This window comes from Halomonas qinghailakensis, assembly GCF_025820815.1.
In the GTDB taxonomy this organism is placed as follows: Bacteria; Pseudomonadota; Gammaproteobacteria; order Pseudomonadales; family Halomonadaceae; genus Vreelandella; species Vreelandella qaidamensis.
This window is the reverse complement of the sequence record NZ_CP096973.1, coordinates 2,011,345-2,242,030: the sequence shown is the minus strand read 5'-3', so window position 1 is coordinate 2,242,030 and position 230,686 is coordinate 2,011,345. Positions and strand designations below refer to the sequence as shown.

Here is a 230,686-nt window from a genome sequence, read left to right as displayed (position 1 = left end):
CCGCCAGTGGCTTGCCCTGCTCTAGGGTCATCAAGCGAGCTAAGTCGTCGGCGTGCTCATTGATCAGCTCAAACCAGCGGCGCAGCAATGCCGAGCGCTGCTTCACTGGCGTTGCGCGCCAGGCTGGCCCAGCGGCATACGCTGCAGCCACTGCGTCGCGGGCGTCATCGGCGCCTAAGTCGGCAACGCGGGCAATCGTCTCGCCGGTAGCGGGGTTATCAACGGCAAAGGTTTGTTGGCCCTTGCGCCACTCGCCACCCACCAGGGTGGGCACTGCATCGTGTAACCACTGTTCGATAAAGCTCATCATCTTCTCCTGGTCTGCAACATGATAGGCACGCTAGCAGCAATGTGTTGGTAGGCGAATGCACCACTTTTGCGTTCAACCAGACCACTTTTCTGTTTTACTAGTTAAACGAGGAGCATCATGACAATAAGAGGATGTGAATGGATCGCCAGGACGTGTTACAGCAACTTGTAAAACGCTATGCCCAGCAGCCTGAGCGTTTGAGTAAACAAGTGCGCCTAGAGCAAGCCCTGAGACAGGCGGTCTCCCAAGCGTGGCCGCACCAAACTCGCCTGCCGTCACACCGGCAGTTGGCAGTAACGTTGGGGGTTGCTCGACACACGCTGTCTCGTGCCATTGCGTCGCTTATTGAAGAAGGCCTACTGACGACGTTTCATGGCAAAGGCACCTGGAGTTGTAAGAAAGAAGTGTCTGCCGCGCCAACACCGCCAAGTGTTAAGCTTTCGAAACGCGCTCAACAAGTGTTGCGCTGGCCAGGGGCGAGCACGGTGCAAAGCGGTGCCTTTGTGCCTGGCATACCGGACATCGCGCAGTTTCCAATGCGCAAGTGGCGTCAGCTTTATGCCAGCGTCACCGTGCCACAAAATGCTTTACTGCTCTCTTACTCTACCGGCGGATATGGCCCGCTTAAGCGCGCAATCCGAGAGTTTCTGGCACGCTGGCGCAATATTCATTGTGATATTGAGCAAATCATTATCACCGACGGTACCCATAACGGCATTGAGCTATGCGCCATGGCATTAGCCGATGTAGGCGATACCGTAGCAATAGAGTCACCCTGCTACTGGGGGGCGCGCAACATATTCACTGCGGCCGGTCTTTCGATTGAGATGCTGCCTTGGTTTCCCGATAGCGGGCACGCTTTACCGCAGACAACCGATAATATTGCGCTTGCCTATTTGACCGGCTCACATCACTACCCGCTTAGCGTGCCTACAAACGCTACGCATAAGCAGCAGTTGTGTACTGCGCTATCGCCTACTTATGTGGTTGAAGATGACTACGAATTCACCCGAGACGATCACACTAACCTGCTGTTTGATCCAAACTCGGAACGCCATTTACTAGTAGGTTCATTCTCTAAGATGATGTTTCCCGGCCTGCGGCTTGGCTATTTGGTAGTGCCACACCATTTGGCAGGCCCGATGAACCGCTTGCGCAGCGAGTTATTTCGCGAAGGCCGTATGCTTGAACAAGCGGTATTGGCACAGTTTATGTTTGATGGTGATTTAGATGCCTGGTGCCGCCGTATTCAGCGCGACTATTTAGGCCGCCAGCAGGTGCTTCATGACAAACTCAGCTCACTGCCCAAGGTAAGCAATGTGTCTCCCCCGACTAGCGCAATTAGCTTGTGCGTTGAGTTTGCACCAGGGGTTAATGATGTGGCACTTGCCCAAGCACTGCTCAAAGAACACTTCATTGTTCGTCCGCTAAGCACGGTATGCACTAAGACAGATCCACGCGTTGGCTTGGTAATGGGCGTGGGCATGCTATCAGGGGTAACATTAGTGCGTGAAGCACAGCGGCTGCGCCGCTGTTTAGAGTTACTGCTGCGTTAAGCGCAAGGTTTAGAAAGTATTAGTGGCACGCTTTAGGTCTATTGATAAAAGCGCAGCCGCAAAAATGTCTTCACTAGAACTCATTTATAAGAGCTTATTTATAAAAACTTATTCACAAGGATTTTGTCATGCGTCGCCCTGTTGATAATTCTATCGATAAGCGTTTTAGGGTCAGGTTCTCGTTACCCTTCACGGCACTCCGCCTATTGATAGCGCTGAGCGCCATACTCGTTGTTTCAGGCTGCGCAACCTTTGCTCCTAGCCCGCCTGAAGATCAGAGCAATATTTGTGAAATCTTTCGTGAGCAGCCGAGCTGGTATGACTATGCTCGGGAATCAGAAGAGAAATGGGGCACGCCTATTGCCACGCAGATGGCGTTTATTCAGCAGGAATCTTCATTTCGCAGCCATGTGCGCCCAGACCGCAAATATTACCTGGGCTTTATTCCCGGCCCCCGTCCTTCTTCAGCTAAAGGTTATGCCCAGGCCCAAGACCCAGTATGGGGAGAGTACCGTGACCAAGCAGGCAGTTTGATGGCACGGCGTACGCATATGAAGCACGCCACTGATTTTATTGGTTGGTATAATCGCCGTTCTCAGCAACAGGCGGGCATTTCGCTAAGTAATCCTGAACACCTTTATTACGCTTACCATGAAGGCGCAGGGGGTTATCAGCGAGGCTCCTACCGCAGTAAACCCCACGTACTGCGTGCAGGCAGCCAAGTGGCAGCCCGCGCTAACCGTTATCAAGCGCAGCTCAACGCTTGCGAAGCAGAGTTTCAGTGCCGCAAGTTTTATCAAGTCTGGCCGTTTTGTCGTAGTTAAGAGGCTCACTCATAGCACTACTAAGTGGCGTGTAAGTGACATGGCTAATAAGTGGCACGGCATTAGTAAGCGTTGTGTTTTTGACAACACTACTTTCTGGCGTGGTAATAGTTGGCATGGTGAAACAATAACGGTAGCCATGCCAATGATGTCAGAACGCCTTACCGGGCGTAGCGCAGCTAATTATCTTACAGGGGGCATCCCCAATGTTTCGGAAACGATGCGGAACGCTTGTCTTGAAATAATAAGACTCCCCCGGCCCTAAACGTCTAGCAGTGCTCCCAACAATAACTTCGATCTCGCCTTCTACTACAAAGCCAGCCTCTTCACCATAGTGAGTAATCATAGCCTGGCCAGTGTCAGCGCCCGGCAAATATTGTTCGACCATAAACGCCAGTGCACGGTTGGGCCGATTTGCTCCGACCAGCTTGAAGGAAATATCACCGGATGCGATATCAACCAAGTCATCCGCCGAATAGAAAATCTGCTCCTGGCTATCAAGATCCATCGTAAAGAAATCACCAACGCTCATAGAGAAAGCGTTTAGGATTTTCTTCAGAGAACTGACTGATGGGCTAACTTTTCCTTGCTCTATAAGCGAAAGGCTTGAGTGAGTGACCCCACACAGCTTTGCCAGTTCACGCTGCGAAATTCCTCGCTGTTTGCGCAAGGAGCGCAAGCTCGCACCCACGTCATCCGACATGCCTTTTTCACTCCCTATTAATAAGTGAATTAATTTAAATCAGTGAATTACGTTGACGGTTTATTGACGGGCACATAATAGCGCAAAAAAAACCCCACGGCTGTGGGGCAATCTCTCAATTAACGTGGTGTTTTGAAAAATAGGTATCTTAATCAGCCTCAGCCATCATGCTCCGCTCAGGCGCTACGGGCACCGGCCAACCCTTCGTCGTTACCCACCGTTTGAGGGTCGTCTTCATAGGCGATACGGAAGCCGGTAAAACCATAAAGAAGAGCAAACATCGGACTCAGCAACGCCAGAAAGGCGTAGGGCGCATAGCTAAAGGCACTGACCCCAAGCGTGGCAAACATAAAGGCACCGCAGGTATTCCAGGGCACCAATGGTGATGTCATGGTGCCTGCATCTTCTACCGTGCGAGACAGGTTTTTCAGCTTGAGCGAACGGCGCCTGTACTCGTTGGCATACATACGGGCAGGCAGAATAATACTCAGATACTGATCGCAACCCACGACGTTAGCGGCCATTGATGTTGCTACCGTTGTAGCAATCAGGCTGCCAGTAGTCTTAGCCAGTTTAAGCAGACTCTCAACAATCGTGCGAAAGAACCCTGCCGACTCAAGAATTCCGCCAAAGCTCATCGCGATAATGATTAGCGAAACCGTCCACATCATGGCGCTGACACCGCCGTTGGTCAGCAGCTCGTCTACCGTCACGTTTCCAGTATCGACCGCGTAGCCTTCCACAAAAATAGTGAAGCTATCGCCTAAAGGCACGTCCTGAACCACAATCGCGCAGACAATCCCCATCAATGAGCCTACAGAAAGCGCAGGAATGGCGGGTACTTTCTTAATCATCATCACGATAACCGCCGCTGGTACCAGCAGCAGCCAGGGGCTGATGATAAACAACTCATTGAGACTCTGCTGCAACTCGGCTACTTGTGTTGCGCCATCACCAGAAGGCGTCATGTTCAAGCCGATGATAGTATAAAGCACCAAAGCAACTGCTAGCGCAGGGACCGTGGTGTAAAGCATATAGCGAATGTGTTCAAACAGATCAACGCCAACCACACCTGGCGCCATATTGGTGGTTTCAGAAAGCGGAGAAATTTTGTCGCCAAAATAAACGCCTGAGATCACGGCTCCCGCGACCATTGCGGGATTAAGGCCTAGCCCTTCACCAACGCCCATTAAGGCGATACCAATAGTCCCGGCCGCCGTCCAGGCATTTCCCCCAGCCAACGATACTAAACAGCAGATTAAGCACGCCGCGACCAAGAAGTAATCTGGCGCCAGAATGCTCAGGCCGTAATAGATCATCGTGGGCACAATCCCACCAGCAATCCAGTAGCCAATAATCGTGCCGATAATAATCAGAATGACAATTGCCTGAGTCGTCAGGCCAATAGAGCGCATGATACCCGCTTCAAGTTGTTTCCAGCGGCTACCCGTCGCAATAGCCACCACCGTCGCCACAATCGCACTTAAAAACAGTGGCAGGTGCGGATCTGTCTCGAAGTAGCCAATAAATACGCCCAATGATGCCGCCATAAACACAATCGGTATCATGGTCGCTTTTAAACTTGGCCGCGGTGTTTCCTGATCGTCCTTAGCAGTAGTGTCGGTCGACATAATGTCCTCACTCAGCATTTGCTTGTTGTTGGTGTTGGTAGCGATATAGCCGCGTAAAAAACCGTTTTGCAGGTCCGCTAGGACCATCGCAAAGCGTGTTATTACATGTTTGATAAGGTGTTTAGGCACAGGGGAGCCGTTACCAGGTGCCACCGCTTGAACGGCAGCGCCTGGCGCTGTAGGTAACTCAACGTAATGTCTTCAATGGCGGTTCGCTCGTCACGAACCGCAATGTTTAGGGGCTAAGCGACATCCACACTGTTTTCACTTCACAGTATTTCTCTTGCGCGTGAAGCGATTTATCGCGCCCATTGCCGGACTGCTTAACGCCACCGAAGGGAACAGTCTGATCGATACCAGCCCAGTTATTCACATATACCTGGCCAGATTGCAGACGCCGAGAGACCCGCATGATGCGGTCAATATCTTGGCTCCAAACTCCAGCAGCAAGGCCGTAGTCGCTGTCATTAGCCAGCGCAATCGCTTGCTCTTCGCTGTCGAAACCAAACACACTCAGCACAGGGCCAAATATTTCTTCGCGGCCAATGCGCATCTCGGGAGTTACATCATCGAAGACTGTAGGCGGCAGGAAATACCCATTGGAACCGCTAGGTTCGCCGCCTAGCTTCAGGGTAGCGCCTTCATTTTCACCTTGGCGGATATACTCCAGTACGCGTTGGTACTGCGCTTCATCCACCATGGCGCCCATGAAGCTAGCTGGATCGAGCGGGTCTCCAGGTTGCATATGCTCAGCAGCTTTCACCACGCGGGCCACAAAGTCTTTGCGAATACTGTTTTCCACCAACAGGCGTGAACCAGCAATACAGACTTCGCCTTGGTTGTGGAAAATAGCTTCCGCAGCGCTTTTAGCGACGGCATCAAGGTGTTGGCAGTCGGCGAAAACGATGTTGGGGCTTTTGCCGCCACACTCCAGAAACACGCGTTTCAGGTTGGATTGTCCCGCGTACTGCATCAGCTGTTTGCCCACGCCGGTGGAGCCTGTAAATGCCAGACCATCGACCTGCATGGAAAGCGCCAAAGCCTTGCCCACCGTATGGCCGTAACCTGGCAGCACCTGAAAGACGCCATCGGGAATACCCGCTTCCTTGGCAAGATGTGCCAAGCGCAGCGCTGACAAAGGAGATTTTTCCGACGGTTTGAGAATGACGCTGTTGCCCGCCGCCAGAGCCGGTGCAATCTTCCACGACGTCATCATTAGTGGGAAATTCCACGGCACAATGGCAGCGATAACGCCCATTGGCTCGCGCAGTACCAACCCTAGCGCGCGATCTCCAGTAGGTGCCACTTCACCGTAAAGCTTGTCGATACATTCCGCCTGATAGCGCAGGCAGGCAACAGTGCCTGCCAAATCCCCTAGCGAGCTGGAAATCGGCTTGCCCATATCCAACGTATCTAACAGCGCTAATTCATCGCGGTGGGCCTCTACCAGCTCGGCTAGACGCAGTAGCACCCGCTTGCGCTTACTTGGGTGGCAACGTGACCAGACACCACTTTCAAAGGTTGCACGGGCTGCTTGCGTCGCAAGCTCAGCATCTTGAGCATCGCAGCTGGCCACCTCTGCAAGAACATGCCCGGTGGCAGGGTTAATGCTGGTCAGCGTGCTGCCATCGACGGCAGCGACAAACTCACCATTAATGAAGGCGCGCGTTTCAAAGCTCAACGATGAAGCTTTTGATTGCCAGTCGGCGAGGGTTTTCGGTGTATCTGCCGCCATTATGCACTCTCCATAGGGTGTGTTATCGCCAGCTTTTCAGCGATTTTATCCAACGCCAAACGCGCCTTGCTGACTAATTCATCGATTTCATCGCAGGTAATAGTGAGCGGCGGAGAGATCACCATCGTATCGCCCACTGAACGCATCACCAGGCCACTTTCAAAGCACAAATCACGACACAGATTGCCCGCAGAAAGAGACTTATCGAAGCGTTCGCCGGTACTCTTGTCGGCGACTATTTCTAGTGCACCAATCAAGCCTAACGAACGGGCTTCACCCACCAACGGATGCTCAGCCAGTTCCTGCCAACGCTTAGCCAGATAGGGTCCCAATTCATCGCGGACTTTCTCGACTACCCGTTCACTTTCCAGCAATTCGAGGTTTTTAAGCGCAACAGCCGCACACACAGGGTGGCCGGAATAAGTAAAGCCGTGGAAGAACTCACCGCCGTCTTCAATCAGCGTATCGGCTACGCGATCTCCCACCAGCACCGCGCCAATGGGCAGATAGCCCGACGACAACCCTTTGGCAATCGGCATCAGGTCAGGTTTTAACCCATAGTGAGTACTGCCAAACCACTCGCCTAAACGTCCGAAGCCGCAAATGACTTCATCGGCAATCAACAGAATGTCGTACTTGGCCAACACCTCTTTCACCGCAGGCCAATAGCTGTCCGGCGGAATGATCGCACCGCCTGCGCCCTGCACCGGCTCAGCAATAAAAGCCGCCACTTTGTCTTCACCTAACGCCAGAATTTGCTCTTCCAACGCTTGGGCACACTGCTTGCCAAAGGATTCCTGGCTCATGTCGCGCCCTTCACCAAACCAGTAAGGCTGGCAAATATGGGTAATCCCCGGCACACATGGACCGCCTTGATCATGCATCGGCGCCATCCCGCCAAGGCTCATGCCTGCGACAGTAGAGCCGTGATAACCATTTTCACGCGAGATAACCCATTGCTTTTCCGGCTTGCCCTTAATCGCCCAATAGCGTCGTATCATGCGCAGCACGGTATCGTTGGCTTCAGACCCGGACCCCGTGAAGAACACATGATTGATATGCTCGGGTGCCAGCTCACTCAGCTTTGCGGCCAGCTTCACTGCCGGTGGGTGGGTGGTTTTAAAGAAGTTGTTGTAATACGGCAGCTGCTGCATCTGCTCGGTGGCGGCGTCAACCAACTCCTGACGCCCGTAACCGAGATTGACGCACCAAAGACCCGCCATACCATCAAGAATACGACTGCCCTGGCTGTCGTAAATGTATACCCCATCGGCATGGGTGATAATTCGGCTACCCTCTTCGCCAAGTGATTTAAAATCAGTGAATGGATGAAGGTGATGTTGGCGATCCAGCGTCTGATAGTCCTGGGTCTGCATAGGTCAGTTCCTGTTCAAGTCGTTGCAACAAGCGTTCAGCTAGCAGCAAGCTGGGCGGCGCGTTGGGTACGATGCTGACGGCAGGCCGCCGCAAACCCCTGAAACAGTGCGTCATAGAAAGGATGTTCTTTAGGACGCCACTCCGGATGCCACTGAACAGCCAGGGCGAACGCAGCAGCGTCGCGTACGGAAATCGCTTCAACTAACCCATCAGGCGCCCAGGCTTCTGCCTCAAGGCCCGTTGCAAGCTGATCAATCCCCTGCTGATGAAGTGAGTTCACCTCAGCCTGCTCGCTGCTATAGAGCGCTGCCAAGGCACCACCCGGGCGGATGCTTACCGTATGAGAGGGAGCATAGTGGCCCGCCACATCGTCAGCGGGCGGCTCACGATGATCGAGCATGCCTGGTAGCGTTTGAACTGCCTGATGAAGCGTGCCCCCAAAGGCGACATTCATTTCCTGAAAGCCGCGACAAATGCCAAACAGAGGCAACGCCTGACGTAGCGCCTCATGCACCCAGCAAAGCGCCGCTTCATCGCGCCGAGCATCAGCGCGGGTATTCTCTTGGGCGCGTTCAGCACCATAGCGGTCAGGAGCAACGTTGGTATAACTACCGGTTAGCATCAAGCCATCCAGACTACTCAACAGAGCGACGGCCTGCTCAGTACGCTGCTCGGGCGTCAACATATCAGCGGCTAACACAGGAAGAATCACCGGCGTGATGTCGTACTGGTAGAGTGCCTCCAGATATTTATCGGTCACTATCTGCGCAGGATGGCCTTCCACTTCTCGGCAGCAGGCGATAACACCCACCAGTGGGCGTCGGAAATGCGTTGCTTGCATAGTCAAACCACTTTGTCAGTTGTTATGTTTTATTCAACAGTCACTTCAACATAGCGTGGCTTGTTTTATTTTCCAATAGCAAAATAGAATTTTTATGAAAAAACACCACAATTATCTGATAAACAAGCAATTAAAAAATAAAATTAACAATTCCTAAATTAAAACCACTATTTTTTGTTATTAAATAATTGACACGGACGACTGTCGACGCAAGGATACTGTTAGCAGAAACACAACTAAAACGGCATAAAAATAAGGTACAACGTATGTCCTCTGCCAATAATTCAGACGTTCAAAACGTAGCCTCGGACTTTCTTGACAGTCACCCAGACATCACCAGCATTGACCTGTTAATCAGTGATCTTAACGGCGTTATTCGTGGTAAACGCATTCCTAGCGACAACCTTGGCAAAGTGTTTGAAAAAGGCATTTATTTGCCTGCTTCGGTATTTGCGTTGGACATCAATGGCAACACCGTGGAAGAGACAGGCCTGGGGCTTTCCAGCGGCGACGGCGACCGCGTATGTCGCGCCATTCCCGGCACGCTCAACCCGGTCACCTGGATGAATAACAACCAGTATGGCCAGCTATTAATGACCATGGAGGAGATGGATGGCTCGCCGTTTTTTGCTGATCCACGCCAGATTCTCCGGCGCATTCTTGAGCAATTCTCCGACCGCGGATTGACCCCCGTTGTTGCTCTCGAGCTAGAGTTTTATCTGGTTGATCGTTTACGCGACGAAGAAAACTTGATTCAGCCACCGCAGTCTCCTTGCAGCGGCGAGCGCGCCACTCAAAGCCAGCTTTATTCGGTGTTGGAGTTAGACGAGTATGCTGAATTTATCAATGACTTGCAGAGTGCCGCCCAGGCGCAAGGCTTGCCGCTGGATACTGTATTAAAAGAGTGTGCACCCGGCCAGTTTGAAGCCAACCTGATTCACACAGATGATGCGTTAAGCGCCTGCGACCACTCGGTACTACTCAAACGACTGATCAAAGGCGTTGCATTAAAGCACGGCTTTGAAGCTACTTTTATGGCCAAGCCTTACGGCTTAGAAGCGGGTAGCGGCACCCATGTTCACGTCAGCCTGGTAGATAGCAACGGACATAATATCTTTGCCGAAAACGGCGACGAACCGCTGGAGAGCTCCGCACTGCAACACGCGGTAGGAGGGCTGCTGGAACTGATGCCAGACTCCATGGCACTGCTGGCCCCCAACCTCAATTCGTTCCGCCGTTTTCAGGAAGGACTCTATGTGCCCATGGCACCTACCTGGGGGTACGACAACCGCTCTGTGGCAATACGCGTCCCCGCAGGCCCTAAAGAAGCGCGTCGCATAGAACACCGCGTGGCGGGTGCCGATGTTAATCCCTATCTGTTACTGGCCACCGTGCTAGCCTCTATTCACCATGGCCTAACTCAACAGATTGCACCTGCGGAGCCAATCATCGGCAACGCCTATGACCAAGTCGCGCCTCAGCTGACTAACAGCTGGACACAAGCACTACACCTGTTGAATAACAACCGCGTACTTGGCGAACAGCTTGGCGAAGACTTTATTGAAGTGTTCATTGCCAACCGCCAAGCAGAGCGCGCCGAAACCATGCGCGAAGTTAGCGCCATGGAGTATGACTGGTACTTACGACACGTATGATTTGGTAGGCAACTAATAAATAGCTAATAGAAAAGAGAGAGGTCCTCGCCTCTCTCTATGTGCTTTTTATAGGTGCTTTTTTTAATAAGCACGCTTTTAAACCCTCCCCCTCTACGCCTTTTCACCTGCTTTACCGTGCTATCTCATTTAATCTAAAAACGGGCTGACGAATATCTCCGTCAACCCGTTGCCAAGAAAGTGGTTCGCTCTAGAGCGCTAAACTGCCAGCCGGTCACGCATGGCGTAGAACCACGCCCCCATCGCGGAAAGCGGGACACGTAACAACCGCCCACCAGGCATTGGTAAGTGGGAAATTTGTGCAAAAGCTTCAAAGCGCGTCTCTTCACCGCTGATCGTTTCTGCCACTAACTTGCCAGCCAGATGAGAGCACGTTACCCCGTGACCAGAGTACCCCTGGGCGTAGTAAACGTTGCTATTAATGCGGCCGAACTGCGGCAGGCGATTAAGTGTCAGCAAAAAGTTACCACTCCAGGCGTAATCGACGCGGACATCGCCAAGTTCTGGGAAGGTAGACAGCATTTTCGGCCGAATAGCGGCCTCAATACTAGCGGACGCCTGCCCGCCATAGTTCACCCCGCCGCCATACAGCAAGCGGTTATCGGCGGTCAGGCGATAGTAATCCAAGAGGTAATTGCAATCCTCTACCGCTTTATCGTTAGGCAGTAACCGTGCAGCTAGCGCTTCAGACAGCGGCTCAGTGGTAATGATCTGGGTGCCACACGGCATCGCTTTGCTTTCCAGCTTGGGTAGCAACCCTTGCAAATAAGCATTGCCAGCCATGACAACTCGTTGAGCGGTCACGCGGCCTTTGGGCGTATGCAGCGTTACCGGCTCACCGTGCTCCACGCGCGTCACGGGGGAGTGCTCAAAAACCTTGCCACCCAACGACTCCAACGCTGCTGCCTGCCCCAGCACTAAGTTGAGCGGATGCAGGTGTCCACCAGAATGATCCACCAACGCTCCCACATAACGGTCGCTGCCTATTTCTCGTTTGACCTCTTCACCTTCCAACAGCTCCAGTTGCTGATGGCCGTAACGCTCCCACAAGGCTTTTTGCTCTTTCAGGCCTTCCCACTGTTTCTTGTTACAGGCGGCAAACAAATTGCCGTCTTTTAGGTCGCAGTTGATCTGATACTTTTCAATGCGCTGACGGATAATCTGGTTACCCTCAAAGGCCATCGCACCCAGCGCTCTGGCAGTTTCAGCGCCGTTTTGTTTCTCGATAACATCCATATCACGGCTATAGCTGTTAACGATCTGGCCACCGTTGCGCCCAGACGCCCCAAAGCCAATCGCCACGCTTTCCAGCACCACTACACGGTGGCCGCGCTCTGCCAAATGTAGAGCTGCAGAAACACCCGTAAACCCAGCCCCGACGACGCAGACATCACACTCAATGTCCCCTTTCAGCATAGGCCTTTGAGAAGTGGAGTTTGACGATGCCGCGTAGTAAGACGCTACATGACCAGAAGACGCTTGAGGTTGCATTTGCCACCTTCCTTTTGTTGATTATTTTAACCAATCTGATCATATAGACCGGCGTACTAATGCGCAAGCAACAGCATAAAATGGGGATATAGAAGGTAACCGCACCTTTTACCACAAAATAAATGTTATTAAAAAAGCAACATCTGGGTATAAAACACACGACCATTACACTGCAAATAGGCACCACCTGTTTTATGCATCGCCTCATTGAGAGCGAGATGTCGTGCTATCTGTTGGTATCTTATTAAAGGGCATGATTGAGTCGCGGCTCGCCGTTATCGCTAGCGTTGATAACCTCAGCGGCGTAACGCTAGCGCATCTGCTTATACTCACCATAGCCGCCACCGGAGACCGCTATGGATTATCAACACTACCGCACCGCCCTTGCCGAGACGCTCGCCCAAAGTGAGTTGCCCTTTGCGCCTTCCGAATACCAAACGCGCCTAGACAAGGTGCGCTATGCCATGGCCCAGCGCGGGCTGGATGCACTGCTGCTCACCGACCCTGCCGACATTAACTACTTAACCGGCTATCACACTTTTGAGGTATCAGTACACGCCTGCTTAGTGTGCACACCTACACAGCTGGTGTTGCAGGTGGCCTCTATCGAAACAGGGGCGGCCGTGGTCACGGCGCGTGTTGATGAAATCATTGGTTACCGATGGGAAAGCCTGGATGAGATCATCACGCCGCTTGCGGACTTACTCACACCTTGCGAGCAAATTGGCATCGACGGCTGGAGCAGCGGTTTACGTGTAGGCGTGATGGACGCGCTGGCCCGCTCGGTGAGTAAAGAGCGCTTCTGCGAAGCAGGTGATCTGCTCGATACGATTCGCATTGTTAAAAGTAGCGCCGAGCTTGAAATGCTCAGCGAGAGTGCGCGCATTACCGCCGCGGGCTTAGAGGCAGCGATGGCCGCTATTCGCCCAGGCATGACCGATAACGATATTGCGGCCATCGGTGCTAAAGCACTGCTAGAAAACGGTAGCGAGTTCATGAGTTTGCAGCCTATCGTGACCAGCGGGCACCGCATCGGCGTGATTCACGTTAACCATAAGCGTCGCGTAATCCAGCCCAATGAACCGATATTTTTAGAATTTGGTGCCGCTTACCAGCGCTATACCGCCCCAATGATGCGCACGGCGGTGACAGGTAAGCCTAACGCTGAATTAACCGCCACCCGCGACTTGTGCCGCTCGCTGTTCGAGACGCTGTGCAGCCACATGAAACCAGGCAACACCTTTGATAATGCCGCGAGGGCAGCGGATGCCCTGCTGGCACCCACCCGTGACCAGCTGTTTTTCTCGGGGGTATTTGGCTACGCCGTAGGCGCACAATTCCCCCCTAGCTGGGTGGAAGGCACCGGCTATATCGCGCAAGGCCTACATCGTCCCTTCGAAGAAAACATGGTCTTCCACTTACCGCTTTGCCTACGCGTTCCGGGCCAGTGGGGAGTAGGGTTAAGCGATACCGTGGTGGTTACCCAACACGGCGCTGAGCCACTGACCAACAACGATTGGCAGCTCTATCAGGCAACCGATCAATAACGAATAGATCATCGCGCTAATAACCTAAGATTGACAGTATGATTAACCAGCGTTATTGTCACCAAAGATGCAAATGAGAACTACTATCTTTTCATAGATGCTTTCATCTGAGGTGACAATCAGTGGAGGTAACGACAAGCTCTGTTAGTAAGCCCTGATAGCAAGTTCGATCAGTCAGTACTAAAAGTAAGCTCTATGGATAAGTGCCATGACTAGTGAGCAACGCCAGCTTCGCCAAACGTTGATTTTTTTACGCACCTCTTTTGAAGCAGTGCAGCACTCGATTGCCGGCCGGTTAGACGACCCCCTGCCCTGCTGGCTAGACACCAGCATGCTCACCCTGATGTCGCGGGAATTAGCCCGCTGCAGCCAGCAAGCCAAACCGCTCTTCCCGCCACTTGTCACCGAGCACGTGTTTATCGCCTCTCAGCAGTGCGACTTGCTCCTCAAGCAGTGCCCTGGCGTACTAAGCAGCGCTGTTTGTTACCGTCAGCTAAGTGCGATTATGCTGGCGCTAACCAACGCGATTGAACAAATCGACACGCCAGCCAAGCGCCGCTGGCCTTGGCAGCGACGCTTTTAAATGGTTGGCTCGTTAGAATGTTTCCCACTCGTCAGCAACTAGCTCAGCTTTTTGAGTAGGTGCTTGATAGCTAGAAACAGGTTGCTTACTCACGCCTGCTGATTTTTGTGGCATCGGTAGCTGATAGCCCTCCGCCACTTTAAAATAGGCAACTGCGTTCGCAAGGTCTTGCGCCTGCTCTCCCAACGAGGCCGATGCAGTGGCCGTTTGCTCAACCAGTGAGGCGTTTTGCTGAGTGACATCATCCATCTGGTTAATCGCAATGCTCATTTGATCAATGGCTGAGGTCTGCTCATCAGATGCTCGGCTTACGTCCTCCATAAGGTCCGACACTTTACCGATATTTACCACTATCTGTGCCATTGACTCCCCAACGGCTTTCACCAGATTGCTTCCCTGCTCAACCACGCTGTTATTGTCGGTAATCAAGTCTTGAATTTGTTTGGCTGCGTCCGCGCTGCGCTGCGCCAGGCTTCTCACTTCTTGAGCAACCACCGCAAAGCCCCGCCCCTGCTCTCCAGCACGGGCTGCTTCTACCGAGGCATTCAACGCCAAAATATTGGTCTGAAAGGCAATACCGTCGATTAAAGCCACAATACCGCTAATTTTTTCTGAACTGTGATTGAGTTCATCCATTTTATTGACGGCTTCTTTGACTTTTTCGCCACCATAGCTCGCTGAGCGGCTAGCGGTGTGTGCAAGCGCGTTCGCTTCGCCAGTGTGCTGGGTATTATTTTTTACCGTCGCAGCCACCTGTTCCATACTTGCGGCAGTCTCTTGAAGGCTAGATGCCTGCTCTTCAGTACGCTGTGACAGGTCAATATTGCCCGACGAAATTTGACTTGAAGCGCTCGAGATGGCGCCCGCTGAGGCCTGAATACTACCGATAAGTCCTTGCAGTTTGCCTTGCATATCGCCTAGTTCATCAAGCATATCGCCGATTTCATCGCGGTGGGCATGGTGAATTTTTTGCGTTAGGTCGCCTTCTGCCATCGCATGAAAATGACGACGCGCTTGTACCAGCGGCTGCAAGATACGTTGAATTAGCAGCCAGCTAAGAATACCCGCCAGGATAACAGCGACCAGTAGGGCACCGATCATTAAGTTCCCCATCGTTGCCGCGCGTGATACTGCATTTTCATAGCCCGCCTGAGCCTCGCGCTCTTCCTGTGCAATGAGTTCATTTAACGTGGCGTGCATTTGACGATAGGCAGGTAACGCTTGGGTGAAGGCCATCTCATTGGCCTCTTCGTAGTTACCGACTGAGTAAAGAGGCATCGTGGGAGCTACCGTCACTAAAAGCTGCTGATAACTCTCGCGGAAACGCGCCGCGAGCGCTTCTGTTTCAGCAGACATTTCATTAGACGAGTACGCATGCCATATAGCATCGATCTGCGAGATATTTTGAATAATATTATCCATATGCATCTGCACAGAGTGATCGTGAAGCGTACTAACTGACAGCACCGGGTCATGCTGCCCCGAAAGTGACAACTCCATAATCATATCTTTAGAGTGGTCATTAAGCTGAGCAATGCGTTGGGTATCACGTAAATTTTCTTGATAAATCGTATCCACAGCGCGATTAGAGGAAGCCATTCCGCTAAAGCCCATTGCGCTAATACCTAACATGAGTATTAGCATTACGATAACCATCAAGATCAGGCGTTTTTTAATTGTCATTCGCAACATAATAGCTCTCGGCGCATTAGCGCATGGCGGTTTGGTTTAACAGTTCAACAACACACTCATTTTACTCTTTAACTTTTTTTAACAAAATTCACGTAATTGACACGCATCAAGCAAATGGCGCTTTTATCTACAAATGTTGCAGCTCTGTGATGTAACGAATGCCCCTGGCGGCCTAACGGCATCTATATCACTGCTTAGCAGTTTATAGTAAACTGGTCTATTCTATTCATCTCGATCTAATTGACCGTTTCCAAAAGGAGTTTGCCCATGGCGTATGAAACGCTCTTCACCCCTATTCAGTTAGGCAGTTTATCGATTCCGAACCGCGTGATCATGGCGCCCCTAACACGCTCACGCACCCCAGACAGCGTTCCAGGCAAGATGCAGGAAGCCTATTACGGCCAACGAGCAGGGGCTGGGCTGATTATTAGTGAAGCCACCAATATTTCCCCTACTGCCAAGGGTTATGTGTATACACCAGGCATCTGGACAGATGAGCAAGAAGCTGGCTGGAAGGGTGTGGTGAATGCAGTACATGCCAAAGGCGGCCGTATCGCGCTGCAGCTGTGGCACGTTGGGCGCGTGTCCCATGAAATGGTGCAACCGAATGGCCAACAGCCTGTTGCCCCTAGTGCATTAAAAGGGGAAGGCGCTCAGTGCTTTGTTGAGTTTGAAGACGGCACTGCTGGCCAGCACCCTACCAGTACGCCCCGTGCACTGGAAACCGATGAGATCCCAGGCATTGTCGATGACTACCGCCAAGCGGCCGTTCGCGCCAAACGCGCAGGCTTCGATATGGTTGAAGTGCATGCAGCCAATGCTTACTTGCTTAACCAGTTTTTGGCCACCGGCACCAATCAGCGTACCGACCAATATGGCGGCTCGTTGGAGAATCGCGCACGCTTTCCATTGGAAGTCGTCGATGCGGTGATTGAGGTATTTGGCGCAGCACGTGTTGGCATTCGCCTGACGCCGTTTATCGAACTGTTCGGCCTGACCGATGATGAGCCTGAAGCCATGGCTTTCTATCTTGCGGAGCAACTGTCCAAACGCGGCTTAGCCTATCTGCACTTAAATGAGCCTAACTGGATTGGTGGCGACATCACCTTCCCTGACGGCTTTCGGGAACAAATGCGCGAACGCTTTAACGGCTGCCTGATCTACTGCGGCAACTACGACACTGCTCACGCAGAAGCTCGCATTAGCGAAAAAACTGCTGATGCGGTGGCCTTTGGCCGTCCTTATATCGCCAACCCAGACTTGCCAGAACGCTTCCGAGTGAACGCGCCACTTACCGAACCGAACCCCGAAACGTTCTACGGTGGTGACGAAAAAGGCTATACCGATTATCCATTTATGGATAACGGCTACGATCGTATTGACTAAAGAGCTTGCCCAACAACATGCCATAAGAATGAAAAGCACCACTTAAGTGGTGCTTTTTTTTTGTCTGCGCCTGCCCAAACGCTGCTAGGCTATTGATTCTGGCATTTTAACCTACAGGTGAGTCATGCTCGGTTCGCTGTTCGCTCTGCTCGTGTCGCTCCTGCTTGTTGGCCTTACTGCCACCACGGGGGCGCGTTTTCGTCCTGATGACTGGTACCGCGAACTGCGCAAACCCAGCTGGACGCCACCTGACATCGCCTTCCCTATCGCCTGGGGCATTCTTTATCTATTGATGGCCATTGCGGCATGGCGCATTTATATGGCCGATGACTCACCCTTACGTACGGCAGGCTTGATAGTTTATGGCCTTCAACTGTTGGTTAATGCGGCGTGGTCATGGTTGTTCTTTGGCCGAAAGCAGATCACCACAGCGCTGGCAGATATCGTGCTCCTGTTGGGATTAATTACACTAGCCATTGTGCTATTTGCTAATGTGAGCCTGTTGGCAGCTTGGTTAATGGTGCCTTACTGGCTTTGGGTGGCGCTTGCGTTGACGCTTAATACGTCTATTCTACGGTTAAATCACAGGGCCTAAACGCCCATCGACAGGGTTTATCACATGGATGTCACTTCGCTTCCTTTTCTACTCGCTGTTGCCTCATTAGTCTTAGGCTTGTTGGCAGCTGCCATTTTTGTGTATGTGGTGGTACCTAGAAGACGCCGCGCTAAAGCAAAGGCCGCCACGCCGCCGACAACGCCCAAAGCCGAACCACAATCTCCCCCGCCTGAACCAGAGGCCCCAGCTCCTGCTGCGCGTAAAGAGAAAGTAAAACAACACTCCCTTTTTGTGATTTTTGCCCACCCCGATGCCACCACAGACGAACGTTTGGCCGAGTGGTTGCGGGGAAAAGAAGCCACCTATGACCCAGTTAAGAAAATTTATCTTATCAGCGGCAAGCAGCCTTCCAACCCAGTCACTATCGCTAACGCCTTTCCGCCTGGTGAGATGCCCGACCTACTGCGCGGGGAAACCCACGAACCCATTCGTGGGGTTAGCCTGCTAGTAAAACCGCCGCTGCATAAACGCCGTAATCAGCAAATGTACGTTTATGTCGAACTCGCCAAAGAACTACACGAGACCTTTAGCGGCGATTTACTGGATGTCGACCGGGAACCTGCCACGGAAACGACCTACACACAGATTATTGGCTAACCTGTTTAGCGATTAAACCACGCCTTGGCTACGCAGGTAGTCATCATAGCTACCGCTAAAGTCGACAAGTCCCTCGGGCTGCATATCGATAATGCGCGTGGCCAATGACGAAACAAACTCGCGGTCGTGGCTTACAAATATCAGCGTACCTGGATAGTTCTCCAGCGCTAAGTTCAGCGCCTCAATCGATTCCATATCCAGGTGGTTGGTCGGCTCGTCCATCAACAAAACGTTGGGGTTAGTGAGCGTTAACTTGCCAAACAGCATGCGCCCTTGCTCACCACCTGAAATCACTCTGACAGATTTATTAATGTCGTCGCTGGAAAACAGCATCCGCCCCAACGCACCGCGCACCACCTGCTCGCCGCCTTTGGTCCATTGACTCATCCACTCGAAGAGCGTGGCATCGACAGGAAAGTCATCGGTGTGATCTTGAGCAAACATGCCAACTTCCGCGGCATCGGTCCACTTCACTTCACCGGCATCGGGATGCAAGTCACCCGCCAGGGTTTTCAGCAGGGTGGTTTTACCTATGCCGTTGGGGCCGATAATGGCTATCCGCTCACCCGCTTCGACGGTCATCGAGAAACGCTCAAAGAGCGGCTTCTCATCATCGTAGCCTTTAGTGATCGCATCAACGTTCACCGCATTGCGGTGGATCTTTTTATTCTGATCGAAGCGGATAAACGGGCTAACCCGGCTGGATGGCTTGATATCTTCCAGCTTGATTTTGTCGATCTGGCGCGCCCGTGAAGTGGCTTGTTTGGCTTTAGAGGCGTTGGCCGAAAAGCGGCTAACAAACTGCTGAAGCTCGGCAATTTGGGCTTTTTTCTTGGCATTATCCGAATGCTGGCGCTCGCGGGCAGCGGTGGCAGCGGTCATGTAGTCGTCGTAGTTGCCAGGGAACAAGGTAATCTCCCCGTAATCCAGGTCCGCCATGTGCGTGCACACACTATTCAGGAAGTGACGGTCGTGAGAAATAATCACCATGGTACTGCTGCGCGCTTTAAGGATATCTTCCAGCCAGCGGATCGTATTGATATCCAGGTGGTTAGTCGGTTCGTCGAGCAGCAGTACATCCGGGTCGGAAAACAGCGCCTGGGCGAGCAGCACGCGCAGCTTCCAGCCGGGAGCAACTTCGCTCATCGGGCCGGTATGCTGTTCAATGGGAATACCTAGCCCTAGCAGTAGCTCTCCGGCGCGAGACTCAGCGGTATAGCCGTCAAGCTCGGCAAAGCGCACTTCAAGATCAGCCACCGCCATGCCATCTGCTTCACTCATTTCTGCCAACGAATAGATCCGCTCGCGCTCGGCGGCTACTTTCCAGAGTTCAACGTTACCCATGATAACGGTGTCGATGACCCGTTCGTTCTCATAGGCAAACTGATCCTGACGCAGTTTACCCAGCCGCGTGCTGCTATCAAGCATGACCTGACCGGACGAAGGCTCAAGCTCGCCACCCAAAATTTTCATAAAGGTGGATTTACCGCAACCATTGGCGCCAATCAAACCGTAGCGATTGCCGTTATTAAATTTGACGGAAACATTTTCAAACAGGGGCTTGGCCCCAAACTGCATGGTGATATTGGCGGTTGCGATCAAGATGTGAGCCCTGGTTAACAGTGTAATTGCGCGTTCAAAGGCCCGCGATTCTACGCGCCTTTGAGCAGCGTTACACCTCCCCTCTAGCGGGCATTCCCTAACTTAGCCGGCAGCTCAAGTAGAAAGCGTTCACCATCAAGCGCTTGGCGCAGTCGCGTGCTGAGTATATCGACAATGCCAGCGTGTTCGCCCACCAGCGCTGTGGTTGTCACGCTCAACCCAGGGTGGCGCTGTGCAGCGGCGGCGCAAATCTCAGCGATATCGCCACCTTCACCCGCATGACGCCCAGGCGAGAGAAACAGCATCGCTAAAATCACCGAGCCTGTTTGAAACTCCGGCGTATCCAGCAAATGTTCCAACAACGGCTCGTTAAAGCGATATTCGTCACCATCACGGCGCTCCATGGAAGCCGCTGCTACGCAGCTAACGTCATCTCCCAGTAGCACGCTTAACTGCCCAGCTAAGCGATTGCGCACGGCTGTCACGTCAGGAATCGGGCTACCGTGATCCACCAGGGCTACGTGTGGCGTCGTTCCCGCCTGGCGCTTGTCGCGCACGTTGTCAGCCAGCAGCTTGGCTAAACGCAGGTCGTTATTGCCCCATTCATCTACCAACGGCTGGGCCACACGAACGCTCACTTGAGGAAACCGCGCCTGCAGTGCTGCCATGCGCTCTGGCAGGTAGCCCGTCAGAGCCTTGCTTGGCCCAAAGAAGAATGGCAGCACAATGATCTCTGTCGCCCCCTGCTCGGCGCTTCGCTCAGCCGCTGGGCCTAGGGTAATCGCGGGGATACCGTCGACCTCTTCAGGAGGAATTTTATTGGAGTGCAGCAAAGAAGCCGCCTGCACGGTTTCTCCTAGCTGTTGGCTGAGCGCAAACGCTACACGGCGCAAGCTATGGGTTGCCTGGGGCCGTAATGAGCCGTTATCGACGAGAAAAATCGCGCGCATGTCGGTATACCTATCGGTGTTAGTTGTTGGTTTTTAAACTTACAAGCTACGAAGTAAGCCGCTAAGAAGTAAGCACATCCGCTGCTGCGCGATGCAGCTGGGCGTGACGTTGTGCCAGTGCGATGATATTGCGGTCATAACCGCCGCCAATCACTGCCGCCACGGGAATATCTGCATCACGACAGCAGCGAAGCACATAATGGTCGCGGGCATACAGGCCGTCGCTGCTAAGCGCTAAATAGCCCAGCCGATCCTCTTGGTGGACATCAACGCCCGCGTCATACAGCACTACATCTGGCTGATAAGCTGCCAGAATCCCTGGCAACCGGGACGCAAGCTCGGCCAAATAAGCGTCATCACTCATACCATCAGGCAGCGCAATATCTAGGTCGCTTGAGGCCTTGCGCGCTGGAAAATTACCCGCGGCGTGCATGGAAAACGTAAATACCCCAGGCACCCCGGTAAACAATCGGGCAGTACCATCGCCTTGATGAACATCGCAATCAACGATCAGTACCCGCTCAGCCCAACCACGGGCCAACGCCTGGGCCGCCGCCACCGCCAGGTCATTAATTAGGCAGTAACCGCTGGCAGCATCGGCATGGGCATGGTGAGTGCCGCCTGCCGAATTACAGGCAACGCCATTGGTCAGCGCCGCTTCAAGCGTGAGCAGCGTGCCGCCGGTTTCTAGCCTCACTCTCTCGACTAATTCAGGTGACCACGTAAAGCCGCTACGCCGTTGAGCAGCACGATCTAAAGTGCCCTGTATTAGCGCGTTTAGGTAATCGTGGGTATGCACCCGGGCAAGGGTGCTGATAGGCGCTGGTTCAGGCATTAGCCACTCAACGGGGCAAGCCAACGGCTGTTCGCCAAGCAGTTGCCTGAGCACCCGAAATTTTTCCATCGGAAAGGGGTGGTTGACTGGTAAATTAATCGTATAACCCGGATGATGCACGATCGTTAACGCCATATGTGCGTTGCCACTTTGTTAATTAATATTGATTTGGCATAGATGCCTTATGTTGCTTGATACCACCGCCCTAAACCAGCAAAGAAACTTCTTCAATGGCCATGCCGATATCTGGCTTTTTGGTTACGGCTCGCTGATCTGGAAGGCCGACTTTGCTTACCTAGAACGTCAGCCTGCCTATATTACTGGCTGGGCACGACGCTTTTGGCAAGGCTCCCACGACCACCGTGGCACGCCTGATTCGCCGGGTCGCGTTGCGACGCTAATTCGTGCCCAAGGGGCTGTCTGCCATGGCATGGCGTATCGCATTACTCCTGATGTGTTGGCACCGCTGGATGTACGTGAAAAGAACGGCTACCTGCGTGAAAAAGTGCCGCTGACTTTTCTAGGGCAACCAGATAAGGCACCACCGCCCCAAGCAACGGCTGAAGGGCTAATCTACTTAGCTACCGACGACAATCCCGCTTTTTTAGGCGATGCACCACTAACCGACATCGCCCAACAGATCGCCCAGGCCCATGGACCAAGTGGTTCTAATAAAGCTTACTTGTTAAACCTGGCCCAAGCGCTGCGCGAATTGGGTATCGATGATGCCCATGTTTACTCATTGGAAGAGCAGGTGCGCCGTTTATGAACCACCCATCAACACCCTCTTTAACACTCTCTTCAGCACACCCCACCACCTCGGCAATCGCCCCTTCTAGCCTGATATTGGCAGTGGTAGCGGCCGTTGGGATGGCCACGATTGGCGTTATTTCTCGGATTACCGAGCTAAATGCCGAAAGTATTACTTTTTATCGGCTGAGCTTGGGGGCAGCATTTTTGCTGATCTATCTGGTGCTGACAAAACGCCACGTTATGCTGAAAACGCTGCCGGGGCGGCACGTGGTGATCAGTGGTGTATTACTAGCGGCGTTTATACTGTTTTACGTTCAAGCCATGAACTATACCCAAATGGCCAACGCTATTTTGATGGTGTATCTTGCGCCGATTTTTGCCGCCATTGTGGCTCATCTGCTGTTCTCTGAGCGCCTAACACTCACGCAGGTGGGACTTATTGGGTTAGCCCTATTTGGGTTTGCCATGATGCAGGAGTTTCGCCTTAATCTAGACAACCGCCAAGACGTGATCGGTATGGGCTTTGGCTTAGCCGCTATGTTTGCCTACAGCGGCTTTATTCTGATGAACCGTCGTTTACCAAGCCGTCTGGATGACCGCGCCTGCGCATTTTGGCAGTTGCTGGTCGGTGCGCTGATTATCCTGCCGTTTGCTTTGTGGCAGCCTGAGGGGCTCACTGCCGCAGCATGGCAGTGGCCTTGGCTCTTAGTGGCTGGCTTCGTGCCTGGGTTCTTGGCGCTGCTGTGTGCCGTCATGGCGATAAGCCGCTTACCCACCGCGCTATACGGCACACTGGCCTACTGCGAGCCGGTAGCGGTAGTGATTTTCGGTTGGAGCCTATTTGGGGAGGCGCTATCGCCGCTGCAGCTAAGCGGCTGCGCGCTGATTATTGCCTGCGGCATAGCGCAAGCCTGGATGGGTGGGCGGCGGCCTAGACCATTAGCCACGACAGGATAAACACCGCTAGCACAATGCGCACGATGGCTCCCAACAGGGAGCCCCGTAGTAATGCTCGGATACCTCGCCACAACAACCACAAGCCAATTACCAATACCAATAGACTGAAGAACGACGCATTGATACCCAAAGAGCGAGTAAGACCGTCGATAAAGTCGTCAAACGCGCCAAAAAAATTGGTGAAAAAGCCCAGTAAAAATTCCACCATCACGCGAATAGCGTCGCCAATGGCTTCGCCTGTACCGTCAAAAAATCCGTTTGCCTGCATGGGTCTCGTCCATCGCTAAAAAAGTTGTCGGTATTGTCAGTGAAAACATAGCCTTTGCAAAGCATACCGACAAAGCAGCCTGTTCCTCCCTTTCGCGTCTCATCCTTTCACGCCCTATCCTTTTAAACCCTATGCTTATTACGTCCACCCTTAAGACGTTTACCCTATTTCACTTTCACGGCAAACACGTTAAAACGTCAACAATGCAGTAGCGGGAGAGACTGGTGCCTGCCACCAGCGCCGAAGGAGCAACGACCCCGGAAACTCTCAGGCCAACGGACCGCTACTGCCTATTTAAAAATACGTTCCGAAGAGCGGTTGATGACTGCGTCACTCAGCCCACCGAAGGAGCAAGCGCCTCAATTGATGCGTGAATCTCTCAGGTTCCATGACGGAAGGGGTACGCCTAGCCATTTGTGTGCTGGGGGTATCGCCCGACGCTCATACAATCTGGAGAGTATCATGCAACGCATTGCTGTTATTGGCGGTGGAATCACCGGTATTACAAGCGCTTATGCCCTAGCAAAGCGTGGTTTTGACGTCACTGTTTTTGAAAAACACCGCTATGCGGCAATGGAAACCTCATTTGCCAACGGCGGGCAGCTCTCAGCGTCGAATGCAGAAGTGTGGAACCACTGGCCGACAGTCATTAAAGGCCTGCGCTGGATGCTGAAAAACGACGCACCGCTGCTAGTTAACCCCCGCCCTAGCTGGCATAAACTCAGCTGGTTCGCCGAATTTATCGCCGCTATCCCCCGTTATGCTGACAACACCACAGAAACCACTCAGTTAGCCATTGCTGCCCGAGAACATCTCTTTCAGTGGGCGAAAGACGAGCAGATTGAGTTCGATCTTAAGCAACAGGGCATTTTGCACATCTACCGTGACAAAGCCGGTTTTGATCACGCAGCGCGGGTATCCAAGCTGCTAGCGAAAGGTGGCCTTGAGCGACGTGCAGTGACCCCAGACGAAATGCGCGCCATCGAGCCTACACTTGCGGGCAGCTACCATGGCGGTTTCTATACCGAAAGCGACGCCACTGGCGATATCCACAAGTACACCAATGGCTTGGCACGCGCTGCAGCCAAGCGCGGCGTACAGCTGAATTACGGCCACCATATTAATGATATCGGCGCAGACGAGAACGGGGCATGGGTGAGTGCTACGGTCGACAATGAAACAACACGCCAGAGCTTCGATAGCGTGGTGGTTTGCGCAGGTACTGGCAGCCGCGCCATTGCCGCTAAACTTGGCGACAGGGTCAATATCTATCCAGTAAAGGGCTATTCTATTACCGTGCAGCTAGATGACGAAGCTTCTCAGCAAGCTGCGCCAACGGTCAGCCTGCTAGATGATGAAACCAAGTTGGTGACTAGCCGACTAGGAAATGACCGCTTCCGCGTGGCGGGTACCGCAGAGTTTAACGGCGCGAATCGCGATATACGCAATGACCGTATTCAGCCGCTGGTTCGCTGGGTAGAAGAGTGCTTCCCAGGTGTGAGCACCCAGCGTGTCGTGCCCTGGGCAGGCCTACGCCCGATGCTACCTAATATGCTACCCAAGGTTGGGCCTGGCCGCTTACCCACGGTGTTCTATAACACCGGACACGGCCATTTAGGCTGGACACTTTCTGCGATTACCGCCGAAATGCTGGCAGATGCAGTGGATACTTCTCAAGCAGCTTCACTCGCCGCTACGCGTTAACGGTATTTATTAGCTGGCACTGTCTAAACAAAAGCTAAAAGCATTATCAGGGATGGTTATTAAAAACAGCCCCTGGAAGCAGCCCCTGAAAAACGATTCTTAGCAACCGCTACGAACAACTCCCGTTAAAAAAAGGGGCCACAAGCCCCTTACTTGCCAGAGGTTAGTCTTGCCAGAGGGTTAATAGACTACCGCATCTCGCCCTTTTTCTTTCGCTTGATAAAGGGCGTTATCCGCCCGTTTCATCACGCTCTGCTGGGATTCATCAGGCGTTACTTCAACTACACCTAAGCTAACTGTCACACTACCGATCGAGGGAAATTGCGCTTTTCGTATGCAGCAGCGTATTTTATCGGCCAACTTTACCGCCTGTTTTAGCGATGTTTCAGGGGCTAAAATCATAAACTCTTCACCACCCCAACGTGCGCAGTAATCGGCAGCGCGTAAGTTATCTTCTAACAGTTTGGCAAGCGCAGCCAAGACTTGATCACCAACGTCATGGCCCTGGTTATCATTAATTAACTTGAAATGGTCGATATCAAGCATGATTAGCGAAAAAGGGCGCACATAACGATTAAAACGCCCTATTTCATGCTTTAGCAAATAGTCAAAACGTGACCGATTAATTAGTCCGGTTAACATATCCGTCGTTGCTAAGCGTTTTAGCTCGGCTTCTTTCTCAACACGCTTAGAAATATCACGCTGAACAAGTATTAAGACATTACCAGTATAGCCAGGCACATTCATGGCGGTGATGCGCCATTCAATAACACTGCCCCCCGCCACATTGGGCGTGCGTTTGCCATCGTCAAGACCTGATATCGAACAGCCTACGCTTAATTCGCCACTATCTAATGCATTATGCAGTCGGCTAAGAAGCCGCTGATTTTTGGCTTCGTGATGAACAATTTTTGGAGCTGAGCCAAGCCATTGGTGACGACTTCCTCCCCAAAACTGAGCGTACTCGTCACTCACATCCAAAATGCGGATACCGTCGCCATTGGGTTGTCGGCTTAACACGGCAGTCGCTTGGCTACTTGGTTCGCTAATTGCAAGCAGCACGTTCTTCCCTGTTTCCAACATAATCGTTTCTTCCAATGAATGTTAGCGTGGGGCTGTCTCATCCCAGAAACGAGCCGTTTACCCACAGCCACAGCCAAAAAAGCACTGAGATAAATAAAAAACGACACCAGCGTCGCTAAGCGTAGCTCATACCCAGCGGTTTGCGCGAAAGTCGCTCGTTTAGCCATCTTTCGTCACTCATTGTAATAGTGGCGTTTTACTTCACTTCGTTACTCGATGGCTTTCGACATGCCTCAAAGCAACAGCCTCAACATACCAACTGCACGATGCTTGTGAGAGGTGGTTGTGAGAGACGGTTGTGAGAGACGGTTGTGAGCGATAGCCAAACCTGATAAATTAACGCTAATAGTTATCATTAACACAGGACATAGCCTCTCATGCAGCCTAGGAAAAAAGATGTTCCGCTAGAAGGCTCGCCTAGCGCATCTCGCGAGGTGACAAGTCAGGCGCTGCTTGATCAAGACGGTCAGTTGGTTATTCACCATGAACAGCGACGCTATGTGCTGCGCCGCACGAAAAGCGGCAAGCTGATCCTAACAGCGTAAACCTTTTAAAAATAACCGCTTACCTACTACTACCGCTTTTAGCCAGCCAGGTAGCCCATCGCACCCAGCCAGCAACATTATCCATCACTTTCTGTTGGAACTGTCTGGCCCATGAAACCAATTCATACGATAGGCCTTTGCCTTACCTTACTTCCTCTTCTGCCCGCCTACGCCAATGACACGTACTTAGATCCCGTCACGGTAACAGGCACCCGAGCACCGACGGATCTTTCCCGCGCACCGCTGATTATCGACATCATCGACCGCCAAGATGCAACGCTTGCCACCGCAAGTCGCGTTGAAGACGTGCTGAGTCGCCAACCTGGCCTGCATGTTGCTGGCCAAGGACGCCGGAATGGCCAAACGCTGAGCATGCGTGGCTTCGGGAAAAATGGTGTCCTGGTTCGCTTAGATGGCATTCGCCAAGATATTACCACCGGTCATGTAGGCAACTTTTTTCTAGACCCAGCGCTGATTCAAGAGGTGCAGATTGCCCGTGGCTCGCTTTCCAGCCTATACGGTAGCAACGCCATGGGCGGTGTTGTTAGCTTTACCAGTGTAGAGGCCAGCGACCTATTAGCCCCAGATGAAGATAGCGGTGCACGTCTTTCCCTAGGCGGGTCGACGGCTAACGACGAGCTACGCGGTAGCCTAACGGCATTTGGCCGCCGTGAAACGGCTAATGGGCAAGTGGATGGGCTATTTTCTGTCGGCCATAGCGAGTCCGGCGATATTCGTCGCGCGGGCGGTGATGAAGCAGTAGAAGATGCCAGCCTCAATAGCCTGCTGCTCAAAGGCGGCTGGACGCCCAATGAAGAACAGCGGGTGTTTATTAGCTGGCAGCACTATGACGAGCGCGCCACCCAACCCGCTAATCCGCAGCAGCTATCAACCAGCGCTAGCAACCCATTACGCGATCGTGACGTTGAGAGCAATAACGTACAACTTGGCCACCGCTGGCAGCCGAGTGGTGCCACCGAAATCACCTCTCAGCTTACCTTTAGCCAACAGGATATCGACGAGCCACAGGCTAGCCGTACCCTTGAGCGGGTCGGCCTGCAGAGCGACGGCTATCACAGCATCGACCATGGCTGGCTTTCACAAACGCTGGTGTTTGGTGCAGAGCTGGAGCAGACCCGCCAGCGGCCTGACGGTGAAGCGAATGGTTTCCCTCACGCTGATATCGATACCCAATCAGCCTATCTTGACACCACCCTCACGGCAGGTAGCTACTTGACTGAGGGCGGCGCGGGGCAGTTTGACGTCGGCATTGGCGCTCGCTACGACCGCTATGACGCCAGCGGTCAAAACAATGCCGACAGCGTGCACGACCAAGTGTCGCCACGCTTTCGTCTTGCCTGGCGACCCGACGACTCCTTGATGCTGTTCTCCGGCTACGCCGAAGCCTTCCGCGCGCCCAGCCTTTCCGAGCTTTACGCTAACGAGCGCCACTTTGCTGGGTTCTGTGCAGGACCGTTTTTCTGTACGCCCGACAACTACTGGATTCCCAACCCCAACCTATCGCCTGAAACCAGCCGTACCTGGGAAAGCGGCGTGGTATGGCACCAAGGTGACTGGCAGGTGCGTGCCAGCTACTTCGACACCCGTGCAGATGACTTCATCGACACTCAGGTCGATATCATGGCGGGCACTACCCAAGCCGTAAACGTGCAGCGTGCCCAGCTATGGGGCTATGACGCACGTCTTACTTGGCAACCTAGCGAGTTCCCGATGCTGACCAGCTTTGTAGGCCTGTCAGAGGTATCTGGCAAAGACCGCGACAGCGGTGAGGCTCTGGGTAGCCAAACACCCCTGGAAATGACGCTGGGCAGTGATGTCGCGCTTTATAACAGCGCTATACGGGTCGGTTGGCAAGGCCGCTTTGCTCAAGCTTTCGACAAGCAAGGCGACGACGAACGCCTCCCAGGCTATGGGCTGCACGATATACACCTTGCCTGGCAAATCACCCCTGCTATTGATACCGCGCTGCGCCTCGCCAACCTTGGCGACAAAGTATGGTATCGGCCTGATGGCAGCCTGGGCGACGGACGCAGCCTGTTCGCCACTCTCAATTGGCAGTGGTAACCCGCTGCCCTGTTAAGTCTAGAGGTGACGTATGATTGAGTCTCAGCAGATCGCAATTCTAGAAGCCTTTGACGCAGCACGAGCAGCACAGCCTCGCCTGCCCGCAATTGAAATTGCCGAACGCTTATCGATCAGCGAAGGTGAACTTCAAGCCGCGCGCTTAGGCCGTGACGTATGGACGCTGCCACTCGCTCCAAAAGATGTTGCAGCTCGCTTCCCTCTGTTAGGCCGAGTCAAAGCACTCACTCGTTCTCGTTTAGCCGTGCTTGAACAAACCGGCGATTACCCTGACCTCAACGGCGGACCGCAAACCGGCTTGCTGCTTGACCCAGGTGGCTTAGATTTACGGCTGCTGTTTTCCCATTGGCACTGGGCCTGCCTGATCCGTGACCCGGTGCCCATGGGTAACGAAACAGCCCAGTGGCGCTGGAGCCTACAAGTTTTCAACCAACATGGTTGCGCCATTCATAAGAGCTTTGCGCTGGAAAATCCGCTACCTCGCCACTGGGGAGCGCTAGCCGCACTGGGCACCATGGATACTCCCGCGTTTACCCAGTGCGTTCCTCGCTTAAAGCGCGCCCTCCCGGAAGCGCCAACGCTAGCCAGCGAATGGGCGGCGATGTGCGATGTGCATCAATTCTTCGCCCTCCTTCAGCGCCACCACCTTGAGCGTCTCGAAGCCAACCAACTAATGGAAGGCCGCTATACGCACGCACTTCCCGTCGATGCCCTGGAAAATTTGTTAACTAACGCAAGTCAGCGCGCACTGCCACTGATGTTGTTTGTGGCAAGCCCCGGTTGCGTGCAGATTCGCACTGGAATAGTGCCCGTGCCCCAGCGCGCCCGCGGCTGGCTAAACCTATTTGGCGAGCAGTTCACCCTGCATCTTAATGACACCGCCATTGAGCAAGTGTGGCAGGTCAGCAAGCCTAACCGCGACGGTGGCGTTACCAGCGTAGAAGCCTTTGATGCCGAGGGCTCTTTAGTGCTGCAAATTTACGCAGAGCGCCAGGAAGGTCGCGTGGAGCGGCCCGAGTGGCGACAGTTGCTAACTGAACTCGGCAGCCAAGAGGCCGTGGCATGAGCACCACACGCGTCGCACGCCAGTCACTTGCCGCGCTATTGGTTGGCTGGTTAACCATTGGCGGGGCGCTAGCTAATGAACGCTGGGTCATTTTGGGCGGCGATATCGCTGAAACTATCGCCGCGCTTGGTGCGGATATCGAGGTCGTTGCCCGCGACGATACGGTGCTCCACCCGCCAGAAATGGCCGCACTGCCTTCGGTAGGCTACCTGCGCCAGTTGTCGGCAGAAAGCGTACTTTCAGTGGTGCCGGATCGTGTATTGGCAGCGGGACATTCCGGCCCGAAAGAAGTGCTGGAACAACTAGAGGCTGTGGGTGTAACGGTTGATGTTATTGAGGCATCTGCTGACCTCTCCTCAATTGTCGAGAAAGTCCGCACGGTGGCTCAGCACACCCAGCGCCAGCAAGAGGGCGACGCCCTGGCCGCCTCACTCTCCGCCACCCTTGAGCGATTGGCAGCCCTTCCCCCGCTGCCTGGCACGCGAGCGATGTTTATTCTTCACCATAGCGGCCTAACACCGCGAGTCGCTGGCAACGACACCGCCGCCCATACCGCCTTGGAGGCCGTTGGAATCGACAATGCTTTTGGCAATATGGCGGGGTATCAAAGCGTTGCGGCAGAGGCCCTGGCCAAAGAAGCACCCACGCTGGTAATTATGTCCCAGCGGGGGTTAGACGCGCTGGGTGGTGAAAACGCGTTATGGCAGCTACCGGGTATGCGCTTAACACCCGCAGGACGCGAACAGCGGCTTATTGTGATTGATGATCAGGCGCTGCTTGGTTTTGGCCCTCGCACGCCTGACCAACTATTTACCCTGCGCCAGGACATTGAAGCACTGCTTGGCACAGAGCAGGTCAGCCGATGATCACCAGTGCTTCCCATGATCGTTATCGCCCCTTATTACCGCTTAGTCGAACAGCACGCGTGTTAAGTGGTCTTACCCTGGCGTTATTGATCGCCATTGGCTGGGGTTCTGCTTCAGGCGCGTTAGGCGTGTCACCCTGGGCACTCATCAATGGCAGCGCAGATGAGCTCAGTGTTCAAGTGTGGTGGCAGCTACGCCTACCGCGCCTGCTCTTGGGGGTTGCCGTGGGAGCAATGCTGGCAGGCAGTGGTGCCGCCATGCAGGGGCTATTTAGAAACCCATTGGCCGACCCTACTCTGCTTGGGCTCGCCAGCGGCGCGGGGCTATTTGTAGCGCTTTGGATTGTACTATTTCAGGGCAGCGCTGCTGGTAGCCTTTACGGCCAGTTTGCAGCGGGCTTTCTCGGTGCGCTTAGCGTTTGCTTAGTGGTGTTTGGCATTGCCAAGCGCCAAGGGGGTGGCAGTGCCGCCGTTATGTCACTGCTACTAGCAGGCTTGGCAATCAACACCTTAGCAGGCGCTGGGGGCGGCGTACTGGCGTTTATTGCCAGCGATGAACAGCTCCGTCAGCTCAGTTTATGGGGAATGGGCACGCTTACCAACGCTCTGTGGCGCACCACCGCCATAGCCCTTGTCCTTATTGCTGTTGCCCTATGGCTGTTAATACGCAGCGCTCGTGAGCTTGACCTACTTCAGCTAGGCGAATCTACCGCCCATGCGGCAGGCTTGGATGCCACCCGGCTCAAACGCCGCGTGATCGTTGCTACCTCGCTGGGCGTAGGGCTGTGCGTCGCGCTGACCGGCGTGATTGGCTTTCTTGGTTTGCTCGTCCCCCACTGCCTGCGACTTTGGCTCGGGCCTGGTCATCGCCTGCTGCTACCCGCCTCTATGTTAGGCGGTGCACTACTGCTAGTGGTCGCCGACACCCTGGCACGCACCCTCGGCGCCCCGGCCGAAATTCCCGTCGGGCTGTTAACTAGCCTACTGGGCGGCCCCTATTTCCTTTACCTTCTAATGCGTCGGAATCGGGCATGCTAACCCTACATCAAGCGGGCTTCACCACCACGCCCTCTATCGCACCGCTGGACGGAACCCTTCGCCCTGGCGAGCTACTCGCTATTGTCGGCCCCAATGGCGCGGGCAAAAGCACACTACTTAGCATGCTGTCAGGGTTTCGCCCCTGTGAACAAGGCGAGCTACACCTGGATGGCAAACGTCTAAGTGATTGGCCAATCAGCGAGCTTGCCAATCGCCGGGCGCTGGTCGCCCAGCAAGAGTTGCCCGGCTTTGATTGGCAAACCTTTGAGCTGGTGAGCTTAGGCAGCAACCCTAGTAACGCACTGATTGCGGAACTGCTGCATGACTTAGACCTGATACATTTAGCCAAACGCAGCGTGCTCTCACTTTCAGGCGGCGAACGCCAGCGGGTAATGATTGCGCGAGGTGCCTGCCAGCTACTCTCACGACGCTCACCTACCGCCAAAGATGGTGGTCTTTTACTGCTGGATGAGCCCACTAGTGCACTCGACATCGGCCAGCAGCAGCGCTTAATGCGCCAGCTGCGCACTTGGGCAGAACGGCACCATATGGCCATTGTCTGCGTGCTTCACGACCTCAATCTCGCAGGCACTTATGCCGACCGGGTATGGCTGTTGCACCAAGGTCAACGCATTGCCCACGGCACGCCAGCCGAGGTGCTTGATCCTCAACGCATAGCGGCTATCTATCATGCCGATATTACTGCATTGAGCCACCCAGCATCACATCGATCAGGTATTGCCACTTGGCTCGCGCTAGCGCGTTAGCCATACCTGATCCAATGTCATAATAGGAACAAGCGATCACTACAAAAAAATGACTCAAAAAACGATACAAAAAGCTGTACAAAAACATCACAAAATTTAGACTTGAGGATAGGAGATTATCAGCCAATGAGGTGATGCTATGTCGTCAACGCTTCCCCCGCGCCTTACACTTGAAGAACTCTCACAACGCACAAATACCTCCTTTCCACTTCCAGAGGTAGAGTTACTGGGGCTCGATATGGGCTGGTATATCGTGCGGTTGCATCACCATGATTCAGTTAGTTTGCTGGTCGATGCTCAGGGTGAAACCAAGCGTTTTAGCGGCACGCAGTGGGTCAGCCGTGCACTTGCACCGCTTGGCTTTACTCACGGTGTACTCACCTGGGCAGACGCCGTCGATGAAATGATCGGCAACGACACCCCGCCAGTTTCTGCACAACAGCGCATGGCTTATGGCGTTCGCGTCGCGTTCGAAACGCGACACTAATTAAGCCACCAACTATTTAGCTTACCGACTGTTTACATCATCAACTGTTTACACCATCAATTATTTACATCATCAACTATCGCGTCACTTTTCCATGATGGTCATGCTGGCTTTACACACCATCATGGCTTTTAACTACGCCTGTCGATAAGATTCATAGTGAGCCATCAAGTGCTTTCAAGTGGTTGTGTTAAAAATTAATTCTCGAAAGGATGGACTCTATGCGCGATGAGGAAAAATACACAAATCTTGAAGAGCAGCTACTTTATCTTCAAAAGCTATTAGATGAAGAAGATACTGCCGCCCTGAGTGAGCTGTTTACTGAGCTTGATATCTTAGCGACTGCGCGCACGCTTGAGTCTTTCCCAACCAAAACTCGCGACCGATTGTGGGAGTTCATTCCTGAAACACTGCTCGGGGAAGTGCTCGCCGAAGTCGATGAAGATATTCGTGCCGACTATATTGAAGATCTTTCTGCCAGCGATGTAGAACAAATCGTTAAAGGCCTAGATGCCCAGGAAGTGGCTGAAGTTCTCGACGTCGCCGATGAAGAGATCAAAACGACTGTCTATGCCAGCTTAGATCAGGAGATCCGCGCTCAGGTTGAGAACCTGCATTCTTATGAAGATGACGTGGTCGGTCGTTACATGGACCCAGAGACGGTCAATGTAAAACAGGGCGTATCACTGGAGGCAGTACAGCGCTATATCCGCATTCATCACCTACTGGATGATGAGTCACAACAGATCATGATTACCGATAAGGATAAGCGGCTGCTGGGAACGCTGACGCTCATTGATCTCATCAAACAACCTCAGGAGAGCGTCGTTGATGAGTATATGGATGTTCCCTTCACGCTAAATGACCAGATGAAGGTGAGCGAGGCTGCCGCTCTACTCCGCTCTAAAGAGCTGCCTTTTGTTCCAGTTTGCGATAGTGACGGTTTGTTAGTGGGCCAGTTGAACGCCGCTGATGTATTAGAAATCACCCAAGATGATGCTGATATGACGTTAAAGCACATGTCGGGCGTCAGCGATGAAGAAGAAGTCTTCACTCCGATACTCCGCAGCGCAAAGAGTCGCGGTATTTGGCTGGGCATTAACTTGCTCACTGCCTTTTTAGCGGCCTTTGTAATTGGACAGTTTGAAGAGGTGCTGGATCAAATTGTAGCGCTGGCCATCCTGATGCCGGTAGTCGCGAGTATGGGCGGGATTGCAGGCAGCCAAACCCTCACTGTGGTGATACGCGGCTTAGCGCTCGGCCAACTGGCCGGTAACAACAAACAGTGGCTCTATAACAAAGAGCTGTGGGTGGGGATGAGCAACGGCTTGGTGTGGGCGCTAGTCGTCGGTGGTATTTCTTATCTGTGGTTCAACGACCCGCTGATTACGCTGGTGATTACGTTGGCCATCTTTGTGAATATGAGTCTGGCTAACTTATCGGGCGTGCTGATTCCCTTAGTGTTAAAAAGATTTCAGATAGATCCCGCATTATCAGGTGCCGTCATTTTAACCACGGTTACTGATGTGGTCGGTTTTCTATCGTTCTTAGGGCTCGCGACAGTAATTATTTTGTGAGCAACACTACTCATCACTTAAGCAGGTGGGACATCGTTCTATTTGCCTGCTAACATTTATCTCGCCCTGCTTACCTGTGCAAAACTCTGCAGCCCCGCGAATGCGGGGTTTTTCACGTTAGGCTATTTTAACGACTGTTTGCCAAGGATTTTCCATGCTCCCCGATTACTCTGTCATCGCGTGGGTGTTGATCGTATTTTCTGTTTACCTGACCGGCGTTTCAAAAGGCGGCTTTGCAGGTGGTTTTGGTACGCTTTCGGTACCGTTGATGGCGCTGGCGATTAGCCCTACCCAAGCAGCAGGCTTGTTACTGCCACTATTGCTCGTCATGGATGCGTTTGCGTTAAAAGCATGGTGGGGAAAGCAGGCAAACGCCGAGGTGTGGCGGTTTGTGCCGGGGCTATTTATTGGTGTCACGGTAGGCACGCTGCTATTTGGTAGCCTCAGCGAAGAGGGCGTACGTTTAGTACTCGGTATTATTTCCGTCTCGTTTGCAGCTTATATGTTGCTGAAGCCAGTCGCGAAGAAGCCGATTTCAACCCGCTGGGCGCTGCCTGCCGCCAGCGTTTGTGGGTTTACCAGCTTTATTGCCCATGCAGGCGCACCACCGCTAAACATTTACTTGATGCCACGCAAACTCTCTAAAGAGACCTTTATTGCCACCTGCACGGTTATTTACGCGGTAGTGAATGTCATTAAGTTAGGCCCGTATATGTGGCTTGGCGAAGTCAATGTAACCAGCGCCTGGGCGTCGCTGCTGTTAGTGCCGGTAGCATGGATCGGCGTGCGCAATGGGCTGTGGCTGCAAAGCCGCGTCAACGAAGCGCTATTTTATCGCCTGGTAATCCTGGCCATGTTCGTGGTGGGAATTAACTTGGTTTGGCAAGCAGTAGGCTAGTGCATGCTTAAAGTGCCACCAGTAAAAGTCCGCTCAGCATGATCAGCGTGCCCAGGGCTTTTGCCCTAGAAGCGGGTTCTTTTAGCCACAACACGCCCATTAATACACCGACTGGAATAGATAGCTGGCGTAACGCCACGACATAACTCACTTCGTCGGTCAGCGCCATTGCCATGAGTACCAAACCATAAGTGCAGGTCATCATCAGCCCTGTGACCACCAGCATCACTAGCCCCTGCTGGCGGAGTAAGGGCAGCCGGCGACGCTCTGCGGGTAGCAGCGCCAGCAGCGGAATCGCCCAGGTCAACGTCATCACTGCTTGTAGCACCATAAACACCGCGCCTGCGGTTAAACTGCTATGGCCTGCTATCTGCATCAACGCCAGCGCCTGTTTATCTACCAGCGAATAGCCCACCGTGCCTGCAGCTGCCAACAGTGCAAACCCCATGGCCGGTGTTAAATAGGTCGATAGCCTGCGCGCCTCTGAGTGGCTTAGTGGCAGGCAGAGTGCGCCTACCACCACCAAGGCCATACCAATGCCATCCCGCACATCCAACGCGCGATTGCCGAGCAGCGCAATAGACACTAGCGGCACAAGCACCACCGGTAGCGCCCGTGCGATGGGATACAGAACGCTGACTTCCCCACGCGCATAAGCCCAGGCTAAGCCGCCCATATAGAGCATTTGGCACAACCCGGAAAGCACCAACCATCCCCAAAATGTGTTGGGTAGCGCCGCTAATGATGGCCCAAGCCACACCAGCGGCAGCAGCAACGCACCGCCTGACCCGTAAGCCAAGGCAAAAAATGCCAGTGACGGTGCATGACGCTTACCCAATACATTCCATCCAGCATGCATACATACCGAAAACAGCACTAACGCTAGTGCGGCTGGACTCAAGGCCGCTCCCCCCGCTGTAAACGAGCATTAATGGCATCCACAACGCTTGGCAGCTCGGCGATGGTGGCAATGCTGTAGTGCGGTTTTGAGGGGGCAAATTGAGCGGCCACTCGCTCATGGGCTGCACGGCGTTCGCTATCGCTCAGCGCTTGATACTGGTCATAATGAAGCCCCAAAGCATTACCCGAACAGGTGAGCGCGACCGTCCACATTCCAGCACTGCGCCCTTCTAGAATGCCGGGTGTGGTGTCATCTACTTTAATGCAGGCAGCGACATCGCTGATGCCTAAGGCAATCACATTGGCCAGCGCCTGGGCAGGGTGCGGTCGGCCATTGGGCACCTCATCAGTGGCCACCACATGATCTACCTGCAGGCCGTTATCAACGGCTAACGCCACTACCTTTTCCATCACCACGGCTGGATAGCCGGAGCAGGAACCTATTTTCAGTCCCTGCCCTCGTAACCAGGTGAGCGTATCAAGTGCGCCAGGAATCACCGCCGAGTGGTCGGCAATTTTGGCAATCTGCAGCGGCATAAACCGTTCATAAAGCGCCGTTACATCGGCATCAGTCGGCAGGTGGCCCACCGCCTTGAGAAATCGCTCGGCTATCTCAGGCTGATTGCACAGCGTGCGGATATGATCCCATTTGCCCATGCCCATCGGGCCGCGTGCTTCTTCTAGGCTGATCGCCACACCCATTTCGGCAAAAGCTTCAACAAATATCTGGGTCGGTGCAAAGGAGCCAAAATCGACCAGCGTGCCCGCCCAGTCACAAATCACCGCCTGCAGGCATTGGGGAGATTGATAATGCATCAGGCACTCCTTGATTCAGAAAAGAGAGAAACACCCATCTTCGTCAGGGTGTCTTGAATAACGCTGAGTAACTGTTCAATCACCGCCGCATCCAATTGGCCAATGCAACCGATGCGAAAACTTTCGACGTCAGTTAACTTGCCCGGGTAGATCAAAAAGCCACGCGACTTCAGCGCTGCGTAGAAGGTCTTAAATTCAAACGCAGGGTCGGTAGGACTCAAAAAAGTGGTGATAATCGGCGATAGCCATTGATCTTCTAAAAGTGTGCTGAAGCCTAACGCCCGCATGCCTTTTACCAGTACATCACGATTGTGGGTATAACGTGCGCAGCGCCCCGGCACACCACCCTCTTCCCGGTGCTGGTCAAGCGCCGCTTGGAAGGCCACCACCGTATGAGTGGGTGGGGTAAAGCGCCACTGGCCAGTGCGCTCCATGTAGTCCCACTGAGCGTATAAATCCAGGCTCAGCGAGTGGGCGCGTCCCTTACCAGCAGCAAGTAGCGTCTGGCGAATGATCACAAACCCAAAGCCCGGTACGCCTTCGATGCACTTATTGGCAGAAGATATCAGCACATCAATAGGCGTTTTTGTCAGACTGATCGGTATGCCCCCAAACGAACTCATGGCGTCTACAATCAGCGTTTTTCCGTGAGCGCGCACCACCTCAGCGATGGCGTCGAGCGGGTTCAAAATCCCTGAGCTGGTTTCGCAATGAACTAGAAACACTGCGGTAATGTCAGCATCTTGCTGTAGCAGTGTCGCCACTTCGTCGGGTTGCGGCGGTAAGTAGTCACCTTTGTCCAACGTCACATAACGGCGGCCCATCATAGCGAGCAGTTGAGCAGCCCGTTTGCCGTAAGCACCGTTCATTAACACCAACACTTTGCCACTAGGGTCAGTTGCGCAGGCCAGTGCACTTTCAACGGCGAAAGTGCCGCTGCCCTGCATCGGCACGCAGGCATACGTGTCACTTGCCGCCTCGGCCATGGTAAGCAGTTGCGCACGCACGTCTGCAGTCACACGGTTAAAATCATCATCCCAGGAGCCCCAGTCGCGCAACATGGCTGCTTTGGTCGCGTGGGAGGTGGTTAGTGGTCCTGGGGTTAAAAGGTAAGGCACTTTTAGATTACTCATCATTTTGGTCTATACCAGATTATAAGCACACATTAGCGGCTGGCATAGCGGGCTTTTTAGCCCGCCTGACGCCAACGCTGAGCGTTGGTTAAGAGAACGTGGGTAAGCGCAGCGTGAAGCAGTTTAACCACCAGCGAGGTCAGGAAAATCAGCACAGCCATGGCCGCGGCGCTAGCAAAATAGCCCGCCTCATCCAAATGCAGTACCGCTACCGAAGCAAGCCGCGTATCGCTGTTATAGAGGAACACTACCGCAGACACTGTCGTCATCGCATTGACGAATAGGTAGACAGAAATATCCAGCACGGCAGGCAGCGATACCGGCAACGTCACGCGGCTAAACGTGGTCCAGAACGGTACTTTTAACGAAGCCCCCACGGCCTCAAACTCTGGATCTAGCTGTTTCAGCGCGGTGACAGAGGTGAGGTGACACACCGTATAGAAGTGCACTAGCGTGTTGAGCACCAGGATCGCCATGGTCCCGTACAGCCAATTAAAGGGGTTTCCTGCCTGGTTGAAAAAGAAGATATAAGCCAGGCCCAGCACCATGCCCGGCACCGCCATGGGTAGCATGGCCATAAAATGCAAACCTTGGCGCAATGGGCGATAGCCTTCACTCTTTTCTATCAGCCATGCATTAAAGAAAATAACCAGTGTACCCACTAACGCGACGCTAAATGCCAGCTTGAGGGAGTTGAACCACGCCCCCCAGCCACCGCCCGCTAAACCTTGAAAGGTGTAATGCTGCAGCGTGAACGACAGGTTATAGGGCCAAAATTGTATGAGCGACGCATACACTGCGGTACCAATAACCAGCAGAATAACGCCCGCAACCGAATAACACAGCAGCGCAAACGTCCAGTCTCGCAACGGGTTAGGCGTTGGTTGCCATGGCACTGCCCGAGCCGAAAGCTGAGCCACTTGGCGTTTTTGTATCCAGCGGTCAACGATGAACGATAGCACCGCAGGCATTAGCAAAATAACGCTAACCACCGCGCCCATTTGGAAGTTCTGCTGCCCCACCACTTGGCGATACACATCGGTGGCAAGCACGCTAAATTGGCCGCCAATAATTTTCGGCACACCAAAGTCGGTAATGGCTAGCGTAAAGACAACGAACAGGCATGAAATTAGCCCGTAACGCACGCCTGGCAGGGTAATCGTCAAAAACGTACGCCACTTCGGCGTGCCCAGTGCTTCTGCTGCTTCATAGAGGCGTGCATCGCTATTAGTCAGTGCAGTGGTAAGCAGCATTAGCGCATGGGGAAAAATCCAAAAACTCATGCCCATTACAATGCCAATCGGTCCATAAATCGAATGACCAGCCAGTACGTCGCTCAAAAAACCCTGGTTACCAAACAGGTACACCAAGCTAATGGCGGGTAGCAACGAAGGTGCCAAAATGGGCAAAATCGCCAACATTCGAAAGAGCCGTTTGCCTGGCATACAGGTACGGGTAATGCCGTAGGCGCATAAAAAGGCGAGCCCAGCGACGACCACCGTCGTGGTGAACGCAACGCGCAATGAATTGGCAATCGAATTGACCAATGCTGGCGTTTGAAAATACTGTACGAAGTTAGCTAGCCCAATAAAGTCGCCGCTGCGGTCTTGCAGGCTTTTCACCAACATCGCAAATAGCGGAAACAGCAGGCCGAACACTAACAGCGCCACGCCCGCTAGCAGCACAATCAGGCGTATTAATGCTTCCAGCGAAGGCGTTGATGCAGGCGCTGAAAATGTCTTCGCCCTCATGACTGGTTGCTCCCTGCCGGGTATAGACGGGCAGCATCGGCAGGCAAGTGAATCCCCAGGGTTTGCCCTAGTCGCAACCCTAGTGTGGCGCTATCGCGGCTGGGAACATCAGCCAGCAACCGTTGCTCGGTACCGTTAAGTCGCAGCGATACCCGCTGAAATGCACCTAAAAATTCAATGCCCATGACATCACCGCTCAGCTCAGAGATGCTGACACTAAGCGCGACTGCTTCGGGGCGAATGGCCAATTGAGCTGCTTGGTCTTTCGCGTAGGCATGCGGCAAGCAAGGGCATGAAATAGTGCCTAGCAACGCGTGGTTATTCGCCTGTGCGGTCACCTCTAGAAAGTTCATCGTGCCGATAAATGACGCCACAAAAGCGCTAGCAGGCTGGTGGTAGATCTCGGCAGGTGTGCCCACTTGTTCGATCACTCCGTGGTTCATCACCACGATACGATCAGCCATGGTGAGCGCCTCTTCTTGATCGTGGGTCACCATAATGGTGGTCACGCCAAGACGCGCCTGTAGGGCTTTGATCTGATGTCGCAAATGGCCGCGTACTCTCGCATCCAGCGCTGAGAGCGGTTCATCCAGCAGTAACAGGCCAGGCTCAGTCGCCAGCGCTCGTGCCAACGCAACCCGCTGCTGCTGCCCGCCAGAAAGCGCGGCAGGATATTTATGTTCGCTACCGCTAAGATCAACGAGTGCCAGTAACTCCGCCACGCGGGCATGAATAGTCGCCCGATCACTGCGACGGTTGCGCAACCCGTAGGCAACGTTATCGAACACCGTCAGATTGGGAAACAGCGCATAAGATTGGAACACAATGCCAAAATCCCGCGCCTGCGGGGGCAGCGTGGAAATATTCTTGCCACGCTGAATTAGGCTACCTGATGTTTGCTGAGTTAAGCCTGCAATGGTGCGCAATAGCGTTGTTTTGCCACAGCCAGAAGGCCCTAAAAAGCAGACAAACTCGCCTTCCTGAATCTGTAACGCAATGCTGTCCAGCGCGGTAAAGCTACCGAAGCGCTTAGTGACGCCATCTATGCTTAGGTGCGCAGAGGGTAAGTGGGGTTTCGCCGCCGAGTGAGCCGTCAGCGGCGATGTCAGTGTGGTCTGCATAACATCTCCAAGCCCCGGCCTTGGCCGGGGCAACTGATTCGTGCTTACTGTTCGGTTTTACCGTCGTAGCGGCGCTGCCACTCTGCCAGCACGCGCTCACGGTTAACCGCGGCCCACTGGAAATCGGCATCAATCATGCGATCCGCAATGTCAGCGGGGTAGTTTTCAATCGGCTGCGCCACACCTGGGTAGGCCACTACGGCGTAGCCTTCGTTATAGAGTTCGTTAGCCTCACGGGAAACGGCCCAATCCATCAGCGTTTGTGCAGCTTCCTGTTTGGCGGTACCCGCAACGATAGCGGCAGCCTCCATATCCCAGCCAAGACCCTCTTCAGGGAAGACCACTTCAATCGGTGCACCTTGGGATTTCAAACGTGCCCCGCGGAAGGCAAATGACACGCCAACCACTGCTTCCCCGGTGGCCGCCAGGCTGCAAGGAGCAGAGCCAGAGTGGGTGTAACGGGAAATGTTGTTATGCAGACGGTCCATGTAGTCCCAACCTTGCTCTTCACCCCACAGCTGCATCCAGCTGACCACGTCCAGATAGCCGGTGCCGGAGGAGTTGGGGTTAGGCATGATCACATGCCCTTCAAACTCAGGCTGGGTCAGGTCTTCCCAGGAGGTCGGCATGGGCACACCCTGTCGCTCGCCTTCAATGGTGTTGTAGCAAATGGCTGCTACCCAGGCGTCCATGCCTACCCACGCGGGGTCTTCACCGTTACGGTATGCCGCATCAATAAATTTGGGATCGAGATTTTCAACGCCAGCGGGGGCGTAGCGTTCAAGCATGCCCTCTTCTTCAAGCACCAGCAGACTGGTAGCGGCTAAGCCCCAGATAACGTCTGCCTGGGGATTATCTTTTTCTGCCAGCAGACGCGCAGTAATCACGCCCGTAGAGTCTCGCACCCAGTTAATAGTGATATCGGGGTGGGCGGCATTGAAGCGTTCGGCGTATTTTTGCAGGTCATCTGACTCAACGGCGGTGTACACCGTTAACTCAGTGGCGCTGGCCATAGAAGAGAAGGCAACAGCAGCTGTCGCAAGCAAAGCAGTTGCCATCTGATTAGGTTGGAAAAAGCGGTGAAGTGTCGACATGGTAGGCTCCCAGCGTGTTGGTATAGACCAGGAGTTTGCCGACATTAAATGACAGTGCGATGACGCTTGTTTGACCGATTTTTGAAGTTGTATTGTGACCCTTTACGGGCGTTATCACATAGCCGCCATCATCGCCGCGCGCTATTGCTGACCAGAAAGGTCAACGCTGATACACAGAGAGTCATGCAGCCAGTGCTCCTCATCAAACTCAATGGGGCGCTGTTGATCGTCAAAAATAGCGCGACAAATGTTCAGCCCTGCAGTGCCTGGGGCAACAAGTAACTCTTCAGCATCTAAGGGCGACAACGCTTCAGACACCATGCGTATTGAGCGATTGGCCAAGTGATGCCCCCAACGCTCTCTTAACAGCCCCCATAGCGACTGTCCGCTGTAGATATCTAATAGCTCGGGCGCACACTCTGGCACTACCCAAAGCGACTCCACCAGTACAGCGCGATCATCCACGTAACGGCGACGGCGAATATGGTGGAACGGCTGGTCATCAGCCAGTTCCAGGGCACGGGCAGCCGCCAGGTGTGGGCGGGTTTCAAGCATCAGAACCGCTGTACGTGGTTGCCGCCCCTGAGCGCGCACATAGTCGTTAAAACCTGCATCCCGGGTGGGGTCATACACCAGCCTAGCCGGTGAAATAAACCAGCCGCGCCGGTTGCTGCGGTGAATAAGCCCTTCTCCCTCCAGTTGTGCCAACGCTTGGCGCAACGTAACGCGGGTCGTAGAGAAGCGCTCTGCCAACGCTCGTTCTGCGGGTAACTTACCTTCCCACTGCGTGGCATGCTGAGTGATTAAATAACGAAGTTGCTCTGTTAACTGTAAATAGTAAGCATCAGGCATGCGCCGATTTTCCTGATAGATCGTTGGCCGATGAAGCGCCTGACGACGCTGCCATTCGCCAGTCTAAACGCCGCCACCCTTCCACACTAGCGACCTCCGCCAGCACGGGGTCAGGGTTAACCGCCACTGGGCAGTCGACATACTGCAGTAGCGGGATATCATTGCGAGAATCTGAGTAGAACATGGTATGACTGGGGGTAATGTTTTGCTCGGTTAACCACTGTTGAAAACGCAGCACCTTTCCCCCGCGGTAAGAGAGCACGCCTTTGCTATGGCCGGTGTAGTTCGCCCCACTTGCCGCATGTTCAACACTCAGCTCTACCGCCAACACATGTTCAATCCCTAACATCGTCGCAATCGGTGCGACCAAGTGATGCGATGACGCAGAAATGAGCACCAGGGTGTCGCCTGACTGACGGTGTGCTTCCAAGCAGCGCCACGCTTGATCAAAAATACGTGGTTGCAAATGAGTAGCGACAAAGCGCTCAACTTCTTTTTGCACATCCACCACCCGGCGCCCCCGCAGCGGTGCCAAGGTCATTGCTAAGTACTCCTCTAACTTTAACTTACCGGCGTGATAAGCCTGCTGCATCTGCTCGGCACGGGCTATAAAGGTTTCGGCGTCGCTGATCCAGCCCTGCTCGATCATCCATAAATTCCAGCGGTCACTGCAGTCTCCATCCAGGAGGGTGTCGTCAAGGTCAAACAGGGCAAGGCGCATGAGGCACTCCTTTTTTCACGAGTTCGTTTTTTCACGAGTTCGGCGGCGCGTAGCGTATGCCAACGACGATGACAAGACGATGACGCCCTGACTGAAAATCGGAGTTGCCGATAAAAACTGCTGATCATGGTGCCTGACAGTGAAAATTATGGCATTAACCACGTTGCCGCAAATTCATCGGCAGGTAGGGGATGTCCAAACCAATAGCCCTGTGCTTCGCTGCAGCCCATTTTTGCTAGCAAATCGGCTTGAGCCGGGCTTTCAACACCTTCTGCGAGGGTTTTCATATCTAGCGTGTCGGCCATGGCGATAATTGTTTGCACGATCGCACGATCATGATGGTTATCCAGCATGTCACGCACAAACGAAATATCTATCTTTAACGCATCTGCAGCGAAACGACGTAAATAAGAGAGTGATGAGTAGCCCGTGCCAAAGTCATCAATAAACAGCGCGTAGCCTGCCCGCCGCATCGAATGAGTAATCGTGACCGCTTGATCGGGATCGCGCATAAAATCGCTTTCGGTTAGCTCTAATGCAATCGCACCAGGCGGTACACCGGTGGTCAACTTAGCCACATGCGCGGTTAATTGAGGATCGGCAAACTGTTGGGCAGAAATATTGATGGATAATTTACCCGGCAATGGCGTGTGTTTGGCTTGCCAAACGCCTAGCTGGCTTGCCGCTTCCTCCAACACCCAATCGCCCAGCATTCGGATTAGGCCACGCTCTTCTGCCAAAGGGATAAATTCGCCAGGGCTTACCCATCCCCACTCAGGGTCATACCAGCGACAAAGCGCTTCAGCCCCGGTTAGGGTTTTGTCTGCCAGACTAAACTGGGGTTGGAAGTAGAGCTCCAAACGATGCCCAAGAATAGCTTGATGCAATCGCTCGGTCATCCATTGTCGACGCTCTAAGGCATGCCGCATCGTCTGTGTATAGGGGCAAACGCTATTGTCACGTCGTTTTGCATGATGCAGGGCAATGCTGGCTGCGTTAAACAGCTCACCAGCGTCCGATACATCGTTAGGATAACTGGCAACACCAACACTGACATCAAGGTTAAAAACGCGATGCTCAAGCTGAATGGGACGTTTAATAATCTCACATAGCTGCAGCATTATTTCTTGGAGATGAACATCCTCTACACTGGGCAAGAGTATCGTAAACTCATCACCAGACAGTCGCGCAACAGCACACTTGGGAAAATTGGCTTGCTGCAACCGCTTGGCTACGGTCGCCAATAACTGGTCGCCTACTTGATGACCATGTAAATCGTTTACTTCTTTAAAGCGCCGAATATCTATTAGCAGTAACGAGAGAGAGTGATTTTGCCGGGTAGCTTCTTTTCCCATACTAGCCAATAGCTCAATGAAGCGCGCGCGGTTGGGTAAACCGGTGGTGCCATCGGTATAAGCGAGGCGGTGCATATGCCGATGGTCGCGGCGACGCTCTAATTCAGCAGCAGCACCTGTTGAAAGAATTTGTAGCACAGACGTTGCAAAGGCGTTGGTGGTGAGTGGTGATTGATAAAACACCATCATCACGCCAATAGCATCCCCCTTGGCATTATCTAAACGTCTGCCGATCCAGGCTTGGGTACCCAGCGAAGTTCCTGGCAACATAAAAGACTGGCCGCTTTGTGCAACACTTTCCCCTTCAAAAACAACCTTCTCAGCCGGCGTCCCACACAACATAAATGTTTGATTATCAACTAATTTACCACTTGCCACTAAGCTCACTGTGTGAGTTGTCATCGCTGGCAGCAGCGTGCTTTTACGGGCGGCTGTTGAGCCCGTGTACTGGGGTACAGGTTGATCTAGCAAGGCGATAAACCCAGCATCAGCTTCTAATAAAGTGACCAACGTTGTAATCAATTGATGAAAGTAATCATCCCCCACTCGTGACGTTACAGTGGAGGCGACTTGCACAACCGCCTCTTGCACGCGCTGTGATTCTTGTTGATCGGTTACATCAGAGATAAAACCTTCAAGATAGGCAACCTGTCCTGCATTCCCCATGACAGCCTGCCCTTGCTCCCACATCCAGCGATGACTGCCATCCCGATGGCGCAGTCTGTAGACAACGCGATAAGGCTGACGCTGCTGAATTGCCTGCTGTACGGCTAGATATAGACGATTTTGATCAGCCTCGTGTATCAGGGAGGCAAAACTTAAGAGCCTATTATCTTGTAAATCATCCGGGTGATAGCCCGTCAGCGCCTCGGCTCCTTGACTCACCAACTGCATCGTCCAATGACGATCATTGAGGCACCGATAGGCCATCCCCGGAAGATGGTTAAGCAGCGTATTTAAACGCCTTTCACTTTCGCGAGCGACACCTTCGCTGTGGCGAAGTGCTTCTTCGGCTTGGCAACGGCTCAGCTCTGCGCCTGCTTGAGCAGCCACAATGCGTAAGATTTCATTTTCAAGGCCATCCGGCTGCATCGGTTGATTACTTAATACCGCTAAAATACCAATGACCGGGCCATCTGCAGAAAACAGAGGCAACCCCATATAACTTTCAGCACTAAGCTGCCCAAGCAACATATCATTAGGAAAATGCGCTTGGACATTACAGGCATAAAAACAGGGCTCACGTCCTAAAACGTTTTCACACGGCGTTCCAGCAAGTGGATAAGAAAAATTGTCCTGATAACAGCCATTTGACCAAACGGCCAACGTTGTGGCCCTATGAGGCGTATCGACAACAGCGATTAAAGCATGATCAACACCAAGCAAACCGGCAAGTTGCTCGACAAGCGTTGCGTAAAAATCAGGCGTACCGCTTCGTCCCAGCCCTTCTGCCAACTGGCGAAAGATCTCTGCCGCTTCGTTCCTGGTGTGCATTGGCGCACTCACTTTTGTCATTCTAGAAACAGCTGTCCGCAAAGCGCTGTTTTAATAAATTACAGCGAACTACAGCATAAACAGCTATTTTACTGATTTACAATGCCTACATATGGCAATACCAGCGCATGCTGATTCCATGCTTGTACTCATAGAATATGCCCTTGTGGCTGATCGCTGTGTTGGACAGCACGTTTGGAGATAACATGACGGGCCCTTCAGCCGAAGATGAAACGCTTTATGCTTCGCTCACCAATGAGCTTCCTGCCTTTCTTACGGAAGCACTGCTGCAAACGGCGAGTTTACCTTCGTTACCTGCCGTTGCGTTGCAGGTACTCGAAGTCGCTCGCTCTCCCCACGCCCCTCTGGGCGAGTATGTGCGTGTCATTGAACGTGATCCTGGGTTAACAGCACGTCTAATCGCGGTCGCTAATAGTGTCTATTACCTACGCTCGGCTCCCCCAGCACAAACCAGTTTAGAAGCGACGCAACGCCTGGGCCTGGATGCCACACTTGCTACCGTACTGAGCTTCACACTACTGCCCTGGCCGCCGACAGAAACAGTGGTTATTCGAACATGGCGGCGTGCCATTGTTGCAGCGGTAGTGGCAGGTAAACTGGCTAACCAACTCTGCCCTACGAAAGTAGGCAGCGCGTTCACACTCGCCCTACTACAAGACATCGGCATATTGGCAATCATTACCACCTATCCTGACGAAGCAGATACACTATACGCTGATTACCAAGCGTCCCATGCACAGTTAATCAACGCAGAGCGCCACTGCTTTGGCAGTGATCATACGCGAATTGGCGCCTGGTTAGCCGCGAAGTGGGGCCTACCTTCTCCCATCGTGCGGGCTATTTACCAAAGCCATGATGGCTTTGTAACCGATGACATGGAGACTCTTTGCTTACGTTTATCAGGCGCTATCGCTGATGCTTGGCTTAGCCCTGAACCAAGTGTGTCGTTAGCGCTATTACTAAAACAGATAGCCATCGCGGAGACAGTGCCAACACATGCAATTGAAGCACTCTTGCACCGACTACCCGAAGAGATAGACCTATTAACGGACATTCTTAACCTTACGGCACCGTCGTCTATCGACAGCCATGCACTGCTAGCAGAAGCCAAACAATTGCTTTATCAACACTCACTAGCACTTACCGCACGGTTAGATGATCAACAGCAGCAGTTGAATACATTACAGTTGCACAACGCTGCATTAGAAAAACGCAGCCGTATTGACTCACTTACCCAGCTTGCTAACCGTGCTTGGTTAGAAAAACAGCTCGAAGAGCGCTTTGCTCTTTGTAACGAGCAACGCCGCACTATGTCGGTCATATTCATTGATTTAGACCATTTTAAAGTGCTGAACGACCGCTATGGTCATCAGGCCGGTGACTTGATTTTAGAGCGGTTTGGTAAAACGCTGGCGTCGTTAATTCGAAAAGGTGATTTAGCTGGACGCTACGGCGGCGAAGAATTTTTAATTATATTGCCTGATGAAACATCTCAAACCGCTAAACAGTTAGCTGAACGGATTGAACTGCATTTAAAAGAGCAACCTATGCTAACCGTAGATCAGGAAGCGCTATATATAACAGCTTCCATGGGCATTGCGTGTTTAAGTGATGGCAATTTCCGCAATGAACGCGATCTAATAGATGCCGCCGACCAAAGCATGTACTTCATCAAACGCTCTGGCCGTCGGGGCATCTCTGTTTATGGTCAAGATTAGCCATGCCAATAGTAACCGTTATTCTTTTATTATCTGTTCATTGCCTCTGGTAGATATAACGCAATCTCTGGAAAGAGGTGCATAAAGGCAATTGCTAGCAGCATCAGTAAAAAGAACGGCAACGTAGCTTTCGTGATAGTGACAATATCTTTTCCTGTAAGCCCCTGAATTACAAATAGATTAAATCCAACAGGCGGGGTGATTTGCGACATTTCCACCACAATCACAAGATAGATACCGAACCAAATCAAATCGAAACCAGCAGCGCTAATGACCGGCATGATAATCGCAGTCACTAATAAAATCAGCGAAATACCATCCAGAAAACAGCCCATAATCAGTAGCAATAGCGTTAAAGCTACTAACAGCATTGTAGGCGATAACCCCATCTCACCAATCGCCCGTGCCAATTGCATCGGTACCTGAGTAAAACCCATTGCTGAGGTGAGAAACGACGCACCGGCAATAATAAAGGCGATCATGCATGCAGTACGCACGGCGGCAAATAACGAGCTGGTAAAGATGTCGCGATTAAAGTGGCCATTAAAATGCGCAATAACCATCGACAGCACAACGCCCACCGCTGCAGCTTCTGTTGGTGATGCAAGGCCTCCATAAATCGATACGATAATACCGCCAATAAGCAGCAGAATTGGCACCAGCGACCAGGTATTGCGCAGCTTCTCAACGAAGCTCATACCCGACTCATCAGCACCGGTTAACCCGTTTCGATTACCTTTCAACAGAGCCCACAACACGAGATAGGTCATGAACATGGCTAAGATCATCAGCCCTGGTCCAATACCTGCCATAAATAACCGAGTAATGGACTGCTCAGTCACTACACCATATACAATCAACACAATGGAAGGCGGAATGAGTAGTCCCAGCGTCGATGCGCTAGCCAAAGTGCCAATGGCCATATTGCTGTCATAGCCGCGCCGCTCGAGTTCCGGCAGGGTCATTTTCCCCACCGTGGCACAGGTCGCTGCCGAAGAGCCACAAACAGCGGCAAACATGCCACTACCAATGATATTAGTATGCAGCAAACGTCCCGGCAGGCGATTTAGCCAGGGCGACAAGCCACGAAACATGTTGTCAGCCAGGCCTGAGCGAAACAGAATCTCACCCATCCAGATAAACATCGGCAACGCCGTTAAATCCCAGCCATAGCTCGCTCCCCAAAAATCCGAGGCAAGAATAGGGCCGGGGTCAAAAGGACTAAAAAACTGAAGGGCAACCCAGGCAGTGCCAATTAGAGCAAAGGCAATCCAGACGCCACTGCCTAACAGCACCACGAGGGTAAAAATAGTAACCAAACTGAGTAATAGCACGAGGGTATCTCCCGAGTAGCGTCTTAATGCGCTTCGTTGTCGTCGATGGCGGTCACTTCACGGAAGCTCGCAGGGTCGCGAATGGCAATGCGCAGCGCTATCCACAGTGCCTCCATCAGCGCCAATGCCAACAGCCCTACCCCAACAATCAATACTGATTGAGGTATCCACAAGGGAATAGATAAAAAGCCTGACGACACGTCGTTGTATTGAAGGCTTTCCCTGGCTAATCCAATTAAGCCGTAGGCCAGCAAAAGGCTGATCACTACCGCAACAAGCAATCCAAACACCTCAAACCAGACGCGGATTGCAGCAGGTAGACGCGAGATAAGTAGCGTCACCCTAATATGGGCATGATGAACAAAGGTGTAGGCCAGACCAAGAAATGTGGCGCCTACTAACAGATATGAAGCCATCTCAGATACGCCGGTGATGCTCACGCCAAGTCGGCTAAGGCCAACCAAAACCAGCAGCGCATCTACTAAGCGAAACGTGACCTGCAGTGCGATAAGTGCACAAATAGCCACCATACACGCGGCTGCACCCCAGGCACCGAGGCGGTAGAGTTTGTCGAATTTAAACATCATGTTCGCAGTCTCATTGAGCGCGTGGGTGGAAAGGGCGACACAATTAGCCGCCCTTAAAGCCAGCATTAGTTATTAAAACCAGTCATTAAGACCAGATACTAAGACCAGATATTAAGGCTCAGTTATCGCGCTGTTCGCGATAGCTCTCTAAGGCTTGCTTTGCATCGTCGTCAGCACGAGATTCCCAGTCGGCAAATAGCTCATCACCAGCCGCTTGCAGTGCAGCAGAAACCGCTTCATTAGGCTCAGAAACCGAAATACCATTTTCTTTCAGTGTTTCTAGGCTAGCCTCATTATTCTCGCGGCTCATTTGCCAGCCACGCTCTTCAGCACGCGCTGCGGCTTCCATTAGGGCATCTTGAGTAGCTTCATCTAAACGGTCAAAGCTGCGCTGGCTCATAAACACAATGTTCTTAGGCAGCCACAAGTTAGCATCGGTGTAGTCGGTCACGTAGTCCCAGGCAGCCATTGAGTTGCCGGTAGAACTGGACGTAATCATGGCATCCACACGACCGGTGCTAAATGCAGTAGGAATATCAGACTCCTCAGTTTCCGTCGGGCTGCCACCTAAATTATCAACGAAACGCTGAGTATTAATATTCGGCGCACGCACCCGCAAGCCATCAAACTGATCAGGGTCCGTTAACGGCTCAGAAGTGTAAATTCCCTGGGCGGGCCAAGCGACAGCATAGAGAGGAACCATTCCTTCATAGGCAAATAGCTCAGTAATCATCGGCTTAGTGGCTTCCCACAAGGCATAGGCATCTTCATAGCTACCGGCTACCCCCGGCAACGTATCGACTTCGAAAATAGGATCATCGTTTGAAAGAATGGAGAGGAAAACTTCGCCAGCATCAATCGTGCCGCGGCGCACCGACGGTTTAATTTCACCATGAGAAACCAGAGAACCACCGCTATGCACCGTAATGGTTAAATCACCATTAGTGGCTTCGGCCACATCCTCTGCAAACTGTTTGTTGTTTTGGGTATGGAAACTTGCATCACCATAAGGCGTTGCCATGGTCCACTCAGCCGCCTGAACGGTCGCCGCAGCAGCAAGGCTGCAAGCGGTCACTAGCAGTAATGGCGTTGTTATATGTTTATGCATGGGGACGTCCTCTTATTCATATTAATGGGAGTTCAGGTTAATCGAGGTGTTACTTCGGGGGTGGCAAGGGTCGCGCCAGGTTGAACCCAACGCCCGGTAAAACATGTATTTGCCATGTCAGCGCGCCGTTCTCTAGCATAGTTAGCGGCACACTCTTGGGCGATCCGGCCCACGCTGCGACAAAAGCGCGGGTGGTTTGCACTGCGCCAGATCACATCATAGTTCATCGGCGGCAAAGGGGCGGGGAGCGCTAAACGGTATAGATCACCTCGGCGCCACTCATCCAGCACGGTGGCAACAGGTAACGCGCCAATCCCCAGCCCTTCCATAGTCATCCGCGCAATAGTCATTAGCGTGCTGACACTGTGGATGCGCGGCTGCTGGACGCCCATATCAGCAAGATAACGTACCAATTCTTCATAAGGGCGGGCCTGCCGACCAAAGGAGATAAACGGCAACGCGTGACACCAAGCGTCTGGGCGTTCGCTTAGCAACGCGGCATGGCGAGGTGAGACAAACATGCCCATTTCATAAGGGCTTAACCTATCGCACTCAATTTGCTCTGGGGCTAGGTAGCCATTCATGGCCAGTAAAATATCGAGTTCATTACCTATCAACCGATTATTGAGGGCCGGCGAATAGTCGACAGTGAGCTCAATAATTAGCTTGGGATAACGCTCGGTAAGGCGCTGAATAAAATCAGGAAACCAACTATGGGCAATGGTTTCGATAGTGCCAAGCCGCAAGGGAGCGGAAAACGTTTCAGCGTTATCAAACAGCTTTAGCGCCTCGTCACGCTGATGCAGTATGCGCTCAGCATGCAGAAAGAATTCACGGCCACGCATAGTCGGCTGAATTGGACGCGCAGAGCGCTCAAGCAACAGCTCCCCAACGGTGCTCTCTAAACGTGAGATACGCTCAGAAATAGAGGGCTGGGTAATATGCAGGCGTACGGCAGCCTTGCGAAAAGAGCCCAGTTTTACCGCCCATACAAAAGCGTCTAGCTCTTTGAAATCAAGCATACATTTGCCTAACCAACGGTTGCAGTAATATCGGCAGAGGTTGCCACACAACGCAGGTAGCGTCGCGCGCTATGGCGCTCTCTAGCGCAATGTATCACTGAGTGAAACGAGCGCATTACTTTGTGATGCAATCTTAAGGCCAGCATGGTGGTGTTACCTATGGCGGCACACTGAACGCTAACAAACTGTTCCGTGGTCGGCATTTGCATGTTTCACTCCTTCAAACGTCTCACTAACCGCCGATTATTATTTCTGCTGCAGATATTTTCTAAAGCTGGCGTGAGCGCTTTTTTATAATCTTTTATCAAGTCGCTTTATTTATTTGATAATCGTAACCAAGCTCAGGGTCAACTATTTTTCCAATAAATAACAGCATGATAGGAAGCTCCGATACTCAGTATCAGTAAAAACGATTGGAACTTAACAAGATAGGTTCATATATTGGTTTTAAGCAACCATGCTGCTAACCAAGCTAATTAGTTACAACTGATGGTGTCGGCCGACATTTATAATCGGTACTTTACAACGGCTTATTTAATATTAGCGCTCTATTATTAAAAACAGAATTTTGTTACTGCTGCTATGAATAATAGGCAGCTAACCACTACGTTAAGCTAATAAATTCAAAAAAAACGGCTAGGAGACATTATGGCAATCCCACTGTTGAACTGCGACATGGGCGAAAGCTTTGGTAATTGGTCAATTGGCTTAGATGCTGAAGTAATGCCTCACGTTGACTGTGCCAACATTGCCTGTGGCTATCACGCCTCGGACCCCCATGTCATGCGTCGCACCGTAGCCCTAGCTCACCAGCATGGTGTTCGTATTGGGGCCCACCCAGGCTACCCGGATTTAATGGGGTTTGGTCGTCGTTCCATAGCTTGCTCGCCTGCCGAAGTGGAAGATATGGTGCTCTATCAAGTGGGTGCGCTAGCCGCTATTTGCCAAGCAGAAGGCACAGCACTTAGCTACATTAAACCCCATGGGGCAATGTATAACGATATGGCGGCCAACCTTGAACTACTGGAAGGCGTTATGCGTGCAGTTCGTGCTTATGATGCCAGCCTCCCGCTGATGGTAATGGCTACCGCCGACCCCGAGCCTCATCGTCAGTTAGCAAAAAAAATGGGCATTACCCTGTGGTTTGAAACCTTTGCTGACCGCGCTTATGAAGCAACCGGCCATCTCGCCTCTCGTCGCCTGGAAGGTGCGGTTCATCACGATCAAGCCACTATCGTTGCGCAGGCCGTAGCACTTGCCAAAGGCGAGGCGCTGACTGCCCGCGATGGCAGCACACTGCAGCTGCCCTGCGACACTTTGTGCGTGCATGGCGACAACCCGGAATCAGTCGCTGCCGTGCGGGCTATTCGCGATGCCTTTACAGCGCTGGAGTCGGCGTGAAACTGCGTTTAGAAACGGCGGCGATGGACGCCATAACGGTACGCTTGTTTGATACTATCGATGAATCCAATATGGCGTGGATCATCGCTGCCGATCAAACCCTACGCAATGCGCTGGGTGGGGCACTCATTGACCTAATTCCCTCTTACACCACGCTGCTGGTGCACTATGACAGCCAGCAACTCACATTTGCCCACGTCACGACGCTAATTCGCAATGCCCTACGCGACTTAACGCCCGCTGAGTCGCAGAACGGCCAACTGCATGAGATCCCCGTGTGGTACGACGAAAGCGTTGGCCCTGAGCTGCCGCTGGTGGCAAAACGCGCTGGCATCAGCATTGAGGCTTTGATTGAACGTCACTGCGACCATGATTACTGCGTATTCGCGCTGGGCTTCGCCCCCGGCTACGGTTTTATGGGCTTGGTAGACGAAGGCATCGCTACACCACGCTTGAAAACACCGCGACGCAAAGTCGCGGCAGGCAGTGTGGGCATTGCCGATCGACAAACCGCTATCTACCCACTCCTTTCTCCAGGGGGGTGGAATATTTTAGGCCGCACCGCCGTACCGCTGTTTGAATACGCTAAGCGGGGCGAGCCTCTACTACGCCCTGGCGACAAAGTGCGTTTCAAAGCAATCAGTAAACAAGAATTCGCAACAGCAGGAGGCGATACAACGCCGATGGAGGAGCGGTCATGAGCCAAGCAATGCTGACCGTTAAGCAAGCCGGGCCGTTAGCGCTCATTCAAGATACCGGACGATTCGGCGTGGGCCATTTGGGTGTCACCCAGGGCGGTGCCGCCGACTGGATATCGTTTCGCTGGGCAAACTGGCTACTCGGTAACGCGCCAGACTGCGCGGCGCTGGAAATTGTGATGGGTGGTAATCTCAGCTTGGTTGCTAATGCAGAGGTGCGCCTAGCACTGTCTGGAGCCGACCTTGGCGCTACCGTCGATGGCCAGCCACTTGCCACCAATACAAGCTTTCTGCTGCGCTCTGGACAAACGCTCATTTTCCGCCAGCCCCGCCGTGGTCTGCGAGCCTACCTCGCGTTTCCGGGGGGGTTAGACGTGCCAGAAGTACTGGGCAGCCGCGCTTGCACTGCCCGCGAGCAAATTGGCGGGCTCAGAGATGATGGCAAACCGCTGCAAACCGGTGACCAGCTCATCTGGCACGGCGGCGTTACCGCCAAGCGTGAGATGCCTGAAGGAACAAAACCCGCCATGCCGGAAAAAAACTGCCAACTCAGCATGGTGCTTGGCTCGCAGGCTTCATATTTCGCCGGACGTAGTCTGTACAACGCGTTTAACCAGCCTTGGACGGTAGATAACCGCGCTGATCGAATGGGTATTCGTCTCACTGGAGTACCGCTGCGCAGCTCACTGAGCGGCATTATTTCCGAAGGCATTCCACTTGGCGCCGTGCAAATCCCACCCGACGGCCAGCCGATTATTTTGATGAATGATCGCCAAACCATCGGCGGCTACCCACGCTTAGGTGCACTTACACCCATGGCCTGTGCCCTGCTTGCTCAATGCTTACCAGGAACAGAGGTGCGTTTGCGCCCGATCAGTGCCAGCCAAGCGCAAGTCGCATATCGGAATCAGATGTGTGTATGGCAATAAAACAGGCTGCCTAAAATAGAAAAGGCATCCAACGGGATGCCTTTATTAACAGTGGCGTTACTCACTCTTAAGCGCCAACAATACCGCCATCTTCACGGGTAATCACCAGCGTTGCAGAGCGTGGAATAGCGCTCCCCCCCTCAGGCCAGTGACTAATAAAGTTGCCAGCGGCAAAGTCATCCGCAGGGGTCGTGGCTCCTGGATGCTGGACGTTAACAAACATGGTGCGCTGGTCAGGTGTTGTCACTACGCCGGTGATCTCCTGGCCTATTGGCCCAGTCAAAAAGCGTTTTATTTCGCCTGTTTCTGGGTTGGCGACCAACATCTGGTTATTGCCAAAGGCTTCAAAGATACCGGTATTCATTACCGACTCGCTGACGTCCGTTTGTATCCATACCCGGCGGTCAGGGTCGATCCATAAACCGTCAGGGCAGCAGAACATATTGTCGTCATTTAAGGTGTTACCTGCGAGATCACGACTGCTTTCTTGGTCTCCCCCAAGTACAAACAGATCCCACTGGAAGCGTTCACCAGCATGGCTGCCCTCTTCTTGCCAGCGAATAATATGCCCGAAGTTATTGTTGGCGCGCGGGTTGGCAGCGTCTTCATCGCCCTCTTCACGGCGGGTGTTGTTGGTCAGGGTAAAATATACCTGCCCAGTGACAGGGTCGACTGCTCCCCATTCAGGGCGGTCCATTTTTGTGGCACCGACAACATCCGCAGCGCTGCGCGTATTGACTAAGATATCCGCCAGATCTGCAAAACCATTGTCGGGCGTCAAACCGTTCTGACCAGGCGCAAGCGCTAGCCACTCACCGCTGCCATCTTCATTAAATTTGGCAACGTATAAGGTACCTTCATCCAACAGTGAGCCATCCGCGGTTGCAGCTTGGTACGGCTGACGAGAAACAAATTTATAGATGTACTCAAAGCGAGCGTCATCCCCTGAGTAAGCAACCACTGGCTGCCCTTCCACCGCAGGCGCAAAAATAACGCCTTCGTGGGCAAAGCGCCCAAGGTGGGTGCGCTTGACAGGAGCAGCGTCCGGCGACATAGGGTCAATTTCGACCATCCAGCCAAAAGTATGCGGCTCGTTGCGGTAATCGTCAGTTGCACTTGCCCCTTTGCTGCTCGCATCAAAACGGGCAAACATATCATCTTCGCGATCAGCACGATGCCATTGGTAGCGCCCTGTCTCACGCGTTTCTATCCCATAACGGGTTTGCCTGCGGTCAATATCAGCATCGTTATTGGCGAAGTAGCCCGCCCAATTCTCTTCCGCAGCCAAATAGGTGTTCCACGGGGTAACACCATGAGCACAGTTATTAATCGTGCCACGCGTCATGGTACCGTCAGGGCTGTAGTGTGTTTTTACGTGGTCAGTCTCAGCTACTGGCCCTGAAAGACGCATCGGCGTTTGTGCAGTCACACGGCGGTTTAGCGCATCCTGCACAACGCCCCACTCACCGCTCTCAGCCTGGCGAACACGTACCAGCGTGATGCCATGGGCATTCATTTCCTTGATGACTTGGTCAGCATCGCGGCTGCCATCCGCATGCTGAGGGAAACCATTACGATCTAATGACAACCCAGCAGCCGCGGCATGTAAAAAGCGCGGTTCAACGTACTCATGGTTAAGCACCAACAGGCCATCGGTGGAACTGCCGTTTAGTGGGAAGAAGTGCATGCCATCGTGATGGCTTCCTACCTGCTGGGCTTGATCGTCGCCGCTGCCATTGTGAGTAAAAGCAGGCATATCGCCACTAATCGGCGTTCCCCACGGAATAAAGCTCTGTACACGATAACCGTCAGGCACTACCACTTTATCTGCCGCGCTGACCGGTACTGGCTTAAACCCAAGGCTAGGCGATGAAACACCATCCTGTGCTGCAAAGGCATTATTAAAGGGCAGTTTGGTTGCCATCAACCCGGCAATCACCGTAGCCAGGCCACCCTTCAGCACGCCCCGCCGAGTTAACCGCTTTTCGAGCACATCGCCAAAATAAGCATTGTTAGAGACGTTGCTAAGGGGTTCGTCACCTTCTGCGAGAACTACTGAAACCTTACCTGGAACAAAACGCTGCTGCGCCATAAGAACTCTCCCTTTAAAAAAACCACTGTGGCTTAACGCCGACAAATCCAGGAGATAAGAATCAGCAATGTTTATGAACGGTAAGTGACACTGCAGTTAAACTTACGTGTTATATCGAACCAAAAAAACCCGCATCTTTTCGATGCGGGTTAGAACAAGCAAGGCGTTGCTTAGAGTAATGGTTACTTCAACATTTATGCCACGTCGAAGCGGTCTGCGTTCATCACTTTTGTCCAGGCAGCGACGAAGTCTTTAACAAACTTCTCGCCATTATCGTCCTGAGCATACACTTCTGCGTAAGAGCGCAGCAGTGAGTTAGAGCCAAACACTAGGTCAACACGCGAAGCGGTCCACTTCACGGCACCCGTGGCACGGTCGCAGATTTCGTAGGCGTTGTTACTCACCGGCTTCCAGCTATTGCCCATATCGGTCAGGTTAACGAAGAAATCGTTGGTCAACTGGCCTTCACGGTTGGTAAACACGCCGTGCTTGGTGCCGCCATAGTTGGTGCCCAGCACCCGCATGCCACCCAGCAGCACGGTCATTTCCGGTGCAGTCAGGCCCATCAGCTGGGCGCGATCCAGCAACATCTCTTCAGGTTTGACGATGTAGTCTTTCTTCTGCCAGTTACGGAAACCGTCGGCAAGCGGCTCCAAGGGTTCAAAAGAATCTACATCGGTCATTTCGTCAGTGGCATCACCTCGGCCTTTGAGGAACGGTACGTGTACCTCATAGCCCGCGGCTTTAGCCGCTTTTTCGATAGCCACGCTGCCTGCCAACACAATCACATCGGCAATGCTGGCACCGGTATCAGCAGATATCTGCTCATACACCTTAAGCACATCAGCAAGACGTTCAGGCTCGTTGCCCTGCCACTCTTTCTGTGGTGCTAGGCGAATGCGGGCACCGTTGGCGCCACCGCGCATATCAGAACCACGGTAAGTGCGCGCGCTATCCCACGCGGTGCTGACCATGTCGCTGATGCTTAGGCCACTCTCAGCGATTTTCTGTTTAACCACTTCTTCACAGTAATCGGTGCTGCCAGCAGGCACCGGGTCTTGCCAAATCAGATCTTCCGCCGGTGCTTCCGGGCCGATATAGCGCGCTTTCGGTCCCATATCACGGTGAGTCAGCTTGAACCACGCTTTCGCGAAGGTCTGCTTAAAGTACTCAGGATCGGCCATGAACTTTTCGCAAATGGCACGGTACGACGGGTCCATCTTCATCGCCATATCCGCATCGGTCATGATGGGGTTGTGACGAATAGAGGGGTCGGTTGCATCAACCGGCTTATCTTCTTCTTTAATATCGATAGGCTCCCACTGATGGGCACCGGCAGGACTTTTCTTCAACTCCCACTCGTAGCCGAACAGCAGGTCAAAGTAACCCATATCGAACTTGGTTGGGTTGGTGGTCCAAGCGCCTTCAATACCGGAAGTCACGGCATTGCTCGCTTTACCGTCCATGTGCGGGTTGTTCCAGCCAAAACCCTGATTTTCGACATCAGAGGCTTCCGGCTCGACACTTAGCGCACCGGCATCACCATTACCATGGCATTTACCCACGGTGTGGCCGCCCGCAGTTAGCGCGGCAGTTTCTTCGTCGTTCATCGCCATACGGGCGAAAGTAAGACGCACATGCTCTGCCGTCATAAGCGGATCAGGCTGACCGTTCACCCCTTCTGGGTTAACGTAAATAAGCCCCATTTGAACCGCTGCAAGCGGGTTTTCCATGGTGTCCGGCTTGGTAACGTCACCATAGCGCTCGTCAGAAGGCGCCAACCACTCTTTTTCAGCGCCCCAATAAATGTCTTTCTCTGGGTGCCAAATATCTTCACGGCCAAACGAGAAACCGTAGGCAGGCAGCCCCATGGACTCGTAAGCCACGGTGCCTGCCAAGATCATCAAGTCTGCCCAACTAATTTTATTACCGTACTTTTTCTTGATTGGCCACAGCAAACGGCGCGCTTTATCAAGGCTGACGTTATCCGGCCAGGAGTTCAGTGGCGCAAAACGCTGGCTACCGGTACCACCGCCACCACGGCCATCAGCAATGCGGTAGGTGCCCGCAGAGTGCCATGCCATGCGAATCATTAAGCCACCGTAATGGCCCCAGTCGGCTGGCCACCAGGCTTGGCTGTCGGTCATCAAGGCATGAACATCTTGCTTTAGGGCGTCAAAATCGAGTTTCTTGACCTCTTCCCGATAGTCAAAATCTGGGTCCATCGGGTTAGTTTTGCGATCATGCTGATGCAGGATGTCTAGATTAAGCGCCTCTGGCCACCAATCTTTGTTGGAGGTGCCAGTAGAGGTGTTTCCACCATGCATTACAGGACATTTGCCACTCATATTTCTCTCCCCTTCTTGCTCTTGCCTTGGACCAGCCAAGGAAATAGACGGTTGGCACTCTTCTTAGTATTACTGCACTGCAAATTATTACACTTCGTACAGTCAAGAATGCGTCATCAACGTAATACTGTTTTAAAGCACATTGACGATAGCTACAATTTGCATTTTACGACCAACCTTATAGCTTTTAGCTATTTGTTTTAAGGTAACTACTTAAGAGCATAGCCATACGTATTTATCAGTACCAGTTAATGACCTCTTTCGTACATACCGGCTGACTAAATAGCGCTCTTTTATGACGATTATTTTTTAATTGGCGATGAATTGAATTGTGATATTTTGTTAAATACACAGGATCTACTCAGGCGTTAAAGCAACAGATATCAACCGAGAAGCACTTCATGGTGACGGCAAAACACTCCGGCCGCGGCTTTACGCTATTAGAGCTGCTCATTGCACTGGCACTGTTTGCCACACTAGCCACCATCGCCATCCCTAATTTCGCACGTATCATTCAGGAAAATCGTGTCATAACAACGGCCAACGACTACAAAATTGCTTTAAGTTACGCGCGCAGTGAAGCCGTCAGACGCAATCAATCTATTCGCTTACAGCCAGTAGCCGACGGCTGGAGTGCGGGCTGGGAGGTGACTGATGATACAACCCAACTGCGCACATGGTCACAGACCCAGCCCGATATATCAGTTAACGGTGCACCTGAATCGTTCACCTTCAACAGCCAAGGTCGTCTTGCTACAGCAGACTTTGTTTCACAGGACATATCAATAGCACTAGAGGAACTAGGCCGCTGTATTCGGGTAGAGCCAAGCGGTATCTCTCGCGTGTTATCGCGTCGTCAAGCTTGTGATTGACCTAACATCGAGCCCTGCTTATGCCTAAACCACAATGCGGTGTTTCTCTGCTGGAGTCACTAATCGCGCTACTCGTACTGTCCATCGGGTTATTAGGGGTAGTGGGATTACAAACACAGTCGCTGATGCACAACCGTGCCGCTTACTTTGAAACCCAGGCAACCAATATGGCCCAAGACATGCTCGACCGCATACGCGCCAATCCTGATCAGACCGCTGCTTATGCACTAAGTGTCGGCAGTACGGTACTTGGCAACGGACTAGCCGCCAACGACCAATCCGAGTGGGTCGAGGATCTTGCTAGCGCGCTGCCTGACGGTGAAGGAGGGGTTGCCATCAACAATCGTCGTGTCAATGTCACCGTACGCTGGACAGACGCCTCTGCCCCTGGCAATACGCGTCAAATTCAGCTTGTATCGGAGCTGTAAGATGGACGAAACGCCTAAGGTTCATCACGCTTCTGCACTTCAATCGGGGTTTACCTTAGTAGAACTGCTCGTTGCGATGGTGATTGGCTTACTCGTCATGGCCGGGGCCACCCAGCTTTTTATCTCGTCTCAGCAAAGCTACCGGTTTCAAACCGCACTGGCGAATATGCAGGATGCTGGCCGATTCGCACTAGATACGGTAGCTCAAGAACTGCGCCAAGCAGACTTCAGCGGCGGCTGTGCACCTTCACAGATGACCAATCATCTACGCAATATTGACGATACTGGAAATGCCCATAACGCGATTCAGGCATGGAGTGACACAAGCACCAGCAACTTTGCATCGCAACTTCTCAACCCTATTGAAAGCCAGCACAGCATCGTGTTTCGTGGTGGGCTTATCACTCGCACTGGCTTTGCTGACAACTCGCTAACCGTAAGTAGTAACTCCCCTTTTACTCTTAACCGAAACGTAGACAGCCTGTACCGCAATCAGCTGGTCCTTCTCCAAGGTTTACAAACTTGTGATGTGTTTTATAACGCCTCAAACAGCGACAGCGTGCTTCAAAAAGCGACGGGGGCAGGATGGCTAGGCAATAACGACGCTGACAGTATTTTCTACAGCGTGGGTCAAAACGTTTCGCTGAGCGCCCTTAACAGCGCGCTTTACTATATCGGCCAAGACCCAGATAACGATGTTCCCCCTTCGTTAATGCGTTTAAACCTGAGCCAGAGGACACCACGCAACGAAATAGTTGCCAGCAACGTTGTTGCCATGCGCACCGCTTTCTTAATGGATGACGAATACCTTCCTCCCGAACAGCTCAGTGACGCTCAATGGGAAGATGTACGCGCGCTGCGCATCAGTTTAATTATACAGAGCGATCAAGCTAACCTGCGACGCACGCCGACATCCATTGCCACGGGGAATTTTCGCGACGATAACGCCTTCACCGCCGATGACGGTCGGCTTTATCAAGCCTTCACCACCACCATTTCGTTGAGGAACCGCTAATATGCAACGTTCAGGCGTTTCCCAGCAGCGTGGTATGGCGCTTGTGCTAAGCCTTATCTTTCTTGTCATCATCACGGTTCTCAGTCTTTCTTCTATGCAAGGGGCCATTACCCAAGACCGCATGGCAGCTAACCAACGAGATTACACGGTTGCCTTCCAAGCGGCAGAAGCCGCCCTGGGTAGCGCAGAGAGTCAGCTTCAAAACGGCATTGCACTCACTAATGGCTGGCGCACTCATCAACTGGGTATAGACGAACTGTCGCGCAATCCACGCTATCGCGTGCAACTAATGACGCCACTAGGCTCACACACCAACAATGCAGGCGTGGAACTGGTTGAAGTGCTCTACCGTATTGAAGCGCAAGGATTTGGTATTGGAGCAGACACTAATGTTGCCTTAGAGGCACTTTACGTTCGCCAGCAGCAAGTGGAAGCGCCATGAAAACAAGCCCCATAACAGTTAGCTCCATAACAGCTCGGCCTATCAAAATTGCGCTCTACCGCTTGTCGACCGCTGCGTTGGCGCTCGTGTTAACGCTTGGCTATACCACACCAGCTTCATTAGGTGCTGGCATTTTTCCACCTGAACCGCCGCCTGAAGAACCACCTCCAACCCCTGGAGAGCCTGACCCAGACCCAGATCCAGATCCAGAGCCACCTACGGAACCAGAGCCTGAACCTCCCATTGGCGGAGGCGATGACGGCCCCATTGATGAAGACTATGAAATCCCCGAAGAGCAAACAGGGATCTCACCAGCGCCGTTAAACGTGGTTAGCCGTGTGCCACCTAACGTACTGCTGATCTTGGATAACTCAGAAAGCGGCCAGGAAGGCTTAGATGGCCGGGTGGCAATTGGCACAAACGCTGGCGATCGAGCAAACCTTGCAGCATGCCAGACCAATACATTCAATGCGGTTCTTTGCCCTGCGGGAGCTCGCTCGCCACTTAGCAAATCCAGCATTATGAAGCGCGTAGGTCGCGACTTAGTCGAGCGCTACCGGAACGATATTAACCTCGGTCTAATGGCATATCAGCAAAACTCAGCCTCTCGCAATCGCAATGACGCTTTTAACAATCGCTCAGTAGTATGGCGTCTCACAGAGCGTGCCCTGGATGTTCGCTACTCTACAAACGCCACGCCAAACTGGTACGACCCTAGCTTCGACGGAGAGTGGGATGCATCAACCAAACGCTATCGAACTCGCCTACCGAATTCCGACATCTATGCATTTTTTAATGTAGGTATTCCCGGTTATTACATTATCAACCGCTCCAGCCTCCAGCTTCCAGACAGCTCCGATGACCGCACCGAGTATTGGCGAAACTCAGGCACCAACTCTGCAGGCGAGCAGTTCGTAGACCGCTATTTACGTATTATTTCAAGATCTGGTGGTCTGCAATACGCTGATTACGACGGCAATGCCAGAATCCCCTTGGTTGATAGTTTGCGCCAACGCGGCATTCCCAATTGGGGACAAAATATTCTTTCTCTGCAGCTGAACCAGCTTGAGTGGCGAACCACTTCTTCACCAGGCTTAGGCTATTTACACGTACCGATTGGTGGTTTAAATGAGGATGGCACCATCAATACAGATCATTGGAATGCGATCACAACTAAACTTACACCACAAAGGCACGATTGGATTGGCAACAGCGATAATCCGATGACTGATCCCAGCTGGCCACTACTCGCGACAGGCCTAACGCCTATTGAAGGCACCATGTATACCGTGCGGGATTACTTTTTGAACAACGCTAGCTGGGGCGGCGATTTTAAGAATAACCAAGGCTACCAAGCCGGCATTACCATTCCCAATATCAATAACCCCGATGCCCAACAGTGCTTGGTTAACGCTAATATTTGGCTGACCGACGGTTTACCTTCAGTAGACCGCTTTGGCAACTCGCTGGGCAACAACGTTAGCAGGGCACTCAGCAGCGCCGAGGCCGCCATTAAGCGCCTTTACGATGATACTAATAGAGAGCTCTCCAGCCCCGTTAAAACCTACGTGGTTGGCTTTAACCTACCGCCCGATATTGCCAATCTGCCCAACGTTTCTGACGACCCGCTTGGCGATTTAGCCCGCGCAGGCGGCACCGAACGCGCCTATTTTGCTAACGACGAAGCGTCGCTTAACCAAGTAATGCAGCAGGTACTAGGTAATATTATTGCCGCTTCTCAGTCCAACACCTCTGCGGCGGTTAACAGCGATGAGTTTGGGCTTGAAGGCGGTAATTTACTGTTTACCGCTGGGTTTCGAAGCGACGACTGGTCTGGCCGCCTAGCGGCATCAGTGATTCAGCCAGACGGTAGCCGTAGCGAACGCTGGAATGCACAAACCACACTTGCTCAGCAGGTAGGTAACCGTCGCCTATTAACGTCTAAACGCTTAGACGAAGGAGAGCGCATTGGCGCTCTGTTAATTCCTGAAAATAGTGGTCTCACCAGTGCCGAAATCAGCTGGTTACAGGGGCTGAATGTTCAGGGCCTTCGTCCTCGTGCTAATTCACTCTTGGGCGATGTTATCAACGCCAATCCAGTCGTGTTGCAGGGTAATGAAACACGCCCGTCGCTACTGCTAGTGGCTGCCAACGACGGTATGTTGCATGGTTTTAACGCCTCTAACGGCAGTGAGCTGTTTGCTTACCTACCCGCTGAACTTACCCAGGGCGATTCGCCCGTTCTGCGCGCGCTAACCCGTGAAGACTATAACCACCGTTACTTTATGGATGGCACGCCTGCAGTACGAGAGGTGAATATTCAGAGCGGCCCTGAGGCCGTCGCCGTAGGTACTATGGGGGCAGGCGGCCGCACAGTGTTTGCACTGGATGTTAGCGACCCCGGCAATATGGGCGCATCCGACGTGCTGTGGGAATTTCGCCACCCAGAACTAGGCACCGGGGTTAGCGAACCCACTATTACGCAGCTTACTGATGGCACCTGGGTCGCCATTTTTGGTAATGGCTACAACAGTACCGGTTATCAGGCGTCGCTATTTGTAGTGCGCCTTACTGACGGTAAGCTTATCGCTCATTTAAAAACAAATTCGGGCACTCAACAGGCACCGAATGGCTTAGCAACCCCAACGGTCACCGCCTGGCCACGCTTTTCAGGTGCACAGTTCGCTTACGCGGGTGATTTAGCAGGTAATATGTGGCGCTTTCCGCTCACCAACACGGGCAGCGTCAACCGGCTATATGCTGGCCAAGCCGACCAGCCAATTACCTCAGCGCCTGCCGTGACGCTAAGCAGCGACTCGCCGGATACGCTGATGGTGCTATTCGGCACCGGCAGCTACTTCCGCAGTAGCGATATTGGCGACAGTTCAAAGCAGCAGCTCATTGGTTTAGAGGACCGCGTTGACCGTAGCCTTCCCTTTACGTCGTCCAACTTAGCCTTACAGCGCATTACCGGAAACGCTACACGGGATGGTTTTAACTTACGCGCCAGTTCTAACGAGGCCCCCACCAGTAGCCAGCGTGGCTGGCGTTTGGAACTTCCTCCCGGCGAACGTGTTATTGCTAGGCCTTCTATTTCAAGCAGTTTGCCCCGGCGGGTGCGATTTTCGACGCTACTGCCCGACGAGTCTGACCCTTGTGGCGGCGGGCGCAGTGGTTTCTTTATGTCGCTTCTAGCGGACACAGGAGGTAGCGGTGGCACAACTACCTTTGATTTCAACGGGGATGGCAAAGAAGACAGCGATGCCAATATTAACGGCGAGGCTATTACCGGTTTACAAGCAGGGACTGGCGAGCGCTTAGTTAGCGTGAACGACGGCAATATCGAGCGGCTATTTGTGGGCAATCCCGATGATCCAGACGCCTCGCCCAACGGCGATGGTTCCATCGCCATTGGCTTTAGCAATGATCATCTAGGCCGCCGCTCTTGGCGGCAACTGAGTGGCGAAGAAAACATCAATTAAGCTAGTTAATAAAAAGGGGCAGAGCGCTTTGCGCTCTGCCCCTTATGACAACAAGACTATCGCTGTCTAAAGTTAATCGATTAACGGCAGCAACGTGTTCAAGCTATCTCTTGCATCGCCGTAGAACATACGCGTGTTCTCTTTGAAGAACAGCGGGTTCTCAATGCCAGAATAGCCCGTGCCCTGGCCGCGTTTGCTAACAAACACCTGCTTGGCTTCCCACACCTTCAACACCGGCATACCGGCGATAGGGCTATTGGGGTCTTCCTCGGCCGCTGGGTTGACGATGTCGTTGGAGCCGATCACGATCACCACATCAGTGCTTGGGAAGTCGTCGTTGATCTCATCCATTTCCAGCACGATATCGTAGGGCACTTTAGCTTCAGCAAGCAGCACGTTCATGTGCCCAGGCAGACGCCCTGCTACCGGGTGAATACCAAAGCGTACGGTTTTACCGGCTGCGCGCAGCTTACGCACTAAGTCACTGACGGCACTCTGTGCTTGCGCTACCGCCATGCCGTAACCCGGCACGATAATCACGCTATCCGCATCGTTTAAGGCGCTCGCGACACCGCCTGCATCAATCGCGACCTGTTCGCCTTCAATTTCAGCGGCTGGCCCTTGAGCACCACCAAAACCACCCAGGATGACATTGATAAAGTTGCGGTTCATCGCCTTACACATAATGTAAGACAGGATCGCCCCTGAAGACCCCACCAGGGCGCCGGTGACAATCAACAAGTCGTTGGAAAGCGTGAAACCAATCGCCGCTGCGGCCCATCCGGAATAGCTGTTCAGCATCGACACCACCACCGGCATATCGGCACCGCCAATGCCCATAATCAGGTGATAGCCAATAAAGAACGACAACGCGGCCAACACGATCAGTGTCCAGAAACCTGCGCCGTTGAGGTAAAGAATCGCGAGTAGCAATGAAAGCGCCGCCGCACCGGCGTTGAGCATATGCCCACCCGGCAGTTGGCGTGGTTTGCCATCGACTTTACCTGCCAGCTTACCAAACGCAATTACCGAGCCGGTAAAGGTCACCGCACCGATGAAAATCGCAAACACCACCTCAATTTGCAAAAAGGTCAGCTCGTCAGGGGCTTTTGTAGCCACCAAGGCAGCAAACGCAGAAAACTCTTGCATCACGCCATCGGCTGCTTGTGCTGCCAGCACTCGGCGACGCTCTAAGTCTGCACTCCAGGCAACAAAAACCGCGGCCAAGCCCACAAAGCTATGTAGTGCCGCTACCAACTGAGGCATTTCGGTCATTTCGACCTTGCCTGCCACATAGACACCAATCCCAGCCCCGATCAGCATGGCCGGAATCAGCCACCAGTAGCCACCAATACCAGGCCCGAAGGAGGTAAAGAACACGGCTACGGCCATGCCCACGATGCCGTACCATACGGCGCGCTTGGCTTTTTCCTGATTGCTCAGGCCACCTAGCGATAAAATAAATAGCACACTTGCCGCAATTGCCGCGGCAGATACGAACCCTTGTCCTAACATATCGTTTCTCCGCCGCTTAGGATTTTTGGAACATGGCAAGCATCCGGCGTGTCACCAGGAAGCCACCCACGATATTAATCGATGCAATCAGTACCGAAATGGCCGCCAGCACGATAACGACGCCACTGCCTGAGCCGATTTGCAAAATTGCCCCTAAGATAATGATGCCTGAGATGGCATTGGTCACCGCCATGAGCGGCGTATGCAGCGAGTGACTGACCTTCCAAATTACCTGGAAGCCAATAAAGCACGCCAATACAAACACAATGAAGTGCTGCATAAAGGAGGCGGGGGCTATTTGTCCCAACAGCAGCATGAGCGCTCCCCCCACGGCAAGCAAACCAACTTGACGCTTGGTTTGTGCTTTAAAGGCCAGCTCAGCGGCTTTCTTCTCTTCAGGCGTTGGTTCTTTCTCTTTTTTCTTCGGCTTCGCCGCAGCAATCGCTTTTACTTTAGGCGGCGGTGGCGGGAAGGTGATGTCGCCCTGGTGGGTGACCGTCGCGCCGCGAATGACATCGTCTTCCATGTTGTGATGGATGACGCCGTCTTTCTCCGGCGTAAGGTCGGTCAGCATATGGCGGATGTTGGTGGCGTAAAGTAGCGACGCCTGGGTAGCCATGCGTGAGGGGAAGTCGGTGTAGCCCACTACCACAACGCCGTTATCAGAGACTACACGCTCGTCTGGCTTAGTTAAGTCGCAGTTACCGCCTTTTTCAGCGGCTAGATCAATGATCACTGAGCCAGGCTTCATGGCGGCGACCATATCTTCCAGCCACAGCTTTGGCGCGGGTCGACCAGGAATCAGCGCGGTGGTGATCACAATGTCGACGTCCGGCGCTTGTTCGCGGAAACATTCGAGCTGCTTTTCACGAAACTCGGGGCTTGAAGGCGAGGCATAGCCACCGCTTTCCGAGCCGTCCTGGCTGTCCTCAAAATCGAGGAATAGGAATTCAGCGCCCATGGATTCAATCTGCTCGGAGACTTCCGGGCGCACATCAAACGCACGCACCACGGCACCCAAACTAGTGGCGGTACCAATCGCCGCCAAGCCCGCGACACCTGCGCCGATCACCAGCACTTTAGCTGGCGGCACTTTACCGGCAGCGGTGACCTGACCCGTAAAGAAGCGACCAAAGTTGTTACCCGCCTCAATGACCGCCCGGTAGCCCGCGATATTGGCCATGGAGGAGAGCGCGTCCATCTTCTGCGCCCGTGAAATACGCGGCACCATGTCCATCGCGATGACCGTTGCGCCCTGCGCTTTACAGGTTTCCAGCAGCGCTTCGTTCTGTGCTGGCCAGAAAAACGCAATCAGCGTTTGGCCTTCGCGTAAGTAGTGAGCCTCTTTTTCCGAAGGTTCACGGACTTTAATCACCACGTCCGCATCACGCCACAGTGCTTCCGCACTTTCCACAACGCTGACGCCTGCGTCGCGATACGTGTCGTCATTAAAGCCCGCAGCAGCCCCCGCGCCGGCTTCTACTAGGCACTCATGGCCTAGCTTTTGAAGCTGTTTTGCGCTCTCAGGAGTCAACGCTACACGCGCTTCTCCCTGAGCTGTCTCTTTCGGTGCGCCTATTTTCACACGCTTTCTCCCTTAATTAGCCCATTTCCAGCGCCAGTACCAAAACGCTTATGTTTTCACCCCTGGCCATTGAGCGCTGAACCTTACTGCTAGCGCAAGTGATTACGCCAGATAGCAGTCTAGGATCTAACGCAGCGACCGCCAGTTACTATTCAACCTTGGATTCAACTGCGTTGTTTAACTACAACATGCACTTGAATTAGCAGCAATCCCCACCAAAAGGGCGAGAAAACTACTCCCAAAGTACCGCAGGCAGTTTGCCCTACCAGTGATTAACTGAAGAAGTGGGTAGGGCAAACACGATGAACTGCCACCAACTCCCATATCAACACTCACAACAACATGCTTAACAACGCAGGAGAGTCTCTTATGTGGACCAAACCGACCTATCAAGATATGCGCCTTGGCTTTGAAGTAACGCTGTATATCTCTACCCGCTAATCTCTAGCGACTGAGCCGCGGCCCCTGTCTTCATCATGTTTTCACTAGGCAGGGGCTTTCACCGCAGCACCAACGTAGGAGGCCAGCCTATGCAGGTTTTAGTTCTTGGGGCTGCCGCAGGCGGCGGCTTTCCCCAGTGGAATTGCAACTGCCCCAACTGTTATCACGTACGCCAGGGTAGTACTGACCATCAACCGCGCACCCAATCATCGATTGCGTTAAGCGTGGATGGCAAGCAGTGGTTGCTGTGCAATGCGTCCCCTGACATTCGTGCCCAGCTCAATGCCAACCCAGAACTATGGCCAAGCGAGCTGCGTGGCAGCGGTGTTCGCGGCGTGCTGCTGGTGGATGCCCAGATCGACCACGTCACCGGGCTACTTTCCCTAAGAGAGGGCTGCCCTCTGGAGGTATGGTGCACGCCCAATGTGCATCGCGATTTATCTACCGGCTTTCCGCTCTTCCCGATGCTGGAGCACTGGGGCGGACTTCATTGGCAGCCGATTGGTTTGGAAAATCAGCAGGAAGTTACCGAATTTTCGATTCCCTTTCTGCCCGATATCGCACTCACCGCCTTTGCACTACACAGCAATGCCCCGCCCTACTCACCACGGCGCGGCGCACCCTCCTGTGGCGATAATTTAGGGCTGTATATAGTCGACCGCCGCAGCGGCAAGTCGCTTTGCTATGCCCCTGGGCTTGGCAACCCAACACCGCTGGCGATGCGCTTCTTAAACGCCGCTGATGTGGTGATGGTCGATGGCACCCTGTGGGAAGACAATGAAATGCAGACACTCGGCGTTGGCACCTCTACAGGCCAACAAATGGGTCATCTCGCGCTCAATGGCAACGGCGGCATGTGTGAACTGTTGAGCGAACTACCCAGCAGCACGCGGCGCATTTTGATTCATATCAACAACACTAATCCGATATTGGACAGCGCAAGCGATGCAGCGAAAACGGTGCAGGCCGCAGGCATCGAAACCGCTTACGACGGTATGAAACTTACCCTGTAGCCGACCTTTTTCTTTATAGAGCACTGACATCTGTAGCACTAACAATAACAATCAGGAGATCAATCATGGCGCTGACAGCGATAACGCCCTGCGCTTCTACCACCCCGCTCAGCCGGGAGGCGTTCCGTGAAGCGCTAATGAGTAAAGGGCAGTACTACCACCTTAACCACCCCTTTCAGCAGGCGATGGCCAATGGCGAACTTACCCGAGAGCAGCTGCAGGGCTGGGTGGCTAACCGCTTTTACTACCAGCTGATGATTCCCCAAAAAGATGCCGCGCTGCTGGCCAACTGCCCCGATGCCGCTACCCGCAGGCGATGGGTACAACGCCTGCTTGACCACGACGGCCACGCTGAAGATGAAGGCGGAATTGAAGCCTGGTTGGCGCTCGGTGAAGCCGTAGGGTTACCGCGTCATACGCTGCTTTCCCAGGAGCGTGTGTTACCCGGCGTGCGCTTTGCAGTTGATGCCTACCGCCACTTTGTCGCCCGCGCGCCCTGGCAGGAGGCAGCGATCTCATCGCTGACTGAACTGTTTGCGCCACTTGCCCACCAAAACCGCTTGGATACCTGGCCCCAGCACTACCCATGGATAAACGAGCAGGGCTATCGCTATTTCCGCAAGCGGCTCAGCGAGGCCCGCCGAGACGTTGAGCATGGCCTGGAAATCGCCTTAGGCGTATGTACGACCGTGGCGCTGCAGCAGCGCGCGCTGGACATTCTGCAATTTAAGCTCGATGTACTGTGGAGCATGCTGGATGCCATGACTATGGCCTATCAGTTAGACCGCCCGCCTTATCACACCGTCACCCGCGAAGCGGTATATCACCGTGGGCTTGAGCACTCACATTACTAGGCCATGATCGACCAGCGTTGGGGAATTCACCATGTCACAACAACTCGCCATGTCACATCACGATATTTACCAGCTGCGACGCGGCTGGCGCTTACAGTGGGAAGCCATTCAGGGCTGCCACGTTATTCTCTACCCCGAGGGCATGGTCAAGCTCAGCGCGACTGCCGGCGCGATTCTTGAACAGGTCGACGGCCAGCAAACTATCGGCGACATTATCGCCACCCTACAGCAACGCTACCCAGGCGCAGAGACCTTAGCAGACGACGTCGTGCAGTTTATCGATGAAGCCCGCAGCAACGGCTGGCTAGCCATGAAGGAGGTGCATTGTGGCTAATAAAAACTTGCTCAATCAACATTCAGCCAACCCGGCCGCTGAAGCGACCTCACCGCCTTTATGGCTGCTGGCGGAACTCACCTACCGCTGCCCGCTGCAGTGCGCTTACTGCTCTAACCCGCTGGCCTTTACCCGCTACCAAAACGAGTTGGATACCGACGCGTGGTTTAGCGTACTGCGCCAAGCCAGGGCCATGGGCGCGGCTCAGCTGGGGTTTTCCGGCGGCGAGCCGCTGATTCGCCAAGACCTGGAAGCGCTAGTAAGCGAAGCACGCACGCTTGGCTTTTATACCAACCTGCTGACCTCCGGCGTGGGGCTGACTGCCCAGCGGGTAGACGCCCTGGCAGAAGCAGGTCTGGATCATATCCAGATTAGCCTGCAAGCCGCCGACCCCGAACTGGCCCAGGCACTGGCAGGCTCTGCCAAGGCTCACGCCAACAAGCTGGCGATGGCCAAAGCCGTCAAATCGGCAGGCTACCCCATGGTGTTGAACGTGGTGCTGCATCGGCACAATATCGATCAAATTGGCGACCTGATTGCGCTTTGCGATGAGCTAGGCGCAGATGCGGTTGAACTGGCCAACTGCCAATATTACGGCTGGGCGTTTTTGAACCGCCAAGCGCTGATGCCCACCCGTGAACAGCTGATACGTGCCGAAGCGGAAACCAACCGCTGGCGTGAAACACTCGCGGCACGTGGCCGCGATATGTCATTGCTGTTTGTGGTGCCGGACTACTTTGAGCAAGCGCCTAAAGCGTGCATGGGTGGTTGGGGCAGTATTTTTATGACCGTTGCTCCAGATGGCGCCGTATTGCCCTGCCATAGCGCCAGGGAGCTGCCGATGGCGTTTCCCAACGTCAAAGAGACATCACTGCAGGACATTTGGTACCAAAGCGATGCCTTCAACCGTTTTCGCGGCACCCAGTGGATGCCGACGCTTTGCCAACAGTGCGACGATCGCGACAAAGACCATGGCGGCTGCCGCTGCCAAGCTTATTTGTTAACCGGCGATATGAACGCCACTGACCCCGTGTGCCAACACTCTCCTCAGCATGGGTTGTTAGAGAGCCTGATCACAGAAAATGCCACAATCACTTCTGATCAGGCGACCCTGATTCCCCGCAATGCTCGCCAGTCAAAGCAGTTGCAAACAAAGCAGTTGCAAACAAAGCAGTTGCAGGGTCAGGCTGAAAGTCAGAGTGGCTTGGCAGCGCCTTCGCCCCGCCAACCACTCGAGCTGATTTATCGGCAGTAAATCTATTTATCCGTAACTATCCGTAACAAACCTGGTTAATAGTTACAAACCTATTAAGGCTCGCAGGTGGCTCGCTCAGCATGAGCGGGCAGCTGCGGGCAAACGGCTGCTAACGAATGTCCGCTCGCTTGCCAGCCATCCACCCCCTTTGGGTACCAATAGAGCTCTTCATAGCCCATTGCCTCGGCGCGCCGTGCAGCGTTCCAGGAAAGCCAGCAGTCAGCACGGCAGAAAAACACCAGCGGCGCGGCTTCAGCGCGCTCACGCTGTGCATCTAGCGTTGTCTTAAAATAATCATGCCACTCCTCTTCCAAACTAGCCGCGCCCACATTAGGCAGCCAAATACTCCCTGGGATCGTTAAATGCGCACTATCCTGCAGAAAAAGGCCGTTATGCCAAGGCAGCGCATAGACATCCACCAGAATCACTGGCGGCGATTCCAGCAGCGCTTGAAAAGCATGGTCATCTAACGTGGTCACCCCTGGAAGCGGTGCGGTTACGGGCGCTTTGAAAGGCGGCAAGCGGTAGCCTTCTTGGTTAAATGCCGCTGAGGGCGCTTCAGCGTGTGCCGCTCCACTGAATACACCCGCTGCCCACGCCACACAGAGCATATAGCGGCGCACAGAGTGCGCCGGAGATTGCGTCAACATGGTGACCTTACTCCCAATCAAACGGGCAGGCGGTACAGCCCTCCATTTGGGCCATTTGGAAGTTTCCGTAGTGGATGCGTGCACCGGTCATATCCGCATCATTGAGGCGCGCGATGTTCATTTTGGCTTCTTGCAGATTAGCATCCCGCAAATCCGCTCCGATCAGGTTGACCTTATTCATCCAGGCCATTTCCAGGTTGCTGCCCATCAGCGTCGCTCCCTGCATGCTAGCTCCAGAAAGCCGGGCAAACTCCAGGTTAGCGCCAGTCAAATCAGCATGGTCAAACGTTGCGCCCTGGGCATAGATACTCCAGCTATCCAACCCGACCAAACTGGCATGGGAAAGATCAGCACCGCGTAAATGAGTGCTAGGCATACGCGCGCGATTGAGGTTGGCATAGCGCAACGATGCGCCTTCAAAATCAACGCTGCGTAGGTTGCTGTGGCGGAAATCAGCGCCTTCTAGGTTACTGCCCGCAAAGTTAGCGCCCTGTAGGTCAAGGTTAGAAAAGTCGCCGCCCGATAAATCCATATTGGCGCACTGAGCACCTGGGACCAGCTCACAGCCGTTATGTACTGGCGGTTGATACTCTTCAACATAATCGTCGGCAACAACACTGCCTATCGCGCTCAGACAGAGAAAAATCGCCGTTGCTTGACGGCTTAATATAGGTAGAGCATTACGCGTTATCATTATTGTTCTCTCCATTACCGTTAATGTTATTCAAAAAAGGGCGGCAAAGGCCGCCCAAGAGGTGTCAATAACTTAACGATTAGCCAGATCTTGAACGAAAGATGGCAGCTTGAAGACCCAGAACGAACCACCCTGAGCAATCGGCCGCGTCAGTTCAGCCATATCACCGCCCCAGAGAGGAACCGCGCCGCCATAACCGGCGGTAACACCAATGTACTGTTCACCATCCATTTCCCAAGTTACCGGTGGTGAAATGATGCCGGTGCCTACCTGGAACTTCCAAAGCTCTTCACCGGTTTCAGCGTGGAAGGCTTTGAAGTAGCCATCACCTGTGCCGGTAAACACCAAATCACCGTGGGTCGCTAGCACGCCTGCCCATAGCGGCATGGGTTCTTTATGCTCCCAAGCGTACTCGCCAGTCACCGGATCAACAGCGCGCAGAATACCGACGTGGTCGTCGTACATACGCTTAATGCGGAAGCCCATACCTAAGTAGGCCGCACCTTCCACGTACTCAACTTCCTCAGTCCAGTAATCTTCTTTCCAGTGGTTACCCGGCACATAGAACAGCCCTGTATCTTCGCTATAAGCCATCGGGTTCCAGTTTTTACCACCCAAGAATGGCGGTGAAACTTCGACTGGTTCGGAGCGTGTTTGTCCCTCTTCCAAACGCGGTGGTCGCTGGCCTTCAGCCTCAACGGGACGGCCGGTTTCCAGGTCAATGTGGGTGGCCCAGGTAATGTTATCGACAAACGGGAAGGCGTTGATAAGCTCGCCGTTGGTCCGATCAGTGACATAGAAGAAGCCATTACGGTCAGCGTGAGCACCTGCATTCACCGTTTGGCCATTCTCATCTTCGTACTCGAACAAGACGATTTCGTTATTACCCGAGAAGTCCCAGGTGTCGTTGGGCGTGTGCTGATAGAACCACTTCACTTCGCCGGTCGAAGGGTCAATACCCAGCTGACCCGAAGTATAGAGGCTGTCGTAGTCAGACGGGTCACCATCTTCTGAAGTACGTGCCCAACCGTTCCAGGGAGCGGGATTACCGGCGCCAATGATGATGGTATTAGTGTCAGGGTCGAAGCTGGCGCTCTGCCATGGTGCGCCACCACCTTGGCTCCAGGCTTGTACTTTGCCGGTTTCGCTATCGGGGTCATCGGGCCAGGAAGGCGCGTTGGCATCACCTGTCGGAGTGCTCTCTTCACCGTTCAAACGTCCCATGTGGCCTTCAACAAAGGGCCGCATCCAAATCTCTTCGCCGGTTTCCGGATCGCGGGCATACAGCTTACCCACAATGCCGAACTCATCACCCGAAGAGCCATGAATCAGCAACACGCGACCTGTTTCGCTATCTTCTACAATCGTTGGCGCACCGGTCATGGTGTAGCCCGCACGGTGGTCACCAAAGCGTTCGCGCCACACCACGTCACCGGTATCTTTATTCAGCGCCACGATGCCAGCATCCAACGTACCGAAGAATACTTTATCACCATAGATGGCCGCACCGCGGTTCACCACGTCACAGCAGGGGCGGATATCGCTGGGCAGGCGATGATTGTAAGACCACAGCCGCTGGCCGGTACGCGCATCTATGGCAAAAATACGTGAGTAGGAGCCGGTGACATAAATAACGCCTTCATGGATCAGGGCCTGAGACTCTTGGCCACGCTGCATTTCATCGCCAAACGAGTGGGACCACGCAGGGGTCAGCATCTCGACGTTATCTGCGTTAATTTGATTAAGCGGGCTATAGCGCTGTGCTTTCACGCCCATGCCATACATCAACACCGTTTCAGTGTTGTTATGGTCGTTGAGAATATCGTCCCAGGTCACCTCACTGGCGTGGGCTGTCATCGCAACACCCCCAACGCCTAAGGCAGAGGCGTAAGCAACGGCGGCGGTGAGTGTACGCAGGCGAAAGGGCCACGAAATTTTGCGGACTGACGTGTTGTTATTGATAGCGTATGTCATGGGTTTTCCATCCGAGTAATGATCACAATGCAATGGCTGCAAAGCGGCCAAGCTGCTGCTTGCGTGGTGCCAGCAAGACTAAGCTCAGCTTAGAAGCTCGGATAACAAACCAACCTACCCCTCCAGTCGCGTTCTCATCCTGATTTAGCACTACTTCCAAAGGAGGAGCCCAGCGATGCCTAAGGTGCTATAGGTTCGGAAAGCCTGCCTGCCTATGCTCACTCCAGTGACGATAATTTGATCCCCTGAGGAGCATTTCCCATGACCATTACAAAAACCATTACAAAAACCGCCCTTAAAAAAACCGTCTTAGCAAAAACGCACTTACGCCTCAGCAGTCAAGTGGGCGCTATCGCCCTTGCGGCGCTACTGGCGTCACCACTGGCTTGGTCTCACGGCAGCGTGACTCCTCAAGCCGTTGACATTAAAGACCTCGAACGCTTGGGCGACGATTGGCGGGAAGAGAACCCCTACCGTGACCACCCCCAGCAAGAGCTAGCCATCGATATTGGTGCCCGCGCTTACAACAGCAACTGCGCCGCTTGCCATGGGCTAGAGGCAAAATCCGGCGGCATCGCCCCGGACCTGCGCGAGTTGGAGAACGGCGCATGGGGCGATGAGTGGTTCAAAGAGCTGGTCACCAATGGTGCCGAGCGCAACGGCCGTGTGCTAATGCCGCGTATGTCTGACTACGTTAGCCAAGAAGGATTGTGGGCCATTCGTACGTGGCTGGAGACGGTCAGTATGGAAACTACCGGACAATAACCCTCACGCTGGGAGGCACCATGGCAACCCTATCCCCCCTAATCACGTTACAACGGTTTGCCGCGTTTCTTGCTGCGCTTAGTTGGTTAGTCGTTATGTTGCCGCCCAGCGCGCTGGCTACCGAGAATACGGCTGAAAAGGACCCGCTGAACTCCTTTATGTGGCCTGTCTACCGCGAGCGCTTTCTAGGCGACGCCCCCGTGGTGTTTGACGAGCGAGTCATCGTGAACGCACCAGGGTTCGCTGAAGACTCAGGACAAGTGCCCATTGAGCTAGACGCCAGCGCCTTAGAAGCCAGCGGCGAGCCAATCACTGACATTATTGCCTGGGTGGATCTCAACCCGATTCCCCGCCTGTTCCGCTACTCCCCGATGAGCCACGGCTTAGCCAAGCTATCGTTAAATATCCGCTTGGAACAAGCCTCCGCGGTGCGCGTCGCGGTGAAGCAGGGAGACACTTGGCATGTGGGCGGCACCTATATTGAAGCGGAAGGCGGCGGCTGCACCACCCCCGGCATTGCCAGCGCAGACACCGACTGGGAAAACACCTTCGGCGAGCTGCAGGGGCGGTTGTTTGCTAATGAGGGAGAACAGCGACTGCGGGTGCGTCTTTCCCATCCTATGGACAGCGGCTTGATTCCCAGCCAACCGGCCTTTTATGTGCAGTCGTTTGAACTGTTGGATCAGCAGGGCGAGCAAGTGGCCGCCCTGGATATCGACGCCTCGGTAAGCGCTAACCCCACCTTAGGGCTGCATATGCGCCCCTCGCCGGGCGGCTATGTGATTGGTGCGCGGGATAACAACGGCAATCGTTTTTCCATTGGCCTGCAGCCATGAAAGCGCCCTTCTTAATTAGCCTAGCGGCACTGCTAGCCCCACCGCTGTTGGCTAGCGAACCGGTAATGTTCTGCGAACGTCCGCTAGTGGCGCAGCTGGTCGCGGAAAACACCTGGATAGTGGAAGGCGTAAAAGAAGAGCTCTCTACCAGCAACTGTGGCCATATTGGCAACCAGGCATTTATTGCCACGTCCAACGGCGTCATCCTTATCGACAGCGGCAGTAGCCCACACTTTGGCGAGGCGCTAAAAACGCTGATTGCTCAGCACACCTCCCACCCCGTCCGCTGGGTGTTGAATACCCACCACCACCCCGACCACTTTTTTGGCAATACCGCCTTTGACAAGGCGCAGCACCTCACTCTGGCCACGACCCGCGACCTGATGACTCGCGACACAGACGCGCTGATCGACAACGTCGAGCGGCTGACCGGGCGCAGCTTGGAACGCTCGTCTGTTGCCCTACCCGAGGTGATTGAGGCCGGTGACATAACGCTGGGCAGCTATCCACTCACCCTATATGCCATGAGCGGCCATAGCGGTGGAGACTTGGTGATTATGGATCACACCACCGGCGTGCTGTTTATGGGCGACATGGGCTTCTACCAACGCGCTGCCGCTACCGCTCACACCCCAGGCCTTCAACAGTGGCAAGAAGAACTACACGACCTGCGCGCGCTCAACGCCACCATTGCCGTGCCCGGCCATGGCCCCAGCGCACCGTCCGCAACGATCATTGACCAAACCATTGATTACCTTGAATGGCTAGACCAGCGCCTCAGTGACGTGGCTAGCGAAGGGTTGGGTGCCAATCACGCCTTGGCTGTTGAACTACCTGACACGTTTAGCACCATCGCACTCGCCGAATACGAGTTTACCCGCAGCGTGATGCAACTTTACCCACGCTATGAAGCACGATTGCTGTGGGGCGCCCCACAATAAGGAGCATGCCTATGCTGCTTACCCTGGCAGATGCTGCCGAGCCCTGCGATACCCTGAGCGAACTGCACAGCGACGCCCAGACGGTTTACTGGCTGTCTCGCTGCCCGCAAACGGGCGACATGCAGCTTTGGCAGTGGCGAGCTAACAGCAATAAGCCGCCGCACTGTGTAATAGAAGAAGCGGTGGGTAGCCGCGTGAACCAGTACGGCGGTGGCAGCTACACGCCACTGCTAGGGGGCGTCGTATGGGTGCGCCAGCACGACCAAGCCATCATGCAGCTCGGCTGCCACGGTACAAGCTACTGCTGGCAACAGCGCCCGCAAACCGCCTACGGTGGGCTGTGCGCCGACCCTAAGCGCCAGCGTGTATTAGCGGTTGAGGAAGATGTCCACGGTCAGCGGCTGGTCGCCGTCACTGATAGCGATCGGCAGGTATTGGCAAAAGGTGCCGACTTCTACGGCGCGCCGATAATAAGCGACGATGGTAACTATCTAGCGTGGGTGAGCTGGTCACTGCCTTATATGCCGTGGCAGCGTAGTCAGTTGCACTTCGCAAACATCGCAGCCGACGGTACGCTTCAAGCCTTTGAAAGCTGGGACTTCGGCGCAGCGATTAGTCAGCCACAGTTTGGCCCACATAACGCGTTGATCTGCATCAGCGATCACACTGGCTGGTGGCAACCCTGGCAGGTTAATCTGGCCTCCCCCATCTGCCTGAGCAGCGCCCCTGTTGATCACGTCACCACGCCATGGCAGCTCGGTGAGCGCCAGCACGCTTGGCGAGACAATCGGCAGGTTTACTGCCAACTACACCAGGGTGCAGCGCAGCTATACCGCCGTACCGGCGAGCAGGTGGAAGCACTGCTATCCGACCCCGGCCGCGTGGCAAGCATCACGCTGGCACAACACGGCGATTACGCCATAGTGCAAAGCGCCACCAGCGGCGCCCAGCTTATACGGTTCAACGAAAATGGCTCACGCAGATACTTAGTGGGTAACATCGTGGGTAACGCAAACTCAGTGGGTAACGCACACTCAGTGGATAGCGCAAACTCAACGGGTAGCGTAATCGCAAAAGCACCTGCCACCGCCCAGTGGGTTGAAGCGCCGGTTGGTAATGAAGGCGAAACGGTTCACGGCTTTTTCTACTCAGCCTCAGCTAGCCCCGCTGCACCGCTGATTGTGCGCGTTCACGGCGGACCAACCGCCGCCACCTACCCCATCTACGATCCGCTGGTGGCCTATTGGCAGCAGCAGGGCTTTCACGTTTTAGATATCAACCCCCGTGGCAGCGGCAACTTTGGTCGCCGCTACCGTGAATGTTTAGCCGGCCAGTGGGGCGTCAGCGATACCGAGGATGTGATTGCACTGGTAAACGCCGTTTGCGCACGCTTTGCGATTGACACAGCGCGCTGCTTTATTCGCGGCCAAAGCGCGGGCGGCTTTACTGCCCTCAATGCCCTAGCGGCCACACCGCTATTTGCTGCGGCCACCAGCCTGTACGGGGTCACCAATGCGCTCACCCTAGCGGCACAAACCCACCGCTTTGAGTCCGGCTATCTGGGCTGGCTAATCGGCGATGACGCCCTGCTAGCTCAGCGCAGCCCTGCCTATAAGATTAGCCTGTGCACAAGACCTATTCAGGCGCTGTTTATTCAGGGTGGTCAAGACGCGGTGGTGGTACCGGAGCAGACACACGCCATGGCGCGACATATTGAGCAGCATGGTGGCGAAGCACAAACACTGCTGTTTGATAACGAACGCCACGGCATTCGCCATCCTAGCGCTCGCCAAACCATGCTGGCCCGCGAGCTGGCCTTTTATCAGCATTTTTAATTACGTTTTCAACAACATTTCTAATCGCACGTACATCAACAGCGTGCCTTATACCCCGCGACAGCACCAAGGTCGTAGCGCAACAACCCCCTAAGGTGCTTAAGATAATGGTTAATAACTATAAACGAGACCGCCCCATGACCTCACCGCTCACGCAACTACGTAAGTTTGTCGCTCCTGAAATTATTTTTGGCGACGGGGCGCGCCACGCTGCAGGCAACTATGTCACCACCTTCGGCGCAGAAAAGGTGCTACTGGTCTCCGACCCCGGCGTGCTGCTGGCGGGTTGGGTCGCCGATATTGAAGCCAAGTTGCTGGAAGCCAACATTGCCGTTGAGCGCTTTACCGCCGTATCGCCCAATCCACGGGTCGATGAGATTATGGCCGGTGCCGAGATTTACCGTGAAACCGGCTGCAAAGCGATTGTGGCGGTAGGCGGCGGCAGCCCCATGGACTGCGCCAAAGGCATTGGCATTGTCACCGCCCACGGCGGCCACATTCTTGATTTTGAGGGAGTTGATACGATTCGCGTGCCCATTCCGCCGCTGATCTTTATTCCCTCAACGGCGGGCACCTCGGCGGATATTTCCCAGTTTGCGATTATTTCCGACCAGCAGCGACGCATGAAATTCTCAATCATCAGCAAGGCCGTGGTGCCGGATGTATCGCTGATCGATCCTGAGGTCACCATGACCATGTCGCCCTATCTCACCGCGTGTACTGGGATCGACGCGCTGGTGCATGCTATCGAAGCGTTTGTTTCAACCGGGAGTGGGCCGCTAACCGATGCCCACGCCTTAGAGGCCATGCGCTTAATTAGCAGCCATCTTGAAGCACTAGTGGCTAACCCAACCGATGGCGAGCTGCGTGCCCAAGTAATGCTGGGCAGCATGCAAGCAGGACTGGCGTTTTCTAATGCGATTTTAGGCGCAGTACACGCGATGTCCCATAGCTTGGGGGGCTTCTTAGATTTACCCCACGGCCTGTGTAACGCCATGCTGTTAGAGCATGTGGTGGCTTATAACTACGAAGCCGCTCCGGATCGTTTTAAACGAGTTGCCGACGCCGTTGGCATCGACTGCCGAGGGCTAACACAGCAACAGGTTAAACAGGCGCTATTTACGTACTTAGTCGATTTAAAGCATGCGGTTGGACTGGGCGGGACCCTTGGCGTAATGGGCGTCTCACGCAGCGATGTGCCATTTCTCACCAACCATGCGCTGGGCGATCCCTGCATTCTGACTAACCCTCGTCGCTCCAACTCACGTGACGTGGCAGTGGTCTACGAAGAGGCACTATGAAAAAAGCCAGCGACCCTTCGGGCTTTTCGGTCAGCGACCTGCTCGGGCTAGGCCAGCAGTCGGCGCGTAAAAGCTACTACCGCGAGCTTTCCGTGCGTTTAGAAGAGCTGGAGGTTGAGCGCAACCGCTACAAGTGGCTGTTCGAAAACGCGCTACACGGAATTTTCCAGGCGTCGCTTTCCGGCAAGCTGCGCGCCGCCAACCCAGCGCTTGCCGCTATGCTCGATGATAGTAGTGTGGCGCATACGCTCGAACGCTGCGCGCGCTTTGATGCGCTATTTGTTAACACGTCTACAGGGCAACAGCTGCGCGACCTGCTACTCACGCAAGGACACGTAACGGGTCAAACCACCTGGCTGCAAGGTGCCTCCGGTCATCAGGTGCCCGTAGCAATTACACTAATACGTAAGCCCGCCGAGCTTGTCGGGGACGAAGACCTGATCGAAGGGTTTGTAGCGGATATTACCGAGCGCGAGCGAGCGCGACAGCATTTAGAAACCCTCAACGCCCATCTAGAGGCACGCGTCGTTGAACGCACTCAAGCGCTTGAGCGGCTCAACGAGGAGCTTAGAAGCGCCCGTGATGCGGCAGAGTTTGCTAATCAAAGTAAAGACCGCTATCTAGCCGCCGCTAGCCATGACCTGCTGCAACCCATGAATGCTGCGCGCTTACTGGTGGCCTCGCTACAGGAGCGGCTGACCGATAGCGAGAATCTGGCTTTGGTTGAGAGTGTGCAAAACTCACTGGAAGGTGCCGAAGCGATACTTTCCGATCTGCTTGATATCTCCCGCCTGGACCACGGTCAGGTGCAACCTCAGCTACGCCACTTTAAGCTCGACGATATCCTCAGCAACTTGGCTGATGAATTTACCCCGGTGGCGCAACGTAAAGGGCTAACGTTGCGCTATGTGCCTTCTCATCAAGCGGTGACCAGCGACCCTTATCTACTCAGCCGCATTGTGCGCAACTTTCTGGCTAACGCCTGCCGCTATACCCAGCGTGGCGGGATCTGCCTGGGTGTCCGCCGCCATAGTGACGATAGCCTGGCCGTGCAGGTGGTTGATAGCGGTATTGGTATTCCCGAAAGTGACTACCAGCTTATTTTTCGCGAGTTTCATCAACTCAATGCCACCCGCGCCCGTGATCGCCAGGGTGTGGGCTTAGGGCTTGCCATTGTGGAGCGAATTAGCCAACGCCTTGAGCACCCCCTCTCGGTGCGCTCTGCACCCGGCCAAGGCTCCTGCTTTGCTATTACGGTGCCCCGTGCCAATGGCATTTCCTTTAGCCAAGCCCCAGCCCCCAGCGCGCCGCTCTCCGCTGACGATGAATTTGAAGGGCTGCGCGTGCTGATCCTGGATAACGAGCCAACAATTTTGCAAGGCATGGCGCTGCTGTTAAGTGAATGGAAAATCAGTTGCGATACTGCCCTGGATGTCGATACCGCTAAAGCCTGCCAGGAGGCACCGGATATGCTGTTAGTTGACCTGCATCTAGATGATAACGTCACTGGCCTAGAGGCTATTCGCCAACTTCGTCAGCACTGGCACGACCCGCACTTGCCAGCGGCTATTCTCAGTGCCGACCGCTCTGACCACTGGCAGAGGCGGCTGCGTCATGCAGGCGTTCCGCAGTTAAACAAGCCGGTACGCCCCGGCAAACTGCGCGCGCTGCTGCGTAGCCTGCTCAATGGCTAAGCTCAGTTTCCAACAAGCCTGTATCTCCCTGCCTAATGGGGTGCAGGGAGTGCTAGCCTACGCGCCCCAGTTAACCCGCGCTCATGTCAGCATCGCCATTGCGGCAGGCTATTTGGATGAGCCACCCGCTCTGCCTGGGCTGGCCCACCTGTTAGAGCACGTGCTGACCACAGCGCCGCTGGAAACCTCTTCTAACACCAGCCTACTCACCTGGTTTGCCCAGCACCAGGGCAGCCTGAATGCCCATACTGATGACTACATCACTGATGTGCACTTCTCGATACCAGCAAACAAACTAGAAGCAGCGGCGCTCACCGTTGCCCGTCAGCTCGCTAGGCCACCGCTGCCCTTATCGACTATTCGCGCTGAAGTGGCGGCGATCGATGCCGAGTGGAACGCCCGTCAGAACAGCGCCCAAATGCAACGTCTGGATGCCCTCGCGGCACTTGCTGACCCACAGCATGTTGGTGCAGGCTGCCGCCATGGCAACGCGCAAACCCTAGGCAGTGACACGGCGCTGCTACTTGAAGCGCTCACCACGCTTCATCGCGCCTATTACCATGGCGGCCGCGTTAGCATCGCCATTATCAGCCCCTGGGAGATGGTAGACATGACGCGCCTTGCCCAACACATGGCCGCGCGGTTTAGTCCATCACCACCCAACGCTCCTTCGCTTGCCATTGCGCCCCGTTGGAGCCGCCAGCTCAGCGCGAAGGTAGCCAGTACGGGCAATACCGTTGAGCTACTGTGGCCGTTGCCATCGGCCATTGCACGTCATCAGCTTATCGCCCTTAGCGGCTTAGCTGATTCGGTACAGCAAGGCTATTTTGTAGAACAATTTCCTGATTCGATTACCGACTACCGCGCAACTCTGGCCCCTAGCGGGGCGACAGACGCCTTTAGCTTACTGTTAAGTGGCACTGCGAAACAGGAGCAGGTGAAAGCCCTTGCGGCTGCTCTAAGTGAGCGCTTAGCAACCTTCTTCACAACCCTGCCCGGGACAACACCTAACGATCACGACACTATTTGGCAGCCACCCGCTGATACGGTGCAGTTAGCCCCTGCTTGGTTTACCCACGCCCGCCGCCAAGCGCTTGCTCGTCGTTTCGCTACGCCGCCCTCTGAACATCAAGCTGCCCCAAGCCCATTCGCCGCTGGCAACGCCCGTTGGCTAATCGGTAACGCGCCTACACCGGCTTCACCGGCTTCACCTCGCGCTGTTGATGCTTCCCCAACGCCTTTACCCACCGTGCAGTGTTGGTGCGGTCAGTACGCTGTTGATGAGGATTTCGGTGCACTTGCCGATAACGCCTGGGCGGCCTGCTTTGTGCCGGGGGCAATGATTGTACCCAGCCCGCTCACCGCTCAGGGTCTGGCGCTTCAGGGCATTGTCTTCAAGCAAGAGAGCTCGCCCCATGGTAGTTGGGTAATAGTGATGGGTAGTCAAGCCAATCACGCTATGGTGGCGCTATTAGAAAAAGCCACATTAGCCGCCCCCAACGCTCATGAAGGGCTGCTGGCCCAGCAATTGGTTCAGCGCTTAGCGCCGCTGCCAGCCACGCCTGCGCTATGGGTTTCCCATGGCACAGAGGTCGCTGTCGTTTGCAACGCACTAGCGAATTTGGCGAGCCGCATTGAAAAACACACGGTGCAGGCTTCTCTCGCCGACTTACCATCCAGCACCGCCATCATGCGGACACTGAGCCTACCGGGCACTTCCAGCCAGCGATTGCTATTGGCACTTGCAGAGCAGCATCACAGCGCGGCTTTTTTTCAGCAGGCACGCTACGACCATCACTTGGGCTATGTGGCGGCAGTTCGCAGGGGCGACGGCGCGCCTTGCTCACTTGGCTATGTCGTACAAACCAGCAAAGATGCTGGCTCGGCAGGGATGAAACAGATAGAGGAAAGACTAATAGCCATCACCGATGCCCTCTGGAAAACGTCGAATGGCGTTCTGCAGACGTACCTGCCAACGCTAACACCGCCTGAAACGCCACTGGCTGCGCTGATTCTCCAGTGGCAAAGCCTCTTGGCAGGTACTAATCAGCCACTGCATCGGCTTGGGCAGCAAAGCCTCCATTCACAGGCGCTTGGCGACTTAACCCAGATAAACAGCGTTGGCCGCTGGCAAACCCACTGGCTGGATAGCGCTGGTCACTATCAATTTAACGAGTCAGCGATTGAGGAACTGGGAAAAATCGATATCGTTGGCGGATAAAATCGCTTGTACACGACTGGTTACCCCCAGCTTGCGTAAAATCGCCGACACGTGGGCTTTCACCGTGGTTTCCGCAATATTGAGATGATAAGCAATCATCTTGTTAGATTCACCGCGGGTCATGTGCTCTAACACTTGTAGCTGCTTGCGGGTCAACAGGCGCAGTTGTTCTGCGGTAAAGCCTTGATCCTGATGGCGACGTTTACGAATACTGTCCGGCGCGCGCATGGCATCAGCAGGTAGAAAGATATTGCCTTCCAGCACCTGGGCAATGGCGTGACGCATCTGGTCACGGGGCAATGATTTGGTAATAAACCCCGCCGCACCGCAGGAAACCGCCTGCAGAATAATCTGCTTATCCTCTTCCGCAGAGACAATCACTACCGGAATCGTCGGTTGCTCATTACGCAGCTGCAAAAGCCCCGTTAACCCATTCATGCCAGGCATATTTAAATCTAGCAGTATTAAATCAATATCCGCATCTTGCTGAGCATGTGCGAGGGCCGTATCAAAGTCTTCTACCTCGATAACCTCAGCATCTGGGTAAGCTTCGCGGATCACCCGTGCTATCGCATCGCGTACCAGGGGATGATCGTCGGCAATCAAAAATTTATACGTCGCTGTCATTATTATGGTTGCCTATGGTTTAGCTAAATCCCGCTTACTATGTCCTTTATGACACTCTACTAAGTCATCCCTGCTAAGTCATCACTACCAAGTCATCACTACCGAGTCATCACTACCGAGTCATCTCTACTGGGTCATCCACCTTGCTTGAAGCAACTTCCCACCACCAAGCGGAGTTAGGCTATTATTCGACGCCTTTCTGCTTAAAGGTGCTAGCGAATTCGATCAGCGATTGAGTCAACCAAACGAGGGCGGGGTCGTTGGCATACAGCCCGTGTTGAATCAGCGTCATATTAAGTGCAGGTAACTCTTTAGGTGGCACGACAATACGCACTGGCAGCATCGTGACAAATCGCTTAGCCATTTGGCGTGGCAGCGTCATGATCGCATTAGTGAGCGCAACGACCCGCGCTGCCGCAATATAATTTAAGTTCTTTGAAATCACCCGCCGTGTTAAGCCGTGCTGCACTAAGCAACTATCGATATTACTTGGCCTTAAACCGGTGATATCCGTCAGTGCTACATGCGGTTCACGGGCAAACTGGTGAAGCTCCAGTGCATCGCCTACCTGGTTATTATCCGTTGCCGCTAAACAAACCAATGCCTCATCCATCCAAGCATGCTGGATGACCCCACTGGGCAGCGCGCTTTGGCTATCCAGCCCGACCACCATATCCACTTGTCGCTGCTCCAGGCCCTCACTCAGTACGTTAGGAGTAATCAGCTCAATGGAAAAGCTGATATCCGGCGCGTAAGTCAGCAATTGGCTAAGAAAAGTCGGGTACATGACCTCTTCAAAATAATCCGTGGTAGCCAGGGTAAAATGCCGCGCACTGGTGGCTGGTAAAAAGTTGGTCGGCGGGGCGAGTCCTTCTTGCAACATGGCCAGCGCCTGCTGCACCACGGGCAATAGCGCCAGCGCACGAGGCGTTGGCTGCAGCCCCGTGTTTGTCCGTATTAATAATGGATCTTCCAGCGCATCCCGCAACCTTTTTAACGCATGGCTAAGCGCTGGCTGGCTTAAATGCAGTTTTTCCGCCGCCCGAGTGACATGGCGTTCACGCATTAGCGCTTCAAATACCAACAGAAGATTTAAATCAAAATGACGAAGCGAACGCATAGCGCCTCACTATTTATTTAACGAATAGTTTCATTCTAAACATTCATTTCATTCATCGCTAAAAATTCCTTATCGTCGCGCTTCTTCTCGCCTAATCCCCCCGATTTATTGTTACTGCACACCATAGGAGTAAACGCTAGGTGACCCCATCTCAGATCATGCCAAGCCTGTTTGGTGATGTTATTTCTACCTTTATGGGCGTGCCGAAGGCCACCGATCCTAAAACGACCGATGCTGAGGTAGTGGTTAGCGGCGTGCCCTTTGATCTGGCGTGCTCTGGACGATCAGGCACCCGCATGGGGCCAAACGCCATTCGTCAAAGCACTGCTAACCTGATCTGGGAGGGCAAACGCTGGCCCTGGGACTTCGCCTTGGAAGATCGGCTAGGGGTATGCGACGCGGGCAACCTGGACTACGCCTACGGCGAGCCGGAAAGCCTAGTCGACAACCTTGAAACCCACGCTTTGCGTTGGCTTAAAGCGGGTAAAAAAATGCTCACTTTGGGCGGCGATCACTATATCAGTCTGCCTCTGCTGCGCGCTCATGCCCGTGAGCATGGCCCGCTGGCACTGATTCATTTTGATGCTCACACCGACACCTATGAGCAAGGCACGCGTTTTGACCATGGCACTATTTTCCACCATGCCTTAAAAGAGGGGTTGGTAGTGCCGGAGCACTCGCTACAAATTGGTATTCGCACCAGCTACGACCGCCATAACCACCCTTATGAAGTGCTAGATGCCGACTGGGTAAATGAACACGGCCCTGCCGCTGTCATGGAACGCATCCGTGCCCGTGTTGGCTATCATCCGGCTTATATCAGCCTGGACATTGATGGCTTAGACCCTGCCTACGCGCCAGGAACCGGGACACCGGTATGTGGCGGCATGTCTACCGACCTAATGCTAAAAGTGATCCGCGGCATGGTCGGCATGGAGTTAATTGGCATGGATGTGGTTGAAGTAAACCCCGCTTACGACCATGGCGATATCACGTCACTCGCTGCAGCCACCCTGGGGCTAGAGTTTTTATATACGCTGGCCGCGTCTAAATAGCCTTTTAGCCCCTGCAAGTACCCGCCCACTACTGAGCAAAACGTAACTACCCCAGCAAGGCGTAACATTTTGGTTACGCCTTGCGACGAAGTGTTAATGACCAAAGTGATAATGGCGATTTTCTGCGCAGTGCATAATATATAGAATAACAATATAACTAAAAAATATATATTAGACTTCTCTTCAGGAGTTAACCATGCATAAGCCACTATTGCTGAACCGTCGAGAGCTACTGAAAGTAGGCACTGGACTAGGGATCAGCAGCCTTCTTCCTTTTAGCGCAGTCTCTGCTAATACCCTACAAACCCAGGCTCACATCGTCATTCTTGGCGGCGGCGCGGCGGGCATGGCAATGGCTAATCGACTAGCCACACGGCTCGAAGGAGGAACCATTACACTGGTTGAGCCGCGCAGCACACACCATTATCAACCAGGCTGGACACTGGTTGCCTCGGGCGTTTGGCAGCCTGATAAAACCATGCGCCCTAATGCTCAGTTTGTGCCGCGAGGAGTGAAGTGGGTGCGCGAATACGCAGCCAGCATTGATGCCGATAATAAACGAGTCGGCCTTGCCAATGGTGCAACACTAGACTACGACTACCTAGTGGTGGCTACGGGCATTCAACTTAACTATCACCTGATCGAAGGCATGTCGCCGTCGTTAGTAGGTCAACATGGAATTGGCAGTGTCTACGCCAGCATTGAGGGTGCTACGCGCACCAATCAGGCTATTCAGACATGGTTAGATAGCGGCCAAGGCAAAGGCATTTTTACCGCGGCCCCCACGCCGGTTAAGTGTGCTGGCGCACCGCTTAAAATGACCTTTACGACATTAAGTCGCTTGGAAGCTTCGGGGCGGCGCGATGCCTTTGAGGTAGACTTTATGGCACCTGGCGACGCCCTGTTTTCTCAGCCTTGGGTTAATGAATTCGTTAAACAGCGCTTTGACGAGCAAGGTGTCAATAGGCGGCATCACTATCGCCTTTCCGCCATTGATCCTCAGGCCAAGCAGGCTGAGTTCACCTTTGTTGGCCCTGACAGCGAATTCACCTCGCATCACCAGCTTCGCGAAGCTGAGTTCAGACGCGATAACCAACCCACGGTGATTGCGGACTATGATTTTATTCACGTAGTGCCGCCGATGAGTGCTCACGACTTCGTCAAGCAGAGTGCGCTTATCGCTCAAGACGGCCCATTCAGAGGCGAATGGTTAGATGTCGACATCTACACCATGCAGCACAACCGCTACCCCGAAGTGTTCGGTATTGGCGATGTCATCGGCGCACCGATTAATAAAACGGCTGCTAGCGTTAAGGCCCAAGCGCCTGTAGTAGAAGCCAACCTGATTGCTGTCATGCAAGGAAACCCGCCACCCGCCCGTCATACCGGCTACACCTCATGCCCCATGATTACCGGCATTGGCAAGGCTATGCTGGTGGAGTTTGGTTATGAAGACAACTTCGCCTTTATGCCGTCTTTCCCGTTTATTGATCCTACTGACGAGTCTTGGGTTACCTGGGTAATGAAAGATCGCATGCTTCAACCCGCTTATTACGCCGTTCTTGAAGGCCAAGCTTAAGGAGCACCATTATGACCCTTACCGGCATCATTACGATTTTAATGTACGCGCTCGCCCCCTTCATTTGGCTAATGTTAGCAGCCGCTGTGATTATCGTTGGCCTACACCTTTTCGCTTATCTGCGTGGCTACCAAATCACCCATCACCGTAGCGTGCTTGCTCTACTATTGGCCGGACTGGTCGGGCTAACAGCCTTTGTTTGGGTGCCCTGGTTTACTCACTCTACGCTGGATTACGTCGCGACAGTGGTTGACTGGGTGGCGTTGACAGGCGCCGCAATCGCAACCTTTATTGTTGCCTTGATAGTCTTACACCCTTTGAGCTATTTAATCAGTGATCGGCGTACCGATTGAGCATTCCAATGTGACTCAGCCAACGCGTACGTGGGCTGAGTCAAAACCGCCGGTGACACCATTTATAATGTGAGTGAAGGCTAATACTCTTCACGCACCAGCGTCGCATCAAAAGACACATCAATATCCATGGTATTGCTGTGATCATGCTCTTCTGTCATCGACGCCACATAGGCAAGCGACGTTGCAACACGCCCTTTAACCCGACCGGTGTCACCATCGATTTCCAGCAGCGCTATCTCAATGGGCACGTCTTGTTCAGTGCCATAGTGGGGCAACATTCCGCTTTCTGGAAAGTAGCTCACTGAGGCATCACCCGTGTCACCATTCATCACTATAAAGCTAATGCTCAGCGTGCCTTGGGTTTCAAATCGCGGTTCTCTATGCCCTTGGACAGTGACATTCACCATGCCCGGCATCAGCTCAGAAAAATTAGCTGTTGAGCCTTCTGAGTGAGTAACAATGTGCCACTCTTTAGGCTCGCCATCCAACGTACCGCTGATCTCGTCCGCAACGACGTGTCCGGCCCCCCACATAAGCCCACCCAGGAGTAGTGAGCTCATTCCCAAGCGTTGTTGTTTTGTCATTTTAGCTCCCCCATACGTTTCGCTCGCTAACCGTAGAGGTGCTTCCCTGCACCTCTATTAGCTTAGCCCTGAGAAATTAGCTTAGCCCTGAGAAGCCGCTAGCGCTTGGTCAATGTCTGCCAGCAAATCATCGATATGCTCAATGCCAATCGACAAGCGCACCATATCCGGCGTGACACCAGCAGCCTTTAACTCCTGCTCGTTTAATTGGCGGTGGGTAGTAGATGCTGGAATCGAAGAGCAGCTCTTGGCGTCGCCGATATTAACCAAACGCAGAATCAGCGCCAGAGCATCGTAGAAGCGCTCACCTGCGGCCTGGCCGCCTTCAATGCCAAAGCTAAGAATCCCCGAGGCATGGCCGTTCATATAGCGCTTAGCTAATGCATGGTCAGGGTGGTTTTCCAAACCTGCGTAGTGCACCCAGGTGACTAACGGATGGCTTTCCAAATGCTTGGCAACGGCTAACGCATTGGCACAAATGCGTTCAATCCGCAGCGACAGCGTTTCCAGCCCCTGCAGCAGGTTCCAGGCCGCTTGAGCCGAAAGCGCCGCGCCCATGTTGCGTAGCGGTACCACGCGAGCACGGGCAATAAAGGCGGCGTCGCCCACATCGCGAGTATAGCTAACGCCGTGATAGGAGATATCCGGCTCGTTTAGTAGCGGGAAACGGCTGGCATTTTCCGCCCAAGGGAACTTACCTGAGTCGACAATCACACCACCGACAGTAGTGCCGTGGCCACCAATATATTTGGTGGCCGAGTGAACGACAATATCTGCTCCGTGTTCGATGGGGCGACATAGAAACGGCGTTGCGGTGGTGTTATCCACAATCACCGGCACCCCATGACGGTGGGCTGTGTCAGCCAACTTTTGCAGGTCTACCACGCCACCAGATGGGTTACCGATACTCTCGCAAAACACTGCTTTGGTACGCTCGTCAATCAGCGCTTCAAGGCCGTCGATATCATCTTTATCGGCAAACCTGACTTGAATGCCTTGGCGTGGCAAGGTGTGGGCAAACAAGTTGTACGTGCCGCCATACAGCTCACTAATCGAGACAATATTATCGCCCGCTTCAGCAATGGTTTGGATCGCATAGGTAATCGCAGCCATCCCAGAGGCCACTGCCAACCCCGCAATGCCGCCTTCCAATGCGGCCACCCGCTGCTCCAGTACGGCGCAGGTTGGGTTCATAATGCGCGAGTAAATATTCCCTTCCACTTTTAGATCAAACAGATCCGCTGCGTGCTGGGCGTTATCAAATGAGAATGACGTGGTCTGGTGGATCGGCACGGCAACAGCGTTTTGTGAATCAGGTGCATAACCATGATGAAGGGCAATCGTTTCAGGCTTCATAAGAACAGCTCGCTAGTTGATGAAGGATCATCCTTGATCCTAAACAAGCGACACCCCGAAGGCCAATGTCGTTTAGTCTGGGGGTCGCCAGAGCCGTTCTTATTAATGCGTGGCGCTTAGGCGCCAAGCAAACGGTTAATTTCTCACGGTAATCACTGAGCACTTGGCGGCATGGCTAACTTTGTGTGAAACACTGCCGATCATGACACTCCCTAGGTCACTAAGCCCTCGACTGCCCATCACGATCGCATCAACGCTATTGGCCTTGGCTACGTCTAAAATTACTCTGGCGGGATCACCGCTAACCAATAGCCGTTCAACCTGGGGCGCACCTGCTTGAGTGGCAAAGACAGAGGCTTTTTCTAACAGTGTTTCACCTGCTTGTTCGCGCTCTGCTAAGGTCGACTCAGGATTTACCACGCCTAATCCCCAGACCATCGTAGTTTTGTAGCCGAGCACTTCAGGCACATGCAGCAAATATACTTTTGACAACCCTTCTTTTTTCAGCAAATGACAAGCAACGTCAACCGCTTGCTTGGCATGTTCAGAGCCATCGACCGGCACTAGAATTGAATCAAACATGACCTCACACTCCTTTATTTTTTATAAATAGATACAGGTTTTAAAACAGCAGCGGTCAGCCAATGCCTGTCGGGAAGCCACGCATCATGTGGTAGTATATTTGGCTAATAGACCGCATTAACGCCCCCTGCTTTCAGCGTGCCGATATCGCTCAACTAGAGATAGCAACACCCCATTTTGCCCACCACTGTTTCGGTACTAAGGCTCATTCTGGTCGTCAAACCACAACAAAACGACTATTGATTAAGTTATTGCCCATACCCAGGAGGTATCATGGAACTGCGCCACTTACGCTACTTTTGCGTCGTTGCTGAAGAGCTGAACCTCACCTGTGCCGCTGAACGCCTGCATATGTCGCAACCTCCTTTATCTCGCCAAATTAAACAGTTGGAACAGGAAGTTGGCACTGTGCTGTTTGAACGCAGCTCTCGGGGCTTACGCCTAACGCCCGCCGGTACTTTTTTCCAGCAACATGCACTGCAAATATTAGAAAAAGTTGAAGTTACTATAGACGCCACCCGGCGTATGGCGCGCAGCCAAAGAACACTCTTCGGTGTGGGCTTTGTTCCTTCTGTCTTTTATGGCCAACTGCCGATGCTAGTCCGTGACCTAAGAAAACGGGAAAATATCGAGCTATCGCTGGCAGAGATGACAACGGTCCAGCAAATCCAAGCACTTAAAGCAGGACGCATTGATATTGGCTTTGGAAGGCTACGCATTGATGATCCTGATGTTGAGCAAGAGATCCTGTTTAACGAGCCTTTAATAGCAGCACTCCCAACAGGCCACCCGTTAGAGGGCACGTCACCTACTTGTGAAGAGCTCGCCAGCAACCCACTGATTATTTTTCCTGCTAAACCACGCCCTAGCATGGCAGACGTGGTGCTGGGTATCTTTCGTCGTCAGCGGTTAAAAATCGATGTCGTGCAAGAAGCCAATGAGCTGCAAACGGCGTTGAGCCTTGTGGCTTCGGGGATTGGTATTACCCTGGTGCCTGAACAAGTTAAACGGGTTCAACGTGAAGGTGTTTCCTACGTAACGCTTGCCGATAAGAGCATCACGACGCCTGTGGTATGTAGCCGTCGACGGGGCGACAAACCATCACCCATCATGGAAGAGGCAAACGCAATTCTAAAGGTGCTTGTGGACAATCGTCGCTCAGGGCGTTACCCCTAACGGACTAAACCTCATTAAACAAACCTCATTAAATAAAGCGGTAGATTGAATCTTTCCCTGCAAACCCCAGGTGTAAAAAAATCCCGCTTTGCGAAAGCAATAACGGGACAAGGAGAATATTGAGTAAAAGGGCTAAAAAAGAATAACAAATAAGAAGTGACCGAGTTTTAGCCTGTCTTTTCCAACACGTTGCGAGCGAAGATAAATTCAAAGTCTTTTGTTTCAAAAATCGCTGAAACAATGACACCTAACACCAGCGCCCAGAACGTGGCACCAATGCCCAGAATTTGCAGGCCAGAAGCCGCAATCAGAAAGGCGAACAGCGCGCCTATTTCATGCTTTTTACCAGCAAAGGCAATCGACATTGAGGAGGTAATGACGCGCATCAGCGCAAGCCCAGCAATAATCGCGATAAAATAGCGCGGTGTCGCTTCCAGCAGGCTGACGACATAGCCGTAAAAGGGCGCTGCCACCACAAAGATAGCCGCCGCCACCACTGCCGCGACCCAGCGCTTATCATGGGTACCTGCCTCGGGGGACGAGCAGATTCCAGTCATTGGTGCGGCAATGCAGGTACTGTGCAGGTTAAAAAACGCCGATACCATGGTGCCAAAGCCACCCACGGCAGTAATGCCGTTGGCAGGCACCTCTTTGTAGCCCATTCCTTTCACCAAGCCCACGCCCGCAGGGGTTTCCATACCGACTAGAATAATCGCCAACGGCAGGCCATAAGTGAGAAAAGCACTTAGGGTGAAGTGGGGAACAATAAACTCCGGAAAACGGATCGTCGCTTCGATACCTGATAGGTCAACGCCTGTCGCTATCAGGTAAAGAATACCTGCGAGCATGGCCACGATCAGAGGGGGAATTTTACGAAATAGCCGTGCGGAAATGAAAAATGCCAGAATCATAATCGAGGCTGGCACTATCGCGTTCTCCAGCGGGCGTACCATATTGAGTCCAAAGCTCAGTAGCATACCTGCCACCATACCCATCACGATTGGCATGGGGATTAAGCGCATCACAATCCCCATCACCCCCGTTAGGCCCGCCACCAGCGCAATCGCCCCCGCAATTAGGCTGGCTCCTAACGCCGCTTCTAACCCCACCACGGGAATAACGGCGGCGAACATTAGCGCCCCTGGAATTGAGTTAGCCATTGGAATGGGCAGCCGATAATAAGCGGGCATCACCAAACCAAATAGCCCGTTGATCATCAGGTAACTGATCACCCAGATCATAATAAACGAAGAGTCTAGTCCAGCAGCAGTGCCCGCACTGATATGAACGACGCCAACGCTAAGGCCTAAAATACCGGCGACCAAACCGGTACTGGCATTATCAACATTCAGGTCGCGCAGGAAATCACGGGGCGCGTGCCTGAGGCTAACGCCTTTCTCTATATGTTTCACGGTGTACTCCAGGGTATTGTTATGATTAGCGTTGAAGTGACTATAGCGATAGATGGGTTATCCGAGATCACCACCTGCAACGGGTAATACGCTGCCGGTGATGTAGCTGGCGTCGTCAGACGCAAGGAACAAAATGGGGGCGACCATTTCATCCAACGTGCCATAACGACCCATTAGGCAACTCTGCTTGGTTTGATCAATGTGCGCTTGAAACCAAGCTTTTTCTGTCTCGCTGGTCGGCTCTGGTGTGCCCCGTGAAATACGCCGTGGTGGCGCTTCAGTGCCGCCAGGGGCTGTCGCAACGACGCGAATGCCATGCTCGGCGTACTCAAATGCCAGCGAAGCGGTCATTGCGTTAACCCCACCTTTCGCCGCCGAATAAGGAATGCGGTGAATACCACGGGTGGCAGCGGAGGAGACGTTAACAATCACGCCGCTACCCTGTGCCACCATCACAGGAAGCGCCGCCCGACAGCACCATAGCGTAGGCATTAAAGAGCGATTGATCTCGGCGGCTATTTGCTCGTCCGTAAATTCAGTGAACGGTTTAAAATTAATCGCACCGCCCACGTTATTGATTAAAATATCGATACGCCCAAACTGCTTATATGCCACCTGCATTGTTTGCTCAGCACCAGCCCATGTCTCTAGGTCCGTTTGCACACCAACGACCTGACGCCCCTGCCCGCTTAGCTGGTCGACAACTTCGTGAATGAGGTCAGCGCGGTCTACCAGAACCAAACGCGCGCCTTCCGCCGCAGCGCGCTCAGCAAGACGCCGCCCGATCCCTTGGGCTGCGCCAGTGATCACCATGACGCGATCTTGAAAGCGTAAACGGTTAAGACACTGGCTACTCATGCGCGCTCTCCCACTTGATTCGGAGTGAACTTCTCGTAGTGGAAGCTCTGCGGCGTAATACCTTCGGTATCAAAATGGTTAAGTACCGCATCCACCATGGGGGGCGGGCCGCAAAGGTAGACATCAATATCACCATCGTGCAGAACGCCCGCATCCATGTGGTGGGTGACATATCCCTTCCGCGGATGCTCGCTGGCGTCGTCAACCACGACCGTTGAGTAGCTAAAATTCGGCAACGCTTCCTTAAAGGCATCTAACGCATCGGTTTTCACTAGGTGATCATCTTTATTGACGCCGTAGACCATATGGATCGGTGCGTCGCACTCTTTTTGTACCAACTGCGCCAGCATCGATAAGAACGGTGCTAACCCAGTACCGCCTGCCAACATCAGCACCGGCCGGGTCACCTCGCGCAGGTAGAAACTACCCAGCGGGCCAGTCAGCTTAAGCCGATCACCCCCCTTTGCCCGTTCGGTTAAGTAACCGCTCATCACCCCGTTAGGGATATTACGGATAAGGAAAGTGGCTCGTTTATCGCCAGGCAGTGAGCTAAATGAGTAAGAGCGATGCACCTCAGTGCCTGGCACATCAATATGGATATATTGTCCGGGTAGGAAGGTCAGACCGTCGGCGTTTTCCAGATCAACGACAAGCTCAATGCTATCTTCAGAGAGCGACTCGACTGCTGCGACCGTGCCCTCAACGCTGCCTACCTGGGTTTTACACAGTGTCGAGGCCACCGGCACTTGGATAACGCAGTCTGATGAGGGCACCATTTGGCATGTTAGCACCTGTCCTTCAGCCACCTCCTCGTCCGAAAGTGCCTCTTCTAGGTACTCGTCACCCATGTCAAATTGGCCCTGTTCGCAATATCCCTTGCAGGTGCCACATACCCCGTCAGAGCAGTCCATCGGCAGGTTAACTTTTTGCCGATACGCAGCATCAAGAACGGTTTCCCCTTCTTTACAACCGATAAAACGGGTCACGCCGTCTTCAAAGTTGAGGGCAATGGTATAGCTCATGGTTGAATCTCCTCCCACATCAGGTCAAATGTGGTAAACGTCGATGACCTGCTGGATATAGTCGTTGTTCAGCTGTACGACTTTTCTTGTGATGAGCGGTGTTTCACCCGACACATCCAGGGTGTAAAACGCTGCCCCGAAAAAGCTGTCGGTGACTTTGTAGCGGTGGCTAAGCGTGTGCCAGTTAAAGCGCAGCTCCACCTTATCGCCCTCTTGGGAAAGTATTTCGAGGTTGCTAATTTGGTGGGTGGTGCGTGGCTCAGGTGTGCTTGCACCGCTACGCTCGGTCTTAATCCGATAAACCCGGTCTTCCAGCCCTTCACGATTGGCGTAGTAGATCAGTGAAATTTCACTGTGTGGGTCACGGGTCAACTGGTCGTCGTCATCCCAAGCGGGCATCCAAAACTCAGCGTCTTTGTGGTAGCAGGCCAACCATTCGTCCCACTCGCGGTCGTCCAGTAAACGGGCTTCGCGGTACAGGAAGGCTTGAAGGTCGTGATAGGTAATGCTCATAGTGGTTTCTCCCCTGGTCACTCGGCGCCTAGGTGTCTAAACACTTAGGCGGATGCGGTGGCAATGAACTGACTGCGCTCTTTATCAATTGCGCGCAACATTTCGTCGACCCAGTGTTTGTGGTGCAACACGTAGAGGCCTTCATCTTCGGGGGAAGCGCCACTCAGCAGTGGTTTCATATCGATTGCCTGGGCATTTTCGTCAGCCCCTTCAACCCACTGTTTCGCGCCGCGAGAGAGGTCATTCCATTCCGCTAACGCACCGTTGTAGCCTTCTTGGCAAGCGCGGAACTCTTCAAGATCATCTGGGGTGCCCATACCAGAGACGTTAAAGAAGTCTTCATACTGGCGGATACGCACAGCGCGGTTTTCAGCCGACTCGCCTTTAGGAGCGAAGCAGTAGATGGTGACTTCGGTTTTGTTAACGTCGATGGGGCGCAACACGCGAATTTGCGTGGAGAACTGATCCATCAGGTAGACGTTAGGGTAGAGACACAGGTTACGCGTTTGGTTAACGATGGAATCTGCACGGGCGTCGCCCAGCTGCTCCTGAATCCACTCTTTTTGCTGATAGACCGGGCGCACTTCAGGATTAAGCAGACGTGTCCACAGCATCATGTGGCCATTTTCGTAAGAGTAGAAACCGCCTTTACTCTTCGACCAGCCATCAGCGTCCACCGCTTTGGTGCCGCCTGCATCGTAGTTACGACGCTCCATGGTGGAGGCATAGTTCCAGTGCACTGAGCTTACGTGGTAGCCATCGGCACCGTTTTCAGCCTGGAGTTTCCAGTTTCCTGAATAGGTGTAAGAGGATGTGCCACGCAGAATTTCCAAGCCTTCCGGTGCTTGATCAACGATGTTATCGATAATCTTGGTGGTTTCGCCCAGATGTTGCTCAAGAGGTTGAACATCCGCACTCAAACTGCCGAACAGGAAGCCTTTGTAGTTTTCAAAGCGAGGCAGGCGTTTCAGGTCATGGGAGCCATCTTCTTTAAAAGCGTCGGGGTAGGCACCGACCTTCTCGTTTTTGGCTTTCAGTAACTTGCCGTCGTTCTTAAACGTCCAGCCGTGGAACGGGCAGGTAAAGGTGCCTTTGTTGCCGCGCTTGCGGCGACACAGCGTCGCGCCACGGTGAGCACAGGCATTAATCAGTCCATGTAGCTCGCCCTGTTTGTCACGGGTGATAATCACCGGCTGGCGGCCCATAGTGACGGTCATGTAGTCGCCCGGCTCAGCGATTTGGCTTTCGTGGGCCAAAAATAGCCAGTTGCCTTCAAAGATATGCTTTAGCTCGAGTTCAAAGAACTCAGGGTCAGTAAACATACTGCGATGGCAGCGAAAAACACCGTTCTCTGGTTCGTCTTGTACGGCACCGCGCACGCGGGCTTCGAGCTGATCAAGCTTCGTGGTCATGATCTCTCTCCTGGTAGTTATCGGTCTTATCGCAGCGGGCCTAGGGGCTGGCCCGCGTTCATCAGGATGGGGTGGTTATACCTTGGCAGTACCGGCCAACTGGCTGGCTTGATCAGCCTCGTTTTCTTTAGCGCGTGGGCGGGCGTGGCGTGTTTGCAGCTCAGCGGCCTCCGTTTTATTAAGCTCAATATCGAACACAACTTCTGAGAACGGGCCGTCTAGCTCGCGCTGGGCGATGGTGTTTTTATCGTCGATCTTGTTCGCTGGAACGACTAGCTCTTCACGCGTGGCAAAAGCGAAATCATCAAAGGTGTAGGGGTCACCAGCGAGATTAATCTGGGTAGTCAGGTGCTGATGGCCCGGTGCAGAGACAAAGTAATGGATATGGGCAGGGCGCTCGCCATGACGACCGAGTGACTTCAACACGACATCCGTTGGGGCACCTTCAGGAACGCCATAACCAGAAGGGATAATGCTGCGCGCAGTGTAGCGGCCTTGCGCATCGGTATAGATGGTACGGCGCAGGTTGTACTCGCTCTGCGTCTCATCAAAGAAGGAGTAGCCGCCTTTGGAATTGGCGTGCCAGATTTCGACCTTAGCCCCCTTGACTGGCTGCCCGTCCACATCACGTACCTGGCCGGTTAACCACATGGTCTCGCCGTCGTTATCCTGGCCGTCGTCCATGCGCGCAAAGCCTTCTTCTTCTGGGGCGCCAGCCACGTAAAGCGGCCCTTCGATAGTGCGCGGTGTACCTCCAGTACGCTTGGCTTCAGCGTCGATGGCGTCTTGGCGCATATCAAGGAAGTGGTCAAATCCTAACCCAGGCGATAGCAAACCGAACTGTGTTTGGTTGCCCAAAGCGTTAAGCAGATTAACAGCAGCCCAGTACTCTTCTTCAGTGACGTTAAAATCGTCAATCAGCTTGAACAGATCGGACACCAAGCGATGAACAATCTGTTTGGCGCGATCATTGCCACCCGTTTGGTCGAAACCAGCAATGGTCTTTAAAAAGTTCTGTACGTCTGGTGTGTCAAAAATTTTCACGGTCATGGTGACATCCTCAGTTTGTTATAGGCTATTGTTTTATTAATAAGAACTGGCGTATTACTTGGGTAATCAGCGGTCGTCTTCACGTACTGAAGAGGGGTGACGACACAGCGGCTTGACGCTAATTTCCATATAAGGAAACAGCGGCAAATTGCTGATCAGTTCTTGCAGCTCGGCGTTGTCTTCAACATCAAAAATACTGATATTTGAGTAGCTACCCGCTACCCGCCACAGGTGGCGCCATTTGCCTTGGCGCTGTAGGTTTTGGGCATACGCCTTTTCAGTGGCCTTAATATCCGCTGCCTGCTCTGCTGGCATATCGGTCGGCAGCTTGACTGTCATCTCTACCTGAAACAGCATAAATTTCTCCTCTTCAGCCGCGCGCAGATGCCAACATCGACTGGCAAATTTTTACTTATGCGGCGTGTAGTTGCGACGGATAGTTGCGTGGCTTTAATCGGGTTACTGACGTGAGTAGTAAGCCAATTTCTCTTCATCCAAGGTGATGCCCAACCCTGGCCCTTGGGGCAACGTCACCCCAAACTCGGTGTAGTTAAGTGACTTAATGACAATGTCGTCTTTCAGCAGCAGCGGTCCGAACATTTCAGTGCCCCAGGTCATTTCTGGTAGCGTTGCCCAGGCATGTAGTGAAGCGGCCGTTCCAATGGTGCCCTCCAGCAAGGTGCCGCCGTATAAGCCAACGCCCGCGGCTTGCGCCACATGCGCCAGTTCCAACACACCATGGATTCCACCAGACTTGGCAATTTTTAACGCGAAGGCACCGCTGAACCCGCCGCTCACAAGATCGAGGCCGTCGCGGGCATCCTGCACGGCTTCATCTGCCAGCATCGGCACGTTAAAACGGTTCGCTAGGCGAATAAGCCCTGCATGTTCACGGGCAGGTATGGGCTGCTCAATTAACTCGATACCGGCATCCTGTAGCGCTTGAATGCCACGCACTGCGGTGGATTCGTCCCACGCTTGGTTTACGTCAACGCGTACACTGGCGCGATCACCTAATGCTTGTTTAATAGCTGCGACGTGACCTACGTCTTGGTCAAGTGAATTAGCACCAATTTTTAATTTAAAATCGCAGTGACGTCGCTGCTCTAAACGCAGCTGCGCTTCATCGATATCCTTGGCGGTATCGCCGCTGGCTAATGTCCACAGTACAGGCAAATGTTCCTGCCGAGCGCCGCCAAGCAATTCAGCAACGCTTAAGCCCAAACGTTTGCCTTGTGCATCCAGCAGCGCGGTTTCCAACGCTGACTTAGCAATCATGTTGCCGCGGGCATGTCGGTTCAGGCGGGAGCGCAGCTGGTGGATATTGCTAGATGACTGGCCGACAAGAAGCGGCGCCAAATAGATATCGATATTGCGCTTAATGCTTTCAGGGCTTTCCGGGCCGTAGGCCAGGCCACCAATGGTGGTGCCTTCACCAATTCCTTCGATACCATCGGAGTGGCGCATGCGCACAATCACCATGGTTTGGCAGGCCATAGTGGTCATTGAGAGCTTATGCGGACGAATCGTCGGCAAATCGACTAGCAGCGTCTCAATATGTTCGATGACAGTTGACATGGCAGCTCCAGCGTCTGGCGTTGTTTAACTAGGGGCAGTTTGGTGGCCGCCAGTTGTTAAAACCAATATTGTTTGAGTGCCTTGCCATACCGAGAAGGTATTGCTACCAGACGGCTAAATGCGCCTTTTTGTGCTGCTCAACGCTGTCTGTCTCGCCCTATGCGTGTGATAAAGCGCCACAGAGATAGACGTTTTTCAATGAGTTATCACCGTGCCGCCGAGCTAACCCTACCAAAATAAAAAACGGCGCAGCGTTGCACTGCACCGTTGTCGGTGTTTGGCCTTTGACAATCCTATTACTAACGCCAGTCACGCCGGCTGCTGTCATCAGTACGCTGGAACCTGTCTCTTCTGTTGTCTGCTGTCAGCCGGTTGTTTTGCGACAAAAGCATAATGGTAGGCAGTCTTCGAGAACGTTGGGAGTTACCCATTTTCTACTTCTCCGCTTCTCCATTTCTCTAGTTCACCTTCTTTCCCTTGCTACTCTCTCCTCTCAAATCGTTCTAAATAATAGAACGGTCTATGTACTTTTAATCAATTTTATTATTATGTTAGCCTGCTTACAATCCCTCTCGTCGTCCAACAGCGATGAATAGTCATCGCAAATTTAGAGACTTTTTTATTTAACGTGAGGTTAAAAGTTATGAAGTTAATCAATACAGTAGCAGCCGCCGCCCTAATTCTATTCTCTGGTGCAGCACTTGCCGAACGCGGCTCTGGTGAAGACAATCAAATCGCTTACCCTGACTCGTCAGCACAGCATCAAACAGATGCCACGACGTTCACTGCCTCTGAATTACCGATTAGGAATTCGAAGTAAGTGGAGGGGTTCATTATTCACTGAACGTAAACAGTTGGCGGGCCAAAAGGCCCGCCAACTGTTTATATAGGCAACGTTTATATAGGCAATTTTTATATAAGAAATGTTTATATAAACAGCGTTGTTGCTAAATCGATAAAATTCTTGAGTACGGGAGGCTCTTCCCCCGAACGCCATGCAAGCCATAGCGGCATGTCACAGGATGATAGTTCCTCTAACTCAATAAAAACGATACCCGACATCGGGTGGCAACGACTGGCAGCGGGCACAATCGCTAACCCTAGCCCAGCGGCTACCATACTAAGAATAGTCAGGTTATCAGCCCCATACTGCACTACGAGAGGCTCAAAGTTTAAGCGTGCAAAGTGTGCGACCACCCGGTCGAAATAAACCGGTGAAATGCTGCGGTATCCCCATACAAACTCAGCGTCACAAAGCGCGGCTAAGCTTGCAGGCGGCGACTCTGCCCATGATGATGAGGCGGGCACCGCCAGAACCAAATGATCGTGCTGCAACAGCTGCGCATCAATACCCGACGGCATGTCATCATCAAGATAGAGAATACCGACGTCGAGGCTGCCCTGCTGCAGCCTATCTAGCTGCGGCCCAGAAAGCAGCGGAAAGACATCTAGCGCTACCTTTGGGTAACGTTCCCGATAGCCGCCCATTAACTTGGCAACTTCCGGCAGCCATAGGTGCGTAACGGTCACCCCAAGACTCAGCTTGCCGGTTTGCCCACTCCCCAGGGCCAAGAGCCGCGCTTTAATATCTGAGCGCTCATCAAGTAACCGCGTGGCTTCGCTATACAGCGCCTTCCCCGCTACGGTTAAGTGAATACCACGGGCATGGCGATCTAACAGTTGTGTGCCAACACTCTCTTCTAGCAGGCGCATCTGCCGAGTTAACGCCGGTTGGGCGATATGCACACGTCGACTAGCCGCCGATATCGAACCCGTTTCTACTACCGCGATAAAGTACTCCAGCTGACGAAACTCCATCGGCGCACTAAGACCTCAGTTAACCCTTTGAATAATTAGGCAAGACCCGCGTGTCTTAACCTTTTCCCAATAGCTTCTTAAAAGCCATATCAATATGATATAGCCAGTATCTAAAATCTATATTTCTGGTATTGGTATTCTTATTTCATAGTGAACGGACAATCCATAACAAGACTCGTATGACGAGCAGGATATCCCATGAACAAAACCTACCACCTTCTTATTGGACTGCACTTTACTCTGTGCACCCTAGCAATGATTTGGCCTGGCGCATTAATCGCCAACCGTATCGAACCTACCGTGCTCGGCCTGCCCTTTCTGTTCTTCTGGTACATTTTATGGATGCTGGTGCTGTTTATCGGCATGTGGATTGCCTTCGTGATTCGCCACGGAGGTAGCCGCCATGAATGATTCACTAATTGTGGTTGGCATTACACTCACCTATCTTGCCCTGGTACTTTGGGTTGGGCTACGTGCCCGAGGCCAACAAAACTCTAGTTTGGAAGGTTATGTGGCCGGTGGCCGTCATGTAGGCGTGGTCATACTGTTCTTTATTTTGGGAGCGGAAATTTTTTCTGCCTTTGCGTTTCTTGGCGCACCGGGCTGGGCTTACAAGCATGGTGCTCCCGGGTTCTATATTCTTGCCTACCTGTCGCTAGTGCCAATCACCATTTGGGCCATGGGGCCACGTGTGGCCAAACTAGGCCGCGAACGCGGCTATCTCACCCAGGGCGATATGATTGCCGATCACTACCAAAGCAAATCGCTTGGCTTGCTGGCCGGGGTGATTGGTGTATTGGCCTTGGTGCCCTACCTGACGATTCAGATTGCCGGTGCCGGACTGCTGTTTCAGGCAGCAACCGACGGGCTGATCCCATTCTGGCTAGGCGCACTCCTCGCCTTTGTGGTCGTCGCTACCTATGTTTTTTGCAGCGGGCTAAACGGTATTGGTTGGACCAACCTGATCCAGGGCATCATGATGATCGCGATTGCCTGGTTCTTGGGGCTTAGCATCTCTGAACGCATTTACGGCGGCGTAGGCGAAATGTTCAGCCAAATCCAGCTGACCATGCCTGAATATCTGACGATGCCAGGCGCTACCGGCATGAACTGGGGCTACTTCAGCACCGCTGTATTGGTCAGCGCGTTTGGCGGTGCCATGTGGCCACACCTGTTTATGAAGTTCTACTCTGCTGATAGTGGCAGAACGCTGCGCAAGGTCAGCGTTTTCTACCCGCTTTACGCCTATCTGCTGGTACCTCTGCTATTTATCGGCTTTGCAGGCATTCTGGCCTTCGCCGACTCACCTTTAGAGCGTTCCGATACGGTACTGCTGCGTATGGTGATGGATGTAGCCAACTTCTCACCTTGGGTGATCGGCCTAATGCTTTCTGGCGCGCTGGCTGCAGCCATGTCCACCGGTTCCAACTTAGCGCATACCGCCGCAGTCGTGTTAGTGCGTGATGTAGTCGGCCCGACCGTCATGAAAGGGGCTAGCGAAAAAGCGATGGTCAGCGCTACTCGTTGGAGCGTTCTTGGTCTATCGCTCATTGCTTACCTATGCGCACTTGCCAACCCTTCATCGTTAGTACTGCTCTTGTTGGGTGCCTATGGCCTTATCGTGCAGCTTTTCCCTATGGTGCTTGGCGCGCTGTTTTTACCACAGCTACGTCGCAACAGTGTCATGGCAGGCGCGCTAGTGGGCAGTATTGCTTACCTGCTGATGGATTTTGTTTGGAGCTCCCCCCTCAATTGGCACGCGGGCGTTTGGGCAATGTTGCTTAATATCGCCGTCGTTGGGGTATGCCAGTGGCTCATTAAACCAGCCGTACCACCGGTAATTGCCGCCCAGCCTAGTGCTTCAACAACCTCTACCAATGCCCATTAAGTGCCTGGAGAACAGCATGACCATTCAGCTTGACTGTTTTACGTTCAAAAGCGCTATCCATACCCAGCTAGCAGCAACCATAGAGGATGTTAAAGCGCTTTATCGACAGCTGCACCAACACCCAGAACTGCCTTTCCAGGAGCACAACACCAGTGCGCAACTTGCGCAATCTCTGGAAAGCCTTGGCTATCACGTGACTCGTAACGTGGGCGGTACTGGCGTGGTGGCACTGCTAAAGAATGGCGAAGGCCCAACGGTCATGCTGCGCGGTGATATGGACGCGCTTCCAATCAAAGAAGAAACCGGGCTGGCGTTTGCCAGCCAGGTCACCGCCGTTACGGAAAATGGCGCAGAAGTGCCGCTAATGCATGCCTGCGGACACGATCTACACAGCAGCTGCATTGTCGGCACAGCCGCTGTAATGGCAGGTCTGAAGGAGCACTGGTCAGGTACGTTGATGCTGATTTGCCAGCCCGCCGAGGAAATTTTTGGCGGCGCTAAAGCGATGCTTGAAGATGGGCTTTATACGCGCTTCCCCCGGCCAGATATCATTCTAGGCCAGCACAATATGCCCGCCCTTGCGGGCACCGTTGGCCATATCTCTGGTAGCGCCATGGCGGCGTGTACTAACTTAGCGGTTACTATTCACGGCGCAGGCGGACATGGTTCCATGCCCGCCCAAACGGTAGACCCTGTGGTGATTGCAGCCCATGTCGTTACTCGCCTACAGAGTATTGTCTCCCGAGAAGTGCCACCGGAAGAAACCGTGGTGGTCACCGTGGGTAAGCTCCATGCAGGCACTCAGGCCAATATCATCCCGCACATTGCTGAGCTTGAGATCAATATTAGAAGCTTTGATAACGCACTGCACCGTCAGGTAGTGGCGTCTATTGAGCGTATTATCCGCGCTGAGTGTGAGGCAGGCCGCACGCCTAAACCGCCAACCTTCCAAGTGCTCAACGAGACCATCGCTCTGCACAACGACCCGATGGCCGTTGAGCATGTGCGCCACGCCCACGCTGAGCATTTTGGTGTTGCTAATCTTTACGCTATGCCACGCCTTAATGGCAGTGAAGATTTCCCGCTGTTCGGCAACGCACAAGCAGGCGGCTTTAGCGGCGATGACATTCCCTATGTGTATTGGTTTATCGGTGCCACGCCTGCGGAGCGCTGGGCCAACACGCCAGGCGAAAATGTCTCACAGAAAATGCGCCATCTTGAGATGCCACACTCCCCCTACTACTTTCCTGGCAATGACGTAACGCTACGCACCGGCATTGAAGCGATGACAACCGGCGCGCTGGCTTATTTGTCCTAGAGCTAGTTGTCCTAGAGCTAGTTGTCCTAGAGCTATTTTCCTAAACGTCGTCGCGGTAGTGGCAATGCCACTACCGCGATGGACGCTTGAGACAAGCAGCTAAGACGATTTTTTAATACGATTGTTTCAATCCAAGAATATCGCGCGCCTGCTGCCAAGTGGCCACTGGGCGCTGATACTTTTCACACAACGCGACAGTCCGTTCGACCAACGCTGCATTAGAGGGGGCTAGCGTATCGCGATCAAGACGCACATTGTCTTCAAGGCCTGTGCGAGTGTGCCCACCGGCAGCAATCGCCCACTCATTAACGACGTATTGATTAGCGCCGATACCTGCCCCACACCACTGGGCATCCGGTGCTAAGCGTTTGAGCGTTTCAATATAAAAATCAAACGTAGGCTTGTCCGCTGGCATGGAGTTTTTAACCCCCATTACAAACTGAACATAGAGCGGAGACGTAATGCTGCCTTGCTCTGCAAGTGCCACCGCCTGATGAATATGGGATAAATCGAACGCCTCGATTTCCGGCTTAACTGCGTAGGTGCGCATCTCGTCAGCGAGCCACTGCACCAGCTGTGGTGGGTTTTCATAGACACGTGTAGGGAAGTTATTCGACCCCACTGATAGACTGGCCATATCCGGTGCCAATGGCAGCATGCCACCACGGGCTTCTCCTGCGCCAGAGCGCCCACCAGTGGAAAGCTGAATAATCATGCCAGGGCAATGCTGTTTAAGCCCTTCCATCAGGCGGCCAAATTTCTCAGGGTCTGAGGAGGGTGTTTGATCATCGTTACGCACATGGCAGTGGGCAATGCTTGCGCCAGCCTCGAAGGCTGCCTGAGTGCTTTCAATCTGCTCTGCAACGGTGATCGGCACTGCCGGGTTATCCTCTTTACGAGGTAAGCTGCCGGTGATGGCGACGCAGATAATACAGGGGTTAGACATGTGCCCCTCCTTGCTGAATCGGTAGCTGAGCGCTGACGCCGCTCGTTAACCGGAAAGGTTAGTGAGAAACAGCGTGAGCGTGCGCCGTAAGCAGTGCCAGCAGCTTTTCCGCCAGCAGCGCCGGTGCCTCGACTGAGGGCACGTGACCGACGCCCTCAAGAATGGTTAGCGCTGCACCATCGAGTTCGGCCGATAGTGCTTCCAGCGTTGATGGCGGCGTGGCCATATCTTCGCTGCCGCCAAGTAACTGCACCTTCACGCTCTTGCCGGTTTTTTTGCCGTTCAGCTTTCCGCAAAATGTATCGCGGCCCAGCATTTCACACAGCTGTGCGTAGGACTCATCGTCGCCACGGCCCATTTGTACGCACCATCCTGCTTTCAGCGCCGGGCTTGCCTCAAACGCCGCGGGGGCAAACCAACGCGGCACAATTTCTTGAGCCATCGCCGCCAGGCCCTCATGACGAACCCTATCCGCGCGGGTGTTCCACAAATCTGTGTTGCCAATCACTGCGCCAGTATTGGTCAGCGTGATGGTCAACAAACGATCGCTGTGTTCAGCGATTAGCTGTTGACCCACCACGCCACCAATGGACGTACCAACAAAGTGGAACTGCTCAGCGCCTGCCAATGCCACCAACGCCAGCGCCTCAGCGGCGAGATCAGCGGGCGAAAGTTGCTTACCGCTGACCGCCTGGCTGGCCCCATGGCCGGGTAAATCCCAGGTTAAAACACGGTAGCGCGGCAGCAGTGCGGGGATAATGTCGTCCCACACGGCTTGGCTCATGCCTAACGGATGTGCCAATACCACCAGTGGCTTCATTTCATCGCCAAGCAGCCGATAGGCGACGCTGCGATCATTCATCATTTGAAATGCCATACGGCCTCCGTTAAACGCGCTCAATCAACGTGGCAATACCTTGCCCAACACCCACACACATGGTGCACAGCGCATAGCGTTTACCTGTGTTTTGAAGCTCGTGGGCGGCGGTCATTAGTAGCCGAGCGCCCGACATTCCCAAAGGGTGGCCCAATGCAATGGCACCGCCGTTTGGATTCACCCGCGGGTCATCGTCGTTAAGCCCAAGATCGCGCATGCAAGCAAGTGCCTGAGCGGCAAACGCCTCGTTAAACTCGAACACATCGATCTCGTCTATCGTGATTCCCGTACGCTTGAGCAACTTCTGTACGGCGGGCACTGGGCCGTAACCCATAATCCGCGGTTCAACCCCTGCCGTGGCCATACCGATAATTTTGGCCATCGGCGTCAGGCCGTGCTGTTTTACTGCCGCTTGGCTTGCCACCAGCATCGCCGCTGCGCCGTCGTTAACGCCGGAGGCATTGCCTGCGGTCACGCTGCCGCCATCACGAAAGGGTGTCGGTAAAGCCGCCAATTTTGCCAAGGTAGTTTCGCGCAGGTGCTCATCCTGATCGAAGATCAGCGGTGCCTGCTTGCGGCGGGGAATGTCAATGGCGGTGATCTCTTCGGCGAAACGGCCCGCTTGCTGGGCACTCGCCGCTTTCTGCTGGGAACGCAGTGCGAAAATATCCTGGTCTTTCCGCGAGATACTGAATTGCTCGGCGACGTTTTCCGCCGTTTCTGGCATTGAATCAACGCCGTAAGCTTTTTTCATTAGCGGGTTTATAAAGCGCCAGCCAATGGTGGTGTCTTCAATTTTTTGGCCGCGCGCGAAAGCGCTGTCGGCCTTGCCCATCACGTAAGGAGCCCGAGACATAGACTCGACGCCACCGGCCAAGGCCAGCGCCATTTCGCCCGCTTTAATGGCGCGAAACGCCGTACCAACGGCATCCATGCCTGAGCCACACAGGCGGTTTATGGTCGTGCCAGGTACGGAGGTCGGGATGCCCGCCAGCAGCGACGACATGCGTGCCACGTTGCGATTATCCTCCCCCGCCTGATTGGCACAGCCCATAAATACTTCATCAATGGCAGCAGGATCGAGATCCGGCGCTTGTGCCAACACCGCTTTAAAGATCGTCGCGGCCACATCATCGGGCCGCATGCTGGCCAAGGTGCCACCGAAGCGGCCAATGGCGGTGCGGCGCGGGTGGCATAAATAGACATCACTCATACAAAGCTCCTTATTCGCCCGCGTGGGCCCGCTCGGTGCGTGCTTTCAGTTCGCGCAATATGTCAAGCTCGTTGGCGTTCGGTTCCGGCGTGCTTTCCAGCTGTTCAGCAAAGCGAATATCCCAGCCGGTCGCATCGATCACTTGTTCACGAGTGACGCCAGGATGCAGCGACACCACCACCAGCTCTTTGGTATCTGGGTCGGGCTTCATCACGCACAGGTCGGTAATGACCCGTGTGGGGCCTTTACCAATATTAGGAACGTTGTCGCGCCCCTTGCCGTCACGGCCAAACCCGAGTGTGGTGACGAAGTCGACATCTTTCACAAAAGCACGCTTGGAGTGCTTGAGAGTAATAAAGACTTCACCGGCATTAGTGGCAATTTCAGGCGCACCGCCGCCGCCTGGCAGGCGAACCTTGGGCGCTTTGTAATCGCCAATCAGCGTAGTGTTGAGGTTGGCAAAGCGATCAATTTGCGCGGTGCCTAAAAAGCCCACATTGACTTTCCCACCCTGCAGCCAATAGCGGAACATTTCCGGTACGGCCACCGTGGTTAGCGCTGATTCGCACAGCTCGCCGTCACCAATCGAGAGCGGCAGAATGTCAGGCTTGGTTTGCAGGGTGCCAGACTCATAAATCAACACTACCTCAGGCGCATGCGTTAAGCGCGCCAGGTTAGCGGCTTCAGAAGGAAGACCAATACCCACAAAGCAGGTCATGCCATTTTCCAACGCACGGGCTGCCGTCACGGTCATCATTTCAGAAGAGGTGTAACTCATCAGGCTTGGCCTCCCGCAGGGTTGTTGTCAGCGCGGTATACGTTGTCGTCGAGCCACTGGGTGAACGTATCGCGGTCACGCGCAATGGCATCCCACTCTTTATAGAAGCGGTTACTGCGACCGTAGTAGCCATGGGTATACGAAGGCAGCGCGCCCTTTTCTGCCACGGCAACGGCACTAATCGCCCAGCCAGGAATCACGCAGGCATTGGGGTGGGCGTTCAGGTCATCGACAATTTCTTCCACGGTGACAATGCTGTGCTTAGCAGCCAGCACCGCCTCTTTCTGTACGCCCACAATACCTTCCACCAGCACATTACCCTGACGATCTGCCCGCTGGGCGTGAATGATCGACACATCTGGCCGCACCGAGGGCACTGCCGCTAGGCGTTCGCCGGTAAACGGGCACTCAATAAATTTGATTTGATCATTCACGCTCGGCAGCTCGCTACCCACATAGCCACGCAGCACAGCCAGGGTCAGGCCAGCGGCCCCGGCTTCAAACGCGCAGGCCATCGCCGCATGGCTGTGCTCTAAAATTTCAATTTTTTGCGGCCAGCCTTTCTCAACCGCATCACGCAGGCGGTGAAGTGAGCCAACCCCTGGGTTACCACCCCAGGAAAAAATCACTTTCTTAGCGCAGCCCGCGCCGATCAACTGGTCATAAATGATATCGGGGGTCATACGGATCAGCGTTAGGTCGCGCTTTTTCTGGCGAATAACTTCGTGACCCGCGGCAAACGGAATCAGGTGGGTAAAGCCTTCCATGGCAACGGTAGCGCCGTCGTCGACGTAGCGTGCTACCGCGTCATGCAAGCTGAGAAACTCGGCCATGATAGGTGCCTCTTCGTTGATAATTGCCTTTTTGAAGGCTTTTATTCGCATAACGAACATATATTCTCTTTGCGAACAAATTAATCCTCAAGCGCCCACAAGTCAACTCCGATTTGTCGCTGGGTTTTATTAACGAGCGTTGTCACTTATTGTTCGCCATTCGAACAAAGTGTTATTTTCACGCCTCGTTTCCCCATCGACGCAGCAGAGACCCCGATGAGCAATGCCTTACCAGAAGATGTTTTAAAACCAACGGATCGTGATTTTGTTGCGGCGCTGGCCAGCGGGCTGGAGGTCGTGATGGCGTTTGATGAGACGCACACGCGAATGACGCTCAGCGAAGTCGCCGAGCGCACAGGGATGAATCGAGCGAAAGCTCGGCGGTTTTTACTGACGCTCCACGCCCTTGGCTATGTGCGTAAGCAGCAGCGCTACTTCGAGCTAACCCCTAAGGTGCTGCAGCTGGGGTACTCGTATTTAGCGTCTAATAATTACCGGGGGGTCATACAGCAGTATCTGGAGGAGATTACCCGCCAGTGCGGCGAATCCTCATCGCTGGGGGTACTCGACGGTGACGACGTTATCTACTTGGCCCGCTCAGCCGCCCCACACCGTTTAATGGCAATCACCCTTTCAGTAGGCACTCGCCTACCGGCGGCTTATACCTCCATGGGCAGAGTGCTACTTGCCCAGTTGCCGGATAGCGAGTTGGATAACTACCTGAGCCAGCTCACCTTAACGCGCCATACCGACAAAACCATTACCGATCCCGCAGCACTGAAAGCAGCGATACAACAAGCACGAGAACAGGGCTACGCGATCACCGATCAGGAACTGGATTCCGGCCTGCGCTCAATAGCAGTACCGGTATTTGATACCCACGAAAAGCTGATTGGCGCGATTAACATCAGTACCAATGCAGCCCGTGTGGAGTTGTCGACACTGCTGGAAACGTATCGACCGCTATTGATGGAAAAAGCACAGCTCATCCGCCAGTCGGTGAGTGTGTGAGCTCCATTCCAGAGGCCTTCGCCTGTGCAATCTGCTGCTGTACCAGATCCCGCTCACGCTCCAGTTCACGGCGCAGTTCTTCTTCCGTCGGTAGATAAGGATGGTATTTAGCGGCAAACATCTGTGCGCTGTCGGTTAGTACCGAGTATTTCACCACCGCTTCGCTTTTCTGGCTGCACAAGATAAGACCAATGGTGGGATTGTCGTCTTGCTCTTTGTAATGCTGATCGTAGATGCGGATATAGCTATCCATCTGCCCCACATCCTGATGGGTAAGCTTGCCTAGCTTGAGATCCACCAGAAGAAAGCATTTGAGTTTGAAGTTATAGAACACCAGGTCGATATAAAAGTCCTGGTCTTCAGTGGTGAGGCGCTGCTGGCGGGCGACAAAGGCAAAGCCTTTGCCTAGTTCGAGCAAAAAAGCTTGCAGGTTATCAATCAGACCGCGTTCAAGATCCGCTTCCAGATAGCGCTCGGCAGGCAGGTCGAGAAAGTCCAGAATATAAGGATCACGCAGGTAGTGTCGGGCGTCCTGTTGGGCTAACGGGCGCGTACGAGCTTCGGCCTCCTGCTCTACCGCTGTACGGTCCTGACTGCTCAGCAGCCGCTCGTAATACAGCGTACTGATCTGGCGCTCCAATGCTCGACTGCTCCAATGCTGGCTTGCCGCTTCTGCCATGTACCACTCTCTGGCCTGAAGGTTATCAATCCGCAGCAGAATACGATAATGCGTCCAGCTCAAATCGGTACGCAGTGCGTTCCGATTTGGAAACGCCAGATAAAACGCACGCATATTGCGCAGGTTTCGAACATCAAAGCCCTTGCCAAACTCACGGGTCAGTTCGCCGGAGAGTCGCTGAAGCTGCTGTTTGCCATAGGCAGCGCGGGAGTCGCCTTGCTGCTCGTCTTCCACAATCAGGCGGCCTATCTGCCAGTAGGTCTGCACCATGGTGCTGTTGACCGCCTGCACCACCTGCTGGCGGGCAGTGGCAACCAGCTCGCGGATCTCAGACACCAGCCGGGGGCTGAGATCCGCCTGCGATTCCTTGTCTTTTTCAGGCACCATAACCAAGCTCCTTTATGTAGCCACCCACCTGCTCATTCAGTTTTGCAATCTCGCTTTCAATCTCCTTCTGCAACGTAAGCCTAACCGAGCCCTGGCTTAGTGGGTAGTTCTTACCTATCACCCAGTGGTTGCCTGTCCAAGCCAGCAATGAAAAAAATCCAATCTGGTCATATTAGCGCTGGGGCAACCTGTCATTGCCCATGAGACCTGCCGAGAATATGCCCACACAAGGAAACAAAATCTGTCATTTGCACTGCCGAGTAAACGACGGGTGCCCTTGTTAACGCAGACTCACTACGCCCAACAAACACCGACTATTTAGCGTGGTGGCGTGGAGATACCCACAACACAATAAGATTTCTAAGGTGACCTCATGGACAACACTCGACTCAAAGGTAAACACTGCCTGATTACTGGCGCAGCTCGCGGCATGGGCGCTGCCGTTGCCGAACACTATGCTGCCCAAGGTGCAAAGGTATGTGTGGCGGATATCAATCTTGAAGGGTGCGAGGAAGTGGCTGCACGTATCAAGGCTAACGGCGGTGAAGCCATTGCAGTCAAACTTAACGTTACTGATCGGGCCGATGTTCAAGCCGCAGTTAAAGCAACCGTTGACGCCTTTGGTAGCCTGAACGTGATGGTCAATAATGCGGGTATCAACAAGCCATTAATGTTCCTGGATATTACGGAAGAAAACTGGCACCAGATCATGGATGTCAATGCGCTGGGATGCCTGCTCGGCATGCAGGAAGCGGCCAAGCAGATGATTGATCAGGGTAAGGAAAACGGCCCTTATAAAATCATTAACGTAGGCTCGATTCTATCTCGTCAGGCCTTTGACGACGTGGTGCCCTACTCCTGCAGCAAACATGCGGTACTGGCCATGATCAACGGCGGCGCCAAGGCGCTGGTCGACCACAATATTACCGTTAACGGCTATGGCCCTGGTGTGGTGCGCACCGAACTGTGGGAACAGCTTGATAAAGACTTGGTCAGCATCGGTAAGTTTGAAAAGCAGGGTCAGTCGATGGACGAGCTTGCTGAGAAAATGATTCTAATGAAGCGCTACTCCTACCCGGAAGATGTGGTCGGCACCGCCTCCTTCCTGGCCAGCGCCGAATCTGATTACATGACCGGCCAGCTACTGATGATTGATGGCGGCATGATCATGCAGTAACTATCATTCGGGAATGACGGGGATGGCTCCGCAGAACCGTCATTCCCGCATGCCCTTAGCGGGAATCCATGTTGACCTAGTACTCAGACTTCAGCGGAAAAGGTCAAGGTGGATTCCCGATAACCACGCTCGGGAATGACGAGGAGTGGTTGATTCGGGAATGGTCCGCCAAACCGTCATTCCCGCATGCTTTTAGCGGGAATCCATGTTGACCTAGTACTGAGACTTCAGCGGGAAAGATCAAGGTGGATTCCCGATAACCCCACTCGGGAATGACGAGGAGTGGTTCATTCGGGAATGACGAGGGATGGTGGTTGATTCGGGAATGACGCAGTGGTGGCTCACTCGGGAATGACGGGGCGGCCCCGCCAAACCGTCATTCCCGCATGCCCTTAGCGGGAATCCATGTTGGTTTTTGTCCGTGTCATCCGTGAGTGTCCGTGGCCGGCCTTAGTAATGCCCCTTTTCGCGCATCACCTTATCGGCGCGTTCCTGAGCAATGGAAAGCGCCTTCTTGATTGAGCGGCGGCCATCCAGCACCTCGAAGATCTCATTACCCGCAATGCTGATCAGCTCGGTAATACCCGGCACGGGTGGGCGCGGCCAGGCCTGTAAAATATCCTTCTTTGCCATGTCATCGACAATCTCAATCAGCGGTGAGAGTGCCGAGACTTCCGGGTCCTGGCTGACGCTGAAACGCGGTGTCACCAGGCTACCGTTCATGATGTAAAGCTTGGACATATTAGGCGATGTCAGATGCTTTAGCGCCGTCCAGACCGCTTCAACACGCTCCGGCGCCAGGTTGGCAGGAATCGCCAGCGCATAGCCGCCAATTGGCGTGATGGCACGCCCATGATTGCCCACCGGATGCGACAGATAGCCGGTATTACCATGAGCCGGTGACGTTTTATCAAACTCGATCAGCGGTGCCAGTAAGGTGTAACAGTAGGCCATGCTGGCTCCCCCCGAGGCGTAGGACTGCGCACGCTCATACCAGGACATAGTCAGGATATTCGGTGGGGAGTATTTCAACAGATCCAGCATGTATTCACAGGCGCGGTAAGCAGCATCCGACTGAAACATGGGCCGCAGCTGCTGACCTTTGGCGTGCTGAAAATCATAGCCATCCAGGCATCTCGGCAGATCAATAATCGGCTGGCCGAACTTGGCCATCAGAAAGCTGAAGGTATGCCCCAGCGGTGTACCTCTGGCCGCATTCCAGGCAATGCCATAGCGCCCCTTGGCAGGGTCGTGCAGTTGCCTGGCCACCTTGACCAGCGCTTCCGTGGTGGTGGGTGGCGCTAACTGGGCGGCAGCGAAAATATCCTGGCGGTAGCAGAGCAGTTCAGGCGTAGTCTGCACCGGTATCCCATACTGGCTGCCCGCATAGCCTGAGCTCTGGATCGCCATAGGGTGGAAGTCAGACAAGTCATGGCCATCGCGCTGAATCAAGGAATCCAGTGGCATCAGGATACCGCTGGCCGCCAGATCACCAAACCAAGGTAAATCGCAGGCGACAATGTCATAGCGTGATTTTGTCAGGCGCGCATTATCGTGGATATCTTCCAGCAGGTTATCGATCGAACGCGCCTTGTTGCGAATTTCTAGGCCAAAGATCGATTCCAGCTGGCGCTTCAGGTTGTGCATCGCCATGAAGGTGGGGTCGGCATGGGCTAGCACCCGCAGACCGCCCTTCAATTCAAGTCGCGCAGAAAGTACCGCTGGCGTTGATATCACCGGCTGCGACGCTGACGCCCCTAAAAATATCTTGCTGGCTGACTCAGAGGCAGGGTCTATCCCGAACAGCGGCCCGAGGATTCCCTTGATACGCTCGGCATAGCGCTCCCACTCTTCAATCATTTCAGGCGATGGGTGCAGAGAAACGGTTTTGCCGGTTTTGGTTCTGGGCCGTGAGATAATCAGCCCACGCTGACGAATACTTTCGATGCCTCGTTTGGCCGTTCCATACGAAAGCCCAGAAGCATCCGCCAGCGAGGTGGGCGTCGTCAGCCTGCCTGCCAGGTGATTACGCATCAGATGTAGCAGCATGCGCATTTCGCGATAGCCCGGCGACATGGTCAAGGTGCTTTCGGTTTCATCTTCCAGCTTTTCAATAAAATCAATAAAGCGGGCCAGCTCAGTATTGGATATTTTCGATACCGGCATTTGCGATAGTTTGTCGTAAGGCCCTTCAGGATTGACGTCATCTAACCCGGCTTGACCAGCCATCGGCGTATTTCTCATCACGGCCTCACTTAATTATTGTGCCGACAAAGGCCTGTTTTGCATTATTTAATGTATGCCATCCATGATAAGTCGAATCCCTAACAGAATCAGCAGGCAAAGAATGACCCGGAAAAACAGCTCGCCATCAATGCGCTTCTGAATCACCAGCCCCAACCGCACGCCTAACCACGCCACCGGCATCAACAACAAAGCGATGGTCAGATTATCAATATTCACTAGGCCCAGCAGTGTGTAAGGCACCAGCTTGACCAGGTTGGTAATCGCTAGAAACACCACGGCAGTGCCCAGAAACTGCTGCTTAGTCAGCTGGCACTGCAACAGGTAAAAATTCAGCGGCGGGCCGCCCGCATGGGCAATAAAGCTGGTAAAGCCTGCTATCCCGCCGCACAGCCGCCCCACCCAGCGAGGCATCAACTTGCCACGTAACGGTTTAAACAGCCCCCACAAGCCAAACAGTACCGAGAAAATACCCAACAGTAGTTTCAGCAGTGCTTCATCAAACCAGCCATAGGTGAAATAACCTACTCCAACACCTAATATCGCAGGTGGAAACATCAGCCACAATAAACGATCAACCCGCTGCCGCCACCACGCTTTTAGGCTAAAGATATCCATCACAATTAGCAGCGGCAGCATCACCGCCACGGCAAATGTTGGGCTTGCCTTGAGCGAGATCAACGGCACGGCCACAACGCCCACGCCACCGGCAAAACCTGATTTGGAAATACCGGTCAGCAGCACAGCGACGACCATCAGCAGAACAAATAACCAATCAATTGTCATGACACGCCTCTTTTATGCGCCGCAGTCTGTAGAAAAAAGCCTGTAGATAAAAAGTCTGCGGATAAAAAAAGAGGCCATGATCGTCACGGCCCCTTTTCGGATACTTGATTCTGTCACACGTTAATCGGAATGAATCCCGATAGGCTCACAGAATCTGGCAAACTTCCTCAAAGGCGAAGCGGTCGCCACGCGGGAACAGCGCTTCTGGATCGCCATAGCCCAGGTTGCACAGGAAGTTGCTTTTCACCTTGCCATCAGGGAAGAACTCTTCATCGACGGCAGCGTTGTTGAAACCGGACATCGGGCCAGCATCCAGACCGAGTGCGCGAGCAGCCATGATCAGATAGCCACCCTGAATCGAGCTGTTGCGGAAGGCGGTGGAGTGAATGAAGTCCGGTTTGCCTTCGAACAGTGATTTAGCATCTTTGTTGTGGGCAAACATGCGCGGCAAATGCTCATAAAACTCGGTATCAAAACCAATCACAGCCACCACTGGGGCTTTCATGGTCTTCTCCTGGTTACCTGGCAGCAGCGCTGGCTTCAAGCGTTCTTTAGCTTCGTCAGTAGTCAGGAAAATAATCCGCGATGGCTGACAGTTCATCGACGTAGGGCCAAAGTGCATCAAGTTATACAGTTCGCGCAGGGTGTCTTCACTTACCTCACGGTCCTGCCAAACGTTATGGGTACGTGCTTCAGTAAATAGCGTGGCGATAGCTTTTTGATCAATCGTTGTCATGTCATTTCCTCTTTCGGTTTAACCAGCTCAGTACGAGCCGGGCGTTCAGGGTGAGACGCTCAGGCCGTCTTTAAGCCGAAGTCGTAATGGAAGTAGCGGTAAGGGGTTTCCATCTGCCGGCCATCGGGTGCCTGTCCCGCTGGCTGCTGCGCAAACTCTTTGACCAGTGAATCTTTCACACCAAAGACCGCATCCGAATCGAGATAAGGATCGTCTTCAGCAAAAATCTGAGTCACCAGAGTTTCGTACCCTGGCGCCATCAGCATGAAATGCACGTGGGCAGGGCGATACGGATGGCGTCCGGTGATTTCGAGCATCTTGCCTACCGGCCCATCGGTCGGAATCGGGTAAGGCGATGGCGTCACCGTCCAGAAGGCATAACGCCCCTGGTCGTCGGTGTGAAAGCGCGCGCGTAACGAGGCGCTTTCAAGCTCAGGCTTCTGGACGTCATAAAAGCCTTCACTGTCCGACTGCCAGACATCAATGGTGACATTCGCCAATGGCTTGCCCTGATCATCGTGGACATGGCCCTCAACAAATAACGGCTCACCTTCAACGCCCCAGTTGATGGCGTCGCCCTGGTTCGCTTGGGGAGGGTCAGCGACGTAAAAAGGCCCTAGCACAGTGCTTTCGGTGATCTTGGGGTCACTGCTTGGGTGGTTGATGGCATCCACCAGCATGGTCACGCCCAGGGTGTCGGACAGCAAGATGAACTCCTGGCGCTCGTCATCGCATATCTGCCCGGTACGGGTGAGAAACTCAATCGCCTGGGTCCACTCTTGTTCAGTGGGCTGCACCTCGCGCAAATACGCATGCAGATGTTTTACCAAGCCATTGAGCAAGGTTTTAAGCCGTTCGTCCTCACAGCTTGAAAATTCATCAATCACTGCCTGGGTAATATTGTCGGTGGTCAGGTTACGCATCTTATTGCCCTCCCTGCTGTGCAGGCGTTGGCTCACCCAGCCCGGAAAGGCGTTCGGTGTGATGTACGGTAGCGATATAGTCATCATCGCCATGTCCGGTGGCGATCAGCGCGGTATAGGCTTCACGCATTTGCGCTGCCAGCGGCGTCGACACCCCTGAGCCATGGGCACAGTTCAGGATCAGGTCAAGATCCTTGGCCATCTGGGCGGCGGAAAACGTCGAGGTGAAATCGCGCTGTGAAAGCGGCGGCACCTTGTACTTCACCATGGGTGAGCCCACCGCGCTGTCAGAAATCAGCTCCAACATGGCGTCCCATTCAATGTTGCCTTTACGCGCCAGGGTCAGGGCTTCGCTCAGCATGCCGGCACTCACCGCAATCATCAGGTTGATGGCCAGCTTGGCGACCCGAGCCTGCTCTTCATCGCCTAGCCAATACTGCGCCTTGGTAAAGGCGTCAAACACGGGTTTCGCCGCTTCCAATGCATCGCGTGGGCCAGACACCATCGCCGACAGCGTGCCAGCCTCTGCTGCCACCGGGTTGCCTGACACCGGGCTGCGCAGATAGGCAATGCCTTGGGCTTTGGCTGCTTCAGCTACCCGTGCTGAGGCTTCCACACTCACCGTGCTGGTTTCGATCAGGATGCTGCCAGGCGTCATGTGACGAATAAGCTCACCCGGTTCAAGACACAGGCTGAGCAGTGCCCGGTCATCGGGAATCGAGACAAATACCAGGCCACACTCCGCCACGGCGCTGGCAAGCGACTGATGCGGGGTAATGCCTATGTCTTCGGCGAGCGCCAGACGCTGTGCTGAAAGATCAAAGCCTTGAACGGCAGTCCCGGCCTGAATAATCCGGTTGGCCATCGGCAAGCCCAACTTGCCCAGGCCAACCCAGGCGACCTTGGAGGATGAATGGGACATTAGTGTGCCTCCTGTGTGGATTGCGCTTCACGCGCCAGCAGTTCGGCGTGAATGCGATGGCCTGACGCGGCAAGCTCGGCAATGCCCTGTTGAGTGTTCATCAACAGGCGACCGCCACGTTTCTTGAACTGCCCGGCCACCATGACGCTGTCGACGTTGGCTAAGCTTGTCTGCATGACAACGCTGGAAATCGGCTCGTTGACCGGCTGCATATTGAGTTGATTGCTGTCCAGCAGTACCAGATCCGCCTGCTTGCCTGGGGTCAGGCTGCCAATGCGGTCATCAAGCCCCAGGGCTTTCGCGCCATCCAGCGTGATCCAGCCCAGCGCTTCCCGGGTGGTAATGGTCGAGGTATCGGGGATCTTGCCCTGCTCCCGGCGAGAGGCATCGTTATCCAGGGAACGCTGCATGCCCAGGGCCGCACGGGCCACGCTGAACATATCGCCAGAAAGCACCGATTCAAGATCCACTCCCAGTGAAACTACGCCGCCGTGCTGGCGTACCAGGCCAGTGACCGGAAAGCCGTGGCCCTGGGTCATCTCGTTTTCCGGGGCCACTGAAAAGGTCACGCCGCTGGCACAGAACCGGGACATCTGACCATCATCCAGGCTCTGGCCATGGACAATATTGATATCCGGGCCTAGCAGGCCACGGGCTTCTACTTCGTCCCAGGCGCCGGGGGCCACGGCTTCGCCACCGCCCTGGTGCATGGACGCGACCAGACCGAATTCTTTGGCCAGGGCAAAGTCCTGCAGGGTGACCTCCAGGGTGGAGTAATGCGGCCCCAGAATCGCCATCCCTAGAGTGACCAGGCCAGCAGGGTCAGACAGCTCCCCTGCCAGCAAGCGCTCAATTTCATGGCGCGGATGGGGAATTTCACTAAAGTGCGGCTGACCGGGCTTGGGGTCAGGCTTGGGCGAGCCGTGCATAAACAGGGCGCGAATCCCCGACTCCTTCAACCCGCGTACAGCGGCATCGGTGTGTTCTGGCGTCGGGTTATTGTGGCACCAGTCACCCAGTGTGGTCGTGCCACAGTTCAGCTGATTGATCGCGCCCATGCGGGTGGCAATATAAATATCATCCGGCGTGAACAGCGCTGCTAGGCCACGGTGTACATGGCGGAAATACTCCAGCAGCGTCCAGTTGGCAGCCACGCCGCGCAGGCCGGTCTGCCAGGTATGCATATGCGCATTCACCAGGCCAGGAATCAGGATACCGCCGCCACAGTCAATCACCTCGGCATCCGCACCTGCCACCAGGTCATGGCCCACGGCCACAATCCGCTCATCCTCAACCAGCACCTGGCCGTTGCTTAACTCACCCAGCGCTGGGTCCATGGTGATCACGGTAGCGTTAATAAACAGAGTTTTCATAGCGCCTCCCCGCGTTCAGACTGTGGCCGCAAGCCTGCCTGGGCATTGCTCAGCAGGCGCGCAATCCCGTCAACGGTGATGTCTCTCGGGTTCCAGTAAGGGTTGCGGGTGGCCATCGCCGTGGCTTTGTCCACATCATTGATGCCGAAGCCTAGTTCCGATAGTGCGCTGGGAGCGCCAACCGCACGCCCCAGGTCATACAGACCAGTGGCCGCATCGTCGCACCCCAAGGCGCGTTGGATACGCATCATCGCCTGCGGCGCGGCCGGGGCATTGTAGGCCACCGCATACGGCAACACGATGGTGTGCGTTTCTGCATGGGGAAGATTGAAAGAGCCGCCCAGGGTATGGCACAGCTTGTGGTGCAGCGACATGCCCACCGAGCCCAGGCAAGCGCCACACAGCCAAGCGCCGTAAAGTGCATCGGCACGTGCGTCGACGTTGGACAGATCATTGGCGATAACCGGCAGGCTTCGCGCCAGAGCAGCAATGCCTTCTTCGGCCATCAGTGCAATCACTGGGTTGCCATCGCGGGCATAAAGCGCTTCCACCGCATGGGCGATGGCGTTAATACCACTGGTGCCCGACATGCCAGCTGGCAGCGTCAGGGTCAGGTCAACGTCGTAAATCACCGTTTCCGGCAGCACGTCCAGAGTGCGCTGGGTAGTTTTCTCACCGTCACGGGTTTCACCCAGGATCGGCGTCATTTCCGACCCGGCATAGGTGGTAGGAATAGCGATCTGGGCTAACCCCGTGCGCAGCGCAATCGCCTTGCCCAGGCCAATGGTAGAGCCACCGCCAATGGCGATGGTGCAATCCACGTCCAGTTCCTTGACGACCTGCATAGCATCATCCGTGATCTCCACAGGTGTGTGCATGGCGGCGTTGGCATAGACACCGACGCCTTTATCACCCAACTGCTGCAAGACATCCTGGGCCTGTTGCTGCTGCTGGGGCGTGGCCAGTACCAAGGCACGTGAACAGCCGAGATGAGCAAGCTCTTCACTTAGACGTGACAGGGTTCCTCGGCCAAACACCACGCGGGATGGTAAGCCATTATAAACAAAGGGTTGCATGGAACATTCCTTATACGTTTGAAGTGGTCTGTATGTGCTCTTTGCAGTGCACATCAGTCGCAACACAGCGAGCTAGCTCGCCTGTGCCTGCTTGCCCATGCCGGTAATCGCCTGAACCAGTTCGTCCTCACTGACGTTATCGCCATCAAATTCAGCGGTCACACGGCCGTCGTACATAGCGATAATGCGGTTACTCAACCCCAGCACTTCCGGCATCTCGGAAGAGATCACCAGCACCGCATAGCCGGACTTGGCCAAGTCTTTCACCAGGGTGTGAATTTCCGACTTGGAACCTACATCAATGCCTCGGGTGGGCTCATCAAGAATCAATAGCTTCGGATGGGTATGCAGCCATTTGCCGATAACAATCTTCTGCTGGTTACCACCGCTGAGGTTGCCCACCTTCTGTCGCCAGCTAGGCGTCTTGATCTTCATTGCCTGATGATATTTGTCATAGACTTCACGCTCTTTCGAACTCGTCATAAAGCCCAGTGACGACACGCTAGAAAGACTTGCCAGGGTCATGTTGTCTCGGCAGTTCATGCCCAGAATCAGCCCTTGGTCTTTGCGGTCTTCAGGGACTAACGCAACGCCACTGGCAACCGCATCGTGGGCGCTGCGAAAGTTGACAACGTCACCATCCAATACCACTTCCCCAGCGGAAGGCGTGCGCAATCCAAAGATGGTTTCTGCTACTTCAGAGCGCCCTGCCCCTACTAGGCCATACATGCCAACAATCTCGCCCTTGCGCACGTTAAAGCTGACGTTCTCGAACACCCGCTTCACCGAGAGGTTGCGCACTTCCAGCAGGTTGTCGCCGAACTCCGTTGGCTTGCTGGCATGATCAAGCTCCAGACTGCGGCCGATCATCATCCGGGTGATCTCGTCTTCGTTGGTATCTACGGTATTGACGGTGCCGGTGTATTCGCCGTCTCGCAGCACCGAAATGCGGTGAGAAAGGTGAAAGATCTCGTCCATACGGTGGGAGATATACACAATCCCCACGCCCTGCTCACACAGCGAATTGATCACATCGTAAAGCACCGGCTTTTCGTGGTCGGTGAGCGACGCTGTCGGTTCATCAAACACCACGACTCGGGGGGTGAAGGCCAGTGCCCGACCAATTTCCACCATCTGTTTCTTGGCAATCGACAGCGAACCCACCAGATCATCGTGCTGAAAACCGCACTTGAGCGTCTCAAGAATCTTATTGGTATCCTCGCGCAGCTTGCGCCAGTCAACGCGGTTGAACGGTTTTCTTGGCAAGCTACCCAGAAAAATGTTTTCGGCGACCGTCATCTCCGGTACTAGCGACTGCTCCTGGTGGATCAGCACTACGCCTGCACGCTTGGCATGTTTGGGGTTTTCAAAGGCCATCTCTTGGCCGCCCAGAATAATCTTGCCCTCATTGGCTTGATGCTTACCGGCCAGCACCTTCATCAGGGTTGATTTACCCGCGCCATTCTCCCCAAGCAAGGCGTGTACCTCGCCGGGACGGACATCGAAATCGACATTGTTGAGTGCCACAACACCAGGGAATCGCTTGGTAATACCTTTGAGTTCAAGTATCGGCGCGGCGTCAACCGGCTGGCGTGATTGGGTTGGGGAGGGATTCATATCCGCACCTCCTTGGTCGAGGGCGCATTGAGTTTCTTATCAATAATAAGTACTGAAATGAGGATCGCACCGAGGATCACCAGCACGTAGAAGGCTGGCACCTGCATCAGGTTCATGCCATTACGCAGAATGCCGATTGCCAACACGCCGCCCAGGGTGCCTACAATGCTGCCGTAGCCACCGGTCAGTTTGGTGCCACCCAGCACAACCGCGGTAATCACCCAAAGCTCATAGTCACGCCCCAAATTCGGCGTCGCCGCTCCCATCTGACTGGCTAGCAATACACCTGCCAGGGCAGCAAAGAAGCCCACAATAATAAAGTTGATCATCATATGGCGGCCCAGGCGGATGCCCGCATCGATGGAGGCTTCAGGGTTGCCGCCAACGGCAAAGGTATTACGGCCATGGCCGGTACGGGTTAGCACCAGATGCATGATCAATGCGCAAACCAGAAAGATGATGGCCAACACCGGTACCGACCCAATCGTGCTGGTTCCAAAGTCTGCAAACGCAAAGTTCATAGCAAAGAAGGACTGCTCACCGGTGTACAGGAAAATCAGACCGCGTACGCCTAGCATGGCGCCGAGCGTAACGATGAAAGCGTTAACACCGGTTTTCCACACCACAAACCCATTCAGGGCACCCAGCAAGATTCCTGAACCCAAGGCCGCTAGAATTGCCAGCGTCATGCTAACTTCCTGCAAACCCACCGCTAGGGAAGCGGCTAGCCCTAGTATCGCTCCCACTGACAAATCGATGTTGCCGTTGATCATCACGAAGGTCATGCCTAGGGCGATCAGGCCAATCGTTGAGGTCTGCACCAGAATATTGGTGATGTTGCCAAACGATAGGAAGTACTCCGACATGAAGCTGAAGAAAATAAAGAGCGCGATAACAAACACCCAGATAGGCTGGATACTCGTCCTGCCACGGAAGAATCCTTTAATTGATGTCATGTTGCATTCCTCCGCGTTATGAGTGGGTCGTGAACAAGCTCTTACGCTTGTTAGCGAGATCCAGCCATACGGCCAGAATGATAATGACCCAGGTCACAATCCACTGGATGTAATAGGGGTAGCCCATCAACAGCAGGCCATTCTGGATAAAGCCCAGGATCAACACGCCAATCACGGTTTTCCAAATACTGCCCGCACCGCCCAATAAGCTAGTACCACCAAGGATGATGCCGGCCAGCACCAGCAGCTCGTAGCCCTGGCCTACGTTGTTTTGCGAACCCATTACCCGTGAGCCAAGTACTAGAGCGGCACAGGCCACACAGAAAGCTGAAATCAGATAGGTGCTAAACACGCACCAGTTCTTGCGAATACCAGAGTAAACGGCGGCCATCGGGTTACCGCCCACCGCAAAAATGCGTCGGCCGTATCCGGTATAGGACATCACCACCTGCATCACGATAGCCAGCAGGCCAAACATAAGAATAGGGACCGCAATACCACCGACATAGCCACGTCCAAAGAAGGCAAACCAGGTGCCTTCCTGATCGGCGATATCGACGTTTTGACCGCCGCTGTAGATCAGCACAAAGCCTTGAATGGCCGATAGCATCGCCAAGGTCACAATCAGTGAATTGAGACGCAGAAAGCCAATCAAAAACCCGTTCACAGCACCAATCATCAGGGTCAGCGCGAACATCAACAAAATGGCATTAGTGGGGCCTATTTTGTCGTGTAAATCGACTACTAGAACGGTAGAAAACGACAGCATCGAGCCTACGGAAAGATCCAGGTTGCCACCGATAATCACCACGCTGACACCGACTGCGATGATGCCAATGATGGATGCCTGACGCACCACGGTCATGATGTTGGACTGGGAGAGAAACTGCTCAGAGAAGAACGAAAAAACGAACATACTGAGCAGGAAAAAAATAAGTATTCCCTGAGCCGATAGAAAACTCAGCACACCAGCCTTGCTAAGTTTTCCCGGCAGCAGCCTAGGTTTTGATTGCTCTGCGGAAGCCATGCTATTCACCTGTATAAAATCACCTCGGAAAGCACCGGTTAGCACGGGGGCTATCCCGCCACGCTAACCGTACCCCCCGACGCAGGAAACCTGCCTTTAGGGTCACGCCGTGCCGGTGTTAGTAGGCGATACACACCTATAACACCAGGCAGCAGTACGCTCTGCCTTTAGAAAACCGGACGGTCAAACGCTTCGAGGTTTTCAGCGGTGATTTTTGGTGTTTCGAAGAAGTTCATTTTCGGCACTTCTTCTCCAGCCAGTACATCTAGGGCTGTTTGCAAAGCTGCTTCCGCATCATCAACAGGAGACTGATAAATAGAACCGTAATACTCGCCACGCTCAATAGCGTCGTAGCCAACCGCAAAGTTGGTGGCGCCAATGAAGATAATGTCATCTGCACGATCGGCGCCTTTAGCAGCATTTAAAGCGCCAACGCCCATATTGTCATCGCCGGAATAAACACCATCAATACGATCATACTTGGTCAAGAAATCTTCCATCACCCGCTGGGCGCGCTCGCGGTTCCAGTTGCCTGGCTGGGTCTCCATTAACTCAACACCTGGACACGCTTCAGCGAGGCGCTCTTCAAAACCGGCCGCACGCTCCATGGCCGTGGTATAACCGGGTTGGCCGGCAATCTGTACGATTTGTCCTTCTCCACCCAAGGCATCACACATCATCTCAGCAGAGGAAATACCTTGCTGGACATTGTCTGGGCCAGAGAAGGCAGCGATGAACTCAAGTCCCGCTTCAGCAATTTTAGAGTTGGTGACGACCACCGGAATACCTGCGTTATGCGCTTGGCGAATGGCAGGGATAACAGCCTGCCCATTGGTTGGCCAAATAATAATGGCGTCGACACGCTGCTGAATAAGATCCTGCATCTGGCCAATCTGACGCGCGACATCGCCGCCAGCATCCAGCACAACAATATCTACATTGCCAACGCTCTCTGCAGCAGCTTCAAAGGCACTCTCATAGGTAGTTTGGTAACTATCAACACCGACGTTGTTTTGGGTAATACCAATGCGATAGGTGCTTTCAGCTTGCGCCGTCGTGATCGACATCATAATGACAGATGCGGCAATAGCGGTTTTCTTGAACATTGCGTTTCTCCTGACGTTTTTTTAGTAATTGTTTTTAGCCTGCAGGCCATACAAGCCTGGGTTTGGAGCTTACTGCCGGGCTTTGTTTCGGCACAACGCGACCGCCATATAGAAATGGCCAAAATGGTTATTTTTTGTTGCTTACACGCAAAGAGAGAAACATAAACTAAAAAACAAAGCCGCGCAGAAAGACAAAAAAACCGAGAATAGCGAGGGATGAGGGACGAGGAGAGCAAGGAATGAGGAGACAGCTAAAGAAAAGGCGGTGACTGAATGGCCGCATAGCGGCCACTATAAAAGAGGCCGCTATGCTAATGAACTAACACAGACAGTTATTCAAGCTACGCTAACGCTTAACGATTTCTGGCTGACAGATCAACAAATGCGTTATGCCCATCAGCACCGCTTTGCTGTTGAGACGTCGATTCAGGATAGGCGATCTGATTATCTTCACCAGAACCCCGCTCTGCTAACGCAACACCAGAGACCAGTGCAAGAGCGATGGCAGCGACGATGTTAAGTACTTTCATGATTCATTCTCTCTCGTTTTACTTAAGCAACAAATAAATGGAACATCTAAAAAGATGTGCTCACGAATAAACCAGGGGGTTCATCGATGCTTAATTAGTTACCGCGGTACGTTGAGTAGCCGTAAGGGCTAAGCAGCAGTGGAATGTGGTAATGCTGGTCAGCATCTTCTACTTCGAAAGGCACTGGTACATTGGGGAAGAACGTAGCGGTGTCGTGTGCTTCAAACCATTCACCGGTTTCAAACGTCACACGGTAAGTACCTGGCAAGAATGCCTCATCAGTGGGATAAAGGGCTGACACACGACCTGCATCGTCGGTAGTTGCTGTTGCCAGTGACTCCCAGCCCCCATCGGTATGTCGTTCAAGTTCAACATCAACGCCGGGGGATGGCTGGCCGTTCTGGATATTGAGGACATGAACGCTTAGCGGGTTATCAGCCGCCAGTGCAGTGGCAGCAACGCTGCTAAAAACCATACCGGCAAACAGGGCAGACAATAGTTTCATAAAAAAACATCCTTTTAGGGTGATAGGTAAAGAGCGATCTTTATGGGATTTACTGGGGTATTACGCTGTCGATAGCCGTCAGGGCACAGCCTTCGTCAATGGCAGAACCACCTGCTCCGGCAACGCCAAGGGCACCAATCAGCTCACCCTCGACTCTGAGCGGCACACCGCCACCCAATAGCAGCAATTCATCCAACGTGTTTAGGTTGGCCGACTCAGGGTCTTGGCGAGCATGCTCAGATAACGCGCGGCTGGTACTGCCGGTCGACAAAGACGTAAATGCTTTGCGTTGGGCGGCCACCGTGTTGTGGGGGCCGATGTTGTCATCGCGTTGCAAAGCCACCAGGTTGCCACCACGGTCTACCGCAGCGACCACGGCTGTACGGCCATCGGCATGGCACGCTTCCAAGGTGGCATTCACTAAGCGATTAGCCAGATCTAGCGACAGCGTCTGCTGCTGTAGCGGCCCGGTATCGGCAAGCACGCTACCGGCCAACAAGACAGCACCAAGCAGGGGCAGGCGAGCACGTCGTGATGTCATGAAAGTCTCCTTATCAAGTGATGGCATCATCCTGACAGCTCGACCTCGTCAAACACCTGACGGCAGCATTACAGATTTGTAATGTGAAAAAGCGTCCGATCCGGCTACTCTGTGTCGATTTCGCGGGGACACGGCATGCGTATCCTGGTAGTAGAAGACGAACAAAAAACCGCTGATTACCTGAGCAGAGGGCTAGGTGAATCAGGTTATGCCGTTGAGATAGCACGCGATGGATACGATGCGCAGCATTACATTGAAGAGGACGAATTCGACCTGATCATTCTTGATGTCATGCTGCCCGGCCTTGATGGCTGGCAGTTGCTACCACTGATCCGCCGCCGCAGCCAAGTACCAGTGCTATTTTTGACCGCCCGCGATGCCGTGGAGTATCGCGTTAAAGGGCTGGAATTAGGTGCAGACGACTACTTGGTCAAGCCCTTCTCATTTGTCGAACTGCTAGCCCGCGTGCGCACACTGTTACGCCGCAGCCCACCTCGCGAAAGAGAGCACTTTCGCGTCGCCGATTTAGAGATGGATGTTTTGCGCCGCCGCGTTACCCGTCAAGGCGAACGACTTGCACTCACCAACAAAGAATTTGCGCTTTTAGAGCTGTTTCTCGACCGAGAAGGTGAAGTGCTATCACGCACCTATATTGCTTCTCGGGTGTGGCAAATGAATTTTGACAGCGATACCAACGTCGTCGAAGTGGCTATCCGGCGACTTCGCGCTAAACTCGATGACCCCTTTCCCACTAAACTCATCCACACCGAGCGCGGCATGGGTTATGTGCTTGAGGAGCGTTCTTAATGCCAACGCTGAACTCGTTAGCAACGCGCTTATCGCTACTTTTTGCCCTGGTCAGCGTGCTACTGCTGGGCAGTATCGGCACTTATCTCTACCATTCGCTGACTCGTGAGATTGCCTGGCGTGATGACCAAATGCTGCATGGCCGCCTAGAGCGCATGGAAGCGCTGCTCTACGATGGTGAAAGTATTGCGATGCTTCACCAACGCCCTCGACTCTATGCCAACATGCTGGGCAATCACGACAGCTTACTGTGGGTAATTGATAACCAGGGACAGGTATTGATTGAGGTTAACCCAAGCAATCTGCCTGTGCCGGATCTACCGATGACGACGACCGTCCGCTTTAATGATACGTCCGGGTTAATACCAGCAAGACTGGCATGGCACACCCTTGAACAAAATGGCCAGCCATTAACACTGGTCGCAGGTAAGTTACTTAATGAGCGTAATCAGATGCTCGCTGCCTACCAGTTCAAGCTATGGATTGCATTAATCGTCGGCGCCTTACTGGCATTTTTACTTGGCTGGGGCGTCAGCCGACAGGGGCTTCAACCGCTGCGACGCTTAGCTGAACAGGCGGCACGCATTGACATTCGCCAACTGAATCATCGCCTAAGTGTGGCTGGCGAAACCGAGGAAATCAGCCGTCTCAGCCAAGGCCTGAATCGAATGCTCGATCGATTAGAAGAAGGGTTTTCGCAGCTCTCACGCCACTCTGCAGATATGGCACACGAACTGCGAACCCCCTTAACCAACTTGCTAGGACAGACACAACATACCCTGCGCCGGGACAGAAGTGATGCGGAGTATCGTCAGGTGCTGGAATCGAATATCGAAGAGTATGAGCGCTTATCAAGAATGATCGATAGCCTGCTGTTCCTAGCACGTACCGAAAGCCCTTCACATACCCTACCCTGTGAGCAAGTCGACCTCGGTGAGTTAGTCACTCAGCTATGTGATTACTTCGAGGGCATGGCAGAGGATGATGATCGCTCGCTAGTGAACCACAGCCACGGTAGCGTGGTTGCCAACCGTGACCTACTGCGCACAGCCTTAGCCAATCTAATCGCTAATGCCCTGCGCTATGGGCGCTCAGGAACCCCTATCAGCATCTCTACCACCAGCGTTGAAGGCCAAATCGAGTTACGCATTCATAATCATGGCCCCGCGATACCACCAGAAGACTTGCCAAGAGTGTTTGAGCGGTTCTATCGCTGCGACCCAGCGCGAAGCGGCGTGGCAGGTTCAGGCGGCTTAGGGCTAGCCATTGTTCGCTCTATTGCACAGTGGCATCAAGGCGACGTCCAGGTTGAAAGTAATAACCAAGAAGGCACTACCTTTACGTTAACGCTCAAGAGTAACGACGAAGCATAAGAGTAACGACGATTAAGTAACATCATCCACCTAGCCAAGCGTTAATTTCTCGAACGACGCGGTCTGGATGGGTCATGTGAATGCAATGCCCTTCGCTTGCCATTATCCGCAGCGTGCTATCAGGTAAATGGGCATGTAGGTAATGACCAACCTCTGGATTTGCCAAGGAGTCTATCTCACTTTGCAGCACTAAAGAGGGATGTGCCGTTTGAGACAGTAAATGGCGATAGTCTGAGAAAAAAGTGGCGCGCGCAAACGATTTAGCCACCACCGGGTCGGTAGAGCAGAAACTACTAGAAAGCTCTCCAATTAATTGCTGAGAGCTCTCGGCCCCCATAATGAGAGGCGCCAGATAATTGGCCCAGCCCATATAATTTCGATCCATCAGTTCAATAAGCTCTTCAAGATCTGCTCGCTCAAAGCCGCCATAGTAATCTGGCGGCATATTTAGAAAACACGGTGAAGGGCAGATCATAATCTGACTGGAGAATCGTTCTGGCTGAGCAATGGTCGCTAATAGGCCAATGTTGCAACTAACTGAATGACCAACAAAATGCACCTCAGTCAGATCTAACGCTTCACAGATGTCGGTCACATCCTGTGCATAGCCTTCCAGGGCACAGTAGCGCGATTCGCTGAAGGCCGAAATTTGCGATTGGCCTGATCCCACATAATCAAAAAGCACCAGCGTATAGTGCTCTTGTAATTGTGGAATGAGGTGCTGCCACACATTTTGATCACAGCCAAAACCATGGGCTAACATTAGTGTTTTACTGCCAGACCCAATAATTTTTACATTATTTCTTTCAATGACTCTTTCTTTCGTCAACACGTAAATGCCTCTACTTTCTTCTAACAAATCTACTGTTTTTTAAAAACCTTCCAAAAATCTTCAAAAAACCTTCCAAGAACCTTTAACATCTTTTAGCAACATCGCTTAATAAAATTATCGCTAATTTTAGATTAAAATACTTCACTAAACTATCTCAAAAAATTAATCTCATGCTATCGAACTCAAACACCTGAATGTTTAAACTTTCGTTGAAACCCCCCATTCTCCCACTCTTCGATCCATTTTTTAAAAGCGGTCGCTGTCATCGGGCGGGCAATAAAATATCCTTGTCCACATTCACAGCCTAGTTCAATAAGCTGCTGACTATGTTGAAGAGTTTCAACACCTTCTGCGACCAAGTCACATTCGAACGCGCCTGCAAAACCAATAACGCCCTTTAGAATGGCAAGGTCGCCAACGCTAGTTAGCATGTTTTGTACAAAACTACGGTCGATTTTAAGTGTATCGACCGATAGGTCTCTTAGGTGGCTTAATGAGGAGTAACCGGTCCCAAAGTCATCTAATGAGATACGAATTCCCATCATACGACAGGCAGTTAACACCGAGTAAACATGACTGACGTCCTCGATAGTGCTTGTTTCCAGCACTTCAAGCTCAAGTCGCTGTTTAGGTAAGTTGGGGAAGCCTGCTAGTAGGCTGCTTAAATCGTGAAGAAACTGGGAATGCTGTAAGTGATACCCATCAATATTAACACTCACATGGAAATTCAAACCCTGCTGAAGCCATTCCTGAAGCTGACAAAGCGCGCTATTAATAACCCACCGCCCCAATTGTATACCCGTAGAGGTATTAGTGAGCACAGGCAAAAAGCTAGCGGGTGCTCTTAGTCCCTGACTAGGATGATTCCAACGAATAAGCGCTTCGGCTCCCAACACTTTACCTGTCAGCATGTTAATTTTAGGCTGATAGTAAAGCTCAAACTGATCAGCCTCCATTGCTGCCCTAATGGCACATAACTCTGATTGCTTACCTTTTTGAACTTGCTCATTATCGACATTGAATAGACATATCTGATTCTTACCAGCAAGTTTTGCTTGATACATCGCTTGGTCAGCCTGACGGATTAGCTGGTCTGGCTCAACGTCTTTCGACTGTGGATATAGCGTAACGCCAATACTGGCCGAGAGCTGTAAAAGCACAGAATCGATATCAAAAGGTTCCGCTAACTTACTGATCAGCCGAGAAAGTGCTTCTTCTACTAAACTGGCACTAAAGCTGCTATTTAAAAAAATCACAAACTCATCACCACCAAAGCGGGCAATTAAGTCATCACTTCTGAGGTTACTGGCCAATCGCTTAGCGACTAGCTGGAGTATTTTATCGCCCATATGGTGACCGTAGCGATCATTAACCTCTTTGAATCCATCAAGATCAACAAACGCAAGCGCAAATGCCATGCCATCTTTCTTGGAAGCAACGATTTTCTGGTCAAGATGTTTGGTCAAGGCAGTGCGATTAGGTAGACCTGTCAACTGGTCAGTGTCTGATATGGTACGCAGCAAAGAAACTTTTTGCTCTAGCAGTTGTTTGGTTTCTGTCAGCTCTTCAAACAGTTGTTCAGAGCGGCTAGCACTACTAATACTCCAAAAAAGTCGTTCATTGTCGCTATCACCACAACGTACACTAACCACAATGGGTAGTACGCTATTAGAGCGGGTCACCATAGAAAGACGGATTTCTTCGCACCGTTTTTCACGTACCAAAATAGGCACTATATAAGTGTCATACATAATCTGTGACGCTCTGCTTAATAGCGTAAACAGATCAATATCCACTACTTCATCCGTTGAATAACCGTGATATTGCTCGAGATAGCGATTACTATAGAGAATCCGACGTTTATAGTCGGTCACCATGCACCCTACAGGGAAATCATTAAGCGCATATAAGTTTGCTATAACCATGATCTGCCTTGAGTAAAGTCACGATGATTTATGAGTAAAAGTATTTTACATATGCGTATAGTCTCTGATAATGAAATAAGTTGCCATTTTTAAAGCGTAACTATTTGATACAAAGATCAGACCTTTCAATATCCACATGAAAAGCCCCCCAGAGGGAGCGTTCTCAGGAAACAGTTATTCTCTTTGAGGCCCTAGGAAGCGTGTTTCGTTGGAGCTTGTTATCGACGGGTCGTCTAAAGCGACAAAGTGTAGCTCAATAGAGTGGCTGGGCAGCCTAAGGGTGTCCTCTTCTACGGTCAGTGCAATGCGTAAGTGGCGGGTTTTGTTAGCTTCTACCTCAATGGTTTCCACTCCTTGTAAACGCAAGCCTGGCAGACCCGCGGCTGATAGCGCATAACGATGCGGCTGGCTATCGTGATTACGTAGCGTTACGTTGTAATAATTAATGACCCGCCCATCTGCCGTGCCTTCAAACAGCGTTTGCCGATCCCGCACAATGTCCACGTCGATAGGTACTCGCGCGTTCAAGAAACTAACGAGCAGTACCACCATGGAGAGCAGTGCTACCGCGTAAGCAATTAGCTGCGGACGCCAAAAACGGGTGGTTTTACCTGACAACGCCCGCTCTGTGGTATATCGCACAAGGCCAAGCGGTTTATTAATACGTGCCATTACGCTGTCACAGGCATCAATACACGCAGCACAGCCAATGCATTCATACTGCAACCCATCACGAATATCGATACCTGTTGGGCATACCTGAACACACAGCTCACAGTCGATGCAGTCGCCAACCCGGGTTGTTTCAATACCCTTATGGAGATGATTGTTCTTAAGATGATTGCCCTGGAGATGATTGCCCTGGAGATGATTGCGACGCGGCTCACCACGGGCAGCATCATAAGACACGATCAGCGTATTAGCGTCGAACATCGCTGACTGAAAGCGCGAGTAAGGACACATATGAAGACATACTTGATGGCGCAGCCAGCCAGCATTTAAGTACGTAAAAACCGTGAAGAAGCCGATCCAAAATAGCGCCCAGGGGTGCGCATTTAGGCTGATAAAATCCACCACCAACGCTCTAATCGGCGTGAAATAACCGACGAAGGTGGCCCCTGTTGCCAAAGCAATTAGCAGCCAAGCGGTATGTTTAGCTGTCTTACGCCACAGCGTATCCAGCGTACGTGGTGCCTTATCACGGCGTATGCGCCGGTGCCGCGGCCCTTCCAAGCGATGCTCAAACCAAATAAACAAAAAAGTCCAAACACTTTGCGGGCAGCTATAGCCACACCACACTCGGCCAGCCGCTACTGTGATCAAAAACAGGCCAAACGCGCACAGCACTAAGATCCAGGTGAGTAAGATAAAGTCTTGTGGATAAAACGTCGCCGCAAACAGATGAAACTCTTGTGCAGAAAGATCGAACCATACCAGCGGCCGATCCCCCCAGTTGACCCATGGCAAGCCAAAATACAGCGCCATTAGCAACCAATTCGAGCGCCGCCGAATGCGCTGAAAAAAACCACCTATCTCTCGCACGTACACATGCCCAAGCTTAGGGGGCTTACTACGATGAGGTGGCTGATAGCTAGATGGCTGAGCATGAGATGGCTGAGAGGATGGCGTATGGTGACTAACCGAAGGGTCTGTGGTCAGGTTTTGCAGTGGAATGCGTTGCGTCATACCGATATCCAAAAAGGAGAGAATAGAGGTCTATACGATCGAGGGGCGTCGCCGATGATTCACCACTACTATCCCCACTAAGCGGCACTACAAACAGGCGCAGTTTTAGAGAAATAGTGCGTATCAGTTTAAGGATTGCCCACTAGCAACCCCGCTGCTGATATGCTTTTTTTTAATAGACGTGAGCCTGTTTTAAGTTTCTTACATGCGCCACAGTGGCCTCCCCCAACGGCAGAGAGCCTCACTGTAATGGCGTATATTGACGCTCTGCTCTACTCAACGCATCGACGATGGTTTACACCATGAAACGTTATGAACAATTTGCTGATGAGATAGCCACGCTGATCCGCCAGGGCGTGCTTGGCCCTGGCGAGCGGATCCCGTCTGTTCGCCAGGCCAGCCACCGCCACGGGATCAGCCCGTCGACGGTGTTTCAGGCTTACTACCTCCTGGAAAATCGCGGGCTCATCACAGCGCGGGCGCGCTCAGGCTATTTTGTTCGTGAACATGCTCGGCGCCTGCTGGGTGAACCACGGATGACGTTGCAACCCACCGACCCAGCGGAAGTAGAGGTCAGTGAGCTCGTATTTTCGGTACTCGACTCACTGCAGGATGACCGAACGGTGCCCTTTGGGTCCGCCTTTCCAAGCCCCGAACTTTTCCCGCTGTCGCGTCTTAGCACCAGCATGACACGGGGGCTACGAGCACTTTCGCCTCAGCAAGTGGTGGCTGATATGACCACTGGACATATCGATCTGTGTCGACAGATTGCCTTGCGCTACATGCTAGGCGGTATTCAACTACCGATGGAAGAGCTGGTGATTACCAATGGCGCAATGGAGGCCCTTAACTTAGCCCTACAGTGCGTAACCCAGCCGGGAGACCTTGTAGCGATTGAGTCACCGGCGTTTTATGCCAGCTTACAAGTGTTGGAACGGCTGAAGCTGCGAGCGGTGGAAATTCCGGTTCACCCACGGGAGGGCATTGATCTAGAGATATTGGCAGAACGCCTGGAAGCATTGCCTATTAAAGCCTGCTGGTTTATGAGCCATCTGCAAAACCCACTCGGTGCCAGTCTAAGCAAGGAACGAAAACAGGCGCTGTATCAGCTATTAAAGCAGCATCAAGTTCCCATGTTAGAAGATGATGTGTATGCCGAGCTGACCTTTGGTAGCTCCCCTCCTGCTCCGGTAAAAGCGTTTGATGAGGAGGGGCTAGTTATCCACTGTAGCTCTTTCTCGAAATGCTTGGCGCCTGGCTATCGTGTTGGCTGGGTAGCAGGCGGACGCTACGCAGAAGCCATTTCACGACTGAAGTTAATGACGACCATCTCGCCTTCCATTCCCGCCCAAGCAGCCATTGCCGATTATTTACAGCACGGTGGCTATGACCGCCACTTACGTAAGCTTCGCCATGCGCTAGAAGCCCAACAAGGCAGCATGCTAGCGTCTGCAGATCGCCACTTCCCCACCCAAACGCGTATTACCCGCCCTGCTGGCGGCTATTTTTTGTGGGTAGAGTTTCCTGAGCAAGTGGATTCGCTGCGCTTATTTAACATGGCGCGCGACCATGGCGTTAGCTTAGCCCCAGGCCCCATCTTTTCGGCCACCCAACAGTTCCGGCACTGCGTACGCTTAAGCTACGGCCATCCATGGACAGCGCGGAGCGAACGGGGCATGGAAACCCTTGGGCAGCTGCTAAATCTGTTTTAATCGCCCAAGCTACGTTATGGAACAGCACCACCTAGCAACGACAAAGCAGCGCTAAAGCAATTCTTCACAACAATTCTTAAAAGAAGTTCTGTTCAAGTACTCTTAAAAAGTGCTCTTAAAAAGTGCTCTTAACAACTACTCTTAAAAGCGGCTCTTAAAAGCGACTTTTACAAACTACTCTTAAAAATAATTCACGCCCACATGCGAAATACATAGGCTGGTAAATAATTATTTGGTTTTTGAGTCATTGTGTCCTATTAATGATAGTGACGTTAATAAAAATTAAACCTCACTGCTACTCGAGCGATATAATAGACATTAACCTATGCCTGTCGACCTACAAGCGCTCTATCCAAAGCTGGTTCATTTGATGCTGGACACGGTCTTCGTGGTCGACGGGGATAGTCACATCCTCTTTGTGAGCGATGCTTGTGAGTCATTACTTGGTTACCGTGCCGATGAGCTGGTTGGCTCTCTAATCACTAACTATATGCATCCTGATGACCTATCGGCTACGCGAGCATCTATTGTCCGGGTTATGAATGGCCAGCACCATGTCGATTTCCGCAACCGCTATCTCCGCAAGGATGGTAGCACCGTACACATTTTATGGTCTGCCCGCTGGTATAAAGAAGAGGAGGTTCGGATAGGTGTAGCACGGGACGTAACCGCCCTAGTGCAAGCCGAAGAGGAGTTGCGCTTTCTTGCTCATCACGACCCACTCACTAAGCTAACAAATCGGTCACTCTTCTATGATCGCTTGACCACCAGTATCAGCGCAGCTCGGCGCCATCAGAATCGCCTCGCCCTGCTCTTCCTGGATATTAATGACTTCAAGTTAATTAACGATACCTATGGACATGCCGTGGGCGATGGGGTGCTCTGTACGGTGGCTCGACGGTTAGAAAGCTGCCTACGCGAAACGGATACCGTCGCGCGGATGGGCGGTGATGAATTTACGGTACTACTGACGGACATCCAGTCAATTAAGAGCGTTTCACAAAAGATAGATCAGATTCTCACCGTCATGGCGAAACCACTAGGCGCAGAATTTGGAGAGATCAGCATGCCATCCTGTAGTATCGGTGTGGCCTGCTACCCTGCCGATGGGGAGGATGCCGATACGCTGCTCAAGCATGCCGATAATGCTATGTATAAAGTAAAAAAGTGCCGCTAATAGGTAGCATTAGCTGAGTGTCATGTTAATAACCATTAAAGCAACGAGCGCCACGATTGCAGGCCAAGGGCTGCGTAGTACCACTCCAAACAGGGTCATTGGGATTAAAATGGTCAGCGACGCCATTATGTGTGGCACCTCAGCCAAACCACTCGCAGCCATGCTCCGAATATAGATAAGCCCCAGCATGCCAAGCAACAGTCCAAACCATACGTTACGATCACCCAGTCGTGATGACATATGTTAAATCCCCCTTCTCATTTCATCGCGCTTACTGCTATATGGCGAACGACGCCTCTGCGCCAAACTGCAACGCCGCTAAGTGACGATAAAGCGGACTAGTGGTCATTAATTCAGCATGGCTGCCCGAGGCCACAAGCCGGCCATCTTTCAGCACCAACAGGCGATCAGCATTAATCACCGTCGCTAAGCGGTGAGCAATCACAATGCTGGTGCGTCCGCGCATTAGCCTATCCAGCGCCTGTTGTACAAGGCGCTCGCTTTCCGCATCTAGCGCACTGGTCGCTTCATCCAGCAGTAGTACCGCCGGATTTTTAAGCAGCGCACGGGCAATCGCCAACCGCTGGCGCTGGCCACCGGAAAGCTGTACACCACCTGGGCCAAGAGGCGTGTCATACCCTTGGGGAAGCGCGTCGATAAAGTCGCTGGCGCTGGCATCAACAGCAGTTGCACGCAGCCTTTCATCGCTTGCTTCAGGGCAGCCATAGCGAAGGTTGTCAGCCACCGAGCCACTAAACAGTACCGGCTCTTGAGCAACTAATCCCATGGCCCCACGCAACTCAGCAATATCTATCGTGCGAATATCAAGACCATCCAGCGTAACGCGCCCTTGGTCTGGGTCGTAAAAGCGTAGCAGCAACCCCAGCAAGGTGCTTTTGCCAGCCCCAGAGGGCCCCACAACGGCTACCCGCTCTCCGGCCTGAATGCTCACATTAAAACCGCTGAGGGCGGGTGTTTCTCTCCCCGGATAGGTGAAGCGAATATCTTCTAGGGTTATTTCACCACGGGCGGGCGGCAATGCCACGGCGTTGGCCGGCGACTGTATGGTGGGGTGGGTATCCAATAGCTCCAGCAGCCGTTCAGCCGCACCCGCGGCGCGCTGCACATCTCCAGCTACTTCCGCTAAGGTAGCCACCGCACCTGCCGCAAGCAGCGCGTAGAAAATGAATGCCGACAACTCACCAGCACTCATGGTGCCCGCCAGCACCGCCTGCCCACCCTGCCAAAGCATTAACCCAACGCCGCTAAAAACCACCAGCAACGCGACACCGGTTAACCAGGCACGCTGCTGGGTTCGCGCCACCGCACTACTAAATGCCTGCTCTACCCGCTGGCCGTAGCGACGTTTATCAACGGCTTCGTGATTAAACGCCTGGAGGGTTTGGAGCCCGCTAAGTGCCTCTTCGGCATAACGACCAAGCTCCGCAATACGATCTTGGCTGGTGCGCGAAAGCCGCCGCACACGCCGGCCGTACCACACAATCGGCAGCAGCGTGGCAGGAATACCCAAAAGCACCATCGCTGAAAGCCACGGCTGGGTCACCAGCATCAACACTACCGCCCCCACCAACATGACCAGATTACGCAATGCCAGTGAAATCGATGACCCAAATAGGCTTTGCAACACACTGGTGTCGGCAGTCAGCCGCGACGCGACTTCCCCCGCTGCACGGCCATCGCTAGCACTCTCGAAAAAGCTCGGCTCCAGAGTGAGCAAATGGTCAAAAACACGTTGGCGTAGATCCGCCGCCAAACGCTCTCCAATCCAGGTAACTTGGTAGTAACGCAGTGCTGATGCCATCGCTAATAGCGCTACCACGCCAAGCATTAACCCCAGCGTTTTGGCCAACGCCTGGGAATCCGCCGCCAAAAAGCCATTATCGATGACTAAACGTAAGCCGTTGCCCAGCAACAGCACGCTGCCAGACGCTAGCAGCAGGGCGAAGCCCGCTAAGGCAAGACGTAAACGATAAGGACGCAAGAGTGCTAATAACCGAAGCAGGACACGACGATTGGGGCGCTGGCTCATATAGATAGATACTCGCTAAGAAAAGCGGTTTTCGACCATAGCAGGCTCTAAGGCGGCCTGCAGCCTACAATTGCGTAGTGTGCGCTTTCGCCACTGCTGGGTTACCGGGTAAGGGGGTGTTAAAGTAACTAATAGCGCCCACACCCTATTAGTCCATGGCGCCCAGATTAACCGTACCATCCTCTAAAAAGGCCCAAAACGATGACAATGACAGCGCCAACAAAACCGACGCCAGCAACAACGCCAACGCGATTACCTTGCCGTGGCTGCCTAGCCGACTGCATAAATTATGCGACCTGCGAAGGCAAGCCTTGGCGAAAAGTCACTCGCCCCTCTTAAGACCACGAGGGCCGCCGTTACTGTGCTTCGTTTATTGCGACAGGCTCAATGGGTTCGCCGTTCTCGTCAAGCAGCTGGTGGTCGTAGGCTGCCTGAAGGCCAGTATCTTCAGCAGATGGCTGCTCTTCTTGCGCTTCTTCTGCTGTTTCCTCCGTCCAGTCTGCCCAGTAATCAATATGGCCTGGATAAATAGGCGATAAGATCGCCACCACAATGCCAATAGCAGAAAACACCGAAAACGCGTAGGCATAGCCAGAACTATCTACCAGCATACCCACCACCGGGGACCCCGCTGCCTGCCCCAATGCGCACGCCATAAATGGCAGCACAGGCCCCATAGAAAGCCGTCCTGGCAATAGCCGTATGCCCGTCATTAAATACAGACCCGTTAAACTCATATAGGCAAGGCCAAATACTAGCGCTGCAAACATCGCCAGCCCTAATTGATCTGGACTAGCAGCCAGCAATACTAGGCTTGAAGAGAGCATCATCAGCATTAATGCTTGTGTGATAGGCGGGTTATTGCGGTCAGCTAAATCACTCACCATGGCTCCCCCAAGCCCAGCAAGCCCCACGGCAAACCAAAGCCAACCGGTTTGATTAGCAGGCAACGCGCCAAGGGTGACGACCAAATCAGGGGCGAACAGCCAGAACGGTGCAGACACAACGCCCATTGCGAACGCAAAGAGTGAAAGCCGGATAAGACGTGACCATTGCAACCGCGTAATTGGCGGTGGCGGAGCTGCATTGGCGGGTATTACACGTGAAACCGAGGGGATAAAGTACCACGCGGCCACCACCCCCAGGCCTGCTAACACGGCAAACGTTGAGTAAGTAAAGCGCCAGGCATCAGCTAGAAATATAACGGTCGGCACCGCCACAATAATCCCGACACTCGTGCCCGCATTCATAATAGAGCTAACACGGCCATGCATCGTTCGGCTAACCAACGCCTGCATCGCAGCGGTCAACGCAGGCATCATCAACCCCGTGCAGATGCCACAAATAAACACCCCAACACCAAGCGATAAGGCATTTGACGACTGACTGATAACGACCAGACCTGCCACACCGAACCCACCAGAGAGTACCGCCAGGTTCCGCGCCCCTAGCCGATCCGCGGCGAGCGGAGCAAACAGGGTCGCCAACACGAAACTAATAAACGGCAGAGCCCCAATAATACCGACTAAGTACGCTGTTAGTTCCAGTTCTGCGCTAATGGAAGGCACGAATAAGCCAAACGCAAAGCGTGCAAGCCCATAGCTAATCGCGACCAGGGCTGCCCCAAATAGAGCAAACCCCATGTTCGATAAGGTCTTCATCCTGGGTCTCCGCTGTCACATGCTGCGTGAATGCAAGTCCAATTAGGTTATTGTCGTAGCAACATCCAAGATGAGCAATGTAGAGACATAATTGCTAAACGATGTAATAGCAGCCAATCATTTCCAACGAAAATAAAGAACAGGCAGATCAACTCTTTATAACCTGGGCCGGCTATACAAATAAAAGGACTTTTTTATAGAGACAGGCTAAAAACAACGTAAAAAAATAAATAGTTAAAAATGCAAAAACCCCGCACTTGGCGGGGTTTTAAAGCTTACCGAACTAATCGGTAGCTAATATCGCAGTATGGAGTTTATTCCATAACCTTGATATTAGAAGCTTGAAGGCCTTTTTGGCCCTGTGTGACGTCAAAAGAAACCTTCTGACCGTCTTGCAGGGACTTAAAGCCTTCTGCTTGAATTTCGGAGAAGTGCGCGAACAAGTCGTCGCCGCTAACTTCAGGAGAAATAAAGCCGAAGCCTTTAGTGTCGTTAAACCACTTTACGGTACCAGTTGCCATGATCGAAATCCTCGATTTAGCGAAATTAATGCCGGGGAAATACCCGAGTTACAGAGGGCAGAACAAGAAACTTTCACCAGGCTCAACGCTAAAATGCTTCGATACTGCTGACAACGTTCGACTTGCTAACCAACTGCAATCAGTCTGCGCTTCTATAGCACTCCCGTCAACCATAGTCATAAAAAAGATTTAAATAAGAAAAAACGGCTTCCATAAATATTTCAATAAGTGCTTATGCATAAGCTTACATGCATACAAGCTTCTTCACATTAATGGTTAATATTAGTAATTACCTGTGATCGGGAGCCGCTTATTCTTTTCAGTCACTAATAATAAATAATTTATAAGAAAATATTTCAAATGAGAAAAAATGACCAAGAAGTCTCTAATCAACGATAGGGGGCAAGCCAGAAAATAGCGCTAGGTTGCGGTTCTTCTGGCCAACGGCCATAATTTTTTATACATTAGCTGTACAAACAAACACAGAGCGAACAACAAATCCCACTCTATAACATGACGTGACACTCTACAAAGTGAAACGATTACCAGGAAGACTACCTTTATTCAGTGCTTGAAACGTCCCGCTCTACACGGGCCAAGGTTAGTCGTCGCCCTTCATGCGGTGAAAACTGAAACCGGCCTTCTACCTCTACGACGTCACCTAGAAATGGGGCTATTTGCTGATGAGGAAAAACCTCAACACGATTGAGGTGTTCGTCTTCAATCCAATAGTGAAGTGGATCATTAAAATGCCGTACCACGCCATGGGTCACTATTTGGTTGTCGTCAAAGGCAGTGGGGTTATTCGCTAAGATAGTCAACGGCACCGTTACGGTTAACTGGCCACGACATCCAGTGATAAGGGTTACAAGCAGCAGAGTAACAGCCATTAGACCGATACGTTTTCGAAGTGGCCTCATTGCGTCCCCCCACTGATAATTGCTTATGACTGATGATTGTTTACGGATGGTTGTTTACAGATGGTTGTTTACGGATAGTGTTTACGGATAGTTGTACAAGGCGTTGTGTGACTTTGCTCATCTTAACGCCACGCAAGAGTGTAAATCTTCTATTTTTGCCTAGGGGTATCGAATGTTCCCATGCCGACGCTATCGCAGCCCGTTATTATGGCTTAGTTCCCTAAGTGTTCTTTTATGGCTGTTGACAGCAGGACACGTCTGGGGAGAACCCACCACGGCATCAGCTGAGCAGCGCACTCTGTTCATTCAGCTCGACCCCACCACTCGGACGCTTCAAGGCGAACTGCGTCAACCTCTCTCTACTTCAAGCCGCTTTCGCTTACTTGAGGGCTTAACGCTGACCTCGGCGCAGCGTGGCGATGAAGAACTGACGATTATTCAAGATACTGATGGGCACTGGCAGCTACCCACAGTTACCAATGCAGCAGACAACACGACACCCATTACACTTCGCTGGGAAGGCACGCTGCCAGACGCCAGTTCCAACAGCCGTCTCCAAGTAGCAACGGATGGTAGCTTGCTACCTAGCCGTGCCGGCTGGTACCCCGACCTAAGCGATTCCGCCATGCCTCTAGGGTTAACCGTTAGCGTGCTCAATGGGCAGCTCGCCGTCGCCACCGGCTCATTGATAGAAGAGCAACGCACACGCGATCACTATGTGGCGCACTTTTATCATCCGCACACTCGTGATGTAGAAATTGCTACTGGCCCCTGGCAGCTTCGCGAACGTGAGGTTGACGGGGTAACTCTGCGCACGCTCTTTCCCGAAGCGCTGGATACCGCCTTCGGAGAGACGTATTTGCAACACGCCACCAAACAATTGGCACTCTTTCAAGCACGCCTGGGGCCGCTACCTTATAAAAGCTTCTCTATCGCAGCATCTCCCGCGCCTATCGGTCTTGCCTTTCCTGGTTTTACGCTGCTTGGCGAGCGGGTCATCCCGCTACCCTTTATTCCTAGCACTTCGCTGCCTCATGAACTGATGCACGCTTGGTGGGGGGCAGGGGTCAATGTTGACTACTCCAGCGGCAATTGGGCCGAAGCGCTCACCACCTATCTAGCCGATTACGCCTTAGCGGAGCAGCGCGACAACGCCGATGCTATGCGACACCGCTGGCTGGCCGACCTAGCGGCGTTGCCCAACAGCCAAGAAATCGCCTTGCAAGATTTTCGTGGAGCCCCCGACCCAGCGGGCCGCCTTATTGGCTACCAGCACGGCGCGATGCTTTTTCATATGCTGCGCCAGCGCATTGGCGATGAGGCGTTTGACAACGGCCTACGCCACCTTGCAGGTGAATGGATGCACCGCACGGCGGATTGGCCGGCACTAATTGACGCCTTCAGCCTGGCCTCTGGCGAGTCACAACAAGCCTTCTTAACTGCCTGGCTTACCCGTCCGGGACGCCCCACGCTACATGTAGAATCCATACAAACAGAAGCCCATGACGAGGGCTACCGCATCAGCGGTACGCTGATCCAGCGCGGCCAACATGCACCTTGGCCAATGGAAATTCCGGTAGTGGTCAACACCGAAGAGGGCCCAGTGAATGTACGCCAAGCCATGCATGACACGCACCAATCCTTCGAGCTGCATTTGACAGCTCGCCCCCTGTCCCTTGAGGTAGATCCAGCGGCTGACCTGCTACGCCACCCTGGCCCAACCCCGGCCATTCTACGCCAGCTAATGCTTGACCCAACCACGCAGGTGCTCGCCCTGGACGAAACCCTCCTCCCCTTGGCACGACAAGTGTTAGGGCGAGATGCCGAAGCGCTTGCTACGCCAGTTAACGTGCAGGATGAGACACAGCCACCGCTGTTAGTGATTGGTACCACTGAGGCGCTGAATGAGTGGCGTCAAGGCAACCCGCTACCCGCACCGCCACAGCCAATAGCGAATGCAGGGGAAGCACGCTTTTGGATGGCACCAGGCACGCGCATCGGTTTGCTGAGCGGCAATAATGTCGCTGCCATCACCCAACTCGCCGCCTCGCTGCGCCACCACGGACAGCAAAGCTATGTCGTACGCGGACAAAACGCTGACACCTCACAAGCGGGCCGCTGGCCAGCCGACGCGTCTCCGCTCAGCGTTACCTTTACTGCCAGCGATTTCAAATAACAGCATTCAGCCATCATTATCGCTGCTCATCATTGGGTAGATCACCCTTAGCGGTGCTCTTATCAGTATCGAGCCGATGTGACTGCTGCCACAGTCGAGCCACGAGTTCTTGGATAAAAGTACGCACAATCAGCGAGGGGCGTCGCCCCACCCGCGTCACCACACAGAAAGGCGAGGCAATTTCTACCTGATCAGGCAGCAGCGCTTTAAGCTCGCCCCGCTCAACCCAGTGGTTAGCATAATAACGCGGCAAATTGCCGATAAAGTGACCGCTGAGTATCAGCAGCGCCTGGGCTTCCATATTCGAAGCATGGGCACCTACCTGGGCATTAGGAAAACTTTTAAGTTCTTGTAGGTTCGCGTAAGGGCGCACCACAAATGGATGATTAATGACTTCTTCAATCGTTAATTGGGCGCTATCACGAGCGAACAGCGGATGCCGTTTCGCGCAATAAATGCCGTGGACTTCAGTATAGATCTGGCGGTGCTGCAACCCTTCCATTTGCGCGGTTTCCGGCAAAATACCAAGCTGTAGTTCACCATTGGCGATCTCTCCAATCAGTCGGTCAGGACTTCCCACCGTAATATTCAGCCGCGCTTTCGGGTTCTTACGCAAAAACTCACCAATCACCCCCTGCAAGTCAAGATCCACATCCATAATGGTGTTATCCACCACACCCAAGCGCAGCGTGCCATACACAGAGCTACGCAGCTCGCTCATTTCGCTATCGAAATCATCTACCGAAGAGAGCAGCAGCTTGGCCCGCTCATACACAATGGCGCCCCGCTCGGTTAGCTCAAACCCCTGTCTTCCACGGCGACAGACGATAAACCCCACCCGTTCTTCAAGCGCGCGGATATGAAAACTGACGGCGGACTGGCTCATATGGAGCGCCGTTTGCGCACCGGCAAAACCACGGTGCTCAGCCACAGCAAGGAAAACAGAGAGGCTTTTAAGGTCAGCAGCGGACAGCTTCATTGGCGTGCTCTACGTTGGTGCAATTAACATCAATAAATCGGGTATAAACATCAAGAGATAACAATTTTATTGTTGCATAACTCCTGCTTAACTCAAGGTGTTCTTGCTCAGCTGGCCTTCGCCGCTGATTCGAGTCTCACCATCCGAGGAGCATCCCCATGCAACGCATTCAGACTATTACCGCTGGCCTCCTACTTGGCATCGGCTTCGCCACTACCGCCCACGGCGACCTATTAGACGATATCCGTTCCGAAGGCACCTTCACGGTAGGTACGGAAGCGCGTTTCGCCCCCTTTGAATACATTGAAGATGGCGAAATTGTCGGCTACTCCGCCGATATCATGGAGCACATCATGACCGAGCTTGAGGGGGTCGAGTTAATTCGTATGGACCTACCCTGGCAAGGCATTTTGCCGGGGCTTGAGCGCGAGCGTTTTGACTACGTCATTACCTCTGTTACCGCCACGCCCGAGCGCATGCAGCGCTACCACCTAAGCGCACCGATTGCCGATGCCACAATGGCGATTCTCAAACGCGCTGGAGAAGAAGACATCAGCACCCCTGAAGATATCGCCGGCAAAGTAGCCGCTGCCCAGGCAGGGTCTGCCCAGCTGGAAGCACTCGAAGCATTGGCCGCACAGCTAGAAGAGGCAGGCACGCCTGTTGCCGATATCCGCACTTATACCGGCGTTGACGAAGCCTACGCCGAGCTGGGTACCGGCCGCGTAGATGTGGTGATTAATAGCCTGCCTAATTTGCTCGAAGCAGAACGCACCCGCCCAGATGTCTTTGAAGTGGTTGGCACTTTCGGTGACCCGGTGTACTTCTCCTGGGCAGGACGTGATGACGAAGAGAGCGCCTCGCTGAATGCCTTTATGGACGAGCAGATTCAGCGTCTCAACGAAGACGGCACCCTGAATGAACTGCAGGAAAAGTGGTTCGGTGGCCCGATGGATCTCCCGTTAGAACTGCCATCGGCTGAGTAAAACGGCACACAGTGAGTGTTCCATTTCCTTGCTTGCCGTTTAACTGTGACGTGGTGCTAACCGACAGGGGCGCTACATGGGGGTGCTACATGACAGGAGTGCTACATGTTTGAGATTCTGCTCAACCACTACCCTGTGCTGCTCAAAGGCTTGACCACCACCTTGGTGGTCTCGCTTTCCGCCATCGCATTGGGGTTAGTACTGGGCGTTTTGCTGGCGTTTGGTTTAACCAGCCGTTATCGCCTGCTGCGCTGGCCCTGCGGGCTTTACCGCAGTTTCTGGCGCGGCACTCCCATCTTGCTGCAACTACTGTTGGTCTACTATCTGTTGCCCGAAATGGGCATAGAGATAGCTCCCATTTCGGCTGCCATTCTGACCTTAACGCTGAATACCGGGGCGTTTCAGGCGGAAATATTTCGCAGCGGCATTAGCCATATTCCTGCCGGACAAATAGAAGCAGCGCGCATGGCGGGTATCTCCGCGTGGCAAACCCGTAGGCGCATCATTATGCCTCAGGTATTTCGCCTCACCCTGCCGCCACTGACGAATGAAATCATCACCATTGTTAAAAACTCATCGCTGATTTCGGTAATTGCCGTCACAGAGCTGATGCGGGTGAGCGAACAAATTGCCTCGCGCACCTTTCAGCCGCTGGAAACCTACCTTGCCGCTGCGCTGCTCTACCTCGCGGTTAACTTGGTGCTGGCACGAATCAGCGCTTACTTAGAACGCCGTATGAGCGGCGGCCTCGCCACCGACTAGGGAAGTGTCCGTTATGTTCGATATTACCCTGCTATGGGAAGCCCGCGCGCTGATTCTGCAAGGGTTGTGGAACACGCTATGGATCTGCTTTTTAGGCTGCTTAATGGCACTTTCATTGGGCTTAGTGCTGGCAGCTCTGCGGCTTGCTAACCCACGCCTCTTTGGGTATCCGGTGGCCTGCTATGTGGAACTATGCCGCGGCACGCCACTGCTCATCCTGCTGTTTTTACTCTATTACGGTGGCCCCAGTATTGGCCTACGGCTGGACGCCGAGATCGCCGGTGTCACCGGCATTGGCCTGTATGGCGCAGGGTACTTTGCAGAAATTTATCGCGGCGGTTTCAAATCAATTCCTAAAGGCCAGCTGGAAGCGGCGCGCATGCTCGGCATTTCACCCTGGCAAACGCTGATTCGCATTCAAATCCCTCAAATGGCACGCCTTATCGTACCGCCCGGCACTAATCAGCTGATTATTTTGGTCAAGGAGTCGGCGCTGATCTCGATTATTTCGGTGGATGACCTGACCAAAAACGCCACCACACTTGTTAACCAGACGTTCCAGGTCATTGAGCCCTATTTAGCGGTTGCCCTGCTCTACTGGCTGATGATTGAACTGGTTGCCCGGGGTGGCTATGCGCTGGAAAAGCGTTTAGCCAATCGACAACCGCGCCCTGTGGCGCAACAAGGAGCCAACGCCCATGCCAATGGCTGAAATGCGCTCGCCGTCTTCACCGGCTCGACAAAAAGCGATTGTCGAGGCACACGGCATCAGTAAGCAGTTTGGTGATTTGGAAGTGCTGACCAACATCGACTTTAGCCTCGCGCCATCTGAAGTGGTCTGTGTGATTGGCCCCTCCGGCTCAGGTAAGTCAACTCTGCTGCGCTGTCTGGCCTTTTTAGAGCCCTATGACCACGGCAGCGTCTATATCGACGGTCAGCTGTTGGGCTTTGAGGATCGCAACGGTAAACGGGTGCGCACTAGCGAAAAGCGCGTGGATGAAGTGCGAACCCCCGTGGGCATGGTCTTCCAACACTTCCATTTATGGCCCCATCGCACGGCGCTGGAGAACGTCACCGAAGCCCTGCGTCTGGTCAACGGCCTGTCACGCCGTGATGCCGAAGCCGAAGGCATGACCCTATTAGCACAAGTTGGCCTTGCCGATCGGGCAGGCCATTTCCCCGAAAGCCTTTCTGGTGGCCAAAAGCAGCGCGTGGCGATTGCTCGGGCGCTGGCTATGAAACCCAGGGTGATGTTCTTCGATGAACCTACCTCAGCCCTTGACCCCGAGCTGGTAGGTGAAGTGCTGGATGTCATGAAAGCCCTAGCCGCCGATGGCATGACCATGGTGATTGTGACCCACGAAATGGGCTTTGCCGCCAAGGTTGCCGACCGCGTGATTTTTATGGATCAAGGCCGCGTCGTAGAGAGCGGACCGCCTGCCACGCTGTTTCGTCAACCTAAAAGCCAGCGGCTGCAGCAGTTTCTTAATACCTGGCGCGAGCGCCATATCGACTAGCTCGCATTATGACGACACTTGGAGAATATAATGAGCTCTGACCCACGTTTTGACCATGCTCGTATCGAGCAACTACCACGCAGCAACAGTGAGCCTTGCGGCCATAATCACAGTTTGGAAAACCCAATCTCCCCCGATGGCACGCCGATCCTGGGTGAGCGCTATGAAGTTGCCGCCCGTGGTGGTCGGGCGGTACGTTTAAAAGCGGGGCAAACCATCCGCATCATCAATACCCATGGCACTCAAGTATGTGATACCTGGGCGTTTAGCGCCGATAACATCAACGAATTTATGTCCTGGGAACATGGGCGCGCCTGGCTGAGCGCGCTGATTCCTAATGTCGGCGATCCGTTAATAAGTAACCGGCGGCGTCCAATCATGACTCTGACAGCCGATACTTCGCCAGGCATTCACGACACGCTCATGGCGGCCTGCGACTTGTTCCGCTACATGACGCTAGGCGTCGAAGGCTACCATGATAGCTGTGCCGACAACCTGCGCTTGGCCCTGAAAGCCATTGGTGTTGATACCCCTGAAGTACCCCAGCCACTGAATCTATGGATGAACATTCCCGTTAATGCGCAAATGAAGGTGGATTGGTGCCCGCCAGTTTCCGCCCCTGGTGACTATGTCGAACTACGCGCCGAGATGGACTGTATTGTGGCCATGTCTGCCTGCCCACAAGACATCATCCCAATCAACGGCGCTGACTGTGTGCCTGTCGAGGTACATTTTGAAGTGTATGAATAACCGCCTGTGTAAATCACCGCTTGTATGAGTACCCACTAGGACATGCCTGATGGAAAGCCACCTAAATGACACAGCCGACAACACCATGATGGACCTGAAGGCCATCGCGGCGGCGGTAAACCCAGACCGTCTTGCTCATGACCTGGCAACGCTTGCCAAGTTTGGCGGCCGTTCAGATGGCGGCGTGGCGCGTTTGGCACTGGACGATAACGATACCCGGGCGCGGCGGTGGCTGGTCGAACAGGCCAGCTTCCTGGGTGCCAAGGCGAGCGTTGATGCTATCGGAAACGTATTTCTTGACGTCCCCGGTCGCCAGCCCTCGCTAGCACCGGTTGTCACGGGTAGCCATTTGGATAGCCAACCAGCAGGTGGTAAGTACGACGGCGCGTTGGGCGTGCTGGCTGGCCTTGAGGCGCTACGTGCGCTTAAGCAGGCAGGCTTTACACCGCGTCGCCCCCTATCGCTGGTCAGCTGGACCAATGAAGAGGGCGCGCGCTTTTCGCCAGGCACGTCTGGCTCAGCCGTCTTTTGCGGCGTACGCAGCCTGGAAGACACCCGACAGCTGACAGACAGCGACGACATCAGCCTAGGCAGCGCATTGGATGTTTGTTTAGCTGAACTGGATGGTGCAGGCGTGCCTCGCCGCCCACTGGCCACCCCCATGCACGCCTTTATTGAACTGCATATTGAGCAAGGGCCTATCTTAGAGCGCGATCAGGTACCGGTGGGCGTCGTCGAGGGTATTCAAGGTGTTAGCTGGTTTGAAGTCACGGTAACAGGCAGTGCTAACCATGCGGGCACTACCCCACGGGCGTTGCGCCGTGATGCCTTCGAAGGCGCGTGCGCGTTGGCAACCGCCCTACGGGAAGCCGCCTGCGATAGTGAAGACCGAGTGCGTTTCACCATTGGTAAATTTGTCGTTAGCCCTGGCTCGGTGAATACCATCCCTGACCATGTCACTTTCAGTATTGATGTACGCCATCCCGACGCTGCCACCTTAAAAGCGCTGGAAGCCACCTTTACTCAACTTGCCCAGCAACGCTGGGCGGACTGCCAAGCAACGCTGACACCACTGGCCCACGTTGAGCCGGTGGATTTTCCTAACTCACTTACCCGCCTGCTTGACGACACTGCACATACGCTCGAGATCACCACAACACGCTTAGTATCAGGTGCTTTTCACGATGCAATTCATCTTGCTAAACACTGCCCAACGGCCATGCTTTTTGTGCCCTGCCGCCATGGCCTTAGCCACCACCCGGACGAGCACATCACGCTCAGTGATGCCGTGGCGGGCACCCAACTATTAGCCGCCAGCCTGGCAAACCTCACCCGATAAGGAGGGCACGTAATGACCAAGGGCACAGACGGGACTCGCCGCAATGCAGCCACCGGCGAACGTTACCTCGCGCACCAGGAACCACGCTATCGAGAAATCGCCAGTTTCTTACGGGCACCGCTAGCCGATTCGTTAGATGCACTTGATATTGCACTGATCGGCATTCCGTTTGATGGCGGGGTGAGCAATCGCCCTGGCACCCGCCACGGCCCTCGTGAAATTCGCAACCAGTCGAGCATGATGCGTAGCCTGCATCACGTTACCCGAACTGACCCGTTTGCCCAGGCACGCATTGCCGATATTGGCGACGTACGATTTTCATCGATCTACGATCTTGAACACGTCTCTGATGATATTGCCGCTTATTACGCGGCGATTGCCAAGGCAGGGGTTATCCCCCTTAGCGCCGGTGGCGACCACTCCATCACCTACCCTATTCTGCGTGGCTTAGCCACCAATGGTCCGGTGGGGTTAATTCATATCGATGCCCACACCGATACCTGGGATGAGTTTCAAGGCTCGAAATTTCACCACGGAGGCCCCTTTCGGCTTGCCTGTGAGCATGGTCTTATTGACCCAAAACGCACGGTGCAAATCGGTATTCGTGGAGCCCAAAATACCCCCCAGGGCTGGGACTACTCGGCCGCTACCGGCATGCGGGTTATGTTTATGGAGGAGGTCGATACCCTAGGTATCGAGGCAGTAGTCGCCGAAGCGCGGCGTATTGTAGGCAGTGGCCCCGTATACCTATCTTTCGATATTGATAGCATTGACCCCGCCTTCGCCCCTGGCACCGGTACGCCTGAAGTAGGTGGCCTCACTAGCCTGCAAGCCCTTCAGCTAGTGCGTGGTTTTCGTGGCCTGCCGCTGATCGGTGCTGACGTCGTAGAGGTATCCCCGCCGTTTGACGCCAGCGGCAATACCGCACTGCTGGGAGCCACGCTAATGTACGAGCTGCTCTGCTTAATAGCAGAACAGGTAGACGCCAACCATCAACTGCAAACAGCGTCAGCGCATCATCGTGCTAAGAACAGCAGCATTGATAATGGTTCTTATTAATATTACTATCTGGTTATTATTCTTCGTGGTGCGCTATGACCTTTGCGGTGATGCAACGCCTCCTCGGTCTTTATACCCTGCCGGTTCTGAAAGACAGCAGTAGGCCACTGACACCAGGGCATGTATCGCTACTGTCTATCGCTACTGTCTATCGCTAACGTCTAGAGGATGAGGGGATGGCAAGGGCTGGCATTTATCGGATGACCGTTGCGGATTTTCTCAATTACGGCCACCGCTACCGCATTGAGTATTGCTTTCCTGCCGCGTCATGCCCACCAGAGCGGGTGGCCCAGCTACCCGTTGCCCAAGGCCGGGTGGAAGAGATGGTGCTCTTTCCTGGGGTCGAATTGGTGCTCTCCGATATCGAAGTGGTTCACCCTTATGCTTCGCACTCACTGGGCACGACAGCGCGGCTGATCGTGGTCGTCATTGAGGGACGCGTACGGCTAGGTTCGGGCACAAAACAGCACTGGCTGACGGCAGGACAGGCCTATACGGTGCGCCTGGATGAACGGCAAGTTCTTGACGCCTACCAGCCCGAGGGCCAGCGACTGCGGACCCTTTGCCTATCACTAGACGAAGCGGCGATGCGCCAGTGGTGCGGCGAAACGTTTCCGACAGCGCCATCTCGCACATGGCCACTTATCCCACCATTGACCCTGTCTATAGAGCAGAGTTTTCGCTCGCCTTTGACGGACCTACCCCGACGGCTGCTCTTCCAGGGGTTAGCGCTGCAGTTACTGGCTCAGGGGCTGGCACCGCCCCGCGAAAGCATTCAGGCAACGGCGTCACCCAGCCGCCTGGAGTTGGTTCGCCGCCTGCTTGAGGAAGCCCCCGAACGGGAGTATTGCTTAGAGGTGCTAGCGGCGCGCGCCGCGATGAGCCCAAGCACCCTGGTGCGTCGCTTCAAAACTGCCTACGGCTGTCCGCCTATCGACTACCTGCGTCGCATCCGCCTAACGCTAGCCCGAGAGTTACTGCTTGATGGGCATAGCATTCAACAAGCCGCCCACCTGAGCGGTTATCGTCATGCCAGCAATTTTACGACCGCTTTCCGTCGGGCCTTTGGTGTTTCTCCCAGCAGTCTGACGAAGCCCAGCAGCCTGACGAAACGCCATTAACACCATTAACAACCCCAACCTGCGTCCTACACATAGCAAATCGCCCAGCACGCATAACTCAGCACGCCAACAAAATGGAACAATTCTCATTACCAAAAGTATTCACACTGAGAAGCATCCATGCCACAGCTAAATCGCCTAACCCTGGCCATCGCGCTGGCCTCTGCGCCACTTTCCATGCCACTTTCAATGCCACTACTCGCCGACGAGCCACTCGAAACCCTAACGGTGACCGCCAGCGCTGCCACCAAATCCACGACGCCCTTCATAGAGACGCCTCAGGCCGTCTCAGTGGTCGAGCGGAGCCAGTGGGAATCCCGTGGAGCCGAAAGTGTTCAGCGCGCCGCCGACTATACGCCGGGGGTGTTCACCAACCAGCTGGGCGCTTCCAACCGCTATGACTACCTAGTGCTGCGCGGCTTCGCCGACGGCAGCATCAACAACACCTTCCTCGATGGTCTCAAAGTCATGAGCGATGGAGGCTCCTTCAGTTCACTTTCGGTCGACCCCTGGTTCCTAGAATCCATCGAGGTCGTCAAGGGCCCCGCTTCCGTGCTTTATGGGCGCGCCTCTCCCGGTGGTTTGGTCGCACAGACTAGTCGCCGCCCAGAATTTGAACCTGGCGGCGAGCTGCGCCTACGCCTCGGCAACCACGCCAATCGCAGCGCCGCGTTCGATATTACCGGCCCGCTGGATGCCGAGCGCCGCCTCGCTTTCCGCCTCACGGGTTTGGCGCGAGCCGCCGACACTCAGTTCGGCCCAGCAGAAGAGCAGCGTTACGCCATTGCTCCCCAGCTAACCTGGGACATAACCGATGCCACTAGCCTAAACCTGCATGCCTATTTGCAGCATGACCCCGAAGGGGGTTATCACGCAGGTCTTCCTTATGAAGGCACTGTGATTGATCGCAACGGCCGACGCATCTCAAATAGCTTCTTTGAAGGTGAAGAAGCCTTTGAAAAATTCCAACGTGATCAGGTCATGGTGGGCTATGAAGTAGAACATCACTTCAATGATGCGGTGAGTGCTCGCCAACGGCTGCGCTACACCGAAACCAGTGTCGAACTAGATCAGGTTTATGCTTTTGGCTGGGCCTCGGCCACCGAGCTCAACCGCTACTACTCTGGCGGTGACGAGTCGCTTGATGCACTAACCGTCGACAACCAGCTAGAGGCTCGTGTTTCCACCGGCGGTGTCGACCATACCCTGTTGTTAGGCCTTGATTATCAGCAGCGCGACAATGACGTCACCTGGACCTCGGGCGCTTTCCCGACCATTGATGCCTTCAACCCCCACTATGGCGATGACCCCAGTGCGATGTACCCGGCAACACGCCAGCACCGAGAGCTTGAACAGACCGGTCTCTATCTGCAAGACCAAATGGCCTTTGGCAATTGGTACGCCAACCTAGGCCTGCGCCACGACTGGGTAGATATCACCAATACCGACCCGGATAGCGGTTCCGCCAGCACACTGGATGACACACAGCTTAGCGGACGCGCCGGTTTGCTCTATCACTTTGACAACGGCCTAGCGCCTTATCTCAGCTATACCACCTCCTTCAGCCCCAATAGCACCACCGACCAAAACGGCGACCTACTGGCGCCATCTGAAGGCGAACAGGTAGAGCTGGGGTTGAAGTATCAGCCACCCGGCACACAAGATCGTTACAACGTAGCCCTATTCGATATCACCCAGAAGAATGTTTCCACCAAGCTGCCCAACGAAACCTTCCACCGCGCCACCGGCAAGATAGAGTCCCGAGGGGTCGAAGTGGAAGCGCATCATCAGTTGACCGATGCTATCTCCCTGCAAACCGCCTACAGCTACACCGACGTGACCCTGGAGAAAACCGGCGATGCCAATGAAGGCAACCGCAACAACCAGATACCACGCCACCAGCTCGCCGTGTGGGGCAGCTATGCCTTTCAATCCGGCGCACTTGCTGGCTTAGATACGGGGCTTGGCATTCGCTATCACGCTGATATCCAAGCCGATGACGCCAACACCGAAACGGTGCCAGACTACACCCTAGTCGATGCTACCCTAGGCTATGACTTGGGTCGCCTGGGCCTCACGGACATGTCGGCACGACTCAACGTCACCAACCTGCTGGACAAAGAGTACGTGGCTTCCTGCTACGACCTGAACTTCTGCTACTTCGGTGCCGAACGCGGCGTCACCGCTTCATTTCATTATGCTTTCTGATAACCCGTTACATGCTAACAACCAATTAGCCACAGTAGCACTGGGTGCCCCACTGCTACTGTGGCTGATGCCGCACCTGCACCAGTAAACCTAACCATGTTGGCAGCAGTCGTCTCCCTAAGCGTTGCAATAAAAACAACAGATAGAGGATTGCATAGTCAACATATCAACCTCTAGTCTGCTAATGAAGCCGGTTCAGTATATAAAGGCGTTTCTAGTTTGCTACGAGCAACGCCTTGCTAAGATCGGCATAACGCAATGAATAAAAAAAGTAACTTTATGGGCACAACGCCCTATGGGCGTTAAAGAGGACACAGGAGACTACAATGAAACCCTACTTTTCGATGACAACACTCGCCACAGCCTGCCTATTAGGGAGCTCGCTGGTTGCTAGTCAGGCGATAGCACAGACAACGATTAATCTAGGCTACAACGGCGCCCCAGATGCTGATAAAAACGCAGTACATGTCTTTGCTGCTAATCTGAAAACGCTTGTCGAAGAAAAAACCGACGGAGAGATTCAGCTACAGCTTTACCCGAACAGCATGCTAGGTGAAGAGCAAGAGCGTATGGAGCAGGCAATGAGTTCACCCATGCTCAATGTTGCCTCCTTCGCGGGCGTCTCGCCGCTAGTCGATGAAATTTTCGTGAGTGCCATCCCGTTTCTATTCGATGACTTTGACGCAGCGCGTAGCTTCTTTGATGAGGGCAGCTACTGGCAGGAGGTAGAAAAAGCCCTTCAAGAGCGTGCGGGTATCGACATGCTCGCTGTCGTTGAAGAAGGCGGTTTCCTCGCATTCACCAACAATAAAAAGCCCATTTCACACCCTGATGATTTTGAAGGTTTACGCTTTCGCGCCATGGACCCAAGCCAAGTAGCTCTCTACGAGGCCTTCGGCGCATCAGGCACCCCCATCCCGTGGACTGAAGTCTATATGGCGCTGCGCACCGGAGTGGCTGATGGGCAAATGAACCCGCCGATGTACATCATTTTAGGCAGCCTTCACGAAGTGCAGGACTACTTAACACTTGCGAACATTCAGTACTCCAACCAGTTTTTAGTCGGCAATAGCCAAATGATTGAAAGCTGGGAAGAAGAAACCCGCAACGCCTTTATGGAAGCAGTGGCCGAAGCGAATCAGCAGGCGCGTGAGCATAACGAATCCAAAGTTGATGAGCGCATCGCTTACCTAGAGGAGCAAGGTATGGAAGTTATCCGCCCTTCTGAGGATGACCTTACTGCATTCCGGGAAATTGGCCAGCCTGCTTATCTTGAGTGGCTAAGCGAGCGCAATATCGACCAGCGCTGGATCGACATGGCACTGGAAGATGCTGGTATGAGTGACCTGCTCGATTAATTAAGAGTGTCATTAATCTGCATCAACGGTAGTTAAAGGGCCGGTATTTACCGGTCCTTTTCATCTTTTGTGACTCTTTGCGGGTAGGATTCTCCATGCACGCACTACGACATTGCATGCTAGCGATCAGTCGGCCGCTTTCCATTAGTGTGGCCTCAGTTCTCTTGTTTACCAATTTATCGATCATTTTATATGGCGTTTTTATGCGCTATTTCGTCGGTGGCGCGCCTATTTGGACCGATGAACTATCGCGCTTTCTAATTATTGGCACCGTGATGGTGGCGGCAGGGGCCGTGTGGGTAGAAGGAAGCCACATGCGCGTGGCCTTAATAGAGCGTTTACTTCCCACCCCTCTAGTGCGCGTACTTAATCTGTATCAATGGCTGTTAACACTCGGTATCGCGGTGGGTGGCGCTTGGGTAAGTTACCGCTATGCACTTTCGGTTGGCATGTTTACCACTTCGGGGTTGGGAATTAGCCGCACGATTCCACTTATGTCTGTACCTATCGGATTCGCTCTGCTTGCTTGGCATGTGCTTTGGCATGGCCCGGCACCGTTACCCGTGCTAACCGATCAAAACACCATGGCAGAGAATAATCAGGAGCGTCCTTAATGATTATCACGATGTTAGGCGTTTTCCTTGTCCATGTTCTCTTGGGACTGCCGCTCTTTATTGCGCTGTTAACTACTGCCATTGTCGGCTTTATATTTGTTGACCCCTCCATGATCCCTCGCATGATGCCGCAACAGTTTTTTAGTGGCATCAACTCCTTTTCTTTAATGGCAATTCCACTATTTATCTTAGCCGGTAACTTAATGAACGTAAGTGGCCTAACCGAACGGTTAATGGGTTTAGCGCGCTTGCTGGCGGGGCATATGCGTGGCGGCATGGGGCATGTAAACGTTGTCTCTAGTGTTTTCTTCGCCGGGGTTAACGGTTCAGCCGTTGCGGATACCTCGGCTCTTGGCTCATTGCTGGTACCCGCGATGGAAAAAGAGGGCTACTCGCGCGCCTTTGCCGCAGGCTTAACCGCCGGTAGCTCATTGATTGGGCCCATCATTCCTCCCAGTATCTTTATGATTTTGTATGCCTCCCTCACTAACACCTCAGTGGGCGACCTCTTCCTTGCGGGCGTGGTACCGGGCCTACTGTTAGGGGTTGCGTTTATGGGCATGAATGCGTGGTATGCCTGGAAAAAACGCATGCCTAAGCAAGGTGAGCTCCCTAGCCTGAAAGCGCTCAGCATTGCAGCCCTGGTGGCGCTTCCTGCACTAATAGCGCCGGTCATCATTGTGGCGGGTATTGTTCTGGGCTTTGTAACACCCACGGAGTCCGGTGCACTTACGGCGCTTTATGTCGCCCTATGTGGCGTGCTGCTAGGTGGATTGCAACTGCCACAGTTCTGGCAAGCCATAAAAGACACGGCTCAACTAACGTCGGCAATTTTTTTAATCATGGCGGCGTCTGCCACCATTAGCTGGTTGCTTTCCTATGCCCAGGTTCCCCAGCAATTTGTCACCTTATTGGCGCCTTATGCGGATAATGCTGTCATCATCTTACTACTATTAAGTTTGATTACCTTTCTGACAGGCATGTTCATGGAGGAAGTCTCCGCCCTTATGCTGCTGACGCCGATTTTTGCACCGGTCGCAATGATGGCAGGTATAGACCCTATCCACCTAGGGGTCATTATTACCCTTAACATTACGATTGCTCTTATTACGCCCCCCATGGGTGCCTGCGTGTTTGTTGCTGCCGCCGTTAGCCGAATAGAGATTGTCTCTTTATTCAAAACGATTTGGCCTTTCGTGCTAACCGCCATTGCCGTCTTATTGATGCTAATTTTCTTTCCCCCGTTGACTCTTTGGCTGCCCCAGCTCCTTGGATAATTAAGATGCACACCATTTCTACTAACGCTTACGGTGCCGACCTAGCGCCCATTCCGAGCCTGTCAGGGCCGGAGTGGCCGCATGTTAGCCACATTGCTATTCAAGAGTGCGGCGAACGCCTGCTACCTATGAGCCTAGCGCCTTCACCGATTAAGGTATTCCCTGCCTACGCGCGCTTAGGGATTCCTGGCGCGATACCGGAATGCTTTGTGCGCGAAGGGGTATATCGTGCGCTACTGGCGGCAGCAAGAAGCTTACCCCCAGGAGTACACCTATTGGTGCTGGATGGTTGGCGTCCATGGCGTGTTCAGCAATACCTGTTTGATACGCTGCATGAAGCCATTCACCATAACCACCCTAACGCCTCAGAAGATGAGCTATTAGCCCGCACGCGGGAGTTTGTGTCGCTTCCTAGCCGTGACCCTGCGGCCCCTAGCCCACATTTAACGGGCGGAGCAGTCGACGTGACCCTGTGTGATGCCGATGGCTTGCCGCTTGATATGGGAACCCTCTTTGATGAAGCGATTCCTGCCTCACATACCGATCATTTTGAGCAGTTAGGCGAATTACCACCCTCTCAGCAACAAGTGAGAGATAACCGCCGTTTGCTATATCACGCAATGCAGCAACAAGGGTTTACCAACCTACCCAGCGAGTGGTGGCATTTCGACCTCGGCGACCAGCTGTGGGCCCATTACGGCGGGCATCGCCAAGCCTGCTACGGACCCGCAGAGTTGGATACGATTGAAAACCGCTGGCGGCGGCAAATTAGCTAACAAGCCTCGGTGCATCTGAGGAAAAAAAGCGCATCCCCTGGCGCAAGTGCTCAACGCAGGTGGTTGCGGCCACCGTCAACTTGCGCCCTTCTAAACTAACGATTTGCGCTCTGGCACCGCTCATCACCGGGTAACTCATAGGTAATGCAATAATTTCTTGGCGGCTTATCTCATCCGCTACCGTTAGTTCCGGCATAAAGGTCACACCAATGCCAGAGCGCACAAAGTTCTTAAGTACTGCCACCGAATTCGTGTGTAAACGAGCTTTCAGGTAGCGGCGTTCTTGATGCGCCACCATGTTAACCATCTGACGCATGCCAAAAGGGTTATCCATCAAAGCCAGTGGCCACTGCTCAATATCTTTCAAGGTAGCCGCACGGGAAAGGCGGCTAAGGGTATGCCCAGGCGGCACAATTAAGTCTAATGGTTGTCGCGTCTCCACATGGCAGTGAATCTGCGGGTCGACCGGCGGGGCATAAAGCAATGCTAAATCAACCTCCATCTCCTTAACCAGCGTCATAGCTTCGTTCACCCCAGCCATCCGAATTTCAACATTGATGCCAGAAAAACGCGACATAAACGCCTCAAGGGGTGCCGCAATTAAATCCGCAACAAACCCCTCGCCAACAGCAATACGCACTTCGCCCCGTGCCATTTCTTGAATGGCCATTAGCTGGGAAATCACCGCCTCTTCAGACGTTCTCTGCGCGTGGTAGTGCTGTATCAGCAGCCGCCCCGCCTCAGTGGCACGCATTCCACTGCCATGCCGCTCGCAAAGCAGCACGCCTACCTCCTCTTCCAAGGCCTTTAGCTGACGGCTAATCGCGGAAGCATCCACATGGATATGGGCGGCTGCCCGGCGTAATGAGCCACGACGAATGACCTCGTTGAGATATGCCAAGGCACGTTGGCTAAGCATGTGTTAACGGTCTCCGTTAGGGAAAAAGCGGTGTTTCTAGCTACTTATTAGACACCACCAAAATAGAATAATGGCTCGTTAGACGAGAAGCCAAGAGCGGCAAGTTAATCCTTAACGCCTTTCCTACTATTAGCCGCTCACGTAGATGGCACCGAGCTTAACGTCGTTATGGCAACTGGGTCAGCAAAACGCCTGGCTTAGACAGACCTGCCGATAATCTAACAGACGTGTTGTCGTGACCGACTGAATGCGTCCTCTCTAAATGGGGATTACTCATCAATTATTGAGCCATCGGGCAATTCATTCTGGCGGGTCGGCCTTATCATTGTCTGTCATTTTGCTGGCGCGTGCGTCAGGCTATTACCAAGCACTGATTGTTGATTAACAATCAAACCGCCATAGCACTGGCAAACAAGGAGAACAGCAAGCAATGGGTCGTAACCAAACAGTACTCAATGCCATACTTCTCCTGCTGCCTCGGCTGACCCAATTTAGTTGGCGAGTAGTGTGCCATTTCCTAAGAAATCGCGGCATCTTGCTGGCTGGCGGTGTGGGCTACAATATTTTGCTCTCCATCGTGCCGCTGTTTGCAGTACTGGTCGTGCTGTTAACGCAAGTGGTAGACCAGCAGCATTTACTTAACGTTCTTGCCGTACAAGCCCGCCACTTAGCACCGGCCCATGCCGAGGTTTTGATGGACGCCGTTCGTGGCCTACTGGAGTCCCGCGACGTTATCGGCATTCTTAGCTTTCCCATTCTGCTGCTTTTCAGCTCCTTTGCCTTTCGCATGCTCGAAGATGCGTTAGCGATTATTTTCCACTCCCCAGACAGCCCCCATATCAAGCGCAGCGCTTGGGTATCGGTGATGCTGCCTTACGCTTTTATGCTGGTGCTTGGCGCGGGGTTACTAGCCTTAACGCTGGTGGTTACCTTAGCCAGCTCGCTTAATACGCTGGTGATGGCACTTTTTGAACGCGAGCTACCGTTTGCAGGACTTTCCGAACCGGTACTTAACATATTCAGTTTTGCTGGGGTTTTCTTACTCTTCAGTGCTATCTATAAGGTGCTGCCGGTAGTGCGTATCGCGTTACGCCGCGCGGTCATTGGTGGCTTCGTAGCGGCACTGCTATGGGAAGGCGTACGGCTGCTACTGGTCTACTACTTCACCCACCTCTCCTTCGTCAATGCCGTTTACGGCTCGCTCGCCACGCTGGTGATCGTGCTGCTCAGCCTGGAAGTCGGTGCCATCATTTTATTGTTGGGTGCCCAGGTGATTGCCGAGTTAGAGCGCAACACACGCCTTGGCCTGCCCTGGTATATAGACCCCGACCGCCAACCTATTACCCACGTTGATTAACCCTAGCCACCAGTGATGGCGAGCGTGATGGCCCCGCTCGAAAAGTGACACTATAGCGTCACTATTAGTCTGGTTAAGGGTGAGCCCATGAAAGTTGAGCTTGTTACAAACCTTAAGCGCCAAGGCTGGGGGCCGTCACCTCACCTTACCGGCATGGTAGACTGCATTATCATGAGCGTCGACTCCAGCGGCCAACCCATTCATCTAATTGGCATAGAGTTTTCCAGTGTTGAACGGCAGATAGTGGCGTTTAAGGTGGAAACACGCTTTCAATAGTTCATCTATACGCGACTTGTTGAGCACTAGCGTCTAGTGTTACTGGCAAACGGACGCTATAAGGGTTAGACGATCATACCTAACGTGGTTTTGGTGCTGGAAATAGCGCATGAATGCAAAAAAAACATCGTTTGTGACCCTGGTAAAGGCGGCGCTGCCGACGCTGCATCCTACTGAGCGGCGTCTGGCTGAATTCATCCTTAATTTTCCTGGTGAGTTGGCCAGCTATACCGCAACGGAGCTTGCTAATCTGGCTGGCGTTTCCAATGCCACTATTACGCGCTTTGTTAAAAAACTTGGTTATCGCTCGTTTGAAGAGGCGCGCCAGCACGTCCGCGACAATCGCGAAGAGGGTGCGGCATTGCTAAGGGTAGAAGGTCACGAAGACGACCGTAGTGATAGCCTGCTTTATCGCCATATCCATCAAGGTATCAAGAACCTGGAGCATGCTAGCCAGCATTTCTCTCAGTCGATGTTGGATGAGGTGGCCAACGCGATGCTGTCCGCTCGCAAGGTATGGGTGGTAGGGTTTCGTAGTAGCCATCCCTTCGCTGAATATCTCAATTGGCAGATCATGCAAGTAATTGAGAATACAGCTTTGTTGCCACGAGCCGGGGAAACCCTGGCGGAAAGCCTGGTCAGTATGACGTCAGACGACTGTGTGATCCTGTTTGGCCTCAAACGCCGCACAGCAGACCTGGATACGTTACTGACCCAAATCGCCAGCAGCCACGCTAACGTGCTGTACATCACCGATGAAAGCGCCCCCGAGAACAACCAAGTTAGCTGGCACGCCGTGTGTCGCACGGCGGCGCCAGGGCCGCTGTTCAACCATGTGGCGGTGCTGTCGATGTGTCATTTTCTAGCCACACGGGTTATTGAGCTATCGGGTGCTGAGGGGCGTCATCGCATGACCAGTATTGAGGCGATTCATGAGGCGCTTGATGAGCTCCAGTGATCTTGCGTGGTGCAAGTAAGCTAAAAACCGCCCACTTTTTGTGCAACTAATTGTCTTACGAGATGGCTTTACGTGGCGGGCTAATATGCCCAGCCGCCGGTAACCAATTGTAATATGATATGAAAAATATTTTTCATATTAACATGGCATGAAATATGGATTTCTTTTGGTGTTACGCCGTTATCTCCGACACCTATAAAGGATATTCCCATGCCGACACTTCGCTACTCTTCTCGTTTTACCTTAAAGCAGTTGGTGACAGCCACTGCGCTGGCAGCACTTGCAAATGCCCCTTTGGCCGCTGCCAATCCTATCGAGATCCAAATTAATAACACATTACCCACCGGCTCGTTCGCTCATACCTTCCTGGAAGAGTTCAGTGAGCGCTTGGAAGACGAGGCTCCAGGGCGCTTCAATGTTCGTTTGTTTATGGGCGGCACTCTGGGCACTGAGGAAGATGTTCTGCAAGGGCTTGGTATGGGAACCCACCATGCTTCATTAGCAGCGTCAGCCGTTACACAGTTCAATGCCCGCACCTCGATCTTCGACCTGCCCTATCTTTTCGAGAACCGCGAAGATGTGGCTCTCTTTATTGATAGCGAAGCCGGCAACATGCTGCGTGAGGGCTTCGATGGCACCGGCATGCGCTTACTGGCAATGTGGGACAACGGCTTCCGCGTCATCACCAACAAACAGCGGCCAATTATTACCCCCGAGGATCTCGACGGTCTGCGCATTCGCACCCCCAACAGCCGTCAGCGTGTGGCAATGTTCAATGCGCTTGGTGCTAATGCCACGCCACTCGCCTTTGGCGAAGTGTACTCCGCACTTGATCAGGGGGTTATTGATGGGCAAGAGAACCCCGCTCACGTGGCCATGTCATCTCGGCTCTATGAAGTGCAAGAGTACCTATCGGTTTCCAATCATATCTATTTACCGACCTTCCTTGTCTTCGGCGAACCCTTCCTTAACCGTCTTGCCGACGAAGATCTTGAGGTGCTCGAACGAGTGGCCACTGAGATGACATCCTGGACTTTCGCCTGGGGCGATGAAGCCGATGCGTCCGTATTAGCTGAACTGGAACAGTACCTTGAGATCAACGACGTCGATTTTGCTGCCTTCCAAGAAGCCGCCCTGCCGCTTTATGAGGACCCGGTATTCGTTGATGCCATCGGTCAGGACATGATCGATGCCACGTTGACTACCATGCGCAACCGCTGAGGACGCCATCATGACACCGTCCATTTTTACGCTTATCGAACAGTGGGTGCTACGGTTGCTGGATGCGCTAGTGATCCTGCTGGCAGGTGTGTTGCTAGTACTGCTCAACTACGCCGTGTTCGCACGCTTCGTGCTCAACTCGTCGGTGTCATGGGGTGAAGAACTGCCAGCCAATGTACTGGCAGTGCTTACGTTCATTGGCGCTGCTTATCTAACAAAAATCAATGAACATCTCGGTTTTGACAGCGTACTGCGGCTGATGCCAATGCTCTGGCAGCGCATTGTGCTAAGTATTAACCACGCTTTCATGCTGGCCTTCGCGGTGGTTGTTTTCTACTACGGCTCATTGGCAAGCCAGGGCTTTCATGGGCGTTCGTTGATCTCCATCGACCTGCCTTTGGCGCTTTTCCGCTGGGCGATGCCAGTGGGCTTTGCGCTGATCGCCATCATCTCGGCCTGGCGGTTAATCGGCCTCATCAACGGCAGAGTCCATCCCACTGACCTGTACCCGGAGACCGACTGATGCCTATGGATCCCGCCTATCTCATTTTGACGAACCCGGAGACCGACTGATGCCTATGGATCCCGCCTATCTCATTTTGACGATGCTGGTCATCTTTCTCTTCACCGGCATGCCGATCGCTTTTGTGTTGGGTGTGGCCGCGATGATCATGATCATGCTCGACCCCAACGTAATGCCACAGATTATGGGGATGGTTCCGTTCGGCGGGGCCAACAACTATCTGTTGGTGGCAGCGCTACTGTTTATGATTGCAGGGGAAGTGATGAACCAAGGGCGTATCGCGGAACGCCTCATCAATTTTGCAGGTTCGTTGGTGGGCCATATTCGCGGTGGCCTGGCCCACGTCAATATACTGACGTCGCTGTTCTTCTCCGAGATTTCCGGCACCGCCACCTCAGATGCGGCGGCAATCGGCTCGGTAATGATTCCGCAGATGAAGAAGCGTGGCTACGACGTTGCATTTGCCGCAGCGGTTACCGCTACCTCGGCGACCATGGCGATCATCGTTCCGCCGAGCCTTAATCTGATCCTCTATGCTTACGTCTCTGATACCTCTATTGCTCAGCTCTTCGCGGCGGGGATTATTCCAGGGTTCGTGGTTTGCTTTGCACTGATGTTAACGGCTTACTTTATCTCGGTGCGCAAAGGCTACCCTATCGAAGGCAAATTCGATATTAAGAACGTGCTCAGCACCGGCCGTGAAGCCATTATTCCCATCACCCTGCCGATCCTTATTCTTGGTGGCATATTAGGCGGCATTTTTACGCCCACCGAGGCGGGTGCCGTAGCGGCACTATGGGCGATCATTCTGGCCACGCTCTATTACCGCTCGTTAACTTTCCGCTCGCTGCTCGATACCCTGCGGGTAGCGGGCAAGCGCAGCGCCATGCTGATGTTCATTGTCGCCACGTCGACGCTGCTTGGCTGGTACATGACTAACCAGGGAATCCCCCAAGAAATTGCCGAAGGAATTCTCGGCATCTCTGATAACTACTGGGTTGTGTTACTGGCGATTAATGTCTTCTTCTTGCTGGCAGGCACTATCGTTCACGGTACCCCGGCCATCCTTATGCTGGTGCCCATCTTCCTACCGCTGGCCGACCAACTAGGTATCGACCGCGTTCACTTTGGCCTAATCGTCACGATTAACCTGGGTATCGGCCAACAGACACCGCCGGTGGCCTCAGTGGTACTGGTGACCTGCTCGATTGCACGTATCAGTATCGGCGCGATCATTCCAGCCTTGATGTGGTTCCTCGCTGCCATGCTCGTGGTGCTTGCGCTGATCAACGTGTTTCCAGCGCTCTCGCTATGGCTGCCATCAGTCATTCTTTAAACGGATAAGGATAGCTCTATGCGACTTCTGGTCATCAACCCGAACTCGTCGACCAGCGTGACGCAACATATCGCTGCGGCAGCTCGTATGGCTGCCTACGCGAATGATGAAATACTCGCCGTCGAGGCTAGCGGTGCGCCGCCTCTCATCGTCAGTGAGGCGGATGCTCGGCTCGCTGAGCAGGCAGTAGTCAACACAGTGCGCAGCATAGAGTCGCCTCTGGATGGCGTTATTGTTGCGTCGTTCGGTGACACTGGCGCAGATGCCCTGCGGGCCTTTCTGCCCTGCCCAGTGGTGGGCATTGGGCACGCATCACTATTAACTGCCGCCGCATTGGGCGGGCCCTTTGCGATCGTCTCCTTCGCCCCGGCGGTAGTACCTTCAATGCAAGCGATGGTGGAACATTACCAAATGCAGCATTTACTCAGCGGTATTCACGTTATCAACACACCGCTACCTGATGACCCCGGCGAGATCCAGGCCACCACAGCCGATGCGCTGCAGGCTCTTTGCCAGCAGGTGGCTCAGCAAGGGAGCTGCCGCAGCATTATTCTTGCAGGGGGGCCGTTAGCAGGGCTGGCGCTGCGTATTGCTCCCGCGCTGCCGCTACCCATCATTGATGCGACCATGGCGGCTATGCAGCTGCAACGTTCGCTGCAGCTCTTTGGTGGAAGGGCTGACAAATAGCGCGACAGCACATGCTATTTATATTCCATTCGCCTGCGCTGTATTGTCGCAATATTCTTCTCTATCGGTACGTTTAAGCGCCTTAGCAAGTTATGATGAGCACGCCTTATTCTCTATGCAGATATCCTTATGCTAAAGCGCTTTCTCCCTCTGGTGATTCTCATTCTTGGCATTGCCAGCTTTATGGCGTTGCGTTACACACGCCCTGAGCCAGCTCCCGTGGAGGCTCAAGAGCGCCGCTGGCCCGTTGAGGCGTTGACCGTTTCTCTTGGTGAACATGTACCACTGCTTTCGCTGTTCGGGGAAGTGGTCGCGCCGGACATGGTCACCCTAGTAGCGCCGGTTCAAGCGCGGGTGGCTCAGCGGCCGGTAAGCGACGGCCAGCGGGTAGCCCAGGGTGAGCTGCTCGTAGCACTGGATGAAGACGACCTATCATCGCCGCTGCGCCAAGCCGAGGCTGAACTTGCTGACCTTCAGGCTCAGCTGGAAAACGAGCGCATCCGCCATGAGAATAACCGCCAGGTATTAGCCCAAGAGCGCACTCTTCTTGCCAGCGCTAACCGCCAATTGGAACGCAATCGTTCGCTGGAAGGACGTAACCTGACGTCTCAAACAGACGTCGATACGGCCCGCGACGCCGTCGCTCGTGCCCAGCTGAATGTGTCAGCGCGGGAAAGCGCTATTGCCGAATATCCTTCTCGGCTAGCCAGTTTGGAAGCCCGCCTGGCCAGGGTTCAGGTGCAAGCGGCCGATGCGCGGCGCAATCTGGAGCGTGGCCGTGTTCACGCGCCCTTCGCTGGCAGCGTGACGCGGGTGCAAGTCGCTGAAGGCGACGATGTGGCCCCGCGCGCCGCCTTGCTATCGCTTTATCCGTTAGATGGCCTGGAACTACGCGCCCGAATTCCCCAACCGTATCACGCGGAACTTGAAGCGCACCTGCCAAGCGGTGTACCACTTGAAGCCACCGCCACGAATGGCAGCCAGCGCTTCGTACTAGAGCGCTTAGCGGGGGAAAGCGACCCAACTGGCACCGAAGCCATTCTCTCAGTGCAGGGCCAACACCATGGGTTGCGCCCAGGGGCCATGGTGGCCGTTCAGCTTCGCCGTCCTGGGGTGAAAAATGCCTTTGCCGTGCCCTACTCTGCCTTGCACGGGGCTGATCTACTTTATCGCATTAATCACGATAACCGCCTGGAGCGTCAGCGCGTCGAACGGTTGGGGGAAGTAGCCCAGCAAGACGGAGAGCGTTGGCTATTAGTGCGCGCTGAAACGTTGGAAGCAGGCGACCGCATCATGTCGACCCACCTGCCCAACGCTGTTCACGGGCTGCCGGTAGAGGTCATCCAACCCTTGGCTGGCGCTGAGGCCAACCCATGACCCAGCGCGGCGATTTTATCGGCTTTTTTGTTCGCCACAAGGTGGCGGCCAACCTAGTCATGCTGGTGATGCTACTGGGCGGTGCGCTAGGTATTGCGCGCATGAATATCCAGTTTTTCCCCACCTTCGCGCTCGATGTAGTTAACGTGCGCGTGATGTGGAGCGGTGCGTCTGCCGAGGACATTGAACAGGGCATTACCAACCCGCTTGAACAGCGGCTACGCAGCCTAGATGGCTTGAAGCGCATGACCTCCACCTCGGCCCAGGGCATTGCCAATATCACCTTGGAACTGGAAGAAGGCAGCGACCCGGTACTAGCGCTAGATGATATTCGCCAGCAAGTCGATAGTTTTACGAACCTTCCTGCCAGCGCTGACCCGCCGGAGATCTCTCGCCAAGCGCGTTACGAACCCGTCGCGCGCCTGTTGGTGTATGGCGATCTTGCCCCCCATGAACTGCGCCAGCTAACCCATCGTTTTGAAGACTCGCTGCTAATGGCAGGGATTGATCGTATTCAGCTCAACGGGCTTCCTGCTCAACAAATTAGTATCGAAGTGCCTACCGAACGCCTGCAAGCGCTCGGATTATCGCTTGGGGAAGTGGCCGCCCAGGTGCAGGGCATGTCTCGAGACTTACCGGCGGGCTTATTGGGGCAACAAGACAGCACCCGGGAACTGCGCTCGCTTGAACAACACCGTGATGCGCTTGCCTTCGAGGACATGCCGGTTCTCAGTAATGACCGCCTGCAGCTGCGCCTGGGTGACATCGCGTTCATTCATCAGGAAGCAAGAGATGGGGAAGTCGAACTGACTTACCGTGGCCAGCCCGCCGTTGAGATGATTTTGCAGCGCGCGGAAAGCGGCGACTCGCTTCAAGCCGCACAGCACTTGGAGCGCTGGCTGGCAGCAACGCGCCCCACCCTGCCGCCTAGTGTCGAGTTAGCGGTTTACGATGAGTCCTGGCAACTGATCGACGAGCGTATTTCATTGCTGCTGGGCAACGGCCTAACCGGTCTGCTGCTGGTGGTGATTCTGCTCTATTTCTTTCTTCCTGCCCGGGTAGCACTGTGGGTCGCCATCGGCATTCCTACCGCGTTTCTCGCTTCTTTAGGGGTTTTCTGGGGCATTGGCGGCTCGATTAACATGATGTCGCTGTTTGCTCTCATTATGGCACTGGGGGTGATTGTCGATGATGCGATTGTGGTGGGCGAAGACGCAGACGCCCACCATCGCATGGGCGAAGACCCCAAACTGGCCTCTGCCGGCGCAGCCCGCCGCATGCTATGGCCAGTAGTCGCCTCGTCACTCACCACGGTGGCGGCTTTCATGCCGCTATTAATGGTCGGTGGGGTGATTGGTAATATCCTCGGCGATATTCCCATTATTATGATCTGCGTGCTCATCGCCTCGCTGTTGGAATGTTTTGTGGTGCTGCCTGCACACCTGCGCAATGCGTTTATACCCGCTAACAAGGCCAAGCGTCCTGCCCGTGGTATTGAGCGGCTGCGCCAAGGGTTTGAAGCGCGTTTTGATCAGTTCCGCGAAGGCCGCTTCCGGCGCTTTTCCCAACGCTCGCTACGCTACCGTGGCGTTACGCTAACCACCGCGCTGGCCATCACGCTGGTCACTGCCGGGCTGCTGGCCGGTGGCCGCATAGGCTTCAACTTCTTTCCTTCGCCGGAATCCAGCATTGTGTATGCCAACGCCAGTTTTGTGGCGGGCACCCACCGTGGCCAAGTGGCGGATTTTGTCGATCACCTGCAGGCCACCTTGCAAGAAACCGATGACGCCATGGGCGGCGGCTTAGTGCGCACAGCGGTTGCCCATTACGGCAGCACCCAGGCGGGCGGCGCACCGGCACGCACCGGCGATGGCGTTGGTTCAGTGATGGTCGAGCTGACCTCGCCTGATGCCCGCGACGTCCGCAATGTGGAATTTATTCGCGCCTGGCGCGAACGCATACAAACACCGGCCGGGTTAGATAATCTGAATATCACCGAACGTGCCGCTGGCCCACCGGGCAAGGATGTCAATATCCGTCTGACCGGTGAAGACGCCGAGGGCCTGCGCCATGCCGCCGATATTCTCGGCGAGGCCATGGCTGGATTGCCCGGCGTACTCAGCACGGAAAATGATATGCCCTGGGGGCGCGAGCAGCTGATCTACCGCGTTAACGCCTATGGCCAAGCGCTCGGCCTGACCACTGACGACCTGGGTAGCCAGCTACGTACTGCTTTTGATGGCCAGATTGTGCAGATACATCAATCCGGAGCCGATGAAATCGAAGTGCGCGTTCAACTGCCCAGGCACCAACGCGAGCGCTTATCTACCCTTTCCAGCCTAGCGGTGACGCTAGCGGATGGGCGTCAGGTGCCGCTCTCTCAAGTGATGGATTTATCCCACCGCCAAGGGTTCGAAACCTTACGCCATGCTGAAGGTCAGCTGGCCGTTGAAGTGACCGCTGAGATTGACAGTCAAACCACGTCAGCAGAACAGGTGCTAGAAAGCCTCTCCGCCGAACTACTGCCTCGTTTAGAGCGTGAATACTTTCTGACCACCAGTTTTGAGGGGCGTGCTGCTGACCAGCGTGAAACCATGGCGGATATGCGCACGGGCTTGATGATTGGCTTGGGCTTGATGTACGGCGTTTTAACCTGGGTATTTGCGTCCTGGACCCTGCCACTGATCGTGATGGCAATTATCCCCTTTTCCCTGGTAGGTGCCCTGCTGGGGCACTGGGCGTTGGGGATCAACCTGACGATTTTGTCGCTCTTCGGCCTGTTTGGGCTATCCGGCATCGTGGTTAATAACGCCATTATTCTGGTCAGCTTCTATCGCCAACAGCGCGATAAAGGCTTAGGCATTAACGACGCGCTCAATGAAGCCGTTGTACAACGAATCAGGGCCGTGCTGCTCACATCACTGACAACGATTGGCGGCCTGTTGCCGCTACTGTTTGAAACATCGCTGCAGGCCCAATTCTTGATCCCTATGGCCACTTCTATCGCGTTCGGTCTGGGTGGCTCTACGCTGCTGGTGCTGTTTATTATCCCTGCGCTGCTTTCGTGGGTGGAGCACGGCCGCCAACGGTGGGCAACGTCGCGTTAAAAGTTAGCGTGGTTTATCGACTGAAATCTGACCAAAATCATAAAAACAGAATATACTAATACTTAAAAAGAATATAAAGATCTATACTTTGCTGACAGCCACGTCGTTATGGAGACGTGGCTATGAACACATTGCTATGAACCTATTTCTTTAGGAGAGATCCGTGCATAAAGATTGGCAAAAAACGACCCAAGACCTCTCAGCGCTTATGCAGGATATTGGCAAAAATATTCCTGACGTTGCCAAAGGCTTCACCCAAATGGCAAAGGGAGCTAACAAAGACGGCGCGCTTTCTCATAAGCACAAAGAGTTAATGGCGTTAGCGATAGGCATTAGCGTACGCTGCGACGGGTGCATTGCTTTTCATTCCAAGGCTGCCGCTGAATTAGGCGCAACTCGAGAAGAAGTAATGGAAATGCTTGGTGTGTGTATGTATATGGGCGGCGGCCCTGCATTTACCTATGCCGCTCAGGCGCTTGAGGCCTTCGATAGTTTCTCAAAAACAGACTAAAAAAGAGGATGTGAAGAGGGTGGTAGATAGGTTATTAGTTATTCATTAATACGGCGGCGCAGCGCATTCAGTTCCTGGGTGTGCTCTTCAAGCTCACGGCGCTCTTCTGCTAATTTTTCACGCCGTTTCTGAATGTCATCTTCATCACCCTCTTTAAGCGCCTGCTCAAGAGCTAACTCGCGCTCACGCACTTCTTGCTGACTTTCCTGGATGTCTTCTTCAAGCTCCGCAAGGACTTGCTCATTCGTACAATTCTCTTCAATAGCGTGCAAGGCACGCTGTAAACCTCGAACACGGTGGTGATTATCGTGTGCTTGGGCGTGTTCAAGCTGTTGACGTAAGCCCCGCATTTTATCCTCGCACAACCGATCTGCTGCGTGCGCTCTTTCTGATATATACGCTACCGGCAGCAATAAAAGACCACCCGTGACCGCTAAACTTAAACTCCTTAACCATAATTTTTTCATGACTCACTCCTAATGCGCTGTAGGTGCTTTCGGTATAGAAAAGGCAGAGGTTATAGGCAAGGATATTAAACACAGGCAAGCTATCGAAAGACCAATAAACTCATTTATTATCAAATTTTTAGGTTGACCAGCCAAACCAATAACGCAAAATTATTCACCGCTCACTAATCAAGTGAGCGATGAATGAAAAATCAGGCGCGCTCTTCTATCACCCAACCTACCACGGCGTCGTTACCAAATTCAGCCTTCCACTCTTTAATCACTTTATGGTTACCACCACGCGTTTCAACGACTTCCCCTGTGTGTGGATTTTTATATACTTTTAAAGGGCGCTGTTTGCGACCGTCGGTACTGCTTATTTTGGAACCTTTAACTGATGAGGAGCGATATGAAGGGTCAAGCATTTCACATACATCGCGAGCTAACTTGCCATGCTCTGTCATGAGTGCTTGTAATTTTTCCTTGAATTCCAGCTCTTTCTTCAACTCACTATTATTTTCAAGTGCTTGCAGCTCTTCCTGTAGCTGCTTTAACATCTGCTCTTTTTTGATGTAATCGCTCAATACGGATGCCATGTTTCAATCTCCATAATCTTTTGATTTTACTGCCATAATCTGATGGCCCGATAGAACATGCCAAAGGGTGGCTTCCACATGTCAAGAGCGCTACGTCAGCATGGCAAACATGCTTATAAATAGGCTTAGCCTATTTGACCATTATATACTGCGTTATTTGCCAGTGTAGGCAATCTGAACATATTTTTAGCATTATTTACATTTAATAACGAATTACTAAGTAGTTATTATACCCAACAGTATCATGACGCCAGGAATCCAACCTGTAAAAACAGCGCAAAACAGCGTGTAAATAGCGACTGATCGCTGTATTTTCTTCGCTAATGCTAATAAGCAAAAAAAGCTGAACCACAAAGCAGACCATGCAAACCAGCTAAGTGTATTCCACAGCTCAAAGTTAAGGCCGATGTCTTCAATAGAGTTGATCCCCACAAATGCAGCTGTAATACTTACAAAAAAGCAGAACCACCCAAGCCCTATTCCATCTGCTTTTAAAAACTGGTTGGCACCCACCCAAAGGTAAGTAAACGCAAAGAGCAGCGTAAATGCCCCAGCGCTGATAGCGGCAGAATTATTAGGCTCTCTAAAAATCAGATAGATAGCAATGAAAAAGCTCAACACACCAACCAATATATTGATAACTGACACTTCTTTATCACCTACTTTTCCTAGCAGCCATATGCCGTTCACAAACAGCACAGCACCGACATATAGCAGTGTAAGCCCTAAAATCATTTCAACCATTCCTGTCTTTATTTTTTTGAGTGTTCTGGCGCTTTCGATATTTCTTTTTTCTACTTCACTACTCCATTGTGCGTTTAATAAAAATCAATAGCCCTCCTCTTCGTCTAGATCAGCTCGTTTAGCTTCCAAAAGCACAGTCACAGCGAACACTCTTGTCGACATCAAAGCCCATCTACTTTTATTTTTATTCTTACAAAGCACGCCGCGTTTTCTTAACACAGTAGACATAACCCAACAGCGCACCATGCTGGCTAAGAAGAACCGCAGTGGCACCCAAAAACCCTATTTTAAAGCCGAAGGAGTATAGCAGGGGGATCACACCTAGCCATTGAAATTAGGGTTATAACCTCATAAGAATTCGCAACGAAATGCAACTCTCACTACCTTGGCAATACTGAATAATTCACTAACAATGACGCAGGCCAAAGCATAAAAAAACGTGATACGATAATCTTCTATAACAGCTATATTTTCTGTCGTTTTTACGACAACTTCATCATAAAGGGAAACAACGTTCACCATGTCGTCAGCTACAGACTGCGTCGCTACGCTTATTGATGACTTCCAGAAGCGTCGGCCAATTCGCGCCGGTTCACTGATCATTACCGTCTATGGCGACTCTATCGTTCCCCGGGGCGGCACTGTGTGGTTGGGCAGTCTGTCAAAACTGGTGGAGCCCATCGGTATCAATGAACGATTGGTACGCACCTCTGTTTACCGGCTAACCCATGAAACTTGGCTACGCGGTGAAAAGGTAGGGCGTCGCAGCTACTATCGGTTAAGTGGCCCTGGGCGGCGGCGTTTTGAACAGGCCTTTAAGCGTGTCTATCACGGTGTTCAACCCCCTTGGTCTGGCCAGTGGACGCTGGCATTGCTAACACAATTGCCTGCAGACCGACGCCAGCAGATTCGTGATGAACTGGAATGGCTAGGCTTTGGTAGTTTTGCCCAAGGCGTGCTGGCACACCCCACGCTGTCATGCGCGGAAACGACGGCGGCCTTGCAAGAGCTTGATGCGGCAGATGATACAATTGTGATGCAAACACAGGCCATGGAGCCCATGACCAGTAAACCACTGCGCCTACAGGTAAGAGAAAGCTGGAACCTCGACGAACTCGCCGAGCTGTATCAGCGGTTTCTGGTTAAGTTTCGCCCATTGTGGAATGCGCTCAACGCAGAAAATCATTTGGGTCAGGAGGAGTGCTTTATTGCCCGCACTCTGCTGATTCATGAGTATCGCAAGGTTCAGTTGCGTGATCCCCTGCTACCTGACGAACTACTCCCTACCGCATGGGAAGGTCGCTACGCCCATCAGCTCTGCCGTAACCTCTATCGGTTGCTCTACGAACGCGCTGAGCGCTGGTTAGACAGGCACCTAGAAACTGCCGAAGGCCCATTACCAGCCCCCGGCCCTAGCTTCTACCAGCGCTTTGGCGGGTTGGAGTAAGCGCTAGCGAGAGCGCTCTATCAGTCGTCACATCATCAGTCGTCACATCGTATACCGTTCATGATGGTGACGACTGATCCCAGACTTACAGCTTATATAAGCTCTATTTCTTATCTAAGGTCTGCTGCTTGGGCTGGGTGTCACCGGCTAACAACGTTGGGCGGTCTGCATCTATTTCTGCCAGCGGTTCACAAGGCTCCAAGCTGTCTCGGCAACGGGTCACTAAGCGCTGGTACTCTTGGGTGCCCTGCTGCTTCCAAGCAAACTCTTCGTCGCTCAGGGGGCGCTTCACTTTTGCTGGCGCTCCCATCACTAACGACTGTGGCTCACACTCAAACCCCGCCTTAACGAACGCTGCTGCCGCAACAATAGAGCGCTCCGCTATGTGCGCACCGTCCATCACCACGGCGTTCATACCCACCATGGCATCACGCCCAATTACACAGCCATGCAAAACCGCACCGTGGCCGATATGGCCATCTTTTTCCACTTTAGTGACGCAGCCAGGAAAGCCGTGCATGACACAGGTATCTTGAAGGTTTGCACCCTCTTCCAGCACTAGGCGTCCGAAGTCACCGCGCATCACCGCGCCGGGGCCAACGTAACAATTGGGGCCAACAATCACATCCCCAATCAATACTGCGGTTGGGTGGACATAAGCCGTCGGATGCACCACCGGTGTCACCCCTTCAAGTCGATAGTAAGGCATAACCTTCTCCGTTAGTTTGATTGGCCGTGGCGACGGCTTTGCACCACCACAAAGCGGCTGGCAACAAAAGCTTGGTTACATAAAGAGGCATTCGCCGCTGGATTACCGCCAGTGGCGTGAAAGTCACTGAAAGCAGCCGACTGGTTGACGAATATGCCCCCGTCCAGGTTCAGAGAAAGCGGAGCGGCCACATCCATCGCCAGCTCTTCAAGCTGGTCGGCCACGGCCTCATCGGTGGTGTAGGCTCCGAGGGTGATTGCGCCCTTTTCGCGAATCACCTCACGCGCCAGTTCAATGCTATGCGCGGTGCTGTCGGTCGCGACGATAAAGCTTATCGGGCCAAAGCGCTCCTCACTATAGGCAGCCTTTTGCGCTGCATCCACCTTGAGGATAAGCGGCGTGTGAATGCGGGCGTCAGAGTATTGAGCGTGTTTTCGTGACTCGCTATCCAGGACTATTTCGCCCAAACCACGGCACTCATCAATCCGTGCTTGCGTGTCTACTGACTGCAGGGCACCTAACACCGTGCAGGCGCGGTCATTGTCACTCAGAAACGCCTGAACAGCTTTCGCAAGCGCTGCCGCCACGTCGTCAAAACTGACATGGCCATCCGCTGTGGCAATACCGCTCTTGGGCACATAAATCGCTTGAGGGGTCGTACACATCTGACCAGAATAAAGACTCAGCGAGAAAGCCAGGTTCGCCGTGACCGCTTTAAGGTTATCTAGGCTATCAATAATCACCGTATTGATACCGGCTTTCTCGGCAAATACCTGGGCCTGAGTGGCATTCTCTATTAGCCAGTCACCGAAGGCATTGGAACCGGTGAAATCGATCAGTTTGACCGCAGGTTCTAGCGCCAGCGTTTTGGTCAGCGGGGCATCTGCCGTATCGGGTACCAAACTCACCAGGCAGGGGTCAAAGCCTGCTTCTTCCAACACTTCCTGTGCAACGCGGGTGGTTATCGCTACTGGCAGAATAGCGCCGGGGTGCGGTTTAAGCATCACCGGGTTGCCGGTTGCCAAACTGGCGAACAGCCCAGGATAAGTGTTCCAAGTGGGGAAAGTTGAACAGGCCACCACCAACGAGATACCCCGCGGCACAATGTGGAAACGCTTACCCATGACAATGGGATCATGCTTGCCTTGGGGCTTAACCCACTGTGCGGTAGCAGGAATCTGCGCCATCGCTTGCCAGGCATAGGCCACGGCTTCAAGGCCGCGATCCTGAGCATGCGGCCCACCTGCCTGAAACGCCATCAACGGCCCCTGACCACTAGTATGCATCACCGCCTGGGCGATCTCCGGGCTCATGGCATTAAGGCGCGACAGAATTTCCAGACAGACACCCACACGTGCTTGCGCCCCAGCCTCCCGCCAATCACGCATTGCCACTTGCATGGCCGCTATCAGTTCGTCGGGGTTTGGCTGCTCATAATTAATGCCAAGCTCAAAGCCATAAGGTGATATTTCACCACCCACTTGCTTTGTACTGCCCACACTATTAAGTGTAAATGGCTGATTAAGCAGTGCCTCGAAGTTAGCAGGGGCCGCTTTAACAGCATCTTCGGAGTATTTGCGCATGCTTTCTGGATAAGGCGTCCAGAAAGTACGGGTGGCAATTGCTTCGACGGCCTGCTCTAGGGTCTGGCGATGAGAATCGAACATCTGCTGCGCTGATTGCGTCATGGGGCGCTCCTGCACTCACTTATTTTTTTGATACGTTATAGACAAGAAGACTATCTTTCCCGTAACAAAACATCAAACGCTTTCCCTGGCACCGCTTGTTTAACAATTAGCCCACCACGATCAATAAACTCGATATACACGGGCTAAAGATCACTTTTCGAGCCAATTTTCCACCTTTCATACCATGGTCTAATAACTAACATTCCCCCGCTATAAATACATACAAACCGTTGTTAACAAGGCATAAATCATCAAAAATGCTGATAAGCGACACACTAATAACAATCAAACAATATTGATGTGTATCAAAATAAATCTATACTCGGCAGATATTCATCCTGTGCGCCACAGGCCGAACTGAGGTAACAATGCCCACTACTCTAAAAATAACTCCGCCCCTGGAAGGCGTTTTATGCATTACGCTGAATCGCCCTGAAGCACTGAATGCGCTGAATACCCAGCTGCTTGGCGAACTCGCCGACACCCTGAACAGCGCCGATTGTGATGACAACGTTCGCGCCGTGGTGATCACCGGCAGTGCGAAAGCATTCGCCGCCGGTGCGGATATTAATGAAATGGCTGAGCGCGACCTAGTCGGCATGTTGGAAGATCCTCGCCAGCACCACTGGGCCACCATTACGCGTTTTCGCAAACCAATCATTGCTGCCGTTAACGGCTACGCCTTGGGCGGTGGCTGCGAGCTAGCCATGCATGCCGACATCATTATTGCCGGTGAAAGTGCCCTGTTCGGCCAGCCTGAAATCAATCTGGGCATCATGCCCGGTGCTGGTGGTACCCAGCGTCTGCTTAGAGCGGTGGGTAAATCACTGGCTACCCAAATGGTGCTAACTGGCGAGCCAATTTCTGCTCGCCGCGCCCTTGAAGCAGGCCTAATTAGCGAGATTACCCAGCCCGAATTAACCCTTGAGCGCGCCATGACCATTGCAACGCGTATTGCCGCCAAGGCACCGCTGGCCGTGCGCTTAGCAAGGGAGTCGTTACACAAGGCGATGGATACCGACCTAGCCACTGGCCTGCGCTTTGAACGCCATGCGTTCACCTTATTGGCGGGCACCGCCGACCGCGAAGAGGGCATTCGCGCCTTCCAAGAAAAACGACCTGCCACTTTTCAAGGGCACTGACACAAGGATATTACCCATGAGCCAAGCGCCCCTGCTTTACACCGTGGAAGATGGCGTCGCCTGTATCACGTTGAACCGCCCCGACAGCCTGAACAGCTTCAATACCGAGATGCATGCCGAAATGCGCAAGGCGCTAAAAGCCGTGCGCCAAGACTCAAGCGTTCGCGCTTTGTTATTGACCGGTAACGGCCGCGGCTTCTGCGCAGGTCAGGACCTTTCCGACCGTAGCGTCGCGCCCGGCGAGCAAGCCCCCGACCTCGGCGAGTCGCTTGAAAAACGCTACAACCCTATGTTGCGCGCCCTTAAAGATATGCCGTTCCCGACCATTTGTGCGGTGAATGGTGTGGCCGCAGGTGCGGGTGCCAACATCGCCCTGGCCTGCGACATCGTATTGGCTGCTCGTTCGGCAAGTTTTATCCAGGCTTTCTGCAAGATTGGGTTAATTCCCGACTCCGGCGGCACCTGGACCCTGCCTAACTTAGTCGGCATGGCGCGGGCTAAGGGCCTAGCCATGCTTGGCGACAAGCTGCCCGCCGAGACTGCCGAACAGTGGGGCATGATCTGGCGCTGCGTCGATGATGAGGCGCTTCAGGAAGAAGCCATGAACATGGCTCGCCACTTGGCCACTCAACCAACGCGCGGCTTGGCGCTTATCAAACGTGCCCTGCACGCCAGCAGCGATAACAGCTTCAACGAGCAGCTCGACCTGGAACGCGACCTACAGCGCCTTGCCGGACGCACGGAAGATTACCGCGAAGGCGTCAGCGCTTTTATCGAGAAACGTCGCCCCACCTTCAAGGGAGAGTGATATGTCAGCCCTTCCAACGTCTGCCGTTATTGGTGTGATTGGCGCAGGTGCCATGGGCGCAGGTATTGCTCAGGTTGCCGCCCAGGCTGGCCACTCGGTCATTCTGCATGACAATCAACCCGGCGCTGCCAAAGCGGGCATTGATAACATTCGCCGTCAGCTGGAAAAGCGTGTTGCCAAGGGCAAGATGATCCAAGGGGATGTGGATAACATTATTGCTCGCCTACAACCTGCCGATGCTATCGATGCCTTGGCCGACAGTCATTTGGTTATTGAAGCTATTGTCGAAAACCTTGAGATCAAACGTCAGGTGTTCGCCCAGCTAGAAGCCTTGTGTTCGCCGGACACCTTGCTCGCCAGCAACACTTCGTCACTGTCGATCACTTCTATTGCTGCGAATCTTGAGCGTCCTGAGCGCATGGCAGGGCTGCACTTCTTTAACCCCGCACCGGTCATGAAGCTGGTGGAAGTGGTATCTGGCCTAGCCACCACCACCGACGTTGCCGACACCCTTTATGACACCGCCGTTGCCTGGGGCAAGGTCGCGGTGCACGCCAGCTCCACCCCTGGGTTCATTGTTAATCGCGTGGCACGGCCATTCTATGCCGAAGGCCTACGCCTGTTGCAGGAAGGTGCTAGCGATGCCGCCACTATCGATGCATTGCTGCGTCAAGCCGGTGGGTTCCGCATGGGGCCTTTCGAGCTGATGGATCTGATCGGTCATGACGTTAACTACGCGGTGACCCGCTCGGTGTTTGACGCTTACTACGGCGATACCCGTTTCGAGCCCTCCTTAGTACAGCAAGCGTTGGTTGAAGCCGGGCGCCTGGGACGTAAGTCTGGCAAGGGCTTCTTTGACTACGCTGAAAGCGCTGCTAAGCCACAGCCTACGTTTGCCGAACCAGCAAATATGGAGCTACCAGCACTTGTCGTACAGGGTGCCAACAGCACTCTCGCGCCACTGCTTGAACGCGCTCAAGAAGCTGGTCTCAATGTGGTGTACCGCGAATCGCTACAGCAAGACGGCTCCCCTCGCCTATACCTAGGCGACTTGGTACTGGCCCTCAGCGACGGGCGTTGTGCCGCCGAACGAGCGGTCAATGAAGGGCTCGATGCTCTGGTACTGTTCGACCTGTGTTTGGACTACCGCAACGCTAGCGCCATCGCGCTTGCTGCCAGCCATACGGCATCGCCCGAGGCCCGCCAACTTGCAACGGCGTTCTTCCAGCATATGGGAATGGACGTGGCCTGGCTAACCGATACCCCGGGGCTGGTGGTACTGCGCACCGTAGCCATGCTCGCCAATGAAGCTGCCGATGCCGTACTGCAAGGTGTTTGCAGCGCCCAGGATGGCGACCTGGCCATGCAAGCTGGCGTCAACTACCCACGCGGCCCCTTGGCCTGGGCAGATTCACTGGGTCTACCCTTCGTTCACCGCACCCTTACGCATCTACAGAAGAGTTACGGCGAAGAGCGTTATCGCAGCTCGTTCCTGCTGCGTCGCAACGCCCTAAGCGAGGAAAGCTTTCATGAGTGATTCCCAACTGACCCCACAGCAGCTGGCGGAAGCCTGTGCCGAGGCAATGTTTGCCCGTGACCATGCCAGCCAAGGGTTAGGCATGCGCATTACCCGTGTCGCCCCCGGCTTTGCAGAACTGACCATGACCGTGCGCCAGGATATGGTGCAGGGTCACGGCAACTGCCATGGCGGGTTTCTGTTTGCCCTGGCCGATTCCGCCTTTGCGTTTGCCTGCAACAGCTACGATGAGGCCACGGTAGCCTCAGGCTGCAGCATCGACTACCTCGGCCCTGGCCAGCTAGGCGACGAACTGACCGCCACCGCCGAAGAGCGCAGCCGCCGTGGGCGCACCGGTATTTATGACATCACGCTGCGCAATCAGTACGGCGATACCGTTGCCTTGTTCCGCGGGCGTTCCTACAAAATTCGCGGCAGCGTACGCCGCTTGGAAGATACTGACGCAGAAAATACTGCTGCTGGAGATACCCAATGAAAGACGCGCTGATTATTGATGCCATTCGCACCCCAATAGGTCGCTACGGCGGCGCGCTTTCGAGTATGCGTGCCGATGACCTGGGGGCCATTCCCATGCGCACCCTGATGGAACGCAATCCAGGCGTCGACTGGTCGCTGATCGACGACATCTTTTACGGCTGCGCCAACCAGGCGGGCGAAGACAACCGCAACGTAGCGCGTATGTCTGCACTGCTTGCTGGGCTTCCGGTCGAGGTGCCCGGCACTACCATTAACCGCCTTTGTGGTTCAGGCATGGATGCGATCGGCAACGCCGCCCGCACCATCAAGACCGGCGAAGCAGGACTAATGATCGCCGGCGGGGTGGAATCAATGTCTCGCGCGCCTTTTGTGATGGGTAAGGCCGAACAAGCCTTCTCACGCCAAGCCGATATTTTCGACACCACCATCGGCTGGCGCTTTATCAACCGCGCCATGAAAGCTCAGTTTGGCGTGGACTCCATGCCCGAAACCGCTGAAAACGTGGCTGAACAATTTGGCATTTCCCGGGAAGACCAGGACGCCTTCGCCCTACGCAGCCAGCAGCGCACCGCCGCCGCTATCGAGGCTGGCCGCCTTGCTGAAGAGATCATTCCTGTCGAAATACCCCGCCGTAAACAAGACCCACTGGTGGTGGATACCGATGAGCACCCGCGCGCCAACACGACCGCCGAGCAGCTTGCCAAGCTTCCCACGCCCTTCCGTGAAGGCGGCAGTGTCACCGCGGGTAATGCTTCTGGGGTTAACGATGGTGCCTGTGCGCTACTGATGGCTTCTGCCGAGCAGGCTGAACGTTTCGGACTCAAGGCTCGCGCTCGTGTGGTAGGCATGGCCACCGCCGGGGTGGAGCCGCGCATTATGGGGTTTGGCCCCTCTCCCGCTACCCGTAAAGTACTCGCCCAAACTGGGCTTACCCTTGACCAAATGGACGTTATCGAACTTAACGAAGCCTTCGCGGCTCAGGCCTTGGCAGTCATGCGCGACCTGGGCCTTAGTGATGATGCCGAACACGTTAATCCCAATGGGGGCGCCATTGCACTCGGCCACCCGCTGGGTATGAGCGGCGCTCGGTTGGTCACCACGGCACTGCATGAGCTCGAACGTCGGCAAGGACGCTTTGCGCTATGCACCATGTGTATCGGTGTCGGACAGGGCATTGCTCTGATCATCGAGCGCTTATAAGTCCATTCTTCAAACCACTAATCAAATCGTTACCCTGACCATGGCTTGCTCATAAAACGTTAGCCCAATAACAATTTGCTTGACCGGAGACTCCTGATGAATCAGCCCGCTACGCGTATCGACACTGCGACTCTCGACCCCTTGGAAACCGCCAGCGTCGACGAGCTGCGCGCCACTCAGGTCAAGCGCCTGAAGTGGAGCCTAAAGCACGCTTACGACAACGTGCCGTTCTATCGCCAGTCTTTCGACAAGGCTGGGGTGCATCCCGACGATATCCACACGCTGGCAGATCTCGCTAAGCTGCCGTTCACCACTAAGGCTGATTTGCGCGACAACTACCCGTTTGGCATGTTGGCCACGCCGATGAGTGAGATTGTTCGCATCCATGCCTCCAGCGGCACTACCGGCCAACCCACGGTGGTGGGCTACACCCAGAAGGATATTGATGTGTGGTCCGATGTGGTGGCGCGCTCGATCCGCGCCGCTGGCGGTAGCCGCAACGACAAGGTGCATGTGGCATATGGCTACGGCCTGTTCACTGGCGGACTGGGCGCGCACTACGGTGCCGAGCGTCTGGGCTGCGCGGTCATCCCCATGTCGGGCGGCCAGACTGAGAAACAGGTTCAGCTGATCCGTGATTTCCAGCCAGACATCATCATGGTCACGCCGTCTTATATGCTCAACATCGCCGACGAGATGGAGCGCCAAGGTATCGACCCGCGCACGCTGCCCCTGCGGACCGGCATTTTCGGTGCAGAACCCTGGACCGACAGCATGCGCACGGCCCTAGAACAACGCTTGGGCATTGACGCCCTCGATATCTACGGTCTCTCCGAGGTAATGGGCCCAGGTGTCGGCATGGAGTGTCTGGAAACCAAAGATGGCCCGACCATCTGGGAAGACCATTTCTACCCCGAAATCATCGACCCAGTCAGTGGGGAGGTGCTACCCGACGGCGAATACGGCGAGCTGGTGTTCACTACCCTAACCAAAGAAGGCCTGCCGGTGATTCGCTACCGCACCCGCGACCTGACCCGCCTGCTGCCGGGCACCGCGCGCCCTATGCGCCGCATCGACAAGATCACTGGCCGCAGCGACGACATGTTGATCATTCGCGGTGTGAATGTGTTCCCCACCCAGATCGAAGAGCAACTGCTCAAGATTGCGACGCTTTCGCCCCACTACGAGATCGAAGTCAGCCGCCAAGGCAATATGGATATGGTACGTGTGCGTGTCGAGGCGAGCCATCATGACATCGCCCGTGATCCAGTAGCCTGTGAGCAAGCAGCAAAACAGCTGCAGCATGCCATTAAGACGTACATTGGCATTAGCACCCAGGTTGAAGTGTGTCAGGTAGAGAGCGTGATGCGTTCGCTGGGTAAGGCCAGGCGCGTCAAGGACCTTCGCTAATTCACTCCTTAGCGCCTTAGCCGGCTGGTTTAGCCATACACTGAGACGTTAGAACGACGCCCTTGCAGGCAACCCTGCAAGGGCCTTTTTATACCCACACAGCCAACTTTGATAATAAAAAACGCCACATTAAGAATCACTTATGTTGAGCCACTTTTCCTTTATAAACCAACCACATTGGCTTTATCCGTAATCACAAAGTCTTAAAGTGACACACAAAAATACTTGTTGATAAAATATTTTGTGTCACTATACTTTAAACAAGATAAGTCAAACCCCCTGATAGTCCGACGCCGCGGAGGTCTCTATGTACGCGCAGCTCGTTGAAACCGGTTCTAAAAAACTTAAAACGCTTGATGAGATGGGCCCTGAGGAACGCCAGTTCCAGGAGCGCATCAATGATGAAATCAAAATTGAACCTAAGAATTGGATGCCGGATGCCTACCGCAAGACACTGATCCGTCAGATCTCGCAACACGCACACTCCGAGATCGTCGGTATGCTGCCGGAAGGTAACTGGCTGACACGTGCGCCGACCCTTAAGCGCAAGCTGCAATTGATGGCCAAGATTCAGGATGAAGCGGGTCACGGCCTATACCTTTATAGCGCCATGGAAACCCTGGGCGCCGACCGCGACGAAGAGATCGACAAGCTTCATGACGGGCGCGCCAAGTACTCCAGCATCTTCAACTACCCAACGCTCAACTGGGCAGACATGGGTACGGTCGGCTGGTTAGTTGATGGCGCAGCCATCGTTAATCAGGTACCGCTACAGCGCACCTCATATGGCCCTTACGCGCGCGCGATGATTCGTGTGTGCAAAGAAGAGAGCTTTCACCAGCGCCAGGGTTATCAGATTCTGTTGACCATGATGCAAGAAGGCACTGATGACCAAAAAGCGATGGTGCAGGACTCGATTAATCGCTTCTGGTGGCCTGCACTAATGATGTTTGGCCCGTCCGACGAGAACTCCCCCAACAGCGCCCAGTCGATGGCCTGGAAGATTAAGCGCCACAGCAACGATGAACTGCGCCAGCGCTTTCTCGACCAAACCGTACCGCAGCTAGAGCTGCTCGGCTGCACCGCACCCGACCCGGATCTCAAATATAACGAAGAGACCGGCCACTACGAGTTTGGCGAAATCGACTGGCAGGAATTCTTTGATGTGGTTAAAGGCAACGGCCCTTGCAACCGCGAGCGTATCGAAGCACGCCGTAGCGCTATTGATAACGGTGCCTGGGTACGTGAAGCCGCCGTGGCTCATGCCGCCAAGCGTCAACGCAAAGCTGCCTAACACCCACCGCTGATTTTAAACCTGGCTTTTAAAATCTGGTTTTGAAAATCTGGCTTTTAAAATTTAAAACAATAGAGAGCCCCACGTTACGGGGCTCCTCTGACCACTTGAGGTTTCTCTCATGGCTGACTGGCCCCTCTTCGAAGTTTTTATACGCAGCAAACACGGCCTTAACCACAAGCACGTTGGCAGCGTACATGCCGCCGACCGCAGCATGGCAATCGAAAATGCCCGCGAGCTTTACACCCGCCGTAACGAAGGGGTAAGCATTTGGGTGGTTCCCGCCAGCGAAATCACCGCGTCTTCTCCCGACGAGAAAGAGCCGCTGTTTGACCCGTCTAACGACAAGGTCTATCGCCACGCATCCTTCTACAAACTGCCGAAAGAAGTCGGCCACATGTGAGGAGGGAGGCTGTCATGCAGAACGTTGCTCAAAGAAACACGGCTAAGAAAAACAGCGCACAAAAAACACAAGCTCCGTTGATCGATTACCTGCTGCGCCTTGGCGACACGGCCTTGGTACTCGGCCAACGTCACGCACAGCTATGTGGCAAAGCCCCAGCGCTAGAAGAAGAAATGGCGCTAATGAATGTGGGGCTTGATCTGTTCGGTCAGGCACGCAACTGGCTGAGCTATGCAGCTGAACTAATGGTTGCCGAAGGCGATGACAGTCAGGCCAACATTGATGCCGACCAGCTAGCTTTTCGCCGCGATGCCCAGGACTTTCGCAACCTGCTGCTGGTTGAACAACCCAACGGCGACTTCGCCGATACCATGGGACGGCAGTTCCTGTTCGATGCATGGCACGTTCATCTTCTTGACGGCTTGGCCGAATCCAGCGACCCACGCATTGCTGAAGTGGCGGCTAAGTCACTTAAAGAAGCCACCTATCACCTACGCCGCTCCTCTGAATGGGTGATTCGCCTTGGCGACGGCACTAAAGAGAGCCACGCCCGTATGCAGCGCGCGCTAGACAATCTCTGGCAATTTACCGGTGAGTTAGTGCAGTTCGACGAGATTGATCAGGCCATGTTTGAAGCTGGCATCGCGCCCGACCCGGAGACCCTGGTTAGCCGTTGGAAAGCAACCGTGGACGAAGTGCTAAAAGAAGCCACGCTAGTGCGCCCCTCCTACGATGCGTGGATGTATACCGGCGGTAAAGTCGGTCATCACACTGAGCACTTGGGCTTTCTATTGGCGGAAATGCAATATCTGCCGAGGACGTATCCTGATGCTACCGTCTGGTAACTCTCCGTCGACGCCTACCGATCACTTGTCTACTGATGACTTGTCTACCGATGACTGGCCTTCCAAAGACTTGATCGGCAGCGACCGTAGCGGGCTGCCGCCAGCCGGTGAAACAGGTGATGTTGACGCTGTGCTGGCCGTTTTACAGGAAGTGCCAGACCCGGAAGTCCCGGTCGTCAGCGTGGTTGAGCTAGGCATTGTGCGCGATATCGATTGGCAGGATGGACGGCTGGTGGTCAGCGTAACGCCAACCTACTCTGGCTGCCCGGCCACCGAAGCGATTGAGCAGCATATTGTTGAAGCGCTGGTGGCCTCGGGTTATTCAAATCCGCTAATCCAGCGCCGCCTGTCACCCGCCTGGACCACCGACTGGCTGACCGACGCCGGTCGCGAAAAACTACGCGCTTACGGCATCGCTCCGCCAGTGGGAAGTGCCAGCAAGCGGAGTTTGACCGGCCAGTCTGACCCGGTAGTGCCCTGCCCGCTGTGTGGCAGCGAAGCGACCGAACGCGTCAGCGAATTCGGTTCTACGGCTTGCAAGGCGCTCTACCGCTGTCGCGATTGCCTGGAGCCTTTCGATTATTTCAAGTGCCTGTAACTTCAACGATAAATGCAGCGCACTACGATTGACGAGACCATTTCCCATGAGCCGATTTCACGCCTTGACCGTCAAGGATGTACGCAAGGAAACCCATGATGCCGTTTCCATTGCCTTTGACATTCCCGACGATCTGCAGGACGCCTTTCGCTTCACCCAAGGGCAGTACCTAACGCTGCGCCACGATATCGACGGCGAAGATGTCCGCCGCTCTTACTCGATCTGCACCGGCGTTCACGAGCATGAGTTGAGAGTTGCGGTTAAATTGGTGCCCGGTGGCAGTTTTTCGACCTTTGCCAACCAGCAGCTGCAGCCCGGCGACCGCCTGGATGTCATGCCGCCTCAAGGCAAGTTCTTTGTGCCGCTTGACCCCAGCCGTGAAGGACACTATCTGGCGGTAACCGCTGGCAGCGGCGTCACGCCCATTATGTCGATTGTCTCTACCACGCTGGAAAGCGAGCCGAAAAGCCGCTTTACGGTGATTTATGGCAACCGCTCTACCACGGGAACGCTGTTTCGTGATCGCCTGCAAGACCTTAAGGATCGCTACCTAGAGCGTCTCAACATTATTTACGTATTCAGTCGCGAGCAGCAGGAAATTGATCTTTACAACGGTCGCATCACTGCCGACAAGTGCAATGCGTTGTTTGACCGCTGGGTAGAGGTATCCAAACTCGATGCGGCTTTCCTGTGTGGCCCACAAGAAATGACCGAGACCGTCCGCGACGTTCTGATTAACCATGGGCTGCCCAAGAACAACGTTCATTTTGAACTGTTCACTGCAAGCCTGCCAACGGCAGGTGCCAAACGTCGCCAAGCAGCGCAAGCGAACCAGACGGAAGCCGACTCATCGCTTATTCAGGTGATCATCGACGGCCGCACCATCGAATATAAGCTGCCCCGCAACACCCAGAACATTCTTGACGCGGGCAACGAGCACGGTGCCGATCTGCCGTTCTCATGCAAGGCGGGCGTGTGCTCTACCTGTAAGTCTAAAGTCATCGAAGGTGAGGTGGAAATGGACGCCAATTACGCCTTGGAAGATTACGAAATAGATGCCGGTTACGTGCTGTCCTGCCAGTGCTATCCGATCAGCGACAAGGTGGTGCTCGACTTTGACGAGGTGTAGCCCCGTCACCATCGACTTCCAAAGCCGACGATCGTGTCGGCTTTGTTGATCTTGATACCAACGCCTGATTCCAACAATATTTGCGGGAGAACGCTCAATGCCAGTTTTACAGAGTTACATTGCCGGCCAGTGGTTTGGCAGCACCGAGTCTAAAGCGCTGATCAGTGCCATCAACGGCACCACCGTTGCGCATACTCACCAAGAAGAGATCGATTTCCGCGAAGCGGTGGCATACGCCCGCCACACCGGCGTAAAAAATATCTTAGCGCTCGATTTCCAACAGCGCGCTGCCATTCTTAAGGCGCTGGCCGCCTATATCCAAGAGCGTAAGCGTGAGCTGTATGCTATCTCTCACCACACCGGCTGTACCAAAGCCGACTCTTGGATCGACATTGACGGCGGTTTTGGCACGCTGTTCACCTACGCCTCTACGGGCCGCAAAGAACTGCCTTCTGGTAACGTGGCCCATGAAGGCCCAGTGACGCAATTAGGTAAAGAGAACCATTTTAATGGCACCCACATCCTGGTGCCTCGTCGCGGTGTCTCAGTGCATATTAATGCCTTCAACTTTCCTATCTGGGGCATGCTAGAGAAGTTCGCACCCGCTTTTCTGGCTGGCATGCCGTGTATTTTCAAGCCAGCCACCGCGACGAGTTACCTGACCGAGGCCGCGGTGCGCGTGATCAACGATTCTGGCCTGCTGCCGGAAGGCGCACTGCAGCTGGTCGTCGGTGGGGCCGGTGACTTATTGGATCACCTAGAAGAGCAGGACTTTGTTACCTTTACCGGCTCGGCAAACACCGCCTTAATGCTAAAAAGCCACCCCAACATTATGGCCAAGAGCATTCCGTTCAACGCCGAGGCTGACTCGCTCAACAGCGCGATCATGGCACCCGATATCAGCCCGGAAGATGAAGAGTTCGCGATCTTTGCCAAAGAAGTAGTCAAGGAAATGACCGCTAAAGCAGGCCAAAAATGTACAGCGATCCGTCGAGTACTGGTTCCCGCTGAGCATCTGGATACATTGGCAGGCATGATTAAAGAACGTCTTTCAAGCATCGTGGTGGGCGACCCTCATGAAGAAGGCGTACGCATGGGCGCGCTCTCTTCCAGCGACCAGCTGCGTGACGTAAACGAGGCTATCGATCAACTACTGGAAACCAGTGAGTGTGTTTTCGGCAGAGACGGCAGCTTCAAAGCAGTCGGCCAGGGTGTGGAAAACGGCGCGTTTATCTCTCCACACCTGCTGATCAACCGTAACCCGTTAAACGACGGCGGCGCTCACGATATTGAAGCCTTTGGCCCGGTCGCGACGCTAATGCCCTACAACGGTATCGACGAAGCACTGGCTATTGCCGCCAAGGGCAAGGGCAGCTTGGTCACCACACTAACCACCAAAACTCCCGCCATTGCTGCTGAAATGATTCCTGTGCTGGCCGCCCAGCATGGCCGTCTACAGATCCTTGATGCCCAGGCAGCCAAAGAATCGACTGGCCACGGCTCTCCGCTACCGATGCTCAAGCACGGTGGCCCAGGCCGCGCAGGTGGTGGCGAAGAGCTTGGTGGCATTCGTGCGGTTCACCACTATCTACAGCGCACTGCTATCCAGGGATCTCCGACCATGGTGGCGGCAGTTACCGGGGAGTATGTACGTGGTGCGAAAGTGCTCGAAACTGACGTTCACCCGTTCCGTCGCCATTTTGATGACCTGCAGGTGGGCGAGTCACTGTTAACCCACCGCCGCACCGTCACCGAAGCTGATATCGTCAATTTTGGCTGTCTTTCCGGCGACCACTTCTACATGCACTTCGACGATATTGCCGCCAAAGAAACCCAGTTTGGCCAACGCATTGCCCATGGCTATTTTGTACTGTCGGCCGCCGCTGGCTTGTTCGTTTACCCAGGCGAAGGCCCGGTACTAGCAAACTACGGCCTGGATACGCTGCGCTTTATTACGCCGGTGCTGGTTGGCGATACTATCCGCGCCCGCCTCACCTGTAAGCGTAAAATTGATCAAGGCCGGGCTTCTCCAGATGGGCACCCGCAAGGTGTGGTGATGTGGGACGTGGCGGTGACCAATCAACATGACGAGTTAGTTGCCAGCTACGACATTCTAACGCTGGTCGCAAAGCGCCAGTAACGGCTCAGTCTGTATAACTAGACATAAATAGCCAGACATAAAAGCAAGGCAAAAAAATGACAGGGCAAACGCCCTGTCATCTTTTTGTATCGTACGAAAGTTAATAAAACCGTTTTAATACAGCAGTCGTGGCAGGAACAGCACAATGGCGGGGAAAATAAGTACCAACAACGCACGTATGGTACCCGCAACCCAGAAGGGGGTGACACCACGGAAGATCGTGCCTGTGGATACGTCCGGCAGGACGGCTCGCAATACAAACACGTTCATACCGACAGGGGGTGTTATCAAGCTAATCTCAATAACGATGACCACCAGTATGCCAAACCACACCAAGTCGTAACCCAGCCCCGCTACTACTGGGAAAAATACCGGCACGGTGAGCAGCAACATCGACATGCTTTCAAACACGCAGCCCAGCACCACATAGATCGCTATAATCACTAAAATGACCACAAAAGGTGCCACATTCAAGCCATTAACTAGCGCCAGCAGGTCACCAGGCAACCCAGCTCGATTAATGAAGTTAGCAAAGATCAGCGCCGTTAATACCACGGCAAACAACATCGCCGTGGTACGCACCGTATCCATTAGCACATTCATTAACACCGTGGGCGTTAACGCTCGATGCATCAGCGCAATCAGAAATGCGCCCATCGCACCGATACCGGCCGCTTCGGTCGGCGTAAACACACCAAGATAAATACCGCCAATCACCAGTACAAATAGCGCCAGCGTACTGCCTACGCTTTTCAGTGCTTGAATGCGCTCTGGCCATGGCACTTTCTCTGCCGCTGGACCCGCACTGGGGTCGCGCCAGAGCACCCACTTAATGGCACCAATGTAGAGAAAGATGCCAAGAATACCGGGGATAAAGCCAGCCGCAAACAACTCACGAATGCTGGTTTCAGTCAGGATTCCGTAAATTACTAGCATGACGCTTGGTGGAATCAAGATACCCAGCGTGCCACCCGCCGCAATGGAAGCGGCAGCCAGCGAATCCTTATAGCCATATTTACGCATTTGCGGCATGGCAACTCGGCCCATGGTGGCGCACGTCGCTAGACTTGATCCACATATCGCGCTAAAACCACCGCAGGCAACGATCGTCGCCATCGCCTGGCCGCCCTTGCGATGACCTAGAAAACCATTCGATGCTCGAAATAAGGCATCGGATAATCCCGCATGAGAAACAAAGTTGCCCATTAGTATGAACAAGGGTATGACCGACAGGCCGTAATCCATGGCCGTGTCTACCACCCGGCGCGCCGCCATTGCCTCAGCCGCATTCCAATTACCGGTCAGTAAGTAGAACCCCGCAAAACCGACAATGCCCATTGCAAACGCCAGGGGCACACGCAGAAACACTAATATCAACAGTACTGCGAAACCGTACAGCGCTTCAGTCATGGGGCTCTCCTTTGCTTAATGGGCCACCGTGTTCAATTACCTTGAATCCCTCAAGCAAATAGAAAACAGCTCGTATGAGGGTAAGCAGTGCTGAAAGCGCTAGCATGATGGCGATCAATCCGATCAGATAGCCATGGGGTATACGTAAAAACTCGGTCACATCTCCCCAGGAAAACGCGCGCTCTGCGAGCGCCCATACCCGTTGTGCCATCACCCAGAGGGCAGCAGTCACGATCAGGTTGACGATCACTTCACGTATCCAGATAAGCTTTACTGGGAAAACCGCATCAAGCAGATCGACGCTGACATGCTCTTGGCGCCAACAGACGACCGGCAGCGATAGAAACACCAACGCCGCCAGCATCAGTTGAGTTAGCTCCACAGCACCAAGAATAGGGGAATTAAAAAAGTAGCGGCCGCCTACGTCAGCAGTGGTCAACAGCATCATGCCAAAGAGGGTAGCGCCTGCCACCCCCTCCAACATCAGCTGCAGAACCCGACTAACGCGCGTAGCACGTGCCATTTGGGTTTGCATGATTGCTCTCCGTCCAGCGCCAGTGGAAACTTACTCTGCGTTGTCTGGTACTAGTTCATCTGGCACTAAGCTGCTAACGCTCTCTTCTTCCGCTGCAGCGACCAGCTGTTCGCGATAGAACTCGATAGCGGCCATCGCATCCACGTTACGGTTTTCTGAGACAGACTCAGCCCACTCAGCAATCATGTTGTCACTCATACTTTTCAGCGTATTGAGGTCGTCATCACCTAGCTCAGTAAAGGTGTGGCCAAGCTCTTCTGCAAAGTCGACGCCCCGCACATCGGATACGTCCATCATGTAACCGAACAGGCGAGATAAACGCTCACCAGAAACAGATTCGACAGCTTCACGATCTTCAGGCGACATTTCATCCCAGATCATTGGGTTAACAACAATGGTGAAACTGCCGCGGTAGAAGCCGCCATCAACTTTAAGGGTGTAGGGGAAAATTTCTGCGACACGGAAGCTGCGCAGCCCTTCAGGCACTAGCATGGCACCGTCGATAACGCCTTGTGAGCCTGCTTCATAAACGCCAGTAGGCGGCAGTGCAACACCGGTCAGTTCTAGGGCATTGGAGAGATCCCCCATTACGCCGCCGCCAACGCGAATACGTTTGCCTTTAAGGTCTTCTAAGGTGTCGTACTGCTCGCTGCTGAAGATCCAACCCGGGCCATGAACACCGGCAGCGACTACATCAACACCACGGTGTTCGCCAGCAGATGCTAAGTATTCTTGATGAGTGCGCCAGTAAGCGCTAGACGCGTTTTCTGATGAGAACTCCTGAAAGGTGGGGAATTCCGGAAGTTTGGTTAGTTGAAAGCGGCCCGTGTTATAGCCGTGGAAAACCCAGGTTGCATCAGCGATACCATCGGCAACCATTTCCATTTGGGAAACAGGGGGCCCCATATCATGTATCACGTCTACCGTGACGCGTCCTTCCGTGGCTTCTTCAATCCACGCTTTCCACGTTGGCCATACGATGGTGTTGATACCGTGGTTAGGGCCAGCCCAGGTACTCACGGTGATGGTTGTTTGTGCTAAGGCGGGCGTGCTCAATGTTGCGGCAGCGATAGCGCCAATCATCAGGTTTGTTGTTTTGTTCATTTTTCTTTCCTCTGGTCGTCACGAACTGGGAGCCAAACGTGATACCTTATTTTTGTAATAAAAAAAATATTCGAATCACGTTTATTATCACAATGCCTGCAGATACATGGATCGCGCAACGATCCATCGACTAATAGATGATAATACTTAAGTATAGTGATAAATTATTATTTTAAATTACAACCACTTAAATCACATTGATTTGCCTTTGAGCGTTTCAAAGCTGCTGTTTTCAATTACTTTTCTAGCTCACCATTTTTGTTACACAATTTGTTTCTGAAAGCCCATAAGCGACACGCCATAACAAAAAAAACAGCGTGATAACTGGCACAGAAAGCCGAGAGAGGTATTTCACGAGTGCTTTATCCAATCCTCTCCAACTGCCGTTCAAGCTTGCGCATGGTGTTAAGCAAGTCACGATATTCACCAACGCTCAGAGTCGACACCAGATCGGCTTCCCACGCCTGAGCTTCAGGCACTAACTTATTAAGTAGCGCTTGCCCGGCTTCTGTTAGCTGCAAATCATGTAGCCGCTGATCCTGCTGCGAAGGAGTGCGGCTGATCAAACCACGCTCTTCCAACGACTGAATAGCCCGAGACACGCGCGCCTTGTCCATATTGGTATAGGCACAGACCTTCTTGGCGGTTAAATCATCGCAGTGGCTAAGCCACGCCAGCACGCGCCATTGCGCGATATTGAGCTGATAAGACTCAGCATAAAGTGCTTCAAGCGCTTGGCTGATACGGTCAGCGAGGCGGTTCAGCTGATAGGGTAAAAACTGATTTAGGTCTAACTCTGCCCTGGCTGAAGATTCCAAAGGTGTTTCGTTGTCTGCTTTATCCATCGTCATGGTGTTTCTCCTAGCGCCGCCATTTATCGGTGGGGAGTGAAAAAAAACAGCACGATAGCTGGGAATATCGGCACCAGCAATGCACCTACTCACCCCTCACTTATCCTCTACTGCTCCCCAGCCGTTTCCCACGTGGCGATATAGTAGCGTCATAGCAGCAGACGCATTACCAGCGTTACTGGCATCACTAATTGTTAAATTAGCAGACCTTTAATGAAACTAACCCTAGGAGGAACACTGCCGCCAGATGCTCTCTTATGCAACTAATTTGCGTATTATGATTATTAGACTTAGGTATTAAGCTGCAACAAACAGCTGATTTCTTAGGCATTATTGCCTTTATCTTGCAAAAACATGGCTAGCAAGCACGTAGCATACTGGACATTTAGTTTCATAAGAAACTATCCTCCTGGCATACAACGATCTGAATCACCCTGATAGCACCGGAGATACCATGAGCAAGAAGTTTGCATCCCATGCCGACACCGAAGAAAAACAGATCAGTTTCATCAAGCTGGCAGAAGGGCTTTACGCTTACACGGCTGAAGGTGACCCCAATACCGGCATCGTGATTGGCGATGACAGCGTGATGGTCATCGACACCCAGGCCACGCCCATCATGGCCCAGGACGTTATCCGCCGTATCCGCGAAGTGACTGATCTACCAATTAAGCATGTGGTCATGTCTCACTATCACGCCGTCCGTGTACTGGGGGCTTCCGCGTATAACGCTGAGAACATCTACGCAAGCCAGAACACTTATGACCTAATTGTCGAGCGTGGACAGCAAGACTATGAATCAGAAGTTGGCCGTTTCCCGCGCCTGTTCAAAGGCGTCGATTCTGTCCCTGGTTTAACTTGGCCAACCATTGTCTTCCAGGAAAAACTGACCGTCTTCATGGGTGAGCGCGAGGTACAGATCATCCACTTGGGCCGCGGACACACCAAGGGCGACACCATCGTCTGGTTACCGAAAGAAAAAATCATGTTTGCCGGTGACCTCGTTGAGTATGGTGCCACTCCTTATACCGGTGACGCTTACCACGAGGACTGGCCGGCCACGCTTGATCGCCTCCAGGCCATGCAGCCTCAAAAGCTGGTGCCCGGCCGTGGCGATGCGCTACAGACTGCCGAGCAGTGCCAGGAAGCTATCCAAGGCACCCGCGACTTTTTGAATGATATGTATGGAAGTGTCAAAGCAGGCAAGGCGGCGGGCAAATCGCTCTCCGAGTGCTACGCCGACACCTACGCATTGCTGAAACCAAAGTATGGCCATTGGGTCATCTTCGACCACTGTGTGCCTTTCGACATCACGCGCTGCTATGACGAAGCAGGCGGCGAATACCCAGATCCCCGCATTTGGACAGCAGAGCGCGATACCGCTATGTGGCACTCGCTGCAAGACGCTGTCGAAAATCAGTAAGTGCTTACTAGAGACACCCACTGATCACGCCCAGCGTCGGGAGCTATGCCCCGACGCTGCAGGGGAGCAATAGATGCCAACTACCTATAAAAATCCTGTCTATCCTTACCGACGCCCGCCTGAGCTCGATAGTCAAAACGTGCGCCATTGCCCGGTGGTGATTGTCGGTGCCGGACCCAGCGGCCTCGCCGCCGCTATTGATTTAGCTAAGCAGGGCATTCACTCCATTGTCCTCGACGATAACAACACCGTTAGCGTGGGTTCCCGGGCGCTGTGCTTTGCCAAGCGTTCACTGGAAATTGTCGACCGTTTGGGCTGTGTCGAGCCGATGCTTGAAAAAGGCGTCACTTGGCAGCACGGTCGCGTCTTTTTCCAAGACCGCGAAGTGTACGACTTTAACCTGCTGCCCGAAGACGGCCATCGCATCCCGGCCTTTATTAACTTGCAGCAGTATTACTTTGAAGAGTTTCTGGTCAACCGCGCTCACGACTTTGCTGAACAGATTGATCTGCGTTGGAAACACAAGGTCATTAATGTCGATGCTCAGCCTGACAGCACCACCCTCAACGTCTCTACTCAGGATGGTGATTATCAACTGACCTGTGACTACCTTCTTGTCGCGGATGGCGCTAACAGCCGAATTCGCGACATGCTGGGCCTTGAGTGCAAAGGCCAGGTATTCCAAGACCGCTTCCTGATTGCTGATGTGGTGATGAAGGCCGACTTCCCGACAGAACGCTGGTTCTGGTTTGATCCGCCCTTCCACCCCAATCAATCAGTACTGCTACACAAAGAACCCGACAATGTGTGGCGTATCGACTTCCAGCTAGGCTGGGACGCTGACCCGGAAGAAGAGAAGAAAGAAGAGAACATTCGCCCACGGGTACAAGCCATGCTTGGACCAGACGTGGAGTTCGAGCTTGAGTGGGCCAGTGTCTACACTTTCCGCTGCCGTAAAATGGATAACTTTATTCATAACAGCGTGATATTCATGGGCGACGCGGCTCATCAGGTTTCCCCCTTCGGGGCCAGGGGAGCCAACGGTGCCCTGCAGGGCGTAGACAACTTAGTCTGGAAGCTTGCTCGAGTGCTCAAACAGCAGGCACCTAAAACGCTACTGTCCACATACAACACTGAGCGCCAGCACGGCGCGGCAGAAAACCTCCTTAACTCTACCCGCGCCACCGACTTTATTACCCCGAAGAGCCATATTAGCCACGTGTTCCGCGATGTGACGTTGGAGCTGGCTGAGAAGCACCCCTTCGCACGTAGTCTGGTCAACAGCGGCCGACTCTCTATGCCTTGTCGCTATGACCACTCGCCGCTCAATACGCCCGATGTGGACGGCGGCCCAAGTGAGTTGCGCCCCGGCAGCCCCATTAAAGATGCCCCTATTCGAGTAGGCGAAGAGAACGCCTGGCTACTCAATCAGTTTGGCGATGGCTTTGTGTTGCTGCTCGACGGCCGTGCTGATGATCAACATGACGCTACTTTGTTGAAAGACCTAGATACTCTGCTAGAGCGACGCCCCGATGTCAGCCTAGTGATCGTTGGCCCCACGCCGCAGGCGCTCAGCACGCTACCGCGCACCACCGTGGTGGATGATGCTGAAGGACTAATCACCCAGCGATACGGCCTGAAAGCAGGTGCCGGGTACCTTGTTCGTCCCGACCAACATGTTGCTGCTCGCTGGCACGCCATCACTGCCCACCAGGTTGAAGATGCCTTAGACCGCGCGCTGGGCGTGCATCTTGCGGGTACCGCTGACACTACCTTTCAGGAGCGTTGCCATGCCAAGGCTTGAATTGAATCCCAACTTCACTGACCCGGATGCGTTTTACGCGGCACTCACCGCACTACACCGCGACCGCAGCGAAGCCGACAGCGAACGCATCAATGCACGCTTGATTTTGCTACTGGCTAACCACATCGGCGACCAAGCGGTGCTTGAAGAAGCGATGTCCCATGCGGTGGCTGATGGCGATCAATAGCCGCGCCTTAAGTTTATAAAAAGGCAGGTTTATAAAAGATAGGTTTAGCAAAATAACGTTCAAATAAAGCAGGACTAAACAATGACTGAACAATTAAAGTATCAAAACGGCTTTCATAACCACTTTTCAACCGAAGCGCTGCCAGGTGCACTGCCGATTGGGCAAAACTCACCGCAAAAGTGCGCTTACGGTTTATATGCAGAACAGCTCACTGGCTCCGCATTTACAGCACCACGTCATCAAAACTTTCGTAGCTGGCTTTACCGCATTCGCCCTTCAGTGGTTCAAAGTGCTTACCAGCCACTAGAAAATAACAACGACGTACACACCGCCCCATTAGAACGCCCAGCAGCCGACCCTAACCAAATGCGTTGGGACCCCGTTGCGATACCAGATGCCCCGACTGACTTTATTGATGGTTTATTCACCATTGCAGTCAACGGGGATGCAGGCACCCAGGCTGGCGTGGGCGTACATGTTTATACGTTCAATGAAGACATGACCGAGCGTTTTTTCTACAACGCAGATGGCGAACTGCTCTTCGTTCCGCAGTTGGGTGCTATACGCCTGCGCACCGAATTTGGTGAACTTGAGATTGATAACGGTGAAATTGCCGTTATTCCTCGCGGTGTGAAATTCCAAGTGCGCAGAGCGCAAGGTGTCGATGCTGCGCGAGGATATATTTGCGAGAACTACGGCAGCCCGTTAGAGCTACCCGGCCTTGGGCCTATTGGGGCTAACGGCTTGGCAAACCCGCGCGACTTCCAAAGCCCAGTAGCGGCTTATGAAGATCTAGAGGGTGATTACCGCTTAGTGGCTAAGTTCTCTGGTCGTTTCTGGGAAACTAAACTAAACCATTCGCCGTTAGACGTAGTGGCGTGGCACGGTAACTGCGCGCCGTATAAATATAACCTCGCTAATTTTAACACCATTAACACGGTGAGCTTCGACCATCCAGATCCTTCAATCTTTACCGTATTGACGTCACCTTCCGATACAGCGGGAATGGCAAATCTGGATTTTGTAATCTTCCCACCGCGCTGGATGGTTGCCGAGAATACCTTTAGGCCACCCTGGTTCCATCGCAACCTGATGAGCGAGTTTATGGGGCTTATCCACGGTGAGTACGATGCAAAAGCCGAAGGCTTCACCCCCGGCGGTGCCAGCCTGCACAACTCAATGTCGCCCCATGGCCCGGATGCTGAAACCTTTGAAAAAGCCTCCAACGCTGAGCTTAAGCCTCAGTTCCTAGGGGATACGTTGGCCTTCATGTTCGAAAGCCGCTACTTATTCCATCCAACCCCCGCGGCACTAGAGGCTGACTTCCGCCAACGTGACTATGTGGATGTTTGGTCGACGCTGCGCTCGCACTTCGACCCAAGCAAGCCCTAACACTATCAAGCCCTAATACTATCAAGCCCTAATACTATTATGACGGGTGGGGTTTGCCTGCCCCGCCCTGACGACAAGGATTGAATCACCATGAAACTTGCAACACTTAACAAGGGCCGCGACGGAGAACTCATCATTGTTTCTCGCGACCTTTCCCGTGCGGTAAGCGCTGCTGATATTGCGCCCACACTTCAGTCGGCTCTTGAAAGCTGGGAAGCCGTTAGCCCGCAGCTTGAAGCACGCTATGCGCAACTAAACAGTGGCGACGCTGAAGGTGCTTTTGCGCTTGACCAGAGTGCCCTGCACTCCCCGTTACCGCGCGCCTACCAGTGGGCTGATGGCTCCGCCTATCTAAACCATGTCCAACTGGTACGCCAGGCACGTAATGCCGAAATGCCCGAAACCTTTTGGACTGATCCGCTCATGTACCAGGGCGGTAGCGACTGCTTCCTGGCACCTACCGAAGATATCGAAGCGGTGAGCGAAGAGCATGGCATCGATTTTGAGGGCGAAATCGCCGTCATTACCGATGACGTGCCGATGGCTGTAACGCCCGAGGAAGCCGCCAAGCATATTAAGCTAGTGATGCTGGTTAACGATGTCAGCCTGCGCGGCCTCATTCCAGGCGAACTCGCTAAAGGCTTCGGCTTTTTCCAAGCCAAGCCTGCCTCTTCTTTTTCGCCCATCGCGGTGACCCCCGATGAGCTGGGCGATGCCTGGCAGGATGGCAAGGTACACCTACCGCTGACCGTGCACCTGAATGGCGAGAAGTTTGGCGAGCCAGAAGCGGGTCCCGATATGATTTTCAGCTTCCCGCAGCTGGTTGCCCATGCGGCCAAGACCCGCTATCTCGGCGCGGGCGCGGTCATTGGTTCGGGCACTGTTTCCAACCCAGACCCGGATGGCGGCCCTGGAAAACCAGTGGCTGACGGCGGCGTGGGCTATAGCTGTTTGGCCGAAGTACGCATGGTCGAGCAGATACTGTACGGCCAGGTAAAAACTCCCTTTATGCGCTTTGGCGACCGAGTGCGCATCGAGATGTTTGACCGCGATGGCAATAACCTGTTTGGTACCATCGATCAGCAAGTCGTAAAGTACCAGCCCAAATAAGCAAGACCAGAAAGACAACATAAGGAAGGCAACATGACGACGCTTTACGGCTATTTTCGCTCGTCGGCTGCTTACCGGGTGCGGATCGCCTTAAACCTCAAGGGCCTGGACTATGACCAGGTCCCAGTTAACCTGGTGAAAGGCGAGCAGCGTGGCGGCGAACAGCTGGCGCGCAACCCCCAGGGGATGGTGCCTAGTCTAGTGCTAGATGATAGCTCAGTGATTAACCAGTCGCTGGCAATCTGTGAGTACCTCGATGAGGCACACCCCGAGCCCGCGCTGCTGCCGGTTGACGCGTTAGCGCGCGCAAGAGTTCGTGCGCTTGCTCAGTCAGTCGCTTGCGAGATTCATCCGCTCAACAACCTGCGGGTGCTCAAGTATCTCGTCAGGGAGCTGGGGGTGGATGAGGCGGCGAAGCTAGCCTGGTATCGCCACTGGATTACCGAGGGCTTCACAGCATTGGAAGCAATGCTTTCCGCTGACTCGAATACCGGTGATTTTTGCCATGGCGACACCCCGACGCTTGCGGATATCTGCCTGATTCCCCAGGTGTATAACGCAGAGCGCTTCGAGTGCGATTTGTCAGCCTACCCGACGATCCAGCGTATCGCTGCCCACTGTCGGTCGCTGCCAGCGTTCGAAAAAGCCGCACCCGAGACGCAGCCTGACGCCAACTAAACCAAGCAAAAACAAGTTATACTAAGCAGGCTAACATAAGCGGGCGTCTTTCCATTCGGAAAGGCGCCCGTCTCGTGTCCGAAGGGGCATCACGTCCAACCATAAGGAGTTAAGCGGTGCTAAAGCTGCCCTCTTCCGCCACCGTCTTGGCACTAGCCGCGGTGACTGCACTTGGCCCGCTGGCAACGGATATGTACTTGCCAGCCATGCCCGCCATGGCAGACGCGCTGAATACTGGCCCAGACCGAATACAGCTCACCCTTAGCCTCTACATGGCTGGATTCGCCCTGGCCCAACTGCTGTGTGGCCCGATCTCTGATCGCTTTGGACGCCGGCCGGTGATGATCGCAGGGTTATCACTATTTCTTGCGGCAAGCCTACTGTGCGCCTGGGCACCTAACGTCGAATGGTTACTAGTAGGCCGCTTTTTGCAGGCCTTTGGCGGGGCAGCCGGCCCCGTGCTAGCACGCGCTGCGGTGCGAGATATCCATGGCCCCATCGAAGCTGGACGCATTCTCTCGTATATGGCCAGCACCATGGCACTCGCCCCGGCCTTAGCGCCAGTGGTGGGCGCGGGGTTACTGCTGTTTTTTGGCTGGGAATCGGTGTTCGTGGTGCTAGCGCTCTACGCGGCAGTGATGCTGGCGGTGCTCATTTTCATGCTGCCCGAACCCTTGGCGATAGAGCAGCGGCAGTCGATCCACCCAAGAACAATATTGGCAAACTTTCGCCTACTGCTAAGCCAACGCGCCTTTCTTGGCTACACCTTGGTGAATGCGGCCGCTTTTTCGGGGCTGTTCGCGTACCTTTCTGGCTCATCCTTTGTGCTCATCGAGTACATGGGCGTCGCCCCTACCCTGTATGGCGTGCTGTTTACGCTGATTGTCGCGGGCTTCTTTGTCGGCACGCTGGTCAGCGGCCGCTATAGCCACCGCTTGGGTCGTGATCGTCTTATCACCCGGGGAACGGTAGTCTGTGCGGCAGGGGGCGTGATCATGGCCGGCTTGGCTGCCGTTGGTATCCATCACCCGTGGGCGGTAGTGGGGCCGCATATGGTGTTCATGCTGGGGGTAGGCATTTTGATGCCGCAAACAATGGCCGGTGCACTGGCGCCCAACCCTCAGTGTGCAGGCGCGGCGTCTTCTTTATTTGGTTTCCTGCAAATGACGATTGCCGCTGTGGTAGGTGGCTTAGTCGGGCAATTCCACGACGGCAGCTCGCGCACCATGGCATTGACGATCGGGCTGATGGGGCTGCTCGCCCTGACAAGCCACTGGCTGCTGGTACGCCGCCAAAAAGAGGCGTAGCTGAAGCACTGTCATTCCCAGCCACCACACCCCGTCATTCCCGAGTCACCTCACTGTCATTCCCGAGTGGGGTTATCGGGAATCCACCTTGACCTTGGCCGTTGAGGCTGGGGTACGAAAATCAAACTGGATTCCCGCTAAGGGCATGCGGGAATGACGAAGTGACGGAGCATGCAGGAACGAGGAAATGGCAGGACATGCAGGAACGACGAAGTGGCAGAGCATGCAGGAACGACGAAGTGGAAGTGTCATCCCCAGCCACCACACCCCGTCATTCCCGAGGGGGATTATCGGGAATCCACCTTGACCTTGGCCTGCAGCAGCCCGAAAACCCAGCCCATCGGCTAATGCCAGTCAGCCTTAACTGACTGGCATTATACTCATTGCGTGGCCTTTTTTACCTATATTGAGTTGCCTCAAGCAGCTTCGACAGCGATGGTCTTCGAGCGACCTTCACGTAGCTCCTTCAACAACGTCTCGCGGCGCTCGTTGGCTTTCTCAGCGGCAGCTTCGCGAACGGGCCCGAAACCACGAATCTCTTCTGGCAGCTTAGCAAGCGCTAAGGCCGTGGCGTGATTCGTGCCATCAAGGCGAGCCACTAACTCATCCATCAACTGCTCGTAGTCAGCCAACAAGATGCGGTCGAGCTTACGATCAGCGCTGAAGCGGAAAGGATCAAGCGCCGTATTGCGCACACCGCGCATCTTGGCCAGCACACCCATTGCCTTCAGCACCCAGGGGCCGAAGCGACGCTTCACCGGACGCCCTTGCGCATCTTTACGACCACCCAATAGCGGCGGTGCCAAATGGAAAGTTAGCTGGTAATCACCCGAGAACGTGGCTTTAACCTCATCCAGAAAATCGCTCTGGGTGTAAAGGCGCGCCACTTCATACTCATCTTTATACGCCATCAAGCGATACAGCTGATGGGCGACAGCCTCACTCAATGATTGACCACCGCCTAGCGCGGCTTCTGCTTCGCGCACTTTCGCTACCTGGGTAACGTAACGCTCAGCCCAGGCACGGTTCTGATAGCGCTCCAGGTGGCGACTATTACGCGCTACCACGTCGTCTAGTGTGGCATTGGCGGACAGTGGCATCGTGTCCAGATGCTGCTGAAGGTAGTCGGGCTCTACCGCTGCCAGGCGTCCCCAGGCAAATGCCTGACGGTTCTTCTCAACGGCGACACCATTAAGCTCTAGCGCACGCTGCAGCGCAGGTTCAGAAAGTGGCACTAGCCCCTGCTGCCAGGCAAATCCCAGCATCATCATATTGGAAAAGACCGTATCCCCTAGCAGCTGTTCGGCTAGGCGATTGGCATCCAGAGAAGCAAAGCGTTCATCTCCTACCGCTTCACGCAACATGTTAAGGCGCTTGCTGGGCTGCATATCCGCATCGCGATAAAGGACATAATCTGCCGTGGCTAGCTCAGCAAGATTCGCCACGATACGGGTGGTCGGCTGCAGCACATTCAGCGCTTTCTGCGAACTGGCCACGACCATATCGCAAGCGATCATTGCATCGGCCTGACCCGCTTCGATACGCACCTGATTCAGCTCGCTGGGCTGTGATGCCAGACGCACATAGCTAAGTACTGCCCCACCTTTTTGCGCAAACCCCATAAAGTCGAGCACGCTGCTGCCCTTGCCTTCTAGGTGTGCTGCCATGGTGATCAGCTGGCCGACAGTCACCACGCCCGTGCCGCCAACGCCACCCACCAACAGGTCATAAGGGGCAGCCAAAGTGGCAATGGAAGGGTTAGGCAAATGTGATATACGCTTCCAAAAGGCGTTATCTGCCGTGACGCCTTGCCCCTTACGCAGCCCGCCACCTTCAACAGTGACAAAACTGGGGCAAAAACCGCTGACGCAGGACATATCCTTGTTACAGGATGATTGATCGATCTTGCGCTTACGGCCTAGCTCGGTCTCGCGAGGCACTACCGATAAGCAGTTGGACTGTACGGAACAATCACCACAGCCTTCGCAAACATGATGGTTAATGAACACTCGGCGGGCTGGGTCTTCCATCAAACCACGCTTGCGCCGACGGCGTTTTTCAGCCGCGCATGCCTGGTCATAAATCAACACGGTGCAGCCAGGAATTTCGCGCAGTTCACGCTGTAGCGTGTCCATCTCTTCGCGTCCGTGGAAGGTCACCTGCTTAGGAAATTCTTTTTCATGCCCCCGGTATTTTTCAGGTTCGTCACTGACCACCACTACCCGACGAACGCCTTCATCCAGCGACTGCCGAGCAATCATCGGCACGTTTATTTGTCCATCCACGGGTTGGCCGCCCGTCATGGCAACCGCGTCGTTGAACAAAATTTTGTAGGTAATATTAACGTTGGCAGCCACGGCTTGGCGCACCGCCATGGAGCCCGAGTGAAACCAGGTGCCTTCGCCTAAGTTCTGGAAGATATGACCATTACCGGTAAAGCGGCTCTTGCCCACCCAGTTAACGCCTTCGCCACCCATCTGAATTAACGATTCGGTGCTACGGTCCATCCACGAGGCCATAAAGTGGCAACCGATCCCCGCCAGGGCTTTACTGCCTTCAGGCACCTTGGTCGAGCTATTGTGTGGGCAACCGGAGCAGAAATACGGCATGCGGCGTACACCACCGAGCTCTTTCACGCCTGCTTGGCAGGCATCAACGGTTGCCAACTTGTCGCTAAAATCAATGTTGAAAAAGCGCGCTAAACGCTCGGCGACAAAGCCTGCCAAGAGGCGCGGGCCTAGCTCTCCCACGAAGGGAATCAAAGGCTTACCAGTTTCATCCTGCTTGCCGGTAACGATAACCTCGCCTGGATGGTCGGGTTCCGACATGTACTCTTTCAGCTGGCTTTCAATAATGCCGCGCTTCTCTTCAATGACCAGCACTTCGCGCTTGCCATGAATAAACTCAAGAATGCCGGGTCGATGGAGCGGCCACACCATCCCGACTTTGTATATTTCCACCCCCAACTCACGCAGCTTCGCTTCATCCAGCCCCAATAAACGCAGCGCCTCAAGTAAATCCAGGTGCCCCTTGCCTGTGGTCACCAGCCCAAACGTCGCCTGTTCTTGGCGAAATAAGTACTGATCAATCGGGTTGGCCGTGGCAAACGCCTGAACGGCGGCCAGCTTGTGCTCAAGACGGGTCTCAAGCTGCGGCCCCGGCAAGTCAGGCCAGCGATAGTGCAGCCCGCCTTCCGGCATATCGAAAGCTGGCGTTACATACTCAGGCAAAGGTGGCACCTCCACCGACGCGCCGCTCTCTACGGTTTCAGAAACAGCTTTGAACCCCACCCAGCAACCTGAGAAGCGTGACAGTGCATAGCCCCACAGCCCGAAGCGTTCATATTCCGCCAATGACGCGGGGCTCACTACCGGCATAAACCACGCCATAAAGGCGACATCCGACTGGTGTGGCATTGAGGACGACACACACCCATGGTCATCACCCGCGACCACCAGCACACCGCCAGTCGGTGAGCTGCCGTAGGCATTACCGTGCTTTAACGCATCGCCCGCGCGATCAACGCCTGGCCCTTTGCCGTACCACATGCCGAAGACACCATCGACCTGCCGCTCAGGGTCCGTTTCCACCTGCTGGCAGCCAAGCATCATGGTGGCTGCCAGGTCTTCGTTGATCGCCGGGACAAAATCGATGTGATGCGCTTCCATAGCGGCTTTCGCCCGCCAAATCTCTTGGTCTACACCGCCCAAGGGCGAGCCACGATAGCCACTGATAAGCCCTGCCGTATGGCGACCATCGCGGCGATCAAGCTCCGCTTGGCGTAAGGCGATACGCACCAACGCCTGGGTGCCGGTTAGAAAGATACGGCCTTCACCACGGCTATAGCGGTCGGCCAGCTGATAGTCATCAAGACGATTGTCATTGAGAGGATTGTCATCGAGTGCGTTATCGAGAGGTGGGGTAATAGAACCCGCCTGCTCAGCAATTGAGGGGGTTGTCATGAGAGATCACCAGTACGGTTGAAGAGTTATGGTTGTAATACGTTTGAGTCTAGCCAAGAGCGCACTAAAGGTGCTTGCTAATTCACTCTTCAAAAGCCTGGTTATTAATCATTACTTTCATTTTTTTAGTTTTGACGCAATGATATTCAACAAACCACAAATAAATGAAATACCCCTATGAAAGAAACGACCAAAGAAATCACCTTAGACAGGCATGATCAGCGCATCCTTACCCTGCTTCAGCAGCAAGGACGCATTACCAATAATGAGCTTGCCGAACAGATCGGGCTTTCCCCCGCTGCCTGCTGGCGACGGGTAAAAGCATTGGAAGAGAGTGGCGTTATCCGCCGTTTTGCGGCGTTAGTGGAGCCCAGCCTAGTGGGCCAGCCACTCTCAGCGCTGGTCATGGTGACGCTAGTTCGCCACCACATCGACAATACCGTCGAGTTCGAAAAACGCATTCTGCAATATCCAGAAGTGCTGCAGTGCTATGCCACCACCGGCAACGCCGATTTCGTACTACGGGTGGTGATCGAAGACATGGCGGCCTATGACCGTTTTCTGAATGAAAAACTCTTCACCTTGGACGGTATCTCCCAGGTCAGCTCCAATTTCGTGCTACGTAATATCAAAGAAGAGACTGCTATCCCGATTCGTTGAAACCAGACGCGCACCGTAGCGTTGACATAATAGCGATAGCTAATCCGTTCTAGATGACAGAGGGGAAGCGCTTTCCCCTCTTCACCTTCCCCTCTTCACTTTCCCTCTCTTAACTCGCCTTCACTTGCCTCTAACTGCCCTCTTCGTCAATTTGAATGCCCTCGCGCGCCTCATTAATCGCCGCTATTACTTGATCGATATCGGGTATTCGGTGGGCAAGTGCCAGGGCCAGCTGGGCAAGCAAGGGTGTGTGCTGTGTCTCAGGTACCGAATCTAGCGTGACAGCCAGCTGTTCATAAACCTGTTCAAGGTCGGCAAACGGTAAAGCGGCTTGTGAAGAGACTGTGGGTGTCGATATCGCGGTCATGCGCATTATTCTCCCAGTGCTGTCTTGAAGGCGCGGCTAAGGGAAGCCGCTTCCAGTGCTTTCCAGCGGGCGGTGATATGACGATCAGGTCGTACTAAGTAAGCACTTCCAGAACTGGCGTCATAACCCTCAAAGCAAGCACCCTGTTGATCAATCAAGGTGGTAAAAAACGCCGGGCTGGCATAACGGGCAATTACCAACACATCCAGACCGCTGTCGTGTTTCTGAAGGTCAACTAAGGCGGCCTGTAGTTCAGGCGTGACGCTACCATCCTCACTAAACACCAGCAGGTTAAACCCCGTTCCCAGGTGGTCGAGCAAGAAGCTGTTTTCGCCTAATCGGCGATTGATTAATGGTGCGCCAGGTATCGGGCCAGCGCTAAAACCGATGTCATCCTCTGCCGTCACAGGGCTTTCAGCATAGGTGTAGGGCGTGACTTGCCGTGGGTCGGCAAAACGGCTTGCGTAGTCGTTACGTAGAGCCAACGATAACGCGGCATCTCGCATCAACCGATACCCTTGACTGGGTGGGGTCATAAATCGAGTGCTCTTACCGGCATTCGCGAAGACTTCTAGTGTGGCACCGCGCCGTTCTGGGCTATAGCTATCCAATAGCTTCTCAGAAGCCTTGCTGTTCAGCACCCAGGCTAGCTTCCAGGCGGCGTTAACCGCATCGGCCAGCCCATTATTCAGCCCACGCACACCAAAAATGGGCACTAAATGGGCACTGTCGCCAATAAACAGCACACGGCCATGGCGGTAATCGTCGAGGGCCAACGTGTAGGCTTTGTAAAGGCTCCACCACTCAAGCTGCCACTCCCCCTCTTCACCTAGCATCTCAATAATCATGCCAACGCGTTCACGAATAGCGCTCTCGGTTACAGCCTGCTCGGGGCTTTCATTCGGCAACAGTTGATAGTCGATGCGCCAAATATCATCAGGCTGTTTATGCACTAGCAGGGTAGATTCAGGCATTACTGAAGGGCTGAAAAACGCCCTGCGCTCGGTCGGAAAGTCAGACGTCATGCGTACATCAGCAATCACATAGCGCCCTTCATAGGACTCACCGTGCAACGGCAGGTCAAACGACTTGCGCACAACACTACGCCCACCATCCGCCGCCAACAAATAGGCGGCTTCTAACTGATATTCGCCCTCTGGGGTAGTCACACGCAGAGTTACGCCGGTATCACTTTGCGTGACGTCGCTAACGGCCTGCTGCCAGCGCATTTCAATTAACGGGCTTTCCATCGCCTTATCGACCAGAAACTGCTCAATATACTGCTGTTGCAGGTTATACATTGGCAGAAAGCGCTCGTGCTCTGAATGCGGCATCTCAAAACGATAGACTTCCTGATCATGGAAATAGGAGCGCCCTCGCGTCCAGCCAAGCGCTTTGTCGATAAATTGCTGCTCGACGCCTAATTGTTGAAGAATTTCCAAGCTGTGGCGGGAAAGACAGATCGCCCTGGAACCATCATTGAGCGTCGCCTTATCATCAAGCAAGACTGACTGAACACCTTGACGCGCGAGTTCCAGCGCGGCGGCGACGCCGACGGGCCCTGCCCCCACAATGGCGACCCGGTGCTGTTTTTTCTCACCTTTTAATTCACCGGGACATACAAAGGGGAAATGCGGATAATCGAAATACAGCGAGTCAAGCTCACCCTTGCCTGCTGGTCGCATAGCACTCTCCTGTGACTGTTATTTTTAAAATGGAAGCGGTACGGAAAGGTGTATAGGCCGTATAGCGATAGCCTACACTGAAGGTTTCAAGGGGGTTGTCCCGTAAAAAGCGGGACATTTATAGCCCATCAGCGTTAACTCATTTCATGATGGCGGGGCACAAGTGAACAAAGCGGCTAACACCCAGCTAATCGAATGGGGAGCTTTACTGCCAAGCGTGGCAGCCTGCATCGAGGCAGTGGAAAGAGACAACTTCGAAAGCCAACTGCTTGCGTTATTGCATCAAGCCGTGGGTATCGAGCAATGTATGATTTTTGGCTGCTCAACGAGCGGCGACATCGACTGTTTGCTGGCCGCTAATCATCAGCTTCCGCGGGTGGCTGATCGCTTAGCCCATCTCTATGTGAGCGGCCTGTTCCGACAAGACCCTAATTACCGGCAGCTAAGCCAACTGGCAGGCAAGCAAGAACCTATAACTACCGACGCATTGACCACCATGCAGGTTGAGGCAATGTCACCAGCATATCGTAGTCATCTGTTTGCTTTTCCAGATCTTATCGACAAAGTATCACTCAACGTTGCTGCAAAAGAGGGGGCTTATTACCTTAATCTCTACCGCGGCCCTCAGAGGGGCCCCTTCACTGCCGCTAACCTGGATTGCTTAAATAGCATAGCGCCGCTGTTAACAAGTTTACTTCGGCGCCACTACAGCAACGCCCCTGCAAGGCCTGAACAACTTAGCGCCCGCGAAGCAGCCGCGCTGGCCCCGTTATCTGAGCGCGAGCGTCAGCTGTGTCTCTATTTACTGCGTGGCCACACGCTCAAAACCGCGGCGGCCAAACTCGATGTCGCTTTTTCAACGATAGAAACCTACCGCAAGCGTGCCTATGCCAAGTTAGGTATCGCGTCAAAAGCTGGCTTGGTCGCGCTTTGTAAAGCTTCAAGGTAGCGTTATTAACCCGCTCATTGCTGCTTAACGACAAGCAATACCGTCTCTAAATTTGTTTCATTTGAAACCAATTTGATCCGCATCAAGATAATTCTGCGCTTAGCGGTTGATACTGGCGTCATCGTCAATAACACCTGAGGGAGAATCATCATGGCTACTGCTAAAAAAACAGAGACCACCTCTTGGTGGGAACGCCTAACTGAGCGCTGCTACGCAACGTCGACCGCAACGCTCGCTCGCAACGTAAAACAGGAAGCAGGCGCTAGCTATGATGCGCTTATTAGTGATCTAGAAAGACCGCTAGAACCTCACTTCGAGCGAGAACTGGCAAAGCAGCTAGCAACCGACCAACCTGCTCATTTCAGCCCAGCCAACACCTTGATGCCCGTGATGATGCAGCGCTTTGGTCTTCAGGAGAAAAGTCTGGAAGAGAGCGGTCTGATCAATCATGCCGACTATGTTGCACTACGTGACAACTGCAACGCTTGTGCAGTCGTTGGCGAGTGCTGGAAAGCGATGCGAGCCAATGCCGAGCTAGATGAGTGCCGTCACCTATGCCCCAATGCAAACGCCTTTGATGCTTTAGCAGCACGCTAACGCAAAGCGCTCCCATCAACAGTGGATGGGAGCGCTTTTTACCTTAGTCTTGTTTCAGCAATGGCTTCAGGAAGCTTGGTGGCGCAGCCGTGGGCTAGCCAGTTCTCCCACCACGGTAATAATCACCAGCAGGGCCAGCAACCACGGCCACTGAGTACCGACCTGGAGAGTAGCAAGGCCCAGCGCATCGATGAAAATCAACACGATGCCTAACGGGCTGACATAACGCACCATAAACAGCCACAGCGTGTGCTGGGTACGGGAGAGGCCTAGTTCTTCTCTGAATATTTCAGTACGCAGTAGGAAGCCCGCCATCAGTGCCATGCCCAGACCGCCCAACGGCATCATCCAGCGGGAGGTCAGATAATCCAGCCAATCGAAGAAAGTGCGGCCTGCCAACGTCCAATCCGCGCCCATATTGAACGACAGCATTGCCAAGGTGCTCACCAGCCACAGCACGATGCCCACACCCCAGGATGCCCGTTTACGCGTCATCCCTTTGCTTGCAACGAGCCAAGCCACGGTCGCTTCGATCATCGAAATTGACGATGTAAGCGCGGCCATCGACAGCATCACAAAAAACAGGACACCAAACAGCGTACCAAAAGGCATTGCCTGGAAGGCCAAGGGCAAGCTCATAAAGATCAACCCTGGCCCTTGGCCGGGATTCATTCCGTTAGCGAAAATAATCGGGAAGATAGCCAAGCCAGCCATCAGCGCGACAACGGTATCAGCAATAGCCACACTGAACGTTGTGCGCGCAATAGAGTGACCTTCTGGCAGATAAGAACCATAAGTAAGAATGGCACCAGACGCGAGCGACAAGGTAAAGAAGGCATGCCCCAGTGCCGCTAAGAGTCCTTCACTGCTTAGCCCTTCAGTATTGAAAGAAAACAGAAACGACCAAGCATCAGCAAAGCCACCAGAGAAAGCACCGTAGCCAATCAGTATGCCCAGCATGATAACCATGCCCGGCATCATCCAGCTGACACTCTTTTCAATGCCTGCTTGTACACCCTTGCCCACGATGAGCATGGTCAACACCGTTACCAGCGTACTCCAAGCGCCTAGCGTGAAAGGGTTGGCATTATTAGCGGCGAAAATCGCCGCCATGTCATCGACGCTGTTGCCCGCCAGTCCGCCGCTTAGCATTTTCCACAGATAGGAAAATGACCAGCCAGCAACAACAACGTAGAACGACAGAATCATGAAACCACACAGCATGGCCATCCAACCGAAGATAGACCAGAAACTGCCACGTCCCGACTCGTGTACCACTCGGCGGATAGCATCAATCGGGCTGCCCCTGCCACGGCGGCCAAAGCTGATTTCAGCCATCATGATAGGCACACCTACCGCCAATATGCAGGCCAGATAGACCAGCACAAAAGCGCCACCGCCAAACTCGCCGGTGATGTAAGGAAACTTCCAGATATTACCCAGGCCCACTGCAGAACCAGTGGCTGCCAGCACAAACCCCCAGCGGCCCAGCCACAGCGTTTTGGGGGGCGTATTTGTCGTTGTCATTGGGAAACCTTATAAATTTATATTGTTTTTAGGCTATTTATTTTGTTCTGTTAAAACAGATACTTAAGCGCGATTAGCTGCCTATAAAAGCCAACCAACTGCGGTTAACTAGTGATAAATAGCCATCTATAACGAGTCTATGGGGATAGCGACAGGGCAGGAATGGGTTTACCTCACATTGAACGAGGCGTTACCCGTAGAAGTAGCATGCAACTGTAAACTAAACGTTACACTTAGACAAAAATGCCGAAGGATGGGGGTCTTCCGCTGTATTTTACTGACAAGACGTAAACAAATCGTGACAGTTAATTTTCCTGCCATCAGAAATTGTTAAAAAATTTTCTTACGTGCTGTCTCAAGTACTGTTTCAAGTACTGTCTCAAGCGCCGTCTTGAGCACCAATGCCGTAGCGTTTGAGTTTGTTAGCAATAGTGGTGTGAGAAACACCCAATCGCTTTCCTAATTGGCGGCTGGACGGATACTGCTGATACAGCGTACTTAAAATATTTCTTTCCACCTCTCCTAACATGTCGCTCAAGCTTCCCTCTAAGGGTATGCCCGCCAGCTCAGGCGATACGTCACTATGGGGAAGACGCAGATGCACCGGCTGAATGACTTTTTCTTCACATAGCGACACCGCCTGGAACAACACATTTTCCAGTTGACGCACATTACCCGGCCAATCGTAACGGGTGATTTTTCCCAGCGCTGCAGGCGAAAGTTCGGGCAGAGGACAGCCTATCTGACGCGCCGCACGATCAAGCACATAGGCCGCCAACTCTTCGATGCCGTCCAGGCATTCACGTAAAGGTGGCACCTGTAGCGAAAGCACATTGAGCCGGTGATAAAGATCCAACCTAAACAACCCTTCACTACACATCTGTGGCAGGTTTTGTTGAGTGGCACAGATCACTCGGACATCCAGAAAGGTTTCCTCCTCGCTACCCACTCGCCGGAAGCCACCATCTTGAAGAAAACGCAGCAGTTTCGTCTGCAGCCGTGGGCTCATTTCCCCTACTTCATCGAGAAAGACGGTGCCACCTTCATTAAGCTCCAGAAGGCCAAGCTTTCCTTCTGGCCGAGCGCCTTCAAAGGCACCGGGTGCGTAACCGAAAAGCTCTGTCTCGGCCATTGATTCAGGCAACCCGGCACAGTTAAGCACCACAAACGGCGCTTGCCCGCGAGGGCTTGCCAAATGACAGGCACGAGCCACCAGCTCTTTGCCAGTCCCCGTTTCCCCTACAATCAGCAGCGGTGCATCCAGCGGTGCCATGCGTCGCGCTTCGTTAATCACCGCCTCCAATCGCGCACTCGACTGAAAGATAGCCTCAAAGCCACGCAGTTCCTGGCGCTGCACTTGGTAAATCCGTGCACCGATACGGTCGGCACGGTGCAACGTCACCACCGCCCCGGCTAATGAGTCCACCTTGGTGTCTTCGGTGTGCAGTGGCGCAATATCGGCAAGATAGGTGTCGCCTTTTAGTTTGATCCGCAGCCCATTGATACGTGAGTTGTTGCGGCGAATCACCTCGGGAAGGTCGACTTCGTCAAGGTAACGATCCAGTGAGAGCCCTGGCACTTCTTGAACGCGCACTCCCAACACCTGAACGGCGATACGGTTGGCCGCCACAATGCGACCCTGCATATCTATCGACATCACGGGGTCAGAAAGCGAAGACAGCAATGCATCCAACTCCAAATGACGACGCTCGCTAGGCATTAAACTCGCGCGTTTGACGCCAAATACGCCTGGTATTGCTTCCAATACCGGCTTAAGCGTACTCAGCTGCGCATTAAGCAACTTTGGGACATGCAAATAGATGGTATTGCCCTGCTCGCCACCGACTTCTCCCCGTGCGACATTAATTCGGTAGTCGGCAAACTGGGCCACTATATCGCGAAGAATACCAATGCGATTCTGACAGTAAAATTTAAGACGCATAGAACCCTCACGGCATAAAAAACCACTTACTTAGGAAGTCTCTCTGACTAGGCGTTACCTGGAAAATCGGCGATTTCGGACACAGCCTAGCCACCACTCACTGGCAGCCCCTGCTCCTCTTTCATACTACGCAGTATGATTTCAGAGCGGACCTGAGTGACATTAGGATGAGGTAATAAATGATGATGAATAAAGTCCGAAAACTCGGTGAGGTCCTTGGCGATAACGTGCAGTACATAATCTGCATCTCCTGAGACAGAATAGGCCTCACGCACCATGGCATGCTTTGTCAGTAACGCTACAAAATCATCATCCATGCTTTCACCGTGCGCTTTAAGGTTAACTCTGGTGATCGCACGCAAGCCAAACCCCAGGCTGCTGGCATCAAGCCTCGCCGAATATCCTTTAATTACCCCTTCAGCTTCTAAGCGCGCTTTGCGTCGGGAACATTGAGAAGGTGACAGGCTGACATGCTCGCCCAATTCTGCATTGGTGAGGGCTGAGTTCTTTTGCAACGCTGATAAAATTGCAAGATCATAACGATCTAAAGAAATCCCATGCATAAAATGCTCCTATTGCGCACAAGCTGTGCGCTATTTGGCGGCATCTTGGGTTAGTTTGCAACCTAATTGCACCGCCTCTTCCCTATACTTAGCTTGTTAATCTACAAGACAATAATAGGAGAAACAGCGATGGGTCCTTTTCCTCATGACGCCCCTAAAGTAACCATTAGCGATGCAAACCCAGCAGGTACGGATGGCTTCGAATTTGTTGAGTTTGCCCATCCCGAGCCGGAAAAATTAGACAGCCTATTTCGGCAAATGGGCTTCATCCCCGTTGCAAAACACCGTAGCAAGTCAATTACCGTTTATCGTCAGGGTGATATCAACTACCTGCTTAACAGCGAGCCTAACTCTCATGCGTCAGCGTTTATTGAAGCGCACGGCCCCTGTGCACCAGCAATGGCTTGGCGTGTTGTTGATGCTCAGCATGCCCTAAAACGTGCTGTTGATTTAGGGGCTGAAGAGTTCACCGGTAATAAATCCATTGATGCACCGGCAGTTGTTGGTATTGGCGGATCGCTGCTTTACTTTATTGATACGTATGGTGAAAAAGGCAGCTGTTACTCAAACGAGTTTGAGTGGTTAGATGAGGAAGATCCTAAGCCTAAAGGCTTTGGTTTTTACTATCTTGATCACCTCACTCATAACGTTATTCGCGGCAATATGGATACGTGGTATAAGTTTTATCACGACACCTTTAACTTCCGTGAAATTCGCTACTTCGATATCACTGGTAAAGTCACCGGCCTTACCAGCCGCGCATTAACCTCGCCCGATGGCAAAATTCGTATTCCGATTAATGAAAGTGCCGACGATCACAGCCAAATTGAAGAGTACTTACGCGAGTACAACGGCGAAGGCATTCAGCATATTGCCATTGCAACCGATGATATCTATACCGGCACTGACTTAATCGCTGACGCGGGGCTTGAATTTATGCCTGGCCCGCCGAGCATTTATTACGAAAAATCGCTTGAGCGCGTCAAAGACCACCAAGAGCCTCTCGATAAACTGCGTAACCGCGGCATTTTGATTGATGGCGAAGGTGTCGTGGGCGGTGGCGAAACCAGAATTTTGCTACAGATTTTCTCAAAAACGGTGATTGGCCCGATCTTCTTCGAGTTTATCCAACGTAAGGGCGACGACGGTTTTGGAGAAGGCAATTTTAAAGCACTTTTCGAATCCATCGAAGAGGATCAAATCAACCGAGGCGTGTTGCAAGGCGCTACTGAATAGCAGTAATGCTGAATAATAAACCGCCACAATAACAACATTAGCGATGCCAAAAAGGAACCACTGTGCACGACGCTTGGCGTAACTATGCGAATGCCCCCCAAGCGGGGGCTACTGTTTGCTCTTCTCACCTTATAGAAGAGGGCACTTCACGCTGCTTAGAAATAATAAGTAAAGATGAACCTTTCCCTGTCATTGTAACGCGCATAGAGGGTGAGATTTATTGCTACGTTAATGCCTGTCCCCACCAGTATTTACCGTTAAATTATCGCTCAAACAGCATCATTTCATCAGATAAAAGCCGTTTGCTATGCAGCGCCCATGGCGCAGCATTTGATAGTAAAACAGGCAACTGCTTAACAGGCGCATTCGATAACCTTGACGCAATACCAGTCTTTGAAGACCAACAAGGGAATGTATGTATCGGGCCTTTGCCTACATGAGTAAGTAATGCCTTATGGGGCCAATCCACTTACTAGAAGAAAATAGCTCCCTAGCCACGCTGGTGGTCATCCATTAGGTGCGACTCGCTGCCTTCACGAAGGCGCTCGATAGAGGCACTGCCCTGCTTAGATAAAGCCGCCAGGCGGTCAATTTGCTCATCCAACCGAGGCAGCGCTTCCTGGCGGTAGGTCGAGAGGTCATCAATGGCACCCATCACCTCGCCGAAAGCGTCTTCCAGCATTTGCATATCGAGCATCGCTGAAGAAGCCCGTTTCTGAATATCCACGCCCTGCTGACGCAGTGCCTTGGCGGTACCGCCAATCATCTGTGAGGTCGTGGTATTAAGGGCTTCAATGCGGTCCAACACTAGGCGCTGGTTGGCCATGCCCATAGCCACAGTGACCGCAACGGTGAGCGCCGAGACGGTGACGTTAATGGCTCTATCCACACCACGCATCAGCTCTCGGTTGTTGCGAATGATGACTTCTAGCGCCAGCACGCCTTGCTGGCTAACGGCCAGCTGCTGCTGAAGGTCGACGATGCGCTGACGGAGAGGAAAGAGCAGTTCTTCTTCAAGGAAATGACGCCGTGGATCATCAACAGCACGTGTGTCGATGTCATCCTTCAAGCGACGGTCAATCAGACGACCCAACGTCACTTGGCGGTTCAATTGGTTCAGAATATCCCTAAGGGCTTGCTGGTCATCATTTAAGGTGAGGTTGTCGCGATGCAGCATGTCGCGACCACTCTCTAACTCGTCAATGATCGCATCAAGCGCCTGCTGAGCGTTCTCAAATTTGCGGAAGTAGCGTTGCAGGCGGCTGTCGAGGCCAGGAATAATCGCCATCACGCGATCAAGGGCACTGGGTGCCAAGCGGTGGCGGGCAGGGTCAAGCCCTTCCATACGCCCACGAAGATCGGTCAGTGCCTTGGCGACTGGCCCGCCTTCGTCGCCTTGATGCGCCAGCTGTCGTAATGGTGTCTGTAGCATGGCGCTGCGATGAGCCGCTTGCTGCTGCAGCTCAAGCCCCATCTCATCGACGGCACGGCGCTGGCTAACCACCGACGCTTCGTCACCCTCGGCAAGAATTTCCGTGACAAAGCGCTCAGCCATGGCCTCAAGTTCAGGATCGACACCAGAATCATTGGAGGTGACCGCGTCAGCAATCTCCTCAACTGGCGGTAAAGAAAGACGACCTGTGTCATCGGATGGCTGAGTCATTGGCATCTCCACTGTTCTTAAAAATCATTCTTGAAAATCGTTCTTGAAGACGGTCTTAAACACCCGTCTTGGAACCATATGACAACTCCGCGAACGAATTACTCCTTGCGCGCATAGCGACCCGCACCTTCGACGAAATGGCGCAAGTCCTCTAATGCTTTCTCCGTAGTGACAGCTGCCTGGGGGCGTGCAGTTTCGATACGCGCCATAGAGACGGCCGTGTCGTCGAGTACGGTCAATGCCGACTCCACCTGAGCAGAGAGCTCCTGAAGCCGCTTTTCAGTCTCGCTAAGCAGATCCAGACGCCGCATCAGGGCGGCCCGCTCTTCTGTACTCAATCGATGGCTTTCCCGGGTCAGGCGGTCACGCACATAATTACCGTCCACACTTGCCACGCTGCGCGCTTGGGAAGCCATGGTAGTGAGCGTATCCACCGAACCGAGGCACACTTGCGCGACTAAGCTTTGCGAGCGCTCAAAGGCCAGCTCACCACGTTGGAATCGGCCACTGAGCACCTCCATGACATGGTAGTAACGGCTATAGAGGCGGTCAGCCAGGATCGCCAGATCAGAACGATGAACATCAAGCAAGCGCTGTTTGGCTTGGCACATTGCCATTACCAAATCATCGGCTCCCTCGGGCGGCGCTGCCGGGTCGAGCACCAACACGCCAGCTTCATGAGCATTGCGCGCTTGTTGAGCACGGCGCTGTTGCGCTTTGGCGTTAATCTCAGCCTGCTGACGGCGCGCGCGACGGCGAGCTAGCCAGCCTCTCAAGGTTCGCTCAATGGGCAGTGCTACCGGGATGGCGACAATCCCCGCCAACCACCCCAGCAAGCTTGGACTGAAACCGCCCCACAGTGAGGTCAGCCATAGCAACATGCTGATGAAAGGCACTGTCAGGCAATAGCGCAAAATGACATGCAGCCGGCCTGCTGCCGCCACCGGAACTGCTAGGCCAGGGTTGAAGAGCCCTACCAGCAACCAGGGCAGGCAGGTCATAAAAAGACCATAAGAAAATCCCTGCAGGAATCCCAACATTGCTTCGGCTACCTATATTCGTGGAACGCACATGACAAGACGTAAATACCCAGAATAGTACCACTAAAACAGGGTAACCAAGGTGAGACGTTGATCACTAGGAGGCTAGAAAAAGTTACAGATGACGATCCAAACATCTGCTCACTAGACTGCTTCTATTTAGCAAACGCTCTTGGCGTGATCGGCACTTAACTCCTACGTTGTTTTAAGGACGGTTGTAAAAATAGACGAATAAAGCTGACCATAAAGGCACAGGGAGATGTAGCGATGGATGCATTTGCGAGGAAGCTGGGCCTCAAGACAGATCCCGTCATTTTTTTCACCTCTGCAGGGATCATGATCATTTTCCTGACGGCGCTTTTGATTGCGCCAGACGCAATAGGTGAAGCTTTCGGCGCAGGGCGGCAGTGGATAGTTACTAACCTTGGCTGGTTCTTTATTTTAGGGGTAACGAGTTGGGTAGCATTCTTGCTGTGGGTAGCGCTCAGCCGTTATGGGGTAATCCGCCTGGGTGGCAATGATGCGAAGCCGGCCTATACCAATATTTCCTGGTTTACCATGCTATTTGCTGGCGGTATTGGCACAGTATTGATGTTCTGGGGGGTAGCAGAGCCCATCTCCCACTTTGCAACGCCCCCTCGGCCGGATGTTGAGCCCTTCTCGGTGGACGCCGCCGACGATGCCATGAGCTTTTCTATCTACCATTTAGGGCTGCATACCTGGTCGATTTTCGCCATGCCGGGGCTGGCGTTTGCGTACTTCATTTACCGCTACAACCTGCCGATGCGCTTCAGCTCAGTGTTCTACCCGCTGATAGGCGAGCGCATTTACGGCCCTGTTGGCAAAGTCCTCGATATTTTTGCCATTCTAGGCACCCTGTTTGGTGTGGCGGTTTCTATCGGTCTTGGTACCCAGCAAATCAATGCAGGGCTGACAGAACTGTTTGGCGTGCCAGATGCAGTGACGACGAAAGTCATCATCATCGCCGTTCTGACGACTGTCGCCGTGGGATCGATCGTCGCAGGGCTAGATGCCGGCGTGAAACGGCTTTCCAATATCAATATCGGTATGGCCGTCGGTCTGCTAATGTTTGTGTTGTTTACTGGCTCGACCGTTTTCCTGTTGCGTGCTGTTGTCGAGACCTTTGGTCTCTATATAACGAATCTGCTTCCCATGGCGTTCTGGAACGACACGCTGGCCAGATATACCAGCAATGACGGCAGCGGCTGGGGATGGCAAGGCAGTTGGACAGTGTTTTATTGGGCCTGGACAGTAACGTGGTCGCCTTTTATCGGGATCTTCGTCGCACGCATCTCTCGTGGGCGAACCATCCGTGAGTTTGTCCTTGGGGTGCTGTTCGCACCTTCCATCTTTACGCTGATCTGGTTTGCGATCTTTGGATGGTCAGCAATGGAAATCGATGGGATTGGCGCTGAAGCCCGCGCAGCCCTGGGAGCTCAAGCCGGCACATTGTCAGCTGCCGTCGGCGAAAGCATTCCCCTCGCCATGTTCGCATTTTTCGAGAACTTCCCAGCCGCCACCTTAATCCAGGGCTTGGCAGTGGTGATCGTCGCCATCTTCTTTGCCACCTCATCAGACTCCGCATCTCTGGTCGTCGATATGCTGTGTACCGGCAGTTCCGACCCTGGCCCTTGGCACCAGCGGGTATTTTGGGGCGTCTCTGAAGGCATGCTAGCGGCCATGCTTATTGTACTAGCGGGCGATGCTGGACTGACTGCCTTGCAAGAAGTGATTACCGTGGTTGGCCTACCGATGTTTATTCTAGTGTTCGCCATGATGTTCTCTTTATTCCGTAGTCTCGGCCATGAGGATCTTAGCGAAGTTCGTGTCGGTGCCCCACCCAGCCCAAAGGAGTTACGGCCAGATGACTAGGTAATGCAGTGCCTTTTGACACCATCAAGTAGTGTTACGATTCAGGCGGTTGTAAATAGCCTGAGTTCCCAAGGCCTCATCAAGCTGTCTATCATTATTCAAAACCAACTGAGCATCTGAATAACTTAGACTGCCAGTCTATGACCGGAGAACTCCATGCCATCCCCCCTCGTGACGACCCAATTTTTGTTCTGGATGGGGGGCTGCCACAGTGGCTAGCCGAAAAGCGGGACGTTGTTGCTGCTATCGCTGTACGACGGTTCTTGGGCAGACTGGGGACGTGATGAATCACTCCCAGTGGCTTAGGTTTTGTATGAATGGCTCTGGCCAATAGCAATGGATGCTTCACAAACCTCTACGCAAACAGGAACGTCGTGTACAAAATTTATTCAACGAAGAGGGTGGTGCTAGATTGAAACCCTAGTCAGTTTCCTGATGCCTTTTTCGATGGCCATGGTTTTCTATATGGCTATACAAAACTCATTGCTAGTAGCTCACAAGGGGGCTATGGTTGCCCCCAATAAGGCCCCTATCGGTGAGACTGCTACGCAGTCACATTATTGCTTAGGGGCTTCTTATTGATCCTGTAGCCAAAGCTTTGTGCCGAGGCAGCGCCTCAGCCATCAACACCGCTGAGGTTCTATTTGTGGCTGCAGGAATTCGGGTGGACACAAGCTCACCTTGGCCGGCCTATCATTTTTGGTAACACGACGTTGGCCTCTTGGTTGCTCGCAACCTACGCTGGTTTTTTATTTTCTGGCTACCACCAATCCTTCCAGTCTTCCGTAATCCTCATCCCGCTCAAATTCAGCTTCCTCGATGAACGCTGCTATGGAAACTGTTCCAGGTGTTCAGCCAACCGATTATGCCACTGGGTGTTCGGACAAATCGACGTCACCAGCATGCGTGTTGTAGCTAACAGCAGGAACAGCTTGAAACGAGTAGCACTGAGGCGGTAGTAGCCTACCCGCTGCAGATAATTCCGTCGGTGACCACCAAACCTCGGGAGTTGAGCAGTGAATCGCCCCGGTTATTCCAGGGACTGGTTTGTTTGAGTCAGACAGCTTCACCCGAAGGTGAAATACCTCCGTTTTGAATAAGCCGATTATGGTCTCAGCCAGCGCACTGTCGTAGGAGCCGCCAGTGCTGCCGACTGAGGCATCGATACCCTCATCAGCCGTACGCTCTGCGTAAAAGATCGAGAGATACTGGCTTCCCCAATCACTATGGTTAGTGATGTAACGCACTTAGGCGTGATTTACGTTACAACACGACTAAGCTGACAACGAGTTAGTAGCAATACCCGATAAAAAGAGGCTTTAAATTTTTAAATAACTTCAAAAAGCCCGGCAAGATTATTGATGCATTGGCATAACTGAACGGATAGGTGCCACCACCTCTATACCATCTCCGTTATCAAAAAATAGATTTAAGCTGACTGAACCGCCTGTATTAACAGGTTGACTTAAGCCAATTAACATCAAATGCAATCCTCCGGGGGCAAGCGTTACTTTCCCTTGAGCAGGTATTTCAATCGCCTCCACCTGACGCATCTGCATGACTTCATCTATCACGACATGATCATGTAACTCTGTATATTCTGTGATGCTATTTTGGGCCTCTATCAAGCGTACTGGCGCATCACTTTGGTTATACAGCGTCATAAAAGCAGCTGTCGCAGGTGAACCGGGCGGTACCTCTCGTACAAAAGGATCTTCAACGATCAGCGAATCAGCTTGTACAAACGAAGTAAACACTATTGCGCTTAACGCTAGTACAGTAGAACGAACGCTTAACATATTTCATACCCCCTATTGAGCTATTATTTCATCCCAGTGGAAACCATATAAAAAAACGCCTGGGATCAGTATTTATGCGTTAGCGCCTTAGGTATCAGCTAATTGGAGGGCTTGAGCGAACTGCTCTTCATTCAACGTTTCACGCCAATATTCCACACAGCTAGAGCGCATCATCAGCAAATCGGATTCCAGCTGACCAATAAACGCTGCCTTTTCAGTACGCACTCCAGTGTTAGCACCACTGAGAATCATTTGGCGCAGCTCGTTGCGCTGAGCAACCACAAGATCTTCCAATGCCTCTCGTTCTGCAGGGCTCTTAGCCATCCAATCTTTCAAAGCAGACCGCTGCTCACTATCTAGCTGCAAGTGGTCAGCATTTCGTGCGATTACAGGGGTCAACATTACAATAGGGCTAGAAAGCTCTGAAACATCACGAGAATCACTGACAGTTTGTGCAGTAGCAACACTTACTCCCAAGGGGACAATGAAGGTAGCTGCGAGTAGAGATTTAATAAAAAGAATAATGTTATTCCTATAGAGAATAAAAGAACACTTTACGACTCTGTAGCCTTTTCCGTAATGCGAGAGATTGTCGCACCTGCAAGTTAGCCGACTGCCATTTGATGGGCAGTGCACTGAAGCGAGACTGGCTATTTATAATGCTTCGTCCTAGGTGGGCTGGTCGAGATCGGGGCGATTCTCCCTGTCGACGCATTCACTGTATTGGATGCAAAAAGCCGTCAATAATTATCCAAAAATTAAATTGACGTACAAACCTTGTATCGATAGCCTGTGGCTGGTTTATTTTAGCGAGAGACTGTTTATGTTTTCTTTGCTCCAGCGGCTTACTGTTGCATTTTCTTCCGAGCCTACTGATTCTTCAGAACTCTCGCACACAGATACTTTTACGTCTCTCTTCGATGCATTGCCGGTGGCCATCTTACAACTAGATCGTTACGGCAATGTTCTGAAAAGCAACCCTTCTGCACAGCAACTGTGGGGTAAGGAAGCGTTAGTAAGAGGTGATTGTCGGCCCATAATTCCTGGCCTAAAAACTGACACCAGTGCTGAACAAATTTTAGAAAGCGTAGATGTCACAGGACAAAGCTTCACTGTTAGTGTCACCGTAGTGCCTTATAAGGAAGGGCTCCTAGCAACCACCCAACGCCTGCCGTCGTTACCTACCAATCACGCTCAACAGGCGTTAGAAAAAGCGCTAGATGCAGTCGTTACCATTGATGCAAAGAACCACATTTTTTTTTTAACGATGCCGCGCAACAGCTATGGGGTTACCAACGTGAGGAAGTACTAGGCCACAACGTCAAGCTACTGGTACCGGAAGAGCACCGCAACCAGCATGACGAATATATCGGACGTCATCGTCGTACTAGGCAAAACCGCATTGTTGGTAGCAGTCGTGATGTGGTGATGCGTCGCCGCAACGGCGAAACTATCTGGGTCAATATTTCTCTTTCTGAAGTCATCGTAGAGGGTGAAACTTGTTATACCGCTTTTGCTAAAGATATTACTGACCAGCGCCTTCTTAAAGAGCGCCTCAACCAAACATTGGAGCAGGCTTTAGACGCTGTTGTTAGTATCGATAACCAAAATAACGTCACCTTTTTCAATGGCGCAGCTGAAAAACTGTGGGGATATAGCCGCCAGGAAGTACTGGGGAAAAACGTTAAAATGCTAGTACCACAGTCAATTCAGCCGAATCATGACGCTTATGTAAATGCTAATCGTGGGGGTGGAGATAATAAGATCGTGGGCTTCACCCGAGAAGTTCCAGTTCCCCGTAAAGACGGCGAAATTCGTTGGGGAAGCGTTACGTTATCTAAAGTAAAGCTTGGCACAGAAACTCACTATACAGCTTTCTTTCGCGATGTGACTGCCGATGTCAATCTGCGCCGCGAGATGGATGACAAAATGAGCAAAGTAGATGAAGCGAGCCAAAAAATCAGCGCTTTGGTCGCGTCAATTGATGGCATTGCTAGCCAGACAAACTTACTGTCACTCAATGCCGCTATCGAGGCCGCCAGGGCAGGAGAAGCCGGCCGAGGGTTTGCAGTTGTTGCACAAGAAGTGCGCCGGTTGGCAGAGAGCTCATCTAATGCTGCCCGTAAGGTCAGCAGTAGCGTTGAAATAACGCGTAGTTTGCTTGGCGAATTAAAGGAAACGCTGAAGCATCTAGCTGAAAAAAAATAGCGTGAACAACTTATACTCCAATGCGTGCGCTACCCTACCTAAGTTTTAGCCAGTAGCGCACTGGCATCCTTCTACACGCTATTTTTCATATGTTCATCGAATGAGTCATACCTCCAACCTGCTTAATGTGCTGTTTTGACAGGCCTCGCATAAGGAACCGTTAGCCCTTACTGGCGTGTACCTCTTTTTCCCTACGCGATGATTAAGTTCCTCGCCACCGCAGCTGCCCTAGACAACTTCTGATCAAGCACTAGATGCGACAAACCGTCATCCTTGATATCGCCACTTCCGTTTGTGGCTTCAACCTCATTGCCTGTACAATAATTAAGTTATAAGAATATTACTTAAAGCGATATAGGCTTGTGTTTTATCACGTGCGCTTTGCCGAGTGAACGCTCGCAAAGTACGGATATCGCGTCATGCTCTCGGAGGTCGTCATGGAGCTCGATCCGCTAATTTTATCCCGCTTGCAATTCGCGTTTGTCGTTTCCTTTCACGCTATATTTCCTGTTTTTACGATTGGCCTAGCATCTTATATTGCTGTTTTACATGGCTTATTTTATAAAACAGCCAACCAAGCATGGGATCGTTTAGCTCAGTTCTGGACCAAGGTGTTTGCCGTAGTGTTCGGTATGGGCGTCGTGTCGGGTATTGTGATGTCCTTTCAGTTTGGCACTAACTGGAGCAACTTCTCGTACGCTACATCGAACTTCCTTGGTCCTATCCTTAGCTACGAGGTGGTCACCGCCTTCTTCCTTGAGGCAGCCTTTTTAGGCGTTCTTCTCTTTGGCCGCAACAAGGTGCCGCAGGGAGTTCACCTATTTGCCGCCATCATGGTGGCTATCGGTACGTTCATCTCGTCTTTTTGGATTCTTTCCGCTAACAGCTGGATGCAAACGCCGGCAGGCTATGAGCTGATTGATGGTCGCTTCCATATTACCTCGTGGCTTGAGGCCATTTTTAACCCGTCGTTCTGGTACCGCTTCGCGCACATGGGCATGGCATCGTTTCTCACCGGTGGTTTTGTGGTGGCTGGCGTTAGCGCGTGGTACCTGTTGCGCAACCGCGATGTAGAGGCTAACAAGAAAGCGCTCTCCATGTGCCTATGGTTACTGCTCTTTTTAACACCCGCGCAGGCATTAATCGGTGATTTCCACGGGCTAAATACCCTGGAGCATCAGCCAACCAAAGTGGCGGCCATGGAAGGCAACTGGGAAACCCGCTCTAACGTACCACTGCTGCTTTTTGCACTGCCTGATCAGGAAAATCAAACCAACCGGTTTGAGCTTGGCATTCCCAATATGGCGAGCATCATCCTCAAGCACAGCGCTGATGGTGTGATTCCAGGACTTTCCGAGGTAGCTCCTGAAGAACAGCCACCGGTAGCGCTAGTGTTCTGGTCTTTCCGCGTGATGGTTGGCATTGGCTTTTTAATGATTGGCGTGGCCCTTCTGGGGCTAATACTGCGGCGCAAAGGGCGCATTTTTGAGAGTCCCCTGTTCCTGAAAACACTGGTGGCGATGATTATCACGCCGTTTGTGGCCGTGCTTGCAGGGTGGATCGTGACGGAAGCAGGCCGCGCGCCATGGCTGGTGTATGGGGTGATGACCCACGCACAAGGCTTAACGCCGTCACTCACCGGCGCGATGGCGCTGTTTACGCTAATTGGGTATGTCGCCGTGTATAGCGTGGTGTTTGTCGTCGGCGTGTACTACCTCACCCGCGTAGTACGTAACGGCATGCACGACGACCCCATTGAAGTTAAAGGAGAAGTTGAGCGTCCTAAGCGTCCGTTTTCTGCCGCGCACACCCCGTTAGATGATGACTTAGGCGATCGCACCGCAGGAGCAAACGTATCATGAGTATCGACTTAGCCTTAATCTGGGCGGTAATCATCGGCTTTGGCGTGATTATGTACGTCATTATGGACGGCTTCGATTTGGGCCTGGGGATCCTATACCCCTTTGCCCCTGATGAAGATTCACGCGATGTGATGATGAACTCTGTCGCCCCCGTTTGGGACGGTAATGAAACCTGGCTGGTACTCGGTGGCGCTGGGCTTTTAGGCGCGTTTCCGCTGGTCTATTCGGTCTTCTTACCAGCGCTCTATATTGGCGTGTTTTTGATGCTTGCCGGGCTGATTTTCCGCGGCATTTCCTTTGAGTTTCGCTTCAAGTCGCACAAAAACCGCCGCTGGTGGAACCGCGCTTTTTTCTTAGGCTCGGCTATCGCCGCCTTTGCTCAGGGCGCCGTGGTGGGGGCCTATATTCAAGGGTTTGCCGTTGAAGATTTTCGCTACGTCGGCGGCGCACTCGACTGGTTAACCCCCTTCACCGTGTTAACCGGATTAGGATTAATGGCCGGCTATGCGCTATTGGGCGCTACTTGGCTGATTATGAAATCAGAGGGCCATGTGCAGCAGTGGGCCTATGCCATCACGCCTAAGCTGTTGCTGGCGGTCTTGGCTGTGTTTGCCATTGTGAGCATCTGGACACCGCTCGTCAGCCCTGAGGTGTATAGCCGCTGGATGGATACGTTCCAGCTGATTTGGATCTTCCCTGTACTGGCCTTGCTCTGTTCAGGTTTGGTGTACCGTTCGGTCAAGCGCCAAGATGAAGGGCTACCTTTTGTCATGGCGTTAGGTATCTTCCTGTTTACCTACCTGGGTCTGATTGCCAGCAAATGGCCAGTGATTGTGCCGCCTAACTATACCATTTGGGATGCTTCCTCTGCCCCAGAGTCGCAGCTGTTCTTACTGATCGGCTTCTTGTTTGTGATCCCTATTGTGTTGGCCTACACCGCCTGGACCTACTGGGTGTTTCGCGGCAAGGTCAAAGTGGGAGAAGGCTATCATTGATGCTTGCTACTTCAATCAGCAGGGCGTAAACACATGACAATTGGTCCGCGCGTTGCTGCATGGTTTATGCGCTTTCCCATGCTCAGTGGTGTCATGCTGCCCTTAGTCGTCGGCCTGCTGATTGTCACTTTGTATCAGTCGCTCACACAAGATATGGACCAACGCGACCACTTAGGCCGCACTGAGCTTTTCCGTGCGGTTGAGATTAGCGATAACGACAGCATAGCGCGCCTCATACGACAAGGCGCAGCACTGGACAGGTCAGACAACTGCGGTTGGTCGCCGCTGATGAAGGCCGCCTCGCTCGGTAACGTTGCCGCCCTGGATCAGCTCTATCAGGCAGGTGCCCACATAGAGCACCACGACGACAGTCACTACACCGCGTTAATGGTAGCCGTTGTAAGTCGCCAAACAGCGGCAGCGGCATATTTGTTAGCGCAGGGGGCTCAAGTAGATCAGCAAGATACGCTGGGTTGGACAGCGCTGATTTGGGCTGCAAAGCAGAATGACCACCCCACAGCGCAGCTACTTTTAGACCATGGCGCAAACCCGTTACAGGCCGACCACAAAGGCCAAAGTGCACTGCACTGGGCGGCAATGGAAGGGCACGACGATATGGTCCTATTTCTCAGCAGTACGCTTTAACGACCTAAGTAAATAAGGATACAGCGTGAATCTATGGCTATGGGCGTCTAGTATTTTCATCGCCAGCATACTGGTCGCTATACTCTTTCACTGTTTTCATCAGCGCTTGCGCCAACAGCTTACCCCCGCCCATGAAGCCGTGATTGATGGAGAGAATACATACTCTCCCAATCGACAAACCATACGTTTTACGACGATGAATGGGCTCACATTAGAAGGATGGTGGTTTACCACGACGCATGAGCAAAAGGGACATGCGATATTAACCCATGGCTGGGGTTCTAATCGTACTGCCCTTCTACCGTTAGTTCCCGTATTGCTGGCGGCCGGATGGAATGTATTGGCATTTGACGTGCGCAATCATGGCAATAGTGATGAGGATACCTTCTCCTCAATGCCTCGTTTTGCAGAGGATATTGACGCTGCACTCGCCTGGTTACATAGCAACTATGATCGTCGTGCTACGGCACTGATTGGTCATTCAGTAGGGGCTGCTGCCACGCTGCTAGCTGCGTCACGCCGAAGCGATATAACCGCTGTTGTTAGTATTTCGAGCTTTGCTCATCCAGCAG

General features: G+C 53.5%; 207 protein-coding genes, 3 pseudogenes and 2 riboswitches (2 of these 212 running past the window's edge). Of the genes and pseudogenes, 112 read left to right on the top strand and 98 right to left on the bottom strand.

Features of this window, described 5'->3' with window-relative positions:
• A protein-coding gene (locus M0220_RS10525; RefSeq protein WP_264019217.1) for an NAD-dependent succinate-semialdehyde dehydrogenase crosses the window boundary here: on the bottom strand, positions 1-307 show its beginning. 1,145 nt of this gene lie to the left of the window's left edge; only the first 307 of its 1,452 coding nucleotides appear in the window; it begins with the start codon at positions 305-307; its stop codon lies beyond the left edge, outside the window.
• Between the two features lie 140 nt (positions 308-447).
• On the opposite strand from M0220_RS10525, the gene M0220_RS10520 reads away from it, so the two are divergent.
• Positions 448-1,866, top strand: a complete 1,419-nt coding sequence (locus M0220_RS10520) for an aminotransferase-like domain-containing protein (protein WP_264017604.1) — start codon at positions 448-450, stop codon at positions 1,864-1,866.
• A 128-nt stretch (positions 1,867-1,994) separates the two neighbouring features.
• Positions 1,995-2,690, top strand: coding sequence for a transglycosylase SLT domain-containing protein (locus M0220_RS10515; protein ID WP_264017603.1), 696 nt, complete (start codon positions 1,995-1,997; stop codon positions 2,688-2,690).
• A gap of 151 nt (positions 2,691-2,841) precedes the next feature.
• On the opposite strand, the gene M0220_RS10510 is transcribed toward M0220_RS10515, so the two are convergent.
• From M0220_RS10510 to M0220_RS10490, 5 genes are all read right to left on the bottom strand, one after another.
• Complete coding sequence (locus tag M0220_RS10510; protein ID WP_030070421.1) at positions 2,842-3,393, bottom strand: cupin domain-containing protein; 552 nt, start codon at positions 3,391-3,393, stop codon at positions 2,842-2,844.
• 176 nt (positions 3,394-3,569) lie between these two features.
• Positions 3,570-5,111, bottom strand: a complete 1,542-nt coding sequence (nhaC, locus tag M0220_RS10505) for a Na+/H+ antiporter NhaC (RefSeq protein ID WP_264017602.1) — start codon at positions 5,109-5,111, stop codon at positions 3,570-3,572.
• Between the two features lie 148 nt (positions 5,112-5,259).
• Entirely contained in the window at positions 5,260-6,759 is a 1,500-nt protein-coding gene (locus M0220_RS10500; protein WP_030070423.1) for an aldehyde dehydrogenase, read from the bottom strand.
• Positions 6,759-8,135 (bottom strand): aspartate aminotransferase family protein, encoded by a 1,377-nt coding sequence (locus M0220_RS10495; protein ID WP_264017601.1) that lies wholly within the window; start codon positions 8,133-8,135, stop codon positions 6,759-6,761. The genes M0220_RS10500 and M0220_RS10495 overlap by 1 nt, the downstream gene beginning before the upstream one ends.
• A 35-nt stretch (positions 8,136-8,170) precedes the next feature.
• Positions 8,171-8,977, bottom strand: coding sequence for a gamma-glutamyl-gamma-aminobutyrate hydrolase family protein (locus tag M0220_RS10490; protein ID WP_030070425.1), 807 nt, complete (start codon positions 8,975-8,977; stop codon positions 8,171-8,173).
• A 266-nt stretch (positions 8,978-9,243) separates the two neighbouring features.
• Here M0220_RS10490 and M0220_RS10485 point away from each other — a divergent pair, with 266 nt between their 5' ends.
• The gene (locus tag M0220_RS10485) at positions 9,244-10,632 is read left to right on the top strand and encodes a glutamine synthetase family protein (RefSeq protein ID WP_030070426.1); all 1,389 of its coding nucleotides are present in this window, start codon (positions 9,244-9,246) and stop codon (positions 10,630-10,632) included.
• A 216-nt stretch (positions 10,633-10,848) separates the two neighbouring features.
• Here the strand turns inward: M0220_RS10485 and M0220_RS10480 are convergent, their stop codons facing one another.
• A complete protein-coding gene (locus M0220_RS10480) occupies positions 10,849-12,141 on the bottom strand; it encodes an NAD(P)/FAD-dependent oxidoreductase (RefSeq protein ID WP_264017600.1) in 1,293 nt (430 codons plus the stop codon).
• A gap of 356 nt (positions 12,142-12,497) precedes the next feature.
• Between M0220_RS10480 and M0220_RS10475 the strand changes: the two genes are divergently transcribed.
• Both M0220_RS10475 and M0220_RS10470 read left to right on the top strand, forming a co-directional pair.
• Positions 12,498-13,688 carry a M24 family metallopeptidase gene (locus tag M0220_RS10475; protein WP_264017599.1) on the top strand — a complete coding sequence of 397 codons (1,191 nt, stop codon included), beginning with the start codon at positions 12,498-12,500 and terminating at the stop codon, positions 13,686-13,688.
• Between the two features lie 208 nt (positions 13,689-13,896).
• Entirely contained in the window at positions 13,897-14,271 is a 375-nt protein-coding gene (locus M0220_RS10470; RefSeq protein WP_264017598.1) for a hypothetical protein, read from the top strand.
• A gap of 12 nt (positions 14,272-14,283) precedes the next feature.
• On the opposite strand, the gene M0220_RS10465 is transcribed toward M0220_RS10470, so the two are convergent.
• The gene (locus M0220_RS10465; protein WP_264017597.1) at positions 14,284-15,963 is read right to left on the bottom strand and encodes a methyl-accepting chemotaxis protein; all 1,680 of its coding nucleotides are present in this window, start codon (positions 15,961-15,963) and stop codon (positions 14,284-14,286) included.
• Positions 15,964-16,230: 267 nt separating this feature from the next.
• On the opposite strand from M0220_RS10465, the gene M0220_RS10460 reads away from it, so the two are divergent.
• The 3 genes from M0220_RS10460 (at position 16,231) to M0220_RS10450 (ending at position 18,562) form a co-directional block, all read left to right on the top strand.
• Positions 16,231-17,349, top strand: a complete 1,119-nt coding sequence (locus M0220_RS10460) for an alkene reductase (RefSeq protein ID WP_264017596.1) — start codon at positions 16,231-16,233, stop codon at positions 17,347-17,349.
• 124 nt (positions 17,350-17,473) lie between these two features.
• Positions 17,474-17,944 (top strand): TspO/MBR family protein, encoded by a 471-nt coding sequence (locus M0220_RS10455; protein ID WP_264017595.1) that lies wholly within the window; start codon positions 17,474-17,476, stop codon positions 17,942-17,944.
• A gap of 24 nt (positions 17,945-17,968) precedes the next feature.
• Complete coding sequence (locus tag M0220_RS10450) at positions 17,969-18,562, top strand: cell division protein ZipA C-terminal FtsZ-binding domain-containing protein (RefSeq protein ID WP_264017594.1); 594 nt, start codon at positions 17,969-17,971, stop codon at positions 18,560-18,562.
• A gap of 12 nt (positions 18,563-18,574) precedes the next feature.
• Here M0220_RS10450 and M0220_RS10445 read toward each other — a convergent pair whose 3' ends face one another.
• From M0220_RS10445 to M0220_RS10435, 3 genes are all read right to left on the bottom strand, one after another.
• The gene (locus tag M0220_RS10445) at positions 18,575-20,164 is read right to left on the bottom strand and encodes an ABC-F family ATPase (protein WP_030070595.1); all 1,590 of its coding nucleotides are present in this window, start codon (positions 20,162-20,164) and stop codon (positions 18,575-18,577) included.
• Positions 20,165-20,247: 83 nt separating this feature from the next.
• Positions 20,248-21,114 (bottom strand): sirohydrochlorin chelatase, encoded by an 867-nt coding sequence (locus tag M0220_RS10440; protein WP_264017593.1) that lies wholly within the window; start codon positions 21,112-21,114, stop codon positions 20,248-20,250.
• 61 nt (positions 21,115-21,175) lie between these two features.
• Positions 21,176-22,084, bottom strand: a complete 909-nt coding sequence (locus tag M0220_RS10435; protein WP_030070599.1) for a histone deacetylase family protein — start codon at positions 22,082-22,084, stop codon at positions 21,176-21,178.
• 49 nt (positions 22,085-22,133) lie between these two features.
• Between M0220_RS10435 and M0220_RS10430 the strand changes: the two genes are divergently transcribed.
• Both M0220_RS10430 and M0220_RS10425 read left to right on the top strand, forming a co-directional pair.
• Positions 22,134-22,718, top strand: a complete 585-nt coding sequence (locus tag M0220_RS10430) for a gamma-glutamylcyclotransferase (protein ID WP_264017592.1) — start codon at positions 22,134-22,136, stop codon at positions 22,716-22,718.
• The gene (locus M0220_RS10425) at positions 22,715-23,659 is read left to right on the top strand and encodes a DMT family transporter (protein ID WP_264017591.1); all 945 of its coding nucleotides are present in this window, start codon (positions 22,715-22,717) and stop codon (positions 23,657-23,659) included. The genes M0220_RS10430 and M0220_RS10425 overlap by 4 nt, the downstream gene beginning before the upstream one ends.
• Here the strand turns inward: M0220_RS10425 and M0220_RS10420 are convergent.
• Entirely contained in the window at positions 23,634-23,927 is a 294-nt protein-coding gene (locus M0220_RS10420) for a hypothetical protein (protein ID WP_030070605.1), read from the bottom strand. The genes M0220_RS10425 and M0220_RS10420 overlap by 26 nt on opposite strands.
• A 202-nt stretch (positions 23,928-24,129) precedes the next feature.
• Positions 24,130-24,220, top strand: a riboswitch (glycine riboswitch).
• A 4-nt stretch (positions 24,221-24,224) separates the two neighbouring features.
• A riboswitch (glycine riboswitch) is annotated at positions 24,225-24,332 on the top strand.
• A gap of 57 nt (positions 24,333-24,389) precedes the next feature.
• On the opposite strand from M0220_RS10420, the gene M0220_RS10415 reads away from it, so the two are divergent.
• The gene (locus M0220_RS10415; RefSeq protein WP_264017590.1) at positions 24,390-25,631 is read left to right on the top strand and encodes a D-amino acid dehydrogenase; all 1,242 of its coding nucleotides are present in this window, start codon (positions 24,390-24,392) and stop codon (positions 25,629-25,631) included.
• 180 nt (positions 25,632-25,811) lie between these two features.
• Here M0220_RS10415 and M0220_RS10410 read toward each other — a convergent pair whose 3' ends face one another.
• Positions 25,812-26,714 carry a sensor domain-containing diguanylate cyclase gene (locus M0220_RS10410; protein WP_264017589.1) on the bottom strand — a complete coding sequence of 301 codons (903 nt, stop codon included), beginning with the start codon at positions 26,712-26,714 and terminating at the stop codon, positions 25,812-25,814.
• 377 nt (positions 26,715-27,091) lie between these two features.
• Between M0220_RS10410 and hemP the strand changes: the two genes are divergently transcribed.
• The 9 genes and pseudogenes from hemP to M0220_RS10365 all read left to right on the top strand — a co-directional run bounded on the left by hemP (position 27,092) and on the right by M0220_RS10365 (position 36,060).
• Positions 27,092-27,259: a hemin uptake protein HemP gene (hemP, locus tag M0220_RS10405; RefSeq protein WP_084180376.1), complete on the top strand. Its 168-nt coding sequence runs from the start codon at positions 27,092-27,094 to the stop codon at positions 27,257-27,259.
• Positions 27,260-27,370: 111 nt separating this feature from the next.
• Complete coding sequence (locus M0220_RS10400) at positions 27,371-29,344, top strand: TonB-dependent receptor domain-containing protein (protein ID WP_264017588.1); 1,974 nt, start codon at positions 27,371-27,373, stop codon at positions 29,342-29,344.
• 31 nt (positions 29,345-29,375) lie between these two features.
• Entirely contained in the window at positions 29,376-30,428 is a 1,053-nt protein-coding gene (locus tag M0220_RS10395) for a ChuX/HutX family heme-like substrate-binding protein (RefSeq protein WP_030070613.1), read from the top strand.
• Complete coding sequence (locus M0220_RS10390) at positions 30,425-31,294, top strand: heme/hemin ABC transporter substrate-binding protein (RefSeq protein ID WP_264017587.1); 870 nt, start codon at positions 30,425-30,427, stop codon at positions 31,292-31,294. Before M0220_RS10395 ends, M0220_RS10390 begins: the two co-directional genes overlap by 4 nt.
• Positions 31,291-32,331 (top strand): FecCD family ABC transporter permease, encoded by a 1,041-nt coding sequence (locus tag M0220_RS10385; RefSeq protein ID WP_264017586.1) that lies wholly within the window; start codon positions 31,291-31,293, stop codon positions 32,329-32,331. Before M0220_RS10390 ends, M0220_RS10385 begins: the two co-directional genes overlap by 4 nt.
• Positions 32,332-32,384: 53 nt before the next feature.
• Positions 32,385-33,098: pseudogene (locus tag M0220_RS10380) on the top strand (ATP-binding cassette domain-containing protein); the annotation flags it as partial.
• A 139-nt stretch (positions 33,099-33,237) separates the two neighbouring features.
• Complete coding sequence (locus tag M0220_RS10375; protein WP_030070622.1) at positions 33,238-33,585, top strand: DUF6482 family protein; 348 nt, start codon at positions 33,238-33,240, stop codon at positions 33,583-33,585.
• Between the two features lie 221 nt (positions 33,586-33,806).
• Positions 33,807-35,162: a magnesium transporter gene (gene mgtE, locus M0220_RS10370; protein WP_030070624.1), complete on the top strand. Its 1,356-nt coding sequence runs from the start codon at positions 33,807-33,809 to the stop codon at positions 35,160-35,162.
• A 154-nt stretch (positions 35,163-35,316) separates the two neighbouring features.
• Positions 35,317-36,060: a sulfite exporter TauE/SafE family protein gene (locus M0220_RS10365; protein WP_264017584.1), complete on the top strand. Its 744-nt coding sequence runs from the start codon at positions 35,317-35,319 to the stop codon at positions 36,058-36,060.
• A gap of 7 nt (positions 36,061-36,067) precedes the next feature.
• Here M0220_RS10365 and M0220_RS10360 read toward each other — a convergent pair whose 3' ends face one another.
• The 9 genes from M0220_RS10360 to M0220_RS10320 all read right to left on the bottom strand — a co-directional run bounded on the left by M0220_RS10360 (position 36,068) and on the right by M0220_RS10320 (position 47,297).
• A complete protein-coding gene (locus tag M0220_RS10360; protein WP_264017583.1) occupies positions 36,068-36,961 on the bottom strand; it encodes an EamA family transporter in 894 nt (297 codons plus the stop codon).
• The gene (gene phnX / locus M0220_RS10355; RefSeq protein ID WP_264017582.1) at positions 36,958-37,776 is read right to left on the bottom strand and encodes a phosphonoacetaldehyde hydrolase; all 819 of its coding nucleotides are present in this window, start codon (positions 37,774-37,776) and stop codon (positions 36,958-36,960) included. The genes M0220_RS10360 and phnX overlap by 4 nt, the downstream gene beginning before the upstream one ends.
• Positions 37,776-38,912 carry a 2-aminoethylphosphonate--pyruvate transaminase gene (locus M0220_RS10350; protein WP_030070632.1) on the bottom strand — a complete coding sequence of 379 codons (1,137 nt, stop codon included), beginning with the start codon at positions 38,910-38,912 and terminating at the stop codon, positions 37,776-37,778. The genes phnX and M0220_RS10350 overlap by 1 nt, the downstream gene beginning before the upstream one ends.
• Before the next feature lie 53 nt (positions 38,913-38,965).
• Positions 38,966-40,660, bottom strand: coding sequence for a putative 2-aminoethylphosphonate ABC transporter permease subunit (locus M0220_RS10345; protein WP_264017581.1), 1,695 nt, complete (start codon positions 40,658-40,660; stop codon positions 38,966-38,968).
• Positions 40,657-41,781 carry a putative 2-aminoethylphosphonate ABC transporter ATP-binding protein gene (locus M0220_RS10340; RefSeq protein ID WP_264017580.1) on the bottom strand — a complete coding sequence of 375 codons (1,125 nt, stop codon included), beginning with the start codon at positions 41,779-41,781 and terminating at the stop codon, positions 40,657-40,659. Before M0220_RS10340 ends, M0220_RS10345 begins: the two co-directional genes overlap by 4 nt.
• A gap of 44 nt (positions 41,782-41,825) precedes the next feature.
• Positions 41,826-42,875 (bottom strand): putative 2-aminoethylphosphonate ABC transporter substrate-binding protein, encoded by a 1,050-nt coding sequence (locus M0220_RS10335; RefSeq protein WP_051690116.1) that lies wholly within the window; start codon positions 42,873-42,875, stop codon positions 41,826-41,828.
• A gap of 141 nt (positions 42,876-43,016) precedes the next feature.
• Positions 43,017-43,727: a UTRA domain-containing protein gene (locus M0220_RS10330; protein ID WP_030070640.1), complete on the bottom strand. Its 711-nt coding sequence runs from the start codon at positions 43,725-43,727 to the stop codon at positions 43,017-43,019.
• Positions 43,720-44,448, bottom strand: a complete 729-nt coding sequence (locus tag M0220_RS10325) for an HAD family hydrolase (RefSeq protein WP_030070642.1) — start codon at positions 44,446-44,448, stop codon at positions 43,720-43,722. The genes M0220_RS10330 and M0220_RS10325 overlap by 8 nt, the downstream gene beginning before the upstream one ends.
• 146 nt (positions 44,449-44,594) lie before the next feature.
• Positions 44,595-47,297, bottom strand: a complete 2,703-nt coding sequence (locus M0220_RS10320) for a bifunctional diguanylate cyclase/phosphodiesterase (RefSeq protein WP_264017578.1) — start codon at positions 47,295-47,297, stop codon at positions 44,595-44,597.
• 206 nt (positions 47,298-47,503) lie between these two features.
• Between M0220_RS10320 and M0220_RS10315 the strand changes: the two genes are divergently transcribed.
• Positions 47,504-49,036 (top strand): diguanylate cyclase, encoded by a 1,533-nt coding sequence (locus M0220_RS10315; RefSeq protein WP_264017577.1) that lies wholly within the window; start codon positions 47,504-47,506, stop codon positions 49,034-49,036.
• Between the two features lie 29 nt (positions 49,037-49,065).
• On the opposite strand, the gene M0220_RS10310 is transcribed toward M0220_RS10315, so the two are convergent.
• The 5 genes from M0220_RS10310 to M0220_RS10290 form a co-directional block, all read right to left on the bottom strand.
• Positions 49,066-50,370 carry a TRAP transporter large permease gene (locus tag M0220_RS10310; RefSeq protein ID WP_030070649.1) on the bottom strand — a complete coding sequence of 435 codons (1,305 nt, stop codon included), beginning with the start codon at positions 50,368-50,370 and terminating at the stop codon, positions 49,066-49,068.
• Between the two features lie 23 nt (positions 50,371-50,393).
• Positions 50,394-50,957: a TRAP transporter small permease gene (locus tag M0220_RS10305; RefSeq protein WP_264017576.1), complete on the bottom strand. Its 564-nt coding sequence runs from the start codon at positions 50,955-50,957 to the stop codon at positions 50,394-50,396.
• Positions 50,958-51,075: 118 nt separating this feature from the next.
• Entirely contained in the window at positions 51,076-52,065 is a 990-nt protein-coding gene (locus M0220_RS10300; protein ID WP_030070651.1) for a TRAP transporter substrate-binding protein, read from the bottom strand.
• Between the two features lie 32 nt (positions 52,066-52,097).
• Complete coding sequence (locus M0220_RS10295; RefSeq protein ID WP_264017575.1) at positions 52,098-53,087, bottom strand: LysR family transcriptional regulator; 990 nt, start codon at positions 53,085-53,087, stop codon at positions 52,098-52,100.
• A gap of 8 nt (positions 53,088-53,095) precedes the next feature.
• On the bottom strand, positions 53,096-53,296 hold the full coding sequence (locus tag M0220_RS10290; protein WP_030070654.1) for a hypothetical protein: 201 nt from the start codon (positions 53,294-53,296) through the stop codon (positions 53,096-53,098).
• A 439-nt stretch (positions 53,297-53,735) separates the two neighbouring features.
• On the opposite strand from M0220_RS10290, the gene M0220_RS10285 reads away from it, so the two are divergent.
• The 3 genes from M0220_RS10285 to M0220_RS10275 are packed head-to-tail and all read left to right on the top strand — an operon-like array spanning position 53,736 to position 56,115.
• Positions 53,736-54,488, top strand: a complete 753-nt coding sequence (locus M0220_RS10285; protein WP_264017574.1) for a 5-oxoprolinase subunit PxpA — start codon at positions 53,736-53,738, stop codon at positions 54,486-54,488.
• The gene (pxpB, locus tag M0220_RS10280; protein ID WP_264017573.1) at positions 54,485-55,189 is read left to right on the top strand and encodes a 5-oxoprolinase subunit PxpB; all 705 of its coding nucleotides are present in this window, start codon (positions 54,485-54,487) and stop codon (positions 55,187-55,189) included. Before M0220_RS10285 ends, pxpB begins: the two co-directional genes overlap by 4 nt.
• Positions 55,186-56,115, top strand: a complete 930-nt coding sequence (locus tag M0220_RS10275; RefSeq protein ID WP_264017572.1) for a 5-oxoprolinase subunit C family protein — start codon at positions 55,186-55,188, stop codon at positions 56,113-56,115. Before pxpB ends, M0220_RS10275 begins: the two co-directional genes overlap by 4 nt.
• Positions 56,116-56,182: 67 nt before the next feature.
• Here M0220_RS10275 and M0220_RS10270 read toward each other — a convergent pair whose 3' ends face one another.
• Both M0220_RS10270 and katG read right to left on the bottom strand, forming a co-directional pair.
• Positions 56,183-58,207, bottom strand: coding sequence for a PhoX family protein (locus M0220_RS10270; RefSeq protein ID WP_264017571.1), 2,025 nt, complete (start codon positions 58,205-58,207; stop codon positions 56,183-56,185).
• Between the two features lie 194 nt (positions 58,208-58,401).
• Entirely contained in the window at positions 58,402-60,555 is a 2,154-nt protein-coding gene (gene katG, locus M0220_RS10265; RefSeq protein WP_264017570.1) for a catalase/peroxidase HPI, read from the bottom strand.
• Between the two features lie 401 nt (positions 60,556-60,956).
• Between katG and M0220_RS10260 the strand changes: the two genes are divergently transcribed.
• From M0220_RS10260 to M0220_RS10240, 5 genes are read left to right on the top strand one after another with little or no spacing between them, the layout of a single operon-like run.
• On the top strand, positions 60,957-61,427 hold the full coding sequence (locus M0220_RS10260; protein ID WP_264017569.1) for a GspH/FimT family pseudopilin: 471 nt from the start codon (positions 60,957-60,959) through the stop codon (positions 61,425-61,427).
• 20 nt (positions 61,428-61,447) lie between these two features.
• Positions 61,448-61,855, top strand: coding sequence for a type IV pilus modification protein PilV (gene pilV, locus M0220_RS10255; protein WP_264017568.1), 408 nt, complete (start codon positions 61,448-61,450; stop codon positions 61,853-61,855).
• 1 nt (position 61,856) lies between these two features.
• Entirely contained in the window at positions 61,857-62,870 is a 1,014-nt protein-coding gene (locus M0220_RS10250; RefSeq protein WP_030070672.1) for a PilW family protein, read from the top strand.
• Position 62,871: 1 nt separating this feature from the next.
• Complete coding sequence (locus M0220_RS10245; protein ID WP_030070673.1) at positions 62,872-63,312, top strand: pilus assembly PilX family protein; 441 nt, start codon at positions 62,872-62,874, stop codon at positions 63,310-63,312.
• Positions 63,309-66,794 carry a pilus assembly protein gene (locus tag M0220_RS10240; RefSeq protein WP_264017567.1) on the top strand — a complete coding sequence of 1,162 codons (3,486 nt, stop codon included), beginning with the start codon at positions 63,309-63,311 and terminating at the stop codon, positions 66,792-66,794. The genes M0220_RS10245 and M0220_RS10240 overlap by 4 nt, the downstream gene beginning before the upstream one ends.
• Before the next feature lie 72 nt (positions 66,795-66,866).
• On the opposite strand, the gene M0220_RS10235 is transcribed toward M0220_RS10240, so the two are convergent.
• Entirely contained in the window at positions 66,867-68,309 is a 1,443-nt protein-coding gene (locus M0220_RS10235; RefSeq protein WP_030070677.1) for an NAD(P)(+) transhydrogenase (Re/Si-specific) subunit beta, read from the bottom strand.
• Positions 68,310-68,325: 16 nt separating this feature from the next.
• Complete coding sequence (locus M0220_RS10230; protein WP_264017565.1) at positions 68,326-69,894, bottom strand: Re/Si-specific NAD(P)(+) transhydrogenase subunit alpha; 1,569 nt, start codon at positions 69,892-69,894, stop codon at positions 68,326-68,328.
• Positions 69,895-70,263: 369 nt separating this feature from the next.
• Between M0220_RS10230 and pqqA the strand changes: the two genes are divergently transcribed.
• From pqqA to pqqE, 5 genes are all read left to right on the top strand, one after another.
• On the top strand, positions 70,264-70,335 hold the full coding sequence (gene pqqA / locus M0220_RS10225) for a pyrroloquinoline quinone precursor peptide PqqA (protein WP_009722990.1): 72 nt from the start codon (positions 70,264-70,266) through the stop codon (positions 70,333-70,335).
• An 89-nt stretch (positions 70,336-70,424) separates the two neighbouring features.
• The gene (gene pqqB, locus M0220_RS10220; RefSeq protein ID WP_264017564.1) at positions 70,425-71,348 is read left to right on the top strand and encodes a pyrroloquinoline quinone biosynthesis protein PqqB; all 924 of its coding nucleotides are present in this window, start codon (positions 70,425-70,427) and stop codon (positions 71,346-71,348) included.
• 65 nt (positions 71,349-71,413) lie between these two features.
• On the top strand, positions 71,414-72,202 hold the full coding sequence (gene pqqC / locus M0220_RS10215; RefSeq protein ID WP_264017562.1) for a pyrroloquinoline-quinone synthase PqqC: 789 nt from the start codon (positions 71,414-71,416) through the stop codon (positions 72,200-72,202).
• Between the two features lie 31 nt (positions 72,203-72,233).
• Positions 72,234-72,536 (top strand): pyrroloquinoline quinone biosynthesis peptide chaperone PqqD, encoded by a 303-nt coding sequence (gene pqqD / locus M0220_RS10210; protein ID WP_198023696.1) that lies wholly within the window; start codon positions 72,234-72,236, stop codon positions 72,534-72,536.
• Positions 72,526-73,791, top strand: coding sequence for a pyrroloquinoline quinone biosynthesis protein PqqE (gene pqqE, locus M0220_RS10205; RefSeq protein ID WP_404813860.1), 1,266 nt, complete (start codon positions 72,526-72,528; stop codon positions 73,789-73,791). Before pqqD ends, pqqE begins: the two co-directional genes overlap by 11 nt.
• Before the next feature lie 53 nt (positions 73,792-73,844).
• Here the strand turns inward: pqqE and M0220_RS10200 are convergent, their stop codons facing one another.
• From M0220_RS10200 to M0220_RS10190, 3 genes are all read right to left on the bottom strand, one after another.
• Complete coding sequence (locus M0220_RS10200; protein ID WP_030070693.1) at positions 73,845-74,441, bottom strand: rhodanese-like domain-containing protein; 597 nt, start codon at positions 74,439-74,441, stop codon at positions 73,845-73,847.
• A gap of 7 nt (positions 74,442-74,448) precedes the next feature.
• Entirely contained in the window at positions 74,449-75,135 is a 687-nt protein-coding gene (locus M0220_RS10195) for a pentapeptide repeat-containing protein (protein WP_030070695.1), read from the bottom strand.
• A 72-nt stretch (positions 75,136-75,207) separates the two neighbouring features.
• A complete protein-coding gene (locus M0220_RS10190; RefSeq protein ID WP_232222356.1) occupies positions 75,208-76,992 on the bottom strand; it encodes a PQQ-dependent methanol/ethanol family dehydrogenase in 1,785 nt (594 codons plus the stop codon).
• A 378-nt stretch (positions 76,993-77,370) separates the two neighbouring features.
• On the opposite strand from M0220_RS10190, the gene pedF reads away from it, so the two are divergent.
• The 7 genes from pedF (at position 77,371) to M0220_RS10155 (ending at position 86,702) form a co-directional block, all read left to right on the top strand.
• Positions 77,371-77,874, top strand: coding sequence for a cytochrome c-550 PedF (gene pedF / locus M0220_RS10185; RefSeq protein WP_232222343.1), 504 nt, complete (start codon positions 77,371-77,373; stop codon positions 77,872-77,874).
• 20 nt (positions 77,875-77,894) lie between these two features.
• Positions 77,895-78,710, top strand: a complete 816-nt coding sequence (locus M0220_RS10180) for a quinoprotein dehydrogenase-associated SoxYZ-like carrier (RefSeq protein ID WP_030070700.1) — start codon at positions 77,895-77,897, stop codon at positions 78,708-78,710.
• The gene (locus M0220_RS10175; RefSeq protein ID WP_264017558.1) at positions 78,707-79,651 is read left to right on the top strand and encodes a quinoprotein relay system zinc metallohydrolase 1; all 945 of its coding nucleotides are present in this window, start codon (positions 78,707-78,709) and stop codon (positions 79,649-79,651) included. Before M0220_RS10180 ends, M0220_RS10175 begins: the two co-directional genes overlap by 4 nt.
• Positions 79,652-79,662: 11 nt before the next feature.
• Positions 79,663-81,486 (top strand): alpha/beta hydrolase family protein, encoded by a 1,824-nt coding sequence (locus tag M0220_RS10170; protein ID WP_264017556.1) that lies wholly within the window; start codon positions 79,663-79,665, stop codon positions 81,484-81,486.
• Between the two features lie 137 nt (positions 81,487-81,623).
• Positions 81,624-82,787 (top strand): alcohol dehydrogenase-like regulatory protein ErcA, encoded by a 1,164-nt coding sequence (gene ercA, locus M0220_RS10165; RefSeq protein WP_030070705.1) that lies wholly within the window; start codon positions 81,624-81,626, stop codon positions 82,785-82,787.
• A complete protein-coding gene (locus M0220_RS10160; RefSeq protein WP_264017555.1) occupies positions 82,784-84,481 on the top strand; it encodes a PAS domain-containing hybrid sensor histidine kinase/response regulator in 1,698 nt (565 codons plus the stop codon). The genes ercA and M0220_RS10160 overlap by 4 nt, the downstream gene beginning before the upstream one ends.
• Positions 84,474-86,702: an insulinase family protein gene (locus M0220_RS10155; protein ID WP_264017554.1), complete on the top strand. Its 2,229-nt coding sequence runs from the start codon at positions 84,474-84,476 to the stop codon at positions 86,700-86,702. Before M0220_RS10160 ends, M0220_RS10155 begins: the two co-directional genes overlap by 8 nt.
• Here the strand turns inward: M0220_RS10155 and M0220_RS10150 are convergent.
• Both M0220_RS10150 and M0220_RS10145 read right to left on the bottom strand, forming a co-directional pair.
• The gene (locus tag M0220_RS10150) at positions 86,658-87,329 is read right to left on the bottom strand and encodes a response regulator (RefSeq protein ID WP_030070712.1); all 672 of its coding nucleotides are present in this window, start codon (positions 87,327-87,329) and stop codon (positions 86,658-86,660) included. The two genes, M0220_RS10155 and M0220_RS10150, sit on opposite strands and share 45 nt — an antisense overlap.
• Before the next feature lie 184 nt (positions 87,330-87,513).
• Positions 87,514-88,449, bottom strand: a complete 936-nt coding sequence (locus tag M0220_RS10145) for a LysR family transcriptional regulator (RefSeq protein WP_030070714.1) — start codon at positions 88,447-88,449, stop codon at positions 87,514-87,516.
• Between the two features lie 158 nt (positions 88,450-88,607).
• On the opposite strand from M0220_RS10145, the gene speB (M0220_RS10140) reads away from it, so the two are divergent.
• The 3 genes from speB (M0220_RS10140) (at position 88,608) to M0220_RS10130 (ending at position 91,436) form a co-directional block, all read left to right on the top strand.
• Positions 88,608-89,504 carry an agmatinase gene (gene speB, locus M0220_RS10140; protein WP_264019216.1) on the top strand — a complete coding sequence of 299 codons (897 nt, stop codon included), beginning with the start codon at positions 88,608-88,610 and terminating at the stop codon, positions 89,502-89,504.
• 196 nt (positions 89,505-89,700) lie between these two features.
• On the top strand, positions 89,701-91,083 hold the full coding sequence (locus M0220_RS10135; protein ID WP_264017553.1) for an NAD(P)/FAD-dependent oxidoreductase: 1,383 nt from the start codon (positions 89,701-89,703) through the stop codon (positions 91,081-91,083).
• Between the two features lie 11 nt (positions 91,084-91,094).
• Entirely contained in the window at positions 91,095-91,436 is a 342-nt protein-coding gene (locus tag M0220_RS10130; protein ID WP_264017552.1) for a DUF5368 family protein, read from the top strand.
• Positions 91,437-91,516: 80 nt separating this feature from the next.
• Here M0220_RS10130 and M0220_RS10125 read toward each other — a convergent pair whose 3' ends face one another.
• From M0220_RS10125 to M0220_RS10115, 3 genes are all read right to left on the bottom strand, one after another.
• Positions 91,517-92,023 carry a hypothetical protein gene (locus M0220_RS10125; protein ID WP_264017551.1) on the bottom strand — a complete coding sequence of 169 codons (507 nt, stop codon included), beginning with the start codon at positions 92,021-92,023 and terminating at the stop codon, positions 91,517-91,519.
• 81 nt (positions 92,024-92,104) lie between these two features.
• Entirely contained in the window at positions 92,105-93,379 is a 1,275-nt protein-coding gene (locus M0220_RS10120) for an O-acetylhomoserine aminocarboxypropyltransferase/cysteine synthase family protein (RefSeq protein WP_264017550.1), read from the bottom strand.
• Between the two features lie 135 nt (positions 93,380-93,514).
• Positions 93,515-93,961 (bottom strand): universal stress protein, encoded by a 447-nt coding sequence (locus M0220_RS10115; protein WP_264017549.1) that lies wholly within the window; start codon positions 93,959-93,961, stop codon positions 93,515-93,517.
• Between the two features lie 273 nt (positions 93,962-94,234).
• On the opposite strand from M0220_RS10115, the gene M0220_RS10110 reads away from it, so the two are divergent.
• Positions 94,235-95,137, top strand: coding sequence for a LysR family transcriptional regulator (locus tag M0220_RS10110; RefSeq protein WP_264017548.1), 903 nt, complete (start codon positions 94,235-94,237; stop codon positions 95,135-95,137).
• A gap of 167 nt (positions 95,138-95,304) precedes the next feature.
• Here M0220_RS10110 and M0220_RS10105 read toward each other — a convergent pair whose 3' ends face one another.
• The 8 genes from M0220_RS10105 to M0220_RS10070 all read right to left on the bottom strand — a co-directional run bounded on the left by M0220_RS10105 (position 95,305) and on the right by M0220_RS10070 (position 102,982).
• Positions 95,305-96,549: a benzoate/H(+) symporter BenE family transporter gene (locus tag M0220_RS10105; RefSeq protein ID WP_264017546.1), complete on the bottom strand. Its 1,245-nt coding sequence runs from the start codon at positions 96,547-96,549 to the stop codon at positions 95,305-95,307.
• Positions 96,550-96,606: 57 nt separating this feature from the next.
• Positions 96,607-97,407, bottom strand: a complete 801-nt coding sequence (gene benD, locus M0220_RS10100) for a benzoate diol dehydrogenase BenD (protein ID WP_264017545.1) — start codon at positions 97,405-97,407, stop codon at positions 96,607-96,609.
• Positions 97,404-98,429: a benzoate 1,2-dioxygenase electron transfer component BenC gene (gene benC, locus M0220_RS10095; protein WP_264017544.1), complete on the bottom strand. Its 1,026-nt coding sequence runs from the start codon at positions 98,427-98,429 to the stop codon at positions 97,404-97,406. Before benC ends, benD begins: the two co-directional genes overlap by 4 nt.
• Before the next feature lie 24 nt (positions 98,430-98,453).
• Positions 98,454-98,942 (bottom strand): benzoate 1,2-dioxygenase small subunit, encoded by a 489-nt coding sequence (gene benB, locus M0220_RS10090; protein ID WP_030070748.1) that lies wholly within the window; start codon positions 98,940-98,942, stop codon positions 98,454-98,456.
• Between the two features lie 44 nt (positions 98,943-98,986).
• Entirely contained in the window at positions 98,987-100,354 is a 1,368-nt protein-coding gene (locus M0220_RS10085) for a Rieske 2Fe-2S domain-containing protein (RefSeq protein WP_264017543.1), read from the bottom strand.
• A gap of 75 nt (positions 100,355-100,429) precedes the next feature.
• Positions 100,430-101,404 (bottom strand): catechol 1,2-dioxygenase, encoded by a 975-nt coding sequence (gene catA, locus M0220_RS10080; protein ID WP_264017542.1) that lies wholly within the window; start codon positions 101,402-101,404, stop codon positions 100,430-100,432.
• Between the two features lie 66 nt (positions 101,405-101,470).
• A complete protein-coding gene (catC, locus tag M0220_RS10075; protein ID WP_030070755.1) occupies positions 101,471-101,761 on the bottom strand; it encodes a muconolactone Delta-isomerase in 291 nt (96 codons plus the stop codon).
• Positions 101,762-101,863: 102 nt separating this feature from the next.
• Complete coding sequence (locus tag M0220_RS10070) at positions 101,864-102,982, bottom strand: muconate/chloromuconate family cycloisomerase (protein ID WP_264017540.1); 1,119 nt, start codon at positions 102,980-102,982, stop codon at positions 101,864-101,866.
• A gap of 643 nt (positions 102,983-103,625) precedes the next feature.
• Between M0220_RS10070 and M0220_RS10065 the strand changes: the two genes are divergently transcribed.
• Entirely contained in the window at positions 103,626-103,802 is a 177-nt protein-coding gene (locus M0220_RS10065; RefSeq protein WP_198023697.1) for a hypothetical protein, read from the top strand.
• Between the two features lie 107 nt (positions 103,803-103,909).
• Here the strand turns inward: M0220_RS10065 and M0220_RS10060 are convergent, their stop codons facing one another.
• The gene (locus M0220_RS10060) at positions 103,910-104,800 is read right to left on the bottom strand and encodes a LysR family transcriptional regulator (protein ID WP_264017539.1); all 891 of its coding nucleotides are present in this window, start codon (positions 104,798-104,800) and stop codon (positions 103,910-103,912) included.
• A 198-nt stretch (positions 104,801-104,998) separates the two neighbouring features.
• Between M0220_RS10060 and M0220_RS10055 the strand changes: the two genes are divergently transcribed.
• Genes M0220_RS10055 through M0220_RS10045 form a run of 3 tightly spaced genes read left to right on the top strand, consistent with a single transcriptional unit; the run spans position 104,999 to position 108,006 of the window.
• Complete coding sequence (locus M0220_RS10055; RefSeq protein WP_030070761.1) at positions 104,999-105,211, top strand: hypothetical protein; 213 nt, start codon at positions 104,999-105,001, stop codon at positions 105,209-105,211.
• Entirely contained in the window at positions 105,204-106,688 is a 1,485-nt protein-coding gene (locus tag M0220_RS10050) for a sodium:solute symporter family protein (protein WP_264017538.1), read from the top strand. Before M0220_RS10055 ends, M0220_RS10050 begins: the two co-directional genes overlap by 8 nt.
• Positions 106,689-106,704: 16 nt before the next feature.
• On the top strand, positions 106,705-108,006 hold the full coding sequence (locus tag M0220_RS10045) for an amidohydrolase (protein WP_264017537.1): 1,302 nt from the start codon (positions 106,705-106,707) through the stop codon (positions 108,004-108,006).
• 112 nt (positions 108,007-108,118) lie between these two features.
• Here the strand turns inward: M0220_RS10045 and M0220_RS10040 are convergent, their stop codons facing one another.
• The 5 genes from M0220_RS10040 to M0220_RS10020 are packed head-to-tail and all read right to left on the bottom strand — an operon-like array spanning position 108,119 to position 112,653.
• A complete protein-coding gene (locus tag M0220_RS10040; RefSeq protein ID WP_030070767.1) occupies positions 108,119-108,952 on the bottom strand; it encodes a BKACE family enzyme in 834 nt (277 codons plus the stop codon).
• Between the two features lie 58 nt (positions 108,953-109,010).
• Positions 109,011-109,829: an alpha/beta fold hydrolase gene (locus M0220_RS10035; RefSeq protein ID WP_264017536.1), complete on the bottom strand. Its 819-nt coding sequence runs from the start codon at positions 109,827-109,829 to the stop codon at positions 109,011-109,013.
• 10 nt (positions 109,830-109,839) lie between these two features.
• Positions 109,840-111,042, bottom strand: a complete 1,203-nt coding sequence (pcaF, locus tag M0220_RS10030) for a 3-oxoadipyl-CoA thiolase (RefSeq protein WP_264017535.1) — start codon at positions 111,040-111,042, stop codon at positions 109,840-109,842.
• A 10-nt stretch (positions 111,043-111,052) separates the two neighbouring features.
• Positions 111,053-111,820 (bottom strand): CoA-transferase subunit beta, encoded by a 768-nt coding sequence (locus tag M0220_RS10025; protein WP_030070775.1) that lies wholly within the window; start codon positions 111,818-111,820, stop codon positions 111,053-111,055.
• Positions 111,820-112,653, bottom strand: a complete 834-nt coding sequence (locus M0220_RS10020; protein ID WP_264019215.1) for a CoA transferase subunit A — start codon at positions 112,651-112,653, stop codon at positions 111,820-111,822. The genes M0220_RS10025 and M0220_RS10020 overlap by 1 nt, the downstream gene beginning before the upstream one ends.
• 216 nt (positions 112,654-112,869) lie before the next feature.
• Between M0220_RS10020 and M0220_RS10015 the strand changes: the two genes are divergently transcribed.
• Positions 112,870-113,664 carry an IclR family transcriptional regulator domain-containing protein gene (locus M0220_RS10015; protein ID WP_264017534.1) on the top strand — a complete coding sequence of 265 codons (795 nt, stop codon included), beginning with the start codon at positions 112,870-112,872 and terminating at the stop codon, positions 113,662-113,664.
• Here M0220_RS10015 and M0220_RS10010 read toward each other — a convergent pair.
• Positions 113,639-114,730 carry a PDDEXK nuclease domain-containing protein gene (locus tag M0220_RS10010; RefSeq protein WP_264017533.1) on the bottom strand — a complete coding sequence of 364 codons (1,092 nt, stop codon included), beginning with the start codon at positions 114,728-114,730 and terminating at the stop codon, positions 113,639-113,641. The genes M0220_RS10015 and M0220_RS10010 overlap by 26 nt on opposite strands.
• A gap of 373 nt (positions 114,731-115,103) precedes the next feature.
• Between M0220_RS10010 and M0220_RS10005 the strand changes: the two genes are divergently transcribed.
• Entirely contained in the window at positions 115,104-115,907 is an 804-nt protein-coding gene (locus M0220_RS10005; protein WP_030070782.1) for an SDR family NAD(P)-dependent oxidoreductase, read from the top strand.
• A 450-nt stretch (positions 115,908-116,357) separates the two neighbouring features.
• Here the strand turns inward: M0220_RS10005 and M0220_RS10000 are convergent, their stop codons facing one another.
• The 14 genes from M0220_RS10000 to M0220_RS09935 form a co-directional block, all read right to left on the bottom strand.
• Positions 116,358-118,151: an ABC transporter substrate-binding protein gene (locus tag M0220_RS10000; RefSeq protein WP_264017531.1), complete on the bottom strand. Its 1,794-nt coding sequence runs from the start codon at positions 118,149-118,151 to the stop codon at positions 116,358-116,360.
• Positions 118,152-118,199: 48 nt separating this feature from the next.
• Positions 118,200-118,937, bottom strand: a complete 738-nt coding sequence (locus M0220_RS09995) for a sulfite exporter TauE/SafE family protein (protein WP_030070786.1) — start codon at positions 118,935-118,937, stop codon at positions 118,200-118,202.
• A gap of 145 nt (positions 118,938-119,082) precedes the next feature.
• Entirely contained in the window at positions 119,083-119,673 is a 591-nt protein-coding gene (locus tag M0220_RS09990) for a malonic semialdehyde reductase (protein ID WP_030070787.1), read from the bottom strand.
• Positions 119,674-119,732: 59 nt separating this feature from the next.
• The gene (locus M0220_RS09985) at positions 119,733-120,596 is read right to left on the bottom strand and encodes an intradiol ring-cleavage dioxygenase (protein WP_030070789.1); all 864 of its coding nucleotides are present in this window, start codon (positions 120,594-120,596) and stop codon (positions 119,733-119,735) included.
• Position 120,597: 1 nt separating this feature from the next.
• On the bottom strand, positions 120,598-121,518 hold the full coding sequence (locus M0220_RS09980; protein ID WP_264017530.1) for an NAD(P)-dependent oxidoreductase: 921 nt from the start codon (positions 121,516-121,518) through the stop codon (positions 120,598-120,600).
• On the bottom strand, positions 121,518-122,891 hold the full coding sequence (locus tag M0220_RS09975; protein ID WP_264017529.1) for an amidohydrolase family protein: 1,374 nt from the start codon (positions 122,889-122,891) through the stop codon (positions 121,518-121,520). Before M0220_RS09975 ends, M0220_RS09980 begins: the two co-directional genes overlap by 1 nt.
• Complete coding sequence (locus tag M0220_RS09970) at positions 122,888-123,967, bottom strand: maleylacetate reductase (RefSeq protein ID WP_264017528.1); 1,080 nt, start codon at positions 123,965-123,967, stop codon at positions 122,888-122,890. The genes M0220_RS09975 and M0220_RS09970 overlap by 4 nt, the downstream gene beginning before the upstream one ends.
• Positions 123,968-124,039: 72 nt before the next feature.
• Complete coding sequence (locus tag M0220_RS09965) at positions 124,040-125,584, bottom strand: sugar ABC transporter ATP-binding protein (RefSeq protein WP_030070798.1); 1,545 nt, start codon at positions 125,582-125,584, stop codon at positions 124,040-124,042.
• Entirely contained in the window at positions 125,581-126,540 is a 960-nt protein-coding gene (locus M0220_RS09960) for an ABC transporter permease (protein WP_264017527.1), read from the bottom strand. Before M0220_RS09960 ends, M0220_RS09965 begins: the two co-directional genes overlap by 4 nt.
• A gap of 16 nt (positions 126,541-126,556) precedes the next feature.
• Entirely contained in the window at positions 126,557-127,567 is a 1,011-nt protein-coding gene (locus tag M0220_RS09955; protein WP_264017526.1) for an ABC transporter permease, read from the bottom strand.
• Between the two features lie 167 nt (positions 127,568-127,734).
• Positions 127,735-128,673 carry a sugar ABC transporter substrate-binding protein gene (locus tag M0220_RS09950; protein WP_264017525.1) on the bottom strand — a complete coding sequence of 313 codons (939 nt, stop codon included), beginning with the start codon at positions 128,671-128,673 and terminating at the stop codon, positions 127,735-127,737.
• A 353-nt stretch (positions 128,674-129,026) separates the two neighbouring features.
• Positions 129,027-129,203: a hypothetical protein gene (locus M0220_RS09945; protein ID WP_198023698.1), complete on the bottom strand. Its 177-nt coding sequence runs from the start codon at positions 129,201-129,203 to the stop codon at positions 129,027-129,029.
• A 94-nt stretch (positions 129,204-129,297) separates the two neighbouring features.
• The gene (uraH, locus tag M0220_RS09940) at positions 129,298-129,708 is read right to left on the bottom strand and encodes a hydroxyisourate hydrolase (protein WP_264017524.1); all 411 of its coding nucleotides are present in this window, start codon (positions 129,706-129,708) and stop codon (positions 129,298-129,300) included.
• A 49-nt stretch (positions 129,709-129,757) separates the two neighbouring features.
• Positions 129,758-130,249, bottom strand: coding sequence for a GlcG/HbpS family heme-binding protein (locus M0220_RS09935; protein ID WP_264017523.1), 492 nt, complete (start codon positions 130,247-130,249; stop codon positions 129,758-129,760).
• Between the two features lie 135 nt (positions 130,250-130,384).
• Here M0220_RS09935 and M0220_RS09930 point away from each other — a divergent pair, with 135 nt between their 5' ends.
• Positions 130,385-131,056: a heavy metal response regulator transcription factor gene (locus M0220_RS09930; protein WP_030070809.1), complete on the top strand. Its 672-nt coding sequence runs from the start codon at positions 130,385-130,387 to the stop codon at positions 131,054-131,056.
• A complete protein-coding gene (locus tag M0220_RS09925; RefSeq protein WP_264017522.1) occupies positions 131,056-132,429 on the top strand; it encodes a heavy metal sensor histidine kinase in 1,374 nt (457 codons plus the stop codon). Before M0220_RS09930 ends, M0220_RS09925 begins: the two co-directional genes overlap by 1 nt.
• A gap of 22 nt (positions 132,430-132,451) precedes the next feature.
• Here the strand turns inward: M0220_RS09925 and M0220_RS09920 are convergent, their stop codons facing one another.
• The 3 genes from M0220_RS09920 to ccoG form a co-directional block, all read right to left on the bottom strand.
• A complete protein-coding gene (locus M0220_RS09920) occupies positions 132,452-133,261 on the bottom strand; it encodes an alpha/beta fold hydrolase (RefSeq protein WP_318784683.1) in 810 nt (269 codons plus the stop codon).
• Between the two features lie 182 nt (positions 133,262-133,443).
• Entirely contained in the window at positions 133,444-135,186 is a 1,743-nt protein-coding gene (locus tag M0220_RS09915; RefSeq protein ID WP_264017521.1) for a GGDEF and EAL domain-containing protein, read from the bottom strand.
• Between the two features lie 174 nt (positions 135,187-135,360).
• Positions 135,361-136,872 carry a cytochrome c oxidase accessory protein CcoG gene (gene ccoG, locus M0220_RS09910; RefSeq protein ID WP_264017520.1) on the bottom strand — a complete coding sequence of 504 codons (1,512 nt, stop codon included), beginning with the start codon at positions 136,870-136,872 and terminating at the stop codon, positions 135,361-135,363.
• Between the two features lie 302 nt (positions 136,873-137,174).
• Here ccoG and mapR point away from each other — a divergent pair, with 302 nt between their 5' ends.
• Both mapR and M0220_RS09900 read left to right on the top strand, forming a co-directional pair.
• On the top strand, positions 137,175-138,584 hold the full coding sequence (gene mapR / locus M0220_RS09905; protein ID WP_030070817.1) for a GntR family transcriptional regulator MpaR: 1,410 nt from the start codon (positions 137,175-137,177) through the stop codon (positions 138,582-138,584).
• Between the two features lie 325 nt (positions 138,585-138,909).
• Positions 138,910-139,761, top strand: a complete 852-nt coding sequence (locus M0220_RS09900) for a diguanylate cyclase domain-containing protein (protein ID WP_264017519.1) — start codon at positions 138,910-138,912, stop codon at positions 139,759-139,761.
• Positions 139,762-139,770: 9 nt separating this feature from the next.
• Here M0220_RS09900 and M0220_RS09895 read toward each other — a convergent pair whose 3' ends face one another.
• The 5 genes from M0220_RS09895 to M0220_RS09875 all read right to left on the bottom strand — a co-directional run bounded on the left by M0220_RS09895 (position 139,771) and on the right by M0220_RS09875 (position 144,913).
• Entirely contained in the window at positions 139,771-140,001 is a 231-nt protein-coding gene (locus M0220_RS09895) for a hypothetical protein (RefSeq protein ID WP_030070821.1), read from the bottom strand.
• 37 nt (positions 140,002-140,038) lie between these two features.
• Positions 140,039-141,811 carry an ABC transporter transmembrane domain-containing protein gene (locus tag M0220_RS09890; RefSeq protein ID WP_264017518.1) on the bottom strand — a complete coding sequence of 591 codons (1,773 nt, stop codon included), beginning with the start codon at positions 141,809-141,811 and terminating at the stop codon, positions 140,039-140,041.
• 356 nt (positions 141,812-142,167) lie between these two features.
• Positions 142,168-143,472, bottom strand: a complete 1,305-nt coding sequence (locus M0220_RS09885) for an MFS transporter (protein WP_264017517.1) — start codon at positions 143,470-143,472, stop codon at positions 142,168-142,170.
• A 314-nt stretch (positions 143,473-143,786) separates the two neighbouring features.
• Entirely contained in the window at positions 143,787-143,993 is a 207-nt protein-coding gene (locus M0220_RS09880; RefSeq protein ID WP_030070829.1) for a cold-shock protein, read from the bottom strand.
• Between the two features lie 560 nt (positions 143,994-144,553).
• A complete protein-coding gene (locus M0220_RS09875; RefSeq protein WP_030070831.1) occupies positions 144,554-144,913 on the bottom strand; it encodes a hypothetical protein in 360 nt (119 codons plus the stop codon).
• Between the two features lie 172 nt (positions 144,914-145,085).
• Here M0220_RS09875 and M0220_RS09870 point away from each other — a divergent pair, with 172 nt between their 5' ends.
• The gene (locus M0220_RS09870) at positions 145,086-147,089 is read left to right on the top strand and encodes a M1 family metallopeptidase (protein ID WP_264017516.1); all 2,004 of its coding nucleotides are present in this window, start codon (positions 145,086-145,088) and stop codon (positions 147,087-147,089) included.
• Positions 147,090-147,105: 16 nt separating this feature from the next.
• Here the strand turns inward: M0220_RS09870 and M0220_RS09865 are convergent, their stop codons facing one another.
• Positions 147,106-148,068, bottom strand: a complete 963-nt coding sequence (locus tag M0220_RS09865; protein ID WP_051690120.1) for a LysR family transcriptional regulator — start codon at positions 148,066-148,068, stop codon at positions 147,106-147,108.
• Positions 148,069-148,226: 158 nt separating this feature from the next.
• Here M0220_RS09865 and M0220_RS09860 point away from each other — a divergent pair, with 158 nt between their 5' ends.
• The 13 genes from M0220_RS09860 (at position 148,227) to M0220_RS09800 (ending at position 161,835) form a co-directional block, all read left to right on the top strand.
• A complete protein-coding gene (locus M0220_RS09860) occupies positions 148,227-149,054 on the top strand; it encodes a transporter substrate-binding domain-containing protein (RefSeq protein ID WP_030070838.1) in 828 nt (275 codons plus the stop codon).
• Positions 149,055-149,159: 105 nt separating this feature from the next.
• On the top strand, positions 149,160-149,816 hold the full coding sequence (locus tag M0220_RS09855) for an amino acid ABC transporter permease (RefSeq protein ID WP_264017515.1): 657 nt from the start codon (positions 149,160-149,162) through the stop codon (positions 149,814-149,816).
• Between the two features lie 13 nt (positions 149,817-149,829).
• A complete protein-coding gene (locus M0220_RS09850) occupies positions 149,830-150,528 on the top strand; it encodes an amino acid ABC transporter permease (RefSeq protein WP_264017514.1) in 699 nt (232 codons plus the stop codon).
• Complete coding sequence (locus tag M0220_RS09845; RefSeq protein ID WP_318784682.1) at positions 150,515-151,333, top strand: amino acid ABC transporter ATP-binding protein; 819 nt, start codon at positions 150,515-150,517, stop codon at positions 151,331-151,333. The genes M0220_RS09850 and M0220_RS09845 overlap by 14 nt, the downstream gene beginning before the upstream one ends.
• A gap of 30 nt (positions 151,334-151,363) precedes the next feature.
• Positions 151,364-152,083, top strand: coding sequence for an urea carboxylase-associated family protein (locus M0220_RS09840; RefSeq protein WP_264017513.1), 720 nt, complete (start codon positions 151,364-151,366; stop codon positions 152,081-152,083).
• A 49-nt stretch (positions 152,084-152,132) separates the two neighbouring features.
• Positions 152,133-153,422: a M20 family metallo-hydrolase gene (locus M0220_RS09835; RefSeq protein WP_264017512.1), complete on the top strand. Its 1,290-nt coding sequence runs from the start codon at positions 152,133-152,135 to the stop codon at positions 153,420-153,422.
• A gap of 12 nt (positions 153,423-153,434) precedes the next feature.
• Complete coding sequence (gene speB, locus M0220_RS09830; protein ID WP_264017511.1) at positions 153,435-154,481, top strand: agmatinase; 1,047 nt, start codon at positions 153,435-153,437, stop codon at positions 154,479-154,481.
• Positions 154,482-154,657: 176 nt separating this feature from the next.
• Positions 154,658-155,602: a helix-turn-helix transcriptional regulator gene (locus tag M0220_RS09825; RefSeq protein ID WP_264017510.1), complete on the top strand. Its 945-nt coding sequence runs from the start codon at positions 154,658-154,660 to the stop codon at positions 155,600-155,602.
• Between the two features lie 120 nt (positions 155,603-155,722).
• Complete coding sequence (locus M0220_RS09820; RefSeq protein WP_404813833.1) at positions 155,723-157,810, top strand: TonB-dependent siderophore receptor; 2,088 nt, start codon at positions 155,723-155,725, stop codon at positions 157,808-157,810.
• A gap of 326 nt (positions 157,811-158,136) precedes the next feature.
• On the top strand, positions 158,137-159,168 hold the full coding sequence (dctP, locus tag M0220_RS09815) for a TRAP transporter substrate-binding protein DctP (protein WP_264017509.1): 1,032 nt from the start codon (positions 158,137-158,139) through the stop codon (positions 159,166-159,168).
• A 95-nt stretch (positions 159,169-159,263) separates the two neighbouring features.
• Positions 159,264-159,782, top strand: a complete 519-nt coding sequence (locus tag M0220_RS09810; protein WP_264017508.1) for a TRAP transporter small permease — start codon at positions 159,264-159,266, stop codon at positions 159,780-159,782.
• Positions 159,782-161,059 (top strand): TRAP transporter large permease, encoded by a 1,278-nt coding sequence (locus M0220_RS09805; RefSeq protein WP_264017507.1) that lies wholly within the window; start codon positions 159,782-159,784, stop codon positions 161,057-161,059. Before M0220_RS09810 ends, M0220_RS09805 begins: the two co-directional genes overlap by 1 nt.
• A 5-nt stretch (positions 161,060-161,064) precedes the next feature.
• A complete protein-coding gene (locus M0220_RS09800) occupies positions 161,065-161,835 on the top strand; it encodes a M15 family metallopeptidase (RefSeq protein ID WP_264017506.1) in 771 nt (256 codons plus the stop codon).
• Here the strand turns inward: M0220_RS09800 and M0220_RS09795 are convergent.
• The gene (locus tag M0220_RS09795; protein WP_030070865.1) at positions 161,828-162,754 is read right to left on the bottom strand and encodes a LysR family transcriptional regulator; all 927 of its coding nucleotides are present in this window, start codon (positions 162,752-162,754) and stop codon (positions 161,828-161,830) included. The two genes, M0220_RS09800 and M0220_RS09795, sit on opposite strands and share 8 nt — an antisense overlap.
• Before the next feature lie 430 nt (positions 162,755-163,184).
• Here M0220_RS09795 and M0220_RS09790 point away from each other — a divergent pair, with 430 nt between their 5' ends.
• From M0220_RS09790 to M0220_RS09745, 10 genes are all read left to right on the top strand, one after another.
• Positions 163,185-164,111: a YihY/virulence factor BrkB family protein gene (locus tag M0220_RS09790; protein ID WP_030070867.1), complete on the top strand. Its 927-nt coding sequence runs from the start codon at positions 163,185-163,187 to the stop codon at positions 164,109-164,111.
• 87 nt (positions 164,112-164,198) lie between these two features.
• On the top strand, positions 164,199-164,387 hold the full coding sequence (locus M0220_RS09785) for a hypothetical protein (protein ID WP_264017505.1): 189 nt from the start codon (positions 164,199-164,201) through the stop codon (positions 164,385-164,387).
• Positions 164,388-164,496: 109 nt separating this feature from the next.
• Complete coding sequence (locus M0220_RS09780; RefSeq protein WP_030070869.1) at positions 164,497-165,345, top strand: MurR/RpiR family transcriptional regulator; 849 nt, start codon at positions 164,497-164,499, stop codon at positions 165,343-165,345.
• Between the two features lie 210 nt (positions 165,346-165,555).
• Positions 165,556-166,566, top strand: coding sequence for a TRAP transporter substrate-binding protein (locus tag M0220_RS09775; RefSeq protein ID WP_264017504.1), 1,011 nt, complete (start codon positions 165,556-165,558; stop codon positions 166,564-166,566).
• A 10-nt stretch (positions 166,567-166,576) separates the two neighbouring features.
• A complete protein-coding gene (locus tag M0220_RS09770; protein ID WP_030070873.1) occupies positions 166,577-167,089 on the top strand; it encodes a TRAP transporter small permease in 513 nt (170 codons plus the stop codon).
• A 49-nt stretch (positions 167,090-167,138) separates the two neighbouring features.
• Entirely contained in the window at positions 167,139-168,425 is a 1,287-nt protein-coding gene (locus M0220_RS09765; protein WP_264017503.1) for a TRAP transporter large permease, read from the top strand.
• Positions 168,426-168,443: 18 nt separating this feature from the next.
• Positions 168,444-169,112, top strand: a complete 669-nt coding sequence (locus tag M0220_RS09760) for an aspartate/glutamate racemase family protein (protein ID WP_264017502.1) — start codon at positions 168,444-168,446, stop codon at positions 169,110-169,112.
• A 129-nt stretch (positions 169,113-169,241) separates the two neighbouring features.
• A complete protein-coding gene (locus tag M0220_RS09755; protein ID WP_030070879.1) occupies positions 169,242-170,489 on the top strand; it encodes an efflux RND transporter periplasmic adaptor subunit in 1,248 nt (415 codons plus the stop codon).
• The gene (locus M0220_RS09750) at positions 170,486-173,596 is read left to right on the top strand and encodes an efflux RND transporter permease subunit (protein ID WP_264017501.1); all 3,111 of its coding nucleotides are present in this window, start codon (positions 170,486-170,488) and stop codon (positions 173,594-173,596) included. The genes M0220_RS09755 and M0220_RS09750 overlap by 4 nt, the downstream gene beginning before the upstream one ends.
• Before the next feature lie 163 nt (positions 173,597-173,759).
• Positions 173,760-174,107, top strand: coding sequence for a carboxymuconolactone decarboxylase family protein (locus M0220_RS09745; RefSeq protein WP_030070883.1), 348 nt, complete (start codon positions 173,760-173,762; stop codon positions 174,105-174,107).
• A gap of 38 nt (positions 174,108-174,145) precedes the next feature.
• Here the strand turns inward: M0220_RS09745 and M0220_RS09740 are convergent, their stop codons facing one another.
• From M0220_RS09740 to M0220_RS09730, 3 genes are all read right to left on the bottom strand, one after another.
• Positions 174,146-174,574 carry a DUF1090 domain-containing protein gene (locus M0220_RS09740; protein ID WP_030070885.1) on the bottom strand — a complete coding sequence of 143 codons (429 nt, stop codon included), beginning with the start codon at positions 174,572-174,574 and terminating at the stop codon, positions 174,146-174,148.
• Positions 174,575-174,765: 191 nt separating this feature from the next.
• Positions 174,766-175,149, bottom strand: coding sequence for a histone-like nucleoid-structuring protein, MvaT/MvaU family (locus M0220_RS09735; protein ID WP_264017499.1), 384 nt, complete (start codon positions 175,147-175,149; stop codon positions 174,766-174,768).
• 216 nt (positions 175,150-175,365) lie between these two features.
• Positions 175,366-175,893, bottom strand: coding sequence for an AmiS/UreI family transporter (locus M0220_RS09730; protein WP_232222347.1), 528 nt, complete (start codon positions 175,891-175,893; stop codon positions 175,366-175,368).
• A 520-nt stretch (positions 175,894-176,413) separates the two neighbouring features.
• On the opposite strand from M0220_RS09730, the gene paaX reads away from it, so the two are divergent.
• The gene (paaX, locus tag M0220_RS09725; RefSeq protein ID WP_030070891.1) at positions 176,414-177,340 is read left to right on the top strand and encodes a phenylacetic acid degradation operon negative regulatory protein PaaX; all 927 of its coding nucleotides are present in this window, start codon (positions 176,414-176,416) and stop codon (positions 177,338-177,340) included.
• Between the two features lie 103 nt (positions 177,341-177,443).
• On the opposite strand, the gene paaY is transcribed toward paaX, so the two are convergent.
• Both paaY and paaN read right to left on the bottom strand, forming a co-directional pair.
• Positions 177,444-178,049 carry a phenylacetic acid degradation protein PaaY gene (paaY, locus tag M0220_RS09720; RefSeq protein ID WP_030070893.1) on the bottom strand — a complete coding sequence of 202 codons (606 nt, stop codon included), beginning with the start codon at positions 178,047-178,049 and terminating at the stop codon, positions 177,444-177,446.
• 11 nt (positions 178,050-178,060) lie between these two features.
• Positions 178,061-179,737 (bottom strand): phenylacetic acid degradation protein PaaN, encoded by a 1,677-nt coding sequence (gene paaN / locus M0220_RS09715; RefSeq protein WP_264017498.1) that lies wholly within the window; start codon positions 179,735-179,737, stop codon positions 178,061-178,063.
• A 368-nt stretch (positions 179,738-180,105) separates the two neighbouring features.
• On the opposite strand from paaN, the gene paaF reads away from it, so the two are divergent.
• The 12 genes from paaF to paaZ all read left to right on the top strand — a co-directional run bounded on the left by paaF (position 180,106) and on the right by paaZ (position 192,720).
• Entirely contained in the window at positions 180,106-180,879 is a 774-nt protein-coding gene (gene paaF, locus M0220_RS09710) for a 2,3-dehydroadipyl-CoA hydratase PaaF (protein ID WP_030070897.1), read from the top strand.
• Between the two features lie 16 nt (positions 180,880-180,895).
• Positions 180,896-181,687 (top strand): 2-(1,2-epoxy-1,2-dihydrophenyl)acetyl-CoA isomerase PaaG, encoded by a 792-nt coding sequence (gene paaG, locus M0220_RS09705; RefSeq protein ID WP_009723071.1) that lies wholly within the window; start codon positions 180,896-180,898, stop codon positions 181,685-181,687.
• A 1-nt stretch (position 181,688) separates the two neighbouring features.
• Complete coding sequence (paaH, locus tag M0220_RS09700; protein ID WP_264017496.1) at positions 181,689-183,224, top strand: 3-hydroxyacyl-CoA dehydrogenase PaaH; 1,536 nt, start codon at positions 181,689-181,691, stop codon at positions 183,222-183,224.
• Complete coding sequence (paaI, locus tag M0220_RS09695) at positions 183,217-183,699, top strand: hydroxyphenylacetyl-CoA thioesterase PaaI (RefSeq protein WP_264017495.1); 483 nt, start codon at positions 183,217-183,219, stop codon at positions 183,697-183,699. The genes paaH and paaI overlap by 8 nt, the downstream gene beginning before the upstream one ends.
• Entirely contained in the window at positions 183,696-184,901 is a 1,206-nt protein-coding gene (gene pcaF, locus M0220_RS09690; RefSeq protein ID WP_264017494.1) for a 3-oxoadipyl-CoA thiolase, read from the top strand. The genes paaI and pcaF (M0220_RS09690) overlap by 4 nt, the downstream gene beginning before the upstream one ends.
• A gap of 96 nt (positions 184,902-184,997) precedes the next feature.
• Positions 184,998-186,311, top strand: a complete 1,314-nt coding sequence (gene paaK, locus M0220_RS09685; RefSeq protein ID WP_030070902.1) for a phenylacetate--CoA ligase PaaK — start codon at positions 184,998-185,000, stop codon at positions 186,309-186,311.
• A 307-nt stretch (positions 186,312-186,618) separates the two neighbouring features.
• A complete protein-coding gene (gene paaA / locus M0220_RS09680; protein ID WP_030070903.1) occupies positions 186,619-187,605 on the top strand; it encodes a 1,2-phenylacetyl-CoA epoxidase subunit PaaA in 987 nt (328 codons plus the stop codon).
• 121 nt (positions 187,606-187,726) lie between these two features.
• The gene (gene paaB, locus M0220_RS09675) at positions 187,727-188,008 is read left to right on the top strand and encodes a 1,2-phenylacetyl-CoA epoxidase subunit PaaB (protein WP_009723077.1); all 282 of its coding nucleotides are present in this window, start codon (positions 187,727-187,729) and stop codon (positions 188,006-188,008) included.
• 14 nt (positions 188,009-188,022) lie between these two features.
• A complete protein-coding gene (paaC, locus tag M0220_RS09670; protein ID WP_264017493.1) occupies positions 188,023-188,853 on the top strand; it encodes a 1,2-phenylacetyl-CoA epoxidase subunit PaaC in 831 nt (276 codons plus the stop codon).
• A complete protein-coding gene (gene paaD / locus M0220_RS09665; RefSeq protein WP_264017492.1) occupies positions 188,837-189,451 on the top strand; it encodes a 1,2-phenylacetyl-CoA epoxidase subunit PaaD in 615 nt (204 codons plus the stop codon). The genes paaC and paaD overlap by 17 nt, the downstream gene beginning before the upstream one ends.
• 46 nt (positions 189,452-189,497) lie before the next feature.
• The gene (paaE, locus tag M0220_RS09660; protein ID WP_030070914.1) at positions 189,498-190,580 is read left to right on the top strand and encodes a 1,2-phenylacetyl-CoA epoxidase subunit PaaE; all 1,083 of its coding nucleotides are present in this window, start codon (positions 189,498-189,500) and stop codon (positions 190,578-190,580) included.
• Positions 190,581-190,677: 97 nt separating this feature from the next.
• Complete coding sequence (gene paaZ, locus M0220_RS09655) at positions 190,678-192,720, top strand: phenylacetic acid degradation bifunctional protein PaaZ (protein WP_264017491.1); 2,043 nt, start codon at positions 190,678-190,680, stop codon at positions 192,718-192,720.
• Positions 192,721-192,834: 114 nt separating this feature from the next.
• Here the strand turns inward: paaZ and M0220_RS09650 are convergent, their stop codons facing one another.
• From M0220_RS09650 to M0220_RS09635, 4 genes are all read right to left on the bottom strand, one after another.
• A complete protein-coding gene (locus tag M0220_RS09650; protein ID WP_030070918.1) occupies positions 192,835-194,130 on the bottom strand; it encodes a TRAP transporter large permease in 1,296 nt (431 codons plus the stop codon).
• Positions 194,123-194,665 (bottom strand): TRAP transporter small permease, encoded by a 543-nt coding sequence (locus tag M0220_RS09645; RefSeq protein ID WP_264017490.1) that lies wholly within the window; start codon positions 194,663-194,665, stop codon positions 194,123-194,125. Before M0220_RS09645 ends, M0220_RS09650 begins: the two co-directional genes overlap by 8 nt.
• Positions 194,666-194,695: 30 nt before the next feature.
• A complete protein-coding gene (locus M0220_RS09640; protein ID WP_030070921.1) occupies positions 194,696-195,769 on the bottom strand; it encodes a TRAP transporter substrate-binding protein in 1,074 nt (357 codons plus the stop codon).
• Positions 195,770-196,131: 362 nt separating this feature from the next.
• On the bottom strand, positions 196,132-196,620 hold the full coding sequence (locus M0220_RS09635; RefSeq protein WP_264017489.1) for a MarR family winged helix-turn-helix transcriptional regulator: 489 nt from the start codon (positions 196,618-196,620) through the stop codon (positions 196,132-196,134).
• A gap of 454 nt (positions 196,621-197,074) precedes the next feature.
• Here M0220_RS09635 and M0220_RS09630 point away from each other — a divergent pair, with 454 nt between their 5' ends.
• The 7 genes from M0220_RS09630 (at position 197,075) to M0220_RS09600 (ending at position 204,521) form a co-directional block, all read left to right on the top strand.
• Positions 197,075-198,043 carry an MBL fold metallo-hydrolase gene (locus M0220_RS09630; protein WP_030070925.1) on the top strand — a complete coding sequence of 323 codons (969 nt, stop codon included), beginning with the start codon at positions 197,075-197,077 and terminating at the stop codon, positions 198,041-198,043.
• A 73-nt stretch (positions 198,044-198,116) separates the two neighbouring features.
• The gene (locus M0220_RS09625; protein WP_264017488.1) at positions 198,117-199,847 is read left to right on the top strand and encodes an FAD-dependent oxidoreductase; all 1,731 of its coding nucleotides are present in this window, start codon (positions 198,117-198,119) and stop codon (positions 199,845-199,847) included.
• Complete coding sequence (locus tag M0220_RS09620) at positions 199,834-200,034, top strand: DUF2783 domain-containing protein (RefSeq protein WP_030070929.1); 201 nt, start codon at positions 199,834-199,836, stop codon at positions 200,032-200,034. Before M0220_RS09625 ends, M0220_RS09620 begins: the two co-directional genes overlap by 14 nt.
• Positions 200,035-200,115: 81 nt before the next feature.
• Positions 200,116-201,426 carry a homogentisate 1,2-dioxygenase gene (gene hmgA / locus M0220_RS09615; RefSeq protein WP_264017487.1) on the top strand — a complete coding sequence of 437 codons (1,311 nt, stop codon included), beginning with the start codon at positions 200,116-200,118 and terminating at the stop codon, positions 201,424-201,426.
• Between the two features lie 90 nt (positions 201,427-201,516).
• The gene (locus M0220_RS09610) at positions 201,517-202,536 is read left to right on the top strand and encodes a fumarylacetoacetate hydrolase family protein (RefSeq protein ID WP_264017486.1); all 1,020 of its coding nucleotides are present in this window, start codon (positions 201,517-201,519) and stop codon (positions 202,534-202,536) included.
• A 33-nt stretch (positions 202,537-202,569) separates the two neighbouring features.
• Positions 202,570-203,214, top strand: coding sequence for a maleylacetoacetate isomerase (gene maiA, locus M0220_RS09605; protein WP_264017485.1), 645 nt, complete (start codon positions 202,570-202,572; stop codon positions 203,212-203,214).
• 116 nt (positions 203,215-203,330) lie between these two features.
• On the top strand, positions 203,331-204,521 hold the full coding sequence (locus M0220_RS09600; RefSeq protein WP_264017484.1) for a multidrug effflux MFS transporter: 1,191 nt from the start codon (positions 203,331-203,333) through the stop codon (positions 204,519-204,521).
• Positions 204,522-204,937: 416 nt separating this feature from the next.
• Here M0220_RS09600 and M0220_RS09595 read toward each other — a convergent pair whose 3' ends face one another.
• On the bottom strand, positions 204,938-208,483 hold the full coding sequence (locus M0220_RS09595; protein ID WP_264017483.1) for an indolepyruvate ferredoxin oxidoreductase family protein: 3,546 nt from the start codon (positions 208,481-208,483) through the stop codon (positions 204,938-204,940).
• Positions 208,484-208,660: 177 nt separating this feature from the next.
• Between M0220_RS09595 and M0220_RS09590 the strand changes: the two genes are divergently transcribed.
• The gene (locus M0220_RS09590; RefSeq protein ID WP_030070938.1) at positions 208,661-209,143 is read left to right on the top strand and encodes an Lrp/AsnC family transcriptional regulator; all 483 of its coding nucleotides are present in this window, start codon (positions 208,661-208,663) and stop codon (positions 209,141-209,143) included.
• 130 nt (positions 209,144-209,273) lie between these two features.
• Here M0220_RS09590 and M0220_RS09585 read toward each other — a convergent pair whose 3' ends face one another.
• Positions 209,274-209,510, bottom strand: a complete 237-nt coding sequence (locus M0220_RS09585; protein WP_264017482.1) for a hypothetical protein — start codon at positions 209,508-209,510, stop codon at positions 209,274-209,276.
• Positions 209,511-209,515: 5 nt separating this feature from the next.
• Positions 209,516-211,195 (bottom strand): FAD-dependent monooxygenase, encoded by a 1,680-nt coding sequence (locus tag M0220_RS09580; RefSeq protein WP_264017481.1) that lies wholly within the window; start codon positions 211,193-211,195, stop codon positions 209,516-209,518.
• A 163-nt stretch (positions 211,196-211,358) separates the two neighbouring features.
• Here M0220_RS09580 and M0220_RS09575 point away from each other — a divergent pair, with 163 nt between their 5' ends.
• Together M0220_RS09575 and M0220_RS09570 are read left to right on the top strand one after the other, a co-directional pair.
• Positions 211,359-212,144 carry a helix-turn-helix transcriptional regulator gene (locus tag M0220_RS09575; protein WP_030070941.1) on the top strand — a complete coding sequence of 262 codons (786 nt, stop codon included), beginning with the start codon at positions 211,359-211,361 and terminating at the stop codon, positions 212,142-212,144.
• A gap of 150 nt (positions 212,145-212,294) precedes the next feature.
• Entirely contained in the window at positions 212,295-212,741 is a 447-nt protein-coding gene (locus M0220_RS09570; protein WP_030070943.1) for a DUF6455 family protein, read from the top strand.
• Positions 212,742-212,807: 66 nt separating this feature from the next.
• On the opposite strand, the gene M0220_RS09565 is transcribed toward M0220_RS09570, so the two are convergent.
• The 3 genes from M0220_RS09565 to M0220_RS09555 form a co-directional block, all read right to left on the bottom strand.
• Entirely contained in the window at positions 212,808-214,268 is a 1,461-nt protein-coding gene (locus tag M0220_RS09565) for a sodium-dependent transporter (protein WP_030070944.1), read from the bottom strand.
• Between the two features lie 379 nt (positions 214,269-214,647).
• Positions 214,648-216,210, bottom strand: coding sequence for a sigma-54-dependent transcriptional regulator (locus M0220_RS09560; RefSeq protein ID WP_264017480.1), 1,563 nt, complete (start codon positions 216,208-216,210; stop codon positions 214,648-214,650).
• A gap of 86 nt (positions 216,211-216,296) precedes the next feature.
• Positions 216,297-216,773, bottom strand: a complete 477-nt coding sequence (locus M0220_RS09555) for an Lrp/AsnC family transcriptional regulator (RefSeq protein ID WP_264017479.1) — start codon at positions 216,771-216,773, stop codon at positions 216,297-216,299.
• Positions 216,774-216,902: 129 nt separating this feature from the next.
• Here M0220_RS09555 and hppD point away from each other — a divergent pair, with 129 nt between their 5' ends.
• Positions 216,903-218,009 (top strand): 4-hydroxyphenylpyruvate dioxygenase, encoded by a 1,107-nt coding sequence (gene hppD / locus M0220_RS09550; RefSeq protein ID WP_030070948.1) that lies wholly within the window; start codon positions 216,903-216,905, stop codon positions 218,007-218,009.
• A gap of 62 nt (positions 218,010-218,071) precedes the next feature.
• Positions 218,072-218,449, top strand: a complete 378-nt coding sequence (locus M0220_RS09545; protein WP_030070950.1) for a Rieske (2Fe-2S) protein — start codon at positions 218,072-218,074, stop codon at positions 218,447-218,449.
• Positions 218,450-218,499: 50 nt separating this feature from the next.
• Here M0220_RS09545 and M0220_RS09540 read toward each other — a convergent pair whose 3' ends face one another.
• Entirely contained in the window at positions 218,500-219,672 is a 1,173-nt protein-coding gene (locus tag M0220_RS09540; RefSeq protein ID WP_030070952.1) for a toxic anion resistance protein, read from the bottom strand.
• A 98-nt stretch (positions 219,673-219,770) separates the two neighbouring features.
• The gene (locus tag M0220_RS09535; protein WP_264017478.1) at positions 219,771-220,673 is read right to left on the bottom strand and encodes a cobyrinic acid a,c-diamide synthase; all 903 of its coding nucleotides are present in this window, start codon (positions 220,671-220,673) and stop codon (positions 219,771-219,773) included.
• A 306-nt stretch (positions 220,674-220,979) separates the two neighbouring features.
• On the opposite strand from M0220_RS09535, the gene M0220_RS09530 reads away from it, so the two are divergent.
• Complete coding sequence (locus tag M0220_RS09530; RefSeq protein ID WP_030070956.1) at positions 220,980-222,605, top strand: BCCT family transporter; 1,626 nt, start codon at positions 220,980-220,982, stop codon at positions 222,603-222,605.
• 1,070 nt (positions 222,606-223,675) lie between these two features.
• Here M0220_RS09530 and M0220_RS09525 read toward each other — a convergent pair.
• The 3 genes and pseudogenes from M0220_RS09525 to M0220_RS09515 all read right to left on the bottom strand — a co-directional run.
• Positions 223,676-223,843: pseudogene (locus M0220_RS09525) on the bottom strand (IS3 family transposase); the annotation flags it as partial.
• A 117-nt stretch (positions 223,844-223,960) separates the two neighbouring features.
• Positions 223,961-224,404: a copper chaperone PCu(A)C gene (locus tag M0220_RS09520; protein ID WP_030070958.1), complete on the bottom strand. Its 444-nt coding sequence runs from the start codon at positions 224,402-224,404 to the stop codon at positions 223,961-223,963.
• Between the two features lie 87 nt (positions 224,405-224,491).
• Positions 224,492-224,806, bottom strand: a complete 315-nt coding sequence (locus M0220_RS09515) for a hypothetical protein (protein ID WP_264017477.1) — start codon at positions 224,804-224,806, stop codon at positions 224,492-224,494.
• Between the two features lie 325 nt (positions 224,807-225,131).
• On the opposite strand from M0220_RS09515, the gene M0220_RS09510 reads away from it, so the two are divergent.
• From M0220_RS09510 to M0220_RS09480, 7 genes and pseudogenes are all read left to right on the top strand, one after another.
• Complete coding sequence (locus tag M0220_RS09510; protein WP_264017476.1) at positions 225,132-225,716, top strand: PAS domain-containing protein; 585 nt, start codon at positions 225,132-225,134, stop codon at positions 225,714-225,716.
• A gap of 5 nt (positions 225,717-225,721) precedes the next feature.
• A pseudogene (locus M0220_RS09505) lies at positions 225,722-226,261 on the top strand (PAS domain S-box protein); the annotation flags it as partial.
• Positions 226,262-226,321: 60 nt separating this feature from the next.
• A complete protein-coding gene (locus M0220_RS17360) occupies positions 226,322-226,612 on the top strand; it encodes a methyl-accepting chemotaxis protein (protein ID WP_318784695.1) in 291 nt (96 codons plus the stop codon).
• Between the two features lie 437 nt (positions 226,613-227,049).
• Entirely contained in the window at positions 227,050-228,474 is a 1,425-nt protein-coding gene (locus M0220_RS09495) for a cytochrome ubiquinol oxidase subunit I (protein ID WP_030070963.1), read from the top strand.
• Positions 228,471-229,469, top strand: a complete 999-nt coding sequence (gene cydB, locus M0220_RS09490; protein WP_264017475.1) for a cytochrome d ubiquinol oxidase subunit II — start codon at positions 228,471-228,473, stop codon at positions 229,467-229,469. The genes M0220_RS09495 and cydB overlap by 4 nt, the downstream gene beginning before the upstream one ends.
• A gap of 33 nt (positions 229,470-229,502) precedes the next feature.
• A complete protein-coding gene (locus tag M0220_RS09485) occupies positions 229,503-230,114 on the top strand; it encodes an ankyrin repeat domain-containing protein (RefSeq protein WP_264017474.1) in 612 nt (203 codons plus the stop codon).
• A gap of 25 nt (positions 230,115-230,139) precedes the next feature.
• A protein-coding gene (locus M0220_RS09480) for an alpha/beta hydrolase (RefSeq protein WP_264017473.1) crosses the window boundary here: on the top strand, positions 230,140-230,686 show its 5' portion. Its footprint extends 347 nt past the window's final position; the window shows 547 of its 894 coding nt (coding positions 1-547); its start codon is at positions 230,140-230,142; its stop codon lies beyond the right edge, outside the window.

Bases quoted from the DNA above. Each gene is read 5' to 3' on its own strand.
- M0220_RS10520 (WP_264017604.1), top strand. From the start codon at position 448: ATGGATCGCCAGGACGTGTTACAGCAACTTGTAAAACGCTATGCCCAG.
- M0220_RS10515 (WP_264017603.1), top strand. From the start codon at position 1,995: ATGCGTCGCCCTGTTGATAATTCTATCGATAAGCGTTTTAGGGTCAGG.
- M0220_RS10510 (WP_030070421.1), bottom strand. From the start codon at position 3,393: ATGTCGGATGACGTGGGTGCGAGCTTGCGCTCCTTGCGCAAACAGCGA.
- nhaC (WP_264017602.1), bottom strand. From the start codon at position 5,111: ATGGTCCTAGCGGACCTGCAAAACGGTTTTTTACGCGGCTATATCGCT.
- M0220_RS10500 (WP_030070423.1), bottom strand. From the start codon at position 6,759: ATGGCGGCAGATACACCGAAAACCCTCGCCGACTGGCAATCAAAAGCT.
- M0220_RS10495 (WP_264017601.1), bottom strand. From the start codon at position 8,135: ATGCAGACCCAGGACTATCAGACGCTGGATCGCCAACATCACCTTCAT.
- M0220_RS10490 (WP_030070425.1), bottom strand. From the start codon at position 8,977: ATGCAAGCAACGCATTTCCGACGCCCACTGGTGGGTGTTATCGCCTGC.
- M0220_RS10485 (WP_030070426.1), top strand. From the start codon at position 9,244: ATGTCCTCTGCCAATAATTCAGACGTTCAAAACGTAGCCTCGGACTTT.
- M0220_RS10480 (WP_264017600.1), bottom strand. From the start codon at position 12,141: ATGCAACCTCAAGCGTCTTCTGGTCATGTAGCGTCTTACTACGCGGCA.
- M0220_RS10475 (WP_264017599.1), top strand. From the start codon at position 12,498: ATGGATTATCAACACTACCGCACCGCCCTTGCCGAGACGCTCGCCCAA.
- M0220_RS10470 (WP_264017598.1), top strand. From the start codon at position 13,897: ATGACTAGTGAGCAACGCCAGCTTCGCCAAACGTTGATTTTTTTACGC.
- M0220_RS10465 (WP_264017597.1), bottom strand. From the start codon at position 15,963: ATGTTGCGAATGACAATTAAAAAACGCCTGATCTTGATGGTTATCGTA.
- M0220_RS10460 (WP_264017596.1), top strand. From the start codon at position 16,231: ATGGCGTATGAAACGCTCTTCACCCCTATTCAGTTAGGCAGTTTATCG.
- M0220_RS10455 (WP_264017595.1), top strand. From the start codon at position 17,474: ATGCTCGGTTCGCTGTTCGCTCTGCTCGTGTCGCTCCTGCTTGTTGGC.
- M0220_RS10450 (WP_264017594.1), top strand. From the start codon at position 17,969: ATGGATGTCACTTCGCTTCCTTTTCTACTCGCTGTTGCCTCATTAGTC.
- M0220_RS10440 (WP_264017593.1), bottom strand. From the start codon at position 21,114: ATGCGCGCGATTTTTCTCGTCGATAACGGCTCATTACGGCCCCAGGCA.
- M0220_RS10435 (WP_030070599.1), bottom strand. From the start codon at position 22,084: ATGGCGTTAACGATCGTGCATCATCCGGGTTATACGATTAATTTACCA.
- M0220_RS10430 (WP_264017592.1), top strand. From the start codon at position 22,134: ATGTTGCTTGATACCACCGCCCTAAACCAGCAAAGAAACTTCTTCAAT.
- M0220_RS10425 (WP_264017591.1), top strand. From the start codon at position 22,715: ATGAACCACCCATCAACACCCTCTTTAACACTCTCTTCAGCACACCCC.
- M0220_RS10420 (WP_030070605.1), bottom strand. From the start codon at position 23,927: ATGCAGGCAAACGGATTTTTTGACGGTACAGGCGAAGCCATTGGCGAC.
- M0220_RS10415 (WP_264017590.1), top strand. From the start codon at position 24,390: ATGCAACGCATTGCTGTTATTGGCGGTGGAATCACCGGTATTACAAGC.
- M0220_RS10410 (WP_264017589.1), bottom strand. From the start codon at position 26,714: ATGTTGGAAACAGGGAAGAACGTGCTGCTTGCAATTAGCGAACCAAGT.
- hemP (WP_084180376.1), top strand. From the start codon at position 27,092: ATGCAGCCTAGGAAAAAAGATGTTCCGCTAGAAGGCTCGCCTAGCGCA.
- M0220_RS10400 (WP_264017588.1), top strand. From the start codon at position 27,371: ATGAAACCAATTCATACGATAGGCCTTTGCCTTACCTTACTTCCTCTT.
- M0220_RS10395 (WP_030070613.1), top strand. From the start codon at position 29,376: ATGATTGAGTCTCAGCAGATCGCAATTCTAGAAGCCTTTGACGCAGCA.
- M0220_RS10390 (WP_264017587.1), top strand. From the start codon at position 30,425: ATGAGCACCACACGCGTCGCACGCCAGTCACTTGCCGCGCTATTGGTT.
- M0220_RS10385 (WP_264017586.1), top strand. From the start codon at position 31,291: ATGATCACCAGTGCTTCCCATGATCGTTATCGCCCCTTATTACCGCTT.
- M0220_RS10375 (WP_030070622.1), top strand. From the start codon at position 33,238: ATGTCGTCAACGCTTCCCCCGCGCCTTACACTTGAAGAACTCTCACAA.
- mgtE (WP_030070624.1), top strand. From the start codon at position 33,807: ATGCGCGATGAGGAAAAATACACAAATCTTGAAGAGCAGCTACTTTAT.
- M0220_RS10365 (WP_264017584.1), top strand. From the start codon at position 35,317: ATGCTCCCCGATTACTCTGTCATCGCGTGGGTGTTGATCGTATTTTCT.
- phnX (WP_264017582.1), bottom strand. From the start codon at position 37,776: ATGCATTATCAATCTCCCCAATGCCTGCAGGCGGTGATTTGTGACTGG.
- M0220_RS10350 (WP_030070632.1), bottom strand. From the start codon at position 38,912: ATGATGAGTAATCTAAAAGTGCCTTACCTTTTAACCCCAGGACCACTA.
- M0220_RS10345 (WP_264017581.1), bottom strand. From the start codon at position 40,660: ATGAGGGCGAAGACATTTTCAGCGCCTGCATCAACGCCTTCGCTGGAA.
- M0220_RS10340 (WP_264017580.1), bottom strand. From the start codon at position 41,781: ATGCAGACCACACTGACATCGCCGCTGACGGCTCACTCGGCGGCGAAA.
- M0220_RS10335 (WP_051690116.1), bottom strand. From the start codon at position 42,875: ATGTCGACACTTCACCGCTTTTTCCAACCTAATCAGATGGCAACTGCT.
- M0220_RS10330 (WP_030070640.1), bottom strand. From the start codon at position 43,727: ATGCCTGATGCTTACTATTTACAGTTAACAGAGCAACTTCGTTATTTA.
- M0220_RS10325 (WP_030070642.1), bottom strand. From the start codon at position 44,448: ATGCGCCTTGCCCTGTTTGACCTTGACGACACCCTCCTGGATGGAGAC.
- M0220_RS10320 (WP_264017578.1), bottom strand. From the start codon at position 47,297: ATGCACACCAGGAACGAAGCGGCAGAGATCTTTCGCCAGTTGGCAGAA.
- M0220_RS10315 (WP_264017577.1), top strand. From the start codon at position 47,504: ATGACGGGCCCTTCAGCCGAAGATGAAACGCTTTATGCTTCGCTCACC.
- M0220_RS10305 (WP_264017576.1), bottom strand. From the start codon at position 50,957: ATGATGTTTAAATTCGACAAACTCTACCGCCTCGGTGCCTGGGGTGCA.
- M0220_RS10300 (WP_030070651.1), bottom strand. From the start codon at position 52,065: ATGCATAAACATATAACAACGCCATTACTGCTAGTGACCGCTTGCAGC.
- M0220_RS10295 (WP_264017575.1), bottom strand. From the start codon at position 53,087: ATGCTTGATTTCAAAGAGCTAGACGCTTTTGTATGGGCGGTAAAACTG.
- M0220_RS10290 (WP_030070654.1), bottom strand. From the start codon at position 53,296: ATGCAAATGCCGACCACGGAACAGTTTGTTAGCGTTCAGTGTGCCGCC.
- M0220_RS10285 (WP_264017574.1), top strand. From the start codon at position 53,736: ATGGCAATCCCACTGTTGAACTGCGACATGGGCGAAAGCTTTGGTAAT.
- M0220_RS10275 (WP_264017572.1), top strand. From the start codon at position 55,186: ATGAGCCAAGCAATGCTGACCGTTAAGCAAGCCGGGCCGTTAGCGCTC.
- M0220_RS10270 (WP_264017571.1), bottom strand. From the start codon at position 58,207: ATGGCGCAGCAGCGTTTTGTTCCAGGTAAGGTTTCAGTAGTTCTCGCA.
- katG (WP_264017570.1), bottom strand. From the start codon at position 60,555: ATGAGTGGCAAATGTCCTGTAATGCATGGTGGAAACACCTCTACTGGC.
- M0220_RS10260 (WP_264017569.1), top strand. From the start codon at position 60,957: ATGGTGACGGCAAAACACTCCGGCCGCGGCTTTACGCTATTAGAGCTG.
- pilV (WP_264017568.1), top strand. From the start codon at position 61,448: ATGCCTAAACCACAATGCGGTGTTTCTCTGCTGGAGTCACTAATCGCG.
- M0220_RS10250 (WP_030070672.1), top strand. From the start codon at position 61,857: ATGGACGAAACGCCTAAGGTTCATCACGCTTCTGCACTTCAATCGGGG.
- M0220_RS10245 (WP_030070673.1), top strand. From the start codon at position 62,872: ATGCAACGTTCAGGCGTTTCCCAGCAGCGTGGTATGGCGCTTGTGCTA.
- M0220_RS10240 (WP_264017567.1), top strand. From the start codon at position 63,309: ATGAAAACAAGCCCCATAACAGTTAGCTCCATAACAGCTCGGCCTATC.
- M0220_RS10235 (WP_030070677.1), bottom strand. From the start codon at position 68,309: ATGTTAGGACAAGGGTTCGTATCTGCCGCGGCAATTGCGGCAAGTGTG.
- pqqB (WP_264017564.1), top strand. From the start codon at position 70,425: ATGCAGGTTTTAGTTCTTGGGGCTGCCGCAGGCGGCGGCTTTCCCCAG.
- pqqC (WP_264017562.1), top strand. From the start codon at position 71,414: ATGGCGCTGACAGCGATAACGCCCTGCGCTTCTACCACCCCGCTCAGC.
- pqqD (WP_198023696.1), top strand. From the start codon at position 72,234: ATGTCACAACAACTCGCCATGTCACATCACGATATTTACCAGCTGCGA.
- M0220_RS10200 (WP_030070693.1), bottom strand. From the start codon at position 74,441: ATGTTGACGCAATCTCCGGCGCACTCTGTGCGCCGCTATATGCTCTGT.
- M0220_RS10195 (WP_030070695.1), bottom strand. From the start codon at position 75,135: ATGATAACGCGTAATGCTCTACCTATATTAAGCCGTCAAGCAACGGCG.
- M0220_RS10190 (WP_232222356.1), bottom strand. From the start codon at position 76,992: ATGACAGCCCACGCCAGTGAGGTGACCTGGGACGATATTCTCAACGAC.
- pedF (WP_232222343.1), top strand. From the start codon at position 77,371: ATGACCATTACAAAAACCATTACAAAAACCGCCCTTAAAAAAACCGTC.
- M0220_RS10180 (WP_030070700.1), top strand. From the start codon at position 77,895: ATGGCAACCCTATCCCCCCTAATCACGTTACAACGGTTTGCCGCGTTT.
- M0220_RS10175 (WP_264017558.1), top strand. From the start codon at position 78,707: ATGAAAGCGCCCTTCTTAATTAGCCTAGCGGCACTGCTAGCCCCACCG.
- M0220_RS10170 (WP_264017556.1), top strand. From the start codon at position 79,663: ATGCTGCTTACCCTGGCAGATGCTGCCGAGCCCTGCGATACCCTGAGC.
- ercA (WP_030070705.1), top strand. From the start codon at position 81,624: ATGACCTCACCGCTCACGCAACTACGTAAGTTTGTCGCTCCTGAAATT.
- M0220_RS10160 (WP_264017555.1), top strand. From the start codon at position 82,784: ATGAAAAAAGCCAGCGACCCTTCGGGCTTTTCGGTCAGCGACCTGCTC.
- M0220_RS10155 (WP_264017554.1), top strand. From the start codon at position 84,474: ATGGCTAAGCTCAGTTTCCAACAAGCCTGTATCTCCCTGCCTAATGGG.
- M0220_RS10150 (WP_030070712.1), bottom strand. From the start codon at position 87,329: ATGACAGCGACGTATAAATTTTTGATTGCCGACGATCATCCCCTGGTA.
- M0220_RS10145 (WP_030070714.1), bottom strand. From the start codon at position 88,449: ATGCGTTCGCTTCGTCATTTTGATTTAAATCTTCTGTTGGTATTTGAA.
- speB (WP_264019216.1), top strand. From the start codon at position 88,608: ATGCCAAGCCTGTTTGGTGATGTTATTTCTACCTTTATGGGCGTGCCG.
- M0220_RS10135 (WP_264017553.1), top strand. From the start codon at position 89,701: ATGCATAAGCCACTATTGCTGAACCGTCGAGAGCTACTGAAAGTAGGC.
- M0220_RS10130 (WP_264017552.1), top strand. From the start codon at position 91,095: ATGACCCTTACCGGCATCATTACGATTTTAATGTACGCGCTCGCCCCC.
- M0220_RS10125 (WP_264017551.1), bottom strand. From the start codon at position 92,023: ATGACAAAACAACAACGCTTGGGAATGAGCTCACTACTCCTGGGTGGG.
- M0220_RS10120 (WP_264017550.1), bottom strand. From the start codon at position 93,379: ATGAAGCCTGAAACGATTGCCCTTCATCATGGTTATGCACCTGATTCA.
- M0220_RS10115 (WP_264017549.1), bottom strand. From the start codon at position 93,961: ATGTTTGATTCAATTCTAGTGCCGGTCGATGGCTCTGAACATGCCAAG.
- M0220_RS10110 (WP_264017548.1), top strand. From the start codon at position 94,235: ATGGAACTGCGCCACTTACGCTACTTTTGCGTCGTTGCTGAAGAGCTG.
- benD (WP_264017545.1), bottom strand. From the start codon at position 97,407: ATGAGTAGCCAGTGTCTTAACCGTTTACGCTTTCAAGATCGCGTCATG.
- benC (WP_264017544.1), bottom strand. From the start codon at position 98,429: ATGAGCTATACCATTGCCCTCAACTTTGAAGACGGCGTGACCCGTTTT.
- benB (WP_030070748.1), bottom strand. From the start codon at position 98,942: ATGAGCATTACCTATCACGACCTTCAAGCCTTCCTGTACCGCGAAGCC.
- M0220_RS10085 (WP_264017543.1), bottom strand. From the start codon at position 100,354: ATGACCACGAAGCTTGATCAGCTCGAAGCCCGCGTGCGCGGTGCCGTA.
- catA (WP_264017542.1), bottom strand. From the start codon at position 101,404: ATGACCGTGAAAATTTTTGACACACCAGACGTACAGAACTTTTTAAAG.
- catC (WP_030070755.1), bottom strand. From the start codon at position 101,761: ATGCTGTTTCAGGTAGAGATGACAGTCAAGCTGCCGACCGATATGCCA.
- M0220_RS10070 (WP_264017540.1), bottom strand. From the start codon at position 102,982: ATGTCAACTGTCATCGAACATATTGAGACGCTGCTAGTCGATTTGCCG.
- M0220_RS10065 (WP_198023697.1), top strand. From the start codon at position 103,626: ATGAAGTTAATCAATACAGTAGCAGCCGCCGCCCTAATTCTATTCTCT.
- M0220_RS10060 (WP_264017539.1), bottom strand. From the start codon at position 104,800: ATGGAGTTTCGTCAGCTGGAGTACTTTATCGCGGTAGTAGAAACGGGT.
- M0220_RS10055 (WP_030070761.1), top strand. From the start codon at position 104,999: ATGAACAAAACCTACCACCTTCTTATTGGACTGCACTTTACTCTGTGC.
- M0220_RS10050 (WP_264017538.1), top strand. From the start codon at position 105,204: ATGAATGATTCACTAATTGTGGTTGGCATTACACTCACCTATCTTGCC.
- M0220_RS10045 (WP_264017537.1), top strand. From the start codon at position 106,705: ATGACCATTCAGCTTGACTGTTTTACGTTCAAAAGCGCTATCCATACC.
- M0220_RS10040 (WP_030070767.1), bottom strand. From the start codon at position 108,952: ATGTCTAACCCCTGTATTATCTGCGTCGCCATCACCGGCAGCTTACCT.
- M0220_RS10035 (WP_264017536.1), bottom strand. From the start codon at position 109,829: ATGGCATTTCAAATGATGAATGATCGCAGCGTCGCCTATCGGCTGCTT.
- pcaF (WP_264017535.1), bottom strand. From the start codon at position 111,042: ATGAGTGATGTCTATTTATGCCACCCGCGCCGCACCGCCATTGGCCGC.
- M0220_RS10025 (WP_030070775.1), bottom strand. From the start codon at position 111,820: ATGAGTTACACCTCTTCTGAAATGATGACCGTGACGGCAGCCCGTGCG.
- M0220_RS10020 (WP_264019215.1), bottom strand. From the start codon at position 112,653: ATGGCCGAGTTTCTCAGCTTGCATGACGCGGTAGCACGCTACGTCGAC.
- M0220_RS10015 (WP_264017534.1), top strand. From the start codon at position 112,870: ATGAGCAATGCCTTACCAGAAGATGTTTTAAAACCAACGGATCGTGAT.
- M0220_RS10010 (WP_264017533.1), bottom strand. From the start codon at position 114,730: ATGGTGCCTGAAAAAGACAAGGAATCGCAGGCGGATCTCAGCCCCCGG.
- M0220_RS10005 (WP_030070782.1), top strand. From the start codon at position 115,104: ATGGACAACACTCGACTCAAAGGTAAACACTGCCTGATTACTGGCGCA.
- M0220_RS10000 (WP_264017531.1), bottom strand. From the start codon at position 118,151: ATGAGAAATACGCCGATGGCTGGTCAAGCCGGGTTAGATGACGTCAAT.
- M0220_RS09995 (WP_030070786.1), bottom strand. From the start codon at position 118,937: ATGACAATTGATTGGTTATTTGTTCTGCTGATGGTCGTCGCTGTGCTG.
- M0220_RS09990 (WP_030070787.1), bottom strand. From the start codon at position 119,673: ATGACAACGATTGATCAAAAAGCTATCGCCACGCTATTTACTGAAGCA.
- M0220_RS09985 (WP_030070789.1), bottom strand. From the start codon at position 120,596: ATGCGTAACCTGACCACCGACAATATTACCCAGGCAGTGATTGATGAA.
- M0220_RS09980 (WP_264017530.1), bottom strand. From the start codon at position 121,518: ATGTCCCATTCATCCTCCAAGGTCGCCTGGGTTGGCCTGGGCAAGTTG.
- M0220_RS09975 (WP_264017529.1), bottom strand. From the start codon at position 122,891: ATGAAAACTCTGTTTATTAACGCTACCGTGATCACCATGGACCCAGCG.
- M0220_RS09970 (WP_264017528.1), bottom strand. From the start codon at position 123,967: ATGCAACCCTTTGTTTATAATGGCTTACCATCCCGCGTGGTGTTTGGC.
- M0220_RS09965 (WP_030070798.1), bottom strand. From the start codon at position 125,584: ATGAATCCCTCCCCAACCCAATCACGCCAGCCGGTTGACGCCGCGCCG.
- M0220_RS09960 (WP_264017527.1), bottom strand. From the start codon at position 126,540: ATGACATCAATTAAAGGATTCTTCCGTGGCAGGACGAGTATCCAGCCT.
- M0220_RS09955 (WP_264017526.1), bottom strand. From the start codon at position 127,567: ATGGCTTCCGCAGAGCAATCAAAACCTAGGCTGCTGCCGGGAAAACTT.
- M0220_RS09950 (WP_264017525.1), bottom strand. From the start codon at position 128,673: ATGTTCAAGAAAACCGCTATTGCCGCATCTGTCATTATGATGTCGATC.
- M0220_RS09945 (WP_198023698.1), bottom strand. From the start codon at position 129,203: ATGAAAGTACTTAACATCGTCGCTGCCATCGCTCTTGCACTGGTCTCT.
- uraH (WP_264017524.1), bottom strand. From the start codon at position 129,708: ATGAAACTATTGTCTGCCCTGTTTGCCGGTATGGTTTTTAGCAGCGTT.
- M0220_RS09935 (WP_264017523.1), bottom strand. From the start codon at position 130,249: ATGACATCACGACGTGCTCGCCTGCCCCTGCTTGGTGCTGTCTTGTTG.
- M0220_RS09930 (WP_030070809.1), top strand. From the start codon at position 130,385: ATGCGTATCCTGGTAGTAGAAGACGAACAAAAAACCGCTGATTACCTG.
- M0220_RS09925 (WP_264017522.1), top strand. From the start codon at position 131,056: ATGCCAACGCTGAACTCGTTAGCAACGCGCTTATCGCTACTTTTTGCC.
- M0220_RS09915 (WP_264017521.1), bottom strand. From the start codon at position 135,186: ATGGTTATAGCAAACTTATATGCGCTTAATGATTTCCCTGTAGGGTGC.
- ccoG (WP_264017520.1), bottom strand. From the start codon at position 136,872: ATGACGCAACGCATTCCACTGCAAAACCTGACCACAGACCCTTCGGTT.
- mapR (WP_030070817.1), top strand. From the start codon at position 137,175: ATGAAACGTTATGAACAATTTGCTGATGAGATAGCCACGCTGATCCGC.
- M0220_RS09900 (WP_264017519.1), top strand. From the start codon at position 138,910: ATGCCTGTCGACCTACAAGCGCTCTATCCAAAGCTGGTTCATTTGATG.
- M0220_RS09895 (WP_030070821.1), bottom strand. From the start codon at position 140,001: ATGTCATCACGACTGGGTGATCGTAACGTATGGTTTGGACTGTTGCTT.
- M0220_RS09890 (WP_264017518.1), bottom strand. From the start codon at position 141,811: ATGAGCCAGCGCCCCAATCGTCGTGTCCTGCTTCGGTTATTAGCACTC.
- M0220_RS09885 (WP_264017517.1), bottom strand. From the start codon at position 143,472: ATGAAGACCTTATCGAACATGGGGTTTGCTCTATTTGGGGCAGCCCTG.
- M0220_RS09880 (WP_030070829.1), bottom strand. From the start codon at position 143,993: ATGGCAACTGGTACCGTAAAGTGGTTTAACGACACTAAAGGCTTCGGC.
- M0220_RS09875 (WP_030070831.1), bottom strand. From the start codon at position 144,913: ATGAGGCCACTTCGAAAACGTATCGGTCTAATGGCTGTTACTCTGCTG.
- M0220_RS09870 (WP_264017516.1), top strand. From the start codon at position 145,086: ATGTTCCCATGCCGACGCTATCGCAGCCCGTTATTATGGCTTAGTTCC.
- M0220_RS09865 (WP_051690120.1), bottom strand. From the start codon at position 148,068: ATGAAGCTGTCCGCTGCTGACCTTAAAAGCCTCTCTGTTTTCCTTGCT.
- M0220_RS09860 (WP_030070838.1), top strand. From the start codon at position 148,227: ATGCAACGCATTCAGACTATTACCGCTGGCCTCCTACTTGGCATCGGC.
- M0220_RS09855 (WP_264017515.1), top strand. From the start codon at position 149,160: ATGTTTGAGATTCTGCTCAACCACTACCCTGTGCTGCTCAAAGGCTTG.
- M0220_RS09850 (WP_264017514.1), top strand. From the start codon at position 149,830: ATGTTCGATATTACCCTGCTATGGGAAGCCCGCGCGCTGATTCTGCAA.
- M0220_RS09845 (WP_318784682.1), top strand. From the start codon at position 150,515: ATGCCAATGGCTGAAATGCGCTCGCCGTCTTCACCGGCTCGACAAAAA.
- M0220_RS09840 (WP_264017513.1), top strand. From the start codon at position 151,364: ATGAGCTCTGACCCACGTTTTGACCATGCTCGTATCGAGCAACTACCA.
- M0220_RS09835 (WP_264017512.1), top strand. From the start codon at position 152,133: ATGGAAAGCCACCTAAATGACACAGCCGACAACACCATGATGGACCTG.
- speB (WP_264017511.1), top strand. From the start codon at position 153,435: ATGACCAAGGGCACAGACGGGACTCGCCGCAATGCAGCCACCGGCGAA.
- M0220_RS09825 (WP_264017510.1), top strand. From the start codon at position 154,658: ATGGCAAGGGCTGGCATTTATCGGATGACCGTTGCGGATTTTCTCAAT.
- M0220_RS09820 (WP_404813833.1), top strand. From the start codon at position 155,723: ATGCCACAGCTAAATCGCCTAACCCTGGCCATCGCGCTGGCCTCTGCG.
- dctP (WP_264017509.1), top strand. From the start codon at position 158,137: ATGAAACCCTACTTTTCGATGACAACACTCGCCACAGCCTGCCTATTA.
- M0220_RS09810 (WP_264017508.1), top strand. From the start codon at position 159,264: ATGCACGCACTACGACATTGCATGCTAGCGATCAGTCGGCCGCTTTCC.
- M0220_RS09805 (WP_264017507.1), top strand. From the start codon at position 159,782: ATGATTATCACGATGTTAGGCGTTTTCCTTGTCCATGTTCTCTTGGGA.
- M0220_RS09800 (WP_264017506.1), top strand. From the start codon at position 161,065: ATGCACACCATTTCTACTAACGCTTACGGTGCCGACCTAGCGCCCATT.
- M0220_RS09795 (WP_030070865.1), bottom strand. From the start codon at position 162,754: ATGCTTAGCCAACGTGCCTTGGCATATCTCAACGAGGTCATTCGTCGT.
- M0220_RS09790 (WP_030070867.1), top strand. From the start codon at position 163,185: ATGGGTCGTAACCAAACAGTACTCAATGCCATACTTCTCCTGCTGCCT.
- M0220_RS09785 (WP_264017505.1), top strand. From the start codon at position 164,199: ATGAAAGTTGAGCTTGTTACAAACCTTAAGCGCCAAGGCTGGGGGCCG.
- M0220_RS09780 (WP_030070869.1), top strand. From the start codon at position 164,497: ATGAATGCAAAAAAAACATCGTTTGTGACCCTGGTAAAGGCGGCGCTG.
- M0220_RS09775 (WP_264017504.1), top strand. From the start codon at position 165,556: ATGCCGACACTTCGCTACTCTTCTCGTTTTACCTTAAAGCAGTTGGTG.
- M0220_RS09770 (WP_030070873.1), top strand. From the start codon at position 166,577: ATGACACCGTCCATTTTTACGCTTATCGAACAGTGGGTGCTACGGTTG.
- M0220_RS09765 (WP_264017503.1), top strand. From the start codon at position 167,139: ATGCCTATGGATCCCGCCTATCTCATTTTGACGATGCTGGTCATCTTT.
- M0220_RS09760 (WP_264017502.1), top strand. From the start codon at position 168,444: ATGCGACTTCTGGTCATCAACCCGAACTCGTCGACCAGCGTGACGCAA.
- M0220_RS09755 (WP_030070879.1), top strand. From the start codon at position 169,242: ATGCTAAAGCGCTTTCTCCCTCTGGTGATTCTCATTCTTGGCATTGCC.
- M0220_RS09750 (WP_264017501.1), top strand. From the start codon at position 170,486: ATGACCCAGCGCGGCGATTTTATCGGCTTTTTTGTTCGCCACAAGGTG.
- M0220_RS09740 (WP_030070885.1), bottom strand. From the start codon at position 174,574: ATGAAAAAATTATGGTTAAGGAGTTTAAGTTTAGCGGTCACGGGTGGT.
- M0220_RS09735 (WP_264017499.1), bottom strand. From the start codon at position 175,149: ATGGCATCCGTATTGAGCGATTACATCAAAAAAGAGCAGATGTTAAAG.
- M0220_RS09730 (WP_232222347.1), bottom strand. From the start codon at position 175,893: ATGGTTGAAATGATTTTAGGGCTTACACTGCTATATGTCGGTGCTGTG.
- paaX (WP_030070891.1), top strand. From the start codon at position 176,414: ATGTCGTCAGCTACAGACTGCGTCGCTACGCTTATTGATGACTTCCAG.
- paaY (WP_030070893.1), bottom strand. From the start codon at position 178,049: ATGCCTTACTATCGACTTGAAGGGGTGACACCGGTGGTGCATCCGACG.
- paaN (WP_264017498.1), bottom strand. From the start codon at position 179,737: ATGACGCAATCAGCGCAGCAGATGTTCGATTCTCATCGCCAGACCCTA.
- paaF (WP_030070897.1), top strand. From the start codon at position 180,106: ATGCCCACTACTCTAAAAATAACTCCGCCCCTGGAAGGCGTTTTATGC.
- paaG (WP_009723071.1), top strand. From the start codon at position 180,896: ATGAGCCAAGCGCCCCTGCTTTACACCGTGGAAGATGGCGTCGCCTGT.
- paaH (WP_264017496.1), top strand. From the start codon at position 181,689: ATGTCAGCCCTTCCAACGTCTGCCGTTATTGGTGTGATTGGCGCAGGT.
- paaI (WP_264017495.1), top strand. From the start codon at position 183,217: ATGAGTGATTCCCAACTGACCCCACAGCAGCTGGCGGAAGCCTGTGCC.
- pcaF (WP_264017494.1), top strand. From the start codon at position 183,696: ATGAAAGACGCGCTGATTATTGATGCCATTCGCACCCCAATAGGTCGC.
- paaK (WP_030070902.1), top strand. From the start codon at position 184,998: ATGAATCAGCCCGCTACGCGTATCGACACTGCGACTCTCGACCCCTTG.
- paaA (WP_030070903.1), top strand. From the start codon at position 186,619: ATGTACGCGCAGCTCGTTGAAACCGGTTCTAAAAAACTTAAAACGCTT.
- paaB (WP_009723077.1), top strand. From the start codon at position 187,727: ATGGCTGACTGGCCCCTCTTCGAAGTTTTTATACGCAGCAAACACGGC.
- paaC (WP_264017493.1), top strand. From the start codon at position 188,023: ATGCAGAACGTTGCTCAAAGAAACACGGCTAAGAAAAACAGCGCACAA.
- paaD (WP_264017492.1), top strand. From the start codon at position 188,837: ATGCTACCGTCTGGTAACTCTCCGTCGACGCCTACCGATCACTTGTCT.
- paaE (WP_030070914.1), top strand. From the start codon at position 189,498: ATGAGCCGATTTCACGCCTTGACCGTCAAGGATGTACGCAAGGAAACC.
- paaZ (WP_264017491.1), top strand. From the start codon at position 190,678: ATGCCAGTTTTACAGAGTTACATTGCCGGCCAGTGGTTTGGCAGCACC.
- M0220_RS09650 (WP_030070918.1), bottom strand. From the start codon at position 194,130: ATGACTGAAGCGCTGTACGGTTTCGCAGTACTGTTGATATTAGTGTTT.
- M0220_RS09645 (WP_264017490.1), bottom strand. From the start codon at position 194,665: ATGCAAACCCAAATGGCACGTGCTACGCGCGTTAGTCGGGTTCTGCAG.
- M0220_RS09640 (WP_030070921.1), bottom strand. From the start codon at position 195,769: ATGAACAAAACAACAAACCTGATGATTGGCGCTATCGCTGCCGCAACA.
- M0220_RS09635 (WP_264017489.1), bottom strand. From the start codon at position 196,620: ATGACGATGGATAAAGCAGACAACGAAACACCTTTGGAATCTTCAGCC.
- M0220_RS09630 (WP_030070925.1), top strand. From the start codon at position 197,075: ATGAGCAAGAAGTTTGCATCCCATGCCGACACCGAAGAAAAACAGATC.
- M0220_RS09625 (WP_264017488.1), top strand. From the start codon at position 198,117: ATGCCAACTACCTATAAAAATCCTGTCTATCCTTACCGACGCCCGCCT.
- M0220_RS09620 (WP_030070929.1), top strand. From the start codon at position 199,834: ATGCCAAGGCTTGAATTGAATCCCAACTTCACTGACCCGGATGCGTTT.
- hmgA (WP_264017487.1), top strand. From the start codon at position 200,116: ATGACTGAACAATTAAAGTATCAAAACGGCTTTCATAACCACTTTTCA.
- M0220_RS09610 (WP_264017486.1), top strand. From the start codon at position 201,517: ATGAAACTTGCAACACTTAACAAGGGCCGCGACGGAGAACTCATCATT.
- maiA (WP_264017485.1), top strand. From the start codon at position 202,570: ATGACGACGCTTTACGGCTATTTTCGCTCGTCGGCTGCTTACCGGGTG.
- M0220_RS09595 (WP_264017483.1), bottom strand. From the start codon at position 208,483: ATGACAACCCCCTCAATTGCTGAGCAGGCGGGTTCTATTACCCCACCT.
- M0220_RS09590 (WP_030070938.1), top strand. From the start codon at position 208,661: ATGAAAGAAACGACCAAAGAAATCACCTTAGACAGGCATGATCAGCGC.
- M0220_RS09585 (WP_264017482.1), bottom strand. From the start codon at position 209,510: ATGACCGCGATATCGACACCCACAGTCTCTTCACAAGCCGCTTTACCG.
- M0220_RS09580 (WP_264017481.1), bottom strand. From the start codon at position 211,195: ATGCGACCAGCAGGCAAGGGTGAGCTTGACTCGCTGTATTTCGATTAT.
- M0220_RS09570 (WP_030070943.1), top strand. From the start codon at position 212,295: ATGGCTACTGCTAAAAAAACAGAGACCACCTCTTGGTGGGAACGCCTA.
- M0220_RS09565 (WP_030070944.1), bottom strand. From the start codon at position 214,268: ATGACAACGACAAATACGCCCCCCAAAACGCTGTGGCTGGGCCGCTGG.
- M0220_RS09560 (WP_264017480.1), bottom strand. From the start codon at position 216,210: ATGCGTCTTAAATTTTACTGTCAGAATCGCATTGGTATTCTTCGCGAT.
- M0220_RS09555 (WP_264017479.1), bottom strand. From the start codon at position 216,773: ATGCATGGGATTTCTTTAGATCGTTATGATCTTGCAATTTTATCAGCG.
- hppD (WP_030070948.1), top strand. From the start codon at position 216,903: ATGGGTCCTTTTCCTCATGACGCCCCTAAAGTAACCATTAGCGATGCA.
- M0220_RS09540 (WP_030070952.1), bottom strand. From the start codon at position 219,672: ATGACTCAGCCATCCGATGACACAGGTCGTCTTTCTTTACCGCCAGTT.
- M0220_RS09535 (WP_264017478.1), bottom strand. From the start codon at position 220,673: ATGACCTGCCTGCCCTGGTTGCTGGTAGGGCTCTTCAACCCTGGCCTA.
- M0220_RS09530 (WP_030070956.1), top strand. From the start codon at position 220,980: ATGGATGCATTTGCGAGGAAGCTGGGCCTCAAGACAGATCCCGTCATT.
- M0220_RS09520 (WP_030070958.1), bottom strand. From the start codon at position 224,404: ATGTTAAGCGTTCGTTCTACTGTACTAGCGTTAAGCGCAATAGTGTTT.
- M0220_RS09515 (WP_264017477.1), bottom strand. From the start codon at position 224,806: ATGTTGACCCCTGTAATCGCACGAAATGCTGACCACTTGCAGCTAGAT.
- M0220_RS09510 (WP_264017476.1), top strand. From the start codon at position 225,132: ATGCAAAAAGCCGTCAATAATTATCCAAAAATTAAATTGACGTACAAA.
- M0220_RS17360 (WP_318784695.1), top strand. From the start codon at position 226,322: ATGGATGACAAAATGAGCAAAGTAGATGAAGCGAGCCAAAAAATCAGC.
- M0220_RS09495 (WP_030070963.1), top strand. From the start codon at position 227,050: ATGGAGCTCGATCCGCTAATTTTATCCCGCTTGCAATTCGCGTTTGTC.
- cydB (WP_264017475.1), top strand. From the start codon at position 228,471: ATGAGTATCGACTTAGCCTTAATCTGGGCGGTAATCATCGGCTTTGGC.
- M0220_RS09485 (WP_264017474.1), top strand. From the start codon at position 229,503: ATGACAATTGGTCCGCGCGTTGCTGCATGGTTTATGCGCTTTCCCATG.